Source organism: Marinobacterium sp. xm-a-152, from assembly GCF_013282965.1.
In the GTDB taxonomy this organism is placed as follows: domain Bacteria; phylum Pseudomonadota; class Gammaproteobacteria; order Pseudomonadales; family Balneatricaceae; genus Marinobacterium_E.
This window is the reverse complement of the sequence record NZ_WBYI01000001.1, coordinates 115344-325262: the sequence shown is the minus strand read 5'-3', so window position 1 is coordinate 325262 and position 209919 is coordinate 115344. Positions and strand designations below refer to the sequence as shown.

The window sequence follows — 209919 nt, the reverse complement described above, 5'->3', positions numbered from 1 at the left end:
GGGTATGTACTTCTGCGTTTGTTATAGTCTGCGTCATGGTCCGTCTCCTTTGGATAAAAGTGTGGTAACTAATATCCTGGCACATTGTGATGCCGTTTAAGAAGCGGGACGGACCATCCCATTAGACCCCGTACTGAGATAAGGCTCCAACAGGTCGCTTCGCCCTTTGGGCTAGCTCCTACAATAAGGTTGGCATGTTGGAGCGGTCTTAAAAAGGCCGCGATGCTCCAACAATTTTATTCACTCTCTTTCAGCGCATCGGTCGCTTTTTTACGCAACACCAAAGAATAAAGGTCGGTTCGACGGTCCTTACCGTTGGTTACGGACCCTTTCTCCCTTACGTCGTACAACGAATCCAAGTTTAAATCGGCTATTAGTGCCATCTCAGTATTGGGTGTACTCTCCGCGATGATGGCATCGTGCGGGAAGGCGAAATCTGACGGCGAATAGACAGCCGACTGAGCATATTGGATATCAACATTGTGTACCTGAGGTAGGTTGCCGACACTGCCTCCGATGACGACATAGATCTCATTCTCAATGGCACGCGCCTGTGCACATCGCTGTACTCGAAGAAATCCGTTCTTTGTGTCTGTCCAGAAGGGGACAAAGAGAATGTCGATGCCCTCGTCGCGCAACAGTCGACCCAACTCAGGAAATTCAACGTCGTAACAGATCAGTATGCCGATACGGCCTGCATCAGTATCAAAGGCCTGAAGAGTGTCACCCCCCTCAATGACCCAGTCACGACGTTCGTGCGGTGTGATGTGGAGCTTCGGTTGCACCTCTATGCTGCCATCACGACGGCATAAGTAGGTATTGTTGTAGAGAGTGTCACCTTCCAATACCGGGATGCTGCCCGAGATGATGTTGATGTTATAAGCGACGGCAAAGCCAGAGATCGCTTCAATGGTTCTCTCGGCATAGCCCGCTAGGAATCTGATCGCCTCATACTGGTTCTCTTGATTGCCGAGCCCCATGAGCGGGGCGTTAAAGAACTCTGGGAACATAATGAAGTCGGCCGTGTAGTCGGCCATAGAGTCGACAAAGTACTCAACTTGAGTTAACCAGTGTTCAAAGGATTCTGTGGTGCGCATCTGCCACTGTATGGCGCTGACGCGAACGGATCGTTTTCTGAAGTTTTCGGCTTGCAGAGACTCATCTTCTGGTTCGTAATCGATGTTGATCCACTCCAGCAGAGTCGCGAAGCCTTTAGACCGCTCATCCTCTGGCAGGTAGTTTCGAAGAATACGTTTCACTTCAAAGTGGTTAGCAAACTGGAAGCTTAGAATGGGGTCATAAGCCTCACGTTTTCGCACCGCTTCGATGTACTCTTTAGGCGTCATCTCTTCAGCGTGCTTGTAGTAGTTTATGATGCGACCGCCCGCTAAAATTGATCGTAAATTCAATTGGATACAGATCTCTTTTCGAGCATCATATAACCTTCGACCTAGTCGATATTCTCGATAATCTGGGTGTACAAACAGATCCAAACCGTAGAGAGCATCACCTTTCTTGTCGTGTTGGAAGGTCTCACGTCGACCGATCAAATCGTCGTAGGTGTGGGCTCTAGTGAAGCGGTTATAAGCACATTGAACAGAGAGCGCGCCAGCCACAATGGTGCCGCGATCTTCAATGACAATTTGTCCTTCAGGAAACTGTTTTAGAAGAAGAGCTAGGGACTCTTTTGGCCAGCTGCCCCCAAGATCGTCGTAGACGCGATCCATCAACTCGACCAGTTGATCTAGATCGTCCATGGTTAGGTTTCGTAGTTTCAGTTGAAGATCTTTTGGGTTTTCGTAGCTCATAAAGGTCTCTTGAACAAATTAAGCACTGTTTAGATAACTTAAGCATAGACCTGTTATGGGTTTTCTCGAAGTTTTATTTACAATGGCGTTTGTGATTATTGGAGGGATACTGTGTCATTGCCAACCCCACCGGACGCTATGTTTCCGGAACTCTTTCTTGCCGTTCAACGTTCAGGCCTTTTTCCTGACTCTAAAACCTTTGTTGATCTAGTGCCTACGGCCACAGCAGATGAAATAAACCAAGCATTCATAGAGTGTAAGAGTGAAGTTGGGTTTGAACTGGCTGACTTTATTCCACGTTTCTTTAAGCGAGAAACCCTTGAGTCATCGGCATCAGAGCGGGGGAGTATCAATCCTCATGAGCACATCGAACAGCTCTGGTCTGTGTTGAAGCGCCCGTCAGATCAGCATGTAGAGGGCAGTAGTTGTATCCCACTGCCTAATCCCTACATCGTGCCGGGTGGGCGATTTAATGAGATCTACTACTGGGATAGCTACTTCACCCAGCTGGGTTTAGTAGAGTCAGGTGACGTGGAAACTGTTCGCCATATGGTGGAGAACTTTGCACATCTTATCGAGACACTCGGTTTTATACCCAACGGCAACCGAAGCTACTTTGCCACACGAAGTCAGCCACCGTTTTTTGCTTTGATGGTCGATCTGCTAGCGAATCAAACCGATGAATCGGTATTGGCTGAATTTCTACCCCATATGATGCGTGAGCATCTTCTCTTCTGGATGGATGGCGCTGCAAAACTCTCTGTTGGTGAATCCCATCGTCGTGTTGTAATGACCGAAAAAGGGCCATTGAACCGCTACTGGGATGACGCCGCCACACCGCGTCAGGAGAGCTTTAAAGAGGATGAGTCACTTGCTAAGGCTTCTGATAGGGATGAAGAGACCCTTTATCGAGATCTAAGAGCGGGGGCTGAGTCGGGTTGGGACTTCTCATCTCGATGGTTCAACGGTGATGATCTCGGTTCCATCTCAACGTCAAACATTATCCCTGTGGACCTTAACTCGCTATTGGTCATGGTAGAGCGAGTCATTGCAAAAGCAGCGTCGATCAAAGGTTTACCAGAACTGTCGAGCCATTATGAGCAGTTGGCTAATCAGCGTGCCGATGCGATTGAATACTACTTCTTTAATGACATTTTAGGCTGTTATGTCGATTTGGACCTAGATGGGTTTAAACAGAGAGACCATCAGTCACTGGCGATGAGTTTCCCGCTATTTGCCGGTATTGCTTCACCACAGAGAGCCGCTTGCGTCGTTGCTAAGTTAAATGAAGAGTTTTTGAAACCTGGCGGTTGGGTAACGACCAATGTTGAGTCGGGAGAACAGTGGGATTCGCCGAATGGCTGGGCCCCTTTGCAGTGGATCTGTTTCCAAGGTTTGAAACAGTACCAGTTTGATGAGTTGGCAGAAGAGGGCGCTAAACGCTGGCTGGCTACTCTAGATCTTGTCTTTAGCCACACGGGCAAAATGTTGGAGAAGTACAACGTTCTCACTCCCGGTGAGATCGCCGGTGGCGGTGAATATACCGTTCAAGATGGTTTCGGTTGGACGAATGGGACTTATTTGGCACTAAAGCGCGCAATGGAGACTTAATTTTGGCACAATCATTGCTTAGTGTTTTGGATAGATCATAAAAGGAATGGATTAAATGAAAACTGTAATTATGGCCGGTGGCTCCGGTTCACGTTTATGGCCACTGTCTCGCTCCCTCTATCCGAAACAGTTTCTAGCCTTGGCAGGCCAACAAACCATGCTGCAGACAACGGCTTCACGTGTGGACGGTATCAGCGATGGAAAGCCGTTGGTGATCTGTAATGAGGAGCACCGCTTCATCGTTGCAGAGCAGATGCGTGCAATGGATACCCAGGCCGATATTCTTTTAGAGCCAGTCGGTCGCAATACGGCACCGGCCATTGCATTGGCTGCACTGCAAGCACTGACGTCTGAAGATGACCCTTTGCTACTGGTGTTAGCGGCGGATCATGTCATTGAGAATGTCGAGGTTTTCCAGCAGCAAGTGAATAGAGCTAAACCCCTTGCTGAAGCAGGTGCCCTAGTGACCTTTGGTATTGTCGCCACGGGACCTGAAACTGGCTATGGCTATATTCGTCGAGGCGCTGCTGAAGCAGAAGGCTATCAGGTAGCGGAATTCGTTGAGAAACCGGATCTTGAGCGTGCGCAAGCCTACGTAGATTCGGGTGACTACTACTGGAACAGCGGTATGTTCCTATTCAAAGCCTCACGTTACATCGAAGAGTTGGGTAAACACCGCCCAGATATCCTAGATGCTTGTACCGCTTCATTAGAAACTCTTACTCCGGATCTAGATTTCGTTCGCATTAATGAAGAGGCGTTTAAAGCCTGTCCAGATGAGTCGATCGACTATGCGGTGATGGAGAAAGCCGACAATGTTGTTGTCGTGCCAATGGATGCTGGTTGGAATGATGTGGGTGCCTGGTCATCGCTATGGGAAGTTACCCCTAAAGATGGCAACGGCAATGCCGTCAGTGGTGATGTTATGACCCACAACACTCAAGACTCCTTGATCAAATCGACCAGTAAACTGGTTGCAACCGTCGGTGTTAAAGACATTGTTGTGGTTGAAACCAAAGATGCTGTACTGGTGGCAGGCAAAGATCAGGTGCAAGACGTTAAAAAGATCGTTGAGCGCTTAAAAGCAGAAGGTCGAAGTGAGTATGAGCTGCACCGTGAAGTCTACCGTCCCTGGGGTAAATACGACTCCATCGACAACGGCGAACGTTACCAAGTTAAGCGCATTACTGTGAAGCCGGGTAATAAACTCTCGGTTCAGATGCACCATCACCGGGCTGAACACTGGATTGTTGTATCGGGTACGGCACGTGTCGGGCGCGATGATGAAGAGATCATGTTAACCGAGAATGAGTCGGTCTATCTCCCGGTTGGCTGTGTTCACTGGTTAGAGAACCCAGGCAAAATCCCACTGGAGTTGATTGAAGTACAGTCAGGCTCTTACCTAGGTGAAGATGATATTGTCCGTTTTGAAGATCTCTACGGCCGTTCTTAACGCATTTGTAATTTGAGTGTGTGACTCTAGCTAGTTGTTAGCAGAGAGACAGACTTAACGATTAGGATTTTTATATGACAAAGATAGCGGTTGCAGGCCTTGGTTATGTGGGCATGTCCAACGCCGTTCTTTTGGCTCAACATAATGAAGTGGCAGCCATAGATCTTGACGAGAATAGGGTAGCACTGGTCAATGACCGCAAAGCGCCTATCGAAGATACTGAGCTTGAACACTATTTAGCCGAAAAAGCGTTAAACCTGGTTGCGACGAGGGATCCTGAAACGGCGTATGCAGGTGCTGAATACGTTATTGTCGCGACACCGACCGATTACGATCCGGTGACTAACTTCTTCAACACTCGCTCAGTTGAAGCGGTGATTTCAGATGTTATTCGCATTAACCCGGAAGCGACGATCGTCATTAAATCGACCATTCCTGTCGGATACACTCGTAATCTGCGTGAAGAGTTCAATTCACCCAATATTATCTTTTCGCCAGAGTTCTTACGTGAAGGTAAGGCGCTGTACGACAACCTATACCCATCACGTATCGTGGTAGGTGAGCGATCTGAGCGTGCAGAGAAGTTTGCTGCAATGCTCGTTGAAGGGGCGCTTAAAGAGGATATCGACACTCTATTCACCGGTAGTACCGAAGCAGAGGCGATTAAACTCTTTGCCAATACCTACCTTGCAATGCGTGTGGCCTATTTCAATGAGTTGGACACCTACGCGCTGTCACACGGCTTGGATACTCGTCAGATCATAGAAGGGGTAGGGTTAGACCCGCGTATCGGCACGCACTACAACAACCCAAGCTTTGGTTACGGTGGTTACTGTCTGCCAAAAGATACCAAGCAGCTACTGGCTAACTACAACGACGTACCCAGTAACTTGATTGGTGCGATCGTTCAGTCCAACACCACCCGTAAAGATTTTATTGCGGACTCTATTCTTAAGCGTAATCCAAAGATTGTTGGCTTGTATCGTTTGGTGATGAAGTCTGGATCCGATAACTTCCGCGCATCGGCCATTCAGGGGGTGATGAAGCGCCTGAAGGCAAAAGGCATTGTGGTCGTTGTCTACGAACCGGTCCTTGAAGAGGATCTATTCTTCAACTCCATCGTTTACAAAGACTTGGATGCATTCAAAGCCGATGCGGATGTGATCGTCTGTAACCGGATGGATGAAGAGTTAGAAGACGTTCTTGATAAAGTCTTTACCCGCGATATATTCAATAGCGACAGTTAGTTTTTAACTAATAAAAAAGGTGGCCAGCTAAATAGCTCGCCACCTTTTTTGTTGTTACTGGACCGGTAAAAGAGTGGCCCTATTTAAATATTCTTTAAGCTTACTTTGATGGCTCTTGCAAAGAGTCGAAAAGGACCAAGCTTCTCGTTCGCCAGCTCTAACCCCCAAAGTTGTCGTTCAAACTCATCGAGTGATTGATTTTTAAACACCGATTGAGGCGTAAACAGACCCTGGGAAATTGGAAGCTCTGTTAGGGGGCGCTCATCTTCGATGGACTCATACTCGCTTCCAAATAGCTTTAGATCCCCATCGATCACCCCTAAAAGCTCAGGCCAGCGTTTTACCCAACCAATATTTGATGTGAAGTTAAGTTTGGTAAACCAGAGCGGGTGTAGACGAGATCCTCGGTTTGAGAGCTGATCTTCTCTATTTAATACCCCCGATTTTTGAGTAATCAATGCCAGTGGCAATGCGACGGGTGCTGATAAGATCATAAGCATAGATGCCACTAATCGTTCGCTGGTATTCGTTTTAACCAATGAGCTGCTGGGTATGATCGGACTAATTAATGCAGGATCTGCAATCTGTATAACACTCTGGTGTTTCAAGTCGACCAGTAAACTGCCCATCGCAATTGAGTCCGTTAAACTGACGTCCTGTCCAACATAGGTACCTGGAAATACAATGGCTCGATTCAGTTGAGCACCTTTATCGACCATAGAGCCTGCCTCAACCGCGGTTTGCGATAAGGTTGCGTTCTGATCAATCATTACATCCCTGCCGATGTAGAGAGGTCCTTCAATTGGGTCTGAGCGACTTGAACTGAAGGTGGGTGTCGCTAGCCATTTGTCATCGTCTGCACGCAACCCCCTAGGAACTAGGCCATAATAATCGCCGTTTAGCAGAGCAAAATAGGCTTTTACGTATGCATCCAGTGACGCGAGTGAGTAGGAATCACTCTGTCTATCTTCACTTCGACTCCACTCTAGGGCGTTTAGTTGTTCAACCGAGTCAGAGTCCAGCGTTAATAGATTACTAATCGCTCCCTGTTCTGTTTTGACGGGCAAAACATCGGCTCGTGCAGCAATCATCTTACCTGTCATTGAAAAGTGCATCCTACTCCAAAAAGCGAGAGGCGGCTCTTCACCGGTTGATAAATGGTAGTTAAGTTTTAGCCCCCAATGATCACCATTGGGTACCGCTTTTTTAATCAGATCAGCGAACTGATTGATCACAATATCTACCTCTTTAACACCCATATCACAGAGCTGCTCAAGCCAGAACTCTAGGGGTGTTTTACCAGCAATGGGTAGCAAACAGATAGGGTAGCGATCATTGAGAGGAGTTAGCTCTTTCCCTTTTCGATCAGCGAAAAGAATGGCACGTTCAATGGTCATTAGTAGGCTCCTTTACCGCTAACTACAGCAGGTATGGTTTTAGCGATCAGCTTTACATCATTCATTGCTGATTGCTGGTTTACATAGGCAGTGTCCAACAGAACCTGCTTATCAAAGGGGAGGTCTGATCGACCTGAGATTTGCCACAGACCTGTTAAACCAGGCATAGCTTCTAAACGAGCGCGGGCTAGCACCGGGTACTGAGCGACTTCAGCTTCTAGAGCGGGTCTCGGGCCAACCAGCGACATATCACCGATCAACACGTTATAGAGTTGTGGTAGCTCATCAATACTGAGTCGACGGATGATGCGACCTATCGGTGTAATGCGAGGGTCTTTTTTCATTTTGAAAATGACGCCGTCAGATGATTCATTCTGTTCCATTAGTGCCGCTTTACGTGCGTCGGCATCGATATACATTGAACGGAACTTCCACATTCTGAACAGCTTGCCTCGGTGTCCTACCCGGACTTGAGAGTAAAAGAGAGGTCCAGGCGAAGTGACTTTTATCCCTACAGCAACGGGAATTAACAGCGGTAATAGCAATAGCAGCCCCAAACCGGCGCCTAATAAGTCAATAGATCGTTTTAAAATGCTTTGCATTTTGCATCGCAATAGCCACAGAGATGACTTGGTTCGTATTGATAGGCGCTTAATGCGGGTTGACCATCCCCACTGTCTTAAAATCGTATTGATACGTGAGTTTCGTTTCTCGTCACTGTTAGGGATTTGATAAAGCGTTCCTACGAAGGTTTTAAAAAATCGCATTGGAGAGAAGAGGACGCTGTGTCTTAGGCGAGATAAGTTAAAGCCCTCACTCACCTCAAAAATAGCATCAAACAGTGGATGCCCCAAAGTGACCAACAGAGGTACTTCACACTTTGATTTTACTCGAGACATTAAACGCTCTTGAAGGGGAGTCTCGAGAGCGAATAGTACCGAGCTTGGGTTTTTCTCTTTGATCTTATCTAAAAACCATTGTGTGCTTTTATCGTATTGTGTATCGCAAATAGTGATCTGGAGATTTAGGTTAGGGTAAAGTTTAGTAATCTCGAGCTCTGTTTTATGCGCGGCTTTTTTATTGTCTGTGAACAAAATGACCGGTTTTTCAAACGCTTCAAGTGATAGCAGTAGCTCTCGATAGAGTGATGAGCTGTTTGCTGACGGCATTTGTCCACGATTAATCAGGTTCATCGATACATTGATACCACGCCCGCGAGGGATGAGCAGATCGACAGATGAAAATGCCTGCTTGAGATCTGCCTGCTCATTCGCCATTGAAAGCCCTGCAGCGTCAATGAAAGAGACTGTTTGACTGCCACTGCTTTGGCGAAGTGAGAGTTCAATGTACTGACGAAAATCTGATTCATTGATTGGAGTGATTGATTCTAATATCTGCATATCATGCACCAACCTTTGCGTTTGAAATTTTCGATGCCTTATCAATCAATTCGGCCTCTTCATCCGTTGTGAAGCTTAAATTTGATTGAATTAGAACGGCGATAGCCGATGGATCAACTTTGGCGGTTCCATTGGAAACTGCCTTAGCGGACTCAGAATCCCAGCAACAGTGACAAAGATCTTTGCTTGTTTCGTAGTGGTTTGATCGGTTAATACCTAGCACTCGTGTCACATACATGCCGTACAGAATGTACTCAGACACAGTCAAAGAGCGCGCAATCGCTCTTGTCCAGTGAGTACCGGTTTCTCTGCTAATGTCCCTTAACATAGCCATCAACGTCTCTCGATCCCATGTGATCAACTGTCCAACGTAATCAGAACCCGCATAAGCTGTGTCGCAGCCGAGCAATTCTCCAGCTTTCGCATGCCATTTAAGGTGAACACCGTAGTCCATATCCCCTGGAATAGAGTGCAGACGTGTGCGTCCTGACTGTTCAATTAAAGAGAGGTCAAGCGGGCGTATGAACTGTAGATCTGAGTCCACAAACATTAAGGTTTTAGCCTTAGTGGAGAAGCCTGCGCTTAGTTTTGTAATCTGTTGCATGACCCAACCGCGTGTTGGAAAACCCCAAGCCCCCAACCACCACTTGTTCGAAAATGGGAGTTGAATAAATGAGTCTGGTACGACAGATTCAACACTGACTACTCTGCGTCGCTCGTTTACGAGCGTTAAAAACTTTTTGAGATCACGTTTAGGAACAATCAAGACATGTTCGTAGATTGAATCAACGAATCTATCCACCGATTCGCACAATCGTTTACAACGATCTAAGTCCGGACCATACGAACAGGTGATTAGCGCCAGTTGATCAGATTGAGAGTTTGAACTCATTACTCACTCCAGTATGCATTTACTGGTGATTAGCATTAATCGTGCCAACTTATATTCATTTATATGAATACATTGGCACGAAATATGCTGTAGAGGTTCAATCGATCAATGTTTGGGTTTACGACTGATGATTTCTCGACTTAAGCACTTTCTAAATAAGGATGCTTTTTTAAAAAATATAATGGTGCTGGCCAGTGGCACGGCGCTGTCTAATGCTTTAACGCTTCTATTTTCATTGGTCATTACACGACTGTATGGTCCTGAACAGTATGGTTATTTAGGTGTTTTCACCTCGTCAATTTATATGTTTGCCCCTGCCATTGCTCTGACCTTACCTATGTCTATCGTACTGGCGAAAAGCGATGCCGAGGCTTGGAAATTGGCTAAGCTATCGCTGTTTATAAGCTTATCTCTATCGACCACTTTACTCATAAGTTTGCTGATCTTTGAAAAAGAGGTCCTGACATTAATAAATGCCGAGTCCCTTATTGGTTTGGGTTGGCTACTACCTGTGGCTATTTTTATTGCTGCGATATTCCAGGTTAATGAACAGTGGCAGATTAGAACTAAGAAGTTCTCCAACCTGGCAAAATCACTCAACATTAGGGCGCTGTTTATTGGAGTGAGTCAAACCTTGATGGGTTTGATTAAAGCCACCGGTGGATGGTTAGTCCTGTTTTATACCCTGGGTATGATGATTCAAAACCTCTATCTAGCGAAGCGATCTGGTCTATCCACTGAGTATGTCACTAAAGATTCCTATCGTGATTTGCTCAAACGCTATTACGATTTTCCAATCTATCGCGCACCACAGGTGCTATTAAACTCAGTCTCGTTGGCTGCGCCTACGTTGATGTTTGCCTGGGCGTTCGGATCAGCTGCTGCAGGTTATTACACCATCGCCTTCGCGCTGTTGACTGTACCTGCAACCTTGTTGGGGAAAAGTGTAGGGGACGTCTTCTACAAAGAGGTTGTTGATAGGGTAGAGCAAAAACAGACTATCACCGCACTTCTTAATAGAACGACGAGAAATTTATTCTTATTGGGCATATTTCCTTTTGGTTTCATCGCTCTACTTGGGCCTAGCATTTTCGCTCTGCTTTACGGCGAAGAGTGGAAAACGTCGGGAGAATTTGCACAATGGATTGCCCTGTGGTTATTGATGATGCTGGCCTCAAGGCCTGCCATTGCATCAGTCCCCGTTCTAGGTCTGCAGGCTCATCTGCTTGCTCATGAAATCGTTTCACTCTCTGTTCGGGTGTTAGCCATCTACCTTGGCGTGCTAGCACAAAGCCCACTTCAATCGATCATCTATTTAAGCATTGCTAACGGTTTTCTCTACGGGACTTTAATCCTGTTTGTCTACCAAAAATCCAAACGCTGTAGTGATTTAACAGGAACCCAATGATGAAAATTCTGCTATTTAATTCTGTCTTCTTTCCTACCAAGCTAGGAGGTGCTGAACAGTCCGTTTATAACCTAGCGGATGGTCTGGTCTCCATGGGTTATGAGGTGGCAGTAGCCAGTATCGTGAAAGATCCCAGCTTGGTTGGTTCTCGGCGTTTAGAAAATGGCGTAAAAGCCTTCTACTTCCCAGATAGAAACATCTACTGGCCTTTCGTAACGCTAGAGACACCCAACAAAGTTAAACGTGTTGTTCAGAAGCTTGCACAACGTCTTCTGGATCTTAGTAATTTTCGTTATCGAAAAGATATTTTATCCGTCATTGATCAGTTTCAGCCAGACATTGTGCATACCAACAATCTTAAAGGAATCAGTGTATTGGTTTGGAAGATTGCTAAGCAACGAGGCTGCAAGGTCGTTCATACCTTGCGGGATTACTATATACAGTGTCATCGAGAGTCGAGAAGAAAAAATGAGATAAATTGCGAAGCAATTTGCAAGGAGTGTAGATGCTATTCGACGCCAAAAAGGTGGGGTTCTGAGCGAGTCGATGGCATCGTAGGGATTAGCAATTTCATCTTAAATAGCCACACCGAAGACGGTTACTTTAAGAAGAGTCATCAGCGAGTTATCTATAACAGCATCTCCCCTAATGACAATTTTGAAGAACAGTCACAGACTCCTCGGTCGAGTGAGGCGAAAGTCTTTGGTTACATTGGTCGTTTGGAGTACGACAAGGGTGTAATGCAGTTGGTTGATCGCGTGAAACAACTGCCTGAAGGGAGTGATTACCGCTTCGTTTTTGCCGGAACTGGAGAGAAAAGGATTGAGTCACAACTGGAGAGTGATCCAGCCATTGATTATAGAGGATTTACAAAACCTGCTGATTTCTTTGCAGAGATCGATGTGCTGATTGTTCCCTCCTTATGGTATGAGCCTATGGGGCGCGTTGTCATTGAAGCCTATGCCCATGGCATACCGGTAATGGTTCATGGTGCTGGTGGATTGCTCGAGCTCGTCAGGCAGGGAGAGACAGGTCTTGTCATAGATATTAACAGCCAATCAGAGTTTGAATCAGCACTGCAAACCTTTGGTCAGTTGGATTACGAAACACTCTCTAGGCACTGTTTAGAACAAGCAAAAAATTACTCTAACCGAGAAATGCTCTCTAAATACAGTGAACTCTATCAGGCTATTTGATTTGCACTTTGCAAAACTGGCAAGGTTTTTGCTTATTGCTATCTGAGAATTAATGATTAGGTAGCAGTGTGCAGGATAAAACCCGAGAGAGTAGTGAAGTATTTGCTGATTTTACGATCAGTCGAATTCCTCATAAAACTCTCTCTAGTCTCAGTGTTGAACAACTCAACGACGTCAGGTCGGCACTGGTCGCTCAGTCCACCGAAACACGACACAGTCTAGATATCCGCATTCGACTCCCGCTTTTTTTTAGAGCCTACTATCTCGTTCTGTTTGCAGGTCGTGATCGAAGACGTAAAACACACAATTTAGAGTTGAACCGGATCGAGCGTTTGCCCATTGGTTTACGACGAACTGTCTACCTGCTGGTGTCTGGCAGTTTAATGATGACCGCTCTTATTGTATTGGCTGCAGCTCTCTATCTAATCAAAAGCTTTGCTGGTATCGATTTGATGCCCAATTCTCATCTTAGTGATTATCTGCCTTTTGATCTGTTTCAGGAGGCTAAGGACCTGTTAGGTGTCAAAGGAACGTCAAATGAAAAGTGATCTACTGAAGCTTTTGTTACCGATAACAACGCTGTTTTTAGCGGGTTGTTCTGGTTTTGAACGAACCATCGATGTACCAGAGAGAACACTGTTAACGTCGATTGACGAATACAACACTTCATTGAATAAACGCTCACTGCATATTTTTGATCCACTCAATATTGAGCCGCGGGTTAATCAACTTCAGCTTGAGAGAAGAGCTGACCAATTTACCCTGATTGCTGACTGGACAACCCTAAAGGGTAAAGAGTATCGAGGTGTACCCAGTACAGATTATGCCGAAGAGGTCGTGCGTCGTTTTCTGGTAACGGCACCCAATACAAACCTTGAAAGCCGTTTGCTAGCCGCCAATGACCTGGGGCAATTCTCCTCGGACTTCAGCTTTAAGCCACTCTCTAAGATCGATCCTTATCAATTAGATAGTGAACAATTTCAGTTCGTCGCTGAGGATTTGATCTCTCTACTAAACGCCTTACATCAACAGTCTACTCAGGTGAAGGGGTTTCAAACGCTGGTGATTCTGACGGATTGGAGTGTCGTGGATGAAAATTTAGTCAATGCCATTGATCGATTGCGTCAGGCATATCGCTACCCTGAAGGCCACCTTATTCAATCAAAAACGCCTAAATGGATGTCGCAAAAAGAGTTAAAAGGTAGTTGTATCTTTTTGATCGGAGTCAGTAACTCTTTATCTAGATCACTTATAGATCAGATCGGAGACTGTGGTTTTTCAAGTGCTGCGGACAAAATAATGCCGCCTGAACAAATGGCGCATTTTGTTGAGAGAGTGCTCTATAAAGGACCTAAAGATAGTGATGGCGATGGTGTTTTTGATTACAAAGATCAGTGTCCAAGCACCGCTTTAAATGCGCTGGTCAACTTTAACGGTTGCGAGAAGTTTGCTGATGAGTAAGAGGGTAATGAATATGTTTAACACGAATAGCTCTGTTCTGAGCGCTCTCTGTCTGTTAATGGCATTCACGGTCAATAACGCGTCGGCCAATTCACTACCCGAGCGTCAGCAGCGTCAAGCAGCGATTAATGCGGCTCCAACCGGTCAGGACTTACCCTTAGAGGAGGTCCCTTTGGGGGTTGTGAAAAGCTTAATCATCGATGAGTTACAAGAGCCTTCTGAGATAGAGAAAAAGATTGCAGAGACGCTGAAGCCGGTTGAGTTAACGGAGAAAAGCCGCGATTTGAAAACTCAGCCTTCGCTTGAGCAATTTGGCTATGACATGTTCACTACGCTTGCCACAACCTTTGCACCCGTTGCAGGTATTCCTGTTCCTGAAGATTACATCATTGGGCCAGGTGATACCTTTGTGCTGCAGATTTTCAGTGTGACCGATTTGGAGTATCGACTTGTCGTCACTCGTGAGGGTCAAATCCTGGTTCCAGAAATTGGCGCCATTCAAGTTGCGGGTCTCAATTTTTCAGACGCTAAACTGTTAATCAAAGAGTCCATTGATCGCGTCCGAGTCGGTGTGAAAAGTATCGTAACGCTAGCTGAGCTTCACTCCATTCAGGTTCTAATGGTCGGTGAAGTCAATCAACCAGGCACCTACACGGTGAGTGGTATGAGTTCGCTACTGAATACCTTGATTCAGGCAGGGGGGATTAAACGAACCGGTTCACTACGCTCCATTCAGGTAAAGCGTCAGGGCCGGGTTGTTGCAGATTTTGATCTCTATGATCTGCTTCTACGGGGTGATGACAGCGGAAATGCGTATCTGCGCCAAGGCGACATCATCTTTATCAAACCTATCGGAATGACGGCAGGTATTGCGGGAGAAGTGCATCGACCAGCAATCTATGAAATCGAGGAAGAGCAGAGCGTTACTGACTTGCTCAAACTGGCTGGTGGACTGTTACCGACGGCTGCCAAAAGCACCGTTATGATAGAACGTATAGGTTCAAGCGAGTCCTATGAGTTGATCTCTGCCGATATGACGAAGCAGGGTGGGGATATTCGTCTGATCAATGGCGATCTAGTTAAGGTGCTACCAGTGATAGATCGTGTTGAAAATGTTGTGTTGCTTGATGGTCATCTGCTTAAACCCGGTGCAATGCAGTGGCGAAGCGGTATTAGAGTCACTGATCTGATTAAGGATGTTGCCACTCTTAAACAGGGCGCTGACTTATCAACCGCACTGCTAGAGAGAGAAAATCCTGTTAGCAAGAGAACAGAGGTACTCTATTTTAATTTAGGTAATGCACTCTCTAACCCATTTTCAGAAGATAATTTGACTTTGCAGGCGCGAGATCGAATTGTCGTTTTCAATACGCACGATCAGCGTGCAGATCAACTCAATAATCTGGTTAAGAGAATGGAGCGCGAGGCGTCTGCATCAGAGCTTTCACCTCTGGTTCGGATCAAAGGGTTCGTTCGTCATGGCGGCACCTATCCAATCGCCAATGAGATGCGCTTAACCGATTTGATTGAGTATGCCGGTGGCTTCCAGGTAGGTAGTGATCGCTCCTATGTAATTTTGTCGCGCACCGATGCTGACAGCTTAAAGGTGGATGTGACAGCGTTGGATTTAACACACAATCGCTACAACCCTAAATTGAAAGCAGGGGATGAACTCTTCCTGTTTGGCCGAGACAGTAACCGATCTGAGATTTTAAACGGGTTACTTGAGAAGCTGCGACAGCAAGCTTCGATCAATACGCCTACACAGGTGGTTAAAGTGAGCGGATCAGTACGTTCTCCTGGCCTCTATCCCCTAGTGGCTGGAATGCGTATTGAGGATCTTGTGGTTGCTGCAGGCGGCCTAAAAGAGCAAGCATTCAACTCAGAGGCAACGCTAGCCCGTCGCTCAATTATCAAAGGCGATTATTCGCGCATAGATCAATACGATGTCTCTTTAACTCAGAGAGAAGGTATAAGCGAAGATTTAACCACTGTGTTGATACCCTCGGACCATCTGGTCATCAGACAAAAACCTGAATGGATCAGTAACCGTAAAGAGGTGACCATTGAAGGTGAAGTTCTATTCCCGGGCACATACACCGTTGATAAGCGTGAAACACTCTGTGGTTTGCTGCAGAGAGCGGGTGGCTTTACAGAGGACGCTTATCTGTTTGGTACGGTATTCACCCGTGAATCTGTTCGCATTCGTGAACAACAGGCACTGGATCGCATGATGGGCGAGCTTGATGATCTGTTAGCGGATGTACACCTTTCACCAGGTTACCAAAAACAGGATAAACAGCCCGAAAACAACGGCGCAGAGGAAACTTTGAAAATCATCAAGCAACTGGCTCCTAAGCGTGCAGTAGGACGTATGGTGGTTGATATGGAGGCCGCTGTTAAAAACTGCTCAGAGCTGTCTGATGTGGTTCTAGAGTCTGGAGATCGCATTAGGGTTCCAAAATACCAAGATGAGGTCTCTGTCGTCGGTCAGGTCTATTTTCCAACGTCACATAAATATCGAAAAGATAGAGCCTCATTGGACTACATCAATCTAAGCGGTGGTATGAAAGAGTTAGCGCAGCATGAGCATGCTTTTGTGGTACAAGCTAATGGAGAGGTGATGAGTGTTCGTTCTAAAGCATCGAGTTGGGGCTGGTTAGGTAGCGCTTCAAACGTCAAAGTGACTCCAGGGTCTACTATCTATGTGCCGTTGAGTGTCGATCGAATCAATGGTCGAGAGTTCACACAATCTTGGGTCGATCTGTTCTATAAATTGACCTTATCAGCCTCAAGCGTCAGTTATCTTTTTAAGGGTAATTAATTATGAAGAACACAAATGAACCACCTATTCATATCGATCAACAGGTGGATCTTTTAGAGTATTTAGACGCTGTACTCCGCTCGAAATATCGTCTGTTGATCGCGGCCATTTTTTCAGCAGCTGCTGTCTTTGGTTTATCAAAGTTTGTGGATGATAAGTTTACCGCATCAGGAATCGCGGCTGTGAATATCAATGAAAATCCAGGTGGCGTAGCCCCAGAAAGCTATCGAGGTAGCGATGCTTTAGGATTATTAGAGCACGACTTCATTATTGATGTTGCACCTAGTAATGAACTTGATCGCTTGTTAGCTAAGTTAAATAGCTTTGAGTTTACAAAGTATTTTATTGATAAGCGCGGACTGCTGCCGATGTTGTTTCCCAACGAATGGAATGCAGAGTCTGCCTCATTTCGTGAGGGGTTTGTTCCAGATTATCGAGTTGCCACTAAGATTTTTAGGGAAGAGCACGTTGGCCACTCTCATGATGAAAAAAGTGGTCTCTTGACCGTTTATGCGACCACTCACTCATCCGATTATTCTGCAGAGATTGTTAATCACTACCTTGCTGATTTTAATGCGTTTATTAAACAGCGCTCTGTAGAGACAATGAATTCTCGTCGTGACTATTTAGAACGCCGTCTGACTGAGGTTAATAATATCGAAGTGCAACGTTCTATTTATCGTTTATTAGAAGCACAGTTGGGTGTCGAATCGATGATCCATGCTCGTGAGAATTATCCTTTTGAGATGATACAGCCTGCTAATCCACCGCTTTACAAGTCATACCCGAGCCGAAAAAAGTGGACCGTATTAGCTTTTGTAGGAGTGTTATTTTTAGGTCTCTTCTTAGTAATTGGGCTCGTCATTCTAAGAAAAATGAACGCTGCTCTATCGGAATACAAAGCCCGAGTTGGAAAGGTACAATCAAATCCCAATTCTGAAGATGAGGTTACATCTCAGACTTTCGAAGAGTGGATTGATCAATAGTGACTCTCTATGCAGTCGCCAGTTTCTATAATGTCTATCTGTGATTCTGATACTCGAGTCTATAGATAACACTCAGGGCAATGATTATTGATGCATGGGCGAGACCATGGATATAAATATAGTGCACGGACAGTAAAGAGTTGAAAATATCGGTAATTAGTTTCGCAATGGATGCAACAAAAAATACGTTAGCTTTCCCCGTATGCTGAATAATTAACCAGTTGGTAGTCACTGCTTTCTTGAGTGTATAGATCATCAGTGCCACATAGAGCAAAGCACCCGTTATGCCAAATTTAAATGCCACACCTATTAAACCGAGATCTGAGCTGTAGAACTTATACCAAAAGATCTCTTGCTCTGTGATTGTCGCTGCACTTTGTTGACCAAATCCAAAAAATGGATGGTCCATCACAGTGTTAAGAGCAATCATGTAAGAGCGATAGCGAACACCATCATCGGCCCCTTCCATAACGGCAAAATATTGTTGAATGGCCAGAGTATAAAGCGGAATGATTAGAGCCATACCCAGGAAAAGCAATCCCATGCGTGGCTTTCTTGCAAACCATAGGTGATAGAGAAGAACACCCAGAATCATCATTGCCGTTGGTGCTCTTGCTTGAATAATGGACCATATCCAAACGGAAACACAAAATGTGATACCCCAACCCAATTTTGCTCTTAAGCTTTCGGAAGTCACCATTAGATAGGCTGAAATTATGGTCGTTAGAAATAGAGCTACCTGAGGCGCTTTTAATCGATATCCTCGATGCTCGTCATGCGTTGTCATCCCTTTTATCGTTGGGTCAGAGGAGTTGTAGGCAGCTTCAAGATCGATACGGAAATAGTGAAATACATAACTAAAAACAATGGCAGCAAACACCAACAGAACGACTCTATTAATGTCTTCAACTTTGTAACCAATTCGGTACAAGAAGTAGAGAGTAGGGGCAATAAACACAATCAGAAATTCACGTGATGCCATCATGCTGGGTAGCATTGACACACCCGCATTCACAGAGAATTGATAGGCCGGTAGCACAAAGGTGTAGGCCACAAATATCAGGGTGGTGAACACCCAGAAACTCCATCGAAGGTTTTGCTCTTTAACGTTCAGTGCTGCAACCAATGCAGAGTAGCCAAATAGAATAAAGGTTAGGAGAAAACCGACCTCCTGCAATCTATTGGCCATGAAGTAATAGGCACCCTTAAACGCTGTATAGAAGATGACAGCCAGTGCAAAGGTGATAAGGGCTCGAGTCGAGATGAACACGGGTTCGATTAAGTCGATAGCAGATTGATTTCGTTGACCATGAAACCTAGAACCCTATCCCAGGTATACTTTTCACGTACCCGCTCACGACTCTTTTGTTCCAGTGTCTCCCATAGCCTTTGATCATGCAGCAAACGATCAATTGAGTTCGCCATATCTGCAGCGGTATCGTCTATGCATAGGTGGGTTAAGTGGTCCGCATCAATGCCTTCGGCACCCACCGATGTGGTTGAAATGGGAAGTCCTCTGCACATTGAGTTGAGCACTTTGACTTTAATGCCTGAACCAAATGTGAGTGGTGCAACAAACACACGGGAGCGCTTGAACAGTGGCTCTAGGTCATCGACAAAGCCTAGCAAGTGAATGTCTTGGATCTGTGTAACTCTGTCGACAAGACGTTGTGCAGGGTTACCACCGGCGATGTCTAGAATCAGGTTAGGATTGTTGGCCTTTATCTCTGGCCACACATGTTCAATAAACCAGAGTAAGCCATCAACATTAGCCTCCCAACTGAGTGTGCCTACGAAGAGAAGTCGCTTCTCTGTCTCTTCAAATCTGAGGCTAGGGAGAGCAAGTTGTGTGTCATCCCCAAGGTGGTAGGTCTCTCTTGCTATATTGGTATCAGCTCCGATTTTGGAAAGATTGTCTATATCGTTGGGTGAAGCAAAAAATAGATCAGAGCGACGACAGATATCAGATTCAAACTTTGCAACGCGTTTGGCTTCGCAATTTGCGATGGTACGCATAACCCAATTATTACCCTCTTTGCCATAACGATCCCACATTAGGTAAGTGGCGTTATGAGCATGAAATATCACTTTGCCACTGAAATGGTTGGGTATGTATTGAGCTGCTTCGTAATGATCAATCAGTATGATTTCGTAATTGTTCGCGATCTCTGCAATACGCTCTTTCAGTTTTTTTGAGCCTGATCTTAAGACATTAAGAGGGATCGCTTTCAGATAGCTCTTAACCAAGTTTTTAGGCGAACGGGGTTCTTCAACCCTTTCGTAGAGTAACTCCTCTAGATCTATCGACTGCGAAAATTCAGTTAAATATTGATCCCCATATTTAAGTGGGCAGGCCAAGGCAACAGAGTAGTGGTTGGTTAGGTACTTCAGCATATTCCAACTCTTGACCCGACCACCGCTATTAGCGGGGTAGGGAAGCTCTATGCTGATCATTAACAGTGTCTGTTTACTCATAATATTTCTCAAGTTGGCCTGTAAATTGCTTATCACTGGGCAAGTAATGGGTTTGCACCCTGTTAGTTAAAGCAATTTGTGTGCCACAAAGAGAGGAATTAGATGAGAGCTCTGTCGAAATTTTTATTCATTCTAGGATATCTATCTGTCATCGGACCACCTCGAGCCTCTAATCTACAGACTATGGAAAAAGCGGAGGCTGGTGAGTTGAAGAATCAGCCATTGGTCGTTGTGCTGATTGTTGAATACTTAATGAGATCGGTAATGCTGTTGCTTATCTTTTTTGGTATCGAGTTCGTTGTAGGGAAGGCAATTTATGAAACCTACTATCTGGATTACCTTGGCCTGCTGATGCTCAGTGTTGGCGCGTTTCACACATTCAGTTATTACCTTTGCTTTGCCCTAATAAACCCCTCTAAGAAGATAGTTAGATTCAGACTCTATCGACTGCTAAGAAATCTAGCCTACTCTTGGTTGCCCGGAGTTGGGATTGCCGCAGTGATCTTATTGGTAGAGTTTTTACAGGAGAAAGACCCTTTTACTCATCTTGAGATGGTCGTGAATGTTTATCTTGTCTCAACTGCACTGGTGTTGCTGATCTCTATGATTGAGTGGGCGCTAGTGAAACGTCATCCACTGGGCTTGGATGTTGAATAATTGTGAATTGATCAGATACACAAGCGTATTCAAACTGTTGCAGATGAACTGAATCAAGGTTTATAAGCTTCAAGCTGTGACCGCTTATATTGATCTGCTTTTGCACCAGTTGTAGCAGGGCGATGAATGAACCATCCAGCCGGGATAGGCCTTTTAGGTCGATGACCTTGATTCTCTCCTCTTCAATTAACTCAATTAATGCACTTCTAAGATCTGATAGGTTTCTGTGAACTGCATCACCCGATATCTGTAGGGTGTTTGAGTCGTTTAGAAAACTAAACTCCAAGGGTATTTGAGGTAGTTGAGACTGCTTCTGCATTAGGTTTTTATAGGGGCGTATTTTGGTGAGGTATTGCCAAATAAAGGCGCGACCATCATGCCAATACCGTTTAAAGAGGCTACTCTCTTCCCAAATTCTCCATAACCACTCTAAACCACTGCGTTGAATCCAAACAGGAGCCCGTTTTACCGTGCCTGCAACAAAATTGATGACGGCACCTAGGTGTGAAATGACCGGTACGTCTAGTTGTTTACGGTTTAGTTCGATCCATTGCTGGCCTCGTTTTGCTCCTAACGCAACAATTAAAAGATCCGCATCTGTCTGATTGATCTGTTTGATTATCTCAGGATCACTCATCTCATCCATCGAGCCAAAGCCGGGGCTGTAAAAACCAACGACTTCCATGCTGCTGTTATCTACCGCGATCTTTTTAAACGCTTCAGCTGCGGTTCCATCAGGGCCGCCGAAAAAGACCACTCGGATAGGGCGATCTGGGTTTTTATACTCTTGCCTAACCCTTTCAAACACTGAAGAGCCAGCGACGCGTTCCGGCAAAGGAATCCCTAGAGTTTTTGCAATCCAGATAAGCGGCATACCATCCGCGACCACCCAATCTGAGTTGATCACTGAATCCCTAAATTGCGAATCATTTTGTGCAGTGATTGCAAAATTTAGGTTCGGTGTAGTGAAGAAACAGCGCTCCTCTTTTAGCATCGCATCAATCAGATGATCTGTCGTCTCTTGCTCTGTTGTGCAGTCAAACGGCAGCCCCATGACTGTCCATACATTGCGCTTTAGATCACGTGCAATCGCTTCTTCTCGTGTCATGATTTGGCTCTATTAGAATAGTGACAAGGTGACTCGTCTATTCAGTTGACGGCCCTGTTCGGTTTGATTATCTGCAACGGGTTGGGATTCGCCCATGGAGGCTGTGGCCAGTTTTTCAGCTGGGTAGCCAATATCAACCAATGTTAGTAGGACGGACTCGGATCGATTCAGCCCCAACTGATCGTTGTATTGGTCACTGCGATTCCAATCGGTATGCCCATTCAAAATGATTGACGGACGTTGCTCACCCAGTGTCTCAACAAACTCTTTGAGTTTGACCCTCTCGGTTGGCGTCACTTCATAACTGTCGTTGGCGAAGTAGATGATCGGTAGCACAATGTTGACGACTGGTTGAGGCTTTAAGGGAGTGGCGATATTCTGCAACGAGTGCGAAAAATAGATCGTCTCGTTTTCGTTTTGTATCGGTTGTTGGCTGCAACCAGACAGGAGTAAGCTGACCAATGACCCCAGTATGAGGCCGTCATATTTTTTCATGATCACTCCTATCCGTTCACAACCGATTTCAACGGAGTCAGTAAACCTAGCCTCTTAAAGACTAAAAAGGGTGCCGCTAAACATTTAAGTTTTTGGTCCCGCTTTATTAATCCTGGCATTAACAGGTTGGCTCTACCGTTAAAGGGTGCACTGAGTACAAACTGCTCAATATCGATCGCATTTCGATGTATATCTGCTAGTGTTTCGTGTGTTAAATGGGCATCACTGTAGTAGACCTTCTCTAGCTCAAGATGCAGATTAGAAATGGCATCTAGCCAGTGCTCATAACTCATCATGCAGTTGGGCGTAAGGAGCGAACGACGGACATTTTCTGGAAGTTTGTCCAGGATGTTTATCTGTCCGTTATTGAACCGTTCAATCAACTCAATGGCCGCCTTATAGAAGATGATTGAGGTGATGCGCGACTCAATAAGTGCATTGGGCAGCTCTGATCCTTTTGACTCCGCCAATGTAAGCACGGCGGAGTCTAGGTGTTCACGAAGGGCTTCGTACATTGGTTAAGCCGCTTTGCTGACTCGCTCAATGGCAGCATTCGGATCTTGATAGATCTCGAATAGCTCTTGCAGGCGTGTCAGTTCTAGCAGAGATTGCACTGCTGGTTGAGGCGACAAGATCACCGCTGAACCACCCAATTTTTGAATGTTTTTGTAGACAGCAACAAGCACGGCTAAACCACTTGAATCGGTAAAACTCATGCCAGCCAAATCGATGACAAGGTTAGTTTTTCCCTCTTCGATCATCTCGGTTAGCTGCTGTTTTACGCTGTTCGCATTAGCCATAGTAAGTTTCTCTGGCATGTGAACGACGTTAGCTGAATCGTAAGAACTGACTGTAAAACTCATCGGTAACTCCTAAGTTAATTATGTACCTATATATCCTTAGCAATAGGTGTGCCAACTTAGGGGGTTGTTCCGATTATCGAGGCAGTTTTAGTCTATTTTTAATAAAACTTTTTACATCTGAGGGGAGGGCGTCAATTGTAATATCGGCTTGATCGCGATATGGGGCAATGTGACGTTCGAATCCAGGTCGCACTTGGTCGTTGTATTGACGACGAATGTCGTCAGGTTCGCGGCCTCGTTCAATTTGGTCTCGTTCAAAACGGCGCTGGAAGCAGATCTCTTGAGGAACATCTAAGTAGATTTTGACATCAAAGGCTGAGACTAAATTCGGTTGTGACAGTAGAAAAAGCCCCTCAACCAAAATCACATCCAGTGGTTCAATGATCAAAGTCTCTTTCTGGCGTCTGTGAACGACAAAGTCATAGGTTGGAATTTCAGTTGCCAATCCCTGTTTAAGCTCATGTAATTTTTCGGCGAGTAGGTCGAGCTCTAGCGCTTGTGGCTCATCGTAATTATTGAGCGGGTGGCCAATAGGATTGTAAAAATTGTCCTGACTAAACAGCGTGGCCGTTAATCCCTGTGATTGAATGCCCTGCAACAAGGCGTTAGCTACGGTGGTTTTCCCAGATCCAGAAGCACCTGCAACGGCAATCAAAAGAGTTTTCACGTCAATTCCATCGGTTCAAAGTGTGCTCAGATTATAGAGAGATCAGTTCTGGAAATGAATAAGCCGCAATAGATGCGGCTTATTTTGAGTGACTTTATTAGCTGTTTTTAAAACGCAGTCGCCATAGGTTTGCATCATTGGCACGCTTACAGCTGATTTGATCGATCCAACTCATCATGATGTGTTGGCCACGCCCTGACTCTGATTCACCTGAATAGGGCTTAGGTGGGCATAGATGAGGAAGCTCTACGGAATACTCTTGAATATTGAACTCAATCCAGCTTTTAGAGGTCGTTGTGATGATCTCTATAGGAAGCTCCGCGTAATCTTCTGGCCAAAGAGTATGTTCAACAAAATTGTTCAGTAGTTCAGCAAGTGCGGTTCTGATCTTAGAGAGGATTAGATCCTCGGTATTAAGCAGTTTTAAGTGAAGATAGATACGATCCAGTGTCTTTTCTACGTCGCTCTCTGTAGGGCGAAGACTGGTCAGAAATGGCTGGACGTTCAACTCTGTCTCTGGGTTGTTCTCCGAGGAGCGTTTAATCAACATGACCGATACATCATCTTCTGGGGTCTCTTGGTTACCCCAATCATAGGCAAATTGCTTAATGATATCTAACTGAGTTGCGGCATCTTTACTGCGTTCACGTTTCAGTATGTTTTCGATCGCATTGCGGCCTATAGCTGAGTTTGTTTCATCAACAATATCAAACAGTCCATCACTACTTAACAGCAATGAAGAACCTGGTAAAAAGGGAAGGGATCGTGTTTCAAAGTCGGCAAACTCAAACATTCCAACTGGAAAGCTGCCGCGGCTTATCTGCATCATATCACCCTGTTCGCTTAATACGCAGGGGTGAGGGTGTCCTGCCTGGCAGTACCTTAGGGTATTGGCTTGCTCATCTATCATGCCAAGGAACATAGTGAAGTAGAGGCCTGAAAAACGCTCACTCGGAAAGCGCTCATTCAGTCTGCGAACGATTTGGTGAAGCGGTGGCAAGACACTTTGATTGATGTAGTACCCCAGCATCTGTTGAATGGCATTTTGTAAGGTAAAGGAGAGCATAGCCGATGCGACCCCGTGTCCCATTACGTCGATCTGATAGATCAGTACTTGATTGTTATTGGTAGTAACAAATCCCATTGAATCACCACCAATGCCACGTGCTGTTTTAAAGTGTGTAGCGAGTTCTAGGGTTGGTGATAACCACTGATTCTTTGGTACATACTCCTCTTGAAGATGCGTCGCAAATTGCAACTCTTCCTCATTTTGTTTCTGTGCTGCTTCCAGTGCAGTCACGGTTTCGTTGAGTTGCTCGTTCTGGTCGGTGACACTTTTACGCATGCTTACCAACCGCGCACCTGCAGCCAGTCGCACACGAAGTTCCTCTTTAACGGCGGGTTTACGCAAAAAATCATCCGCGCCTGCATCCATACAGGTGACCAGCTCATTTTGATCATTTTCTGCGGTCAGCATAACAACGTAGGGTGATCCGTAACGATCGTTGCTTCTCAGAGTGCGACAGAGTGTTTTGCCATCCATCTCGGGCATCACCTGATCTGAGAGGATCAATTGGAATTGGTCTCTCTCCAGCAGTGCGAGTGCCTCTTTACCATCACAGGCCTCAACTACTTCATAGCCTAGGTCTTTTAACATCGTGCCAACGCGAGCTCGTTCGGTAGGGCTGTCATCAACCATTAGGATTCTATTGATATCAAAATGGTCTTGTTCGCTAATTTTCGCTGATACTGCAATATTCATCTTAAAACTCGGTTTGTTTAGTTTGTATTGCAAGTGGGTAAGCACAAACCGTGCCAATAGTCTCTAATCAAATATCTAGACTTTTTGCATTTTGCGAATCACTATGAATAGGCCTTTTGAAAGCAGTAAAAATAGTTGGCATGGACCTTGCTTGTATTTGATGTACCTTCACTGTTTGGAAGGGTTATTTTAAGGAGATAGTTAAATGGGACAAATCATCGATTCAATGGATCAGGCGGTTGCTTCAAAGGTTTCTGAAGTACTGGATCTTGCAGTACTGGAGCGTCTTTTAGAGGACACGTCGATCGATTTTTTGCCAAGCCTTATTGAAGTGTTCGAATCAGAATCTTCACAGCGTTTAGAAAACATCAGTAAAGCGATGTCTGAAAATGATTTAGCGACTTTAGGTATCGAAGCACATTCACTGAAAGGTACCTCAGCAACCTTTGGTGCCGAAACGCTTCGTTCTACTGCTGAGCGTATTGAAAAAGCAGCCAAATCGGGCGATCAGGCGACGGTTGATCAGTTTGTACCTTCTGTACCCTCGCAGCTGGAATCTGTCCTTGCTGAGTTGAACCGTTTTTCATCAGCGCTATCGGCTTAATAGAGTTAATTGAGGAAATTTCTGATGTCTCAGAATCAAGTATTAATTGTTGAAGACAGTGCCAGCCTGCGACGTATCTATGCACAGTACGTCGAGAAGGAGGGGGTATTAGTCGATGCCGCCGCCACACTGGCTGAAGCTCACACCGCACTTGATTCCAAGGTCTATCAGGTCGTTCTTCTGGATCTGCGCCTGCCCGATGGTGATGGCTTTGAGCTTCTTAAACGAATTATTGAGCATCAGATTAACTCTTTGGTGATCATTATGACCGCGCATGGCTCGATCGATGTGGCTGTCGACGCCATTCGTTTAGGTGCCTATGATTTTCTAGAAAAACCTTTTGATGCGCGTCGATTAAAGGTGGCGATCAGTTCAGCATTTGCACAGGTGGCGAAGCTGAACTTTGCTCCTGTCGATTTGGCAGAGAAGAGGGAGCGTGAGACCTTCCATAGCTTTATTGGTGCCAGTCCTGCGATGCAAGATATGTATCATCTTATCGAGCGTGCGGGCCCCAGTAAGGCATCTGTTTTTGTCACAGGAGAGAGTGGTTCTGGTAAAGAGCTCACTGCAGAAGCGCTGCATAAGCAGAGCGCGCGTTCTGAAGGTCCTTTCGTTGCTATTAACTGTGCCGCTATCCCTAAAGATCTTATGGAGAGTGAGATCTTTGGCCATGTTAAGGGGGCGTTTACTGGGGCCAGTGCCAATCGTGAGGGCGCAGCCAGCAAAGCCGATGGTGGTACGCTTTTTCTAGATGAAATTGGTGAAATGAGTCTTGATTTGCAAACCAAATTGCTACGATTCATTCAGACCGGCATTATTCAAAAAGTGGGAAGTAATTCAGATGAGGTGGTCGATGTCCGATTCATCTGTGCAACGAACCGAGATCCTTTGGCTGAGGTGCAGGCGGGTCATTTTAGAGAGGATCTCTACTATCGCCTGCATGTGATTCCTGTTCACCTGCCGCCGTTACGGGATCGCGGTGATGATATTTTAATGATTGCCGAATTCTTCCTAAACCGTTACGCGCGTGAAGAGACCAAGTATTTCGAAGGCTTTGAAGATGAAGCTAAGCGTAGATTGCTGGAGTACCACTGGCCGGGCAATGTCCGCGAACTTCAGAATGTGATTCGTAATGTCGTTGTATTAAACGAGGGGGGTATGGTCGGTGTAGCCGATTTCCCGGCCCCGTTAAACTCGCTGCAGGAGATTGTGGCACCACAACCCGCGAAAAAAGAGGAGCCAGAAGAGGTTCAAACGAGTAAATCCGCTAAGAAGTCTAAACCCTATTCGAAAGTGATGGCTCAAAGCTTAGACGAGATTGAACCTCTGGATGTATTAGAGCGAAAAATCATCGAAAATGCCGTCAAACTCTGTAAAGGCAATGTCCCTAAAGCGGCCGCGTTACTTGAGGTTAGCCCCTCTACACTCTATCGCAAAATAAAGGGTTGGAGTTAAGCGCTGCGATCGCGACTCTGTTCATTAGGGTTAGGTATGCTGACCATGCCTAACTCTACCCGATCCCTTCCTTTTGCTTTGGCTCGATAGAGCGCATCATCTGCCCGTTTAAATAGCTCATCTGCTTCGACACCGGCAATATAACTACTTAGACCGATACTGGCCGTTACCTTACTCACGGGTGTGAATGGATGATCTCTTAGTGTGTTTCTAAGTTTTTCAGCAAGGATCAACGCTTCAGATTGGTTGGTGTTAGGAAGTATCAGCATAAACTCTTCACCGCCCCAGCGACCCAATATATCCACATCACGAATATTGCTCTGAAGCAGGTTAGCGACTGCGTAGAGAACATCATCGCCTACAAGATGCCCGTGGGTATCATTGATCTGTTTAAAGTGATCAATATCTAACAGTAACAGTGAAAATTGAGTGCCGTATCGGTTTGCACGTCGCAGCTCTGCATCAAATAGCTCATCCAGCCTCGAACGATTGTAGAGACCGGTTAACTGGTCCGTCATCCACAGCTCTTCCAGTTTTTTCTGAGTCGAAATGTCTTCGCGAATCTCGGTGAATCCGATCAGATTAGCGTTTCGGTCGTATTGAGGCTCGATCTGAAGCTTGACCCAATAGAGTCCACCGTAGGCATTTTTCTCTTGGGTCTCAACACTCACGCCCCCTTTCTGACTTGCCTCTTGATACCGTTGTTGCAACAGACTTGCGTTGTTTTCGTCTGGAATTAAACGAGCTAATGTGCCTGATTTAAGTTGTTCTTTTGTATATCCCGTGTGCTCGCATAAGGCGCTAGATGCCTTAGTTACCTTCCCGTTTGGATCGGTATTCACCATTAAGATATGTTTGTCGATGATGGCAAGATGTCGCTGTGTCTTGTGACGCTCACGCTTAAGCTGTCTAAACTGCTTATGTCCACGTGAACGAAGTAGCTGCAGGGTTCGAGTCATTGTGGCCAGCACAATGATGAATAGAGTAATAGAGACTAAAAAGATGCCGGGGTGGAGTCTTATCTCAGCTATTAGAGAAGTCTCATTAGCCCAAAGAGGTGGGCTAATGAGTAACAAAGATAGGCAGGAAACTAGGTAACTAAAACCCATACAAAACCCTTCCAAACATAATGAAAGCTTAAGCCTAGCAGAGGATTTTGTTTTTGCAGGATTATTTTTAGACGTTTTATTTTTGTAAAAAAGAACGCGCAATCAAAACAATGCTTTATTTAAAATCAGTTACTTATCGATAACTTCTGATAGTGGTTGTGCAAAGGTTTGCACCATATCCCAAGGGAAACGAATCCAAGTATCTTGGCTGACCTCAGTAATAAAGGTATCAACCAGTGGTTTCCCTGCCGGTTTTGCATAGAGTGTTGCAAAGTGCGCTTTAGGAAGCATTTCGCGAACGTATTTTGCGGTGCGGCCGGTATCAACCAAGTCATCGACCAAAATCATCCCTTCGCCATCACCTTCTATGCCTTTTAGTACTTCTATCTGCCCCTGAACAGAAGCTTCACCAGTGTCTGAGTTTGAGTAGCTAAGGACACAGATTGTATCGATCATGCGAATATCCATCTCTCGAGCTAGGATGGCTGATGGTACTAAGCCGCCGCGAGTGATGGCAATAATGCCTTTCCAAGGCCCTTGTTCTAGAAGGCGCCAGCTCAGCGCTCGTGCATTTCGGTGCAGTTCATCCCAGCTTACGGGAAAGTCTTTGCTGTAGGGTGTCATTATCTTCTCCTAAGAAATCGCAGGAGCCGCAAGTGTATTTGCAGCCTCTTTATGTTCATGCATGATCCGTTCAATATCTTGACCGACTAACTCACCGGCCTTAACGCGCCACTCGCCATTCACCATAACGGCTTCTGCGCGATGCGCCCCACACAACAGCAGGGCGGCTAATGGATCGTGTGCACCGCTAAAGCGCGGCTCATCAAGCTTAAATAGAGCTAGGTCGGCAGCTTTACCCACCGCGAGCTCACCAATATCGTCACGGCCTAATACCTGTGCTGAGCCTTTGGTACCCCAACGATAGGCGTCAAAATGGGTGACCGCAGAGGATCCGTAACGCAGGCGCTGGATGTACATGGCTTGGCGAACTTCTTGAATCATATTCGAGCAATCGTTCGACGCAGAACCATCGACACCCAACCCCACGGGTGAACCGGCCGCTTCAAGCTCCTTCACTTTAGCAATGCCCGATGCGAGCATCATGTTCGAGCTTGGGCAGTGACAGACTCCGACGCCAGCCTTACCCAATCGGGCAATCTCTTCGTCATTAAAATGTATGCCGTGCGCCAACCAAGTGTTACTGGATAGCCAACCAACAGACTCTAGGTAATCTACCGTTCGCATACCAAAAGAGCGTTCACAGAAGTTCTCTTCGTCGATGGTCTCTGCTAGGTGCGTATGGAGTCGTACATTGAGTTGTTTGGCCAGACTGGCTGTGTCACGCATCAACTCGGTCGTTACCGAGAATGGAGAACAGGGTGCTAAGGCGATTTGTGACATCGAATAGGGTTCTCTGTCATGATAGCGGGAGACCAGACGTTCAGAATCCTGCAAGATCTCATCTTCTGTTTGAACCACGGTATTAGGCGGTAATCCACCTTGGTCTTGGCCAAGACTCATAGAACCTCGGGTCATCGCCATACGCACACCCATCTCACGACCAATTTCGATCTGATGATCAATGGCGTCAGTGAGATTGGCTGGGAACAGATAGTGGTGGTCAGAAGCGGTTGTGCAGCCGGACAACAGTAACTCGGCCAGTGCCAGCTTTGTGGCGGCTCGGTGAACCTCAGGATCTAAATTCGCCCAGACAGGGTAGAGCGTCTGAAGCCAAGGAAAAAGCTCTTTATTGAGTGCTGCGGGCAGTGCGCGAGTCAGTGTCTGATAGAAATGGTGGTGGGTGTTGATCAGACCGGGAATCAGAACCTGATCACTGACATCAATCGTTTGATCAATATTAACGGGTGTTTCGCCCTTGGCAACCAGCTCTACGATCGCCTTGCCACTGACAACAATACCGCCAGAAGCATCCTCATCGTTTCCCGTGTAGATGGCTAATGGATTGGATAACCAGATGCGAAGGTTGTCTGTCATACTGTGGCGGATCTCAAAGCTTGTTAATAATTGAAAAATAGTCGTCTATTGAACCCAATATTTGACTCAAAAATCAAATAAAAATTAACTTCAAGGTCAGTTTATTTATTTGACCGATTGGTTAGGTTTTAGCACAATAAGTCTATTATATATGACCCTTCAGGCAGCATTCATATGATCAGTTACTGGAAAAATGGTTCCATTGAGCAGGATAGTCCGCTTTCCAATACCGAGACTCTATTGGAATTCCTGCGTGAATCTAAACGTCTCACAGGGACCAAGGAGGGGTGTGCCTCTGGTGACTGCGGTGCCTGTACGGTTGTGCTTGTCTCTCTAGATGATAATGAAAGTCTTAAGTATGAAGCGGTCAATAGCTGTTTGATGCCGGTTGCGGAATTGGCTGGTAAAGCGCTGATTACGATTGAAGATCTAGCGCAAGGCGATGATCTACACCCTCTGCAACAGGCGTTTATAGATCAGCACGCATCGCAGTGTGGATTTTGCACCCCAGGGTTCATTCTTTCTGCTCTTGCTTTGAAAAAGCATGAATCCAATCCTGATGTGGAGGCGATCGATGAAGCCCTAGGCGGTAATCTCTGTCGATGCACCGGCTACTCACCTATTGTTAAAGCGGTTCAGTTGGCCGATTGCAGCCAAGATCGATTTGCTCAGTGTGAAGTTGAGTTAATCAACTCCCTAAAGCAGCTACAAAACTCAACGGCATCCGTTGTCGGTTTCCATCAACCTCGAACATTAGAAGCCCTTTGTGAATTGAAATCGGAGCATCCAGAGGCCATTTTGTTATCCGGTGGTACTGATTGGATGCTGCGGGCGACTCAGGGGCTTGAACAGGTCGAGACGCTTATCAGTACTGATAGGGTTGCCGGCTTAAATCAGTTAACCCTTGTGGCTGGGCACTGGTCAGTCGGTGCAGCGGTCTCTTTGAGTCGAATTAAAGATCAGGCAAAAGCGTCTGGTTTTCATGCTCTTGATCAGTTGCTCAGTCGATTTGCATCACAACAGATCCGTAATCGCGCGACCTTGGGTGGTTCTATCGGAAATGCCTCTCCAATTGGCGATTTAGCTCCGTTGATGCTCGCTTTAGATGCAGAGTTGGTTTTGAGCTCTGTTCAACAAGAGCGAAGGGTTGCGCTAAAACATTTCTTCTTAGGCTATAAGCAGACCGCGTTGAGTTCGGATGAGGTGATCAGTCAGATTAACTTCAACCTTGGTGATCAGGCCCAGGTTCATTTTGAGAAGGTATCCAAACGTCTGGATGATGATATCTCTGCCGTTGCTGTAGCGACTCATTACACCATGCATGAGGGACAGTTAACCTCTTTGCGAATAGGGTTAGGAGGTATGGCGGCCACTCCGGTTTTGGCACTGGGTGTGATGGCTGCTTTTGAAGGTAAAGAACCCTCATCCATTACCCTGGATCAGGTCACTGATGCGTTAGGCGAGTTAACACCTCTATCAGACCTCAGGGCCAGCGCTGATTATCGCCTCAAAGCCTGTGCCCGTGTCATTCACTTCCATCTAATCAGTGCGAAGGAGTCTGTATGAAACCTGTAGGCGTTTCAGTCACTCACGACAGTGCGTTGTTGCATGTGACGGGTAGAGCACGATATGTGGATGATACTCCCTTACCTGAAGGCACCCTGTTTGCTGCCATCGGGCAAGCATCCATCTCCCGAGGCCGTCTGTTATCTTTGGATCTGAGTGCAGTGCAAGAGGCTCCAGGTGTTATTGCCGTGCTGACGTCCAAGGATATTCCTGGAATCAAAGATATCGGTCCTGTCTTTCCGGGTGACCCACTTTTAGTGGATGGCGACGTGCTTTTTCACGGTCAACCGATCTTTCTTGTGGTGGCTACGGATGAGAAGCAAGCTCGCTCTGCGGCATTATTGGCTGAGGTTCAATACGAAGAGTCTAAGCCAATCCTCTCTATTGAAGAGGCCAAGTCCCAGGCGTATCGAGTACGTCCTCCTCATGTGATGCAGAGAGGCGATCTGTCCACAATGGACAGATCTGAAAATCAGATCTCTGGTGAATTGCGAATTGGCGGTCAAGAACATCTCTATCTTGAAGGGCAGGCCTCTTTGGCAGTGCCAACAGAGGAGGGAGGTATTCATCTTCTCTGCTCTACTCAGCACCCAACTGAGGTGCAAACCCTAGTCTCTGAAGTGTTGGGCCTTCCATTTCATGAGGTGGTTGTTGAAGTACGACGCATGGGAGGCGCTTTTGGCGGTAAAGAGACACAGGCAGCGCCTTGGGCTTGTTTAGCCTCACTGGCGGCGCACAAGCTAGGCAGACCGGTAAAACTTCGTCTACCTAGATCAACTGATATGACGGTGACGGGGAAACGACACCCCTTTATTAACCAATATCAAGTGGGATTCCGTAGTGATGGTCAAATCGAAGCGGTACAGATTGACATTAATGGCGACTGTGGCTGCTCTCCAGATTTGAGTGATGCCATTGTAGATCGTGCGATGTTCCACAGTGACAACGCCTACTATTACCCGGCTGCAAAAATCACTGGTGAGCGTTGGCGAACCGATAAGGTTTCTAACACGGCGTTTCGTGGCTTTGGCGGGCCTCAGGGGGTCATCACGGCTGAAGCGATGTTGGATGATATTGCACGCACCTGTAAACAGGATCCTTTAGATACACGGCTTAAGAACCTCTATTCAGGTCAGCAGACACACTATGGTCAAACCGTCGACGGAACAACGCTGCGGGAGATCATGACCCGCCTTAGAGAGAGTGCTGACTATGACCGTCGTCGTCAGAAAATAGCTAAACATAACTTAGCTTCATCTCGTTATCTTAAAGGGCTGGCGTTAACCCCGGTGAAGTTTGGTATCTCCTTTACTGTTAAGCATCTCAATCAAGCGGGCGTGCTTGTTCACATCTATACAGACGGTTCCGTTCTGGTCAGTCAGGCGGGTACTGAGATGGGGCAGGGACTTTACACTAAAGTGGCTCAAGTGGTTGCCTCAGTATTGGGCATTGAGATCGATCGAGTGAAGATGAGCAGCACTCGAACTGACAAGGTTCCCAACACGTCACCGACAGCAGCTTCAAGCGGCAGCGACATGAATGGTATGGCAGCCCATGACGCAGCGACCACCCTGAAGAGTCGAATTGCAGATTTCATTGCCAATCGCGAATCGATTAGTGCCGAAGAGATTGAATTCAAACAGGGGCTATTGAGCTGGGGTGCCAGTTCAATCACTTTTGCCGAGGCTGTAAAAGCAGCCTATATGGATCGTGTTCAGCTCTCTGCCACAGGCTTCTACAAAACGCCAAATATCTGGTATGACAGAGCTTCTGCACAAGGCAACCCATTTCTTTACTACGCTAACGGTGCCGCCTGCTCGGAGGTCATTATCGATCGACTAACGGGCGCCACTCATATCGAACGAGTCGATATCTTGCACGATACGGGTAGCTCATTGAATCCAGCCTTGGACAAGGGACAGATAGAGGGTGGGTTTATTCAGGGAGTGGGGTGGTTAACCAGTGAGGAGCTTAAGTGGGATGACAAAGGGCGTCTACTGACAAACTCCCCAGCAACTTACAAGATCCCAGCGATTAGTGATCGACCCACTAGGCTAATTATCGAATTACTGGATAAACCGAACAGTGCGGCAACCATAGCAAGATCTAAAGCAGTCGGTGAGCCACCCTATATGCTTGGCATCTCTGTCTGGTGTGCAATTCGCGATGCAATTTCGAGTGTTTCCGGCTATGGTATATCGCCTACCTTAGATGCACCGGCAACCCCTGAGGCCATTTTAAACGCCATTACTACCCTTGAGGACTCTCTGTGATTCAACGTTGGAGCTACAAACTTGCTGAGCTGTTAAAGCGGGGGCAACCGGTTGTTTTAATCACACAGGTCGGTGAGAGAGGCTCCAGTCCACGTTCGTCAGGTGCCAAGATGTTGGTCACCAGTAACGCCACGGTGGATTCACTCGGTGGGGGTAATCTTGAGCATCAGGCGATTGAATTCGCACGACAGCTACTGACAGAGCAGAAAGATGGTCTGCACGAACTTGAGTACACTCTGGCCGGTAATCTTGGGCAGTGCTGCGGTGGAGAGGTTAGGGTGCTGTTTGAGGTTTTTAATACCTCTCTACAGCCTCTTTACCTATTTGGTGCCGGCCACATAGCTCAAGCGTTAGTGCCTCTGCTCGCGCAACTGCATTTTGCCGTTAACTGGGTGGATGACCGAGATGAGCTCTTTGTTCAGCCTATTCCAGATGGTGTGACCCGCATTGAACGTGATCCCATTGATGTGGCGCGAGATATTCCGAATGATGCATGGATGTTGATTATGACCCATGATCATCAACTGGATCTGGATCTTCTACTGGCAGCTATCGATGGAGGTCTGCCGACCTATACTGGCATGATAGGCTCAGAAACTAAGGCATTGAAATTCAGACAGCGTCTTGCTCAGCGGGGTATCTCTCAGGAAATCATTGACTCCATTCACTCGCCTATAGGCTTGCAGAATTTGCATACTAAATTGCCGGTAGAGATTGCGATTTCGGTTGCGGCTGATGTCATGACTCGGCTGCAGCAACAGCGGGGTGAATTATGAGTCAATCCTGGGCGTTACGTTGTCAGATCCTGAGTTGTACTTCTCAACCTAAAGATGATGAAGGGTGGTTCTATCACTCAGATGGGCTTATCTGGATAGTCGATGGATTGATTAAACGGGTAGGCAGTTACACTGATTTAAGAGAGCATATCCCCTCTGATCTTCAAATCGAGCATCGTCCTGGGCATCTACTGATTCCTGGATTTATCGATACCCATGTTCACTACCCACAACTTGAAATGATCGGTGCCTACGGGACTCAACTGTTGGATTGGTTGAATCGATACACCTTCCCTGTGGAATTAAAGTATCGCGATATTGATTACGCGACAGAGCAGGCTGGACGGTTTCTCGACCAGTTATTGGCGAACGGCACGACAACCGCCCTGGTGTTTGCGACCTCTTCGGTTAACTCAGTGGATGCCTTTTTTGCAGAATCCCTACGTCGTAATCTACGTATGGTCAGCGGCAAGGTTTTAATGGATCGGCATGCACCAGATGATCTGTGTGATACCCCTCAATCGGCCTATGACGACTCCTGTTCGTTAATTGACAAATGGCGTGGTAGTGGACGGTTGGGTTACGCGGTAACACCTCGCTTTGCACCCACATCGACCGACGCGCAATTAGAGGTCGCTGGTGCTCTAATGAAAGAGAATAGTGATGTCTACCTACACACCCATCTCTCTGAGAATGTCGATGAGATCGCATGGGTAGGGGAGTTATTTCCTGATCGCCAGGGCTATTTAGATACCTATGATCACTTTGGACTCGTGACCGATCGTTCGGTGTTTGCTCACGGCATTCACCTCAATGACGCTGAGATGCAACGTCTTCATGACTGTGGCTCCGCTATTTGTCACTGCCCATCCTCCAATCTTTTCTTAGGATCGGGGTTATTTCCTTTGAAGCGTCTGCAACAGGCTGGCGTTAATGTGACTATGGGTACTGATGTTGGGGGTGGTACGTCGCTCTCTATGCTGAGCACCCAAGGTGACGCCTATAAAATTCAGCAGATGGCGGGACATCTTCTTAAACCTTTAGAAGCCTTCTATATGGCCACTCTGGCCGGTGCTAAGGCATTGGGGCTGGATGATCGAATTGGCGCTTTAGCAGAAGGGTTTGAGGCCGATATGGTGTTGCTCGACTTGGCCTCTACACCGGTGATCGAAGAGCGGATGAAACGGGCTGATCAGATTGAAGATGTCTTATTTGCACTCTCTATTCTGGGGGATGATCGATCAATCGCACAGACCTATGTGATGGGCGAGCCTGCCCTTTAGGTTATATCTTTACTTTTACTATCAACCGCTTGCCGCGACCTTCTCCAGCGATTTTTAAATCCAGATCGCCATTTAACTGATCAACCATAGCACCGACTATGGCCAAGCCTAAGCCGCTGCCTGGTTGAGATCTCTGATTACCGCGAACAAACCTCTGCTTCAATCCGTTTAGATCTTCTGGCGCTAAATCGGGTGCCAAATTCTCAACACTAAAGGCACCGTTCGACTCTAATCGGATGATGACAGGGCTCTCATTGGGCGCATACTTCAAGCCGTTTTCGACTAGGTTACTGAGTATGACGGCTAAGGCGTCAGGATCGATATCTAACAGTGGCGGTGATTCGCTGATGATTTCGACTCGATCATTACGAGGGTCTAGCTCACGGGCAATCATCTTAACGATGAGCTCAAGATTGGTTGGCTCACCCTTGTATAGGGTTACCGATTCAGCGCGCGCTAATTGAAGCAGCTTATCAATCAGACGAGTTAGGCGTGCTAAGCTGGATTGAACAATCTTGAGTCGCTCAGCTTGATCCGTCGAACCAAGCTCATCAGAGAGTCTCTGCAGTTGAACGGACGCTACAGCCAGTGGGGTTCTTAACTCATGTGCACTGTTGGCCGCAAACTCACGCTCCGCTACCAGAGCGGTTCTAAGTCGATCAAGTAGGGCATTAGTGGCCCTTTGAACCTCTAAAAAGTCCTGTGGTAGCTCAGCTTGTGCGATTGGCTCTAAATTACTGCCGCTACGTGTCGCCATATTCTCAGCAAACTGTTGAACGGGCACTAAACGTCGTCTCACTGCGATGTAGACCAGCAAAACGCTCAATGGTAGCGCAATGGTAAAGACCAGTAAAAAGAGCAGGGCGGTATCAAATAGGACGCCGTAGCGGTGATCGACGGTCTCCGCGACCTGAAGATGGTAGCGACCATCTAGCGATGAAGCTGTATAAATGCTGAAATTTTTGCCATGGGTAAAGCCTGTCTGCAAACTATCAAGCATTGGCGTCATGGGCGCATTATTCGAACGCACCAGTATTCGCCCCTTAAAGTCACGCAGTTGATACATCAGGTATTCGGGTTGATCGCCCAAAATTCTTGGACCAACGCTTAGATTGAGCGTGCCCAGTAAGCTTAGCTCAGGTCTTAGATCAAGCAGGCCGAATTGGTTAAGTCGGTAGTCGGATATAGCGAGAGGCAAAACACGTTGTGCGGTCTCTTTTAGGCTTTGATCGTAGGTTGAATTGAGCTCCTTAACGAGTACCCATAGCGCGACCACCGTTGCCAATAACCAAACCAGCACCAAGCTCAGTGCAATTTGTACGCCGAGCTGAGCGGCTAAGGTTTTGGGTTTTAGAAACACGCTAGGCCTCTAAACGGTAGCCAAGGCCACGTGCCGTTTTAATTAGCTCTTTACCCAGTTTCTTGCGTAAACGACTGATGTAGACCTCGACGGTATTACTCTCTACCTCATGTCCAAAGGCGTAGAGACGATCTTCGATCTGCTCTTTGCTGACAATGTGTCCGGGTCGTTTAATCAGTGTTTCTAAGATACTCCACTCACGAGCCGTCAGCTCGACATCTTGCTCGTCGACCTGCAGTGAGTGTTTTTGAAGGTCGGCTGTGATTCGACCAAAGGTGACCGCATTGGTCGCTAATCCGGCTCCTCGGCGTGTTACCGCCTGAATTCTGGCATTGACCTCATCCAAATCGTAAGGCTTGATCACATAGTCATCGGCACCGGCATCAAGACCGGCAATTCGATCGCTGATTTGATCACGCGCTGTCAGGATGATGACAGGGGTTGTAAGGCCTGCTTGGCGACGCTTTTTAAGCCATGGGATGGCATCGCCGTCTACCAGCTGTAGATCGAGAAGAACAATATCGTACTCTGTTGTTAGTAGAGCGGTTTCGGCTTGGCGCAAATGATCGAAACCATCAACTGCCATGCCTGAAAGCTCCAGATGCTCTGTTAAAGCGTTAGCTAATGCCAATTCATCTTCGACGAGTAGTACGCGCATGGCCAGCTCCCTGGTAGTGAATGCTCAATTTGGTTATTGGGCCAAAAGAGAATGAAAACAACCTTAACTAAGGCGTTTAGCTGATCTGCATACCTGCAAGAACCAATGCCGTTAGCGTTTTCTCAGCCTGATCATAGACCTCTAAATTGAGTCGTCTTTGCCCCAGAGCGGCCTTCACTTGAAGTTCGTAATCGGCGTAGTGTTGGGTAGATGCCCAGATGATAAAGAGTAGATGCTCTGCAGAGAGGTCAGGATTAACCTTGCCTGTTGATTGCCACTGTTTGATGATGTCACAACGGCCGGTAAACCACTCATGGTACTGCTTACCGAAGCGTTTTTTCATATGCGGTGCGCCGTTGATCACTTCCGCTGCAAAGATACGCGAAGCTTCTGGGTTTTCGCGTGAAAAGGTGATCTTTTTAGAGATATATTCCGTGATGAAGGCTTTAGGATCATCTTCGGCGACCAGTAGATCGAGGGATCCATCCCAAAGTGAAAGAATGTGTGTTAACACCTCTTGGTAGAGAGCCTCTTTAGAGCCAAAGTAGTAGTGTACATTGGGCTTTGGAAGCTCGGCTCTATCCGCTATGGATTGAACGGTGGTGCCTGAAAATCCTTTTTGGGCAAATTCACGTACCGCAGCGTTAATAATGAGTTGGCGGTTACGTTGACGAATGGCGCCGGTGTTTGAATCTTGGTTCATAGTAGATCTCTACTGAAGGGTATAAATACCACCCGTTTGATGGGCTGTTCTGTTACTCTAACGACTTGATCTTGTGGGTCAAGTTTTTACCGATCTCAATCTGTTAGCTTAAGGTTTTTACTGTGTTTCGACTCTTTGAGCGTTTTACTCAGCCCTACCCAGAACAGGGTGAATTACAGCCCCCTTCAACGCTGTTTGCGTTCATGCGTTTTTATACCAAAGGGTTTGAGATTCCGCTGTTAATCCTGTCGTTAAGTACCGCTTCCATTGCGATTCTAGAGGCGGTTCTATTCAGTTTTATGGGTGATTTGGTTGACTGGATTTCGACCATGACACCAGCTGAGTTGCTCTCTGAAAAGAGCTCAGAACTCTGGATGATGGCAGCTGTGCTATTGATCCTGTTCCCGTTGCTAACGCTAATCCACTCTTTGGTGATGCACCAATCCCTGTTGGGTAATTATCCAATGGCGATTCGCTGGCTGTCTCACCGATACCTGCTTAAACAGAGTGTCAGCTTCTATCAGAATGACTTTGCGGGTCGTATAGCGACCAAAGTGATGCAGACAGCGCTCTCCGTTAGGGAAGCAGTGATGAAACTCTTGGATGTGATGGTCTATGTGCTGGTCTACTTTATCAGTATGTTGGTGCTGGTGGCTCAATCAGACTGGCGCCTAATGATTCCCATGCTGGTTTGGTTGATCTGCTACATCGGCATTCAACTCTTTTTTATTCCTAAGTTAAAGCGGGTTGCGACTGAGCAGGCCGATGCTCGTTCAGTGATGACAGGCCGTATTGTCGACAGCTACACCAACATAAGCACGGTAAAGCTGTTTGCCCACACTCAGCGTGAGTCAGATTATGCCAAAGAGAGCATGGATGGCTTCCTAAAAACGGTCTACAGCCAAATGCGCTTAGGGACCGGGTTTAACGTGCTGGTTAACCTCATCAATTACCTTCTGACCTTTAGTGTTGCCGGCGTTTCCATTTATCTCTGGTCAGACTCAATTGTTACAGTGGGTGCGATAGCGATCGCGGTGAGTCTCTCTCTGCGATTAAGTGGCATCTCTCACTGGATTATGTGGGAGATCAGCATGCTGTTTGAGAATATCGGAAGCTCAGTTGACGGCATGAGAACGCTCTCTAAACCGATCGATATCATTGACAAGCCTGACGCGTCTGAATTGGCGCTCGTGAATGGCGAGATTGAGTTTGATGCGATTCAGTTCAACTATGATGTCGAAAAGCCTGTGCTGAATAAATTGAGCTTACACATCAATCCGGGAGAGAAAGTCGGTATTGTGGGGCGCTCAGGTGCCGGTAAATCAACGCTGGTTAATCTCCTGTTGAGGTTTTACGACCTGCATTCTGGTCAGATTAAAATTGACGGTGTCGACATTACCGATGTGACGCAAGACTCGCTTCGAGCGCAGATTGGCATGGTCACTCAAGATACATCTCTACTGCACCGAACGATTCGCGAGAACATTCTCTATGGACGCCCTGATGCCAGTGAGGAGGAGCTGTTGAAAGCCTTAAAGCAGGCTCAAGCGGATCTGTTCATTAATGACCTAACAGACCCTGAGGGTAATCGTGGTTTGGATGCGCAAGTGGGTGAACGTGGCGTCAAACTGTCCGGCGGGCAGCGTCAGCGCATCGCCATCGCGCGTGTGCTGCTTAAAGATGCGCCTATTTTGGTCCTAGACGAAGCAACGTCCGCCTTGGACTCTGAAGTGGAGGCCGCTATTCAAGAGAGTCTTTACCAATTGATGCAAGGTAAGACCGTCATCGCCATTGCGCACCGTCTATCAACCATTGCAGCAATGGATCGACTGATTGTGATCGATGAAGGGCAAATTGTGGAGCAGGGGACACACCAAGAGCTACTCAATTCCGGTGGGATCTATGCGCAACTCTGGGCCCATCAAACCGGCGGTTTCCTGGGTATAGAGTAAATATCTACTACTCAATACAGGATTGAGCTTGTCGCTCTTGCTCAGACAGGTGTGATTCTCGTTTGCGCATCCACAGGCGTGTTAACAGTGTGCCGATAACGTAAGCTGTTAACACGATCAAAATATCACTGTTAACAAAGCTGACCGCGGTGATCATTGGGCCTGGGCAGTAGCCAGCGATTCCCCAACCCACGCCAAACAGAGCCGCGCCAAGTATCAGGCGGCGATCAATCTGTTCCTTAAGTGGTGTTCTGAATAGTGTGTTGCAGACCGGTTTATTTCGCTTTAGAATCAAGGGTGTAGCCACTATGTTTACAGCTAAGGCTCCTGCCATGACAAAGGCTAATGAGGGGTCCCATTGCCCTGTAACGTCAAGAAAGTTGACCACCTTGGCGGGATCGATCATCTGGGCTACAGAGAGACCAAGACCAAATAGGGTGCCTGATATCAAAGCGACTAGTAAGGATTTAATGTTCATTAAGCGCCCCCTACAAGATGGCGAACAATGAACACTGTTATCATCGCTGTCAGCATAAAGATCAGCGTTGCTACAAGAGATCTAAAGCTTCTACGAGCCAAACCACATATGCCATGGCCGCTGGTACAGCCAGTGCCAAGTGCTGAGCCGATGCCGACCAAAAGACCGGCAAGGATCAAACCCACTTTTCCAGTAACGGGCTGAATGCTCTCTACACCAGGTGAGATGCCAAATAATTGGTAAAGCACACCGCCTACAACTAAGCCGACTAAAAATAGAATACGCCATGGGATATCACCTTTTTCGGGAAGAATAACACCACCGGCTATCCCTGAAATACCCGCTATCCTCCCTTTAAAAAGCAGAAGAACGGCAGCCGACAGGCCAATTAAGGCACCACCAAGGAGTGCACTGTAAGGTGTGAAATTAATAATTTCCATGGGTATAAACGAGTCTTAAATTAGCGATCGGTAATGCTAATGGAGAAGTATAGTTTTGGCTAGAGTTTGTCTAGATCAAAGGGTTACAGACTTAGATAGGATTAAAAGCTCACAGCGTCTCTTGAAAACGCTTCTCGATTTTATCTAGGGTTGAATAACCTAAGGCTAGGGGTGTTATCGATTCATTGTTGACCAAAAGTAGGGCAGGAAAACCTTGAACGCCTAGGGATTTGCAAAACTCTAGTTCACTGTTCAATTTTGAGTCTATCAGTTCACTGCTTAGCAGTTCAGCAAACTGAATTTCATCAAGCCCAATCGACGCGGCGCACTCAATCAGGATGTTTGTATCAGATGGATTTTTAGCCTCTAGGTAGTAAGCCTGCTGAATGGCTTTGCTCATTAGTTGTCGACCCTGTGGATGAAGTTCACCGGCTGCTATGACGGCTCGACAACTAGGGTAGGTTGATCGTCTTGGTGTATTGCGAGTCCAAAAATCGTAGTTGAAGCGAGTACCTGTTTGAGACTCAATCCGTTGCCAGGTCGATGCGATCGCCTCACGCATCGATTGCGGCATAGGCTCATCAGAGTCTGGTGCCAGACCACCCATCACCCAAAGTACGTCGAGATCGGGATGCTGTTGCAGCCAGTTATCTAACGTCTTTGAAAAGGCCCAGCACCAGGAGCACATCGGGTCCATAACATAGATGAGTGATCTGTTTTCCATGTTTTAAATCTTCACTGCAACGCGGCCACGCACTTTACCTTCCAGTAGAGCAGCCCCTGTTTCGATGACCTGATCTAGAGTGATCTCGTTGGTCATGGTGTTAAGATCATCTTGATTGATAATCTCTGCAAGAGCCGCCCAAGCGAATTCACGTTGAGCGATAGGTTGCATCACACTGTCGACACCCAAAAGCGATACCCCGCGCAAGATGAACGGAGCAACGGTCATTTTCAGATCCATGCCCTGTGCCAGGCCACAGGCAGCCACAGCGCCACCCCACTGGGTTTGAGCACAGGCATTCGCCAAAGTATGACTACCCACGCTATCGATAACCGCTGCCCAGCGTTCAGCTTGCAGAGGTTTGCCCGGCTCAGAGAGCTCGGCACGATCAATAATTTCAGATGCGCCCAATGATTTAAGATACTCAGCCTCTTCAGGGCGTCCTGTTGATGCACAGGTGGTGTACCCAAGTTGTTTCAAAATGCGAAGCGCAAAGCTACCGACACCGCCATTGGCACCCGTCACCAGCACCGTACCTGAGTCTGGTGTAATACCTGCTGATTGAATCGCTTGTACACAGAGCATTGCAGTGTAACCTGCCGTGCCAATGGCCATTGTTTGGGCTGCGCTGAGTGCTTCAGGTTTCTTGATTAGCCAATCGGCTTTCACTCGCGCTTTCTCTGCTAGACCACCCCAGTGGGTTTCGCCAACACCCCAGCCATTCAAAATGACTTGATCGCCGGCTTGGAAACGACTGTTTGTGCTTTCGATAACGGTGCCTGCAAAATCAATTCCGGCAACCATTGGAAAGCGGCGGACTACAGGCGCTTTACCCGTAATGGCTAAACCATCTTTATAGTTAAGGGTTGAGTACTCAACTTGCACCAGAACATCACCCTCTGGAAGCTGCGCTTCATCTACCTCAGAGAGTTTGCAGGTGTAACCAGCTGTTTCGTCTTTGTTAATGAGAATGGCTTTCATCGAATGGATACTCCTCTAGAAAGGTTCGACTGGATATAAATTGATTAAAAAACAGGTAGAGCGGGGTGGCTGACTGCTGAAGTTTTGCTCGCAACACAGCACCTTCCCAACCGATCCAAAACGCTTGAGCGAGTTGAGAAGAATCGGCACTTCGAACAACTTGTCCCGCTTGTTTACCTAGCTCAAATAGATCACTTGTTAAATCAGCCCATTGATTAAAAATCGATTCAATCGCATTACGAAAATCATTATCCAACGCGCTAATCTCTTGCCCTAAATTGCCAATCAAACAGCCGCGTTGAAAGTTGTACTTCTGCATTCCATTAGCGGCGGAGGTAACAAAGGCTTTTAATCGCTCAATAGGGGATAGATCGGCATTTAGAAACTGCTTATTCAGTTGATGCTTAAAGAATTCGTTGTAACTTTCGATTACCGCTAACCCAAAGCCAGTTTTAGAACCAAAGTGGTGATAGAAAGAGCCCTTTGGTACCCCGGACTGTTTAAGTAACTTGTCGAGCGGCGTTGAGGCAAAACCCTGTGAGGTCATTAACTCGGTGCCTATTCGTAACAGCTTCTCTTTAGCGCTTAAGTCATTCATAGCAAAGTGTATAGCCAATTTTTAGCCATACTAGACCGAACGGTCTAGAGCGTCAATCAGTTCTAGTCCTCTTTAAATAATTAAAGTTGGCACGCTGATTGCTAGTTGATGGGTTGTATAGATCAACAGAGATATTGGACGAATTTAAGGGTGCATTATGAATAGACAAATCTGTGAGTCGCTAACGGATCAAGCGGTTTTTAATGTTGATAGCTTAACTAACAGCCAATGTAACCTGAACGATGTATGGATCACGGAGCAGATCGATGAAGATGGTAAAGATATCCTGACGACTATATCTTCATGGGTGAATGGCGAGGGAGCGAAATTCGCACTTCAGATCAATTTTCGTTTTGATCCAAACTGCCCCGGTAAAATATGGGCCGACTACCGCTCACAGCCATCGATTATGAATGGGCACATTCTTGATGAATATGGCTTTAAACTACCGACTTACAAGTACCGCCGCTTAAGCTGGGATCTGTTGATGCAGATAGATACCCAAACCTTAGAGGAGAGGGTATCTGAACTGCATAGAACAACCCATTAATCCAAAATGCTTAATTTTTGCTCGGCTATGCTCTTGTTAGGATTTAATTGATGAGTGAGTGAGTCGATACAGGCTGATAGAGCCTCTTCGACCACAGGATGGTATGTCGGCATTTTGGATAGCTGCATTGCTGTCTGTTTTTGCTCAATCGCCCAGGCCATTAAATGGGCCAGATGCTCACCATCAACCGAGACAATCTCGGCCCCTCTAATAGTCCCTGTCTCTCTATCTGCGATTATCTTTATACCGCCAACAGTGGCGTGTTTAACCTTTGCTCGCCCGTTAGCTGTCAGTTTAACGAGAGAAGAGAGAGTCGTTTCATCCTCGACTAAATTGCCGACACGTGCAATGTTTGGCTGTGTAAAGACAATGCCAAGCGCTGTTTTGCGTTTAAACCTTTTAGCGGTTGTTTGATTAGCGTTATAGCCTGCAATCAGACCTTCATCAGCAGCTTCATGCATAACCGCGCGTTCTGAGGTTGCATCACCTGCAATATAAAGTGATGTACCCTCGACGCCCATTGTCTGCTCATTAAAGCTCACCTGTCCATCTAAGATAGCTGCTCCCGCTGCTTCAAGGTTCATTTTCAAACTGTTTGAGCGTCGACCCAGTGCGAGCAAGACCGCATCAAACGACTCTTCAATGCCGTTGCATATAACATTGACACCGCCAGAATCATTTTGATTAAGGGTCACGGGCTCCCCAAGGTGGATTGGGAAATACGTGGATAGTGATTCTAGTGCATCCTCGAGTAGTTCATTATCTTGAATTCCGGCAACCGTTTGAGCTTGATCAAAACCTGCAACACGAACACCCAATTGACTTAAAGCTTGACCCATTTCTAGGCCTATAGCACCCATCCCTATGATGGCAATTGATGAGGGGAGTTTCTCGATCTCAAAAAAAGTGTCTGTCGTGTATAGGTTAGCAAAGTCCTGCCAAGGTTTAGGTATAACAGGGGATGACCCAGTAGCAACGATAGCATTATTAAACGTGATATCTTGGCCGTTAGCCCTAAGGCTATTTTTACCTGTGAATTCAGCATAACCACGGATTAAATGGTTATCATCCATTCTCTCAGTGGTGCGTCCGCGTACACCATTTGTGAACATGTCGCGCATCTTCCTAAGGTGCGTCATTACAGCGACAGGATCCAACTCAAGATGCGAGCTGCCTAAAATACCTTGGCTTTCAAACTGATCTCTACTACTGAATAACTCAGCGGTTTTTAACAGTACTTTCGAAGGCATGCAGCCAACGCGAGCGCAAGTGGTTCCATCTTCACCACCCTGAATCAACAGCCAGGAACGACCGCTCTTTTTGACTTCTGAAAGAGCGTATAAACCAGCCGTTCCAGCACCAATGATGACGGTATCGACTTTGCGATTCGACATAAAAATCCCTTTAATTGATTAATATTAGATAATTCTAATGTGTATCAAGGATTAGATGTATGATCAAAATCAATATCAGGTCAAAAACTATCGATACACTTCATCCATTGGCTTAGCGTGTTGATTAGAGGTGTAGATCAGAGCATTTTTTCGGCTCAGTTTAGAGGGGGAAGAGACCCCACAGCTCTTAGCGATGGTCTCAAGCTCTTTGTGCATCTCTTTAGCATAAGCAGCAACACGAACTGATTTGTTGACGGGATCTAGACCCGCTTGAAGTCGCTTATCATGCGTCGTGATTCCGGTTGGACAGGAGTTTTTATGACACTGCAAAGCTTGTATACATCCCAACGAGAACATGAAGCCTCGGGCTGTTGTGACAGCATCTGCACCGGCACAAAGGGCCCAAGCTACATCAACAGGAGTAATCAACTTGCCTGAGGCGACCAATTTTATCCGTTCTTTTAGGTTTAACTCAGTCAGAATGTTAGAGACTAAGGGGAGTGATTCTTGCAAGTTCATACCCGCGGCATCGATAAGAGACATGGGCGCTGCCCCTGTACCGCCGTTACCCCCATCTAGAGTGATAAAATCAGGGGCATAGGCGTTAATCACATCATCAAACGCGCTTTGCTTTGATTGGCTATCAGCTATATCTGCGGCAGCCGCCGAAGCTCTACTCGTTAAGGCGGTAAGCATCTCCCTGAACTCTGAAATATTACCCACACAGAGTTTGATGCCTACGGGTTTTTCGGTCACTAATCTGACGTGCCTAATGAAATTGTAAAGGTCGTCATAATTCTGAATTTCTTGATGGGTAGGCGGGGAAATGCTGGCTTTACCCTCAGGAATGCCTCGCTGTGCAGCAATCTCAGCAGTCACTTTGTCAGCCGGGAGTATGCCGCCTTTACCGGGCTTGGCGCCCTGAGAGAGCTTAATCTCAAACATTTTCACATTTGAGTTTTCTGCAACGACCTTCAGCTTCTCTTCACTTAATGAGCCATCTGAGTTACGTACGCCATACTTTGCGGTACCAATTTGGTAGACCACATCCGCTCCACCTTGAAGATGCTCTGTGGAAGCTCCTCCTTCACCCGTGTTAATCCAAATACCGGCTTCACGTGCGCCTGCAACGAGCGCTTTGACAGCGGGTTTTGAAATAGCACCAAAGCTCATACCTGAAATATGAAACACCTTGTCTGTGGCGTAGGGGTTGGGACAGTAGGGGCCAAATACCTGTTGTTGAGGCTCTTCATTGCCCGTGTAGGGAAAGACCGAGTTCGCAAAGAGAACATCCCCTTCATGTTGAAGGCGCGTAGAACCAAAGGCTTGAAGAGTAGATTCCTGCTTAGCCGCCTGATAAACCCAAGTTCTATCGGCACGGTTAAAGGGCATCTCCTCACGATCTTGAGCAAAGAAATACTGCCTGAAAAAGACGCCCATCTCCTCAAACATGTAACGTAGTCGCCCAACAACGGGGTAGTTACGACGAATGGTGTGGTCAACCTGATGACGATCACTGACATAAAGCAAGATAAGGCCAGAGACAAAAATCAGAAGGATAACGCCCGGTAGATAGCTCAGAATGAAATCAAAAAAACCAGTAATAATACCCATATACACCTCAATCTATTTGCTTTAACTTAACACGAAGAGATTAATCAAATGTTAAATTTCTTATCCATTTATCATAGAGCAGGGAACAGAAAGTGACTAACCCTTTGACGACGTTAATGAGTACGAAAGAGTTGTTTTCATTGGATTGTGAAACGGTTATTTTTGATTGCCGTTTTGATCTGATGACTCCAGAAACAGGGCAGCAAGAGTACGATGAAGGGCATATTGAAGATGCTATTTACGTTAACTTAGATGAGGTTATGTCCTCTCCAATCACATCCACAAGCGGAAGACACCCATTGCCATCAAAGGAGTCGTTCGCACAGTTTCTAAGGTCCTGCGGTGTTTCTGAGAATACACAGCTGGTTGCCTATGATAATTCGGCTGGTCTGTTTGCGGCTCGTTTCTGGTGGATGTGTCGATGGATAGGCCATGAATCAGTGGCTATTCTTGAGGGTGGCATTAACGCTTGGAAACAGCAGGGCGGAAAGGTCACAACAGAAGCGCCTAATATAAATCAAAAGGGTGATTTGACGGTTAAGGAGAGTTTGGAATCCGTTGTTGATGTTGATGATGTTATTAAGGCTTCTAAACTGAAGGATCGTATTATTGCGGATGTACGTGCAGCCGAGCGCTTCAGAGGTGAGGTAGAACCCATTGATCCGGTCGCAGGGCATGTTCCAAACGCAAAGAACATTCCACTGTCTGATAACTACGACGCTGAAGGACAATTTCTATCTGCAGACCAACTACAACAGATCTATCGCCACAAGCTGGGTGACTATAAAGCGCAGGACCCAATCCTGATGTGTGGTTCTGGTGTAACCGCTTGTTTAAGTCGTTTCTGCATTGAGTTGGCGGGATTGCCACCAGTCAGTGTCTACCCAGGATCCTGGTCTGAGTGGATTAGAGATCCCAATAGGGGTGTTGAAACTGGGAACTAAACAGTCAGGGCAGGGTGTCAGGCCAAAAGCCTGACACCTTAATACTTTAGGCCTTTTTAACGAACTCTGATTTCAGCATCAATTTGCCACAATCGATATTGTGATCCCCGTCTACTAAACGTCGAACTTGGAATTTAGTGCCAACTTTCTCTGTACCACCACCTTTGACTTTAAGATCTTTAATCAAGGTTACAGAATCACCTTCTTGCAGCTGATTACCGTTTGCATCTTTAACAATCAGCAGGTCTTCAGACTCAGCCGCTGCATTGGGATCCCACTCATATCCGCATTCAGGGCAGACAAGTTGTCCTTGATCTTCATAGGCATATGGAGAGGAGCATTCAGGGCAAGCTGGGTATGAGTCTGACATCGGAAATTCCTTAATAAAAATAAGGGATTAATCATACCTGATTTAAAGCAGTTCATAAAAGTTATCCACACTGAAAAACCGCATCAATCCTCACCTAAAAGCATCATGAATCATTTTAATAGAGCCAAATAACGGCGGTTAGCAGGCTTAGATACGCGCGAAGATAAAGGGGTATAAAAATAAGGTTGATTATTGTTTTGTTCGGTAAACAGCTGTTTTTAAATATTTAAATAAAGGAGATAAGGCAATTTTCGTTAAAGGTTAGATAAGCTCAACTGTTTTTAACCCTTACGCAAATATATGACGGAAGGCGCTACAAGCTCTGAATGTGATTGTTTGCACACAAGTGATCCTCAGATTGATTAACACAACTATCAACAGCCAATGGTTTGGTTGGGGTCAATCGGTTTTCAGTGCTTATTAAGCCTTAAGGGTGGTGATTGATTCTTTTTAGGCGCTATTAGATGTGTTGATCTGATGGTTTTTATCGGTCTTTCAGTATTAGGTTAGCGAATAATTACCTAAACATAGCTACTGCAATAACCATATATAAAGATACGTATAATATATATTATGTTAAATATAGTATTATAAATAAAAGGCAGGAGATCCCTACCTCTATCTTTTGCCACAAAGCGAATAAGAACCTTACAAAGCGCCTTTGTAGATGCCCTTGGTGTCTATGTCGATAGCAAGCTCACCAGTTTGCAATGATGAGTCATCTGCAATGGTTGCGACCAGCTCGTCACTGTAGCCGATTAGGTTGATCCCCTCCTTGTCGAGAAGCGTCATGACGCGCTCTAGCGCAGAGATAACGGACATTTGGCGTGCTGTGAAGCCTGGGCTCTTTGCGGCGCTACTCTGGATATCTCGACGCTTAGTGGAGATCTGTTTTAGCACATAACCATCATCATCAATCAGTGATAGCTTAAGATCTATCGCCCTTGCATCAATGATTAGACCTTTGAGCTGCTCAAATTGCTGCAAGCTAGAGACATTGATATTGTCTCCAGGATTGCTGTTCGTAGCAATTTTCTTGAGCTTATCGGTGTCCGCACAGGGTTTAACGTGAATGAGCATGCTATTTCCGGTCTCTATTTAAGCTTCAGCTGCGCGTTTTCTGTCGATAATCTCAACACTTCAGCATTAAGGCGCGCAATCTCTTCGGCCTGTATTTTCAACCGTACTTGTGCTTCAAGCAAGCCCTCATTGTTGTGTACGCCCGCTTCGGATTGCTTTAGCTTGGTCTCAGCATCCATTAAGGCTTTGGCTGCCCTGTATGACTGATCTCGCTCATTACCAAGATTGGTTACAGCCTGGTTCAATTCCATTTTAAGCTTGCTGATCTCGTTATTTCTTTCGCTAATAATAGTATTTAAATCAACTATTTGTTGGGTATATTTACTGTCAATTGTTGACAGCTCTTCTGTGAGTTTCTTGCGCTCTTCGTCAGCCTCTTTGTGCTTGCTTTCACTGGCTCGGTTTGCGTAGGCAATCGCATCCGTCCAGATCTTGCTGGCGAGCTTAATAACAGGCTCTGGAAGATCGTAGCCACTGGCTTGCGCGTCTAATCTCTGCCCTAACCCGCTCCACCACTCATTGAGTGCTTTGTTAATTGTGGTTAATGAGCCAGACCCGAGTCTGTCTCTGACATTTTGTTGGGTGGGTTTGATGCCCTGCCTTAGCAGTTCGTCGGCAATTTCGTAGACTTGTTCGCGTTTTATACTGGTCATTTGATACATAATACATATTTAAAATACGTACTATATAGATAAGACGAGCTGTTATCTAGCAACACACTGCTCAACAACTTCCAGAAAGGTATTCATTGATATGGGTTTTGCGATGACTTTATTCGCACCGGCATCGAGTAGTGCCTCAGACTCCTGCCCCATGACGGCGGCAGTCACTGCCACTATGGGTACAGACACACCCTCTTTTCTTAGCTTTTGGATCATTTGCCGGCCATCCAGTACCGGCATAAAGAAATCACTTAGAATGAGGTCATACTCTTTGCGAGTCGCCATTTCGTATCCTTGATGGCCATTTTCCGCGACATCCACCTGGTTTACTAATTTACCCAGTAGGTTTTTAGAGACCATTCTTATGATGGGGTCGTCCTCAACGACCAGTAGGTTAAGGCGCTTAAGCAGATCTCCAGTATCTTTAGATTCTTGTCTAAACACTGGCTCAGACTGCTTTGCATTAAGATCAACCATAGGTATCTTGACAACAAAACGAGCGCCACCCTGCTCATTTCGATCGACATCAACGTCGCCATGCAGCTCGTTGAGTGATTGCCTTACAATAAACAAACCAAGGCCACTGCCATCAACCTTTGTGCCCAGCCTTTCAAACGGCTCAAATATCTTATTGGTTGCCTCTTTCGGTATTCCTTGGCCATCGTCAGATACAGTGAGCACCAAGTAACCCTTATCTACTCTTTGTATCCACTCAACCTTCACATTAATTGTGCTGCCTTTAGAGTGATGTATTGCATTCTTTATCAGATTTAACGCTATGATTTTTATGCGTTGTTTATCTGACTCAAGCCTTATATTTTCGTTATCTATGAGCTCTAATTTCACAACCATGCCGTTGAGCTCAGCTAACCTTGTCAACTGTGAGTGAGCATCGATTAATAGCTGATTAGGATGGAATGCTGTCTTGCTTATTGGCAGCGCCCTTTCAGGATTAACCGCTTGCGTCATGTCCTGCAGTACAGACATCAGATGATCAACGGTATTTTTCATCTGTTCTGTATGTTTTGGACTAGGAGCACCCTGCTCTAGATCTTCAATAAGCATTTGCAGGGTAGCGACAGGCGTTCTCATCTCGTGAGAGATGATGGCGAACAATTGTCTCTGATTGATCAATTTCTCTTCGATTTCGGTCAGTTTTGATGGATCAAAGAGATCGATACGCTTAAAGCGAATATGTTTTAAATGAGGCGCAGTTTCTGTTCTCGTTTCATAGGCTGACAGATGATGCACCTCTTTATCAATTCCTCTGTATCGAAAGTTGGTGCCAGACCGTATTGGTGCCGTTTCAATGAGTTTATTAGCTGGGGTGAAATAAGCGTCGAACTGATTCAGAGGTAGAGGTGTTGATAAGACAAAAAACTGCTGAGCCCTGGCATCTAAATGAACCTTCTCAGTACTAGAGTCTATGACAATATCAAATTGAGATTCATCGAGTGAATCAAAGGCTTTACACAACTTTGTATATTGCGTGTCTGACTCGATTTGATGATTGTTTGATCGATTCTGCTTCAATGGTCACTGCTTTAACTAATAACTTTAGTTAAAACATAGCAGGAATTATGCCAATCGCTACTCGAGCTCTAATTTTTTTAATGAGTCAGGCGAGTTTTGCTCATCCGCTAGGGTAAAGTTCATCGGACGATTGGTGTTCGTGGTTGTTGATGAATTGTCTCTACTGTCCTTTATCTCTTCAACTTGAGAGACATAACGTTTAGATATCATCACAACCGGGTTGTTCTCTTTGGTGTCGTCTAGGTAGAGTGGGATGAAGGAGCGGTCATCATTCATAATATCTTGAAGTCGCTCCCCTGGGGCTAGATAGAATGCTCCGACTAGACGGGCCCCATCATGCATACGGACATACACTTTCAAAGCGCTTTTACTTACGACTTTACTGCCCTGCATGCTATTTCCCCTAGAGTGTTTTATTGCATTCTAGCCTAAATTATTAATTTTGAGTAACTGTAGGAAAAGCGCAGAGTGATCTAAGTCACCTTTACCCATATTCTCAGAAAGATCTTGATACCGCTCATAAATGGCTTTTGTAACAGGCAGCTCTAAGTTCAATGATTGCGCAGCTTCGAGAACATTTTTCTCATCTTTGAGTTGAGTTGTGACTTTGCCGCCCGGTTCAAATGTTCGTTCGCTCATACGCTTACCGTGTAACTGAAGGATGGTGCTATCAGCAAACCCGCCTGACAGTGCGCGTCTAAAGGCTTCAGAATCAACGCCTGCTCGTTCCAGCAGCAATACAGCCTCCGATACAATAGCGATGGTACCGCCTACTATAGCCTGATTGGCCAGTTTAGATAGCTGACCAGATCCTACATCCCCTACTCTTGTGGCTCGCCCCATTGATGAAAAAACGACATTGGCCTCTTCGAATGTTCGCTCATCACGACTTCCTGCCATAATGGCCAGTGTACCCTCTTCGGCGCCTTTCACTCCTCCTGACACAGGTGCGTCTATGAAACGTGCACCGGTTGATTCAACTTTGTCAGCGATGCTGATGACCTCTTTTTGCGATGTTGAGCTCATATCGATCACCAGATGCTGTTTCGTGAGTTGAGGCAGTAGCATAGAGATAACCTCTTCGACGACCTGGCCATCAGCTAGCATGGTAATAATGATATCGCTCTGTGCGACTTCGCTAAGGTCTTCGGCAACAGCGGCGCCATCCTCTTTTAAGGACAAGCATTTCTCTTGCGTTCTGTTCCAGACGGTTAACTCTACACCCTCACTCAACAAGCGCTTTGCCATAGGCAAGCCCATTAGGCCAATCCCAAGAAGAGAGATCTTAGACATAATTACCTCAAAATTTTTTAGCACTTTTTTATTTTTGTACTAATTTGTTAATAAACACCTTATATGTGAATTTACGACACATGCAGTTTGGGTGAACTTTAAACCGATTGATAAAAGGTGTTTTATGAGAATCGCCGCTCACCCTGAAGATGAAACTCAACGCATTGCTAGCTTAAAATCCATTGGTCTACTCGATACGCCCAGTGACCTCTATTTCGATCAGCTTACAGCTCAGGCGGCTCATATTTTTAATACCCCTATCTGCGCTGTCTCAATAATAGATAGTAAGCGACAGTGGTTTAAATCCATTTACGGATTAGATGTTTGTGAAACCGGTCGTGATGAAGCTTTTTGTTCCCATGTGGTTCACGATCACAAACTACTCGAGGTGCGTAATGCCCTTGAACATCCTGACTTTCATGATAATCCACTGGTGATCGGAGCGCCAAACATACGCTTCTATTGCGGCACCCCAATACACGACACTAATTGTTTCTGTCTAGGTTCGTTCTGTGTCATTGATACAAAGCCACGCCAGTTTACTGAGGAGCAGAAGGAGCTTCTAAACTCTTTTGCCCTGCAGGCTGAAGCTCTCATCGCCTTACATGTGCGACAAAAAGATAACGAAGAGAAAAACAGAGAGATTATTAGTTCACGTGATCTTCTTCGCCGTGAATTGGCTAGGCAATCAAGCCTTGTATCGAATGCAGCCGCTGCCGTTATTCGGATCAGTCACCGCGGCATTATCGAGGATGCTAACAAAAAAGCTGAATCTCTATTTGGCTACTCTATCGACGAGCTTGTAGGTCAAAACATATCAATGTTGATGCCTAAGGATATTGCTAAACACCATGATGGATACCTAAAACATTACGACCGTGATAAGCGCCAAAATGCCACTCACAACAGTTCGGTGATCGGTGAAGGTCGTGAAGTATCAGCCATCAGTAAAAGTGGCGAGCTGATACCCATACATTTGGCCGTCAGTGAAGTGGTTATTGATGACCAATCTCAAAATGAGTTCATTGGGATAGTGACGGATCTTCGTGAAACCAAGCGCAAAGAGCGTGAGTTAGAGCGACAAAGTATGCTGCTGGATAAACTTCACAAAGGTCTAACTGATTATGAAGCGCTGATCAGTGGCAACTCTATATGGTCTTTTCTGCAGGAGTCATTACGCGAGTTAACCAATAGCGAATATGCGCTGATTGGTGAGGTGGATCCAAGCAAGTCAGAACCTGAACTGATCGTTCACTCTTTAACTGATCTCTCCTGGGATAAAGAGTCGAAAAGTTTGATGCAAAAATTCTTGGCAGGTTCGAGTCGGGTAACCAACACGAAATCCCTGTTAGGTCGTGTGTTTGCTCAAGGCGAGGTGGTCTTAACAGAATCACCCGCCACAGCACCGGGTCGACGCGGTCTTCCTGATGGACACCCTCCTCTGCATAATTTGCTAGGAATGCCTATTAAACAAGGTGATAAAACGCTAGGCATGATCGCCATTGCCAACTCAGAATCAGAGCTGAATGATGAGCTGGTCAATTGGTTAGAACCCTTTGTTGCCACCTGCTCTTTACTGATTCAGCTCTACCGTCAGATGAATGAGCGGGAACGTTTCACAGCGGAGCTTGAAGCAGCGAAGGATCTAATCGAAGATGCAAGCCGTGCTAAGAGTGAATTCTTAAGCTCTATGAGCCATGAGTTAAGAACACCACTGAACTCAATCATTGGCTTCTCAGAACTGCTCCAAGCTAATAGAAAGACCCCTCTCAATGAGAAGCAGTCAAAACAGGTGCACCAAATCAACTCGAGTGGTAAGCATCTTCTGACACTGATCAATGACATTTTAGATCTTGCCAAAATTGAAGCGGGTAAGCTCTCAATTTCACTAGAACCTACGCTGGTCGATAGCGTTGCCAATGAAACCCTAGAGGTGCTGCAGCCACTAGCGGACAAGAGTGGTATCTCTATTCTGGTTAAAGCTAACGCACAGCATATTGAGGCGATGGCAGACTACACCAGACTCAAACAGGTACTGATCAACCTGCTCTCCAACGCCATTAAATACAACCGCCAACAAGGTTCAGTTGAATTGTCTTGGGAGGTGGTTGACCAATCAGTACTCGTGCATGTTCAGGATACCGGGATCGGTATCAGCGATGATCAGATTGATCATATATTTGAGCCATTCAATCGAAGCAATGCAGAAAACTCTGGCATAGAGGGAACCGGTGTCGGGCTAGCGCTAACAAGAAAGGTTGTCGAATATATGAATGGTACGATCGATGTGAAAAGCGATCACACCGGAAGTACCTTCACTGTAACGCTACCACTGGCTAACTGCCAGGTTAAGAGTGACTCATTCACATCCGGCAAGGTACAAAATGATCAACTCAATACTGATCTAACCAGCCAATCAGAAAAGGTTGTTCTTTACGTTGAAGATAATCCAGCCAATCAGCGACTCATGCAGGATATTTTTGAAGATTTTGAAAGCATAAATCTTGTCGTTGCTCATGAGCCCTTCCTGGGTTTAGAGATGGCTAAAACCCATCGGCCTGATCTTATTATTCTTGATATCAATATGCCGGGAATGGATGGATTTCAGTTATTAAAACTCCTCAAACAGGAGCCAAGTTTGGAGGGCACTCCCTGCATCGCGCTATCGGCCAATGCTATGCCAAACGATGTTAAACGAGGCTTAAACGAGGGATTTGATCACTACCTAACCAAGCCGATCGATATACCTAAATTTTACGACCTAATTGATGACTACTTTGAGGAGGTAAATTAAATGAGCCGCGAAAACATTCTTGACGCCAATATCCTCATAGTTGATGACAACGAAGCGAACGTACTTCTTTTAGAAGATCTATTAGAGGATCAGGGTTTTACCCACCTAAGGTCTTTAACAGACCCCTTACAGGTTCTTCAAGAGACAAAACAGAGCCTGCCAGACCTGATACTTCTAGATATTCGAATGCCTGGCATGAATGGCTTTGAAGTCATGCAACAATTGGACGAAGCAATGCCCAACAAACGGCCTCCCATCATAGTGCTAACCGCGCAAACTGATATGGAGACCCGCACAAAAGCGCTGGCATTAGGGGCGGTCGAGTTTTTAAATAAACCCTTTGATCATCAGCTGATTATTGAACGCATCAGCAATATTCTAAAAACGACATTGGGTTCGGTTAGAACAGCCTCTGACTCAACTTATATAAATGCTTACATAGCGGATGATGATATTGCCTCTCTGAAAGCCCTGGGTTACACCGATGAAACCACTGGATTGCCTAACCGAAGAGCAATTCAGAAACATATCTTTGAAGAGTTTGCGCTAGAGAAGGACTTAACGGCCTACTTTATTGAAATAGATGGAGCGGATGCTTTAGCAAAAACGTACGGCTATGAGATATACGATCGAGCCATGCAAACGCTCGCCAAGCTTATATCGGAGTCAGCTGCTAATCAGGTCGCAATGATCGGTGCTTGGAATGCCAATCAATTTATCGCGATTAAAGAGACTGAAATTGACCCTGCTTTCGAAGAGCAATTCGCAAGACGCATGCATCGATTGTTAACCGGTATTCATGAAATCGGCACACTGCACTATAAACTTTCTGTCCGAATTGGATTCGCTGTATCTAAAGGACTGATTAAACAACCCGGTGAATTAATCCGGAGAGCGGTACTGGCTGTTCCCTGTCTTAATAGCGGCCTAGATTATGATGCCTACGACCAACAGATGGATGACTCGAACAATCACGAAGCAAAGATTGAATCTGAATTGAGACGTGCCATCATCAATAAAGAGCTCTATCTAACTTACCAACCTAAGGTTTCGATCAGCAAAGGATCTGTCATCGGCGCTGAGGCGTTATTAAGATGGGAAAATAGCAACCTTGGCAAAATTTCACCAGAGCTGTTCATTCCCATTGCGGAGCGAATTGGCATGATCAATGAAATTGGTGAATGGGCGTTTGATGAGTCAGTCAAACAACTTAACAGCTGGCTTAAATCGGGACGAGTCGGCATGGACTTTACATTGGCGATAAACGCATCGCCTATTCAGCTATTCAACCCAAACTTTATATCATTTGTGCAATCAACATTGGTCAAACATGGCGTCTCACCCTCTCAAATTCAAATTGAGATTACAGAGTCTATGTTCATCTCTAATGTCGACTATGCAATCTCAGTTCTTAATGAGATTCGTCAATTAGGCATATCCATTGCGATGGATGATTTTGGGACAGGTTTCTCTTCTCTCTCTTATCTTCAAAATTTACCTTTGGATACGTTAAAAATTGATCGATGCTTTATCGATCAGATGACTTTTTCTGAAAAATCGCGACGCTTAGTTCAAGCAATCATTGCTTTAGCGCATACCTTTGATCTGGTGGTAGTCGCTGAGGGTATAGAGACTAAAGAGCAGTACAGAATGCTCGTAAATATGGGGTGTGACGAGGGGCAAGGTTATCTATTTGATGCACCCCTACTACCAAATGAGTTCCCACCGCAGCCATTAGTGACCAGCGCGAATAGACAATACTCTTTCTCTTAGCAAAGAGGTAAGCAACTTTCTAATAATCGACTATGCTTAAGGTAGTTAACCATCAAGGCTGATTATATGTCGCGCTACACAACACAAATTGTGGATTCCCTAACGACTGAGTGGTTCAGGGATCAGCCACTGTTGAACGTGATACTAGAAAACTGTTTCGATCAGGTATTTATTAAAGATCTCTCGTCAACCTTGATTTACGCAAATAGGAACCTAGCCCTACATTATGGGCTAAAAGAGGTTGACCAAATACTGGGCAAGAGTGATTTTGACTTTTACACTGCTGAACATGCAGAAGCGATGAGACAGGAAGAGTTGGACCTTATGCAGACTGGTGAGCCACTGCTTGCCAAACTCTATACTGAAACCTGGCCTAAGGGCGGTGAGACATTTAATCTTTGTTCAAAGTTACCCCTTAGGAACAGTGATGGAAAAATTGTCGGGTTGATTGGTTTTGGTCGAGACATCACCAAAGATAAGCGTCGTGAAAAGCTCATCTGGCAACACACAAACAATGATGCCCTGACTGGACTACCTAATCGTAATTACTTTGTGGGTTGTTTGAATTCATCTATTCACGAGGCTAATACTGGGCACCGCTACACACTACTTGCACTGGATATAGATCGGTTTAAATCGTTTAATGACAGTTACGGTCATGGTTGCGGCGATGCGATACTGATTCATGTTGCTGAATGCATTCATAATAATGTGTCTGACCATGACATAGTGGCGCGAGCCGGTAGTGATGAGTTCCTGTTGCTCATCGATAATCAAAAGAATAAAACCAACATAGTCGATTTAGCGATTAAAATTCGATCCAACATTCAAGCACCATTTTTCTATCAAAATCAGCAATACGATATCTCCTGCTGTATTGGTGCGGCTGAATTTCCATCAGATGCGCTTGATGCAACCGACCTGCTGAAGTTTACTGAGCAGGCGCTCTATCGAGCAAAACAGCTCGGAGACAATCAATTTGTTTTCTATTCACCTGAAATGACGACCGCTTCGATTAGGCGTCAAACACTGATCGCAGATCTAAAACAGGCGGTTGCAGACGAACAAATTGAGGTGATGTATCAGCCAATTATTAGTTGTGATACAGAGCAGCTATACAGTGTTGAAGCCTTAGCGCGGTGGCATCACCCCTACTATGGCCAGATTTCACCAGATGAGTTTATTCAAATTGCAGAAGAGATAGGTATTATTGCGCAGTTGGATGAGCGAGTTTTTCATAAGATGATTGAGGCCGCTCAGCAGTGGCAAACCGTTATCGACCCTTTGCCTGTTTTCTCTGTGAACGTCTCTGCACGAAGCCTTAATACAGGTGAAGATAGTAGTTCAGATATCATCAATCTCCTCTCTAACTTAAACCATGGAAAACTGCTCAAGTTACGGCTTGAATTGACGGAAGGCTCGCTCTTTCTTCCGTCTGAAAAGCTCAATGATTTAATGGGATACTGTTCACAAAATCAGATTGAGCTGGCGTTGGATGACTTCGGAACCGGTTACTCTGCCTTATCTTATCTACTGGACTTTAAAATTGATTATTTGAAAATCGATAAAGTATTCATCGACGGACTACCCGAAAACAGTCGAAACCTATCCGTCTGTAAAGCGATTATTCAGATGTCAAAATCGCTAGGAATCAAAGTGATCGCTGAGGGTGTGGAACAAGAGGAGCAACTGCTTGCTCTGAAAGAGCTGGGTTGCGATTACATTCAAGGCTACTATTTCAGCAAACCGTTAAGTTCGCAGGAGATGTTAGATCGCTACTCAGCTTAGAGAGTGCGATCTAACAAAGTATCTACTCAGTCTCTAAAAACTTAGCGACCATCTCTTTAATGTAACGACCGTTACATGGCTTAGTTAAAAACGCCTTTGCTTCTAACTGTTCTGCACGCTCCTGTATCTCAGGGGTGGCAAATGCACTCAGGAAAATCACAGGTATATTGCTGGTCATGGTGATTTTGTCGAGCAGATCAGCCAACTCTAATCCATTCATTCCCGGCATATTGACATCAAGTAGAATCAGATCGGGTTGGCGTTTGACCGCTAATGAAAGTCCCACTTCAGGGTCAACTGCACAGACCAATTTATAATCAGACTCCAAAGCATCACGGATCTGGGCAAGAGTAAACGAGTCATCGTCAATGCAAAGGATGGTTTTTTTAGACATATCTCAACTGCTTAATAAGAATGTTAAAAGTAAATTCAGTTTAGCAAGAAGTTGAAAGTAGACAAGAAAAAGTAGATAAAAATGGTGCCCCGGACCGGACTTGAACCGGTACAGCCTAACGGCCGGCAGATTTTAAGTCTGCTGTGTCTACCAATTCCACCACCAGGGCATTGATGATGTGTATCGTTTGATACATCCCTAAAGAGAGATCTTTAGGAAGAGAATATGGAGGCGAGCACCGGAGTCGAACCGGCCTAGTAATGATTTGCAATCATTTGCATCACCGCTCTGCCAACTCGCCATATTGGAGCGGGAAACGAGGCTCGAACTCGCGACCTCAACCTTGGCAAGGTTGCGCTCTACCAACTGAGCTATTCCCGCACTTGCTGAACAAGTGGCGCGTATTATAGACGCTTCACCCACCCTGTCAATCGCTAGATTGAAATTAGATCTGCTTAAAAAATAACCACTTACTCGACTTTAAGGCCTATCACTGATTAGGTTTAAGGTGTGGCCAAGCAGCACGCAGGTAGACAAACATAGACCATAGCGTTAGTAGCGCAGCAGCATAGAGAATACCGACCCCGATCCAGGCCAGAGTCGTTCCGGGCGCAGCACCAATCATGATAAAGATGGCTAGCATTTGAAGGGCTGTTTTAGCTTTACCAATCATAGAGACGGCAACCTGAGCGCGCTCCCCTATTTCAGCCATCCATTCACGCAATGCAGAGATCACGATTTCACGACCGACTATGATGATGGCTGGAATCGAGAGAATGGCAGGCCAATCAGAAAAGAGACGTCCATAGGTATCGACCAGTAAAATCAAAGCCGCAGCGACCATTAACTTATCGGCCACAGGGTCAAGGAATGCCCCAAAGCTGCTCTCTTGCTGCCATTTGCGAGCGAGATAACCATCCAACCAATCAGTAACGGCCGCTAAGGCAAAGATTCCTGCTGATATCCAACCGGCAAAAGGTGTCGGCCAGTAGTATGCAATGATGAAAAATGGAATTAAAACAATACGTAACAGAGTTAATACGTTGGGTAGATTCATGCAGAGAAGCACCTTTAGCTATCGGGGTGCAGAGCGAGATAGATCGTCTCTGCAAGACTATTACTAATACTAGAGACTTTTGCGATTTCTTCAACACTTGCTGACTCAACCGCTTTCGCACTTCCGAAATGTTTCAGTAGCTCTCTACGGCGTTTAGGGCCGACGCCATCAATGCCTTCGAGTAGTGACTGCTTTCTCGCTTTAGCACGACGCGCACGGTGACCCGTGATGGCAAATCGGTGGGATTCGTCACGGATGTGTTGCAACAAATGAAGCGCAAGAGAGTCAGACTGCAATATATTCTCGCTGCCTGTTTCGGCATCAATCAGAATTTCAAAGCCCGCTTTACGTGTTGGGCCTTTCGCGATACCAATTACCTTGATCCCTTGAATATTGAGCTCATTAAGCACCTCAACAGCCTGAGCTACCTGTCCTTTACCCCCGTCAATAACCAGGATATCAGGGAGTATTGCATCCGCACTGGTCGCCTTTTCAAAACGACGGTGCAAGGCTTGGTTCATGGCGGCGTAGTCATCACCCCCAGTAATACCTTCGATATTATATTTACGATAGTCACGTTTCAGCGGGCCATTGCGATCAAACACTACACAAGAGGCCACAGTAGCCTCTCCACTGGAGTGGCTGATGTCGAAACACTCAAGTCTTGAGGGGATCTCCTCCATGCCTAGCGCTGACTGAAGATCTAGGAATCGGTTATAGATATTTTGTTTATTGGCCAGCTGTGACTGTAAATTCTGTTCGGCATTTTGCTGAGCTAACTTAAGCCAACTGTTGCGATCAGAACGCACTTTACTAGTAATAGAGACTTTACGTTCGCGCATTTGACTAAGAGCTTCACTGAGAAGGTTAGACTCGGGCAGTTCAATCGCCGTAATAATAGACTCTGGTATCTCGCGCCCGCCAGCCAAGTAAAACTGAGCAATAAAAGCGCTTAAGACATGCTCTGCACTGTCTTCGATAGCAATTCGGGGATAATACACTTTGGAGCCAATAACTCGCCCCTGACGGACAAAAAGAACGTGTACGCAAACGCCGCCAGGTTGAACGGCTACGCCAAAGACATCCGCCTCACCTTTTTGACCGATAACGGTCTGCTGCTCTTGTACGTGCTGCAAGCGAGCCAATTGATCCCGAAGCTGAGCGGCTTTTTCGAACGCTAATTGACGAGAGGCAGCCTCCATTTCGGATGCGAGCTCACTCATCACTTTTGGGTTTTTACCCTGCAAAAAAAGCTTGGTATGACGCACGTCACGCTGGTAATCCGCATCGTCAACTAAACCCACACAGGGAGCGCTGCAGCGCTCTATTTGGTACTGCAGGCAGGGTCTAGAACGGTTACGGAAAAAACTGTCGTCACACTGACGTACTTTAAACAGCTTCTGTAGAAGATTCAGACTCTCTTTTACCGCGCCACCGCTAGGAAAAGGGCCAAATAGAGTGCCGTTGGGAGAACGTTTTCCGCGTTGATATCTAACGGCTGGAAATTCGTCTTTATCGGTGATCAATATGTAGGGGTAAGACTTATCATCACGCAACAATATGTTGTAAGGCGGTCGATACTGCTTAATTAAATTCTGCTCTAGCAGCAGTGCTTCTGTCTCAGAACCGGTTGACGTAATCTCAATGGATTGGATTTTGCTGACTAATGCTTGGGTCTTAATAGAGAGACCGGTCTCTCTGAAATAGCTTGAGACCCGGTTCTTTAAGTTCTTTGCTTTACCGACATACAACAGCTCACCAGAACTGTCGTACATCTGATAACAGCCAGCTTTGTTAGGGAGTGTTGCTAAGAAGGCTTTAGGATCAAACGTCGTCAATCAATTAATCCCTGGCACGGTTACGTTTCGATTCCATGTAGATGTAAGTGGCCTCTTTGTAGAGGTTGTTTAAATCATCGCGAGTATCGTCGGTGATCCCTGCACCGCGTGATAGTGACACCTCAAGGTAAGCACTGATTTGCGCATGATAGTAGAGACGATCATCATAGGCATCGGCACGTTTCATTTTGCTCAATGCAATTTGAGCACCGTTGATGAGTATGTAATTAATATCCGTATCAGAGAGACGTGGACTACGAGTGGTTTTCTCCATTCGTGCTTCCGCTTCAGCCTCTTGAGCTTGACGTTTCGTCATTAAAGCCATTCCCTGCTCCTTAACTCGCTCACTAAAATTGAGACTATAGAGTACCGTATTGGCCGCTAGAATGTTAATTTGAATTTAAAATTCAGCCAGCGTGTTTTATGAAAAAGATCGTCTACACAACAGAGCAGACAGTGAGTGAACTTGCCTGGTTAAGCCAAGCCCAAACACTGGTGGGTGAAAACCAGTTTAGACGTGACCCTCTCGCTATTAACGCTTCCTTGATTTCGAAGCTTAAACATCATCACAGGCTAGGTGTTCACTTTGAGGATCTATTCGAGCTTCATCTTAAAACATTTCCTCAAATTACTGATTTAAAAAGTCATATTCAAATAATTGAGAATAAGAAAACCTTAGGCGAAGCAGATTTTCTAGTCTGCAAAGATGGCGCTTGGCAGCATATAGAGGTCGCCATAAAATTTTATCTTCGTGTTGGGAGTAGCGGCCAGATGAGTGACTATTTAGGTCCTAGTCTGACGGACTCTCTGGATAGAAAAATCAAACATATAGAAAACAAGCAGTTAAAGCTTCTTGAGTCTGAGCCAGCAAAACGCACTCTGCAATCGTTAGGAGTCGATTCGGCGGTGGAGAGCTATGCACAAATATTTGGCTGGCTCTTCTACCATGTCAGCGATAACCAATCGAAGATACCGAATAACATTCACCCACAGCATCCTCGTGGCCGCTGGCTTTGCGTCAACGAATTGGAAGGCTTTTTAGATGAATACCCAGACTCAGTTCGTTTTTTAATACCATCGAGATCTGAGTGGTTGATCTCCCCTTCACATATCCATGACATCGAAGTGAGTAAAAGCAACCTGTTAAAGAGAGCAGAGTGTGTGATCGACCGACCACAACAACTGTTCGTGGTGTTGGGCGAAGGCCGTTCAAGACAGTTAGTGGAAAGGCTGTTTATTGTGCCAGAGGCCTGGGTAGATAAAGCAGAGTTGATGATCGATCAGACATAAAAAAACCGCCCATTGAGGCGGTTCTTTTATCAAGGTCGCTTATTCGCCAGCTTTCGCCGCATCTTTAGCAATAGCGCCTTTCAGAAGTTTAATGCCGACTACTGTCATAACAAGCATTGCACCGATGATCACTAGGCTTGGAGCTAGAGAAATCATGTTGTATTTATCGATTGAGCCCATCTGACTAAACCTCATTAATTTGTTTATTTAAGACGGTACGCATTTTATTGATCTAAATCAATTCCTGCAAGATATATACAACTATTTATCCATCGACTGCAGTCGCTTCAGCAGACTGCTGGTATCCCAACGATTGCCTCCCAGCGCCTGAACTTCCGAATAGAATTGATCCACAATCGCTGTCACAGGAAGGCGTGCGCCATTGCTGCGCGCTTCATTAAGGACAATACCTAAGTCTTTACGCATCCAATCAACAGCGAAACCGTAGTCATACTTTTCATCGATCATTGTTTGGTGACGATTAACCATCTGCCAAGAACCGGCTGCCCCGTGCTGTATAACATCAATAACGGCGGCAACATCAAGGCCACTCTTCTGGCCGAAGTGGATCGCTTCAGCTAACCCCTGCACCAAACCTGCAATACAGATCTGGTTCATCATCTTAGCCAACTGCCCTGCTCCAGCATCACCAAACAAGCTTTGTGATTTAGCATAAGCATCAATAACTGGTTCAACCTGTTTGTAGACCTCTGAATCACCACCACACATCACACTAAGCACGCCATTTTCAGCGCCCGCCTGTCCGCCAGACACAGGAGCATCAATGAATCCCAATCCCTGTTCACGGCAGACCGTATTGAGTGTTCTAGCCGCTTCAGCGGATGCCGTGGTGTGATCAACAAGAATTGCACCAGTCTTCATGCCTTTAATGGCACCCTCGTCGCCCGTTGTAACCTGGTATAGGTCATCATCATTACCGACACACACAAATACAATGTCACAGCCTTCAGCGGCTGCTTGTGGGGTTTTAGCTGCTTTACCTGCGTATTCGCTGACCCAGGCTTCTGCTTTAGCAAAGGTTCGGTTGTATACAGTGACTTCATGTCCCGCCTTAGTAAGATGCCCTGCCATTGGGTAACCCATTGTACCTAAGCCAATAAAAGCAACGTTTGCCATGATATGATCCTTATTCTCTATTTGATTCGTATTAATAACTATGAGCTTACACACTATTAAGTCCTATACGCTAGGAATGTTTTTATCGATTTGTTCGATCACTTCACAGGCCGCGCAACTTCCACCGCTGGATTTCAAAACCCTAGAGGGTGACCCTATCACGCTTGATGCGTACCAAGGTGAAGTACGCTTGATTAACTTCTGGGCAACCTGGTGCCCGCCCTGCATTCGTGAGATGCCTGCATTAGGGCGTTTAGAGGAGGCTGTTGAAGGTCACGCGCGAGTGGTAGCTATCAATGTAGGTGATATGAGTGATCAGGTGGAGGCCTTCGTATTGGAGAACTTTGATGGCGCAGAACCCGAAATCTGGCTGGATGAGCCGGGAGCGGCCTTTATGACTCTGCGTCTTGAGGGGTTACCGATGACATTGGTTCTCGATAAAGAGGGCGAAGTGATTGATAAAGTGATCGGTGAGCGCGAATGGGACAGTGAATCGGTCGTCAACTATCTGAAAGAGCTGGCTGCTGAATAGCAACCAGCCACTCTTCGAATCAGCTTAGTTTTGCAAGTCTGGCAACAATGGCTAAAACCATCTGAGCCGAATTCTCTGATGCCGTTTCAATGAATTGATCAAAACTGACATTGGACTCCTGCCCTGCAATATCCGACAGTGCTCGAATGACTAGGAACGGAACCTCAAAGCGGTAACAGGTCTGTGCAATGGCAGCCGCTTCCATCTCTGCAGCTTTCATCGTAGGAAAGTTAGCTCTAACCTTCTCAACATGCTCTGGATCGCTCATAAAGGCATCACCGGTCGCGATTAAACCACGCTGACATGCGGTGTTTTCAAACTGAGCAATAGACTCTTCAGCCACCTTAAGTAGCAGTTCATCCGCTAAGTAAGCGGCAGGCATTCTAGCCATTTGACCGATCTCGTAGCCAAATACCGTAAGGTCAACATCGTGGTGACGAACCTCATCAGAGATCACCACATCCCCTACTTTCAACGTTGGATCAAAGCCACCAGCAGAACCTGTATTAATCACACAGCTTGGTTTAAAGTGATCTAATAGCAAGGTGGTACCCACTGCAGCATTGACCTTACCGATGCCCGATTTAAGCAGTACCACATCAACACCGTCGATCTGCCCTGAGTAGAAAGTAAAGCCTGCGATTTCACTTACTTGTAACGATTGAATGCTGTTTTTTAGGCGTTCAATCTCCTGATCCATGGCACCAATCAGTGCGATGACTGGTTTATTTTTAAGTGCGCTCTCTAAACTGGACGAAGTGTTGTTGTCAGCTTGAATCTTGGAATTGATATCGTCAGGACGGCTCATCAGGAACTCTTTTAAGGTAAATCTAAATTTGATTGAATTCTAACACGATTTATTAAGACTTATTCAGCCCTAATTGCCGGTAGAGCTGTTCTATTTCAGCAGGTAGTTCTGAGTGTATAGACAGCTTTTCACCCGTTACTGGGTGGGTGAAATGAATGGTTCTAGCCAACAGCACCAAACGATGCAGATCAAAATGTTCACGGAACATTCTATTATGACGCCCCTCTCCGTATTTAGTATCCCCAATAATGGGATGAAGAAGGTGCTTCATGTGGCGGCGAATTTGGTGTTTACGGCCCGTATGTGGGAAGCAGGCTACACGGCTGTAGCGAGATGTTGAGTAGCGCCCAACCGGAATATCCAGCTCGGTTTGCCCGATGACTTTAAAGTCGGTTACCGCCTCTTTGGCCTCTTTATCCTGGCTTGCTAATGGATCTGCAAATTTATCGTATTTGGGCACCAATGCATGATCAATTCTGCCCTGTGGTTCACTACACCACCCTCTTACAAGGCACTCGTACTCTTTTTTAACGCCTCTGGCCTGAAACTGCTCTTGCATTGTTTTCGATGACTCAAGCTCTTTACCAACCAACATAACCCCACTAGTTGCCCTATCAAGTCGGTGGATAGTATGCAGCTTTTCAGCATTAAAGTGCTCTTTCAGCAGGCCCATTAAGGTGGGTTCATCAGGCTTTGTAATCCAACTCGGATGAACCAATAAACCCGAGGGTTTATCTACTGCTATAAGATAGTCATCTTCGAAGAGTATAGAGAGTTGCATGTCGGTTTCCTTGTGTTGCCGCCATGATACCTATTCGTGAAAAAAACCACAGTGGGAGTTTCTAAATATATTTTTGTTGCGGTGCACAAAAAGGTTTGACAGTTAGCAAAAACCACAATATATTGACCCTATGGTGCAGTGCACAATAAATTAAATTAGGAGTATGACTCATGATGAACGAACTAAAAGATAGCATGAAGCCAATGATGGCGATGGCTGAGATCAACAAGAAGACTGCTGAAGCCCTAATTGGTCTTCAATCATCTTATGTAACAGAGGTTGTTAACGCATCTCTTTCACAGATGAAATCTCTAACTGAAGTTAAAGATCCAAAAGCAGCTCTAGAACTTCAAGTTAAATACTTGAAAGAAGCTGAAGCTAAAATGACTGAAGTTGCTGAGAAAGAGATCGCAGCACTTGCAGCCGCTAAAGCTGAATTGACTGAACTGATGGAACAGAGTGTAGAAGATTACGCTTCAGCTCCAATGTTCGAAGAACTAAAAAAGTTCATGTCTGCTAAAGCATAATTAGCACTAGAACATCACTGCACTTTGCATCGCAGATTGCAGTCATTTTGAAAAAGAGAGCTTCGGCTCTCTTTTTTTTGTTTTGACGGCGCCTTTAAGCCCCCCTTCCACTCTTCCAGACTAAGCGTCTAGCCCTTCACTTGATATTCGATCTGAGCACTTGATGAAGGAGGTGCAGAACCTCATCGCCATCCGATGTTTTTTCCATGATCTCAGCAGCCCCCATTGTCTTTGCAATACTCAGGTAGTGTTCTGAAGCGCGGGTGCCTGAGATCTGGATGATAGGAACAGAGGGATCAAGACTGTGTATCTCTTTAAATACCTCAAAGCCGTTCATGTCTGGCATATTCACATCGCAGAGAATCACATCTGGATTAAAGGCTTTGAAGTCCTCAATGGCCTTTAGCGCTGACTCTTGTGTTCGCACATCGAAATCATTTTCAAGTAAGACTTCAAATCGAGCCAGCGTAATGGGATCATCATCGATCACCAAGACTCGACGGCGACGAGCGGTCTCATACTCGCTTTTATTGAGGGCATGTATGAGGTGGCCATGATAAGCTATCACTTTTTGCAGTGCTGCTATATCCAGTGGTTTTGCGAGCGCCGCGTTTGCCCCGCAGGCTATTAATCGGTCAGTCTCATCACCCACTACCGCTGCTGTGACACCAATAATGGGGCAATCAAAACCGCGCTCTCTGATCCCACTGGTGACGCCATAACCGTCCAGATTGGGCATAAAGATATCCGTAATGACGAGATCGAAAGACTGGTTGTCAGCAATTTCGAGTGCCTCGCGCCCATCAGTTGCCACTAGCACCGTTGCCCCCTTATTCTGGAGCTGTTTGACCGTTGTCATGCGCAGGACGGGTGAGTCCTCGGCATAGAGAACGGTGAGTCCGTCAAGCAGGTTCATCTGAGCGATCTGTTTCGCCTCTTGTTCGGCTTTTTCAAGTTCCAAACTGGTCTTGTTGAAGACAGCGGTCAGTGTAAAGATCGCTCCTTGAGGCTCGTTATCACGATAGGTCAGGTCACCGTTGAGGATATTCTGGGCATAAGTTCGGCTAATGTGCAGTCCCAGCCCGGTTCCTTCGGCTTCGGTATCACCGCGCTCGAAAGCTTCAAATATCTGTTCTTGCTGCTCTGCGGGGATACCTCTGCCGTTATCTGCAAACTCCAGCGTGAAACGAATAGACTCTCCTAGATCTTCAGCCTCAATACCAATTCGCATCTCGGTGGCATGCGCATGAAGCGCTGCATTCTTCACGATATTGAGGGCAATTTGGCGGAGTAATTGTTCGCGGACAACGCAGTGTGCGTTACTTTGCTCACTTGCTTCTACGTAGACGCTCAATCCTTGCTCAACTAGCAATCGCCCAAGTAAGGGTAAAGAGCGCTGTATCATCGCAGGCACAGACCCCTTCAATTCAGGTGACTCAAGTACACGCTCAGGTTGAGTGACTATTCGCATATCATCCAAAACACGCAGTAGATGCTCAGCAGTCTCCGCTATTACTCCTCCATGAGGTTCTAACTCTGAAATTCTTTGATCTTCAATCAGCATTTTTAGTGCAGATGCGGGCGTTCTCAGCTCATGACCGATGATTGCAAATAGCTGATCCTGCTTAGCAAGTTCAGAACGAAGTCGGTCTCCGGTTTCACGGAGCTCAAGCTCTCCTTGCTTTTCAATTGTTATATCGCGCCTAACAATTAGTCGATACCGTGTATTGCCACGGCTATAACTTTGACTAATTAAAATTTTCAGCCACCGCGTCTCTGTCCGACTAGAGTCGGTGTAGAGCTCGTATACCCACCTCTCGCCACCAACAGCATCTGATTTGATCGCTCGAATAATTTGGTCAGCAAGGGCAGTATCGACGAGCGATCGTCTAATCTTCTCTTCGAAAGTCCCTTCGATCGCCGTAGCGCTAGTACCTCGGAGGTATTGCACACTCATATCGTCGACAGCTACTTCTAGGATGTCAGTCTCATCCATCGCTAGCGCCGCATCTTGAAGAAGAGCTGACCGTACAAGCTTTGATTGTTTTTCCTCATTCTCAATATAATTGCGATGAGTAAAGCTAATAATAAAGTACGCTCCGCCCATTAAGACTAAATTAGAGAACAACAGCCGAGCGTAGAGAGTAGTGTCGAAGTCTTGGTGAATAACAGGTGGAATTGCAAAAAGTGCTAAATAGGCAAACGAAATAAACAGACCTAAGCGATTAGCCAGCAGTATTATTGGAAGCAGTGAAAAAACGATTGAAACAGCAAGTGTTGTCGTGCCATTCATCCAAACCGTAATGACACCTAGTGGGAAACAAACCAAACTTAGTGCAATCGTTAGAGCGTAACGAGCATTAGGACGAACTAAGCCAACTAGCCCTATGGCAATCCAAGCTAAAACGAATACCCAACCTCCGATCTTGGCGTTTACTGGAGCCACAGAGACTATAATCATCCCCAGAATCCCCATCAGGGTTATACCTGCAAAAACCCCTTTCCCATAGGCTGACTCAACCAATCTGATTTTGGGCTTGGCATTGTTTTCTATGGATTCAAAAATATCCGCCGACGGTTTTTGATTACTCAATTTTAGCCTTTACAGTCATTCTAGATTTCATATCGTTTCAGTATAGACAACTTTGATCGTTTTACAGGTTTAATGAACCAAAAGCGGTGCACGAACTCGTGCATATCGCTCTATAGAGTTTTGTTGGCTCTGCAAAGCCGATTGATAAGCTAATAGACGCAGTGAGCTTCGTTTTATGGCTCTGGTTGAGTAGTTACCTTTATCACTAAGAATAGCGATCTCTTGAATCATGGCTTGTTGCAGATCCTTAGCGTCCATCATCAGTGTTTCCAGTTCTAAGCTAGCTAAGTAATTTGATTCGTTTTGTGAAAGTTGCATACCAATTCCCTTCTTATTGTTGGTGCGATTGATTAGATAAAGCAAATGGCGTGCCAACTTTTGCAAAATAAAAAACCCGGCAAAAGCCGGGTTTTCAATTCAAACATCAATTAAGCATGTTTCTTCCAATGGTAGTGGTAGTAGACCACCGGAATCACGACTAAGGTCAGTATGGTTGACACCATCAAACCGAAGATCAACGATACCGCTAGGCCACCAAAGATTGGATCGTCGATGATGAAGAAACCACCCATCATTGCAGCTACTGCCGTTAGTGCAATCGGTAACGAACGAACTGCAGCCGCATTAATCGTCGCTTCTTGGAAGTTCATACCCTCCCTCACCTGCTGCTGAATAAAGTCCACCAGCAGTATCGAGTTACGGACAATGATACCAGCGAGTGCGATCATGCCGATCATAGAGGGCGCTGTGAACTGCTGCCCAAGTATCGCGTGGCCCGGCATGATACCGATAATCGTCAATGGAATTGGTGCCATGATGATTAATGGAATACCGTACGAACGGAACTGAGCGACAACCAGTAGATAGATCATGATCAGACCGACTGAGTAGGCAATGCCCATATCACGGAAGGTTTCAAACGTGATCTGCCATTCGCCATCCCACTTCAAGCTCCACTCATACGGGTCTGAGGGTTCTGAGAAGAAGAAACGATCAATTGGGTTGCCGCTTGGTACGACCTCATCCAGCTTCGATTCAATCTCAAATAGACCATAAAGCGGGCTGTCAGTAGCACCTGCTACGTCACCCGTAACATAAACAACAGGCAGTAGATCCTTGTGATACACACTCTGTTCTACTTGTGTATCGATACGCTGAGTGACATCCGCTAAAGAGACCAAGGTACCTTTATTCGAACGAACCTGAATAGACTCAATCTTAGCGATATTGGCTTTATCTTGTTCACCCAGTTGTAGTGTTAGTGGCACGGGAACACGTGAGTGGTCATCATGCAGGTATCCCAGGCTTTCACCGCGGATCGCACTGTTTAGTGCCGCAACAATGGTCGCATCTGCTACACCAAAGTGCGCGGCACGAACGCGATCAATCGTGAAGATCTCTTTAGTCTGTTGGGCTTCAATGCTGTCATCGACATCGACTACCCCTTCGGTAGACTCAAATTGCGCGCGAACTTGTTTGGCTAGGTCAATTTGACCCTGCTTATCCAGACCATAGATCTCTGCCACTAGAGGTGCCATAACCGGAGGCCCTGGCGGCATCTCAACGACCTTCACGTTGGCGTTGAATTGCTTAGCCGTGTCGGCAAGCAGAGCGCGTGCTTCAAGTGCTATTTCGTGACTCTTACGATCACGCAACGCCTTATCACTTAGGTTGACTTGAATGTCACCCATATGAGGTGCCGAACGTAAGTAGTACTGTCGAACCAAGCCATTAAAGTTAATTGGCGAAGCAGAACCCGAGTAGATTTGGAAATCTTTCAGCTCAGGAAGTGCCTGTAGATCATCTGCCAACTCAGTCAAGACACGTTGAGTCTGCTCTAGAGAGGTTCCCTCTGGCATATCAACAATGACTTGGAATTCACTCTTGTTATCGAACGGTAGCATTTTCAGAATAACCGATTGATTAACCACCAAGTAAACGGAACCACCGATCATCGCCAGTATCGAAACCAGTAGAAGGTAACGATTCAATGCTCCTTTTCCTTGACGCAGCATCGGCGTGAGTAGTTTCACGAATAGACCTTTGAAGCGCGCTTCAGAGTGGCTATTCTCCGCTGAATGAGCTGATTCAACATGACGTCTAAACAGCTTTAAAAAGAGCCAAGGGGTCAAAATGAACGCGACAGCCAATGAGATCAACATGCCAGTTGAGGCGTTGATCGGAATCGGCAACATGTATGGGCCCATCAAGCCGCTGACAAAAGCCATGGGCAGTAGCGCTGCAATGACAGTGAAGGTTGCTAATATTGTTGGACCACCCACTTCGTCTACTGCTAGAGGAATCGCTTCACGAAGTGATTTAACACCCATCGACATATGACGGTGTATGTTCTCTACAACGACAATGGCATCGTCAACCAAAATACCGATCGAGAAGATCAACGCAAATAGCGACACTCGGTTAAGGGTAAAGCCCCAAGCCCATGAGGCAAAGAGTGTAATAGCCAAGGTGACGATAACGGCAATGCCCACTACAATGGCTTCACGAACACCCAGTGCTAACAGCACGAGGACGATGACAGACAGCGTAGCGAAAATCAGCTTTTTGATCAGGGTTTGCGCCTTATCATCAGCCGTCTCACCATAGTTACGGGTAATCGTAGTCTCGATGTTATCCGGAACATAGATACCCTGAATCGCTTCAAATCGATCGATCAATGCATCAGCGACTTCAACCGCGTTCTCACCCGGTTTCTTTGCCACGGCAATGGTGATCGCAGGGGTCACTACAGTCTGGTCTGCTGCAGCCTGCCCGGTACCAAAAGAGACGTATTGATTCGGTTGTTCTGGAGCATCGTAAATATTAGCAATGTCTCGAAGGTAAACCGGTGCGCCATTTCGAACGGTGATCACTAGGTTTTTAACCTCTGAGACATCCTGAAGTAGTTGTCCTGCTTGAACTCGAATGGCGCTGTTCGCTTTGACACGATCACCAGTATCTGCAGTCACATTGGCGTATTGCAACTTAGCGCGAACATCATCCAAAGTAACCGAGAGCGCCGCCATTTTGACCGGATCGAAGTCGATCTGAATGGCACGGTTAGCACCGCCAATCACAGTGATGTCACGGGTTCCTTCAACTCGCTGAAGCTCTGACTGAATTGTATGAGCGACGTTCAATAGATCGGCACTGCTAACTGATTCATCATGACTCCATAAGGTCGCAGCTAGAACCGGTACATCATCAATGCCCTTTGGTTTGATGACCGGTTCACCAATACCCATATTTGGCGGGAAGATATCTCTGTTCGAGTAGAAGGCGTTATAGAGACGGACAATCGCATCAGTTCTTGGCTCGCCGACTTCAAAACGAACCGTCAACAGCGCCATGCCTGGGCTGGAAACAGAGTAGATATTTTTGACGCCACTGATCTCTGAAACCACCTGCTCTGCAGATGTGGTGATAAGCGACTCTACTTCAGCAACACTTGCGCCTGGAAAAGGAATCATCACGTTGGCAAAGGTGACGTTGATCTGTGGTTCCTCCTCACGCGGTGTCACCAGCGCGGCAAAAAGACCTAGCAGAAGACCCACGATCGCCAGTAGCGGGGTAATTTCAGTCGTTAAAAAACTCTTGGCAATTCGACCCGATATGCCCAGTGTTTGAGTGTCATTACTCTGCACGGTTCGCCTCCTTATAAATTGAGGCCGCTTTAATAGGATCAAGTGCTACGGTTTCGCCTTCTGCGAGACCAGAGATAATTTCTACCTGTTCACCAGCAGTTTGACCGGTTCTGATGTATCTAAATTGGAGAGCTGAGTCGCCTGAAGCCACATAAACACCTTCCACTTCACCACGAGTCGCTATAGATGACTTAGGCAGAGTCAGCACAGGCTCTTCATCAATGGTAAATTGAACACGTGCTAACTCACCTGGAAGCGGCATTTGAGCAGGGTCACCCGCTGGTAACGTTAGAAGCAGTGTAAAGGTATGACTTAGTGGATCGGCTGTCGGAATTAAGCGTTGATCGACAGGTTCTACAACCTGATCACCCAACACAACATTAACAAACTGACTCTGTTTGGCATCGACCAGGTTGGCTTGCGGGATTTGAACTCGAACACGTAATCTATCCAGTGCAATCCCCTCTATCAATGGTGTACCTGGTTGTACCGTCTCCCCTTCAGAAACTAGCTTGTTAACCACTACACCTGAATAGGGCGCGATTACCTCAGTGTAATCAAAACGAGCACGGGCATTAGAAACCTGAGCTTTTGCTGCATCAAGTCTTGCTTTGGCTGCATCACGTTGTTGGCGAGCGCTGTCTACAGGCGCGATCGCGACCAATTTGCGTTCAAACAGTGCGGTTAAACGATCCAATTGACGAGTGGCTTCATCGAAAGCGGTTTGTGCTTCATTGAGAGAAGCTCTAGCAGCATCCAACCCTGCGCGCTGTTCACTCTGTGTTAGGCGAGCTATCACACTGCCCTGCTCAACAAAATCGCCATAATCAAAAGGTAATTCTAGAATACGACCAGAAGTTTGTGCGGCAACAATAGCTCGATTAACAGCTTCCACAGTACCGTCGAATTCGACCTTGATCGGTTGCTGAATAATTTTGGTCTCAGTAAACGTTAGCTCTTGGGCTGAAGCCAGTTGCGTTAGTGAAATGGATGTCACTAGGGTGCACGCGGTCACTGCTAGGTTAACGGCCTTTCTGATCTGCATATCAAACACTCTATTCGTTTATAAGGGTTAAGTTCCGCTAATAATATATTAGGCAAAACTAATATAAAAGATTTTTTAATATTTTCTGTACTTTCTGAATGCCCTGCTACACTGAATGAAATTCAATCTATTAATAGAGATTATGAAAGTACTGATTGCCGACGACGATAAAGTCTTAAGAATGCTGATGGAGCGCCAACTTGAGGGTTGGGGCTTTGAAGTAATGACCGCGCAGGATGGTGAAGAGGCATTTGAAATTCTGACAACACAAAAAGAACCGCCACGTATGCTCGTTCTTGATTGGGAGATGCCCAATCTGGATGGCATAGAGCTTTGTCGTAAAATAAGAGCCCTTGAGAGTAATGACCCACCCTACATTGTGTTGGTCACTGCACACTCCGATCAAGAGCACTTGGCAACTGCACTGCAAGCCGGAGCTAACGACTACATCAGCAAACCCACTAAAACCGTTGAGTTACGCGCTCGACTCGGCGTTGGTTTAAGAACCTTAGAGCTGCAAAATCGACTCAATATTGCCAATGAGATGCTCGCCTACAAGGCAGAGCATGATGAGTTAACCGGTTTGCAAAATCGCGCCTCTCTGATCGAGCATCTTGATAATGAGATTGAACGAACTAAACGTACCGGTGAGCCCTTAGCCCTGGCCATTTGCGATATCGACTTTTTTAAACGGGTCAACGATACCTATGGACACCCTGTTGGCGACAGAGTGCTTAAAGAGTTTGCTGATCGAATGAAAGAGACATTTAGACCCTATGATCTAGTGTCACGATACGGCGGTGAAGAGTTTGTTGTCTGCTGTACGGCGCTTGAATCAGATCCTAAAGCGATTTTCGAGCGATTCAGAGAGGTGATTGAATCAACGCCCTTCTTAGAGAGCGATCTTTCTTTAGGAGTAACCGTCAGTGTCGGAATTGCGACCTTTGATGGCATCAGCACAATGACAACAAAAGAGATCATGCTGGGGCTGATCAGCGATAGTGACAAAGCACTTTACGCAGCCAAACACTCAGGCCGAAATCAGGTCGTGATGTATGATTCTGTAATACACTCTGACTCTGAAAAATCTGAAGAAGCCCTTACCGATGGCCAGATTTGCTAAACAGTGCATCCCCCATCTGATCAATCGTCATTTTTGCTTTGTTCATGGTGACCTCTACACAGATCTCTTTTGATGCCATGCTGTCAGCACGAATAAACGGCTGTTCCAACCATTGGCCATCAATCTCCTTGGAGATCATGCCACCCACACCATAGCCGCCATCCACTTTTCTCGGTTTGACTGAAACCTTGAACCCTTTGTATTCAAACTCCGAAGCCACCGGCTCTTCAACAGGGTCTGAACGGAGAAGTTTTTTTATAAACTCAATCACTTGGATACCTCTACAGGGGTGACGACCCCCTCAAATTGGATTAAACGTTTAGATAACTCAGAGAGAGCCTCTCTGTCTCGTCCTGTGGTCAGTATCTCTAATTTACCCGCTTGATTGGAGAGAGAGAGTAATTTCTGTTCAGTTAAACGACGTTTAACTTCGAGCGCGATCGATTCCGATGTGTCGATCACCTTAACTGGATGACTGAACAACTCGCTGATCTCTTTCTCAACAAATCCATAATGCGTACATCCAAGCGCTAAGGTATCAATATCGGCTGCTTCAAACTGATCAATATAAGTGGTTAGTAGTGTGCTGAGTTGTTGATTGGTGGTGTTTGGGTTTTCAATTAATTCGACCAATCCAGGGCAGCCAAGTGCTGTAATCGACTCGGCTTGCTGTTTAAGCTGGGAGACCAATCGTTGGAACTTCTGACTCTCTACCGTGTATTGAGTTGCCAGAACGCCAACGCGTTTTGACTGACTCATCTTAATGGCAGGCTTTAGTCCGGGTTCAACACCAATGATCGGTAAGGAGAATAGCTCTCTGCACTCGTGAACAGCAGCAGCGGTTGCTGTATTACACGCGATCACAATCGCCTTGGCGCCCTTCTCAATGAGGTAAGAGACGATCTGAACCACCCTCTCACGGATCACTGCATCGCTCTTATCACCATAGGGTGCAAAGGCACTGTCAGCGATATACAGGTAGGACTCATTGGGTAGGTTGTTAAGGCAGGCGGATAAGATACTTAACCCGCCCACTCCTGAATCAAAGACTCCAATCGGAGCGTGTTCATATGGATTCATTAATCGTCAAATACAGATCTAAAGTTTCGAATAAGTTTAACGCAGAATGATATGAGATGGTCAGAATAATTATTTTTGTGCAATGCACAAAAAAGTGTTGATTATTTTTTAGTCAATGTCTAATATGGCGTCAAATGTTGCAGTGCAACAAACTTTTTAGATAGAAACTTAAAGACCTCGGAGGTCACCATGTACAACGAAATGATGAACCAGTTCAAAGCACAGATGGCTCCTTTAACTAAAGCAGCTGAAATCAACAAACAAACTGCTGAAAAACTATTCGGCATGCAGCAAACTGTTGCTACAGAGATGCTAAACCGTGGTCTTGAGCATGTTAAAGCATTGACTGAATCAAAAGAGCCAAAAGCTGCTCTAGAACTTCAGGTTGCTTTCTTTAAAGAGATGGAAGCAAAACTAAACACTGTTGCTGAAGAAGAGATCTCTGCTCTAATGGCTGCAAAAGCTGAACTCACTGAAATCTTCGAAAAGTCTACACAAGAGATGACAGAAGAAGCGATGGCTCAGTTCTCTAAGTTCGACCTAGCGAAATTCGATCTAGCACAGTTCGACCTTTCTAAATTCGACATGAAAAACTTTGATCTTTCAAACTTCATGCCTTCAGTTGAAGCGGCTAAACCAGCTGCAAAAACAACTCGTAAAGCGGCTGCTCCAAAAGCAACTGCTTAATCGATCAGTCGATACAAAAAAGCCGCTTGAGATACCTCAAGCGGCTTTTTTAGTTTTAGAGATTAGCTTGTTAAATTAGCTAAGCTGAGCTTTTGCCCACTCAACCACCACTGCTTCACCCTCATCCAAGTGAGGCTCGAGTTCGGACAAGCTTTCAACTAGTGCGGAAACAGTCGGTCTAACGATGTTGAGATGACCTACCTTACGACCAGGACGGATCTCTTTACCATACCAGTGCACATGAGCGCCCTGTACCGCCAGCCACTCTGCTTTCCAGTCTCGTCCAAGCAAGTTATACATCATAGAGACACCACGAAACTCAGGGGTGATCAATGGTAAACCAGCAAGCGCTCTTAAGTGCAATTCAAACTGACTGACAGTAGCACCCTCTTGGCTCCAGTGTCCGGAGTTATGGACACGTGGCGCTAACTCATTAACCAATAATTCACCATCGACAACAAAACACTCCATCGCCATGACGCCGATGTAGTCAAAGTCATCCATGATCGATCCCAGCCAACCTTCAGCACTTGCTTGCATCGCAGGGTCATTATCTAACCCAGGAATACTCGCACGCAAAATGCCGTCTTGATGCCAGTTACGCGTCAATGGGTAGAAGACCTTCTCACCCTGTGCATTTCGTGCGCCAACTAACGACACCTCATGTGAGAACGGGATCATCGCTTCAGCGATGGCAATGCCATCCCATTCAGCAAGAATCTCATCACCCTGCTTCCAGCGCCATTGACCACGCCCATCGTAACCACCCATACGAGCCTTTACGACGGCACGCTCACCCAGAGAGGATAGCGACTCGGCAATGGATGCATCGGCACTGTTTAAATCAACCCAAGGGGCCGTTGGGACATTAAGGCGATCTAAGGTCGATTTCTGACGAAAACGATCAATGACCTGATATAGAGCCGCATCGTTGCGAAAGTTTGGGTGGGATTTAAGCTGATTACCGACAGGGTTCTCAGGCCAGTGCTCAATCTCTACCGAGATAACGTCGTCGTCATTCAACTCGACCAGTTGATCACCTATCGGGTGAATAGGTTGTACTTCAAGCTGCAGGGGTGCACCTGCTTGCTGAAGCATTTGACCTAGTTGACCATTACCGGCAATGACAATACGTGGCAACTGCATGCTTAACCTCGTGGATCTGGATTATCTAGAACCGTTTGGCTCTGTTCATTACGCCAATTTTGCAGACGAACGGCGAGCTCTGCATCGGTTGTTGCTAGCATCTGAGAGGCCAGTAGCGCGGCATTAAATGCACCTGCTCCACCGATAGCCAGGGTTCCAACAGGAATACCACGTGGCATCTGAACAATGGATAGAAGACTGTCTTGGCCGCTCAATGCCTTGCTCTGCACAGGCACACCCAGCACAGGCACAATGGTTTTAGCAGCAATCATACCTGGGAGGTGAGCCGCACCACCAGCACCGGCAATAATAACTTTGATGCCATTGTCGGCAGCTTGTTCAGCAAAGCGGAACATCTTATCTGGGGTGCGATGTGCCGATACCACTTCAGCGGTGTACTCGACACCCAGTACATCTAGCATCTTGGCGGCTTCTTCCATGGTTGGCCAGTCTGATTTAGACCCCATAACTATTGCAACGGTGGCGCTCATTCATTTCTCCATATCGAGTTTGATCTCGAAAAATAGGCAGTCGGTATCGACAAAAAAATAAGCGTGAAATTATAGCAAGAAAGAGTCAGCCAGACCTACCCTTTTAAACCAGTGCTGACTGAAAGTTGAAGATCAACACCAGTATTACAAGGCTAACAGGAATACTGGTAATGGTAAGAGCGGCAATACGATCGACAGGACCGCCATATCGAACCGTTAGAACATAACTCATCACAGCAACCGGCATCGACATCTGAATAAGCAGTGAGAGCGCTGCAGTGGTATCGATAGTAATTAGGGATACAACCAGCCAGGCAATCAAAAAACCCGACAAGGGTCGGTAGATGGATAAACCTGCAATGATGCCAACCTGACGGGCACCCCCTATCTTTAAACGGGCTAATGAGCGGCCTAACAACATGACCATAATCGGTATGGCTATACCGGAGATAGAATCTAAAGCACGACTGATAGGCACAGGAATCGTCAAATCCATCGATACCACGATTGCACCTGACAAGAGTGCTAACAGAGGCATATTGGTGACCAGTGAGCGCCAATTGTATTGGCCTGACATGGCGGTGGTTCCTAATGTCCAGTGACTAAGCGTCACAGTTGTTGAAATGATGACCGCAGATGCCAGAGCCTCAGGCCCCAACAGTGCAAAGACCAGTGGAATACCTAAATTGCCCGTATTGGGGTTGACCAGTGTCGAGAGATAGAAGCGCGGTGAGGTGTTAAGCAGCTTGCAAAAAATGGCTATCAGAGTAGCACCGACCGCTAAGCAGAGAGCGGTCACTCCCATCAAATACCCCATCTCTGTGACGGGAACTTTCATCTGAGTCACCGAGGTAAACACCAGAGCGGGCAAGGCGATCTGGCTGGAGAGCATAGCCAAACCAGGGTGTTCTAGGTAGTCCGTTTTTCGTGCCAGAAGGAAACCAAGTGCGGCAATCAAAAAAACCGGAGTAATAGCAGAGATAAAAGCTGTAAACATGGAGTCACTATCTTAATGTTGGATGATGATTATACAGTTGTCTGCAAATAGATAGGCAACTATCATTGAGCGATTCTTCTTTAAACTGGATCAAACATGACTCAGAGACTCTCCCCTTCAACGATTTTCCTGATCGCCAGTGGCTGCCTGTTATTGATGATCTCCTTTGGTATACGGTCGAGTTATGGTTTGTACATGCGCCCTATTGAGGCTTCAACCGACTGGGGGCGTGACATCATAGGCTTTGCCCTGGCCTTGCAAAACCTGAGCTGGGGAATTATGTCGGTTTTCACTGGCGGGCTTGCCGACCGTTTCGGAAATCGCAACGTCCTGTTTGGTGGCGCACTGGTCTATGCCCTAGGTGTTTATCTAACAGCTGGTGTGTCGGATCTTTTCACGCTTAATGCAGGATTAGGGTTTCTCGTGGGTGCTGGCGTTGCCGGCACTTCGTTTGGCATCGTTCTCCCTGCTTTAGTTCAATCCGTTCCACCAGAACGACGTGACTGGGTGCTCGGTTTGGGCACTGCTTGTGGCTCTGCTGGTCAATTTGCGCTTGTTCCATTGGTTCAGATGTTTATCTCTGATTTTGGCTGGATCAACTCGCTGCATATTCTAACGGCTATCGCCCTGTTGATGATGTTGTTAGCCATTCCTCTGAATGCTAAAAAAAGTTCTGTCATTACAGAGACTGATCAAGGGTTCGCTGAAACAGTGCGATTAGCCGCTGGTCACAAATCCTACTGGCTTCTGGTGTTTGGCTTTTTTGTTTGTGGCTTTCACGTTGCCTTTATAACGGCGCACATGCCGGCCTACTTATCAGATTTAGGCTTAGCGCATCAGGTCGGTGCTTGGTCTCTCTCATTGATTGGTCTGTTCAATATCGCTGGGGCTTTCTGGGCCGGCAATATCTGTCGCAAGCACTCAAGATCGAAGCTACTGGTGGCAATCTACGGAGGAAGAACGATTGCTATCGCCCTATTCTTGATATTCCCTATCACGCTCACATCGGTACTTATCTTCAGTGCTGTGATGGGGCTTCTCTGGCTGGCGACAGTTCCTCCAACCTCCGGCATCGTTATGAATATGTTTGGTACACGATACATGGCCACACTGTATGGCTTCGTATTCTTTAGCCACCAAGTGGGTAGCTTCTCTGGTGTCTGGTTAGGTGGCTATCTCTATGAAACCTATGGCCATTATGAGTACATCTGGTGGGCTGGTATCTTCTTTGGTTTGTTGGCTGTACTACTTCACTGGCCAATTGATGAAAAACCACACCCCTCTTTCGTAACCAAAGAGAGTTAAAGTCGGTTTTTAGGAACCACAAGGATGTATTTTTCGTAACAGAAAAAAATAGAGGGAAATACTGATGAGCCACACCATAGATTACTACCTGTCACCGATCTCACCTTTTACCTGCCTAGCCGGTGATCTGTTGGATACACAAGCACCTGCTGAGGTCGTGTATCACCCATTCGATATAGGCCGTCTATTTGCTGCAACAGGGGGTGTGCCGGTTCCTCAGCGATCGCCTCAACGTCAAGCTTACCGTTTAGCTGAACTCGCTCGGATTCAAAAACAACGTGGAATCACCATTAATCTTAAGCCAAAATACTTCCCAGTGGATGGTCGCCCTGCCTCTAAACTACTACTTGCAGTCAGGGATGCAGGCTCGGATGTACCAGGTTTAGCTCGAGCACTCTTAAGTGCCGTATGGCAGAGAGATCTGAATATTGCAGAGGACGCTGTGCTAGCTCGGCTTCTCGATGAACTGGGTATCGATTCAGCTCTATTAGAGCAATCTAAGGGCTTAGATGATCAGTTGGACAGAGAGACAGATGAAGCCATTGAGGCTGGTGTCTTTGGTAGCCCCTTCTACATCGTTGATGGTGAACCCTTCTGGGGACAGGATCGTCTAGAACAAGCGATCGAAAGAGCCAAAAGTTAAATTGTCGCGGTTTGCCCTTCGGGCAATTCGCTCCTACAAACGGAGCGTTAAATTGTAGGAGCGAATTGGAGCGCAGCGACAAACCGCGATCCACAGGGCCACACCTTCTATCAAGTAATAACGTCAGGTGCTGTGCGTCCTGTAAATTGCTCAATACCGATCAACTGATTCGCCAACTCGATTAAAGGTTTCAAAGCTGCTTGTGTGTCTGCGATGGACTCATCCTGAGTGAACTGATCTAGATAGACACGCAGCGTAGCACCGGCCGTGCCGGTTCCAGATAGCCGAACAACGATACGACCTCCGTTATCTAAAAGTATACGCACGCCTTGATTATTACTGACGGAGCCATCAACAGGGTCTGAGTAGCTGAATTGATCGGCCAGAGTCACGGTGACGCCGTCAAAGGTCTCTCCTGAAAGACTATCCAAAGAGGCTGTTAGCTGCTGCATCATATTGGCTGCACTGTCTGAATCGATTGATTCATAGTCATGGCGGGTAAATAGATCCCTTCCAAATAGATGCCAATGATCCTTAACCAGTTCAGAGACCGATTGACCGGTCGCGGCCAGAATATTGATCCAGCATAGAACAGCCCAAAGTCCATCTTTCTCGCGAACATGATCTGAGCTGGTACCAAAACTCTCCTCACCACAGAAGCTGATACGGCCATCATCCATCAGGTTGCCAAAGAATTTCCAACCGGTAGGAGTCTCATAACAGTTGATACCGAGTTTTTCGGCCACACGGTCAACTGCACGACTGGTTGGCATTGAGCGAGCGACACCCTTTAATCCATCTTCATAGGCGGGAATCTTTTGTGCGTTTGCGGCTAATACAGCCAAACTGTCACATGGGTTTACATAAAAATGGTTGCCAATGATCATATTTCTATCGCCGTCCCCGTCCGAAGCGGCACCGAAATCTAACCCTTGTTCATTGACTTGTTTGACCAGTTCGGCTGCATGAACAAGATTGGGGTCGGGGTGATGACCACCAAAATCCTCTTTTGGAATCGCGTTGATAACGCTCTCTTTTGGTGCGCCCAACCGGTTGATGAATATCTCTTGTGCATAGGGCCCAGTCACAGCATGCATGGCATCGAAACGAAATGTGAAGTTTGAACCGCTCAAGAGCTGTTTCATGATTTTAAAATCAAACAACTCCTCCATCAGATCAGCATAATCTGTGACAGGATCAATCACCTTAATCAGCGCATTTCCAATGCTAACCTCTGCAACACTATCAAGATCTACAGGTTCAGCATCAATCGTAAAGTATCGAGTAATGGTTTCCGTCGTTTGGTGAATACTGTCCGTCTGGGTCTCACTTGCAGGGCCACCGTTGGCACGATTAAATTTAATGCCAAAGTCTTCATCAGGGCCACCTGGGTTGTGACTGGCTGACAACACCAATCCACCGATTGCACCATATTTACGGATCACACAGCTGGCTGCTGGCGTTGAAAGAATTCCAGCTTGACCCACGATTAAGGTTTCAAAGCCATTGGCGATCGCCATTTTAATAATGGTTTGAATCGCCTCACGGTTAAAATAACGACCGTCACCACCGATCACGAGTGATTGGCCTTGGCAGCTCTCTAAAGAGTCAAAAACAGCCTGAACAAAATTCTCTAAGTAGTTAGGTTGTTGAAATACTTTAACCTTTTTTCGAAGGCCAGACGTACCTGGTTTCTGACCAGAATAAGGTGTTGTTGTGATGACTTTTCTATTCATTAAGACCACATATAGATTAGGTTTAAACCATTAACGATTGGAAAGAGTTAGATAAAAACTAGCAAGATATATGCCGCTTTTTAAACATCATCTTCAATTATTTCTAAGCCGTAAAATTGAAGAAACTCAGTAGCCGGCATAGGTTTACCAAATAGGAACCCCTGCACCTGATCAACACCTAATTTAAGCAGTCTATCTGCCTCCGAGGCGTTCTCAACCCCTTCTGCTACGACTGTCAGCCCCTCCGCTTTGGACAAATCAACGACCATTTTCGTTAAATGCTCAGACGAGGGGTTTAGATGAATGTCTTTGATAAAGGCTCGATCTAGTTTGATGGTATCGGCGGGTAGGTTTTGAAAATAGGCGAGTGAGCTCATTCCGGTACCGAAATCATCCAGGGCGATTGAGTAACCTAGCTCTTTCACGGCATTTAAGGAGCGCTTTAAGTTATCCAAAGAGACGTCTGTCTCCTGTTCAGACAGCTCAATCTGTAACTCTCCGGCACTAAAACCGTACTTTTCTTGAACCTGACTCAACTCGTAGGTGACACGCAAATCCTGAAGATCATTGGCGCTTAAGTTAAATGAAACCGAGATCGGTAGACCCGACTGTTTCATCGTTTCGCAAAAATGTGCAGATTGCTCAACGACACTGTTTATAAATGTAAGCCTGTATGGGGAGGACTCAAGAAGATCGACAAAATCTTTTGGTGTTAGTAAGCCCTTCTCAGGGTGAATCCAGCGGACCAGTGCCTCCGCACCTACCAGTCTATTGTTATCTTTAATATCGACCTTAGGCTGAAAGAACATCTGTATCTCATGATTAGCAAATGCCTGAGAGACTTCATAAGATTGAATATCTGTTTGGCTGTTAAGATGATCACGATCTTTCAAATTGAATCGAGCAAAATCTGTCTTCTCTTTAGTGGCACGCACAAATACTGTATCCAAGTTATGCAGCGCACTATCCAGATCAGTTGAGTCATTAGGGGTATCGGTTGAAACAACAATCGGCGAGAGATCAGTTGCCTCTTTTTTTAACTGACGAAGTCCACGCTCAAATGCGTCCCAAAACCGTCGCTCTGACATCAGAACGTAAACCCCATTATCAAGCCTGCCAATGGATGCACCTGCAGGACAAACTTCCCTTAATAACTGATTAAATTGAGCAACGCTCTCTTTAAATTCAATCGAACTTTCTGAACTTTTTCCCACACTATCCAGGATATTTTTAATGTAGACACCATAGACTCTTACAACACCGTCAGGATTCTTATTTCTGAGCCAATCAAAATGCTGATGAATTTGATAGTTATCTATAAATTCAGCCGTTAAGTCGCTGTTTTCTTTACGCTCTCTATCAAAAACAAGAGAGTAGATACGATTAAACAGTACCGCTACTGAACCATAAACTAGCAAGGAGTAAGAGAGCGTTATTAGATGGGTATAGAGCTCAGAAACCAGCTCCTCTTGTACGCGATAGGAGTGAATAAATAAGAGGAGAGAGAGCCAGATAGGTATGAAGAGTAATACCCATTTTTGAGCCAATACAAAGCGAAGCAATACTGGCAAAAGCGCACCTGACAAATAGGCTAATGCTATATCCTCCGACACTAAGGCTAGCGATATTGAACCCGCTCCCATAGTAAGGAATGCGACCGCTCCTCCCCAGCTTAAATGAATACGGTGCACAAAATATTGGATGACTAACAAAGAGAGAGTGAGCGGGTAAAAGTAGGAGCCCGTCAATAAATCTGTGAAAAGCTGCTGAAGCAGAGTTAAAAGTGAAAGTGCTAAAGATATCAACAGCAACGCATTAATCAGCAACCTAAACAGGCTTCGACGGTTCTTGAACCAGTTATTGCGGTTGTAATCTCGAACTTGCATTAGCCATCACTTTTTCGAATAGATTATTGATTTTATGGCAATCAGGGGCGAATCGCTACCACCAAGTCTCAGGGCTCGATAAGATAGAACCTCTTTGATGAAAGGTTTAGATGATGAACGTTCTCGGGATTACCGCACCGCTCTTTACGTTAATGGCTCTTGGGTTTTTAGCCGTTAAATATAACGCACTGTCTAAGGAGGCTATCCCTGGGATAGCCCGCTTTGTTTTGGTGTTTTGCATACCGGCGATCATTGTGGGCAATCTATCTAAGAATAGCCCTGCTGATATCTTTAATAGCGATTACGTATCGATTTACGCTATTTCCGCAGTCGCTACCTTCTTCATTTCGTTGGGTCTGATTCGGAGCGTCAGACAGGGTGACGCTAAACAGTCATCAGCATTAGCCATTGGGGCCGCTATGCCCAACAGTATTTTTGTTGGCTACCCTATTCTGCTGCAGGTCATGCCCGATATGGCCGCTCAAGTATTGGTAGTCTGTATACTGGTCGAAAATCTAGTGGTACTGCCTTTAGCGCTCCTGACTACTGAGTACTTCTCAGCTGATCATAAAGACAAAACGCTGTTAGGCTCACTAAGCTCTATTTTTAAACGCCTCATCAACAACCCCATACTCATCGCAATAGCGGTTGGCTTAATCTTATCGTTAAGCGGCTTTCAACTGCCGTTGTTCATCGACGAAAGCTTAGGGGTACTCGCAAAAGCGGCTGGTGGCGCAGCGCTGATCGTTATTGGAGGCTCTTTAGTAGGAAACTCTATTCGCGATGATTTAAGTACGTTGGGTATGATTGCTGGGGCAAAACTGTTGATTCAACCTGCTCTGGCCCTTCTGCTGATTACCCTTTGGTGGGACTTCGATCGTCAGTGGCAGATAGCTCTGATGGTCATCACCGCTTCACCCATGTTCACCATCTACCCTATTCTCGCTGCACCTTATGGCGCTGCGAAGACGGCTGCCAGCTCATTGCTACTGACTACGGTAGTGTCCTACGCGACGCTGAACACTGTTTTGGCGTTTGTGCTGTAGACCGGAGCGTAATTTGAGGGCGGATGACAGGCTGATAGCCAGTCACCGGTGCTTGCCTTGACATCTTCGTGCCAGTGACCGGCCTTCAGCCTGTCACCTGCTCTCTCAGCGTATTCCAGAAACAGAAGGCAACAAAAAGGCCGCAACAGCGGCCTTTTTAACGACAAGCTAACGCTTAATCCAAAAGCTGCTCTAGCTGGTGCAGTGTCTCCATTGCTGGCAATACCTGCTGAACGCTTGAGTTTGGCTCGCGACCTTCGCGAATCGCCGCAATGAATTCACGATCCTGAAGTTCGATGCCGTTGTTAGAAACAGCAACGCCGGAGAGATCAATTGGGTTCTCGTTTCCATCAACCAAATCATCGTAACGGGCGATGTAGGTACCCTTGTCACAGATGTAACGGAAGAAAGTACCAAATGGACCGTCGTTATTGAATGATAGAGAGAGTGTACACAGTGCACCGCTCTCTGATTTCATACCAATCGACATGTCCATTGCAATGTTAAGTTCTGGGTGAATTGGACCCTGCATCGCTTGTACTTTTGTACACTTCTCGCCAGTCTGGTACTGGAATAGATCCACGGTGTGACAAGCGTGGTGCCAAAGCAGGTGATCCGTCCATGAGCGAGCCTTACCGAGTGCGTTCTTGTTAGAACGACGGAAGAAGTAAGTTTGAACATCCATCTGTTGAATCTTAAGCTCACCCGCTTGGATTTTGTTATGAATCCACTGGTGGCTTGGGTTGAAGCGGCGAGTCTGACCCGACATGGCTACCAAACCCGTGCGCTTTTGTGTCTCGACCAGTTTGATTGAGTCTTCAATGTTATCCGCCATTGGGATTTCAACCATGACGTGCTTGCCTGCTTCAAGACACTGAATAGACTGTGAGGCGTGCATTTGAGTCGGAGTTGCAAGAATGACCGCATCAACATCATCACGTGCCAGGGATTCAGCAAGATCTGTTGTTGCGTGAGCGATACCACGCTCTTTAGCAAACTCAGCAATGGCATCAGGTTTAGTACCAACCACTGACGTCACAACAACATCTTCAATGTTACTCAATGCATCTAAGTGTTTTAGACCAAAAGCGCCCATAGCGCCTGCAACACAAACTCTCATTAGTGTCTCCCTAATTCGAATGGATAAATATTGTCCCTAAGATTATCAAAATGGATCTTTTATAGAACCGTTAAAAATTCTAGACGTCATTCAAAAATGTGAATGCAAGCTTAGACCAAACCGCTTCTAAGATACGGCCAGCCGCAGTAGATCGATAAATTTTTGCTGGGCATTAGTGGGGTTCCATGAGCTGCGACGGGTAATGCCGATGGGGCGTTTAGTGCCTGATATTTCAAAAGGCAGCACCGCCAAATCCCCTTTGGATAACTCAAACTCCAACTGATGCTGAGAGATTAACGTGAGTCGATCACCCCCAAGTAACAGCTCTCGAATCAGCACATGGGAACTGGTTTCGACGATGGATAGACCTTCCCTCTCCTCACCTTGCAGAATCAGTTCTTCAAATAGGTTGCGGGTTGGCGCCCCACTTCTTGGGATAACCCAACCGTAGTTAAGAAGGTCCTCTCGAGTAATCTGATCTATATTGAGAGCGGGATGCCCTTTGCGTGCCACAATTGCTAATGGAGGCGCTATGAGTTCTTCTTGAACAATATCACTGGTTGGGATCGGGAAACGCAACGCACCGACCAAGAGATCCACATCCCCCTGAAGGATATGGGCTAAAAGATCTTCATAGGGCCCATCAACCAACTCTAAAGTGATACCAGGATAAGCTTTGGTAAATTCATTAATCGCTTTGGGCAGCAGCGAGGTACGCGCTAATGGCATGCTGCCGATGCGCATCCGCCCCACTTCACGACCATCACCAAGACCTGACAACTCTTGAAGTCCTTGATGAATCTCTGAAATGGCCAGCTTAGTTGATTTGGAGAACACTTTGGCCGCTCGTGTTGCCGCAATGCCGGTACTGGTCTTTTCGAACAGGGAGAGTCCCATTAATGACTCAAGTTCACGAGCTGATCGATGCAGTGAAGATTGTGATACGCCCAGATTTCGACCTGCAACACTGTAGTTTTGTGCATCAGTAACCGCGACAAGTGCTTTTAATTGGGTCGTCGTCAGCTGCGTCATGATGCGTTCAATGGTTTCCATTCGACGATTCGACATAGACGACAGCGCATCGGCCAGACCCAGCCTTAGGACAGCAAAGGCGCTATTCACCCTAGCCTCCCATATTTCACCCGCTTCAGTCAGATACATACCACTGGACTGGCGCTCAAACAGCTTTACTCCGAGCAAGCGTTCTAACTTTGCAATAGCTTGAGTCATAGCGGGTTGAGAGAGAAAGACACGCTCTGCAGCCTGACTTATGCCTCCTGCATTGGAGACCTCAATGAATACCCGAAGATGTCGTATGTTAGGAAGATTCTTGAACATAAGGGTCATTGTAACCTGATGTGATTTAAATACCTATATCAAAAACAAATACCTAAAAAGTAAAAACTAAATAGCTTAAAAAAGGCGATATAGAGAGGATAGAAACATAGAAATCCAATTCATTATAAAAGGACGTTTGAGACATGATTATCGATTGCCATGGTCACTACACAACGACACCTCCTGGTGTTGGCGCTTGGCGTGAAGCTCAAAAAGCAGAAGTAGAAAAGAATCCAGATTTTGTCGGTGAAAAAGGGGACTTTGGTGTTACTGATGATGAGATCCGCGAGTCGATCATCAACAATCAGTTAAAACTTCAGCAAGAGCGTGGCACTGATCTGACTATCTTCTCACCGCGTGCCAGCTGGATGGCTCACCATGTGGGTAATGAACACACCTCTAAGTTCTGGACTGAAAACCAAAACGACCTCATTCGCCGTGTCTGCGACCTATTCCCAGAGAACTTTGTCCCTGTGGCACAGCTTCCTCAGTCACCGGGTGTTGATCCAGCTAAGTCTGTACCAGAGATCGTACGTACTGTTGAGGAGATGGGCTTTATTGGTATCAACCTTAACCCAGATCCATCAGGTGGCCACTGGAACGGTAGCCGTCTTTCGGCTCGTGAGTTCTACCCTATCTACGAGAAGATGTGTGAGTACGACATCCCAGCGATGATCCACGTATCAGCTGCCTGCAACCACAACTTTGATACGACAGGTTCACACTACCTAGGCGCAGATACCACTGCATTCCAGCAACTGATGATGTCGGATGTATTTAAAGACTTCCCAACACTTAAGATCATCATCCCTCACGGTGGTGGTGCAGTTCCTTACCACTGGGGTCGTTTCCGCGGTATGGCATTGGATAAAGGTTTTGAGCTTGAAGAGCGCGTTTTGAATAACGTCTTCTTTGATACCTGTGTCTACCACCAGAAAGGGATCGACTGCCTTCTTGACGTTATTCCAACTGAAAACATTCTGTTTGCGTCTGAGATGATCGGTGCGGTTCGTGGAATCGATCCTGAGACAGGTCACTACTTCGATGACACTAAACAATACATCGATGCGACAACCAAAGTGAATGCTGAGCAGAAAGAGATGATCTTCTCGGGTAACGCTCAACGTGTATTCAGTCGCTTGAAGGTTTAAGGAGAGGAACATGGCAGAGAACGTAGTTGTTCAACATATTGAACGAGCTGATTCAGAAGTAATCGCAGGTCTTGCTAAATTGGGCGTTGCAACCGTTCATGAAGCTCAGGGTCGTCGTGGTCTATTAGCCCACTACATGCGCCCAATCTACTCTGGTCGCTCTATTGCAGGCAGTGCAGTGACCATCTCTGGTGCTGCCGGTGATAACTGGATGATGCACGTAGCTATTGAGCAGTGTAAACCTGGTGACATCATGGTATTTGCACCCACCTCACCTTCTGTTGATGGCTTCTTTGGTGACCTACTGGCGACCTCAGCGAAATCGCGCGGCGTACAGGGCCTTATCATTGACGGCGGTGTTCGTGATACTGCGATCCTTAAAGAGATGGATTTCCCAGTCTGGTCTAAAGCGGTTTACGCCAAAGGCACCATCAAAGAGACTCTAGGCTCAGTGAATATCCCACTGGTCTGTGCTGAGGCATTGATCTACCCAGGCGATATCATCGTTGCTGACGATGACGGCGTATGTGTTGTTCGCCGCGACGAGGCCGAAGAGGTTCTTAAAGAGGCCCTAGCGCGTGAAGCTCGCGAAGAGGAGAAACGCGTTCGTATGGCCAATGGTGAATTAGGTCTTGATATCTACAACATGCGCCCTCGTCTAGAAGAGAAAGGCCTTAAGTATGTCTAATGGCATTCGCTGCATGTGGATGCGCGGCGGTACCTCCAAAGGTGGTTACTTCTTAAAGAGCGACCTACCTTCAGAAACTGCCGCACGAGACGCATTTCTTTTAGGAATGATGGGCTCTCCAGATCCACGCCAGATTGATGGTCTTGGTGGCGCTGATCCACTGACTTCAAAAGTTGCCGTGGTCAGTGCCTCTGATCGTGTCGATGCCGATGTCGATTACCTCTTTTTACAGGTATTTGTTGATCAAGCAATCGTTACCGATGCGCAGAACTGTGGCAATATCTTGGCAGGTATCGGTCCCTTCGCCATTGAGCGTGGCCTAGTTCAAGCAACGGGCAATGAGACTCAGGTTCGTATCTTTATGGAGAACACGGGCCAGATCGCTATCGCGACAGTAGCTACACCAAACGGCCAGGTTTCCTATAAAGGCGACTCAAAGATTGATGGCGTACCAGGCACTTCGGCTGCGGTCCCTCTAGAGTTCCTTGATACAGCGGGTTCATCTTGTGGCGCCCTTCTTCCTACCGGTAACGCAGTTGATCTGATCGACGGTGTTGAATGCACCCTGATCGATAACGGCATGCCAGTAGTCGTAATGCGGGCATCGGATATGGGTATTACAGGCAGTGAGTCTCGTGAAGAGTTAGAAGCTAATAGCGACCTTCGCGCCAAGCTTGAAGCCATTCGCTTACAAGCGGGTCCAATGATGAATCTCGGCGATGTGACTGAGAAGTCTGTACCTAAGATGAGTATGGTGAGCGAAGCAACCGATGGTGGTGCGCTATCTACACGTACATTCATCCCTCATCGCTGCCACGCCTCTATCGGTGTATTGGGTGCAGTCAGCGTTGCTACCGCAGCCATTTTGCCGAACTCTCCTGCCGCTTCAGTAGCCACCCTACCTGAAGGCAATAGAAAAACCTTAGCCGTTGAGCACCCGATCGGAGAAATGACGGTTGTTATTGATATCGATCAGGATGGCCAACCGAAAAGCGCTGCACTATTACGCACAGCGCGAAAACTATTTGATGGCGAAGTTTTCGCTGAATAATTAGGAATAAAGAACATGGATGCAGATTACCGCCCGTTTCACGACAACCCTAAAAAGCCTGACTTTGTAGCGCCTGCTGGTGCAGTGGATGCACACTGCCACGTATTTGGTCCTGCGGATAAATTCCCATACCACCCCAAGCGTAAATACACACCTTGCGATGCATCAAAAGATCAACTCTTTGCTCTGCGTGATTACCTTGGTTTCAGTCGTAACGTGATTGTTCAGGCTTCTTGTCACGGCACAGACAATGCAGCACTGGTTGACGCACTTGAGACTGCAGGCGATCTAGCACGCGGTGTAGCGGTCGTTGACCCAGCGATCACGGTAGAAGAACTTGAAGCGATGGATAGAGCGGGTGTCCGCGGTGTTCGTTTTAACTTCGTTAAACGTCTAGTCGATACAACCCCTAAAGAGGTGTTCCTATCGATCGCTGAGAAGATCAAACCATTAGGCTGGCACATCGTTGTCTACTTTGAAGCGCCAGATCTAGAAGATCTAATCCCGTTCCTTAACGAGCTAAACACAACCATCGTGGTTGACCACATGGGTCGCCCAGACGTGGCTAATGGTGTTGATCACCCTGACTTCCAGCGTTTCATGGATCTAATGCGTAACAACGATAAGGTGTGGACGAAAGTCAGCTGTCCTGAGCGCTTGACGCTACAGGCACCGGACTACTCTGACGTTGTGCCGTTCATGCGTGCACTCGTTGAAGCTTTCCCAGATCGCGTGCTTTGGGGTACAGACTGGCCGCACCCGAACATGAAATCACACACACCTGATGATGGCGCACTAGTTGACGTGATTCCACAGATCGCCGTAACTGAAGAGCTACAGCGTAAACTATTGATCGACAACCCAATGCGTTTGTACTGGGAACGATAAGGAGTTCTTATGATTGAACCGATCATTGAAGGAACATACAAATTTGATGGCGTAGCAGCAAAACTCGGCTACAACCTCAATAAGATGTGTTTCTCTTTCAACGAGGAGAGCTGTCGCGAAGAGTTTCGTCAAGACGAAGCGGCTTACTGCGATAAGTTTAAGCTGAACCCTGCACAGAAAGAGGCGATCCTGAAGCGCGACATCATCGCTCTACTTCGTAATGGCGGCAGTATCTACTACCTTGCAAAATTTGCGGGCACGCTTGGCCTTAACGTACAGGACGTTGGCGGCATCATGACCGGCCAGACGACTGAAGAGTTCCAAGCTTATTTAGACAGTCAGGGAGTGGGCAAAACGAATGGCTAAAATCTTAGGTGCTATCGGCACATCACACGTTCCTGCTATTGGTGTTGCGGTTGATCGCGGCATTGAGGATACCCCTTACTGGAAAGACCTATTCGCAGCATATGTACCAGTTCGCGAATGGATCAACGAGAACAAGCCAGACATCGCTGTACTCTTTTATAACGATCATGGTCTAGAGATGTTCTTGGATAAGAAACCAACCTTCTCTATCGGCTGTGCAGACGAGTACCACAACGCCGATGAAGGCTGGGGTATCAAACCTATCCCACCTCTAACGGGTGAAACAGATCTATCTTGGCACATCGTTAACTACCTGATCGAAAACGAATTCGACCCAACCGTCTGTCAGGACATCAAAGTGGATCACGGCGCGACAGTTCCTATGTCTGTCCTCTACCCAGGCCATACCTACAAAGGCACTAAGGTGATTCCTATCGCGATTAACTGTGAACGTCACCCTATGCCTAAACCATCTCGCTCATATGCTTTTGGTAAAGCGATTGGTGATGCTATTCGCTCTTGGGATAGTGACCAGACTGTCGTTGTACTAGGTACTGGCGGTCTATCGCACCAGCTAGATGGCGAGCGTGCAGGCTACCTAAATACTGAGTTCGACCAGATGTGTATGGATAAACTGGTCACTGATCCAGAGTCACTGACCCACTACACCAATGATGAACTCACGGAAATTGCCGGTGCACAGGGTGTCGAGTTGGCTATGTGGTTAGCAATGCGTGGTGCTTGTTCCGGCCCTGTTGACGAGCTGGTCAACGTCTTGATCGCTCCAATCTCAAACACAGCCGCTGGTGTACAGCTTCTAGTGCCTAAAGATTGATATAGGATGTTGAACTGAAAAAAGCGCCTATTGGCGCTTTTTTTGTGCTTTTCGAAATGATCTAGAATATTTTCGCGGTCTCAACTGCGCTGAGTTCGCTCCTACAGTCGGACCTTGTTCGCAGCTCTTCTGTAGAAGCGAATTGGAGCGAAGCGACAAACCGCGACTTGCTTTTACCGCTCTGGAAAGAGCGTATTCATCACCTTCTCATTGGATGAACGGATGTGCAGTCTAAGCAGTTCTGTAGCCGTTTTAATATCTCGCGCAAATGCGGCATTCATAAGCTCTTCGTGTTCATCTTTACCTGATGGTTTATTCAATGGCTGGCTGGTTAATGCCAAACGGCGAAAGCGTTCACCCTGATCATACAGCGTCGATATGAAGCGTAACTGCCACTCAGAGGGACAGGCGCTAATGAGTGCCATGTGAAAACGGCGATTCTCACGAGTACGCGCAAGTACCTGATCATCTTCTTGCCCAGCAGACTGTGACTTAACCGCTAATTCGCGGTGGCGTGCTCCTGCAATGGCCGCCTCCCAATCGAGATCACCTAGCTTGATCGACTGCTTAAAAGCATCCACTTCAAGCATTTCCCGCAGACGACTCACCTCAACAAACTCATCCGCTGAAATAGGTGCAGCCCAATAACCACGCTGACCACGACGAGTTACCAACCCCTCTGCGGCGAGCCTTGAGAGTGCCTCACGAACCGGAGCCGCACTGGATCCATAACGGTTAGCTAAGACAGCAATCGATAACTTCGATTCAGGCTCTATATTGCCCTCTAAAATATCTGTACGCAGTTGTTGGTAGGTTGACGGGGTTTCTTGGTTTTCCACCCTTAGGCTCCATTTGTATCTATTAGCCTATATTTTCTCTTATCTTGAAAATTAAAGCTATTGAGCATTTAACTGTTTAAGTAGGTCTTAATCTCTTAGATATGTAGAATTCTGCTCTTAATATTTACAAGCTAATCCCGTATCATTGCCAATATTAGAATTTACTAATTAATAGGATTATCTATGTTTTCTAAAAAACGCGCACCTCTCGTTCAATCCGTTTTAATGTCTCTGGTGATGGTAACGATCATGACCTTCGTGATTACCACGGTGAATACCGGTTTAGGAGAGGGCTTTATGGAGCGCTGGGGCTTCGCTTATCTGGTTGCATGGCCGATTGCCTTCTCTGTGATTCTAATTTTTGGTCGCCGAGTGGCTGCACTGACTCAAAAGCTTTGCACCCAGTAGGTTTTTAGTTATCGTTGGCTGAACTCAATAAGGATTCGTGAATGGCCATTTACAACCTAGGTTCAGTCAACGTTGATTACTTCTACTCACTTCCCCACCTAGTCAGACCGGGTGAAACACTCGCAGCCAATGACTTTACACAGGGATTGGGTGGCAAGGGTGCCAACCAGAGTGTTGCCATTGCTAAAGCGGGTGGTCGCGTTAAGCATATAGGCGCGATGCACCCTGTAGATAAACGATACTTCGACCAATTAGAAGCGTTAAATATCGATACGACCCACCTATTTATGTCGGAAACGCCAACAGGTCATGGCATTGTTATGGTCGATGAAGTGTCGGCTGAGAATCAAATCCTTGTCTACCCAGGTGCTAACTTTGCTATTACCGAACAGATGGTAGATGAGGGCTTAAAGGATGCTACCGCATCAGATTGGGCGCTCTGTCAAAACGAGACCTCGCAAACTGAACACTTCATGAAATGCGCAAAGGCTAAAGGGATGAAGCTCTGCTATTCAGCAGCCCCCTTCGACGCAGATAAGACCCTAGTGATGCTCCCGTTAATCAATATGTTGGTCGTCAATGAGATTGAGGCCAAGGATTTAGAGCGCGCATTGAACCGCCCGATTAAAGAGTGCGGCGTTGAACATATTCTAGTGACACTGGGTAGTCGTGGTGTTCGATATATAGGCTCAGAGGATGAATTTATAATGCCTTCACCCGCTGTCGACGCCGTTGATACGACAGGGGCCGGTGATACTTTTCTGGGGCTTTTCCTCGCGCGCTATGACCAAACGGGGGATCAGAAGGCATCACTTCACTTTGCGGTTACCGGTGCGGCGATACAGGTGACACGCCCAGGGACAGCGGATGCTATTCCCTCTTTAGAAGAGATTGAGTCAGCTCTTTAATCGGTTAAGCGATGATAAAGCCCACTGGCCCTATCGGTCTGTGTACTAATGGTCTGCTGTGTCACACTGCTGTTCATCTCTATCAGTGTAAATTGAGCGCTGGCTCGTGTAATCGCGGTGTAGAGAAGCTCTCTACTTAATACAGGGTTCGCTCGACTAGGTGACAGATACGCGACGTGTTTAAACTCTGAGCCCTGTGATTTGTGCACCGTCATGGCGTAGGCCGTCTCTACCGACTCTAAACGAAGGGGGTCGATCCATCGTACCGCATCTCCGGATTCGTTGATAAACGCCACGCTAGGCTTACCCTCTCGCTCTAAACAGACACCCACATCGCCGTTCGCTAAACCTACCGCGTAATCATTGGCAGTAACCATTACTGGACGGCCGATATACCACTCTTGACTCAGATCGATTAGCCCTTTGCTGGCTAATAGGGTCTCACAAATATGGTTAAGCGATTCAACACCCTCTGGTCCACGACGCAGAGGGGTCAATAACCTAAAGTGGTCAAACAGCCTAAGCACCTCAAGTGGGTCGCAACATGGCTGAGTGAGTTTTCCTAAGTAGCTCGTATAACCCGGTATCTGTGGATCGCTACTTAAGACTCGATCAGCGATCTGCTGACGCAGGTCAGCTCCCGTTTGATAGTGAATATCGCTGTAGGTCTGTCGCCAAACAGCTTGGTAGTCAGTTAAAGACCCCTGGTTGACGGCCTTGGCTAGCTGACCAATGCCAGACTCACTGTTGAAGCGGTGACTGATTTTAAGTTGGCTAACAAAGCCTTCTGGGTTTGTATCACTCTCAACACGGCAGAGGTCTGCCAAGACAGAGCCTGCCTCAACTGAGGCTAACTGATCCTTATCGCCTAATAGAATAAGCTGTGTGCGATCACTCAATGCATCAAGCAGCGCATCGAATAGCTCAATATCCAACATGGATGCTTCATCTACAATCAACAGATCAACCGCCAAAGTATGCCCCTTATGATAACGATTTCTTCGACCAGCCGAAGAGACACCAATGAGTCGGTGGACCGTATCAACTTGAGCGTGTAACCCCTCTCCAAAACCTTCTGGAAGGCGCTCAAGTGCACTCCCAATTGAGGATGACAAACGTGCCGCCGCTTTGCCAGTTGGCGCTGCAAGTGCAATGTCAAAGGTATCACCATGGTCATCCGCTAGACGTTTAAGTAGCGCCAGCAATTTAACCACTGTCGTCGTTTTACCGGTACCTGGACCACCGGTAATAACTGAAAAACGCTTAATTGCAGACTTTGCACAGGCCTCTCGCTGCCAATCAATGCTGGCGTCATCGTTCGGAAACAGTTGGTTCAGATACTTTTCTAACGAGTCCGTGTTGCTGGAGGGTTTCGATAGACGCTGTTTTAACCGCTCTGCAACGCGAGACTCTACCTGCCACATGCGCCTTAAGTAGAGACGCTCATGATCAAATATTAGGGGGGTATTCTCATCGGGCAGGCCCATCAACGGACTCTGATGAACTGCGTCAAGCCACTCACTCTTTGTTAATTGCTTAAACAGCTCACTGGGTAAAGGTATACCGGCTAATTTTGCAAACTCCGGTGGAAGTGCCAGGTAACGATCAGGATCCTTATAGAGGGAGTGAACATCGACACAACTGTGCCCACGCCCTAGCTGATGACTGACTAAGACTAAGGCTAAACCCGCCCATGCCGATTGATTGTCATACAGTTCCGATAGGTGAAGTGCGAGTTCCATATCAATAGAACGAATCCAACCTGCTTCCAACCAAAGCTCTAAGATCTGATTTAGATTCAAATCAGTGTTTGAGTCAGACCATAAATCAACTTGCTGCACTGTCTGCTCCCTGTTTAAACAACTGATCCAAACGCTCGATCTGTTCATAGCTTGGCTTGATTGCTAAACACCCCTCTCCCTCTGGCACGCCACGAAGATAGAGGTAGAGTGCCCCGCCCACTTTCTCATTAAATCCTTTGACTGGATTCTCTCTATATTCAACATCGCGGGCCAACAGCTGTCGATGCAGGGCGAGCAGGTAGATCATCAACTGCAGATCATAACGATGCTCCACCAGTGCCTCTTGCATCTTGGACTCAGTGTAATAGGAGGCATCAGGTCCTAGCCAGTTGGATTTATAATCACATACCCAGTACTGCCCATTCACTTCAAATGTAAGATCAATGAACCCTTTTAACAGGCCATTGATCGTCTGCTGTTCCAATCTCGGCCGCTCTAACTCAGGATAGATTGACTCAATACAGAGCTGATCCAGTTCCGCGACAGAGAGATGATGGGCACTGAAGATAAACTCCATCTCAGCTTGGTAGTGAGATAAGCCTGCAAGTGTCAGCTCAAAGCCAAGAACAATGGGTGTGGTTAGCATCGATTCAAGCCATTGCTCTATCATCAATCCACTCTGATGCCATCGACTTGGCTGTTGCTCAATGCATACGGCACTCTTTATGAGTTCGGAATGGGTCGCGGTTTGAGAAAAACTCTGCTCTGCTGCTCGCTCTAATACTTCATGCAAAAAATTACCTGGAATCGCACCACGCTCAAAGGCGTGAATGGTTCCGGTCTTGGCTTGATCAAAGCGAATTAAATGATCGAACGGCTCCATTTCAGCAATCGATTGATCCAACAAATTCTCTTCGATCTTAGAGTCGACTGCATGAGATTGAGTGCGACTTGCGATGGCAGAGTAACTGGTCATCCACCAAGATTCACGATTAACGGGTAGAGATAAATGTTGGCATTCGGGTGAGAACAGACGATCCGTTTTAACCTCTCTTTGTTCAACTAGATCAGAGACCGATTCCAGAAAAACCCCATCTCGCTGGGTCACATTGAGAATGGCCTGACTGAGTGCGTCGTAGAGATCCTCTTTGGACGGTTTTTTAGGAAGTGCCTCGTTGATTCCAAGAAGGCTTGCCATTGCGGATTTCTCAAAACCGTCAACGGCACCCAAGCCTATCCAACAGGCATATTTTGCTCGAGTGAGTGCGACGTACATTAGCCGCACCTCCTCTTCAAGCATCTCCCGTTCACTGAATGGCTTCTCGTGTTTCTGAGTATCTTTATTCAGTTCTTGAACTTTTTGCCCATTAAGACGATAGGTTAAGCCCTTATCACTCACCTTTATGGACTGGCTGCTGACACCAAAGGGGATAAATACAATCGGATACTCTAGCCCTTTGGATTTGTGCATGGTGATGACTTGAACTCGCCCGGAGTCCGATTCCATGCGAATGAGCTGCTCCTCACCTGTACCGCTCGGATTGACGATCTGCTCGCCTAGGTAACGAATAATACCCAGCTCACCATCCACAACCGATACCTGTTTCTGAAGCAATTCAGCCAGGTGCAATAGATTCGTTAAACTTCTCTCTACCCTATTGCCTCGAGTCGCTCTCAATTTACGAGGTAGATCAAACTCGGTGATCAGAGCTCGAATGACGGCCGCAATATTAGTTCGCTTCCAGATCTGATTGAGCTCAACAAAGATCTGACTAATATCGATCCACTCAGACTCAGATTGATTCAGATGCAAGAGTTGGTCACGTGTTAAGCAGAGAACCGGCGAGGCTAACGCAGCCATGATTAACGATTTTGACCGTGGATGAGCTATGGCATTTAGAATTCGCCAAAGATCTTCCGCCTCTTGTGACTCAAACACACTCTCTTTATCAGACAGATAGACTGAAGAGATACCTGATTGATCGAGTGCTGTTCTTACCACTTTAGCTTCAGTGAAATTTCTCACTAGCACGGCAATATCGTCATGCTGTATAGGCTCATCACCCATTGATAGTTCGCCAGCATCTGACCGGTTCAGTAACGAGGCGATTTTGCTTGCGGTATGAGTGGCCAGCGCTTGATGATAACGAGGCTTATTAATGCACTCGCCATCGTCCAAGCAGAACAGATGTAGACCATCGAGCCTCTGATTATTTGAGGTTAGGCTGCTCTTTAAGCCGTTGGCGTTAACCGGATAAAACGGCAGATGATTCACACCATGGACGTCTCTGAAGAGAAAAGCCCCCTTCTCTTTGAGATCAGCATCGACAAAGAGTCCATTAACCGCAGAAATGACCGATTCACTCGAACGATAGTTGGTGCCAAGGGTATAGAGTTTATCTTGGCTCTCCTCTCTCGCCTCGAGATAGGTATGAATATCAGCCCCCCTAAAACTGTAAATGGCCTGTTTTGGATCTCCAATCATGATCCACGCGCAACCATCGACATTTCGATAAAGCGTACTGAATATACTGAACTGCAATGGGTCGGTATCTTGAAACTCATCAATCAACGCAACTGGATACTGTGCACGCACTCTGGAAGCTAAGTTACTCCCTAGTGGCCCTTTAAGCCCCCTCTCTAGAAGGACTAAAAGATCATCAAAATCGAGGGCACCTGTGCTCTCCTTGAGGGTTGTAAAACGCTCTGATACCCAGTCTAAGGCGTGCAGTAAAATGGGTTCGAGTTTTGGGCGACACTGAAGACGGTCTGTATAGGCAGAAAGTAGATCCACTGCTGGGTGATCAGGCAGAGGCTTGCCTTTGTTTAGTTTGCCTTCAAAGGTCAAATATTGAATCAATGAATCCGGACTGTCAGGCACCTCTCCATCAACGGCCCACTGTCGCATCGCCAGAAGCTGATCACTGAAACCAGGCTCTTTAACTCGCCCAGCATTAAAGTGTTTAGCCTCAAACTGGCCTCTCAGTGATGCTTCAATCTGATCAATATTGTCGCGCCAAATAGTCAGCAGTTTAGTGCTACAGCTCTCTAAGTCGTTAAGCCACTCATTGATGGACTGAGCGACAGTGCGAGGATCAACACTCTTATCAATAGGCTCCCCTTTCCAGTGCAGTTTGGCATCGCTTGACAGTGATCGATAGATCCAACTGTAGAGAGCCTCTGGTGACTTCAAGAGCATCCCTATCTGTTCAGCCACTCTGGGCTCTAACACTGAACAGTGAATACGCCAGTAATCTCGACACGCCTCTTCGAGTTGGGACAAGCCATCATCACCCAGTTGGAGATCAAACAGAGTATTAGAGTCGAACGCATGTGCTGTCAGCATGCGCTGCGCCCAACCATGAATGGTGAAAATTGCCGCTTCATCCATCCAGTCAGCGGCGCGTTCCAATTTCAATGCGCAGCCTTCCCACTCCTCAGGGGGATAACTCTGCATCAATGCAGAGGTAAAGTGATCGTCACTCTGCTCTAGTTCCCTAAACACCCGTGCTGTCGTGCTTAAGTTACTGCGAATACGGTCTCGCAATTCGAGAGTCGCGGCATTGGTAAAGGTTACGACCAAAATTTCGGGTGGTAGTAGCTCTCTTGTGAAAGCCTGATCGCCGCCATGACCAAGCACCAAGCGAACATAGAGGGCCGCCAAGGTATAGGTTTTACCAGTACCCGCACTCGCTTCGATCAAGGATGCGCCTGAGAATGGGAACTCTAGTGGGTTCAGTGGCATAGGAATCATCGGCTACCCTCGCGCCAAATATCACTGTAATCAATCAGTGGCGAGTAGAGGCGCGCCGCAAAATCCGCTAATCCAGCCTCTTTGATCTGTTCAAAACTCTCCCAGAGTTGAGCCAATTCAGGCTCACGTTGCCGTTCATTAAAGGTGAACTCACCCTCAAACTGAGTGGCAGCCTGTGACTCGCCCTTATTTAACAGAGCCAGCGAGGTTCTAGCCGCGATCGGTTTGGGGCTTTCAAGCATCTCTCGACGCGCTTGATCTAAGGCTTCAAGCAACCGGATCGCTTCATGAGACTCAACTACTCTAAGGTAGGTCACAGCATCAGGACCAATGAAATAAGTGGTCGTAGGCCCTAAGCAGGCATTTAAGAGAAGGTGTTTTGGCCAACTGCCCAACATGCGATCCTGTTTGACCGCTCCTTTCTCAATGGCTGCTCCGCTAAGCTCAACCACAGTGGCCCACTGCTTTTCTAGCTGGTAAAGAGCACCAGTTTCACCGGTAATAGTCGCACCACTCAACGCAAGATGAAGCTTAAGACTGTCCTGCTGCTGCCAGTCGTATCGATCGATGAGCCAATCAAGATGTCGACAGATCGATCCAAGGTGGCTCTTTATGGCCCTAACGGGTTTTTCCGCGTAACCACCCCAGGGCAAGGTGCCCAGATCTTTTAACCGATCGACAACAGATGCTATCTTGACCTCACGATCCTCTTTGTTGGGGTATCCGAGCAGTTCTAATGCCGCCGACTTGAGCAGATGATCATCAAGCTTAGAGATCACGAAGGGTTCACTCTCCTGTGACTGCTCTTTCGGGAGTGGCAGTGAGGTTCCAATCAGTGATTGATAGTAGTATCGAGCAGGCGCTTTGTAAAAACGATTGAGCTCGTCAATGGACAGCTGCGGATCTAGCTCAACCGATGCTGCAACCGAGCTCAGCTCTGAATCAGGCTGATGCACTGCCCGCCACTCATGGGCAAAGGTGTTTGAGGCAGAGTTTTGATCAAAATAGTCCTGTGCGAATGGCTGCAGAGGGTGCTTGTCGGTTAACAGGTCTAATACCGGTAGTGCCTTGTCGGGATTGACCCAATGCGCATCAATAAAATCACGTAGCTGAGCCACCAAGACCGAGGGGGGGCGTTCACTATTGTCCACCGCACTGCGCCCTACCCAACTGATTGAAAGCGACTCCCTCGCTGATAGCAAGGCTTCAAGAAAGAGGTATCGATCATCGTCCCTGCGAGAACGATCACCCGGTCTAAAGAGTGACGAGCGAGCCATTAAATCAAAGTCGTTTCTAACCTGGGGTCGAGGGTAAGCGCCGTCCTGCATACCCAGTAGATAGATCCGTTTAAAGGGAATCGCACGCATTGGCATGAGGGTCGCAAAAGTGACGCCGCCGGACATAAACCGACGGTTAAGATCGGGGGCATCCAAAGCATCAAGCAGAAGCTGACTGAACAGATGGAGCGGGACAGGTTCTGAAACCTCAGCTGAAGCAGCTCGCTCCTGTATCGCCTTAAGTTCAGTCAACAGCGACGACTCAATCATCTGCTCATCAGGTTCGATGCAATCGAATATCTGCGTCATCAGGTGCTCGATTCGCTCCACCCACAGATCAAGTGTGTGGTGATTCTCGATAAAACTGGCCCACTCAGAGAACACCCTTAAGAGTTGCGCCAGCGATCCTACGGCATTGGCACTGACCCCTTTAACTGACGTCAGAGGCACCACGCCTTTGACCCCGTCAGATTCGCCTAAGGCATAACCGGTCAGCAATCGGCGCAAGCCAAACAACCAAGAGTTCTGCTCTATTCCAGTAGTGACACCCAATAGAGATCGATGTTGTGCATTTAATCCCCATCGAACACCCGCATCATTGATCCACTCTTGAAGTGTCGCTAAAGACTCAGTGTCAAATTGGAACTTACGCCGTATTGCGGGCACATCTAACAACTCAAATAGGACCGTAACGCCCATGCGTTGGGTGTTTAGTGTCAATAGACGCTCGAGCGCACCAATCATGGAGTGGGTTGAAGAGCGACTTTGATCGCTAATGCTAAAGGGGATGAAGCGTTCATCACTGGTTGAAAGTCGGCCAAACACGCTTTCGATCTGAGCACGATAATCATCCACATTCGGTACCATGACCAAGATATCGCGCGGACGTAAGCTTGGATCATCCCTCAACGCGCCGATCAATTGATCTTGCAGGATATCTACCTCGCGTTGTGCGCTGTAAGCTTCAACAAAACGCAAACTTTGATCACCACTGGTTAATACCCTTGGTTCGAACTGAGGTGACTCAAGCTCGAGTATGTCATGCTGTATTTGGTGCAACAAACTCTTAGGTGTGGCTTCATCTTCAAATAGATCGATTCGATTTAAACCAAACTGACTCTGGAAAGAGTGACTCTCATCATAGAGATCCAACAGACGAACAAAATCGCGCCCCTGTTTACCCCAGGCCGCTAGCAGTGGCTGGGATGGATGCTCAATGGCGAATAGATCCTCTGCAGGTTTTTCTAACTGTCTTCGATTCTTAGCCGTTAACAGGTCGCGACCATCAATGATATCGGCCCAGTAGTGCTTACAAGGATTAAGAACACAGAAAAGAATCTGGATATGCTGTGATAAGGCATCAATCGCCTCTAGGGCTTGTTTAGGCAGCGACGAGACGCCAAATATGATCAATCGTTTAGGCAGTTTTGTCCGATCAACATGACCTTCTGAGCAGATTTGCAAAAAGCGTTGGTGTACAACAGGACGAGAGAGTGATTGTTCTAAACCCAAATCGTCACAGATGAATTGCCATAAAAGCGACTGCCAGCAATCATCCGCCGCAAGGGGTAATGAACGATTTTGGGCGTCAGTAACCTGCTCACCACCCTCTGCCCAATGGTTCAGCCAATCGCCACGATAGATCTGATATTGATCGTAAAGATCCGCCAACTGCTGTGCCAACTGCCAACGCCTCTGTTGATCAGAGTCGTCCTTCAGAAACTGAATGAGAGGTTCGAAAGGTGCGGTTTGAGGTAAGCGATTGAGTAATCTGAATAGACGCCAGCTTAAGCGTGGTTTATCAAATGGAGAGACTTTAGGAACGGCTTCTTCACCCAGTACCGCTCGATAAGCGCGCCAGATAAACATAGAGGGTAGAGAGAATTGGATGTTAGCGGCAATACCCACACCGCCCTGCTCTCTATCTTCAGCTAGGGCAAACTTAATCCACTGTCCAATACCGTTGCTTTGAACCAGCATCTCCTCTTTATCGAAAAGATCCAACGGATGATTGGCAAGCCACTCAACCAAGACTGATTTCAGAGTCTCTTGACGGTTTGAGTAAAGCATAACCAAACCCGGTTCTGGTCGGTTTTGACTGGCGTATGACTGATCCATTCACTCTCCCTGATTAAGATCTCCCATTGTCTCAATCAGGATAGAAAAAACAAGCATTTAGACGATTTGTCTGACTCGTTTAGCGATGGTGTTTACAGCAAAGCCAGCACGTGAACTCAGCTCTTTAATCCGACTCTTCATCTGAGAGCTGCTAACATCAACGGGCCCGTTCGTCGCAAAAAGAACCCAGTTACCATCGCCCGTAGTACAACTAAAAAGAGTATCGAATCGTTCACGCAGCCTGTCTAAAATCTCCACTTCACGATGATCACTCCAACAGTTAAGCACCAACCAACCCTTTTGACTTAATCGTGCCACTGCCGCATCGATAAACACCGCTTCAACTTGAATCTCATTTAATCCCTCAGAGGTGTATAAATCCGCAGTGATCAGATCAAACTTACGTTTTACTGGTCTTTGCAGATATTCATAGGCATCAGACACCTCAATGTTGATTCGTTTAGACCGAGGCAGATAGAAGTACCTGTGAGCAACCTCAACCACCTCAGGACTGATCTCAACAATCTCCTGTTTCACATTTGGCAAAATGGAGTGAAGCGCCCCATTCAGAGAGCCAGCTCCCAAACCTAGCGAGAGAGCACGGTTAGGAGAAAGATATAGAAGAGGATAGATCATCGCCCTTATAAAGGCATATTGAGGCACTTCTGGAGACTGTTTAAGGATACAGCTCTGCTCATCGGTTTCACCAAAGCTCAAATAGCGACAGTTTCCATCATCCAAAACAATGACAGTGCCAAACTCATCATGGCCACGATAGATCTCTTTAGGCAGCATGACAACGATAGATCACGGTAGTACCTATGCCCAACTGACTGTCTAGCGTTAATTCAGCATTGTGTTGTCGTGCAATACCCTGCGCCAAACTCAACCCCAACCCTAATCCAGATCCAATAGATCGCGTGGTATAGAAGGGATCAAAGGCTCTCGCTCTCTGCTCATCACTAATGCCAACACCGCTGTCTTTAACCGATATCTCTATCTCACCACCCACTAAGCGACCTTGTATCCTGATCGTGCTCACCTCTTGAGACGCCAACACAGCATTCTCTATTACAGCGGCAAACATCTTCTCTAACTGTTTTGGATCGGCCACAACAAACAAGGCTTCAGGAAGCGACAATGTAGCTCCTTTAGGTAGAAGCTGAGTCAGCAAACTATTCAGATCAACAGACTGTCGCTGCAAACCCTGTTCGGAGTTGAATCTGAGCAACCCCTCGACTATCGATTGTATTCTGGTTACCCCCTGCAGTGACTCACGGGAAACCTCTTCGAGTTCATCAATCAATTCAGAGAAGTGGTGCCTGTTAAACCAATCTCTTAACTGAGGCAAGCTGGTCTCAGAGGAGTTAAGCAGCTCATTCAGTGTTGATAGTAGTGATGTTTGACTCGAAACATAATCCAAATTAGATCGCACAAACGCTAAGGGGTTATTGATCTCATGTGCCGCCCCGCTGGCTAGCTGTGCTACAGAGGAAAGCTTTTCAGCGGCAATGCGTTGCTCATTAATGGTTAGCAACTGCTGTCTAAGCAGAATATTTCGCTGCCCAACGGACAAGCGAGCCGCTAGCTCATCACGATTAATCGGTTTGGTTACGTAATCATCGGCCCCTGAAGAGAGACCATCAACAAGACTGGTTGTCTCGTCTCGACTGGTTACAAGAATGATGTGAATTGCTAGATGGGGATAAGCTAAGCGTATCTTTTCACAGAGGTCTGGGCCTGACAGACCTGGCATCTCCCAATCGAGTAGTAGTAGAGAGGGAGTGAGCCCATGTGATTGAATGTGCTCCCACAACTGGTCACCGGTTTCAAAAACACTAGGGTTATGGCCAATTTGTCTGGCTACAAATTCAAGCTGCGCCCTAAACGTTGGGCTGTCATCAGCAATCAGAAGCTGCATGTGAAATCTCAATAGAGGGGCCGAAGCCCCTTAGCGTTAAGGGCGTAAGTAAGCATAACCCTCTTTCTGAAGCTCCATCAAACGCACGACGCCAGAGGGTACTTTTTTGGCTTCACTCAGCAACACCAAATCCTTGCCAGCTTTCTTGCTCATTTTTGTATAAGTGTTATTACACGCCGAAAACTTGAAACTCTCATCCATACCTAGAGTTTCCAGACGCTCTTTTACCGGCGAATTTTCAAGATACATGTTTAAACCAGGGCCATAGGCAACCAGTTCAACAATCACATCATCACCTTTCGCTGAATAGTAAGCTTTAACATTTTGCGCATTGTTTAGTGCTAAGTTCATTACTTTAGGATCGTTTTCATCAACATGAATTGCGAGACGTTGAGTCTCAGCGAACGCTGAAGTTGAAACTAATGCTGCAGCGAGTAGAAGTGTTTTTTTCATGGTAAAACCCTGTTTTTTTTAGTTATAAAAAAGCCCCGGCACTGCCGAGGCTTTCATTTTTAGAATCATAGGGTTAATTAGTCAAGCACTAGTCAATAACCCTAATGATTGAAGTGATGATATCGTGCTCATGGGCATCAACCTCTTCACGTTTAGCAACGTCATGAACTTTGACGATTGAGCCATCTCGACGTTTGATCTTGTAGGTCATGTCCCAGCCTTGCGTCTCACTGTCCTTGTAGTGATTAGCGACACGCTCCCTATCACCATGATCAACGATATCTAGGAAGGTTTCAGAATCTCTTAAGAGAACATCAGAGTTACGCATTGTGATCTGCTCTAAGCGCTGAGATACATGCAGGATCTTTGCAAAGCCTGGTGCTAGGATCATAACGCCTTCTGAAATAACTTTACCGACCTCATTTAACATGGCATCTACGAGAGAGGCATGATCAATCGATTCACTCAATTTGGTGGTTTCGGTAAAGGTCAGTACAGCACCCGAAATAATTCCTTGATCACGGCGATATGGGCTGATGTTCATAAGGTATTTTTCACCCTTACTTTCCAACTCCCGGCGCACAGGAGAGCCTGACTGGATGACATTATCCAGAAGCTTTTCAAAATCTGGAACATCAATGTGACGAGGCAGCTTAGTCAACTTATGGCCTACATCGTCCGGCAAAATACCGAAGAGTCGAACGGCTTGCGGTGTGAATCGAGCGACGCGATGATCAGTATCCACCACGATCAAACCCATATCCAATGAGCGCTGAATATTCACTAAGGTTTCATTACTGTCAGTCAACAGAATCGATTTAGCCTGTAATTCGTCGTTAACGGTAGTTAACTCTTCGTTGGTGGCTTGCAACTCCTCGTTAGTCGTTTCCAACTCCTCATTAGAAGCCTGCAGCTCCTCGGTCGAAGCTTGCAACTCTTCGTTTAGAGCCTGAAGCTCTTCATTTGAGGTCTCAAGCTCTTCAACAACAGCCTGAAGGTGATCGCGAGTACGTTGTAACTCCTCTTCTAGCTCTTCAACCACTCCTGCATCCGCAGAAGCCTTAGGTGGATTATCGGTGCTGACGGCAGGAGTCTCTAAAATACGGTTGAAACTCATGATGTAGGCCTGAGTTTCACTGATGTTATCAACCACGCGTTGAACCGAAATATTAACGGTAGAGGTGACATCATCAGGAAACTTAAATCGCACGATGTGATCAATTTTATCCTGCTCGCCACGGGAGACCCTATTGATCAAAGCGCGAACTTCGGTCTGTATCTGAGGATGTGACAGACTGACAATGTCAAAGTTAGCTTTACCTGGATTGATTTTCAGGTAGGGAGAGATATCCCCAAAGTACTTAATCGGTTGAAATTGATCACTTAACTGGATACTAGGAGGGGCAAAACTGTCGATCAGTGCTGAAAAGACCTTCTCCTCTATCCGGTGCGCTGGCGATGGATTATTGGTGTTTTTTAATGACTGAACCGTATTGTTAATACCTTTCGTCAATGCACCAGAGAAACGACCATAAGAGACGACACCCGATTTTCGCTTGTAGAGCTTATTCGTTTTATCTACAAAATCGAACAGTTTGTCACCGGTTGAACCTATTGATTCAGACTTGCCTAAGAATAGGTAACCACCTGGGTTAAGAGCGTAGTGGAAATTATTAACCAACTGATCCTGAAGCGGGTTGTTCAAATAAATCATCAAGTTACGGCAACTTACAAGATTCATTCTAAGGAAGGAAGGGTCTTTTACCAGATCGTGCTTAGCAAACATACACATGTCTCTAACCCACTTTTTAATCCGATATTTATTAGCCTCTAGATCAAAATAGGTACTTAGCATCGCAGGAGAGAGATTTTCTACCGCAGCATCGACATAGACACCCTGCCTAGCGATATCTAGATTGAGTTCATTGATATCCGTAGCAAAGATCTTAACGTCGAATCCTCTTAGAGTTGCCCCTAGACGCTCCGCCAACATAATGGCGATGGTGTAGACCTCTTCACCGGTAGCACAGGCGGGAATCCAAATACGAATAGAGCGACTCTGCTCTGCTTGTTTAATGATGTTATCAAGCACTTTACCCAGTGCATCAAACGCCTCTTCATCACGAAAGAAGCTGGTGACTGAGATCAGGAAGCTACGCTGAACCAACTCCAACTCATCCGGATCCTTGTCTACATGCGCAAAATAGTCGTCGATAGAGTTGAGCCTTAACGCTGACATACGGCGCTGAAGTTGACGCTCTAGCGTTGCGCGTTTGTATTGACGGAAATCCAAGCCAGTCTCTGTCAAAATGCGTTCAATAAGAGAGTCGACTGAGACAACTGTCTCTTCATCTTTTCCAACAGACTTCAACACCTCAGGACGGTGGTGACTGTCGGACAGGTAGTTAGCAATCTCTTCTGGGGATAGGATTAGATCAGCCAAACGCGCACGGATCGCTGAATTTGGCATGCCATCGTACTTAGCCGTATCCGGTTGTTGAGCGATGGTAATACCACCTGCATCACGCACTTCACGAAAACCCTGCGTACCATCAGAACCGGTACCCGAAAGAACCACTGCAATGGATCGGCTACCATAGTTGATGGCTAATGATTTAAACAGTTTGTCGATAGAGGGTTTAGCACCTACATCGTCAGAAGGTAAAGAAATATGGAATCGGCCATCAACCACTGAGATATCGGTATTGGGAGTGTTAACGTAGACGGTATTGGGTTTAATCTCGACGCCATCTTCAGCCCCAACTACTTCGTAATCACAGTTTTTAGAGAGCAACTCAACCAACAGACTGCGATGCTGAGGTGCCATATGCTGGGCAATAACAAAAGCTAAATGGCCATTAGGTTGGGAGCTTCTTAGTAGAGCTGTAATCGCCTCAAGGCCACCAGCAGATGCCCCCAAAGCCACAACAATTAAACCTTCAGACATCTCGGCAGGTAGCCGAGAATCATTCACATTATCCAAAACAGACCTCTAACATCAGTGTTTATAGATTCAGAATAGTTGAATCACGTAAAAAAGGAATAGTTAGAAAAAAATAATCTGCATCCAGCTGTTTTTCTACTTGCAGAATAAATTTCACACCATAAAATACCCAGCCAAATACGACCGTAGCTCAGTTGGTTAGAGCACTACCTTGACATGGTAGGGGTCGGCAGTTCGAATCTGCCCGGTCGTACCAGATATTAAGCCTCGCTTTTGCGGGGCTTTTTTGTGCTCTTCTGTTGGAGTCTTATCGAAGATGAGACGATACCCTATCGCGGCCTTTTCAAGACCGCTCCAACTTTATTTTTGCACAGCTTGCTGCCGAAGGGTGAGCACCACGGAAGGTGTGAATGAATCCCTCGGTCGTACCAGATATTAAGCCTCGCATCAGCGGGGCTTTTTTGTGCTCTTCTGTTGGAGTCTTATCGAAGATGAGACGATACCCTATCGCGGCCTTTTCAAGACCGCTCCAACTTATACCCCATACAAAAGTTGAATATTGTTATAGACTTAAACAATCATAATTGTAACAGCAGTTATTTCTAATACTTGGCCTAATCTATTGGCCTTAGCTTTATCACAATAATTAATACTATTTCGTACAGAGGAATTTAGAGTGTCAGTCATTCTTAAAGAGAAATTCGAAGGCCCATCAGCTTGGAAAGGCAAAGATATAAAAGATGATGGATCTTGGATCTACCACTGGTCCGATGAGTCAATCGCCATTCTTGAAAAAGGACTTGCCGCAGTCAAAGCGAAAGGCCTAACTACACCTAACTTCACTAAAGAAGATTTCCCGATCACCGAGCTTGCGGAAGAGATCAACTACTTCAATACCGAGCTTGAGGATGGCAAAGGCTTCATACTTATCCGCGGCCTACCTATTGAGCGTTACACTGACGAAGAGACCGCAATTATCTACTACGGCCTTGGCCTTCATATGGGTATCCCTGTATCACAGAACATCAAAGGCGATATGATCGGCCACGTGAAAGATATCGGTGCAAAAGATCCTAAATCGGTCCGTGTTTATGAAACCAATGAGTATCTACCCTACCACGCAGACCTCTCTGACGTTGTCGGACTATTAAGTCTTCGCAAAGCCAAATCCGGCGGCATGAGCAGCTTGTCTAGCGCCATTACTCTTTTCAATGAGATTCAAGAAAACCATACCGAGTACCTTGGCCTGTTGCACCGCCATTTCCTAATGGAGCACATCAATAATGGTGATGCCGGCCCGGTACCAATTTTCAGTTACTACAAAGGCAAACTGAGTGCGATGCATCTGCGCCAGTACATTGAAATTGCACAAGAGAAAGCTGGACTGCCACTGTCACCAGTAGAGGTAGAAGCCTTTGATCTGGTTGATTCGATCTTGAATGACCCCGATATCCGCTTGGATATGATGATGGAACCGGGTGATATTCAGTTTGCTAATAACTATACAATTTTCCACTCTCGTACTGGCTTTGAAGATTACGAAGAGGAAGATAAGAAGCGTCATCTCCTACGACTTTGGCTGAAGATGCCGAACGCACGAGAGTGTGCACCTGACTTCCCTGGTAAAGAGGGTATCGCTAAGCGATAGTCGGTCTCTGTGTTATAAAAACCTCGCTTTTGCGGGGTTTTTTATTGGTTGTTGGAGTCTTGTCGAAGATGAGATGATTAACCCATCGCGGCCTTTGCAAGACCGCTCCAACAGATAATGCCGATCCAACAGACCGATCCAATATTTTAGAGGCTAGTCTTGTCCGGTATCGATTGCCGAGTGCTTCAACTGCTCTAGCTGATCGCGCAACTGAGCCGCCTTCTCAAACTCCAAGTTCTTAGCGGCTTCATACATTTTATCTTCCAATGTCGACAACGCTTTAGAGAGCTCTTTAGGCGACATCGCTTTGGCAGAGAGTTGGTACTCTGGCGTTGGTTCAGCCGCTTTACGAGCTGACTGTTTACCCACCTTCTTACCAGGAATGGTTGCCCCTTCCATGATGTCAGCAACGGACTTCTGAATACCTTTTGGCGTAATGCCGTGCTCTTCGTTGAATGCGATCTGCTTTTCACGACGGCGCGCGGTTTCATCCATCGCGCGCTGCATAGACCCGGTAATTCGGTCGGCATAGAGAATCGCCCGACCATTTACATTACGCGCGGCCCGCCCGATGGTCTGAATCATAGAGGTATCCGATCGTAAGAAGCCCTCTTTGTCGGCATCAAGAATCGTTACTAGAGAGACCTCCGGCATGTCGATACCCTCACGCAGCAGGTTGATACCAACAAGGACATCAAACTCCCCTATTCGCAGATCTCGTATGATCTCAACACGCTCCACGGTATCGATATCAGAGTGTAAATAGCGCACTTTGACATCATGCTCCGCTAGATACTCTGTTAAATCTTCAGCCATCCGTTTGGTCAGAACCGTCACAATAACTCGCTCACCTTTAGCGACAGTTTTACGTACCTCCCCAAGCAGGTCATCGACCTGAGTTTGAGCGGGTCTGACTTCAACCACTGGATCGACCAACCCCGTTGGCCTAACCACCTGCTCAACAATTGCTTGAGCATTGGCCGCTTCATATTTACTGGGCGTGGCAGAGACAAAAATCATTTGGGGCGCTAGATGCTCCCACTCTTCAAACTTAAGCGGTCGGTTATCCAGCGCTGAGGGTAAGCGGAAACCGTACTCAACCAGCGTCTCTTTTCGTGAACGGTCACCACGATACATGGCACCCAACTGCGGAACGGTGACATGAGACTCATCGATCACCAACAACGCATTATCTGGTAGGTATTCAAACAGGGTCGGTGGCGGTGCACCGGCAGGCTTCCCTGACAGGTAACGTGAGTAGTTCTCAATACCAGAGCAGTAACCTAGCTCGAGGATCATCTCAATATCATAGAGCGTGCGCTGCTCTAATCGCTGCGCCTCAACCAACTTGTTATTATCGCGCAGCTGTTTGAGCCTCTCTCGCAACTCCTCTTTTATGTGTTCGACCGCCTCAAGCAGTGTCTCGCGCGGAGTAACGTAGTGAGTTTTAGGATAGACCGTTGCACGCGGCACGCGACGCAATACTTCACCGGTTAAAGGATCAAACCAGGCGAGCTCCTCAATCTCATCGTCAAACAGCTCAATGCGAAGCGCATCACGATCCGATTCTGCTGGGTAGATATCGATCACATCACCCCGGACACGATAGGTACCACGGTGCAAATCAATATCGTTTCGTGTGTATTGGAGCTCCGCCAGTCGACGCAGTAACCCGCGCTGATCAATCCGATCGCCTCGGTCCAAATGGAGCATCATCGCCAAATAGGATTTAGGGTCACCCAAACCATAAATGGCTGAGACGGTGGCCACGATGATGGCATCGTCTCGCTCTAACAGAGCCTTAGTTGCAGAGAGTCGCATCTGCTCAATGTGATCGTTAACCGACGCGTCTTTCTCGATGAAGGTGTCCGACGATGGAACATAGGCTTCGGGCTGGTAGTAGTCGTAGTAGGAGACAAAATACTCTACTGAGTTGTTTGGAAAAAACTCCTTAAACTCACCGTACAGCTGGGCCGCTAGGGTTTTATTGTGTGCCAATATGATCGTAGGTCGTTGAACTTCAGCAATGACGTTGGCAACGGTAAAGGTCTTACCCGAACCGGTCACACCCAATAGAGTTTGCGACGCAAGACCGGACTCCAAACCATCCACTAAGCCAGCAATCGCCGTTGGCTGATCCCCTGCAGGTTCAAATTTGGATGAGACTTTAAACGGAGTTTTCATTCATCAGACCTAAAATATTAAAAAAACGCGGAGTTATAAGGGTTTCAGGGGATTATAACGGAACTCAAACTCCTATATAATGTGCAACGCTTTATAAAAGCCACACGAACATTTCGTTTTTTGAGGATATTTCGATTGGACGTTCGACTCTCTAACCGCGTCAACAACATTAAGCCGTCACCTACCCTGGCTGTCACTAACCGTGCTGCTGAGCTTCGTGCTGCTGGTCAAAACATTATTGGCCTAGGTGCAGGTGAACCTGACTTTGATACTCCTGAACACATCAAAGCCGCTGCTATTGAAGCCATTAACAAGGGTATGACCAAATACACCGCTGTCGATGGTACACCAGCGCTTAAAAAAGCGATTATTGAGAAGTTCTCAAAAGACAACGGTCTCTCTTACGAGCCAAACCAGATTCTAGTCTCATCAGGCGGTAAACAGAGCTTTTTCAACCTATCACTGGCACTGATCAATGAAGGTGATGAAGTGGTTATCCCAGCACCTTACTGGGTCTCTTACCCTGATATGGTTCTGGTCTCTGACGGTGTGCCGGTCATTGTTCCAACGACTCAGGAGCAGCGCTTTAAAATGACTGCTGAGCAGTTAAAAGCGGCTCTAACGGACAAGACTCGTCTTGTTGTTATTAACAGCCCTTCAAACCCAACAGGCGTTGCTTACACGCTTGATGAGCTGAAAGCACTTGCTGATGTTTTGAAAGAGCACCCAGAGGTTCTGATTGCGACGGATGATATGTATGAGCACATTCGTTTCAATGACCAACCCTTTGTGAACATTCTTAATGCAGCACCAGAGCTTTACGATCGTACCATCGTATTAAACGGTGTCTCTAAGGCCTACTCTATGACGGGCTGGCGTATCGGATATGCTGCAGGTCCCGCTAAACTCATCGGCGCGATGAAAAAGGTACAGTCTCAATCGACTTCAAACCCATGTTCAATTGCACAGGAAGCGGCTCGCGCTGCACTGGAAGGCGATCAGGGTTGTGTTGCTGAGATGGTTGTCGCTTTCAAAGAGCGCCATGAATTTGTCGTTTCAGAACTGAACAAAATCGAGGGTGTTGAGTGCATCCCTGCCGATGGCACTTTCTACGCATTCCCAAGCTTCCAAGGTGTCATCGATGCACGTTCAGACATCAACGATGATATTGAACTGGCTGAATACCTACTTCAGGAAGCCGGTGTCGCACTGGTACCTGGTTCTGCATTCGGCGCGCCGGGCAATATGCGCCTCTCCTTTGCAACTAGCAAAGAGATACTGGCCGATGCGATTGAGCGAATCGCGAAAGCACTCGCCTAATCAGGTCTAACTGAACTACACTAAACCGGATCTCGTATCCGGTTTTTTATGTACAGACCTTTGTTATTAATTTAGAAGTTGCTAATATAGCCTTCAATGACCATTTAACGAATTTAACAGGATCTTTTATGAACGCTCGCTTTGCAAAGCAGTCACTTGCGATTTCGATTGTCACCCTGATTTCAGCGTCAACACAGGCTGGTGTTTTGACCGATCTTTACAACAGCGCCCTTAAAAATGACGCCTCTTACCAAGAGAGTCGCGCTTCTGCACTAGCAACAGAGACTGGGTATGACATCGCACTGTCTAATCTCTACCCAACGGTTGGTATGACCGCTACTCGATCTACATCGAACCCTTCAGGCAACTCTTCTACGACTAAAGGCATGACTCTGACGATCGATCAGACTCTTTTCAGTATGCCCGCTTGGTACGGTTATAAAGCAGCCAATCAGCTGCCAGAGATCACTCAGCTCTCTATAGAGGCTGCTGATCAGGGCTTGATGTTCCGCCTTGTCTCGACCTATCTTGGTGCTCTTAAAGCCAAAAACGGTCTAGAGGTCGCTGAAGCGCAGGAGCGCGCACTAAAACGCCGTCTAGATCAGGTGAACGCACAGTTCGAAGTGGGCTTAATTGCGATTACCGATGTGCTAGAAGCTCGCGCCTCTTATGATGATGCGCGCGCATCCCTGTTTACAGCACAGAGCGGTGTCGAAAGTGCTCTCGATTCGTTGGAGAAGATGACGGGCGTTAGCAGTGTCGATCTTAAGAAGATTAAAGCGAGTTACCCTATCGAGGGCATTACTGAAGGGTCAGAATCAGAGTGGGTAGAGAAAGCGTTGGCGGGTAATATCGCCCTTCGTCTGAAGAAATTGTCAGAGATTTCAGCCGGCTATGAAGCAGAAGCCTATGCATCTGCTCACCTGCCAACTCTATCATTCCGTTACAACGCACTGAGCGGTGATACTGCTTATGAAACACGTGGTGATTACAACACATCACTAACGCTAAGCATTCCGATCTTTAGCGGTTTTGAAACGACTGCGAACCAAGACAAGTACGCCTACAAACACACCGAAGCACTTTTCGCTTACGAAGGTGAAGTTAAAACGGTTAAAGCCGACACCCGCAAATTACTGCGTGACATCGAAGCGATTGTTAAAACCGTTGAAGCTCGCAAAGTCGCACTGGAATCTCGTGAAAAAGCTCTAGAAGCAACTTCACAAGGGTTTGAAGTCGGCACACGTAACATCGTTGATGTACTTAACGCTGAAACCGCACTCTACGCTGCTAAAACAGACTACGCTGAAGCGCGTATCGATCACATCGCGCTTGTCACAGAAATGAAATCTACTCTAGGTACACTAAGCCCTGCAGACATTGAGTCTCTTGATAGCTGGCTAGAAGGTTAAGTGTATGAATGGTGCTGTCCGTCAGTACCTGCTAATTACGGGTAATTACTGGGCGTTCACCCTCACGGATGGCGCCCTTCGTATGTTGGTCGTGCTCTATTTCCACCAACTCGGATACTCTCCACTTCAGATCGCCTTTCTATTCCTCTTTTACGAACTCTTTGGGGTCGTAACCAATCTAGTTGGTGGTTGGCTCGGAGCTCGTATTGGCCTGAATAGGACCATGAACATTGGGCTCGCCTTACAGATTGGCGCACTAGCCATGCTGGCAGTTCCTTCAGTCTATCTCACCATTCCCTGGGTGATGGCCGCCCAAGCGCTTTCCGGCATTGCTAAAGATCTGAATAAAATGAGTGCGAAAAGTGCCATCAAGCAACTGGTTCCTGAAAACGCCGAAAGTTCTCTATTTAAATGGGTCGCACTGCTTACAGGATCGAAAAACACGCTAAAAGGTGTGGGCTTCTTTATGGGTGGCGCCCTGCTGGTCTGGCTAGGGTTTCAAGGGGCGGTTACCGCGATGGCAGCGGTCTTACTGATTGTCTGGATCAGCTCTCTACTGCTGCTAAAAAAGGAGTTAGGTAAAGCGAGCTACAAACCTAAATTCAGAGAGATATTCTCTAAAAGTGACTCCGTTAATAGACTTTCTGCTGCCCGGTTCTTTCTATTCGGTGCACGGGATATCTGGTTTGTTATCGCGCTGCCCGTCTTTCTTGCTGATACGCTTAACTGGGGTGAAGAGGCAACCGGTGCGTTTATGGCGATGTGGATTATTGGCTACGGCATTATTCAAGCGTCATCGCCAAAACTGCTGAATAACAGAGAGCACCCACCCAGTCGTGACCGAGCCGTCACGCTAGCAGCCCTGTTAACCCTAGTTCCAACCGCGATTGCTGCTCTACTCTTCGCAGAGGTCGAGCCCACCTGGGTCATAATGGTGGGTTTAGCGCTGTTTGCGCTGATCTTTGCCCTCAACTCAGCCGTTCACAGCTATTTAATTGTTAGCTATGCCAAAGCAGACGGTGTCTCGTTAGATGTGGGGTTCTATTACATGGCTAATGCCATGGGGCGCTTGATCGGCACCCTGCTATCGGGTGCACTGTTTCAGTGGACTGGATTAGGCGTTGCGGGGCTAGTGGCTTGCCTTGCTGGATCTGCGATTATGGTTTTAGCAGCGGCGCTGCTCAGCCGAAAACTGCCAATCTAACCCAACCTTATTAATGCAGTGTCGGTGGCTCTTCATCATCGACAAATAGAGGCTGACCTTCTGAATCCATTCCGATGGCGCCCTTTTCAATGGCATGATCCACCATTTGAGCTACCATCATCTCAGTCAGATGTGCACTAAGAATCATGCCAGCGGGTGGATCTTGATTGAACATCTCGGGATCCACCAATCCATCGTTTCGTAACCCCAACATTAAAGGGTTTTCGGCCAACAGCGGTGCCAAATCATCTGGAGCAAAAACAGCATAGTCCGACGCAATTTTAAGACTGAGCTGATAGGCATCCATCGTCTCACTGCTCAGCGCACTTTCGAAGGCTGTTTCAGCCGCAGCGAACAGATCAGAGAGCTGACTCCGTCCACTTTGCGGAACGAACTCTTTAGGGGTTTTCGTGTAATCGACACCTAAAACGGGTTTGCAGAGGTCCAGTTCATGCGCATCAACCAACAGATCGCCATGCTCATCACGCTCTAACCAGTCGCGCTTGGTCGCAACCATCATTAGACCATCCATACCCGCCGCCACAAGATTGGCACTGATGATCGCTCCGATGGTCGGGTTTGCACCCTCCTCTTCACTCTCGATCAGATCACCGGCACGTGAAGCCAACAGGCGTGGCGCTGATAGAATGAGCTCTACTAACTCGTCAGCTGGCAAGGCTAAACGCCTATGAGCAAGCTGGTGAGCCGTTTTAAAGGGGTAGCTGTGGCCGTTAGCCTCCATCTCTTTGAGATAGGCTTCGCGAAGGTCATCAAGCAGTTCGGTCAACTTGTCACTCATATTAGTGCAGATTGATACCAATGGGTTTAATGTCAGATTTAATCTGATCAAATTCAGATCTGAGCTGGGATAGCGGCGATAGCCCAAAATCACGTGGACAGGCTGGAAGTTCATACCAATCCAAGGCCCAAATTCGCACCATAATCTCGTACTCACCAATCAGCGCATCCAGTAGAATCATGACTGCCTCAACTCGCGGATCCATATCGAGCACGGTCGGTGCATCTTCCATGTAGATGGCGAGCTCTAACTTGCCATTGATGGTGCGCAGTGAATACCAGTAGTCGTTGATCTCACAGAGCTCTCCGCCCAGATCGACGGTGCGTGGCACAGGATCATGACGCTCATTGAAGGCGCGTACTTGGAAGCCATTCAGTTTAGGCGCAGCACCGACCAGTGTTAACACACTGTGAATCGACTCTGGGTAGCCATCACAACCAAAGACCAACTGAACAGGACCATCCTCTTGATTACGCTCAAAATGGAACGTCAGGTTAGAGTCGATCTCTTTCAGTGTCGGTCTGTAATCCATAAGCACACGCTCACCTTGCTCAGCGAGCTGCTCGAGCGTGGCGTGTTGAAGGGCATCTAGGGTAATCGCAAGATCATCCCAAAAGGCTTTAATACTATCGACTTGTTCTTGCATATTAAGTGCGTGGTAAGGTCACACCCGTTTGACCCTGGTATTTACCACCACGATCACCGTAGGAGACTTCACACACTTCATCACCGCCAATAAAGAGCATCTGAGCTACACCCTCGTTAGCATAGATCTTAGCAGGCAGCGGCGTGGTATTAGAGAACTCAAGTGTCACGTGACCTTCCCACTCTGGTTCGAGCGGTGTGACGTTCACAATGATGCCACAACGTGCGTAGGTACTTTTACCCAAGCAGATTGTTAGCACATCACGGGGGATCTTGAAGTATTCAACAGTGCGAGCCAGTGCAAAGGAGTTTGGCGGGATGATACAGACATCCGACTTCACATTAACAAAGCTCTCGCTGTTGAAGTCTTTAGGGTCGACAACCGATGAGTTGATGTTGGTGAAGATTTTAAACTCGTCAGCACAACGAACATCATAGCCGTAGCTAGACGTACCGTATGAGACGATCTTTTCACCATTCACTTCACGAACCTGACCCGGCTCAAACGGATCAATCATCTGTTGCTGTTCCGCCATGCGACGGATCCACTTATCGGCTTTGATACCCATTACTTATCACCTAAAAAGAAAACCGCGAAATAATAGCAAAAAAGGCTCCAGAAATAGAGCCTTTTCTTTACACATCAATCATCCATGATGTTGATGAAAGGCGCCTCAGCCTGTGTGTGATTGGCAAGCACTTCACTGACGGAAGCCGCAACCCTTTGATAGAGGCTGGCATACTCAGATTCAGGTTCGGCAATGACGATGGGTGTGCCCGAGTCGGCCTGCACGCGAATTGGCATTGCCAAAGGTAACTGACCCAAGAGCTTGGTTTGATACTGCTCTGCCATCTTATCACCGCCACCTTCCCCAAAAATGGGGTCAACATGACCGCAGTTTGAACAGACGTGCACGCTCATGTTTTCAATGATGCCTAGCACTGGAATATCGACCTTACGGAACATCTCAATGCCCTTCTTGGCATCAAGCAGCGCAATATCCTGAGGCGTGGTTACGACGATGGCACCATCGACCGGTACCTTTTGCGACAGCGTCAATTGAATGTCACCTGTACCAGGCGGCATATCGATCAGCAGAAGATCCAAATCATCCCATTGTGTCTGCATCAACAGCTGCTGAAGCGCACTACTTACCATGGGACCACGCCACACCATAGGTGTATCTTCATCGATCAAATAACTGATCGACATAGTCTGAATGTCGTGCGCGACGACGGGAATAAAGTACTTCTCTTCAGCTGTTTTCGGGCGAGTACCTGCAGGTACACCAAACATCATTGCTTGGCTGGGACCGTAAATATCAGCATCCAACACGCCGACACGAAGACCCTGTACAGATAGAGCAGCTGCCAGGTTAGCTGTGACCGTCGACTTACCCACTCCGCCTTTACCAGAGGAGATCGCGACAATTTTTTTAACACCCGCAAGATTTTCAAGTTTCTGAGACACGGTACCACCCAAACATAATAACCAAGTAATTTAGTAGGATTATTTCAAAAAGAGGATCGATTAACTAGACCTTCTTAGTAAGGTATACGCCACATTCGACATGATGGGTGTATGGGAACTGATCAAACAGAGCAAAACGCTGCACGTCGTGAGTCTGAGACAGTATCTCTAAATTCTCTTTTAAGGTTTCAGGGTTACAGGAGATATAGACAATCGCCGGGTAGGTCTGCACTTGCTTAACGGTCTCTGCATCTAAACCTGCACGAGGCGGATCAACCAGTACGGTTTGAAAATCAAAGCTGGTCAGATCCAACCCTTCGGTTCTACGAGAAGTACGAGTGCCTTGAAGTACCTCAGTAAACTCTTCTGAAGAGAGGCGCAAAATAGAGACGTTCTCAACACCATTTACCTCAATGTTGTACTGCGCACTGCGTACCGACTCTTTAGAGATCTCAGTACCGACAACTCGATCGAAGTTCTGCGCTAGCGGCAGACTGAAGTTACCGTTACCACAGTAGAACTCCACCAGGTCGCCCCTAGCATCTTGAGTTGCATCCAACGCCCACTCGATCATCTGTTCACACACCTTAGCGTTGGGTTGGGTGAAACTGTTTTCGGTCTGTTTGTAGGTGAAGGGCTGACCATTGATCTGAATCGTTTCAATAACAAAATCACGATCCAACACAATCTTGTTTTTACGTGAACGGCCTACAATATCAATGCCAAACTCTTCACGAAGGGGTTTTGCCGCCTCAATCCACTCTTCTCCGATCGCGCGGTGGTAGAGCATGCTGACCAACAGCTCCCCTTTTAAGGTCGCTAGGAAATCTATTTGAAATAGACGTTTACGCAGCTCAACGTCACCTTTTAAACGCTCGAGAAAATCGAACATCATCGATTCAATGCGCGTATCGACCATTTTGCATTCTGTCACCTTGACCGGTTTGCGCTTATCTCCCGGTTCAAACATCACGTAGTCGATCTCATCACCATCATGCCAAACTCGAAACTCTGCTCGCATACGGTAGTTCTCTGGTGGGGAGCGAAACAGCTCGAGCTCGGGAAGATCAAACTCTGAGAATAACTGCTGCATTGTTTCTGCTTTTTCAGCAAGTTGCTGTTCGTAGAGGGCAGGATCAATAACCGGTAAAGATGACATGCAATGGGTGCCTTTAAACGTCTAAAAAGAGTAATTGGGGCGCAGTGTAACAGTGCATTGAGTAGTGACCAAACCTGAGACCTTTAATCAATCGAAGTAAACGCGTAAAATCGACGCTCAATTTTTTCGTAGTAGATAGTGATTAACCTAGATGACTGATTCTAATCGCAAGATTCTTGTTACCAGTGCCCTGCCTTACGCTAATGGACCTATTCACCTGGGCCACCTAGTTGAATACATCCAAACCGATATTTGGGTTCGCTTCCAAAAGCAGCGCGGCCATCAATGTACATACGTCTGTGCAGATGATGCTCACGGTACACCGATCATGCTGAAAGCGGATCAGATGGGTATCTCACCTCAAGCATTGATCGACAAAGTCAGTGAAGAGCACCAGCGTGACTTCTCAGGTTTTTTGGTCAACTTCGACAACTACTACTCGACGCACTCGGAAGAGAACAAGCAGTTTGCTGAACTGATCTACACGCGTTTACGAGATAAAGGTCACATTGCTCGTCGCACCATCACTCAAGCGTACGATCCTGAAAAGGAGATGTTCCTTCCGGATCGTTTCATCAAAGGTGACTGTCCAAAATGTGGTGCGGAAGATCAGTACGGCGACTCGTGTGAAAAGTGTGGTGCAACCTATGCCCCGACTGAACTGAAAAATGCCTACTCTGCTGTATCAGGTGCAAAACCGATCGAGAAAGAGTCTGAGCACTACTTCTTTAAGCTTGAAGATTTCGAATCCTTCCTTAAAGGCTGGGTAGACACACACGTTCAGGATCAGATGAAACACAAGCTGAATGAGTGGTTCGAATCCGGTCTTCAACAGTGGGATATCTCACGTGATGCGCCCTACTGGGGATTTGAGATTCCTGACGCCCCTGGCAAATACTTCTACGTTTGGTTGGACGCTCCCATCGGCTACATGGCTAGCTTTAAAAATTGGGCGGATAAAAATGGCGTCGATTTCAATGAGTACTGGTCAGAAGATAGCAGCGCTGAACTCTATCACTTCATCGGTAAAGACATCGCCTACTTCCACACCCTATTCTGGCCTGCTGAACTGCATGGTGCAGGATTTAGAACACCAACAGGGGTTTTCTGTCACGGTTTCCTAACAGTCGATGGACAGAAGATGTCTAAGTCTCGTGGCACCTTTATTATGGCCGAGACCTACCTGAAACACCTACGTCCAGAGTATCTACGCTACTACTTTGCAGCGAAACTGGGCTCAGGTATTGATGACATCGACTTAAGCTTAGAGGACTTCCGTCTTCGTGTTAACGCCGATCTAGTTAACAAAGTCATCAACATTGCGAGCCGTTGTGCAGGATTTATCACTAAGAAGTTTGATGGCCAACTGGATAGCACACTGGCTCAACCAGAGCTCTATAACGAAGCAGTTGCCGCTGGTGATTCGATTGCAAATGCTTATGAAAAGCGCGAGTACGCCAAAGCGATGCGCGAAATCATGGCATTAGCCGATAAAGCCAACCAGTATATTGATGCAGCTGAGCCTTGGGTATTGGCTAAGCAGGAAGGTAAAGAGGCTGAGGTTCAAGCCTGCTGTACCATGGGCATTAACCTATTCCGAGTGATCATTAGTTACTTAACTCCAGTTCTTCCAGAGGTATCTGAACAAGCTAAAGGCTTCCTTAATATTGAAAGCTTTGCTTGGGATGAGATTCAAACACCTCTACTGGACCAAAAGATCAACAAGTTCAAGCCGCTTATGCAGCGTGTAGAGCCTGAAAAGATCGAGGCGGTCATCGAAGATTCAAAACAGAATCTACAAGCCGCTGCGCCTGTTAAAAAGGCTGAGCCTAGTAAAGAGCCCATTGCTGAGACCATCGAGTTTCCAGACTTTGCCAAAGTCGATCTTCGTGTCGCTCGCATCGCTAAAGCTGAGCATGTTGAAGGTGCTGACAAACTCCTTCGATTGACGCTTGATCTAGGCGATGAGACACGCAATGTCTTTGCAGGTATCAAATCGGCCTATGCTCCAGAAGACTTGGAAGGCAAACTGACCGTTATGGTCGCTAACCTTGCACCGCGTAAGATGAAGTTTGGAATGTCTGAGGGGATGGTACTAGCGGCTGGACCTGGCGGTAAGGATCTTTGGATATTAGAACCCCATGCCGGCGCTCAGCCAGGAATGCGCATCATGTAAGCCCTGTTTTCGAACAGTGCGTCTTTTTAAAAAGGAGCTTCGGCTCCTTTTTTATTACCTCTTGTTGATTAAATTACATCCCAATAAGAAGAGAATTAAGCTAAATCTTAAGCATCCTGAAAAATTTTAATAATCCGTATAAGTTAATTCAGTTTGGTTATTAATAACTTTCGTAGTAGATTATAAAGATTAGTTTTAGGTTAATTCTATTTAGTTATGGAATGGCCATATTATATAGGCTTAGCTTCTATGCTGAGCCAGGGTTATCAACAGCCATCCTCGGGTGGATACTATAAGAGAGGTGAAATCGATGAGAATCGGTGTACCCCGCGAGAACGAAGAAGGCGAAAAACGCGTCGCCCTCACTCCAGACGTTGCAGTTAAAATGCAAAAGCTGGGTTTCGACATCTCGATGGAAAGCGGCGCTGGCGCAGATGCTAGCTATGCGGACGAAGAGTATGAGAAAGCTGGTGTAGAGATCATTAAAGATCCTAAAGAGCTATGGGGTAATTCAGACATTATCCTGAAGGTTCGCCCACCTAAAGCCCACCCTGAACTTGGTTTCAATGGCGTTGAGTTGATGAAGAAGGATCAAACCATCATCAGCTTCCTATACCCAGCGATGAACCCTGAGATGCTCAAAGAGATGGCTGATCATGGTATCAATGCACTGGCTATGGACTCTGTTCCACGTATTTCACGTGCACAGAAGATGGACGCCCTATCTTCAATGGCTAACATCGCGGGTTACCGTGCCGTTGTTGAAGCAGCGCAGCATTTTGGTCGCTTCTTCACTGGTCAGATCACCGCAGCAGGTCGAATCAATCCAGCTAAAGTACTGGTTATCGGTGCCGGTGTTGCTGGTCTTGCCGCTATCGGTGCTGCGAAAGGCATGGGTGCCATTGTTCGTGCATTTGATACTCGCCCTGAGGTTAAAGAGCAAGTTGAGTCGATGGATGCTGAATTCCTGATGCTCGATTTCGAAGATGACGAAGATGGCAGCGGTTCTGGCGGTTACGCTAAGACCATGAGCCCTGAGTTCATCAAAGCAGAGATGGATCTATTCGCGGCTCAGGCTGCAGAAGTGGATATCATTATCACTACCGCACTGATCCCTGGCAAAGAGGCACCTGAGCTGATCACTGAGCGTATGGTCGCTAACATGAAGCCTGGCTCTGTCATTGTTGACCTTGCAGCGGAAGCGGGTGGTAACTGTAAACTTACCGTCGCTAACGAAGTGGTTAAGAAGCACGATGTCACTATCATCGGCTACACCAACCTACCGAGCCGTCTTGCAGCGCAATCCTCTCAGCTCTATGCAACTAACATGTTGAACCTGTTGACTGAACTATGCCCAGAGAAAAACGGCGAAATCGACATCAACATGGAAGACGAAGTGATTCGTGGTGCGACGGTTGTCAAAGAGGGCAACATCACTTGGCCACCACCAGCGCCTCGTATCTCGCTTGCACCTAAAGAGGACGTCGGCCTTAAAGCGAAGCAAGAGCTTGAGCCAGAGGTAGAAAAACCGGCTCACCCACTTGCGTTCCTGATCCCTCTACTGATCGCCGGTGGCGCTCTATTTGGATTGGGTTCTGTTGCTCCACCTGAGTTCATTGGCCACCTAACCGTATTCGTATTGTCATGTTTTATCGGATACATGGTTATCTGGGGCGTATCGCACTCACTGCACACACCATTGATGTCTGTCACCAACGCAATCAGTTCCATTATTGTGATTGGCGCTTTAATTCAGATCTCAAGTGACAATCCTGTGGTGATGGCGCTTGCCGGATTGGCTGTGTTCATTACCAGCATCAACATTGTGGGCGGTTTCGCCGTAACACAACGCATGCTTCGCATGTTTAGGAAGTAAGGAGATAATCGATGACTTCAGGAATTATTACAGCTTCCTACATTGCAGCCAGCGCCCTGTTTATCATGGCACTGGGCGGTCTTGCGCATCAGGAGTCTGCACGTCGTGGTAACTTCTATGGCATGCTGGGTATGGCTATTGCTGTCGGTGTTACCATCGTTGGCCTAGTCTCTAACAACTACGGACTTCTGGTCGGTGGTATTGTTGTCGGTGGTATCATTGGCTACATTCTGGCGCAACGTGTAGAGATGACCTCTATGCCTGAGCTAGTGGCGATTCTTCACAGCCTTGTAGGCCTAGCAGCCGTATTTGTGGGTTGGGCGAATGCTCTAGAGCATGCACCACTCACCGGTGTTGCTCAGTCGATTCACGCCGTTGAAACCTACCTTGGCATTCTGATCGGTGCGATGACCTTCTCTGGTTCCGTGATGGCTTACTTGAAGCTAAGCGGCAAGATTAGCGGACGCCCTCTTCAACTACCAGGTCGTCACCTATTCAATATCGCACTCGGCGTAATCGCGTTCTACTTCATGATTCAATACATGGATACAGCGGCAACTGGCGGTGTCTTTGAATTGACGGTTATGACCATCATCGCACTGGTATTTGGTGTGCACATGGTGGCAGCGATCGGTGGTGCTGATATGCCTGTTGTAGTCTCAATGCTTAACAGCTACTCAGGTTGGGCTGCTGCAGCGATGGGCTTCATGCTAGGTAACGATCTACTCATCGTCGTCGGTGCTCTGGTCGGTTCAAGTGGTGCTATCCTCTCTTACATCATGTGTAAGGCGATGAACCGTAAGTTCCTAAACGTAATCTTTGGTGGCATTGGCCAAAAAGCTTCAAGCGGTGGTCCAGCAGGCCCTGCGGGTAATGCTGAAGACATTCGCTCGGTTGAGTCGGATGAAGCGGCAGACATGCTTCTTAACGCTAAAGAGGTCATGATCCTACCAGGTTACGGTATGGCGGTTGCTCAGGCTCAACACACCGTATTCGAGATCACTAAGAAACTTCGCGACAAAGGCATCAACGTTCGCTTTGGTATTCACCCTGTAGCGGGTCGTATGCCAGGTCACATGAACGTACTGCTTGCTGAAGCGAAAGTACCTTACGACATCGTTTACGAGATGGAAGAGATCAACGAAGACTTCCCTAACGTTGACGTATCTATCGTTATCGGTGCCAACGACATCGTCAACCCTGCAGCACAGGAAGTACCAGACAGCCCTATCGCAGGCATGCCCGTACTTGAGCCTTGGAACGGTAAACAGACCATTGTCATGAAACGTTCTATGGGTACTGGTTATGCGGGTGTCGATAACCCACTCTTCTACAAAGAGAACACACGTATGCTATTCGGTGATGCTAAAGAGCGTTTGGATCAAATCCTTAAAGCAATTAGCTAATCCAGAGTTGATACTAAAACGGCACCCTCGGGTGCCGTTTTTTTTATGAGTAATCATTATCAGGAAGGCTGATATCAACCAGCAGAGGTTCAACCTTGTCGCCCTGCAGCCCAATCATTTCGTCATAATAGGATTGATGCTCTAGCACCGCCCTTTCAACCCTAAATCCTTTGAACGGAATCTTTGCCGCTAGCTGAGATCGAAACACCTGAGGGCGCCCAGTATCGTCAACCAGGGTTGATTGCCCAGTCTCAGTCGTTAATTGAACCAGATAGTGTTCACATTCAAAGGACTTCAATCGCAATTCAGATATAACCGGACGCTCCCGATTGAGCTGCTCGATAGTTACTTTCATATGGCTTCCTTAAATCTACTTTTCAGGTTACGGTGGCTATACTCTTTCGGACCAAGCATTTATGCCGAATCTTGAAACCCAATATAAGTACAGAGACAAGACCTTGTGAATCCAATCTCTTTTATTGCTGTCGTTATACTGATTCTGCTGATATTAGGCTGGGTGAGATCTAAACCCAAAGAGCATAGACGCAGAGCCTGGCTTCAAGCCGGACTCATCACCCTAGCACTGGCGATGCTTTTTTTAGCCATTACCGGCAGGATGCACTGGCTAGGCGCTCTGATTGCCGGCCTGCTTCCCTTTGTTAAAAGTGCGTTTCCCTGGTTGCTGCGCCTACTGCCTTTTCTAAGGGCTCGACGCCAGCAACAAAAGAACAGCCCTAAACCCTCCGGAAACCCAAGCAAACAGGAGGCCTATGAAATACTGGGTCTTAAAGAGGGAGCATCCAAAGAGGAGATCCTTGCTGCGCATAAGCGATTGATGCAAAAAGCCCACCCTGATCGCGGTGGCAGTGATTGGCTTGCCTCTCGCATTAACTCGGCCAAAGAGACGCTTCTAAAGGACTAACCAGAGATGAAACTCGTCGACATCATCCGCTACCCGATCAAGTCGGGTCAGGCCGTTCATTTAAAGCAAACGAACATAGAAACTAAAGGGATCGTTGGCGACCGTCGTTTCATGCTAGCGGAAGAGGATGGGCGGTTTATAACGGCTAGAAAAGATCCGATTCTGCTGGATCTGAACATCGAGTCAGACGGTCAGACTCTCTCTATCCTCTACAAAAACAAGACGATTGCGAAGGGTGATTTCAGCTCATCGGAGAGACTCAGCGTCACTGTTTGGAGTCGGGTTACCTCAGTACAACTAATCAGGCTCAATAATAGGGCGCTGGATTCCCTGTTCGAACGCAAAGTCTGCCTAGTGTTTAACGACAGTCAGGCAACAGAACTTGCAGAAAAGCGCTATGAGTGGGGCCCAATTCTCAGTGATGGTTACCCTATTCTACTGACCAATACTGCCTCACTGGATGCTCTCAACCATGCATCAGGCGGGCTGTTTGAAATGGCTCGTTTTAGACCTAACCTTGTCATCGACAGTTCAATACCCTGGATTGAAGATAGCTGGAGTCGGTTTCAAATCGGAGAGGCCATATTTGAACGTCGCAAGCCATGCGAACGCTGTGTTTTAGTCACACGCGATCCCATCACTGGATTGAAAGATAGCCATCAGGAACCGCTCCGCACACTGCAGGCAATTCACTCTGGACCCAATGGGGAGATCAACTTTGGCCAAAATATTAGCTTGGTAAAGCCTGGAAAGGTCTCTCTTGGGGATAAAGTGACCCTAGTCGATGAACTGGGACACCCTATTTCGTAAAGCCTTGAGTTGATGCTTGTTCGGTTTAAGTTCAAGGTGACCAACCTCGTTATGCGCACACCCCTTATCTAACAACTCAATCCAAGGTCTTACTAGTGTGAGTGGCGCACTGCCCTGAGCAAAGCGCTTTAGAGACTCAATCTGATGAGACGATAAAGTTCTCTGCTCAAGCGGTTTAGGTAAAGACTCAAAACCGACTGGCATTGCCGACCTCAACCCTCTCTCAATCTCAAATTGATAACGTGAAACCGCCTGCTCGCATAGAAACTGAATATCGTCTTTGGCGTTGGCGTTTAACGCTTTCATAACCAGCAATGCGGGCTCACCCGCCACCGGATCGATACGATCACCCATACGAATCGCTCTGTAGCCAGAGGCGCTCCAAAACTGCCACACCTCTTGGTATCCAGCGAAGCTAGCCCCCATAAAGTCGATCTGGGACGCAATCGCTTTCGCTTCAATAGAACGGAGCATAGCCGCGGCAATGCCTGATCTTCTGAAATCTGGCGCGACCGCAATACGTGCGATTCGCCAGAAGCGCTTGGTACCTAGTGTGACCATACCCTCAGAGAATATGAGTGTTTGCGGAAGTAGATTGCCATTAGGCCGTCGAACACCCTGAGCGATCGCCTCAGAGAGCTCAGCGAACAGTTCACCCTCCGCTGAAATCCAAGCAACAGCGACCAGTTCACCAGCTTGAACAGTTACAAAGAGGCATTGCCCTGGGGAGTCGAGCAGAACTCGAAGGTCGTTGGGTGAGGTTCGGTAGTGAGCTAGGTGTAGAAGCTGATAGATCGCCTGTAATCGATCAGGGTGGCTCACAAGGCCATCAAGTTCTAATCCATACACACCGTCATCAAAGCCTAAAAACGCCTTAGACGGCTCGCCTTCGGTCAGAAACAGCAGTTCATTGATCGTCTCTTCAAGCTGATCCCCTTGAGACCATCGAACCGGTTCAGCCAGCTGGGAATAGTTAACACCCTCTCGCTGTAGACCCAAACGTTGTAGAAAACGAAGAGAGAATCCACGCCCAAACCCTTCATAGCCATTAACCGTTGTCGAGACTGCTAGATGATTGGCACTTTCAACCAGTTGATCAAGCAGAGGCGTTGCAATCGCGGCGGCTTCATCAATCACCAACAGTCGAATATCGGGGTTAGTACGCAGCTCCTGTAAGGCTTCAGCAGGATGGAGGAAGCGCGGCTGAAACTCATCGCTCTGCTGATAGAGAGAGTAAACGGCGCGCTTATCCGGTGCCGTCACAATGACCTGATTGGACTCCCAATCAGACTGTTTTAACGCATAGCCCAAAGCAGAGGATTTGCCGCGACCTCTGTCTGCTGTAATCACTCTGGTAGAGGTCGATAGAGACCAGTCATCAAGCAGGTTATCCACCACAGCCTGTTGATCAGCAGTTAAGGCTATCGATTCAGATAATTGAGTGCTAGTTGTACTATTGAGCTCGACGGCGTCAATATCACAAATAATATTACTACTATGATTTAAACTATTGATTAATAACTGTATGTAGTTTGAATAATAGCTTTCAGACTGCCCCAAGGCTTGTAAAAACGGATCAGCATAATTGGGCCAAACAGACGCCTTAGGGGTGATCAAAACCAGTACACCAGGAGCCCGAACAAGGCCCGCCCCCTGGGCCAGAGCATTAGGTGTGAAGCCGTCAAAAGCATTGAAGATTAGGTAGTCAATGGATTGACCAAGCTCTGTCGCTAATCGATCGGCTCTAATCGAGCTAAAACCCTCTTGCGACTGACCGACTAACAACCCTTTCATAGAGTTGAGAGGGAGTTGATCCTTAAGCTGATTGATCGCCTGACCTGCCTCTACTTCTGACTCACACTGAAGCCAAACCAGTTTTCGATCGTTGATGGCCACTATCGATGACGCTCTAGATTGGCGAGGCGCTGCTCTTCATTCTTACGTAACAACAGATAGATCGCTGCAAGCCCCCCATGCTGGGGCTGACAGCTATGAAAGGCTAACACCTCATCAATGTTTGGCAGCCAGAGTGTCAGTGCACTTTTCATCTTGTTCTGAGGTGCCTGCAGATGCTTGCCACGTCCATGGGTAATCATGACTGTGCGTAGACCCAATCGGTAACACTCCTTTACAAAATTAGGCACCTCTTCACAGGCCTCAGAGAGCGTTCTGTTAATCAAATCAAGGCGCGCATCGACAGTGTATTTACCCAAACGGAGATTGCGATAGACCCCCTCTTGAACGCCATCGCGTTTCCACTCGACAGGGTCCAAGGGGTTCAACAGTTGATTGTCAGTAAATCGAAAGCGCTCATCAACCCCTTCGGCCTCACGTCGACGCTGTTCAAGAGCCTGCATATCACCACGTCTTAAGTGCTCGCGCGCAGAGACCTTAGCCTCTGCCTTAATCGGTTTAACTCCTTCACCTAGCATTAACGATGTGAAATCGTTTGTAATCTCTTGATCAGACACACTCATTACCTCAAAACCGGCAGAAAGACTTTAAACCGGTCAATAAAGTGATTATTGTTGCTGTAATAACGAATAACAACCCTGATTCGAATCAGTCGCCTGTTAAGGACACACCACTATGCAACGCGTCATTATCGCTCTTATTCTGATTATCATTGCAGTATCGACTTACCTTTTCCTGAACAAACCGGAAATATCCACTGACTCCCAAACCGGCGAAAGTGTGCAACCACAAAGCACCCCCTCACAACAGCCCCTTGCAGAGACAGAAAAAGCGGCCAAAAAGGTCATTAAAACACTGACCGAAGAGACCAAAGATGAAGCGCTCGATATTAAACAAGCGAATAACTTTGTTACCGGTGATCAACTGCTAGAACTACCCAACATGAAGAGTGAGGCCGCTCAAGTAGAGACCATTCAGACAGCTATGGAGGCCGCTGATGAGGCTCAAACCCAGGGTGTACAAACCTCAACCCTTGTTGTGAAGCAGCCACTCGTCAGCAATGAATCGGTGAAGCCTGATCAGATGATGAAACTCATCTCTGAAGACAATGTTATCAATACCAAAACACTGTCACCCGGAGACAAAATTCGTCTTAAAGAGCTTCTATCTAATCCCGACATCGCTGCCGGCAGTGTCTTCTACATTCATGCGGTAACCCCCAACGACATGCAAGGGCTCTGGGGCATATTGCAGCGTGGCCTTACCAACACCTTCCGTGAAGGGATCAAGCTCAGTGGTGAGAACGGACAAACGCTCATCGCAGAGATTCCAGAACTTGCTGACGAAGTGCTTGAGAATCAACGCTCCTCTTTCTTAGGCGAGTTCCTCTACTCTAAGGTGAACGACATCTACATTTACAACTACCAACAGGGAATGCTGGGTCAGGATCCAGACCTGATTAAACCCGGTCAACAGTTGGTGATTGTTAGTTATAGTGAAGAGGAGCTGATTAAAATTTACCAACACTTCACACGAGGCTAATCAGATGATCGATTTCTACACCTGGGGCACACCAAACGGCCATAAGATCCGAATCATGCTTGAAGCCTGTGGTTTCGAATATCAACTCCATAGAGTCGATATTCTTAACGATGAACAGTTCAAACCTGAATTTCTAGCCATCAGTCCCAACAATAAGATACCCGCCATCGTTGATCATGATGGTCCTAATGGCGAGGCTATCTCCCTATTTGAAACCGGTGCTATCCTGCTCTATCTCGCCGAGAAAAGTGGCCAGTTTATGCCCACAGAACCTAAAGCCTACTGGCAAGTGATGCAGTGGCTAATGTGGCAGATGGGTGGATTTGGACCTATGCTTGGACAGGCACATCACTTCAATAAATTTGCACCGGAACCTATCCCCTACGCGGTTGATCGCTACTGCAAAGAGGCGCATCGTCTTTGGGGTGTTCTGGATAAACAATTGGAAGGACGCGACTTTGTTTGTGATAAACTGTCGATTGCTGACTTCGCAATCTTTCCATGGGCAAATCGCTTTGAATTTCAAAAAATAGAACCTGATCAATACCCCAATGTGGCCGCTTATATTGAGCGAATGAAGTCCTTTGACTTTGTCTCTAAAGGGCTAGAGATGCCTAGCACATAATGTTCAGGCCCGCTTTCATGGCGGGCCTTTTTGTTGTTTAAAAAATAAACAGCTGGCTTATTAGCCTAAAGTCTGTATAATTTGCGCCTCTTTCAACGATCCTCCACCTGCTTTTGACTTATGGGCCGCGGGTAACGGGATCCCCTAAAAGCAGGAAATCTGATGTCTGATACTGATCAGCCGATCACATTTAGTGATCTTGGCTTAAGCACGCCTATTCTCGACGCACTCTCTGACGTAGGCTATGAAACACCTTCTCCTATCCAAGCCGGCGCTATTCCAGCCCTTCTTGATGGCCGTGATATTCTAGGGCAAGCGCAAACGGGTACTGGTAAAACAGCCGCCTTCGCTCTGCCGCTTCTACAGAACGTCGATACTAGCAAGATCCACCCACAGGTATTGGTACTTGCTCCAACTCGCGAACTCGCCATTCAGGTAGCTGAAGCCTGCGAAAAGTACTCTAAGTACATCCCTGGTCTACGTACACTATCAATCTATGGTGGACAGGGTTACGACACACAACTTCGCTCTCTACGTAAGGGTGTGCATGTCATTATTGGTACACCAGGCCGTGTCATGGACCATGTTCGTCGCGGCACTCTTAGCCTAGACAAACTAAAGTGTTTGGTACTGGATGAGGCGGATGAGATGTTACGCATGGGCTTTATTGACGATGTAGAGTGGGTGCTTGAGCACACGCCACCTACTCGTCAGATCGCACTGTTCTCGGCGACGATGCCACGTGAAATCAAAACGATCACTGAGCGTTACCTACAAAACCCTGTGCACGTAAAGATTCAAAGCAAGACTGAGACAGCCAGCACCATTCGCCAGCGCGTTTGGGAAGTTCGTGGCCTCTCTAAGTTCCAAGCGTTAACTCGCCTACTCGAGATGCACGAGCACGATGCAGCGCTGATCTTTGTTAGAACTAAGACAGCGACTGAAGAGCTATCAGAACAGCTTATTCAGGCAGGCTTCTATGCAGCTGCACTGCACGGTGACATTCAGCAAGCACAACGTGAACGCGTTGTGGGCCGTCTAAAGTCTGGCAAACTTGATGTTGTCGTGGCGACCGATGTTGTTGCACGCGGTCTGGATGTTGAGCGTATTAGCCACGTTATTAACTTCGATATTCCTTACGATGTTGAGTCATACGTACACCGTATTGGTCGTACAGGACGTGCAGGTCGTCAAGGTGATGCGGTTCTTTTTGTGACTCATCGTGAGCGCCGTTTGCTTAAGTCGATTGAACGCCACACACGTTCAACACTTGAAACACTGGAACTTCCCGATGCTAAAGCTCTGAACCAATTGCGTTCACAGCGCCTAAAAGAGCGTCTTGTTAATGCGATTGATAAACCACAGACGGCTGACTTCCATAACCTGATCACTGAACTAGTGACAGAGAGCGGTATCACAGCCTCTGCCCTAGCCGCTGCTGCACTTCAGCTTATCTACAAAGATAAGCCCTTCTATCTTGATGAGAAGGAGCCCAGCTTCAAAGAGCGCCCACGTCGTGAACGCTCTGATCGTGGCGAGCGCGGTGAAAGAGGTGATCGTAAACCTCGTCGTGACTCTGGTGCAGACGAAGGTAAGACCCGTTACTGGATCGGCGTTGGCCACCAACAAGGCGTTAAGCCGGGTAACATCGTCGGTGCGATCGCAAACGAAGCGAATATCAGCAGCGATCTGATTGGACGAATCAGCATCAGTGAGAACTTCTCAACGATTGATCTTCCAAATGATCTTAAGCATGCACAATTGAAGAAAATTGCTGATGCTCGTGTCTGCGGCAAACAGTTGTCGATTCGCCCATGGCAAGATGAGATGTCAGGTAAACCAACGCGTCGTAAAGGACCACCGCGCGACCGCAACAGCAAACCTAAAGGCAATCGCAAACCACGCGCAGAAAAAGCCTAACGGTATCCGATACTCAGCCTAAGGGGCTGAGTATCCTCCTCTACCCAACTATAAGCTTATGCAAAACCAGTCTTAAAAACCCACCTAATACGTTGATTTATTAATAATCAAATCCAACTAAAGTAGTAAACTGACGATCCTTTAGAGGCACAGCTTTGCCAATATCTGATAAGGATTATCTATGCTCCACTACACTCTCATCGCTTTTGCTCTGATTGCACTGTTAGCCATTGTGTTTGAAGAGGTAATTCATCTGAACAAAGCGAAATCGACTCTGTTTCTAGGCACGCTCTCTTGGATATTGATCTTCCTGTTTCCTGAACAAGGTGTTACGCCTGAGCAACTCAGGGGTATGCTCAATGAAAACCTTTTAGATATCGCAGGGCTTTGGCTATTTTTAATGTCCGCGATGACCTTTGTCGCCTTTTTAAACCATCAAGGACTGATTGAGACGCTTATATATAGACTACTGCCCAGTCAAATCAGTGAACGCAAACTCATCTTTCTGGTTGGCATCTTCTCCTTTGTCTTTTCAAGTCTTTGTGACAACATCACAGCCACCCTGGTCTCCATTGCCTTGGTACTATCGCTAGGGTTAGAGAGACGCAAAACCCTTAGACTCTCTGTACTGGTTGTATTTGCAGTCAACTCTGGTGGTGTATCGCTGATTACCGGCGATGTGACCACATTAATGGTATTTCTAGCCGGCAAGGTAGAGATTACTGACCTACTGCTACTTTCAGTACCAGCCTTCGTAAGCACCATGCTGTTAGCGGCCATGCTCTCTAGACCCTTGGTAGGTCAGGTGATTATTACCCCTACCCCTCGCAAGGACGACAAGGTCGGTAAAGCCATTGCGGTTATATTTCTAGCAACCATTATTTCGACCATTATTCTCAATATTGTTGCGGGCATCCCACCGGTTTTGACCTTCCTTTTTGGACTATCCATCATGTTTCTGCTGGGCCGTTTTCTCTACGAAGAGGACACTCGTGAAAACCTGTTGGACTACGTTAGACGCATCGAGTTCGATACATTGATGTTTTTTTTGGGTATTTTGCTATTGGTGGGGATGCTCAAAGAGATTGGAACCCTAGACAGTTTAGTAGGCATCTATCAGGTCCTACCCATCACCGTTGCAAACTTTGCGATGGGTGTCTTCTCAGCCTTTGTCGATAACGTACCTTTGACAGCGGCACTGCTCAAATCTGGAGTAGAGATGTCTAAAGCCGAGTGGTTATCCTTAACTTATTCTGTGGGTGTTGGGGGGTCGCTGTTGGCAATTGGGTCAGCAGCCGGCATCGTTGCAATGTCTAAAGTGGATATCCTAAATTTCGGAAGCTATGCACGCTACGTCGTCTATCTCTCGATTGCGTTTTTAGTCGGTTACCTTAGCAGTTATCTTTTAGGTAGCTATTTCGTCTAACGCACAATGAAAACGGGCGACACTCTTACTGTTAACCATAACTTCTAAACAGTGAGTTGCCGCCCGCTTGGCCGAAAGCAATATTTCGACTCGTAATACCCTTCAAACCCGGGCCAGGTAAGCCAACCACTGGATATCAGCTTCAGACTTTTCACTATTCAGTTTAGACCCATGGGTCTGGAGTTCAACTGAAAAAAATTCCATTCAGTAAGCTAAGATCATCCTAACTGACACGACCCTATTAATTGAGTTTTTTGCTGTAAAGTCATCCGCTTAATTGCGCACTCGCGCTGCGTGGCACTTGAACGATCTGCATGTTGCTCATGCCAGATAAGCTCCACAGGTCGTCTAGCTCGTGTGTATTTAGCGCCCCCAACCAGTTCACCATTATGTTGACGGAGTCGTCTAGTGGGATCCGTGGTAACGCCTGTATAGAGGGTTTTATCGGAACAACGAACGACGTAAACAAACCAGTGAGACAAGCCAAACGCTCTTAATAAAGATTAAAGCCTAGATATAATCACACCCTTAGCTGCAACTGCAACAGAGCGTTTTGCAAAGATTCAGAGGTGATCGGTTTACCCATAACGACATCAGCGCCAGCCTTTAACAACAGCTCTCGTTCGTTACCGACCGTTGCGGCGGTTACTCCTAACACCTTCACATCACTCCCTGTCGCACGAATCGCTTCGACCAACTCATAACCGTTCATCTCCGGCATAAAGATATCCGTTATGATCAAATCCCATTTCTGTTCATTAAACAGATTTAGAGCCAGCTGGCCATTTTCCACAAGAACAGGGTTAGCCCCCAATTTTTGCAGTAAGTTTTCACTAAGTTTTCTGAGCATCAAATTGTCTTCTGCCATCAACACACTCAATCCCTCTAGTGAAACCATCGATTCAGTCTCATCCGGGGTTGCTGACTGCTTAGGCTCAACCGGCATATTGATTGTGAAGCAAGCACCTCCTAGCGCCTCACTCTCTTTAACATTGAGCGTCCCGCCATTAGCTTGAATGATCTCACGACAGATTGAGAGCCCTAATCCGGTTCCATCGGCTTCTGTGTCACCTCTCTCGAAGGGTTCAAAGATCGAATCATACTGAGTAGCAGGAATTCCACGACCATTATCTTCAACCGAGATACGAAGCTGATGCTTAGTCTTCTCATTGGGTGATGTAGGAGCCATCACATCGACCTGAACTTGAATCATACTTCCTTGCCCGTGAACAACAGCATTCTTAACCAAGTTGGTTAGAACCTGACGAATACCCCGCTGATCGAGATTGAATTGATGACCTGCCACATCATTCGATTTAACCGAGCATCGAATCTGTTGGTTATCGAGCATCGCTTTAAGCGGTGTCAGTGATCGCTCTATTATCTTTATCGGACGAGCATTAGAGAGCGCTCTCTCTTGAATCAGTTCTGGTTCAACCACCGATCGCAAATCATCCAATACCGCTAACAGATGCTGACTGGTTGAGCGAATATCACCAAACGACTCTGTAATCGCCGCATCGTCCGCTTCCAACATCATATTCAGTGCCGCAGCCGGTGTTCGAAGTTCATGACCAATCACAGCAAACATCTGTTTCTGTTTTTGCAGCGTCTCTTCTAACCGTTTGACAGCCAGACTGCGCTCAGTAAGCGTAACCTCCAGTTGATGCCTGAGCAGAACATCATCTGTACGATTGATGACTGCGCCGCTAAACCCCTGCAATACACCCTCTTTCACTTCAGGACGAGCATTCAACTCAAGGTAACGCCTCTCACCAGAGGGGAGTAACAACTCTCTCTGAATCTTTTGAAAATTATTTGATTGCCAATTGTGGAGTTGATTTTTAAGCTGATCCTCTCCACTGTCCGCAGCGATACGTGTGCTGATATCCTCTTGAGTAATCGTCGGATACTGATCTTTAGGGAGATCATAGAGGGATCTAAAGACATCATTCGCCGTGACGACACCGTTGATCAAATCACTGTGAAAGAGTCCTATATCACCAAATTCAGAAACATCGTTAAGCTGCTGCAGTACTTTTTCAGTCCGTTTTACCGACTCTGCAAGCGCCAACTCTTTCTCTTTAATGTCCGTTACATCCTGTGACAGCTGAATCCGAATCAGCTCACCCTGACTATTGGTATATTCAGAAATTGAAGAAGTTCTAACCCATTTCTCCATATTCAATTCTTCTATAAAGAGTGGGTACTCAACGACCACACCCGTTTGAGCAAGCGCATCACTGATTTGATCGCGATATCTAGGTTCTGTGGCATTTAATCTAGCCTCACCTACAAGTGGCAATCCAGGCTCATTTGGACCTTTTTCTATCCATTCAGCCGTCTGATGAGTAACATTCTCCTCAAATAGCACCAACTTCGATGTTGATAATGCTAAATGGAGCTGTCTATCTAGAGACTCTATCTTCGATAGCTGGCGATTTCGAAGGGTTAACTGATGCCAATTCCACCAGGCAAACAGAGCTGACAACAGTGCAGCCATCAATAAAAGTAGGCCGATGTATGTCTGAACTTGTCTCTCGGTAAATATAGAGAGAGGCTCATTGATGATCGAGATTGGCCCCTTAAGATTAGACGTATCAGCCTTCCAACGCTCTAGCTCGTTATAATCCAAAATATAGCGCTTTTGAGGTGGTTCAAACCCTTCAGATTGACCGTAAACCAGCTGTGCTATCTTTTGGCCCAACTCTCTAGAAGGAGTCATATAACCGCCCAAACCACCAGCCTTAAGAGTTGAGCTCTGCATCGATATCAAGGGGGCCACATCAAGTTCAACAATCTGTTTAGTTAGCTGTATCGGCAAACCATCTTCAGAGACCGACCCAGTACCACGCCCTAACCATAGAATGACTCGATCTGCAGGAAGCTGTTTTAACCTAGATAGGGTCTCGTCAAAACTTAACGACTCATCAAGAAGGGTTAAATCAAATTGATCGGCAAAGTTAAGATCCCATAGATCTTCAACCTCTACTCGACGTGAGCCTGGGGCAAGCACAACCAACTCTTTGATGTTTGGGAACAACTCAGGTATCAAATCAAGTGTTGCCTCTTTATCAAACAGCTCCCCTTTCGAAAATCCGGGAAGAGCGGCCATGCTGGTGTTGACAGCAAAAATATTTATCTCGTTGGGTTGTTTGCTAGAAAGTCCTTGAGCAACTCGCAGGGCAAAATTGCCTTCGGCGATGATCGTTGCGGGTAGTTTAGGGTAATTTTTATAAATAGACTCGATTTTTTGCGGAAGGTATTCGGGCTCACTTCTGAAAGCATCCAATCGGTGGATGTAAACCTCTTTTGTGAATAACTCAGATTGATCAAAGAGTAGCTGATACTGCTCATCAATAAACCCCTGAAAAACCTCTTGCTGAAAAGGGATCTGTTCGTGGCCAGTAAACAGAATCAATATCCGATTAGGATCCACAGGCTTGTCAGACGCCGAAGTCGCCGTTAATGGAATTGAGATCAGTAGAGAGAACAACAACTGGGATTTGGTTTTTGCAAAAAATTTGCAAAACGCGACGCATAAATAAAAACAAGAGTTCAGCATGATCAATCCAACACCTAACCTAAACAGTTTCGAGCATCATTAACATAGATGCCTATCTACTGTGGATTAAGCAAATGCCATGCCAACATACAAACTTTTAAGCGGAAAGTTGCTGTACCTGCTCTAAAGCATGATTAGCCTCTTGATGAACCTCACCAAACCAGGTCAGTTCTGAGTGAAGCTTAACCACCTCGCCAACGATAATGATGGATGGCGCGGGAAGTTGGGCACTCTCTTGTAGATCGGATATCGTCGACAAGGTTCCGGTCAACACTCTTTGATCCTTACAGGTACCGCGAGAGACGATGGCGACCGGTGTAGAGGCTGAACGACCCGCACCCATCAATCCCGCAGAGATATCTGGCAAAGTGTGCAATCCCATATAGAAGACCAGCGTCTCATTCGTTGCTAATAGATCTGAGAAATCTAATTCTGCTTGTCGGCTCTTCAACTGCCCGGTTACAAATCTAACGGATTGAGCATAATCACGGTGAGTCAATGGAATGCCAGAGTAACTACTGCAGGCACTGGCCGCTGTAATGCCAGGCACTACCTGAAAAGGCACTCCCTGCTCTGACAAGGCTTGAAGCTCTTCACCGCCTCGACCGAAGATGAACGGATCCCCCCCTTTTAGGCGGACAACTCGCTTCCCCTGTTTCGCATGTTTGACTAGCAGCTCGTTAATCCCCTCTTGTGACAAGGTATGTTGATCACGGCGTTTACCCACATAGATTAAATCGGCATCTCGACGACAAAGATCCACTACCTCCGGTGAGACCAAGGCGTCATACAACACCACATCGGCCTGCTGCATCAAACGCAGTGCTTTAAAGGTCAGTAGTTCAGGATCCCCTGGCCCTGCGCCGACTAGATAGACTTCACCCATTGGTGATTTATCTTCGGCCGCTTCAATCGCCGACCTAAGTAACTGCTCAGCCTCATCCTGCTGTTCTGCAAACACCTTTTCGGCGACAGGGCCTGACAGTATCTTCTCCCAAAATAGGCGGCGACCATCAACGGTGGAAAATTTCTGTTTCACCTGCTGTCTAAACCGTCCCACCAATGCACCTAAGTCGGCATAGCCTTGAGGGATGAGAGTCTCTAATCGTGCTCGAAGATTTCTCGCTAAGACCGGTGCTTTACCCGCCGAAGAGATACCGACAACGATTGGGGATCGATCGACAATAGCCGGAAAGATAAACGTACAGAGTGCAGGACTGTCTACAACGTTGACCGGAACATTAGCAGAACGCGCGTCAAAAGAGATCGACTCATTGAGCGACTGATTATCGGTCGCGGCGACGACCAAGACTCTGCCTTGCAGTAGAGATTTACGATACTTACCCAGCTCAATCTGACCACCCTTCTGCTCAACCAGCATTTTCACCTCTTCACACACCTCTGGTGCAATAAGATGAATGAGCGCGCCAGCACGTGTTAATAGCCGTGCTTTACGCAAAGCCACGTCGCCGCCACCTACCAGTAGAACAGGTCGGTTTTTAAGATCAAAAAAGAGCGGTAAATATTCCATTAGAGTGGCTCTACAGTTGCGTATGAAGTCCGCATTCACGGGTCTCTAGCGCTTTGGTTGGGTCGAAATAGTCATGCTCATTCGGCAAATTATGTTCTAGCAGATAGGACTCAAGTTGAGCCTCAGTCAGCTCAAAGAGTGGGGCCACCTTCAGCACACCATCTTTTGATTGGCTTAAGACGTCCAGTGACTGTCTAAACTCGGTCTGATCTTTGCGAATGGCGTTAAACCATACGTCCGGCTTTAGATCGGCTAGAGCCCGCTGAAATGGCTCGATTTTGACCTGCTGTGTAAAGGTTTCATGCAGTGGGCTATCCACGTCAGGGATGCCACCCATGACCACATTTCGATGCGCTGCTGTTTGTGCTGGCACATAGGTAATCACATTAAGATTTAGGTCTTGTATCAGTTTTTCGGCAAAGCGGTAGGTCGCCGAGGTGTTGTATCCTGAGTCGACCCAAAGCACTTTAATATCCGGTTTAACTGAGGTCACTAGATGCAGAATGACCGACTCATAGGGACGAAAATTGGTCGTAATAATTGGGTTATCGCCCTGCTCTAGTGCCCACTCGACAATCGCTTGAGGGGTTGCGCCGGCGAGTTGTTGATTAGCCTTATTAATATCTAAGCTCATAATGTCTGCCTATAGATAGGTTGGTCGTTTCGCGCATCAGCCTGATAGTGCACGGAAATTTCTTGATAGGCCGTTTGGGCCTGCTCAGCATCGATCGGAGCCTGCAACAGCACCGAGTCAAAGCCACACCGATAGAGATAATCCAGTCGATCACGGCTCACCTCACCGCTGGCACGTATCTCACCCTGGAAACCCTCTCGACGTATCAGGCGAGCAAAACTGAAGCCTCTACCGTCGCGTAGCGCTTCAAAATAGATTTCAACCAGCGATACCTGATTTAAATGTGGAATCAGATCATCCAGTGACTCCTCACTGCTGAGTCTGACGCCTAATCGTTCCTGAGGTTGTGCAATCGTCACTTGCTGAAGAAGCTGAGTGAATGGCACAACGATGGATGATTCTGTAATGTCTGAAAACTCTTCCTGAAAAACCCAAGGATCATCACTGACTAAGGTTTTATGCTTAAGCAACGGCATAGACTCTCTCCTTAAACGGCTCAACACCTAGTCGGCGCACGCAATCGATAAACAGCTCATCACCCTTTCGTAGTTCCACATAGGTTTCCAGAAGACGCTTTAACGTATCGGCCACCTCATCAGCAGCGACAGCGCGTCCCAGCACTTTACCCAGTGATGCATCGGCTTCGCTCGATCCTCCCAGTGTGATTTGATACCAATCCTCACCCTTCTTATCGACACCTAGGATACCGATATGACCCACATGGTGATGGGCACAGGCATTAATACATCCCGACATATTGAGGCGTATATCACCAAGATCATGCAGATAATCAACATCATCAAAGGCATCATTAATCTGCTGTGCAATGTTCAGGGTTTTTGCATTGGCCAAAGAACAGAAATCAAACCCAGGACAGACAATCATATCGGTTAGCGTGCCGATATTGGCACGAGCTAAATTTGCATCACTGAGCGCTACCCAAACGGAGTACAAGTTTCTCTGATCAACATCGGCCAATAGAAGATTTTGATGATGCGTTGAGCGAATCTGTCCAAAGGAGAAACGATCCGCCAACTCTGCCACCAGATCCATCTGCAAGGCTGTGATATCCCCCGGCGCCCCTAACTGCGGCTTAAGGGAGACGGTCACTGCACGATAGCCAGGCACTTTGTGCTGATGCGTATTTCTCTGATACCAGTGTTTAAACTCTGAATGGGTCTCTAGATAGTGATCCAATGTCGTGTCAGCAGCCGCTTGAGCGTTGTAGTCATGTGGCGTGAAGAAGTCACTGACCCGTTCAATCTCCTCTTGAGTAATTTGCAAATCACTCCCTTTGAGATGCTGCCACTCCTCTTCGACAAGATCACGAAACGCATCAGCACCCAGCGCATCAACTAATATCTTAATTCGAGCTTTGTACTTGTTATCACGACGCCCCTTTAAGTTATAAACCCTTAGGATTGCCTCCAAGTACGAGATCACCTCATTAGCGGGTAAGAACTGACGAATCACCTTACCTATTTTCGGTGTGCGCCCTAAACCACCGCCAACTAATACCTCGAAGCCTAGCTCGCCTTGAGCGTTCTTAATGAGGTGCAACCCAACATCATGAACTTGAGTGGCTGCACGGTCTTCTGGCCCTGAGGTAATGGCGATCTTGAATTTTCGTGGAAGATAGGCAAATTCAGGATGCAGAGTCGACCACTGTCGAATCAGCTCACACCAGGGTCTAGGATCAGAAATTTCAGTTGCGGAAACGCCAGCAAAGTGATCAGTGGTCGTATTTCGAATACAGTTGCCTGAAGTCTGGATCGCATGCAGCTGAACCTTTGCGAGATCCGCCAAAATATCAGGCACCTCTTCAAGTTTTGGCCAGTTAAATTGAATATTGGTACGCGTCGTAAAGTGACCATAGCCTCTATCATATTTTCTAGAGATCGCAGACAAAGCTCTTAACTGAGTCGATGTCATCGTTCCATAGGGAATAGCCACCCTAAGCATAGGTGCCTGTCTCTGGATATAGAGACCATTCATCAGACGGAGTGCCAGAAACTCGTCATCACTCAAGTTCCCTTCTAGGTACCGCTTGGTTTGATCGCGATACTGTTCAACACGCTCATCAACGATCTTTTGATCAACGTCGTTATAGATATACATCGTCTACCCTAACCCTTTACTGAAATATTCTTTTAAACCGCTAAAACGAAACGGATACCTATCGCCATTAACAGACTGCCGATAATCGGCTGCATCAATTTAGGAGATAGATTCGCCCCTAATCGACTGCCTAACCAAACCCCGGGCAGTGAGCCCACTAATAGGTAGGCCAAAAGCTCCAAATCCACTGTACCCATCTGCATGTGACCAAACCCTGAGAAAGCCGTGAGCACGACGGCATGGACTAAGTCCGTTCCAACGATCGTACCCATTGAAAAACGCGGATAGAGCAAGATCAGCATGGCGGTTCCTAGCGCACCTGCCCCTACTGATGAAAGTGTGACCAACCCACCCAAAAAGAGACCACATAGCACCGTTAGATAGGGACGCAACTTTACAAGTGTTTGCGCAAAAGTCGTATCGGACTGCTTGTCTGAAAAACGACGAATTGCCTCACGAAAGAAGACTGCAATAGAGGTGAGTAACAGAGAGATCCCAAGCGTTAAGTTGATGGTTGATTCGAGAGTTGCCACCGAATCAACCTGACTGAGAAGAATCAGCGTCAAAAATGAGCTTGGCAAACTCCCCAACAACAGCAGTGCCGCTACACGCCACTCGACCAACTGTCTCTTTGCGTAATTAATGATGCCACCCGCTTTAGTAAATGCGGCGTATAGAAGATCCGTACTCACAGCCACTATTAAAGGCACACCAAAACCGACAATTAATATAGGCGTCATCAACGCGCCACCACCTATACCGGTTAAACCAATAACGAAACCAACCAAAAGGCCAGCAAAAGAGTATCCAAATTCCATGTGGTTGCTCCGTTATAAAGATAAGAATATAAATTACGAAATGGAATATATATACCTTTCTATATAACTCAAAATAATATTTAGTCGTAATATTATCCGAATCAGTTATATAGCTAATATTTATAGATGATAAATTTTATATAACCAAAACTGCTATCTTAATTTTTATATATTCTTTTGGGTTATATAAATTGGTATGCATAATGCGTTTTCGAAATTAAGGAGGCGCTATGAATCTTATTAGCTCGGATCGTTTGACCCATCTCAAACAGCTTGAAGCAGAGAGCATTCACATCATTCGTGAAGTGGCTGCTGAGTTTAATAACCCTGTTATGCTCTACTCTATCGGTAAAGATTCATCAGTCATGCTGCACTTAGCCCGTAAGGCTTTTTACCCTGGCAATCCTCCTTTTCCACTGCTTCATGTCGATACCACTTGGAAATTCCGAGAGATGATCGAGTTTAGAGATCAGATGGCAAAAGATGCGGGTATGGAGCTGTTGGTTCATATCAATCAGGAGGGCGTCGATATGAACATCAACCCCTTTGTCCATGGGTCCGCAAAACATACTGACATCATGAAGACTCAAGGCCTTAAGCAGGCTCTAAATAAGTATCAGTTTGATGCCGCATTTGGGGGTGCTCGTCGTGATGAAGAGGCGTCTCGCGCCAAGGAACGCGTCTTCTCATTTAGGGACCAAAACCACCGTTGGGATCCAAAAAACCAGAGGCCAGAGCTGTGGAATATCTACAACACTGAGATCAATAAAGGCGAGAGCATTCGTGTCTTTCCTTTATCGAACTGGACAGAGCTAGATATCTGGCAATACATATACTTAGAGAATATTTCTTTAGTACCACTTTACTTTTCTAAGCCGCGTCCAGTGGTTCAGAGAGATGGCATGACCATCATGGTCGATGATGAGCGTTTACCACTTAATGACGGTGAAGTACCTGAACAAAAATCGGTCCGTTTTAGAACCCTAGGCTGCTATCCATTAACGGGCGCCGTTGAATCTACAGCCACAACACTGCCTGAGATCATTCAAGAGATGCTATTGGCTACCACCTCTGAAAGGCAGGGCCGCGCTATAGACCATGACGGTGCAGGGTCCATGGAACAGAAGAAAATCGAAGGATATTTCTAGGATAGATATTATGAGTCATCAATCATCCCTTATTGCCAGTGATATTAACGCATACCTTGAGCAGCACGAGAATAAAGAGCTGCTCCGTTTTATCACCTGTGGCAGCGTCGATGACGGCAAGTCCACTTTGATTGGCCGCCTGCTTCACGACTCTAAAATGATCTATGAGGACCAACTTGCTGCCATCAATAAAGAGAGTAAGCGTGTTGGCACAACCGGCGATCAACCTGATCTAGCGCTGTTGGTCGATGGCCTTCAGGCCGAGCGTGAACAAGGCATCACCATTGATGTCGCTTATCGTTATTTCTCTACTGCAAAACGTAAGTTCATCATTGCCGACACACCCGGTCATGAGCAGTACACACGAAACATGGCGACCGGCGCATCAACAGCGGATTTGGCGATTATTCTGGTCGATGCCCGATACGGCGTTCAGACACAGACACGTCGCCACAGCTACATCGTTTCCCTACTGGGTATTAAACACATTGTCGTCGCGATCAACAAAATGGATCTCGTAGAGTTCGATCAGAATCGTTTTAACGAGATTCAGGCAGAGTATCTCGCTTTGGCCGATAAACTGGGCTTATCTGATATTCACTTCTGCCCTATATCTGCACTGCAGGGTGATAATGTTGTCGATCCATCCATCAACACTCCCTGGTACTCAGGTCCAACCCTTATGGAGTTGCTAGAGGATGTAGATACTGGACGTGCAACGTCTGAGGCTTTTCGCTACCCCGTACAGTATGTCAGTCGCCCTAACTTAAACTTCCGTGGCTATGCAGGAACCATCGCATCAGGCTCCATAGAGGTAGGTCAAGAGGTCAAAGTCCTTCCCAGTAATAAGCAATCCAAGGTTAAATCGATCGTTACGATGGATGGGAATCTTGAACGTGCTTTCGCTCCGATGGCCGTCACGCTGACGCTTGAAGATGAAATCGATATCTCACGAGGTGACACTCTGGTGCTGGCGAATGATGAGGTCGAGCCCATTAACGCCTTTAGAGCCAAACTGATCTGGATGGACCAATCTCCCCTTAAGGTAGGCAACAACCTTCTCATTAAAACAACAGCAGCGAAATCCTCTGGTCGAGTCACTGATATTCATTTCAAAGTGGATGTGAATAGCCAAGAGGCCTTGCCTGCAGATTCATTGACGCTTAATGAGATTGCAGAAGTCAGTCTGCAACTCGATCGCGCGATTCAGATGGATCCCTACCTAGAAAATGGTTCGACCGGATCCTTTGTTGTTATTGACCGCTTAACCAATAGAACCATTGCCGCGGGCATGATGGTTGACGCTGAGCAGCCGATTGAGAACAACGAAATACACTCTGAAACGGTGGTTGATGCTAGCCTTCGAGCTCGTCGCCTAGGCCATAACGCTCTGATTGTTGGACTACCGAATGTCACAAATTCGGTGCTGTTCACTCTGGAGAAACGTCTCTTCGATAGAGGCCTTCTACCGGCGGTGAGCAGCCGACTAGACGATGCAGTACTGTTAAAAGAGGCAGGACTCGTTGTTCTCAGTACTATCGAGGATGGAAGTGATATTGTCATTGGACCGCATGCAAACGCTGAGGTTTATCTCGATATCACCCTACCGACCGAAAAACAGGTAGATTTGATTCTGCAGTCACTGACTGAACTAAAGTTACTTTAGCGACGTCTAATTGACCTGAAACAACCGTTGATACTGGGTTATAGAGGCGGTTTAGGGTACACTCTAAACCGTTTTTATTAAGCTTCTTTTTGCTTTCAACGCCATAGCGATAGACGATGACTGAGTTTCTATTAATTTTAATCAGTACCGTACTGGTGAATAACTTTGTACTGGTTCAATTTCTAGGCTTGTGCCCCTTCATGGGGGTATCCAACAAGCTAGAGACCGCCATGGGGATGTCGCTCGCGACCACCTTCGTACTGACGCTCTCTTCTGTCTGCAGCTACTTGGTCTACACCTATCTGCTACTGCCATTTGATCTGATCTATCTACAGACGGTCAGTTTCATTCTCGTGATCGCTGTGGTTGTGCAGTTCACGGAGATGGTCGTACATAAAACCAGTCCACTGCTCTACAAGCTACTGGGTATCTTCCTGCCACTGATTACCACCAACTGTGCGGTATTGGGTGTAGCACTGTTGAACATTCGCAAACAGAACGACTTTATCGAATCCATTGGTTATGGTTTTGGTGCTGCAGTTGGCTTTTCGTTGGCACTGATTCTTTTCTCGGCGCTGCGTGAGCGCATTGCTGTTGCTGAGGTGCCAGTTGCCTTTAAAGGTCCAGCCATCGGTATGATTACGGCTGGCCTTATGTCACTCGCCTTCATGGGCTTTGCTGGCCTGGTTCAGTTCTAAGGTGGCTGCATGAGTAGCGTTGCACTAGCCATTCTTGTTCTCGCCATTCTGGCACTGATTTTTGGTGTCATTCTTGGCTTCGCAGCCGTCCGCTTCAAAGTGGAGGGTGACCCGATTGTTGATCAAATTGACGCCCTGTTACCACAAACTCAATGTGGCCAATGTGGTCACCCTGGCTGCCGCCCTTACGCTGAAGGTATCGCAGCAGGTGAAGCGATCAATAAGTGTCCACCTGGTGGGCAGACCACCATTGACCAATTGGCCGAGTTGCTTAACGTTGATTCTATTCCTCTGGACTCAGAGCACGGGGTCGAGGATGTTCGCAAGATCGCTTACATTCGTGAAGATGAGTGCATTGGCTGTACTAAGTGTATTCAAGCCTGCCCAGTCGATGCCATTTTAGGTGCAGCAAAACAGATGCACACCGTCATTGTCGATGAGTGTACCGGTTGTGATCTCTGTGTTGAGCCCTGTCCTGTCGACTGTATTGATATGTTGCCAGTGGCGACGACAACACTGAACTGGAAGTGGCCAGAACCACCTCAAACCAATAATCTGATTGCGACGGATAGACAGCCTCGCTTTGAGGAGAATCCATCGTGAAGGTATTCAGTTTTCACGGCGGCATTCACCCGCCAGAAAATAAGAAGCAGTCTACTCGCGCTTCAGTGCGGACCATGCCCATTCCTAAAAGCTTGGTCATTCCAACCCAGCAACACCTTGGCCTAGCCGCTGACCCTGTTGTCTCTGTTGGAGATAAAGTACTTAAAGGACAAATCATCGCTGAACCCGTAGGTCGTATTAGTGCGTCGTTGCATGCACCAACCTCCGGCACCGTTACCGCGATCGAAGCACAACCCGTGCCGCACGCGTCGGGTCTAACCGCTGAATGTATTGTGATTGAATCAGATGGCCTAGATCAGTGGATTGAACATCAGGCAATTGATTATAAGGGCATAGAGCGTTCTGCACTGGTTAACCAGATTCGCCAAATGGGTATTGCAGGTATGGGTGGTGCAGGCTTCCCAACCGATGTGAAATTGAACTTGGGTTCAGATCACATTGTCACCACCTTGATTATCAATGCGGCTGAGTGTGAGCCCTACATTACTGCTGACGATATGCTGATGCGTGAGCACGCCTCTGAAATATTAGAAGGTATTAAAATCATTCAGCATCTGTTGGAGCCAACTCATACCCTAATTGGTATAGAGGATAACAAGCCCAACGCGATTCGCGCCCTCAATGAGGCGCTCGCTGAAACTGATATCGATGTGGATCTCGTCGTGGTTCCGACCAAATACCCTTCCGGTGGTGAACGCCAATTGATTCAGCTTTTAACCGGTGTAGAAGTACCGAGTGGCAAAATACCGGCTGACATTGGCATTGTGGTGCAAAACGTTGGGACGGCTCAGGCGCTGCATCGCGCTATCAATCACGGGGAGCCATTAATACAACGTATTGTGACGGTAACCGGTGAGGCAGTTGAGCACCCTGGGAACTTCTGGACACTGATCGGAACACCTTTTTCAGAACTGCTTTCGGCGGCTGATCTAAAACCGGGCGCCATGCATCGTCTGGTGATGGGCGGTCCAATGATGGGGGTTGCCGCAGAAACCGATTCAATTCCGGTCATCAAAACAACCAACTGTCTGATCGCGGCGACCGATAGCGAGATGCCCGAAGCGCCTGCGGCACAGCCCTGTATCCGATGTGGAATGTGTGAACAGGCCTGCCCTGCACAACTGCTTCCGCAGCAGCTCTACTGGTTTGCAAAAGGCAAAGAGTTTGAGAAGGCGAAAAACCATAACCTGTTTGACTGTATAGAGTGCGGAGCTTGCGCCTACGTCTGCCCTAGCAGCATTCCTCTGGTGCAATTCTACCGTTTTGCCAAATCTGAGATCCGTGCAGAGGAACTTGAACAACGCAAAGCTGACCATGCTCGTGAGCGATTCGAAGCGAGACAAGCTCGCCTAGAACGCGAGGCAATCGAGAAAGCGGAACGACGTAAAGCACGCGCGGCTGAAGCGGCTAAAGCTCAAGCAGAACGTAAGAAACAGTCCAGCAGTGAAACTGCGCAAGATGACACAGCGGCACTGAAAACAGCTGCGGCCGTTGCCAGAACCAAATTGAAGAAAGCCGAAATCGCCCTCAAAAATGCCCAAGATAAAGGTCTGGATGGCGTTGAAACTCTGCAAGCGACTGTCGATAAACTTAAACAGGCAGCGACTGAGGCTGAACAGGCCCTTCAGAACAGCTCTACAACGGAAGCAGTCCAATCAACGCCAACTAAGAGCGAACCGAAAGAGACTAAACCGGATCTAAAAGCGCTGAAGCAGCAAGTTTCGATCATGCGCACCAAGTTGAAGAAGGCAGAAGCCGCCGAAGAGAAAGACGAAAGCGAAATCGAAGCGTTGAAGTCTCGCCTAGAAGAGGCAAGCAAAGCCCATACTGATGCTGACAATGCTCTGATTGAACTGGCCCAGAGCGCAGGAATTGATCTTAAACAGCTGCGCATTGATGTTGCCATGGCGAAGGTTGCCATAACCAAGATTGAACGTGCGATCAGCAAGAGTGATGACGAGACAGAGCAAGAAGCTCTGAAAACCGATCTTGAGTCAGCCAAAAGTCATTTCGCTCAACTTGAATCACAACTTAAACCGTACGAGTAGGATTAACAGATGTCACTGATACGGATGAGTTCACCCCACGTTACCCGCAGCAATACCAGCTCTGGTGTCATGCAGCTAGTCATTCTGGCGATGATTCCAGGCATACTCGCGCTGACCCTCTTCTTCGGTTGGGGTACTTTGATTCAGGTTGCGATCTGCCTAGCCTCAGGGCTCGCGTTTGAAGCGCTTGCTCTGAAGATGCGCGGACTGCCCATTTCACGCTACCTAGGTGATTATTCCGCCACGGTAACGGCACTTCTATTAGCAGTCTCTATACCGCCCTCAGCACCGCTCTGGATCGGTATTGTTGGGATGTTTGTTGCGATTCTATTTGCTAAACAGGTTTATGGCGGCATTGGTAATAATCCCTTTAATCCAGCCATGGTCGCCTACGCCCTACTGCTGGTCTCATTCCCGGTTCAGATGACCAGTTGGAACCTTCCCTACGTATTAAGTGGCAGTGAGGGTTGGTCCATTCCAGCTATATCGGAGTCACTGTCACTGATCTTTGCCGGATCATCACAGATGATGGATGCCTACACCGGGGCGACCCCTTTGGATATTCTGCGCAACCGTGATGGTTTTACGACAGAAGAGATGTGGCGCAGCAATCAAACCTTGATTGAGGGTGCCGCAGCCTATCACGCCCTTTCGGCCGCATGGTTTATGGGTGGCATCTACCTGATCTACAAAAAGGTATTCACTTGGCATACCCCTGTCAGCATTCTTGTCACCCTAGGCTTGGTGAGTGCCATCGCTTATGGTGTCGATCCCAGTAATTTTGTTGACCCGTTTAATCACCTAACACTGGGTGCCACTATGTTAGCGGCGTTTTTTATCGCTACGGATCCGGTTTCATCCGCCACCAGTAACCGCGGTCGAATCGTTTTTGGTATGGGTATCGGATTGTTAATTTTCATTATTCGAACCTGGGGTAACTATCCTGATGCGGTTGCTTTCTCGGTTCTTCTAATGAATCTAGCGGCGCCAATGATCGACCACTACACCCAACCGCGTAGTTACGGCCATAAACGTGCACGTCTTGGACCCAAAGGAGAGTGAGTATGGAGATCAATGAGAACCCTACCACCACTCAATCCATCTCTAAGAGCGCGGTTGGTATTGGTCTATTTGCCGTTTTGTCGGCTGCTGTGATCGCCATTACCCAAGTGACGACGGTCGATCGTATTGATGCCAACGTTCGTGAAGCTGAATCGAAGGCACTCTATGAGATCTTCCCTGCGAGCATTGATGAACAGCTGTATGACCATCGCATTGAACTGGATGCAGGACAGCTGAACGTCGAGACTGGGACCACTGGTTACCAAGCGATACAAAACGATCAGGTAGTTGGGGTTATTTTACCGGTCACCTCCTCTCAGGGTTACTCTGGCGACATTGATCTGATTGTCGGAATCAATGCGGACAGCTCCATTGCTGGTGTGCGAGTCATCTCCCACAAAGAGACCCCAGGGCTTGGCGATAAAATCGATAGAGCTAAATCAGATTGGATAGAAAGCTTCAGAGGGACTCGTCGACAGGGTCAAGATGATTCAAACTGGGCCGTGAAAAAAGATGGCGGTCAATTTGATCAATTTACCGGTGCAACGATCACACCTAGGGCTGTCGTCAAAGCAACCAGCGTTGCGTTAGACTACTTTGAGACCCACAAGAATCTGTTATTGTCACCCGCGAATCGTGAGAAGAGCTATGCAGAGTGAAACACAGACACTGATTAAGAATGGGTTATGGACTAACAACCCAGCCCTGGTTCAACTACTTGGACTCTGTCCACTACTCGCCGTCACCAACTCGGTGGTTAACGCGCTAGGACTTGGATTGGCGACACTGGTCGTTCTGACCGGCAGCAACTTGACGGTATCACTGTTCCGCAAGCTAACACCTGAAACGGTTCGTCTACCCATTTTCGTGATGATTATTGCCGCCTTTGTCACCGCCATCGAATTACTGATGCAGGCCTTCACTTATGAACTCTATACCATTTTGGGTATTTTCATTCCGCTCATCGTCACCAACTGCGTGATTATGGGTCGCGCCGATGCCTTTGCCTCTCGAAATGCGATCAAAGAGTCGTTTATTGACGGCTTCTTTATGTCGATTGGCTTTATGCTGGTCTTGGTCATTCTCGGCGCGATGCGTGAGCTACTGGGCACCGGTGCTCTGTTTGCCAACATGGATCTTCTATTCGGAGAGATGGCAACGAACTGGCATATTACACTGGCAGATGACTACCCTAACTTCCTATTTGCCATTCTACCGCCGGGCGCATTCCTCGGTTTAGGCCTTTTGATCGCACTGAAAAACCTGATTGATCAGCGAATCAAAGAGCGACAACCAATCCCTGAGCCAACCGAAGCTCCCGTAAGTACGGGTTCGAAACGGGTCCGCGTAACAGGCTAAGCGATGAACAAACTAAAACGCATCGAGATCTTCGAGCGACTAAAAGCGGACAATCCACATCCAACAACCGAACTAGAGTACAGTTCGCCGTTTGAGCTGCTGGCAGCCGTGCTTCTATCGGCTCAGGCTACTGACGTTGGAGTGAACAAAGCGACTCGCAAGCTATTCCCTATCGCCAACACACCGCAGGCGATCATTGATTTGGGCATTGAAGGGCTTAAAGAGAAAATTAAGACCATCGGCCTATTCAATACCAAGGCTGAGAATCTGATGAAGACCTGCCATATGCTGGTCGATCTTCATAACTCAGTGGTTCCAGACAACCGAGAAGATCTTGAAGCGCTCCCAGGCGTTGGACGCAAGACCGCCAATGTCATTCTAAATACCGCCTTTGGCCAACCCACCATGGCAGTTGATACCCATATATTCCGTGTCTCCAACCGGACCGGGATCGCCCCAGGTAAAAATGTATTAGAGGTCGAGAAGCGACTGCTGCGCCTTGTGCCAAAGGAGTATTTAATCGATGCCCACCATTGGTTGATACTGCATGGCCGCTATGTCTGCGTCGCTAGAAAGCCTCGATGTGGCGCCTGTAACATTGAAGATTTGTGTGAATTCAAAAAGAAAACAGACTACTAGGATCCATTATGAGCAACGATGACAACAAGCCCTACCAAGGTGAAACCAACCAGACCAAAAATGGCTTTTTAACACTGATGTCTCGTTTAGTAATTGATGAAAAGTTGCCGGTTCGTTTTATGTATAAAACCGTCCCTGAGCATCTAAATGATACCGGATGGCGACTATTCACTGGGTATGAAGATGATGAGTTTCTAGCCAACGAACAGGTGAATATGATTCCCATGCCCACAGAGAAAGTCGTGAAAATAGACCCCTCCTTAGAGCCCCTGCTTGAGTACAACGCTGGCACTGTCTGGGAGCGTGCACCTGAATCCGAAGGCTGGGAGCGTGTCTACGACTATAAGATTCCAAGTGCTAACGTCGATGTCGAGATCACCAATGATGTGGATCAGTTCGGTAACGAAACAACCCACTGATTAATCTCTATTAATCGCGACCCTTTTTACCCTACTCCCTTGGGTCGCGATTCAGTTAAATTCCGCTCTTGAATTTTCTAGTTACTATCCCCAAATAATCTATGTAGGCAGTGACCATGAGGTACTGCACTTCCTAACCACGCCGCTTGGGTGGTTTAACTTTGAACTACATATTGCTTAATTTGAGGATATGACCATGCGTAATTTTGACCTAACACCCCTATACCGTTCAGCAATAGGCTTCGATCGCCTAGCCAACATGATTGATACCGCTAACCGAAGCGAACAATCAGCTTACCCTCCGTACAATATCGAAGCGACCGGAGAGAACTCTTACCGCATTACTATGGCTGTAGCCGGCTTTACTCGCGAAGAGATTGAGATTACCAGCGAGAGCGGCAACCTAGTGATTCGTGGTAACAAAGCGGAAGATCAAGTAGAGCGTACCTACCTCTACCAAGGCATCGCAGCCCGTAACTTTGAGCGCAGATTCCAACTAGCCGATCACGTCCGCGTTGAAAATGCGTCGATGGAAAATGGACTGCTTCACGTTGAATTGATCCGTGAAATTCCAGAAGCGATGAAAGCTCGTCGGATTGAGATTAGCTAAGAATAGACTTAAAAAAACGCGGCATTTGCCGCGTTTTTTAACCGTGACTGGCCTTCAGCCTGTCATCGACCCTTGCCGCTTCTTCCAGAAGATAGAGCAAAATCTACCAGCGGATGACAGGCTGAAAGCCAGTCACCGTCACGAGATGTAGGAGCGAATTAGCGCGAAGCGATAAACCGCGATCTGTTATGAAAGCCAAAACTGATTACTGGAGTCGGCTTTTAAGAACATCCCCAATCTTCACAGCATCCCGCTCGGTTCTTAGCTCTTGGAATAGCTCTTTGGCTTGCGGATAGTGCCAGCCCAGCATATTGCACCACTGTTTAATACGACCATGCACATGACGCTCTTCAATTAACGAGAAGACATCATCATAAAACTCAAGGATATTCGGCTTTAGCAGCTGCCAACACTCATCCAAATCGGTCGGGTAGCTTCTATCTTTAATCTGAAGCGGTAGCAGTGGGTTAGCGACCCAGCCTCGCCCAATCATGACATCCTCACACCCACTGACCTCTCGGCATCGGTCATAGTCTTCGACGTTCCAGACTTCGCCATTGGCAATCACCGGGATCGAGACCGCATTTCGAATCTTGGCGATCCACTCCCAGTGTGCCGGCGGTTTGTACCCTTCTACCTTTGTGCGGGCATGCACAGTAAGATAGCTCGCACCAGCCGCTTCGATCGCCTGCGCATTATCGATTGCCAATGATTTGTCTTCATACCCTAGGCGCATTTTAGCGCTGACTTCGATATGGCTAGGAACCGCATCACGCACCGCTTTAACGGCATCATGAACGACCTCGGGCTCCTTAAGGAGAATCGATCCACCCCTACTCTTATTAACGGTTTTGGCGGGGCAGCCGAAGTTCATATCAATAGCAGGCGCGCCCAACTCAAGTGCAGTTAAAGCATTTTTAGCCAGGGATTCAGGATCAGAACCCAATAACTGAACAACCAGAGGGGTATCGCCGTAACCGCAATAATCCTGTTTCAGCTCTGGGATCAGTTTATGAAAGACTTTAGGGGGAAGCAGCGTGTCGTTAACGCGCACAAACTCGGAGACCATCTGATCGGCGCCGCCCACTCGAGCGATGAGGCGACGCATGCTGTAATCAACAACGCCCTCCATCGGCGCAACAATCAGACGCATAAAAGTCGATTTTAAATGGCGTCTAAGCCACGCTGTAGATCGCGCTTGAGATCGTCAACGTTCTCTAGGCCTACAGAGAGACGAATCAAGCTATCTTGAATACCCGCTTCTGCACGAGCTTCAGCTGACATACGTCCGTGAGTCGTCGTTGCAGGGTGAGTGATTGTGCTCTTAACATCGCCTAGATTACCGGTAATCGAGATGACTTCGGTTGCGTCGATAAACGACCAAGCCGCCTCTTGCTGGCTCAGGGTATCGCTCGCAACTTCAAATCCAAGTACCGCACCAAATCCTGATTGCTGACGAGCAGCCAGTTCATGTTGTGGATGCGAAGCGAGACCTGAATAGTAGACTCTCGCTACTTTAGGCTGGGCCTCTAGCCACTGTGCAATCTCTAGTGCAGCCTCGCTGTGCGCTCTCATTCGCAGTGGAAGTGTCTCTAAGCCTTTTTGGAAAACCCATGCGTTGAATGGACTCAGACAAGAGCCCGCTGTTCGGATAAACCCGAACACCTCTTCCATATCAGCGTCTGAACCAACCACAACGCCACCGACAACACGCCCCTGTCCATCAAGGTGTTTAGTAGCCGAGTGCATGACAATATCCGCGCCGAGCGACAGTGGCTTTTGCAAAGCGGGTGTTAGAAAACAGTTATCCACCACCAACTTAGCGCCCGCTGCATGTGCCACGTCAGCAACGGCCTGTATGTCCGTCACCTCGGCTAAAGGATTACTAGGCGTCTCTAAGAAGAACATACGGGTTGTAGGGCGCACGGCCGCTTGCCATGCGGTTAAATCTTTAGGGTCAACAAAGGTCGTTTCGATCCCCGCTCGACTCACGTACTTTTCAAATAGTGATACGGTTGAACCAAACACAGAGCGAGAACAGACCACATGATCGCCATGTTTCATTAATGACAAACAGAGACTCATAATGCCCGCCATCCCTGAACTGGTCGCGATGGCGCGCTCCCCACCCTCTAGCGCCGCAATACGACGCTCAAAGGCTTGAACCGTTGGATTGGTAAAACGTGAGTAGACATTGCCTTCGATGTTGCCGGCAAAGGTATCAGCAGCCTCTTTTGCTGAGCTGTAGACAAAACTAGAGGTTGGGAAGATTGCGTCGGAGTGTTCACCCTCTTCACTACGCCACTGACCCGCTCTAACTGCGAGCGTCTCTACCGCGTAGTGATCATCACTGAACTGAATCCTTTCAGGTCGTTCGAACTGCTTACTTCCCATGCTTCATCCTTAAAAAGCTTTATGTAGGTTGGTAGACTCGTTTCCTTCGGTCTGTTCATCATCAGCACTCGCCTTAGCACCGTCGTTGCGCTTAGCATCGATGTTATCAAGGTAACTGCTGGTCACTGTTCCAGTGACATACTCGCCATTGAAGACACAGGTATCGAACTGAGTAATCGCAGGGTTAAGATCTGTGACACAGGCTTTTAGATCATCAAGATCTTGGTAGAGCATCCAATCACAACCGATCTCTTTACCCACCTCTTCCGCAGTACGACCATGTGCAATCAACTCACTGGCACTGGGCATGTCGATACCGAATACGTTGGGGTAACGAACTTCAGGGGCTGCTGAGGCAAAGTAGACTTTACGCGCACCTGCATCACGTGCCATTTCAACAATCTGAGCGGACGTAGTACCACGTACAATAGAGTCATCAACCAGCATAACCACTTTGTCTTTAAACTCAGATTGAATCGGGTTCAGTTTTTGACGAACCGACTTCTTACGCTGAGTCTGCCCAGGCATGATGAAGGTACGGCCGATGTAACGGTTTTTGATAAAGCCTTCGCGGTAGGTCACTTTCAGGCTTTTCGCCATCTCAAGTGCCGCTGTACGGCTGGTATCAGGGATTGGAATGATGACGTCGATATCGTGCTCTGGGAACTCACGGCGCACCTTATCCGCCAATTTCACACCCATCGCCATGCGCGCGTTGTGAACCGGTGTCTCATCAATGATCGAGTCTGGACGAGCGAGGTAGACGTACTCAAACAGACAAGGAGCAAGCACGGGTGTTTCAACACACTGCTTGGTAAAGATCTCACCCTCTTGAGTAATGAAGATCGCTTCACCAGGCGCCACATCACGCACCATCTCGAAGCCGGCAGTATCCAACGCAACACTCTCTGAGGCCACCATGTATTCAACGCCTGCTTCGGTTTCACGCTTACCGTAAACCAGTGGGCGTATGCCAAAAGGATCACGAAAAGCGGCCAGACCCAGACCGGTGATGATCGCAACAACGGCATAACCACCCTGACAACGCTTATGGACCGTTTCCACGACGTTGAAGATATCTTCAGAGGTTGGGTGTAACTTGCCCAACAACTGCAGCTCATGGGCAAAAACGTTCAGTAACACTTCTGAATCAGAGGTGGTATTGATGTGGCGAAGATCAGAACGGAACACCTCATCAGCCAACTGCTCAGAGTTGGTTAGGTTACCGTTGTGTGCCAACGCAATACCGTAAGGTGAGTTGACATAGAATGGCTGAGCTTCTGCTGAGCTTGAGCTACCGGCTGTTGGGTAGCGCACGTGGCCAATACCCATCTCGCCATTCAGTTTTTTCATGTGTCGTGTACGGAAGACTTCGTTGACTAAGCCATTATCCTTACGCAGATAAAAGCGGTTACCTTCACAAGTAACCATACCCGCAGCATCTTGGCCACGGTGTTGTAGGACTGTTAACGCATCAAAAATTGTCTGGTTAACATAGGTTTTGGCTACGATGCCAACTATTCCACACATCCGATCTACCTATATCGAACTAATTCACGGCACTGGCGCTGGCTGGATCACTGCTGAGTGTCCAGATTACACCACCTATCTCTTTTGCAGTCTCTTTGGTCCACTCCTCCATCAAAACGAAGTGAGGAATGAGCTGAGAATCTTTCCACCATTGATCCTCAACGGCTGGGGTTAGCCCTAACAGAGCAACAATGACAACAACAACCAGACCGCCACGAACGGCACCAAAGCCCATTCCAAGGATACGATCGGTTGCAGACAAACCAGTCGCACTGATCAAAGCGGTAATCAATTTACCGACAAGAGCACCCACGATCAGTGTTAATACAAATAGAGCGGCAAAGGCTGCCAACATACGGAGGGATGGGGTCTCGATGTAATCAACCAGATAGGCACTAAGACTGGTTGAAAACAGGCGCGCCACTATAAAAGCACTGACCCAAGTGACAAGTGATAGAGCTTCTCGCACGAATCCACGCTTGAGGCTTAATAGACTGGACACGGCAACGATGCCGATAATTAGCCAATCAGTCCAGATCATCTTCTCTATCCAAAGTTAAAAACAGCTGCATTTTATCAGAGTGGATCGGTTTACCCAATGAACTCTTGATCTATTTATCATCGCTTACTGAGTTGTAAAGCGCACAATCATACCATCCAATGAGTACTGCTCTTTGATCGACTCTTTTAGCGACTCTAAACGGGTACGTTGCATTTCTGGCCCGATGTAGACACGAACTAGGTCGTTGGCACGACGGATATAGACCTTGTATCCCGCTTTTGTCAGATCAGCGCGAAGAGACTTAGCATTTCGCTCATCTTTGAAACTTGCTAACTGCAAAGACCAGGCCGCCGGAATTCCGTTCTCATCCAAAGCTGGCATATCTTCTGCCGGCGAGACCTCTTCAGGAGCACGTTGCTTCATCTTTTCGACCACCTCTACTGGCGGTGCTTTGATCACAACGGGCTGAGCCACTGGCGCTGGCTCGTTGATCACCTCGGGTTCGTTGATTGTCTCATCCAAAACAACCGCTGGAGCCGCTTCCATAACGGGCGGCAAGGTCGGTGCAGGAGGAATACGATCCACAATTTTACGCTCTTTATAGCCTGCGGCATCGAAGATCAGCGGAGCGATAGAGAGTGAGATTACCAAGAGCGCTCCCAACCCTAACAATCGACGGCGAATACTTGCCTGAATTAATGCGTCTTGAGCCAACTAAGGGCCTCCGTAACGGTTAGAAAAGAGCCGCAGATCAGAACCTGCTCACTCTCTGAAGTAGAGTTTGATAATTGATCAAGCGCCTCGGATACAGACGCGAAACATTGATGAGGGTTGTTTGCCCCAACCAGATTCACAAGCTCTTCAGCTTGACTGGCGCGCGGTCCTTGTAGTGAAACCAAGTACCACTCATCGGTGATCGGCCTCAGTGCCTCAATCACACCCTGTCGATCTTTATCATTAAGCATACCCAGCACTAGGGTTCGTTTCGACGGCTTAGGCTGTTGCTGCAATCGATCCGCTAAGTACTCAGCCGCTTGCGGATTGTGTGCCACATCAAGAAGACACTCGGTTACACCGATTGTTTCACTCTGCATGCGACCGGTGAGTTGTACACTCTCTAATCCACTAGCGATCGACTCAATGGAAACGTCAGGAGCAATCAACGTCAATACTTGCAGAACAGTTGCAGCATTAATCAGTGGCAAAGGAGGCACTGGCAGATCAAAGTAAGCGATATGCTCACCATTCAGATCGACACCCGACCAGTTCCAGACCTTCTGAGCGTCATCTAATCGATAATCTTGGTTAAATTGGTAGAGCGGAGCATTCAGTTCAGCCGAGTGTTGAACAATCGATCGAGCTGCCGGTGACATCGCACAGACCGCTGGTTTATTAGGTCGAAAAATACCCGCTTTTTCGCGCGCGATGGACTCGATGTCGTCGCCCAACCAATCAATGTGGTCCAACGCAATGGAGGTAATCACAGCGATATCAGCATCGACAATGTTAACGGCATCCAATCGCCCGCCGAGCCCAACTTCTAAAATCACATAATCAAGAGCCAGGTCTGAAAAGATGATCAGCGCAGCCAGTGTGCCGTACTCAAAGTAGGTTAAAGAGATCTCTTCTCGAGCTTGATCTATCCGACAAAATGCATCAACAATGACTTCATCAGATGAATCTAAGCCGTTAATCTTTATCCGTTCATTATAGTTTAAAAAATGAGGGGAGCTGTAGACACCGGTGGTGAAATCTGAGGCGCGAAGAATAGAATCCAACATCGCGCAGGTTGAACCCTTACCGTTGGTACCCGCTACAGTGATGACTTTACTGCGAGAAAAATCCAGATTCAGGCGACCGGCCACTTCAGCAACACGATCTAAACCCAAATCAATCTCAGATGGATGAGCGGCCTCAATGACTGCGAGCCACTCTTCCAAACTGTTAGTTGAGCTCAATTTGCTCATAACCCAATCGTCTTCTGAGCGCTTAGTCGGCGAGTTGTTGAGCAGGCTGACCCTGCATTTGACGAAGCATTTTAGCAAGACGGCTACGCATCTCACCGCGCTCAATAATCATATCAACTTGCCCGTGCTCTAAAAGGAACTCACTGCGCTGGAACCCTTCAGGAAGTTTTTCACGAACGGTCTGTTCGATAACTCGAGGACCTGCAAAGCCAACCAGTGCACGAGGCTCAGCAACGTTCAAATCACCCAGCATAGCAAGGCTGGCAGAGACACCACCGTATACAGGGTCAGTTAACACAGAGATGAAAGGGATACCTTTGGTACGCATCTCTTCAAGTACGGCCGATGTACGAGCCATTTGGAAAAGCGAGAATAGCGCTTCTTGCATACGAGCACCGCCTGAAGCAGAGAAGCAGACCAGTGGAATACCCTCAGCCAATGAGACTTCAGCAGCACGTACAAAGCGCTCACCTACAACGGTACCCATTGAACCACCCATGAAACGGAACTCGAAAGCGACCGCAGCAACTGGGTTGCCCTCTAAGGTACCCTTCATAGCAACCAATGCGTCTTTCTCACCGGTATCGCGCTGAGCAGCCGTTAGACGATCTTTGTATTTCTTAGAGTCTTTGAACTTAAGACGATCGATTGGCTCAATATCAGCTGCAATCTCTTTCGTTGACCCTTCATCAAGGAAGTAGTTCAAACGCTGACGGGCGCCAATACGTAGGTGATGATCACATTTAGGGCAGACATGTAAGGTCTTATCTAACTCTGGCTTGTACAGCACACTTTCACACTTTGGACACTTCTCCCAAAGCCCTTCTGGAATGCTGTTGCGTTTTTTCTCATCATTACGTGCCAGTGACGGTACGATCTTTTCCAACCAGTTACTCATGGTACTCCCTAAATGATCGACTTAAGCGTCGATCGCTTGACGCATTTCTTTAACTATACCTGCAACTGCAGCAGGAATCTTCTCTGGCGTGTTTGCCAGTTCTGCAATTTGATTAACCAGCACGGAACCGACAATGGCACCATCGGATACTTTAGAGACGGCTGCAGCAGACTGACCATCACGGATACCGAAGCCTACACAGATCGGCAGATCTGTATCCTGGCGCATATCGCTGATGTAGGCCCCTACTTCATCTACATTCAATGCTTTTGATCCAGTCACACCTTTAACGGATACATAGTAGAGATAACCACTGCCCTGCTCACAGATCGCCTTACGACGTTTTGGAGAGGTTGTCGGTGCAATGAGGAAGATGATATCAAGTGACTCAGCCTTCATTGCCGCCATTAGGCCAGCAGACTCAACCGGTGGCATATCGACCACTAGCACACCATCGACACCTGCCGCTTTAGCGTTTTTAGAAAAGGTTTCGTAGCCCATCACTTCGATAGGGTTAAGGTAGCCCATTAGAACCACCGGTGTTGTCTGATCCTGTTCACGGAACTGAGCAACCATTGCCAATACATCGGTCAAACTGGTGCCGTGCTCAAGGGCACGCTCACAGGCTAACTGAATCACGGGGCCATCGGCCATTGGATCCGAGAAAGGCACACCCAACTCAATGACATCCGCTCCCGCTTCAACTAGTGCATGCATTAGAGGCACGGTAACGCTTGGGTTTGAATCACCACCGGTTACATAAGGGACAATCGCTTTACGTCCCTCTGCCTTCATGGCAGCAAAGCAGGCTTCAATACGACTCATTTAACTCTCCAATTACATCTCAATGCCGTCGATGCCTGCGACGGTATGTATATCTTTATCACCACGACCCGATAGGTTTACAACAATCACTTGATCTGGACTCATCTCTTTTGCCATCTTCATGGCGTAAGCAACCGCGTGAGAGGATTCAAGTGCTGGCATGATACCTTCAACCTGCGTCAACGTACGGAATGCATCGAGTGCCTCGTCATCATTGATCGCAACGTACTCTGCACGGTTAATATCTTTCAAGTAGCTGTGCTCAGGACCTACACCTGGGTAATCAAGACCGGCCGAGACAGAGTGTGTACCGATAATCTGGCCGTTATCATCTTCCATCAGGTAGGTACGCATTCCATGCAGTACGCCTGGACGACCATCACTTAGCGGTGCTGCGTGTTCACCCGTTTCAAGACCGTGACCACCCGCTTCAACACCGATCATACGAACCGACTCATCTTCAATGAATGGGTGGAACATACCGATGGCGTTCGAGCCACCACCCACACAAGCCACAACAGCATCCGGTAGACGACCAATCTGATTCATACACTGCTGTTTTGTTTCACGCCCGATGACGCACTGAAAATCACGCACAAGCATTGGATAGGGGTGCGGACCTGCAGCAGTTCCAATGATGTAGAAGGTATTATCGACATTGGTTACCCAATCACGCATCGCTTCGTTCATCGCATCTTTAAGCGTTTTAGTGCCCGAAGTAACTGGAATCACTTCAGCACCCAGCAGCTTCATACGGTAGACGTTTAGCGCTTGTCGGCGAACATCCTCTTCACCCATGTAGACCTTACACTCAAGACCCAGACGAGCAGCAACCGTTGCCGAGGCAACACCGTGCTGACCAGCACCTGTCTCAGCGATAACACGCGGCTTACCCATAAACTTAGCCAGAAGTGCCTGACCAATGGTGTTGTTCACCTTGTGTGCACCCGTATGGTTAAGATCTTCACGTTTCAAATAGATCTTTGCACCGCCCACTTTGTCTGTGAGGCGCTCAGCAAAATAGAGTGGCGAGGGACGACCCACGTAGTGAGCGAGGTCTTTATCAAACTCCTCTTGGAAGTTTGGGTCGTTAGAGAGTTTTTTGTAAACTTCTTCAAGCTCTTCCAGAGCACCCATTAACGTTTCAGAGACAAATCGACCACCGAATTGGCCAAAGTGTCCATTCTCATCGGGTAGCTGCACCTGTGTATTATCTGTTGTTGGCACGGTAAACCTCGTTCATAAAATCTGTCATTTTATTTGAATCTTTAATCCCTTTAGATGCCTCAACACCCCCACTCACATCAACAGCGTAGGGAGACACCTGAGCGATGGCTTCAGCAACATTCTCTGCCGACAAGCCACCCGCCAAAATAATCTTGGTTGCCAGTTCAGTTGGTATTCTGGACCAGTCGAACATTTCACCAGTACCCCCAGGTATCCCAGGGGTATAAGCATCCAAAAGAATCCCTTGTGAGGATGCGTACGTCTCAAACTGAGCCGTTAGATCTAACTCCGGCTTCATGCGAAGCGCTTTGATGTAAGGTCGAGAGAATCTGGAACAAAACTCAGCACTCTCATCACCGTGAAACTGCAATAGATCAACACCTGCTGTGGCGATAACCTGATTAACGACCTCAGCAGATTCATTCACAAACAGAGCCACACTGGTAACGAACGCAGGCAGCTTGGAAATAATTTCAGCAGCCTGTTCTGGAGTAACAGCTCGCGGACTTTTAGCGTAAAAAACAAAGCCAAGCGCATCACACCCAGCATCAACGGCCGATAGCGCGTCATCTATATTGGTGATACCACAAATTTTTACACGAGTTCGCACAATAGAGGCTCTAAATTAGGTCGTTAAAGACAACTGAGTTGATCACTCAATTTATCGGTTGGAAAGTCTACCAAAACAGAGAGAGTTAGTCAGTCTAATGGCCCAAGAAATATGGCCCTGTACCACCCTTCGGCAGTGCAAACTCTTCAGGGTATTCAACATCACAAAAATAGAGTCCCCAAGGCGGAGCGGTCACCCCACCTTTGCGACGATCTTTGGCCTCTAGCACCTCAGCCGCCCACTCTACCTCAGCCTCTCCAGAACCAATTTTCATTAACACACCGGCAATATTTCGAACCATATGGTGTAAAAAAGCATTGGCTTGAATATCGATCACAATGATCTCACCGCTTTTATAAACCTGCAGATCATGCACCGTACGAACGGGACTGTTCGCCTGACAGGCAACCGCTCGATAAGAGCTGAAATCATGCTCACCGATCAGACAACGACTTGCCGATTGCATTCGCCCAACATCAAGACTCTTGTGAGTCCAAGTAACCCCTCTAGAGAGAATCGCCGGTTTAACAGGTGCCGAGTAGATCAGATAGCGGTAGCGTCTTGCTTGAGCAGAAAAACGGGCGTGAAATTGATCCGACACCGGTTTTGCCCAAAGCACCGCAATGTCATCAGGGAGGTGTCGATTCGTACCCATCACCCAGGCACGATCGATTCGCTGATTGGGTGTATCAAAGTGAACAACTTGATAACAGCCATTCACCCCGGTATCGGTGCGGCCAGCACAGACCAGATGCACATCGTGATTCGCAATCTTTGCTAACGCCTGCTGCAGACGTTCCTGAACCGTGACAACCCCTTCATCTGCCTGAATCTGCCAGCCATGATAGTTTGCACCAGCGTACTCAATCCCAAGGGCGTAACGAAAAAGGGCGACTTCCGTCGCCCCTTTGATGTTTTCAATATCGCTCATTAACTAAGCTTTATCCAATTGATCCAAGAGGTTTGCGACCTCCTGCTGCTGAGCAGAAGAGCCTTTGTCTTTCATACTGACAAGGATATCACGAGCAGCCTCATAATCATCCATTTCAATGTAAGCTCTTGCTAGATCTAATCGGGTTTCGTTTTCATCTGCACCACTGTAGAAGTGGGTATCAAAATCTTCTGACTCTGCGGTGTCATTAATCTCTTCTACCACCTCTAGATCGCCATCAACTTCATCGAAAATCTTTTCGATCTCCCCGTCCAGCGCCCCAGAATCACTCTCTTCTACGACAAATTCCCAATGATCGTCAGACTGTCCGTCAGCTTCAACATCTTGATCCACCTCGATATCAAATGCCTCATCGGGAACGCTGGCATCGCCCATCATTGCCTCTAGAGCGACCAGGTCCTCATCAATGGAGTCAGTGTGCGCTGGTTCATCCGTTGAGTCTGCTTGCGGCATATCAACGCCCGGAATTTGGCTCTCTTGTGGTTCTTCGTCAGATTCTGAATCAAACGGCTCGATAACAAAATCGAGGTCTTGCAGCTCTGCACTCTCCTCTTCTACAGGCTCCACAATCGATTCAACCGAATCGGCATCTGCCAGTGAGGCTTCTAGCTCAGAGTCAAGAAACTCCTCTAAATCATCATCTTCCGGCTGCGACTCATCGGCTTCGTTAACCATCGCCTCTTGCTCTTCAGGTGATGACATAGCTGCATTAGCTCTGGAGAGGAAATCATCAGCGTCAGAACTTGTTTCTGTTTCTGTTTCCAGTTCATTATCATCAATGACCTCAGGCTGAGGTTCAACTGAAGCGAGATCACCTGTATTTGATGATTCATCAACGGATTCATTTGGCGGTGACTCTTCAGCAACCTCATCGCTGATCGCTTCCATCTCAGCTTGGGCCGCCTGCTCACTGGCACGAGCTCGAAGCACCTCATCGATCATCGACTGAATCTCAGCTTCAGCCTTAGCGATACTCTCTGAATCAGAATCAGGCTTTGGATCGATGACTGGCTCAATCGACGTTTCCAAAGCGGGTTCAACAGCTGATGGCTCAACGACAGCCATAGTTGGGGTCGACGATGCTGAAGGTACTAGAGGCGCTTCAGAGATAACCTCATCCTCTTTTGCCGCACTGCTCGCGGGTTCACGATAAGGCGCAGGCTTTCTTGAAGATCGTATTAACAACAGCAGCAACAATAGAAAGGCTACAGCACTGCCACCAACGATTTCAGGATTCATTCGAACATAGTCGATCACAGCAGCGACTGGGTCCTCATTACGCTGTTGAGCTAGCTGCATCTGCTGTTCCAACTGCTGTTGCAGTTGCGCAACCTGTTGATCTTTTAGCTCAATTAGACGCTGCATGGTCTGTAGCTGCTCAGCTATAGAGTCCAATTTTGCAGAGAGATCAGCATTGTCACGTTCAACTTTCTCGACACTCTCCTGAGTTACAAGCAGCTGATTTTCCAAGTCTCGATTGAGTGCTTGAAGCTCCTGTTCGCGAGGCGTTGATTCAACGGGCGTAGCAACAGAATCTTGATCTAAAGAGAGAGAAGCTCCCTCCTCTTCAGTTTCAACCACAGAGTTAGAGGGTTCGCTATCAGCTCGGACCTCTACTGAATCTGATACCGTCTGACTAGCCTCAGCTTCTGAACTGCTGGTTGATAGAGGTTGATCTTGTGTCTCGTCAACAGAGACCAACTTCAATTTAGCCTCTGATGGATTAACCACTTCAGAGGTTTGAGCCGAGGGAGCTTCACTCTCTGGTTTAGCAACTGGAGTAACGTCCGCTTTCTCAATAGCTGCAGAAGCGGAGGAACGTCTGCCATTTTTCCAATCTTCATACTGCTTGCGAACTTCGATAGCCGCTTGCCTAACTGATAGCTCATTCGCTTGCGCACTATTGGGCAGCGTGACGACCGTACCGGCTTTAAGAACATTGATATTGTTGGTCGGAAAGCTACTAGGGTTTAGACGCTGAATCGCCAGCATCATCTGGTTGACCGAGACGGATTCATCAGGAAGATTACTTTGAGCCAATGCAAACAGGGTATCATTTACATCGACATAAACCTGATTCGCTGATGAGGTCTCAGTTCTCAGTGTGGTTTGGACAGTTTGCGCCGGGTTCGCTTTTAAAACCTTTTCCGGTTCAGCCTTAAGACCCTCTTTCTGAAGTGAGTCAGTTACTGGAGTGGACGGCACGGATATGGGTGTCGGTTGAGCTGCAGCCTCTACAAACAGAGGAGGATCCAACAACAGGGTGTACTCTCGAACAAGACGACCATTGGGCCAATTCACTTCCATCAAGAAGCTGATAAAGGGCTCACGAACAGGGGTGTCCGAACTAATGACGACTTTAGCACCACCCTGGGCATTGAGCTCAACGTCAAAATCAACCGAACTCAACACGCCAGATCGGCTTAAGCCAGCCAGACTGAAGGCGTCATCATCAGCCAATTTAGGACGAATATCGGATGCTTTTAAATCACGAACTTGTAGCAGTTGAATTTCAGCCTGAAGCGGCTCGTTCAATGCAGATTTTACATTGAGTTCACCTAGGCCTAGGGCATTAGCCTGACTGGCTAACAATGCGGATGAAACGGCAATACTGAGTGCTAAACGACGCACAATAACTTCACTCCACTCTATTAATCCGAAAGGATTAATCTCTCTCTATTGAATGAAGTATTGTTGCTACCCGGTAATGGGTCAAGTTTACCGGGCAGATTTTTTAAATTAGTGCTTAGTTACCAATGTAGCAAGCAGCTCTAAAAGTGCTGAGGCACGGCCGAAACGGTTCTCATCAAACATCAGGGTAGCTTGAATCGTCTGGTCCACACGTGCATCGACACGCAGGCGCGATACCAAACACTCAGTCTGCCCAATCATCGATTGAGTAGAGGCGTTGGGGCTGTGACTGAAACGCAACGCATTATCTCGATCAATGAGCGCTACTAGATCAGAGACCGATTGGTCCGCTTGTGTCTCAACCATCAGCATTGCAGAGGTACCGTGGAACATCGGCACTTGAACGGTTGATACCGTTACTTCGGCATCGTCAAACAGTGCATCAGCACCCTCAGCAATACGACGCTCTAACCCTGATTCACCTTGTTCGTCCAATACAAACGGCTGAGCCAATGCATTAAAGGCTAGGGTTGCATCTAAAAACTGCTCTGTCGCTTCACGACCATTAAGCAGTGCGGCTGTTTCACGTGCTAAAGCCTCAGCGCCTTTGCGATCATGAACACTGGCAGGCAAAGTCGCGGCAATGTGCATACGAAGAGGCTCAACTTTAGAGCTAATCGCCTGGCAGAACTTGTAGACTGCTACTAGCACAGGCTCAGCGAGCTGATACCACTCGCCAGACTCCAGACGGTCACGACCCGCGACGGCCAACTGAGACGATTCAGCAGACAGGTTAGAGTAGAGATCGATCAATGTAGCACCCAAGGAAGCGCGCTCCAAAAGATCTGCACTCGCCTCAGGTTGAGCCAGAATAACCACAGACGCTTCAGCAAACGGAGCTTGATCAACGGGACGCACCAGTGTGGAGTGCCCGTTAATCATCAATGAACGACCCGCTTCGCTCTCGTCATCCCATAAAGAGAGCTCAATTTCGCTCGCTAGAGGGTGATCTTCGAAGAGTTCAAAAAACTGGTCGGCTACTAGAGATGAGACACCAACAAAAAATAGTTTCATAGCTTTTCCAAAAAGATCGGCCCGCAAATGAGCGGGCCGTTAATTGATTCGTTACGCTTATTGAGCCAGAAGTATACGAAGCATTCGGCGAAGAGGCTCTGCAGCACCCCAAAGCAACTGATCACCCACACTGAATGCGTTTAGGTACTGTTTGCCCATCTTCATTTTACGAAGACGACCCACAGGGATACTCAATGTACCGGTCACTTTGGTTGGTGATAGCTCTTCCATAGTGATCTGACGATCATTAGGCACCACTTTCACCCAGTCGTTCGCCTCAGCAACCATCTGCTCGATCTCATCCATTGGAAGATCTTTATTCAGTTTGATTGTAAATGCCTGGCTGTGACAGCGCATTGCACCGATACGAACACAGGTACCATCGATAGCAATCGGGTTAGAGTTACGGCCAAGAATCTTGTTTGTTTCAACATAGCCCTTCCACTCTTCCTTAGACTGACCATCGGCAACAGGTACATCGATCCAAGGGATCAACGAGCCCGCAAGCGGCACACCAAAGTTATCAACGGCTAGATCGTTACGCATGGTGCTAACAACCTGACGATCAATATCAAGAATTGCCGATGCAGGGTCATTCAGAAGCGCTTCTGAACCATCGCGAATCTGCCCCATTTGAGTGATCAACTCACGCATATTGCGTGCGCCAGCACCTGATGCAGCCTGATAAGTCATTGAAGAGACCCACTCAACGTGACCCGCTTTAAATAGACCACCTAGACCCATCAACATGAGAGAGACAGTACAGTTACCGCCAACGTAAGTTTTGATCCCTTTCGCTAGACCCTTCTCAATTACATCGCTATTGACTGGATCCAGAACAATGATCGCTTCATCATCCATTCGCAGAGCAGAAGCAGCGTCAATCCAGTAGCCATTCCAGCCAGCAGCACGAAGCTTAGGGTAAACCTCTTTCGTGTAGTCGCCACCTTGGCAGGTAATAATCGCGTCCATCTCTTTTAGCGCATCAATATCAGATGCATCTTTAAGTGGAGCAATCTCTTTACCAATGTCTGGACCAGCAGCACCTACCTGAGAAGTGGTGAAAAATACCGGTTCAACGATCTGATCGAAGTCACGCTCTTCCTGCATACGCTGCATAAGAACGGAACCCACCATACCGCGCCAGCCAACAAAACCTACACGATTCATATTTACCCTCAAAAAACTTTTTCGCTATTCAATAGCTCTATCAAAAAAGGCCGGATCTAACCGGCCTTCTCGGTTAACGTTTGATTATGCGCTTAGCGCAGCAATCACCGCGTCACCCATTTCAGTTGTCGAAACCTTCGTCATGCCTTCAGAGAAGATATCGGCAGTACGCAGGTTTTGATCCAAAACCTTACTTACCGCGGCTTCGATTCGATCCGCAGTTTCGCCCTTATCAAGCGAGTAGCGCAACATCATAGCGGCAGACAGGATGGTTGCCAATGGATTTGCAATGTTTTGACCCGCAATATCCGGAGCAGAACCGTGACAAGGTTCAAACATACCCTGACCCTTCACGTTCATAGACGATGAAGGCAGCATACCGATGGAACCCGTCAGCATTGCAGCAGCATCTGAAAGGATGTCGCCAAACATGTTACCTGTTACCACCACATCGAACTGCTTAGGTGCACGTACTAGCTGCATTGCAGCGTTATCTACGTACATGTGGCTTAGTTCAACTTCAGGGTACTCAGCGCTCAACTCTTCCATCACTTCACGCCAAAGCACCGTCACTTCTAGTACGTTTGCTTTGTCGACAGAGCAGAGTTTCTTACCACGTGCCATTGCCGCTTCAAAAGCGACACGACCGATACGCTTGATCTCATCTTCGTTGTATACGTAAGTGTTGTAACCTTCACGTAGGCCATCTTCAGTGGTGCGAATGCCGCGTGGCTGACCGAAGTAGATACCACCCGTTAGTTCACGAACGATAAGAATATCTAGATCTGAAACCACTTCTGGCTTCAAAGTAGACGCGTGAGCTAACTGTGGGTAAAGAATCGCTGGGCGCAGGTTACCGAACAATCCAAGCTGAGTACGAAGACCTAGAAGCCCCTTCTCTGGGCGAATCTGAAAATCAGGGTTTGTATCCCACTTAGGACCACCCACAGCACCCAAAAGGATGCCTTTGGAGTCATGCGCCTTAGCTAGGGTCTCTTCTGGAAGAGGTACACCTGTCGCATCGATCGCAGCACCACCAACGTGTGCTTCATCAAATTCAAGACCAAGGTTATCTTGATCGTTAACCAGTTCAAGCACACGACGCGCCTGAGCAACAATCTCAGGACCAATGCCATCACCTGGCAAAATCAAAACTTTGTTTTCGTTCATTTTTCTATTCCTTATTTACCGTGTCTGGCTTTCAGCCTGACACGACTCTCTCAGCGTCTTCCAGACTACCGAGCGTAAATTAATAGCGGATGACAGGCTAAAGCCAGTCACCATCAATAGCCGCGAACAAATCAATTATTTAATCGCGTCGAACAACCAAGGCGCTTCGGCACGGCGTTTCGCTTCGTACGCACGGATATCATCAGCATGCTCAAGCGTTAAGCCGATATCATCCAAACCGTTTAGCAGACAGTGCTTGCGGAAGTCATCAACTTCGAAGCTATACTCTTTGCCGTCTGGGCTAACCACTTTCTGATTTTCAAGATCAACCGTTAGGCTCATACCGGGTGCTGCAGCAACGGCTTGGAAAAGCTCTTCCACTTCATCCTCTGTAAGAATGATCGGTAATAGACCATTCTTGAAACAGTTATTGAAGAAGATATCGGCATAGCTTGGTGCAATCACTGCACGGAAACCGTAGTCATCTAATGCCCAAGGAGCGTGCTCGCGGCTAGAACCACAACCAAAGTTGTTGCGTGCTAACAGAATGCTAGAACCAGCGTACTCTGGTTTGTTTAGAACAAAGTCTGGGTTGATAGGACGTCCAGAACAGTCTTGATCTGGCTGACCTTCATCAAGGTAACGAAGTTCATCAAATAGATTAGGACCAAAGCCAGAGCGCTTAATCGATTTAAGGAACTGCTTTGGAATGATCATATCGGTATCAACGTTGACGCGATCAAGCGGAGCAACAACACCGGTGTGAGTCGTAAACTTTTTCATATCTCTATCTCCGCCCTAACTTAAGAGTTCAACTCAAAATCGCGCACATCAACGAAGTGGCCTGTAATCGCAGCAGCCGCCGCCATTGCTGGGCTCACTAGATGGGTACGACCACCGAAGCCCTGACGGCCTTCGAAGTTACGGTTAGAGGTTGATGCACAGTGCTCACCATTACCCAACTTATCTGGGTTCATCGCAAGACACATTGAACAGCCCGGTTCACGCCACTCAAGACCCGCTTCAACAAAGATCTTATCCAAACCTTCCGCTTCTGCCTGCGCTTTTACAAGACCAGAACCAGGAACAACAAGCGCCTGCTTCACTGTGCTTGCAACCTTACGGCCTTTAACAACTGCAGCGGCAGCGCGCATATCTTCGATACGGCTGTTAGTACAAGAACCGATAAAGACACGATCAAGTTTGATATCGGTAATCGCCTGGTCCGCGTTCAAGCCCATGTACTCAAGCGCACGAGTAATAGAGTTCGCTTCATCTGCATCTTTAGCGTTCGCTGGATTTGGCACAGTGCCATCGACAGCAACCACCATCTCTGGCGAGGTACCCCAAGTCACCTGAGGTTTGATATCAGCGGCGTTGATCTCAACGACCTTATCGAACTGAGCATCATCATCAGAGACTAGATTTTTCCAGTTTGCTACAGCCGCTTCCCACTGATCCGCAGTTGGTGAGAATGGACGACCTTTAAAGTACTCAATCGTCTTATCATCGACCGCTACAAGACCTACACGAGCACCCGCTTCGATCGCCATGTTACAGATAGTCATACGACCCTCAACAGAGAGCGAGCGTATTGCAGAACCCCCGAACTCCATCGCAAAACCTGTACCACCGGCCGTACCGATAACACCAATCACGTGAAGTACAACGTCTTTAGCGGTGACACCAACACCAAGATCACCGTCTACTTTAATCAGAAGGTTCTTCATCTTCTTAGCGATCAGACACTGAGTCGCAAGAACGTGCTCAACCTCAGAAGTACCAATACCATGCGCTAGCGCACCAAAAGCACCGTGGGTAGAGGTATGCGAGTCACCACAGACAACGGTAGAACCTGGCAGAGTCATACCCTGCTCTGGGCCCACAACGTGAACGATACCCTGACGCTCATCAAGCATCTTGAACTCGACAATGCCGTACTCGTCACAGTTCTCATCCAGTGTTTTTACCTGAATACGAGAAACAGGATCGACAATCTGATCGACGCCACCAGCACGTTCAGTGGTGGGTACGTTGTGATCAGGTGTTGCTAGGTTAGCGTCGATACGCCAAGGTTTACGACCCGCCATACGCAGGCCTTCAAAAGCCTGAGGTGAAGTGACCTCATGAAGAATTTGACGATCGATGTAGATTAATGAACTGCCATCTTCGTTCTGACGCACCAAATGGGCATCCCATAATTTGTCATAGAGTGTTTTACCAGCCATCTCTCTCTCCTGGTTGGTGACCTATCCGTAAGGATTTAAAAGTGGCTAAATTTTATCCACACCTCTTTCAATAGACAAACTCTTATTATTTATAATTTCCATTCCAAATGAGAATAGTTAAATTTTTTGAAAAAAATTAATCTTTTTTTTGTAAAGTTCAAAATATGGTCTACATTTCATTGGTAACACAAAAAACAGATTAACTTTTCCTAAGAAGGGACTCTTATCCATGCTTGTACTTACACGTAACGTCGGCGAAAAATTGATTATTGATGGCAACATTGAAGTAATGGTGGTTGAAGCAGGTGGCGGCAGTGTTCGTCTCGGCATTGAAGCACCAAAAGATGTGCACATTGTTCGCGAAGAGCTACTAGAAGAAGACGAATCCTGAGATAAGTCTTTGATCAAAAAGCACCCTCTGTGGTGCTTTTTTTATGCCTATTTCAACCGCTCTCTTGTAAGCTTAGGCTTATGGATACCTCTACCCTACAAGCCTTTGTTGAAACCGCTCAGCTAGGCAGTTTCTCCCAAGCATCACAGCGACTGTTTATAACTCAGTCAGCAGTCAGCAAACGCGTGGCTCAGCTAGAAGAGCAGGTTGGAGCTCGGCTGTTTGATCGAATTGGTCGAACCATAGCATTGACCGATGCCGGTAAAGCACTGCTCCCCCAGGCACGTCGCATTCTGGCGGAGTTAGAAGACGCCAAGCGCGTCGTTGAAAATATAAAGGGTGATATCTCAGGTCGCCTGTCGGTCGCAGCAAGCCACCATATTAGCCTTCACCGACTTCCCAACACACTGCGCACCTTCACCACCCAATTCCCTGACGTAGAGCTAGATCTGCGCTTTTATGAGTCAGAAGTGGCTTATGAGGCGGTATTGCATGGTGACATTGAACTGGCACTGATCACACTCTCGCCAGAGTCAGACCCACGTCTCCACTCAGAAGTATTGTGGTTAGATCGACTCTTTTACTGTGTCTCCAACGACCACCCTATCGCTCAGCATGGCACAACCGATTTTGAAACGTTGAACCAGTACCCGGGTATTTTGCCTGCCCCGAACACCTTCACCTCTCTGATTGTGCACGAACAGTTAGCCCAGCGAGGTCTAACACCCAATTTAGGTATCAGCACCAACTACCTTGATACCATTCGTATGATGGTCAGTGTTGGTTTAGGCTGGAGCCTACTTCCAGAGTCGATGATTGATAACAGCCTGCATAAGGTGGTGATCGACAGTGACGCCATTGAACGCCCACTTGGGTTTATCTACCACCGTGACAGAACACTCTCTAATGCGGCGGGCAAACTGCTCAATCTACTAAAAGAGGATGCGCAGAAGGGTTCATAACTGAATCAGGGTGAATTACTATGATTCAAAGAGTAAATAAGGGCTTAGCGTGAACCATCCGCTTCTAGATCAGTTCAATCAATGGCTGCAGCAGTTCGAGCAGACGGGATCTGTTATCGATACCACTCGTTTAAATGAGTGGAACCATCTAATGGATCAGTTCCAAACGCACCCTGAACAACTCTCTAGTAATCATGCCCAGTGGATCAAAACGCTTGCTCAAAACTCCAAAGCGATGATGAGTGTGGTTGAAGCACTGCAGGATCAAGCGACCGACTCCAGCGAGCAACTGAAAAAGCTAAGAGAAGAGTTGCACCAATTCAATGTCCAGTTGCTTCTGCAACAGGCGAGTTTGCCACAGCAGATGGCACCGCTCTTGTTCACTCACACCCACTTATCGACCCTGTTTAATGAGGAGCAACTCGCTAAATTTGAGCAGTTAAAATCCTCATTGAACACTCCTCAGTTTGAAAAACTTAACCAACTGATTGAATCCTTTATGCAGTGGCAGCAAGCAGGCCAAACACTGACCGAAGAGATGAATCAGATTACTGAGTTGGCAACGCAGACCTGGCAAGAGCAATTCGATGACTCACTCTCTGCCAAGGATCAGATTGAGCTCTGGGGGAAGATCTACGACAACACCTACCAGGTTCAATTCCAAGAGCCCTCGATGCAGCTAGCTCAAAGCGGGTGGCTGAATGGATGGGCCGATCTAAAACTGGCATGGAAACAACTTCTGACTCAACTGACAGAGCAAGCGGGACTCCCCTCACCTGAGCAACTCGATAGACTGATTGAACAGCTCGATCAACAACGCAGACGCATTCGACAGTTAGAGAAGCGGCTCTCTGCCCTCGAATCAGGTGATCACAATGGCTAATCGGTATAACCAAGCCCTGCTCGATTCACAAAAAGAGCTGGCTAAGGCTATGGCGGTACTCAGTGAACTCCCCCCTTTGGAGGATAGCTCACTGAAAGCCGAGGTGGTGTTAACCCTCGATAAGATGAGACTGCTGCACTTTAAACAGTCTGGACGACGCAGACAGCCGCCGCTGATTATCTGTTACGCGCTGGTTAATCGACCCACTATTCTCGATTTAGCCCCCGACCGTTCACTGGTTCAAGATTTACGAGCCAAAGGGCGTGATATCTATCTGATCGATTGGGGTTATCCCGATCTGTGTGATCGACATATTGGACTTGATGACTACATTGGCGACTATCTAGATAGCGTCGTGCAGTGCGTTATAGAGCGTTCCGGTTTTGAACAGATTGACCTAATGGGCATATGCCAGGGTGGCGTATTCTCTCTCGCTTATGCGAGTTTAAAACCAGAGCGTGTTCGTAAACTGGTCACTTTGGTCACACCCGTGGATACTGATGTCGAGGGGTTTACGCTTAGCGAAATGGTCCGAGAGACGAACATTGAACAGCTGGTCAAATCCTATGGAAACCTTCCGGGTCAGTTTCTCAATCAGATCTACGCTGCGCTTAAACCACTGCAACTGGGTGTCGTAAAAGAGATGGGCCTGAGCCGCTCGATTCAAGACCCGACAAGCGCCGAGCTATTCTTGCGAATGGAGCAGTGGATCAATGACAGTCCTGATCTAGCAGGCCGGGCCACTATAGAGTTTGCAGAGACATTTTTTAAAGGGAATGGACTGATTCAAGGATCATTCTATGTCGACTCCAAAGCCGTTAAGCTAACGTCCATTCGCTCCCCCATATTGAATATCTTTGGGACTAAAGACCACTTGGTACCACCTGCCTCAAGCCAAGCACTAAAAGCCGCAATTAACCCAAAAACCTCCTATCAAGAGCTACCACTTCCTGCCGGCCACATTGGCGCGTTCATCAGTGACCGTTGTCGTGGCACAGTCATAGAAGTGATAGAGTCGCATCTAACACCTTAGCCAGAAAAGTTGGCCTACTTTTTGCAATTAAATTTAGTAATTTCCTGATTATCTACTAGATTTATAAGATGCGTAACAGACAACTCATACAAAGCTTGATTGAGCTATCAAAAAGATCCAATCATGACGATATTCTCGACAAGATCACTCAAGCATTTAGCGAAGCCTATTCACCCTCTCTGGTTTTTGTGGGTGTGTTAGTTGATAGCCACGCTGAGCTGATTGAAGGCCATGCCGCTTTTCGTGGGGAGGAGCCTTCTGAACCCTGGGTGTACTGCATGACCGATCAACCCTGTGCACTGGTTTATAAAGGGAAAAAGGTCTCTATACCCTGTGATGTCCAGAAAGACTTCATCAAAAAAGAGGGTTCAGGATTAGAGAGTTTTCTTGGCTTACCGATCAACCACCCCACTGCGGGTACCCTAGCTCACTTTGCCGTCTATGACAGTCAACCCAATCACTTTGATGACATCAAAGAGGAGACCCTCTGCCTCCTTCAAACGCTCATTGAGCGGGAATACTGGCGTATTCATGCATTGCGTGCAGAACGACTCGTTGACCTATTCAGTGACCTAGAAATCGGCATTCACCGCACCGAAACTGCAACCGGAAAAATAGTTGAGATAAACCCTTATCTATCAGAAAAAACAGGGGTTAAGATAAATGCTCAACAGGCTGTGCCAATCTGGTCAATGGATCTACTCAGCTCAGAGAACCAGATCAAGAATAGGGTATATGACCAAAGCATGTCTCATGAGTCCCTCTATAAACTGAATGATGATCATGAGTTCCCTGTTGAAGTGAGAACGATTTGTAACCCAGCGGACAGTCTAATGAGTGAACATTGGGTAAGCGTGGTACTGGATCAAACAGAGCGATTAGCCAGAGAGAAAGAGCTCAGACTTACGTTAGAACAACTCAAAGCTAAACAGGAACAACAAAAACAGTTTTTCGCAGTGGTTGGACATGAATTGCGCACCCCTATTGCATCGATCAACATGCTACTTAAAGATGAATCGATACCCCGCGAAGAGATCGATACCTATTTAAAATCGACTGCCAGCAACCTACTGGATGTTTTAGAAGATCTTCGCTTTATTGGCGCACCAGAAAAACGAGTAGTTCAATTTAAAACAGCAACTCCGGAATCCATTATTCAAGGTGTTTGCGTATCGCTTCATGGACTTCTGCTTCAACGCCAACAGCAATTGACTCTCAGCTTACAAGAGTGCGGTCAATTTGCACTGCCTGTACAAGCCATTCGACAAATCTGCACAAACCTAATCAAGAATGCGTCGATTCACAGCGGGGGTCACCAGATTGCTGTCTCTCTGACACATGAAAGCGATCAAAACCTGTTGCAAATCGTTGTTGAAGATGACGGCGTAGGCATCCCTAAAGAATCATTAGAGGATCTATTAAAGCCATTTAATCGAGGCAAAACTGACGCGGACGGTACAGGACTTGGGTTGTACATAGTAAAAGAGATTGCCAATGCTATTGAGGCTAAACTGGACTACAGTACTTCAGAACTAGGGGGTGCGAAATTCATACTGGAATTTTCCGCTAATGAACCTGAGAATAAAAACTCATCGCAGATAAGAGATTCAATCAACTTTTCAGACATGCGAATTCTGATAGCAGAGGATAATAAGACGCTTCAACTACTGACCCAAAAGATGTTAAGTAAAGCTGGTGCACATGTAGAGGTTGCTGATAATGGTCGTGATGCGTTGCAGCTTGTAGAAAGAGATAGTTTTGATTTGGTGATTACGGATCTGAACATGCCAGAAATGAATGGTTTGGAACTGATCGAGCAACTCACGAAACAAGATTTCAAAGGGACGATTTTGGGATGCACGGCGGCAATCACGGGTAAAGAGACAGACCAGATGATTAATAAAGGCGCCAAAGAGGTTATCACCAAGCCGATCTCATTGGATCAGATAGAACAGGCACTTAAATAGCAAAAAGAGAGCAAAAGCTCTCTTTTTTGTCGAATGAGAACCCAAGAAGAGAGCTATTTATCCTCTTTCTCACCCTCTTGCTTAGCCGCTGGATTGAACATATTCCAAAACGCCATGTTCTGATCCGTCAATTTGTTCATCATCGTTAATGGATTGGCGGCGCCCATCATTGTCTCCATCTGATCACGGATACGATCCTGGTGCTCTAGAAAGGCGCTGATGCTCTGTTCTAGGTACTGGCTCATCATGCCCTGCATGCTATCACCGTAAAAGCGGATGAGTTGCTGAAGCACCTGATTGGTTAGCAAGGTACCGCCCCCATCAGCCTCTTGCTCAGAGATAATTTGCAGGAGAATGTTGCGCGTTAAATCTTGGCCTGTTTTAGAATCCTGAACCTGAAAGGTCTCACCGTTCATTACCAGCTGCTTTACATCTTCTAGGGTCACGTAGCAGCTGCGAGAGGTGTCGTAGAGACGGCGGTTTGTATATTTACGAAGAATGCGCACAAAAGTACCTCAACAATTATTTATCGTTTTTATCACTGGTATTGCTGGTCATCATTCCGAAGAAAGCCTTTTGCATGGCCTCCATCGAATTTAGGCCTGAATTTAGATAGGGCTGCATCAAAGAGAGAGCGTCATAACCATCTGCGCCATTAAGCATCTGCTGTCTAAACTGTTCAACTAACTCTTTTTGAATTTCGGACACATCGGGTAGACCTAGGGTGCGGCGAAACTCTTCTGGGGTTAAATCAACATCTACACTGATTTTCATAACGATCTCCATCCAGCACTTTTAAGAAGCCTGTAGTCATGAGCATAACGCGTTTAATTTCGCACTGCAAAAAAACCTTTTTAGCTATTTTGCTGCACTTTTGCCGGCAACTTACCGAAGGATATCAACAACAGAGCTATGAGACTGGCCGCCGCCGCAAAGATGAAACTAACGCCAGAACCGAAGTGGTGCCAAAGGTAGCCGGCAATAATTGAACCAAACAGACCACCTAAACCAAAGCCGAGGCTAGAGTGCAGTGCCTGCGCCCTGCCCTCGCTTCCTGCGGGAAAGAGCTGCTGCACAATTCGAATGCCACTGGCATGCAGCACCGCAAAACTGGCTGCATGTAGCAGTTGGGAGAATATAATAATTAGCAGTGAGTCAGACAGGGTTGCCATCATTAACCAGCGCAGCACAGCCAGCATTAAACTCGCCATAAAGACACTTACGAGCGAAAAGCGTTGCCACAATTTGTGCAACACAGCGAACATCGCTATCTCAGCCAGAACGCCTAAAGACCACAATAAACCTATGGATAAGCCGCTGTACCCCTCTTGTTGCAGCAAGAGCGTGTAAAAACCGTTGTAGGGACCGTGAGCCAATTGTGCAAAAAAGATCAGCGCAAAGAACTGTATCACTTCTGGACGTCTCATCACCTTTGCAACAGAGACAGATTTGGCGGAATTTATCGGTGCGGCAGCCGGCTTGGGAACCGTCCAGGTTGCAAAGTAGATGGCGATTAATACCACCAACAACCCAATTGGCACCCACTCGATCTGATCGTCTATGAACAACTCACCACCGATCAAGGTAGCCGCAATGAACCCAACGGACCCCCACAAACGAATTTTCCCGTAGCGATCTCGCTTCTCACCTAGATGACTTAAGGTAACTACTTCAAATTGCGGCAAAATCGCATTCCAGAAAAATGAGAAGCAGAGCATCGCAAGCAGCAGCGGCCAAAACCCCTCAATGAACAGCACCGGAACAAAGGCTAATACGGCCAGCAGTGCACCCAGTTTAACAACCCGCATGCGCTCCATATGACGATCGGCCACATAGCCCCAAATACTTGGAGCATAAAGCCTAGAGAGGTGAAACGCGCCTAATAGAAGTCCAATCTCCTCAGCATTGAAACCTTCATGGCTAAGATAGGGAGCCCAAAATGGCATCACCACGCCTAACAGTGAAAAGAAGGTGTAGTAGAAGAGTGAAAGTCTTAGCTCAAGGCGCATCGTTAACTACGCTCACCAAGCAACAGGCGTAGTCCGAACAGCAGATAAACGCTTCCACTTAAGCCATCTAAAGCTCTGATCACACCTCTATTGAACAGAAGATGACGTACTCGATCGACACCCAATACCAAACCACCCTGCCAGACCATGGCGATACAAAAATGGATTAACGCCATCATCAGAGACTGCAGGAGTGGTGAATAGCCCGATACCAGAAATTGCGGTAACAGAGCCATATAGAAGAGTAAGGTTTTCGGGTTTAACAGATTGTTGAGAAAACCTTGATAGAAGGCCGAGCGTAAAGCTCTTTGCTCAGCAACAGATTCCAAAATAAATGCGCGTCCTATGAATAGATCTTTAAGCGCTTTCAGTGCAAGAAAGATCAAATAGCCTGCTCCTAACATCTGCATGTAAAAGAACAGTGTTTCTGAACTGGCCAGAATGGCAGCCACGCCTAATGCACTCAATGTTCCGTGCACAAACAGTCCCAGGCAGATACCAAGACTGGCCAAAAAGCCCTGGCTTCGACTGCCTACAGAGCGTCGCAATACCATCATCGTATCGACACCGGGGGTTAGTGTTAATAGGGTAATGGCCACAAGAAACGCGGCCCAAGGGAAGAGTTCAAGCATTAAAAAAGCCCAGTGGGATAACAAGTTTTCGTTATAACATCTGGGCTTGATGGGAGCTAGTCGATATTATGAGAAATCGAGCGGACGCTCTCCATTTTCATCACGGATCCATGTGGGTAGACCCATGTGGTTAAGATGATTCAGGAATGGACGTGGATCCAACTCCTCTACGTTAACCATCGTTTTACAATCCCATTCACCTGTCGCAATCAATAACGCGGCTGCAACCGGTGGAACACCAGCGGTGTAGGAGATACCCTGGCTACCGACCTCATTGTAGGCATCTTTATGGTCAGCAACGTTGTAGATGAACACTTCACGCTCTTGACCATCTTTGGTCCCTTTCACCTGATCACCAATACAGGTCTTACCGGAGTAGTTGGGTGCAAGTGACGCAGGATCTGGAAGACAAGCTTTAACCACTTTAAGAGGGACAACACTCTGCCCTTCAGCCGTTTCGATTGGCTGTTCAGAGAGAAGACCCAGATTCTTTAGAACCGTGAATACGGTGATGTAACGTTCCCCAAAGCCCATCCAGAAACGTACATTAGGACAACCTAGGTTGGCTGATAGAGAGTGGATCTCATCGTGACCCGTCATGTAGCTTGTGCGCTCACCGACTACAGGCAGATCGTCAGTACGACTGATCTCAAACATCTGGTTGGTTTGCCACTGATTGTTCTGCCAAGAGTAGACACGTCCGGTAAACTCACGGAAGTTGATCTCAGGGTCGAAGTTGGTGGCGAACCAGTGACCGTGATCGCCCGCATTGATGTCGATAATGTCAACTGACTCGAGCGTATCGAAGTACTCATTTTTAGCCAATGCAGCGTAAGCGTTTACGACACCTGGATCAAAGCCACAGCCCAAAATAGCCGTGGTGCCTGTCTCTTTACAGCGCTCGCGACGTTTCCACTCGTAGTTACCGTACCAAGGTGGGTTTTCACAAATCTTAAGTGGGTCTTCGTGAATAGCAGTGTCTAGATAAGCGACACCCGTTTCGATACAGGCTTCAAGTACCGACATATTGACGAAAGCTGAACCGACATTAAGCACGATCTCAGAGCCCGTCGCTTTGATCAATGCAACCGTCGCGGCTGTATCCATTGCATCCAGTGCATGAGCCGTTAACTTGCCATCCACCTTCATTGCACCCTTCTCATGGATGCTGTCGATGATCGCGTCACACTTCGATTTGGTTCTTGAAGCGATCGCTATATCACCGAGGATATCGTTGTGTTGGGCGCATTTATGCGCCACCACCTGGGCAACACCACCGCCGCCAATAATTAGTACATTCTTTTTCATAAGATCGCGCACTCCGATGCGTTACTTAACACTATTAAGAGAGGTTATCGACAAAGTCTTGATAACCAAATTCACGAACAAGTTTGATCGAACCATCAAACTCTTTAATGGCTATAGAGGGCATTTTCACACCATTGAACCAGTTTTTCTTAACCATGGTGTAGCCACCCGCATCCTCTATTGAGAGTCGATCACCGGCTTTAAGCTCATGATTAAAATTAAACTCACCAAAAATATCGCCTGCCAAGCAAGACTTACCGCACAGCTGATAGCTGTACTCACCATCACAAGGTGGCATACGAGCGTCCTCTCGATAGATCAAAAGATCGAGCATATGCGCTTCAATCGAGCTATCAACAATCGCTAGGTGCTTACCGTTGTAGAGTGTATCCAATACCGATACTTCGAGCGTTGTACTCTTGGTAATGGCCGCTTCACCAGGCTCTAAATAGACCTGAACACCATAGGTTTCAGAGAATGACTTCAAACGCTGACAGAATTGATCAAGCGGATAGTCATCCCCGGTAAAGTGGATACCACCACCTAAACTGATCCATTTCATTTTGGCAATCAGGTGGCCAAAGCGCGCTTCGATATCACTGAGCATGGCACTGAAACGCTCAAAATCGCCATTTTCACAGTTGTTGTGGAACATGAAACCGGAAATTTTATCGACTACCGTTTCGATACGCTCAGGGTCCCATTCACCCAGGCGGCTATACGGACGTGCTGGATCGGCAATGATGAACTCAGAGGTTGAAATACCCGGATTCACTCGCAAGCCACGCGTTTTCTCACGGCTCTGCTCTTCAAAGCGTTCAAACTGATTGATGGTGTTGAAGATGATCTTGTCACAGTTAGCGAGCACCTCCTCTATCTCATGATCGTCATAGGCGACCGAGTAAGCGTGTGTTTCACCAGGAAACTTGTCATGACCTAACTTAACTTCATAGAGTGAGGATGAGGTTGTACCGTCCATATATTGCGACATTTGATCAAACACTGACCAGGTCGCGAAGCATTTCAGTGCAAGCAGTGATTTAGCACCCGAATGCTCACGTACGTACGCGATCTTCTCCATGTTCTTTTGGAGTTTCGATCGATCGATAAGGTAGTAAGGGGTCTTTAACATCTTAAAGCTGACCCAGCACCGGCGTATCAACCGATACACCCGCATTTTGGCCGCGATGACGCAGCAGATGATCAACCAGAGTCAGTGCCATCATCGCTTCTGCAATGGGTGTGGCACGAATACCGACACAGGGATCATGACGGCCTTTGGTTACCACCTCCACTTCATTACCAAACTTATCAATACTGCGACCAGGCAGGCGCATGCTTGAGGTTGGCTTAAGCGCGATGTGCGCAATGATATCTTGGCCACTGGAGATACCGCCTAAGATTCCACCCGCGTGATTCGAGAGAAAACCCTCTTTCGTCATCTCATCGCGATGCTCAGTCCCTTTTTGCGCAACCGATGCAAACCCATCACCAATCTCAACCCCTTTCACGGCATTGATGCTCATCAGTGAGTGGGCCAGATCGGCATCCAACCGATCGAAAATAGGCTCACCCAGCCCGACAGGAACACCCGAAGCAACGACAGAGATCTTAGCACCCACTGAGTTACCCTCTTTGCGTAGCTCGTCCATGTAGACTTCCATTTTTGCTGCAGCATCAGCATCAGGTGAGAAGAAGGGGTTATTACCCACTTCATTCCAATCAAACTGAGTGTGATCAATAGCAATAGGACCGAGTTGTGACAGGTAGCCACGAATTTCAATGCCCTGCTTCGCTAGTACTCTCTTCGCAATAGCACCGGCTGCTACACGCATCGCAGTCTCACGAGCCGAAGATCGACCACCACCACGGTAGTCACGGATACCGTACTTGTGATGATAGGTGTAGTCGGCGTGAGCAGGACGGAATTGATCTTTGATGTTGCCGTAATCTTTTGAACGTTGATCGGTATTCTCGATCAGCAAACCAATGGATGTACCGGTTGTCTTACCTTCAAAAACCCCAGACAGAATCTTCACTTGGTCTGGTTCGCGACGCTGCGTCGTGTGACGTGAGGTTCCTGGTTTACGACGATCAAGATCCAGCTGAAGATCCTCTTCACACAACTCAATCCCAGGAGGACAGCCATCGACAATGGCACCCAATGCTGGGCCATGGCTCTCGCCAAAGGTGGTGATTGTGAAAAGCTTTCCGTATGTATTACCGGACATGGTCCTAATCCTTCTGTTTGAGCCTCGGCTCAGTCATTAAATAAATTCTTGGTGTGCACGAAGACTGGGCGCATCAATTACAAAGACACCATTACCGCCCTGATCGAGCTCAACCCATATCAGTGGAAGCTCAGGGTAAGCCTGCATTAGATGCACCTCTGAGTTACCCACTTCCACCACTAGCAGCCCCTGTTCACTCAGATGACGACCCGCCTCTCTCAAAATGCGGCGAGTGATATCGAGACCATCATCACCTGAGCCTAACGCCATTTCAGGCTCATGCTGATATTCGGCAGGCATTGACGCTACATCGGGAGCATCAACGTACGGCGGATTGGTAACGATTAGATCGTAAACCTCACCTTCTAAATTGTTAAACAGATCACTGTGGACAACGCGGACTCGCTCTTCCATCTCATGACGTGCCACATTAATATTAGCCACCGCAAGTGCATCGTCTGATAAATCCGCAAGATCCACTTCAGCTTGATCAAATGCATAAGCACAAGCGATTCCGATACAACCACTGCCGGTGCAAAGATCCAAAACGCGCTCTACATCCACATCGCCCAGCCAAGGCTGGAACTGCTGCTCGATCAGCTGTGCGATCGGCGAGCGCGGAACCAAGACACGCTCATCAACCGTGAAAGGCAGTCCCATAAACCAAGCCTCACCGGTAATGTAGGGTAGTGGTTTACGTTGCTGGCAGCGCTGCTGCACAAAATCGATGACACGCTCTCTTTCTGAGGGCAGAAGTTTTGCGTCTAACAGTTCAGCTGAACTGTCCCACGGAAGGTCAACCGCATTAAACACTAACTGCAGCGCCTCATCCCAAGCGTCTACATGGCCATGACCAAAATAGACTTGGTGACGGTTCATCTCACTGAGTGTCCAGCGAACGTAATCGCGAAGAGTGAGAAGTTGTTCGATCACTGCTTGATCTGAGCTCATGGCTAACCTGATAATATCCGAATCAAAAGATGCCATAGTTTACCTGTAATCAACATGTCTGATAAGAGTGATACGATCAGTGATTTCGCTTCTCTAAAGGAGCTTTTTAAGGATGTGACGCCGATTGAGCAGAATCGCGCTGATATTCAACGCCCCGTCAACAAACCCGATGAGGGATCGATTGAATATCGTCGACTGGCGGCCGCCGAAAAAGAGGAGCTTATCGTCGATGGGCTAAACTCTACTCATCACGAATTACTCAGTGCCGAAGAGAGCATTCTTTTTGCAGTACCCGGCGTTCAACTGAAGTTGATCAAACGGATGCAATCGGGTCATTTAGGTTGGGATGCTGGTCTTGATCTGCACGGCTTTACTGTTGATGAAGCGCGTAATGAGTTGCATCTGTTTATTAGGGATTGTCGTAAGCAGGGCCTCAAATCGATACTGATCGTACATGGCAAATCCTATACTGACCCTAACAAACCTGCCCTTTTGAAGACTTACGTCAGCGAGTGGCTGCAACAGACAGAGGGAGTGCTAGCGTTCTGCTCTGCTCAGCCAAAAGATGGCGGAACCGGAGCACTCTACCTGCTTCTTAAATCGGATGAGCGTCATAAATCCGACCGCTAAACCTTTACCCAAGGGAGACATTGGCGTATGTTTGCCCGCTTAGTTGTTAACGGGCATAAATAGGCCCGAGAAAGGAATAGAGTCATGGAAAAAGCCTACGAAAACATCATTGAAGCGATTGGCGAAGATCTTAACCGCGAAGGTTTGTTAGATACGCCTAAACGCGCTGCAAAAGCGATGAAGTTTCTGACCAAAGGCTACGACCAGTCGCTTGAAGAGGTGGTAAACGGTGCGCTTTTCCCATCAGACAACTCTGAGATGGTGCTCGTGAAAAATATTGAGATCTACTCAATGTGTGAACACCACCTACTCCCTTTCATTGGCAAAGCCCACGTTGCATACATTCCACAGGGTAAAGTGATTGGTCTGTCGAAAATAGCGCGTATCGTAGACATGTACGCACGCCGTCTTCAGATCCAAGAGAACATGACCAAAGAGATTGCCGAAGCACTTCAAGAGGTGACCGGTGCTCTGGGTGTAGGCGTGGTGATTGAAGCGCAACACATGTGCATGATGATGCGCGGTGTCGAAAAGCAAAACGCGATGATGAAGACATCGATGATGCTGGGTAGCTTCCGCTCTAACCCCGCAACCCGTGCAGAATTCCTGTCACTGGTAAACTAATCACCTCAGCTGTTTGGTGTCTGACTTCCAGTCTGACACCCAATCGGATCTTCTATTTAGCGATCACGACCACAGCAGATTGGTCGGCACCCAGCACACTGGGTGCTAATGCCCCTAATCCGTGTACTTCGAGTTGGCCAGTGGCTACGCCTGCCCTATCCAGATAAGCCCTCACCTGTTCAACTAAGCGCATTGATTCCTGTTCAGCAATTCCTTGATCACTGCCCTGCTGATGACCGACTAATCGAATTGGCGAAAGTTTTTGCTGCAGATGATCAGCTAACAGCTTAAGGGTTGGCTCTTCGATGTTAGGTAGTTTAACCCAGCCACGATCTTCTAGTAGCACCAACCAAGGCACCGCCTGTTCCGCTTCAGTGATCTGATCGAGGTGAAGATAGACACGTCGGTTACCCCGTCTTACCGCGTAAGCCGCAAGGTATTGATCATCCAGCTTAGCAGCAAAATAGCGTTGGTAGTCATCGCGGCCATAGAGATCGGCATTATTAAATAGGTCATTCGCCCAGATATTACTGGTTCCGCAATCTCGGCCGTCACACTCAAACAGGATCTCACCTTTTTGGGTGATTACTTGATCACGAAGCACCTGCAGCAGTTCATGGGGATCAAATGATTTTGGCATCTCCCAGGTTGAACGCGTGAGTTGGCCCGACAGTTGCTGCTCTTTATCGATGCGAATATCTCGATTGATCTTAACGACAGCGCCTAAGGGAAAGCGATAATCTCGAACGGTTTGAGTGGTCTGTTTATCGAGCTCAGCGGATGGGTCAATACTGATGCCATTGGGCAGAGGAGCAGCCCCATTCGCATACGTCATGGAGGAGAATAGAAACAGAGGTAACAGTCGATGTAACACTAGCCTAATCATTCAACACACTCACTCAACCAAAAAACTCATTAAATGCCGCAGCCATCTGTGGCACGACCTCATCCTCTAAGTGTAGATGATGCCCACCCGGCATCCATCTAAATTCGATATTTTTTACGAAGGGTAAGCGTGCTTGGGTCAGCTCCTGGCTCAAACCTGACTGACCCGCAATCACCAAAACAGGTGACTCTATCTGAGCAAGAGTGCTGCGAACCTGCTCTTCTGTTAAACGTACTGAAGAGCGCAATTTGAGTCTGGGATCCACTCGTATTCTGAGCTCTCCATTGGGCAGTTGTTCACTACTGCGCACCACTAAGCGCTCAGCCGCATCCACTGGCACAGGGAAGCGACCCGTTGCTCTTAACTTGGTCAGCAATGCTTTGGATTTAGCAGAAGCCTGTTTTTGAATCGACAAGTTATCCGTTATCGACTGGCTTAAATTCTCAGCAAATTGATCGGGGGCGTTTGTAAACGGAGCTAGGTTCTCTATCAAGCCAAGTGTTAACACCTGATCCGGAAATGTCCCGGCGTAGAGAGACGCCACACCAGCACCTAACGAGTGAGCCAGTATTCGAATTGCCCCATCGGGTTGAAGTTGGCGCTTAACCGCATGAAGATCTTCTACATAACCCCAAACAGGATAGCCCGAATCCGCACTGCGCCAATCTGACTGACCATGCCCTGCCATATCGATAGCGACAACACGAAAACCCGCCAAGTGAGGCGCTAATTTGTAGTAACTCTCGGCATTATCTAGCCAACCGTGTAGTGCCAAAATCAACGGTTGGTCATCCTCACCCCACTGCAGTGCAGTAATGGTTCGACTGTGAACGGTAAACCTAATCTCTCTTGGATGAATCATGCTGTTTTCTATCAAATGTAAGCGGTAGGTTCAGGGGTAATGAGTAAACTGAGCAATGGAGCGACCCAGCCCCGCTGCAGGCAGATCACAATCGACCACCTCGATTTGAGCGGGCATAAACCCAACGCCAAAGCGACTTTCACCCTCAACGAGCGAGCTGAATAGACGACCCACCAAGGGCATGTGTGTCACTAATAGAACCCTGCTCTCATCGGGCAGAGATTGCAGATAGTTAAACACGGCTTCAGGCTCACCCTCAGGGGTAATCAGATCAAGAAGCAGAGCCTCCCGATTGGGCAGAAGGTTAGCTAATGTCTGCTGAGTACGCTGATAGGGGCTGACAAAGATGTGGGTCAATTTATCTAAGAAAGGCTGAAGACCTTCAGGGCGATTTTGCAGTGACGCCTCCCCATAAGGGGTTAAGCGACGTGATTCGTCTGGGAAGCCAGGGGCAGCCTCCGCATGACGCATCAATAGGATTCGCATGTTCAGGAACCCGACAGTGTAAACTCAACATCGGCACTGTGGGCACCTTCCATCATCTTACCGATGACCACTTTGACGGGCGCCTGATTAAAGACTACCTCGTAGAGGCCACGCACAAGAGGCATGTAGACATCTTGCTGCTCTGCGTGCTCGCTCACCAACTTCAGTGTATTGACACCCTCAGCGACCTCTCCCAGCTCAGCCACTGCTTGATCCAACGACTTACCCTGCCCCAACGCATAACCAACTCGGTAGTTACGTGACAGAGGTGATAGACAGGTCACGACCAGATCTCCCACACCCGCTAATCCAAGGAAGGTCAATGGATTAGCGCCCATGCTCACCGCAAGACGACTCATCTCTGCTAGAGAGCGCGTGATCAGCATGCTTTTAGTGTTTTCACCCATACCCAACGCAGCACTCATGCCGGACGCAATGGCGTAGATGTTCTTCAAGGTGCCACCGAGCTCCACACCGAAGGTATCAGCGCTGGCATAGACACGGAAATAGCTAGACTGAAGAAGCTCTTGAACCGTCTCTCGAAGATTCTCATCGTTACTGGCAATGACCGTAGCGGTCAGTTCACGCTTGGCGATCTCTTTGGCCAGGTTAGGGCCACTGATCACCCCAGATCGATGTGTTGGGCACTCCTGCTCCATGATCTGACTCATCAGACTGAAGCTAACAGCTTCGATGCCTTTGGTCGTGCTAACGATCAATTGTTCATCGTTGAGGTAGGGTTTAGCTTGATTCAGAACCGCTCGAAAGCCACTGCTTGGAATCGCAATAAAGACAACCTGAGCGTCTTTTAATGCGGACTCGATATCATCAGTCGCAACCAAGGAGTCGGCTAATGGGTAGTTGGGCACATAGCGATCGTTACAACGCTGCTGGTTAATATCATTAGCCAGTTCAGCTCGACGTACCCACAAGGAGGTCGGGATACCTTTTTCAGCCGTCATATTGGCGATGACGGTACCGAAACTCCCACCGCCTAACACGGCAACCTTAGTCACTGTCTGCATTACCTTTACCTAACTCAACCTAAGGAGTCTAAAATTCGTTCAACCAACTTGAACAGCATTCCAATCACATACCAAGAGATGATTGCTGCAACGAGAAAGAGGATCAGCTGAACCGGATCTCCACTATTGCTAAAGCCTAGCAAGCCAATCACTGCGAAGAACGCACTGACAATCATGGCCACTATTTTTTGAATACCCGCTAGGCCGTGACGATCACCACTCATTAACTGCGAGACTCCTTATCGTCGCTCTCTTCATTGATCTCTAAATCTAACTGCTCTTCGCTTGTCTCAGCAGCTGTTTCAAGGGGTAGCACATCAATCTCGCCAGCCGTCTCTTCTGATGAGACTTCCGTTAGGTCGACTGACTCATTTGCTAGAGGCTCTTCCGCCACTGGCGCGTCAACAACGGTTTCAGTTTCAGTCTCTGTCGCTTCCAATTCGGTCGACTCTGTTTCAACAGCCTCTTCCACTACAACACTGTTTGGATCAACCAGCAATTCAGCATCAGGGTGGATACAGTTCAATTTAACACCGGTCATCGACTCAATGTCTGGGATAAGGAACGAATCGTCTTCACAGGCAAAACAGATTGATTCACCGGTAGCGCCTGCACGGCCGGTTCGACCAATACGGTGAACATAGTCATCCGCATCTTCAGGAAGCTGATAGTTCACAACATGGCTCACACCATCAATGTGTATACCGCGACCAGCAACGTCGGTAGCCACTAGGACTTCGATCTTGCCACTGCGGAAACCCTCTAGGGTTTTGATGCGTTTGTTCTGTGGGATCTCACCCGACATCATGGCCGCTTTGACACCGTCTTTCTCTAGACGCTCTGCCAACTTACGCGTCTCATGACGACGGTTACAGAATACGATCGCTTTCTCGACGCCATTGATACGTAAGTAGTTACGCAGCAAGTTGTACTTCTCATCACTTGAGACAAGAAATACCGTTTGAGAAACGTTATCCGTAGTTTGATGCTCTGATTCGATCTCAATCGTGACCGGATCACGCGTCCACTGCGCCGCTAAACGCATAATCTCATCGGTGAAGGTTGCACTGTAGAGCAGTGTTTGACGCTCAGCGCCCTTACGCGGTGTTGAACGAATGATGGTACGCACATCGGGAATGAAGCCCATGCTCAACATACGATCAGCCTCATCCAGCACCAACACCTCTACGTTGTAGAGATCGATATCCTGATTTCTGACGAAGTCGATCAAGCGACCCGGTGTCGCGACCAAAATATCGACAGGCGCTTTGGCGAGTGCTGCACGCTGCACGTCATAATCCATGCCACCTACCAGCGAGACGATACTTAAACCAGTGTATTTACATAGGCCTTCTGCATCGGCTGCAATCTGCAGAGCCAACTCTCGTGTCGGTGCAATGATCAATGCACGGGGTTCACCCTTGCGCGGTTCAACATCCAACTTGAAGTCGAGAAGATCGGTAATGATCCCGATTAGAAAAGCTGCAGTTTTACCGGTACCGGTCTGAGCCTTACCAATGATGTCACGGCCTTGAAGTGCCGGCTTAATCGTTGCCGCTTGAATCGGTGTTGCGTACTCAAAGCCAAGCTCATGAATACCACGCATCAATGAGTCTGGCAGATAGAAATCGTGGAAACGATCCTTACCCTCTTGAGGCTCTACAACAAACTGATCAAGGCTCCACTCTTGCGAGCGACGAGGTTTGTCGTCACGGCTTTTGCGGGGACGACGACGCTGGGTGCGACGCCGCTTTTCATTTGAATCTTGATTACCTTGTTGCTGTTCAGGGTTGGTATCTGTAGTCAAAATCGGGATCTCTCAATCAATAGATCATTCAAAATGGCGCGCAAAAGGAGGAAGCGCATCGATCAACTGCTGTCCATAACGACGTGTCACGACACGCCTATCAAGTAAAACAACACGACCGGAATCATTCTCCGTACGCAGTAATCTGCCTGCCGCTTGAGTTAGTTTGATAGAGGCTGCGGGTACACTTATCTCCATGAAAGGGTTACCACCGCGGGCTTCTATCCACTCAGCCAAGGTCGCATCCACAGGATCATCTGGAACACTAAAAGGCAACTTGGTAATGATAACATCTTTTAGGTAGTGACCGGGTAGATCTACACCCTCTGCAAACGACGCCAAACCAAAAATAACACTGGGTTCGTCACGGTCGATTCTCGCTTTGTGCTCTATCAGCATCGCTTGCTTACTGAGTTCACCTTGAACCGTTAAACGCGACAGCAGTTTGGTATCCATTAACTCTTCGACTCGACGCATTTGGCGCCAAGAGGTAAACAGAACCAATACAGAGGTTAAATTGGGTAACTCTCGGTTAAGCCAATCAGCAACCTCTTCGGTATGAAGATCCGCTTTTGAAGGATCGAACTTCATTTTCGGGACATGCAAAACGGCCTTATTGGCGTAGTCAAAAGGACTAGGCATTCGCAGTGCTGGCGTATCCAAAGGGAGACCCAATTGAGTAAAGAGGGAATCAAACCGCCCAAGGGCCGTTAGCGTTGCTGAGGTTAAAACCGCACCGTAACACTGATCCCAGAGCAGATCTTGAAGATGGTTTTGAGCGGAGACAGGGGCGCTGTGAAGTTCAATATCGCGACCCGCTTCAGACTCATGACGAACCAACCACCTTGCAACTTTATCCTCTTCATTTTCAATATCTTGCGAAAAACTTCTACACAGCCACATCATCTTCTGGACACGGCTAAACTGGGTACTTAGCGGTGGCAACCAGCGCTCCCCTACACCCTTATCGAGTGCAGACTCTTCATCTTCCATCGCCCCTTTAAGGGCATTAATAATCTTCTCTAACTGAGGATCAACCTGTGATAAAAACTGAGCCAATTCACGTGTCAGGCTAGCCAAACTGTCGGGTACCCTGCCTTGCGGGTAGCGCAACCTGCGCTCATCCACCGGGAGTGGCAAAAACTGTTCAGAGACTAGATCGTCCAGACGCTGCAAATGCCCCTGAACCACATTGAGACTGGATTGAATACGACTGATTGGATCTTGCAAAACCAATGCAGAATCCGCTTCATCCAACAGCCCTTTTAACTGACGCTCCAGGGTTTTGAAGGCCTTTTCACTCGCTTTAACTCGCATAGAGAGCGCGAAGTGGTTAGTCGCCTTATCACCCAGATGATGCGCCTCATCAAATATGTAGATTGAATCGGCCGGTTCAGGAAGAATCGCACCACCGCCTAACGCCAAGTCAGCCAGTACAAGATCGTGGTTGACCACCAAGAGATCGGTTGTCTCAATATCGGCCCTAGCACGATAAAACGGACAGGCGTTGAAATGCGCACAGCGACGATTAGTACACTGCATATGGTCTGAGGTAAGCGGCATCCAGGTCTCATCATCCAGGTTGCGCTCTAGCTCATCACGATCACCCTTCCAACGACCACTGGCAAACTCATCCAACAGGCCGCTGTACTCTTTGATCTGTTCAGGCCCCAAAACTTGGGCCAACTCATCTTCAAACAGGGCTGACTGTGAAAGATCCTGCTGATTACTAAGAAGAGACTCTAATCGGCTAACACAGAGGTAGCGCCGACGCCCTTTAGCAATTTCGTACTTAAATTCAATACCGGCGTGCTCAGCCAACTCAGGAAGATCTTTTAATAAAAGCTGCTCCTGAAGCGCAACGGTAGCGGTCGAAATGATCAGCGTTTTACCTTTAGCCTGCGCTATTGGAAGTGCGGCCAGCAGGTAAGCAATGGTTTTACCGGTGCCCGTTCCAGCCTCTACGGCGACCAGATGATTTTCACCCAGACGCTGACCCGCATCGTCCGACAAGATACCACCCAACTGCCGTGCGACCGCTGCAATCATATGCTTTTGTGCATAACGAGCCTTTAAATCGCGAGCATTTAGAAATGCGCGATAAGCTGTCTGTATGGTGGTTTGGGTCTCTTTGTTAAGCACATCGCCTCCGAATTAGTTGGCCATCATACAAAAATACTGGATATACAAACAGAAAAAACTTGACGACATTTAAAATACTGTATAAAAATACAAATACTGAATAAACAGACAGTCATTTAAATTCCAATCAGTACTGTCATAGGGGGCGTTTATGAAGCTTACAAATCGTCAAGAAGAGGTGCTTGATTGCATCCGTCGCCATATTGATGAAACAGGATTTCCACCTACACGCGTCGATATTGCTCGCGATCTAGGGTTTAAATCTGCCAATGCAGCAGAGGAGCACCTAAAGGCCTTAGCACGTAAAGGGGCCATTGAGATGATCCCTGGCACCTCTCGCGGTATCCGTATCGTCGGTGAAGAGGAGGAGCAGGAGGGCCTAGCGATCATCGGTCAAGTTGCCGCAGGTGAACCCATCCTCGCAGAACAACACATCGATGATTACTGCACCATCAGTTCAGACTTCTTTCGCCCAAGAGCAGACTACCTACTCCGTGTCCGCGGCATGAGTATGAAAGACATCGGCATTATGGATGGTGATCTTTTAGCAGTTCACCAAACACGTGAAGCACGTGAGGGTCAGATAGTCGTTGCTCGTGTCGGTGAAGATGTCACGGTAAAACGATTCCACCGCGATGGTCACATGGTCTACTTGATAGCAGAGAACGAAGAGTTCGACCCGATTAAAGTTGATCTTCGTGAAGAGCAGTTAACCATCGAAGGCTTGGGTGTTGGCGTAATTCGTCAACAGAATGACTTTTAAAGGTAATCACCATGATTGCTTACAATCAATTTGCACAGAATGATGCGGGTCTTAAACCACTGGTTTTGACTGAGCTGGTTCAGCACACCTCAGAGGTAAATCTGAACACCATGCTTCTGCCGATGCTTGCCGCATTAAGTCAAAAAGAGAGCTGGCTGGTTATGTTAGAGCCGCCAAAATCTTTGACTAAGCAGGTGCTGGCGGATGCAGGTGTCGACCTCAAAAAAGTGTGGATACTTCGTCGTGATAAGCGCCATGGTTTAGACAAACTGGCTCAGCGCGCACTGCAAGCGGGAACCTGTCACACACTGATCTGCTGGCACAATGACCCTGCCGATGACGCGTTAGTCAGCCAACTGAAACGCACTCAGATCTCTAGCGAAACAGAGTGTCTATTGGTACGTAAAAAAATTTAGCCTCCCCCTTTGCTGCGTTGTAGCAAAGACCCCCATAGCCGCTCTTTGAGCGGCTTTTTTATTTAGCTTGAATCAGACCCTGAACCATCATAGGCTCAATAGAGGAGTACCACTTACAAGGAGAATAGTGTGGGATCGCACAAGCCAAATCAGCAGCCGTATCAGTTAACCGACTTCCCTATCCAAACATTTGATAAGATCCGTTATGCCGATACCGATCGTCAGGGCCACGTGAACAATGCCGCATTCAGTACCTACCTAGAGACAGGCCGTGTCGAATTTCTCTACGATCCAAAAGACCCACTGGCCAATGACAATTGCGAATTTGTCATTGCCAGTCTGCATTTGAACTTTCTAGGTGAAATCACCTGGCCAGGACGTCTGGATATTGGCACCGGTGTAACTCGGGTGGGTACCAGCTCATTTGGGCTCTACCAGGTGCTGTTCCAAGATGACGTCTGTGTCGCGACGGCAGAGACGACCATTGTTCAGATGGATGTGAGCAGTCGCAAATCAGCCCCACTTGCGGATGCGACAAGACACTATCTGAATGATCATCTCTTTGTGAAGGGTGTTGAAACAAAAGGAATGAACTGAGTTTACCACTCTTGCGCGTTAGAGCGATGCCTCAGGATCATCGCTCGTAACTGCTCATACCAACCCTGCAACTGAGTCTCAAGTTGCTCCTCAAGGCTCGCTTCTTTCGCTAAATCTATAATTGCTATGTCAGATTGGCTAGCGCTCTCTTGCGAGGGAGGTAGGGGTTTATGAATAGCTTTGATGGCACTGATCAACTTAGACAACCAACTACCGGAATCCTGACAGAGCAGCTCCATCTCATCCAACTCACTGGAATGGATTCCCTGTTGCTTAAAAGCCTTGCTCAATTCAGAGGGTGTCGACTGGGTCAGCAGGACACGCTCACGTTCAGCCAACTCATTAAGATAGGCTTTATAGGCGCTGTCTAAATGAAACAGCGCAGCCTCTTGCAGGCCACGAAGCTTCATACGATTGGTCGATTCACCGGTCAACTCAGTGTTGATACCCACCAGCGCATATTGTGCAAACGCGAGTGTTTGATTCACACGCTGGGAGTATAGGTCAGCCATTAACGCTTCTTAGCTTTGGCTGCTTCAATTTGCCACATACCATTGGTGAAGTAAGCTCTCCAACCAGTCGCCTTACCGTCAACTTCCGTCATAAGGTACTGCTCTTTGGTTTTGCGGCTGTAACGTATTTGAGCGGGGTTACCCTGCTCATCTTGCTGAGGCCCTTCCATTAAGAAGTGATATTTAGGGTCAATCGCATTTTTATGTGGAATCAACTCTTTGACCAGAGGTGCACGGGTCTCACGATTACGTGGGAATTGGCTTGCTGCCAGGAATAGACCACTGGCTCCATCACGCAGGATGTAGGTATCGTCAACCTTCTGACACTTAAGCTCCGGCATCGGAACTGGATCCATCTTAGGCGGAGCCACTTCACCATTCTTGAGCAGCTTACGTGTGTTTTTACACTCTGAGTTGGTACAACCAAAGAACTTACCGAAACGGCCCGTTTTAAGGTGCATCTCAGCGCTACACTTATCACACTCGACTACAGGGCCTTCATAGCCCTTGATACGGTAGTTACCCTCTTCGACCTCAAAGCCGTCACAATCTGGGTTGTTACCACAGATGTGTAACTTGCGCTTCTCATCGATCAAGTAGGAGTCCATAGAGGAGCCACATTTACCACAACGGTGCTTCTCTAGAAGCAGACGTGACTCTGCCTCATCGTCTGCATCCACTGCGACAACCTCATCACCAGGAATCAGGTTGATGGTCGTTTTACAACGCTCTTTAGGTGGCAAAGCATAACCAGAGCAACCCAAGAAGACGCCCGTCGTTGCCGTACGAATCATCATTGGGCGCTGACATGCTGGACAGCTGATATCGGTCTCGGTTGGATCATTGGCACGCATGCCACCATCCGCTGATTGAGCCGCTTCCAGTTCGCCTTCGAACTGTGTGTAGAAGTTGTTAAGAAGATCCTTCCAGTTGATGTCACCATCTGCCACATCATCCAGCTTCTCTTCCATACGCGCGGTAAAGCTGAAGTCCATAAGGTCTGGGAAACTTTCAGCCAGACGATCCGTAACGATATCGCCCATTTTTTGTGCATAGAAGCGACGGTTTTGAACTTCGACGTAACCACGATCTTGAATTGTCGAGATAATCGCTGCGTAGGTGGACGGACGACCAATACCGCGCTTCTCAAGCTCTTTAACCAAACTCGCTTCTGTGTAGCGCGGTGCCGGTTTCGTAAAGTGCTGGCTAGGGTCCAAGGCTTTAAGTTTTAGTGATTCACCCACCTGCATGTCAGGTAGGATCTGATCTTCATCCGATTTACCGCGGAAGTTCATCACACGGGTGTAACCGTCGAACTGCAAGACACGACCCTTAGTGGTCAGCTCATAGGCACCCGCTTTCACTGTGACACGGGTACTTAGGTAACGAGCGGGTGTCATTTGACAGGCTAGGAATTGGTTACGAATCAGGTCGTAGAGTCGAACTGCGTCGGCATCGACACCGTTCAATGAGTCAGAGGTAACATTGACATCAGATGGACGGATCGCCTCGTGCGCCTCTTGTGCGCCCTCTTTAGAGCTATAACGAATCGGCTGAGGTGGCAAGTATTCACCACCAAACTGAGAACCAATAAACTCTCGTGCCGCTTCAACCGCCTCGTTACTTAAGTTAGTCGAGTCGGTACGCATGTAGGTAATGTAACCCGCTTCATAGAGACGCTGAGCGAGCATCATGGTCTTCTTAACACCGAAACCTAAACGGGTGCTGGCGGCCTGCTGCAAGGTAGAGGTAATAAAGGGTGCAGAGGGCTTGCTGCTAGTTGGACGATCTTCACGATTAACGACCTCATAAGAGGCACTTTGCAGCGCTTTGACTGCCGCCATCGCCTGATCTTCATTGGTCGGTTTAAATGCCGCACCGGCCTGTTTAACGACCTCTAGACGAACCGCCTTATCACCTTGAGTCTGCGCATCCGCATGCAACTCCCAATACTCATCGGGAATAAAGGCACGAATTTCACGTTCACGCTCAACGACCAGGCGTACCGCAACGGATTGAACACGACCCGCCGACAGACCACGAGCCACCTTCTCCCAAAGAAGTGGAGAGACCATATAACCAACAACGCGGTCAAGAAAACGGCGCGCTTGCTGCGCATTAACACGATTTAGGTCTAGATCGCTCGGTTTTTCGAACGCTTCATTGATCGCTTTCTTGGTAATCTCGTTAAAGACAACACGACGGTAGCGTGAATCATCACCGCCAATCGCTTCGCGAAGGTGCCATGCAATGGCCTCCCCTTCACGGTCCAAATCGGTTGCGAGATAGATCTGATCAGCGCTCTTAGCCAGTTTGCGCAGTTCATCAACGACCTTCTCTTTACCGGGAAGGATCTCATAATGAGCTGCCCAATCCTTGTTGGGATCAATCCCCATACGGGCAATAAGCTGCTCTTTCTGTTTGCGCTTTTTATGCTCAACCTTCTGCTCTGGCGAGAGTTTGCGTGTCAAAGCAGCCTGTTTAGCGCGCTCTTTAGGATCAGACTTCTGGGCACTACCACTGGTCGGCAGATCACGGATGTGACCAACGCTGGACTTAACCACGTACTGGTTACCAAGATACTTATTGATCGTCTTGGCCTTGGCTGGTGACTCCACAATTACCAGGGTTTTACCCATCTTTATCTACCTATTCAAAACTCTGTCTATTTTTACAAATACGTGGAAACTGACTTCAGCGTCAAGTGAGCATTGCAAAAAATTTATCGGCGCAACAATACAGCGCTAAAAAATAAATGCAAATAAACGCCTTAATAATAAGTGCTAAGAGAGCTGTTTAGATCAGTGAAAATCGATCAACCTCTTCCCCAGACTCTAAACGCACTTTTTCAACAAACATCTCATAGGGACGCACCCAGAGATCGAAGTTGCCATAGAGTGTTCGATAGACCACCATCAACTCTTCTGTCTCTGAGTGTCTGGCGGTTCCAATCACTTCGTAGTCATTGCCTTTATAGTGTCTGTAAATCCCTGGGGTTAACTCGCCGCTCATTAAATCATCTCCGTTAACAGTTGATTGGCCTTTTCACCTAGCTCATCCAGTGCGCCAGCCCGCTCGGGTTCGCGCCAATAGAGCGTCAGGTGAATGGCGGTTGATTCAACCGCAACGACCTCTTCAGGCAACTGATCAAGCCAATCACTGAGCGCTTTCAGCTTAGTAGGACTCAAAGATCTTTCACCCTTTGCCCAGGACCAGCCCTCAGGAAGGCCATCAGCGGCCATGGCGTCGACTCGAGCCACCATCCACTCAACCCACTGCTCTTTTGCTGATCGATCCAATTTGCCACGCAGCATACGGTAAGCCGCCATATTGATAATTTCTGACTCCATCTCGCCCTTGGCTCTGGGTATCTCTAGACGCGATAGCTGCACCTGAAAACCGAGCTTGCGTGCCTCTAGTCTGAGCTTAGATTGGAAGCGCTGACGAGGACTTGGCATGACCCACATCATAGAACCGATCAAAGAGAGCATGATCAGAACAATAATTGCCCACTTCATATGTTAAAAACCTTCTTGTCTGCTATTAATAGTAGTAGGGACTAAACAGGGAGAATCACCATGAGTCACTACAATCGTATTCTTGTTGCCATCGACCTTTCTGAAGAGTCTGGTGTTGTGCTTGAAAGAGCCAAACTGCTAGCCGAACAGAATCAAGCTGAGCTCAATCTGATTCATGTGGTCGAGATTGTCAGCTACGCCTATGGCGGTGAGATCCCTGTCGACATTGCCGACATCCAAACTCAAATTGAGAACCACGCCGAGTCTAAACTGAGCGCCCTTGCCACCAGCCTTGGCTACCCTATTAATAAAGCGATTGTCGCAACGGGCAACACTGGTTCAGAGATTCATGCCGTCGCGAAAGATCTTAAAACTGATCTCATCGTGATTGGCTCTCACGGTCGCCATGGTCTATCGCTGTTACTTGGGTCCACCTCCAATGGCGTTCTGCACGGCGCAGAGTGCGATATTCTGGCCGTACGATTGGGGCATTAACCCTCAGCCATCGCCTCTAACTCCATCCAGCGCTCCATCTGCGTCTCCAACTGGGCTTCTAGAGTGCTTAACTTTTCAAGTTCAGCGGTGACCTCTTCATGAGGTCGCTGATAAAAGTCCGCTGAACCACAAACGGCCTGCTGCGCTTCAACGGCCGCTTCAGTCTGCTCCATCTGTTCTGGAAGCATGTCCAACTCTCGCTGCAGTTTATAGGAGAGTTTAACGGGCTTTTTAGCCTCTGCAGCCTCTTTTTTAGCCGGTTTAGCTGGCTCAGATTTTGGTACAACACTCTGAGTCACTACATTTTTAGGTCGCTGACGTAACCAGTCGTGGTAACCGCCCACATATTCACGAATGACACCCTCACCCTCAAACGCAAGCGTGCTGGTGACGATGTTATCGAGGAATTGACGATCATGGCTCACCAACAAAAGAGTCCCTTGATAGTCGAGCAGAATCTCTTCGAGCAGCTCCAGTGTCTCGACATCCAAGTCATTGGTCGGCTCATCGAGCACCAACAGGTTCGAGGGCTGACTGAACAACTTAGCCAACATCACGCGGTTAGTCTCGCCGCCGGACAGGGCTTTAACCGGTGTGCGCGCACGCTCTGGTGTGAACAGGAAATCTTGAAGATAACTGATGATATGACGTGATCGACCGTTAATATCGATACTTTCACGACCGCCTGAGACGTTATCGATGATGCTCTTCTCGGGGTCCACTTGGCCACGCAGCTGATCGAAATAACCCACCACCAGTTGGCTACCAAGGCGCACATCCCCCTGATCCGGAGCCTGCTCCCCTAAAATCAACTTAAGCAGCGAACTCTTACCAATACCGTTCGGACCAATCAGACCGATGCGATCGCCTCGCTGAATACGCACTGACAGATCCTTAACGACTGGCTGTCCCGCATAACTCAGCGAGACATTCTGCAGCTCGGCCACCAACTTACCCGAGCGAACCGCCTCTTCCACATCGAACTTGGCTTTACCCTGACGTTCACGGCGTTCGGATCGCTCAACACGCAGCTGCTTCAGAGCACGAACACGTCCCTCGTTACGGGTACGACGAGCTTTGATACCTTGACGTATCCACGCCTCTTCCTGCGCCAATTTTTTATCAAACAGAGCAGCCTGCTTGGCCTCCTCCTCGAGCAATTTCTCTTTTTGCGTAAGGTAGGTTGCATAACTGCCTGGAAAGTCGACCAACTGACCTCGGTCTAACTCAATAATACGGGTTGCTAAACGCTCGACTAGAGCACGGTCGTGCGAGATAAATAGAAGCCCGCCTTTGTAAGCGGCTAATACCTCTTCTAACCACTCGATGGTCTCAATATCCAAGTGGTTGGTTGGCTCATCCAGCAGCAACAGATCAGGGCTTTGAACCAGTGCAGCCCCTAAGGCAGCTCGACGGCGCCAGCCACCTGAGAGTTCAGACATCAGCTTTTCGCCAGGTAGCTGAAGTTGACTAAGAATGCGATCCACACGCGTCTCAAGTGACCAAGCATCACGGGCTTCCAGATCATGCTGAAGACGCTCCAACTCATCGAGCGAAGCATTACTGTTAGCCAGTAATGTCTCGTAGCGATCTCGCAACTCAACCAGATCAGCCAAACCTGCTTCTACAACACTGCGAACCGATCGTTCATCGGCCGCGGGTAGGCTCTGTGGTAACTGAGCAATTCGAGCGGTTGGGCTGCGCCAAATGACTCCGTTATCAACATCCATTTCACCCGAAACGATCTTTAGTAGGGTTGATTTACCCGTACCGTTAATACCGACCAGCGCTACTCGCTCACCCGCCTCAATTTGCAGGTTTGCGTTGTCTAAAATTGCTCGGGTACCAAAGGCCAGAGAGACCTGATCAAATCGAATAAATGCCATGTGAGTCGCTTAATTGTAAAACTGGTCGCGTAGTTTAACTCAGTTGCTAAAAATTAACCTGACAAGGGGTGAAATTTTTGCAGATTTAAACCATAGTTAGTGCAGAGACTTATTTGAGTGCGAGCTTTGTTAACAACGAATAAATTGAACAAATACTTAGCCCCCATTCTCTTTAGCACTTTTGCCATCAGCATAGAATCCATGGCCAAAGGTAAAGAGAGTGCAGAGCAACTCGCATTTCTAAAAGCCGAGAGACTCGCCAAACTGGGTCGCTTAGATCTTGATGACCCCGCCGCTAAACAGCTCGAGTCTTACCCTCTCTACCCCTACCTAGTCTTCAATCAGTACAGTGCCGAACTGAATCGACTCACGCCAGAGGATATTCAACAGTTTGCCAACCGGTACCCTGATTCACACTTAGAGGGGCTATTGCGTTTCAACTACACAGAGCATCTAGGGGAAAAGAGAGATTGGGGGGCATTCCTCAGCCACTACACTGAGATCGATTCCCCTAATACTGAGATGCAGTGTCGCTATGCCGAAGCTCTCTATCGACAAAAGCGCACAACTGAAGCCTCTAAACTTGCGGCATCACTCTGGAGTGTGGGCCGCTCTCAGCCAGACAGTTGTGATGATCTATTCAGACTGTTTAGAGCCAATGGTGATCTGACCAGCGATGTCGCACTCAAACGGGTTCTCAATGCGTTGGATGCCAACAAATGGGGACTGTCGGGTTATGCGCTGCGCTTTGTTAAGTCAGAGTCTGATCGTCGCATTGCTGATGCGGCTCGATCGGTCTATCGATCACCCTTTAAAGTCCTTCGAATGGGCAGCGGTTACTCAGCTAAGCAGCTCGCCAAAATTCAACGCATTGCGATTGAACGTGCGTATCGTCACGACCCATATGAAGCGTTAAATCTGTTGCTAAAACTGGGCAAAGGATTTGATCTGAGTCTGGCGGATAATTTACAAGAGCTCACGCGTGTTGGTGTAAGGGTCGCTAAGGAGCTTGATGCACATGATCGAATCAAACTCGCCAAGCTTGATCCAACCTTTGCCAGTGCTGAACTCACTGAATGGCGCATACGCTTAGCCCTGCTTGAACAGGACTGGCAGGAGGTCGCCACCCTGATTGCCAAGCTCCCTAAAGAGCTGCAAGACTCCCCTCGTTGGCAATATTGGCTAGCCGCACTCCCCAATAATCCAATGCGAACAGAGATATTAGATACACTTCGTACCAAACGCAGTTTTTACGGATTTCTAGCAGCTGATCATCTTGGGCAACCCGCTGATTTGAATCATGAACCGATCACGCTTGATCCAACCCTGCTAGCTAAATTAAGAGACTCCAAACACTATCTGCGCATTAAAGAGCTGACAGCGCTTGATCGCTATACAGTTTCACGATCTGAGTTTAATCGTTGGATAGAGACGATGTCTTCGAATGAGATCCAACACGCCGCGCACTTGATGAATGAGCTAGGTTGGTACCAACAGGGAATTCTAGCCGCCGCTTACCATGAGTTTTGGAATGATATGGACCTTCGCTTCCCAGAGGGGTTTGAGAGTCTCTTTATCAAACATGCCAATAAGCGAAATATAGACCCTATCTGGGCACAGGCTCTTGCTAGACAGGAGAGCGCCCTATTCCCCTGGGCTCGATCCAGTGTTGGTGCTAGAGGGCTCATGCAGTTGATGCCCAGAACGGCTAAGCGCACTGCCAAATCTATCAAGGTGAAGTATAAAAGTAGTAACCGCCTCTACGATCCTGATTTCAATGTACAGCCAGGTACAGCTTACCTAGCGCAGATGTATCGTCAATTTGATAAAAATCGAATCTATGCAACGGCGGCCTATAATGCGGGGCCTCACCGTGTCAGCCGTTGGCTGAAGGGCCGTGAGAATTTGCCGTTGGAGATATTCATAGAGCTCATCCCCTTTGATGAGACCCGTACCTATGTGCAGAATGTTCTCAGCTTTTCTGTCATCTACGCACAGCGTAAGGGCCAAACACGACAGATGCTAACACCGACCGAACAGGCCCTACTGGCCCTCAACTGATCTGATAAACTGTGCCAACTGCTCAGCATCAAACGGCCAATCCAGTGACTGCTTAGATTGAGGATCGACCAAGACCGGTATCCGGGTGGCATATTGATTCATCAACTCGTCATCAAAGGCTATATCGACCAGATCCACTTCATACTTTGACGGATCAATACCAGAGACCAACAGAGGGAGTGCTTGATCACACAGATGGCAACCCTCTGTCGTCATTAATTCCAACAATTTCACGATTTAAAAATCCCTTAACATTAAAGCCATAGAGTAAGACTAACCTCTAACTTGTTCCCTACGAATCTTGGGGTTATTCTACGATAATATTTTGCGGTGCAACATTGACTGCATTAAACGTCATTCACACTGGAGTTTTACCATGGCGACTAAAGGTAACGGACCTACTGATCCTCAAGAGTTCATCAACTACGTAAGTCAAGAGACAAGCAAGATGCTTGAAAACTTCTCTGGCAACGGTGCTGAGGATATGTTCTCTCAATTCACCAAGTCATGGACTGAACTTGCGACGCGTTCACTGCAAGATCCAACACTGTGGATGCGAGCAATCGCCGACTACCAGACTGCGCAGTTTAACCTATGGCGCAACTTGTTAACCGGTAATACTACTGAAGCACCGGTTGCTGAGCCAGAGCGTGGCGATCGTCGTTTCCAGGCTGAAGAGTGGTCAACTAATCCTATTTACGACTACATCAAGCAGTCTTACCTACTGAGCTCTAAGATGCTGACTCAGATGGCTGAGAGCGCGAACCTATCGGATCAAGATCAGAACAAATTGGAGTTCTACACTCGCCAGTTCATCGATGCGATGTCGCCAACTAACTTTGCAGCAACCAACCCTGAAGTCCTGCAACAGGCACTTGATACTAAGGGTCAGTCACTGCTCGATGGTATGAAAAACCTGCTAGCCGACTTTGAGAAAGGTCGCATCTCAATGACTGACGAGAGCGCGTTTACGCTGGGCGAGAACCTTGCGACAACCGAAGGCTCTGTTATCTTCCAGAACGATGTCATTCAGCTGATTCACTACAAGCCAGAGGGTGAACAGGTTTACACTCGCCCGACTCTGATCATTCCACCGAGCATCAACAAGTTCTACATCCTTGATCTTCAGCCACACAACTCATTTGTTAAGTACTGTGTTGAACAGGGCCAAAACACCTTCCTAGTCTCTTGGCGCAACCCAACCTCTGAACAGTCAAACCTTAGCTGGGATGATCTTGTGTCAGAGGGTATCTTCGAAGCCGTTCGTGTGACCAAAGAGGTCTCAGGCAGCGATAAGATCAACACGGTGAGCTGGTGTGTCGGTGGCACATTAACAGCGACTGCACTGGCGGTTATGGCGAAGCGTAAAGATACCAGCATCGCAAGCGCAACCTTCCTAACAACGCTGACAGACTTCTCTGATCCAGGTGATCTCTGCGTCTTCATTGATGACTACCAAGTCAAACAGTTGGAGCAGAAAGTGAGCCAAGCAGGCTTCCTAAACGGACGCGAACTGGCGACGTCGTTCAACATGTTGCGCTCGAACGATCTCATCTGGTCTTACGTTGTTAACAACTACCTAAAAGGTCAGACACCACCGCCGTTTGATATCCTCTACTGGAACTCGGACAGCACTAACCTTCCAGCGGCCATGTACACCTACTACATCAATAAGATGTACCTAGAGAACAAACTGGTTGAGCCGAATGCACTGGAGATCTGTGGTGAGAAGATCGATCTAGGCGAGATCAAAATCCCTTGTTACTTCCTTTCGACCATTGAAGACCACATTGCACCTTGGAAAGCGACCTTCAAAGCGACAGAGACCTTTGGTTCAGAGATCGAGTTCGTCCTTGGCGCAAGCGGTCACGTTGCCGGCGTAATCAACCCAGCTTCTAAAAACCGTCGCAACTACTGGGTTAAAGGTGAGCAGGGCCATGGCGCTGACCACTGGTTTGAAACCTCTGAAAAAGTTGAAGGTTCTTGGTGGCCAAACTGGGCTGAGTGGGTTCGTCGTCGTGCTGGTAAAAAAGTGGATGCACCGAAAACTCTGGGCAGCAAAGAGAACAAACCACTTGAAGCTGCGCCTGGTAGCTATGTAAAAGTTCGTATCGATTAATCTTCCAAATCGATGAAAAAAACCGGACACTGTGTGCCCGGTTTTTTTATGTGTGACTGAAACGATCAGGAGATCAACATGGATAACTTTTTTGATA

At 47.3% G+C, this 209919-nt stretch carries 188 protein-coding genes, 4 tRNA genes and 3 pseudogenes (1 of these 195 cut by a window edge); 77 read left to right on the top strand and 118 right to left on the bottom strand.

The annotated features are described in order from the left end of the window. Positions 1–236: 236 nt before the first annotated feature. On the bottom strand, positions 237–1808 hold the full coding sequence (locus XMA152_RS01555; protein ID WP_173482528.1) for a bifunctional GNAT family N-acetyltransferase/carbon-nitrogen hydrolase family protein: 1572 nt from the start codon (positions 1806–1808) through the stop codon (positions 237–239). 111 nt (positions 1809–1919) lie between these two features. Here XMA152_RS01555 and XMA152_RS01550 point away from each other — a divergent pair, with 111 nt between their 5' ends. From XMA152_RS01550 to XMA152_RS01540, 3 genes are all read left to right on the top strand, one after another. Further along, a complete protein-coding gene (locus tag XMA152_RS01550; protein ID WP_173482527.1) occupies positions 1920–3419 on the top strand; it encodes a trehalase family glycosidase in 1500 nt (499 codons plus the stop codon). Positions 3420–3474: 55 nt separating this feature from the next. Further along, positions 3475–4872: a mannose-1-phosphate guanylyltransferase/mannose-6-phosphate isomerase gene (locus tag XMA152_RS01545; protein WP_173482526.1), complete on the top strand. Its 1398-nt coding sequence runs from the start codon at positions 3475–3477 to the stop codon at positions 4870–4872. Between the two features lie 74 nt (positions 4873–4946). After that, a complete protein-coding gene (locus XMA152_RS01540; protein WP_173482525.1) occupies positions 4947–6119 on the top strand; it encodes a nucleotide sugar dehydrogenase in 1173 nt (390 codons plus the stop codon). Positions 6120–6202: 83 nt separating this feature from the next. On the opposite strand, the gene XMA152_RS01535 is transcribed toward XMA152_RS01540, so the two are convergent. From XMA152_RS01535 to XMA152_RS01525, 3 genes are read right to left on the bottom strand one after another with little or no spacing between them, the layout of a single operon-like run. After that, positions 6203–7516, bottom strand: a complete 1314-nt coding sequence (locus tag XMA152_RS01535; protein ID WP_173482524.1) for a hypothetical protein — start codon at positions 7514–7516, stop codon at positions 6203–6205. After that, positions 7516–8916 (bottom strand): sugar transferase, encoded by a 1401-nt coding sequence (locus tag XMA152_RS01530; protein WP_173480976.1) that lies wholly within the window; start codon positions 8914–8916, stop codon positions 7516–7518. Before XMA152_RS01530 ends, XMA152_RS01535 begins: the two co-directional genes overlap by 1 nt. A gap of 1 nt (position 8917) precedes the next feature. Beyond that, positions 8918–9808 (bottom strand): DUF6492 family protein, encoded by an 891-nt coding sequence (locus tag XMA152_RS01525; RefSeq protein ID WP_173482523.1) that lies wholly within the window; start codon positions 9806–9808, stop codon positions 8918–8920. 127 nt (positions 9809–9935) lie between these two features. Between XMA152_RS01525 and XMA152_RS01520 the strand changes: the two genes are divergently transcribed. The 5 genes and pseudogenes from XMA152_RS01520 to XMA152_RS01500 form a co-directional block, all read left to right on the top strand. Beyond that, positions 9936–11216: a lipopolysaccharide biosynthesis protein gene (locus tag XMA152_RS01520; RefSeq protein ID WP_173480974.1), complete on the top strand. Its 1281-nt coding sequence runs from the start codon at positions 9936–9938 to the stop codon at positions 11214–11216. Beyond that, a complete protein-coding gene (locus XMA152_RS01515) occupies positions 11213–12412 on the top strand; it encodes a glycosyltransferase family 4 protein (RefSeq protein ID WP_173482522.1) in 1200 nt (399 codons plus the stop codon). The genes XMA152_RS01520 and XMA152_RS01515 overlap by 4 nt, the downstream gene beginning before the upstream one ends. A gap of 68 nt (positions 12413–12480) precedes the next feature. After that, a complete protein-coding gene (locus XMA152_RS01510) occupies positions 12481–12960 on the top strand; it encodes a hypothetical protein (protein ID WP_173482521.1) in 480 nt (159 codons plus the stop codon). Continuing rightward, positions 12950–13873 carry a hypothetical protein gene (locus XMA152_RS01505; RefSeq protein WP_173482520.1) on the top strand — a complete coding sequence of 308 codons (924 nt, stop codon included), beginning with the start codon at positions 12950–12952 and terminating at the stop codon, positions 13871–13873. Before XMA152_RS01510 ends, XMA152_RS01505 begins: the two co-directional genes overlap by 11 nt. Beyond that, positions 13827–16028, top strand: a pseudogene (locus XMA152_RS01500) (SLBB domain-containing protein); the annotation flags it as partial. The gene XMA152_RS01505 and the pseudogene XMA152_RS01500, both read left to right, overlap by 47 nt. Positions 16029–16417: 389 nt before the next feature. Here XMA152_RS01500 and XMA152_RS12790 read toward each other — a convergent pair. Next, on the bottom strand, positions 16418–16555 hold the full coding sequence (locus XMA152_RS12790; RefSeq protein ID WP_371731440.1) for a hypothetical protein: 138 nt from the start codon (positions 16553–16555) through the stop codon (positions 16418–16420). Positions 16556–16699: 144 nt separating this feature from the next. Here XMA152_RS12790 and XMA152_RS01495 point away from each other — a divergent pair, with 144 nt between their 5' ends. Further along, positions 16700–17683: a hypothetical protein gene (locus XMA152_RS01495; protein ID WP_173482518.1), complete on the top strand. Its 984-nt coding sequence runs from the start codon at positions 16700–16702 to the stop codon at positions 17681–17683. A gap of 34 nt (positions 17684–17717) precedes the next feature. Here the strand turns inward: XMA152_RS01495 and XMA152_RS01490 are convergent, their stop codons facing one another. Continuing rightward, positions 17718–18953, bottom strand: coding sequence for a hypothetical protein (locus tag XMA152_RS01490; protein WP_173482517.1), 1236 nt, complete (start codon positions 18951–18953; stop codon positions 17718–17720). An 8-nt stretch (positions 18954–18961) separates the two neighbouring features. After that, a complete protein-coding gene (locus XMA152_RS01485) occupies positions 18962–20158 on the bottom strand; it encodes a glycosyltransferase (RefSeq protein ID WP_173482516.1) in 1197 nt (398 codons plus the stop codon). Positions 20159–20260: 102 nt separating this feature from the next. On the opposite strand from XMA152_RS01485, the gene XMA152_RS01480 reads away from it, so the two are divergent. Next, positions 20261–20815, top strand: a complete 555-nt coding sequence (locus XMA152_RS01480; protein WP_173482515.1) for a hypothetical protein — start codon at positions 20261–20263, stop codon at positions 20813–20815. Here the strand turns inward: XMA152_RS01480 and XMA152_RS01475 are convergent. The 6 genes from XMA152_RS01475 to XMA152_RS01450 form a co-directional block, all read right to left on the bottom strand. Then, positions 20760–21923: a WecB/TagA/CpsF family glycosyltransferase gene (locus tag XMA152_RS01475; protein ID WP_173482514.1), complete on the bottom strand. Its 1164-nt coding sequence runs from the start codon at positions 21921–21923 to the stop codon at positions 20760–20762. The two genes, XMA152_RS01480 and XMA152_RS01475, sit on opposite strands and share 56 nt — an antisense overlap. Before the next feature lie 12 nt (positions 21924–21935). Then, positions 21936–22418 (bottom strand): OmpA family protein, encoded by a 483-nt coding sequence (locus tag XMA152_RS01470; protein ID WP_173482513.1) that lies wholly within the window; start codon positions 22416–22418, stop codon positions 21936–21938. 8 nt (positions 22419–22426) lie between these two features. After that, positions 22427–22933, bottom strand: coding sequence for a hypothetical protein (locus XMA152_RS01465; RefSeq protein WP_173482512.1), 507 nt, complete (start codon positions 22931–22933; stop codon positions 22427–22429). A 3-nt stretch (positions 22934–22936) separates the two neighbouring features. Continuing rightward, the gene (locus XMA152_RS01460; protein ID WP_173482511.1) at positions 22937–23281 is read right to left on the bottom strand and encodes an STAS domain-containing protein; all 345 of its coding nucleotides are present in this window, start codon (positions 23279–23281) and stop codon (positions 22937–22939) included. 73 nt (positions 23282–23354) lie between these two features. Then, entirely contained in the window at positions 23355–23948 is a 594-nt protein-coding gene (locus XMA152_RS01455; RefSeq protein WP_173482510.1) for a uridine-cytidine kinase, read from the bottom strand. A 97-nt stretch (positions 23949–24045) separates the two neighbouring features. Further along, the gene (locus tag XMA152_RS01450) at positions 24046–25710 is read right to left on the bottom strand and encodes a SpoIIE family protein phosphatase (RefSeq protein WP_173482509.1); all 1665 of its coding nucleotides are present in this window, start codon (positions 25708–25710) and stop codon (positions 24046–24048) included. Between the two features lie 205 nt (positions 25711–25915). Between XMA152_RS01450 and XMA152_RS01445 the strand changes: the two genes are divergently transcribed. Both XMA152_RS01445 and XMA152_RS01440 read left to right on the top strand, forming a co-directional pair. Continuing rightward, positions 25916–26314, top strand: coding sequence for an Hpt domain-containing protein (locus XMA152_RS01445; RefSeq protein WP_173482508.1), 399 nt, complete (start codon positions 25916–25918; stop codon positions 26312–26314). A gap of 24 nt (positions 26315–26338) precedes the next feature. After that, a complete protein-coding gene (locus XMA152_RS01440) occupies positions 26339–27769 on the top strand; it encodes a sigma-54 dependent transcriptional regulator (protein WP_173482507.1) in 1431 nt (476 codons plus the stop codon). Here XMA152_RS01440 and XMA152_RS01435 read toward each other — a convergent pair. The 3 genes from XMA152_RS01435 to XMA152_RS01425 form a co-directional block, all read right to left on the bottom strand. Continuing rightward, the gene (locus tag XMA152_RS01435; protein WP_173482506.1) at positions 27766–28728 is read right to left on the bottom strand and encodes a sensor domain-containing diguanylate cyclase; all 963 of its coding nucleotides are present in this window, start codon (positions 28726–28728) and stop codon (positions 27766–27768) included. The genes XMA152_RS01440 and XMA152_RS01435 overlap by 4 nt on opposite strands. A 279-nt stretch (positions 28729–29007) precedes the next feature. Beyond that, entirely contained in the window at positions 29008–29502 is a 495-nt protein-coding gene (gene gpt / locus XMA152_RS01430; protein WP_173482505.1) for a xanthine phosphoribosyltransferase, read from the bottom strand. Positions 29503–29511: 9 nt separating this feature from the next. Then, a complete protein-coding gene (locus XMA152_RS01425; protein WP_173482504.1) occupies positions 29512–30876 on the bottom strand; it encodes an 8-oxoguanine deaminase in 1365 nt (454 codons plus the stop codon). Positions 30877–31050: 174 nt separating this feature from the next. Between XMA152_RS01425 and XMA152_RS01420 the strand changes: the two genes are divergently transcribed. From XMA152_RS01420 to guaD, 4 genes are read left to right on the top strand one after another with little or no spacing between them, the layout of a single operon-like run. After that, positions 31051–32442 (top strand): xanthine dehydrogenase small subunit, encoded by a 1392-nt coding sequence (locus XMA152_RS01420; protein WP_173482503.1) that lies wholly within the window; start codon positions 31051–31053, stop codon positions 32440–32442. Continuing rightward, positions 32439–34715, top strand: a complete 2277-nt coding sequence (gene xdhB, locus XMA152_RS01415; protein WP_173482502.1) for a xanthine dehydrogenase molybdopterin binding subunit — start codon at positions 32439–32441, stop codon at positions 34713–34715. The genes XMA152_RS01420 and xdhB overlap by 4 nt, the downstream gene beginning before the upstream one ends. Continuing rightward, positions 34712–35491: a xanthine dehydrogenase accessory protein XdhC gene (gene xdhC, locus XMA152_RS01410; protein ID WP_173480951.1), complete on the top strand. Its 780-nt coding sequence runs from the start codon at positions 34712–34714 to the stop codon at positions 35489–35491. The genes xdhB and xdhC overlap by 4 nt, the downstream gene beginning before the upstream one ends. Beyond that, positions 35488–36774 carry a guanine deaminase gene (gene guaD / locus XMA152_RS01405; protein ID WP_173482501.1) on the top strand — a complete coding sequence of 429 codons (1287 nt, stop codon included), beginning with the start codon at positions 35488–35490 and terminating at the stop codon, positions 36772–36774. Before xdhC ends, guaD begins: the two co-directional genes overlap by 4 nt. A gap of 1 nt (position 36775) precedes the next feature. Here guaD and XMA152_RS12785 read toward each other — a convergent pair whose 3' ends face one another. From XMA152_RS12785 to XMA152_RS01390, 3 genes are all read right to left on the bottom strand, one after another. Further along, positions 36776–38134: an ATP-binding protein gene (locus tag XMA152_RS12785; protein ID WP_173482500.1), complete on the bottom strand. Its 1359-nt coding sequence runs from the start codon at positions 38132–38134 to the stop codon at positions 36776–36778. 1 nt (position 38135) lies between these two features. Beyond that, complete coding sequence (locus XMA152_RS01395; protein WP_173480948.1) at positions 38136–38792, bottom strand: response regulator transcription factor; 657 nt, start codon at positions 38790–38792, stop codon at positions 38136–38138. Between the two features lie 76 nt (positions 38793–38868). After that, positions 38869–39495: a TetR family transcriptional regulator C-terminal domain-containing protein gene (locus tag XMA152_RS01390; protein ID WP_173482499.1), complete on the bottom strand. Its 627-nt coding sequence runs from the start codon at positions 39493–39495 to the stop codon at positions 38869–38871. Positions 39496–39617: 122 nt separating this feature from the next. Between XMA152_RS01390 and XMA152_RS01385 the strand changes: the two genes are divergently transcribed. Then, positions 39618–41447 carry an ABC transporter ATP-binding protein gene (locus XMA152_RS01385; RefSeq protein ID WP_173480946.1) on the top strand — a complete coding sequence of 610 codons (1830 nt, stop codon included), beginning with the start codon at positions 39618–39620 and terminating at the stop codon, positions 41445–41447. A gap of 7 nt (positions 41448–41454) precedes the next feature. Here XMA152_RS01385 and XMA152_RS01380 read toward each other — a convergent pair whose 3' ends face one another. The 5 genes from XMA152_RS01380 to XMA152_RS01360 form a co-directional block, all read right to left on the bottom strand. Continuing rightward, positions 41455–41925: a YeeE/YedE family protein gene (locus XMA152_RS01380; RefSeq protein WP_173482498.1), complete on the bottom strand. Its 471-nt coding sequence runs from the start codon at positions 41923–41925 to the stop codon at positions 41455–41457. Next, positions 41925–42365, bottom strand: coding sequence for a YeeE/YedE family protein (locus tag XMA152_RS01375; RefSeq protein WP_173480944.1), 441 nt, complete (start codon positions 42363–42365; stop codon positions 41925–41927). Before XMA152_RS01375 ends, XMA152_RS01380 begins: the two co-directional genes overlap by 1 nt. 109 nt (positions 42366–42474) lie before the next feature. Beyond that, positions 42475–43089: a DsbA family protein gene (locus tag XMA152_RS01370; protein WP_173482497.1), complete on the bottom strand. Its 615-nt coding sequence runs from the start codon at positions 43087–43089 to the stop codon at positions 42475–42477. A gap of 3 nt (positions 43090–43092) precedes the next feature. Beyond that, positions 43093–44070, bottom strand: a complete 978-nt coding sequence (locus XMA152_RS01365; protein ID WP_173482496.1) for an MDR family oxidoreductase — start codon at positions 44068–44070, stop codon at positions 43093–43095. Then, positions 44051–44668: a TetR/AcrR family transcriptional regulator gene (locus tag XMA152_RS01360; RefSeq protein WP_173480941.1), complete on the bottom strand. Its 618-nt coding sequence runs from the start codon at positions 44666–44668 to the stop codon at positions 44051–44053. Before XMA152_RS01360 ends, XMA152_RS01365 begins: the two co-directional genes overlap by 20 nt. A 157-nt stretch (positions 44669–44825) precedes the next feature. On the opposite strand from XMA152_RS01360, the gene XMA152_RS01355 reads away from it, so the two are divergent. Then, positions 44826–45218 carry a hypothetical protein gene (locus XMA152_RS01355; RefSeq protein ID WP_173480940.1) on the top strand — a complete coding sequence of 131 codons (393 nt, stop codon included), beginning with the start codon at positions 44826–44828 and terminating at the stop codon, positions 45216–45218. On the opposite strand, the gene XMA152_RS01350 is transcribed toward XMA152_RS01355, so the two are convergent. Both XMA152_RS01350 and XMA152_RS01345 read right to left on the bottom strand, forming a co-directional pair. Continuing rightward, the gene (locus XMA152_RS01350) at positions 45215–46612 is read right to left on the bottom strand and encodes a dihydrolipoyl dehydrogenase (protein WP_173480939.1); all 1398 of its coding nucleotides are present in this window, start codon (positions 46610–46612) and stop codon (positions 45215–45217) included. The two genes, XMA152_RS01355 and XMA152_RS01350, sit on opposite strands and share 4 nt — an antisense overlap. Before the next feature lie 87 nt (positions 46613–46699). Next, positions 46700–48226, bottom strand: a complete 1527-nt coding sequence (locus tag XMA152_RS01345) for an FMN-binding glutamate synthase family protein (RefSeq protein WP_173482495.1) — start codon at positions 48224–48226, stop codon at positions 46700–46702. A 92-nt stretch (positions 48227–48318) separates the two neighbouring features. On the opposite strand from XMA152_RS01345, the gene XMA152_RS01340 reads away from it, so the two are divergent. Next, positions 48319–49170, top strand: coding sequence for a sulfurtransferase (locus tag XMA152_RS01340; protein ID WP_173482494.1), 852 nt, complete (start codon positions 48319–48321; stop codon positions 49168–49170). Positions 49171–49216: 46 nt separating this feature from the next. Here XMA152_RS01340 and XMA152_RS01335 read toward each other — a convergent pair whose 3' ends face one another. The 6 genes from XMA152_RS01335 to XMA152_RS12780 all read right to left on the bottom strand — a co-directional run bounded on the left by XMA152_RS01335 (position 49217) and on the right by XMA152_RS12780 (position 54132). Continuing rightward, the gene (locus XMA152_RS01335) at positions 49217–49540 is read right to left on the bottom strand and encodes a zinc ribbon domain-containing protein YjdM (protein WP_173480936.1); all 324 of its coding nucleotides are present in this window, start codon (positions 49538–49540) and stop codon (positions 49217–49219) included. A gap of 648 nt (positions 49541–50188) precedes the next feature. Further along, a complete protein-coding gene (locus XMA152_RS01330) occupies positions 50189–50620 on the bottom strand; it encodes a response regulator (protein WP_173482493.1) in 432 nt (143 codons plus the stop codon). Positions 50621–50634: 14 nt separating this feature from the next. Next, on the bottom strand, positions 50635–51273 hold the full coding sequence (locus XMA152_RS01325; RefSeq protein WP_173480934.1) for a DNA-binding protein: 639 nt from the start codon (positions 51271–51273) through the stop codon (positions 50635–50637). Positions 51274–51324: 51 nt separating this feature from the next. Beyond that, positions 51325–52815 (bottom strand): hybrid sensor histidine kinase/response regulator, encoded by a 1491-nt coding sequence (locus tag XMA152_RS01320; RefSeq protein ID WP_173482492.1) that lies wholly within the window; start codon positions 52813–52815, stop codon positions 51325–51327. A gap of 57 nt (positions 52816–52872) precedes the next feature. Then, the gene (locus XMA152_RS01315) at positions 52873–53208 is read right to left on the bottom strand and encodes a hypothetical protein (RefSeq protein WP_173480932.1); all 336 of its coding nucleotides are present in this window, start codon (positions 53206–53208) and stop codon (positions 52873–52875) included. A 30-nt stretch (positions 53209–53238) separates the two neighbouring features. After that, the gene (locus XMA152_RS12780; protein WP_371731517.1) at positions 53239–54132 is read right to left on the bottom strand and encodes an NAD(P)-dependent oxidoreductase; all 894 of its coding nucleotides are present in this window, start codon (positions 54130–54132) and stop codon (positions 53239–53241) included. A gap of 100 nt (positions 54133–54232) precedes the next feature. Between XMA152_RS12780 and XMA152_RS01305 the strand changes: the two genes are divergently transcribed. The 3 genes from XMA152_RS01305 (at position 54233) to XMA152_RS01295 (ending at position 60463) form a co-directional block, all read left to right on the top strand. Next, positions 54233–56902, top strand: a complete 2670-nt coding sequence (locus XMA152_RS01305; protein WP_173482490.1) for an ATP-binding protein — start codon at positions 54233–54235, stop codon at positions 56900–56902. Next, the gene (locus XMA152_RS01300) at positions 56903–58675 is read left to right on the top strand and encodes an EAL domain-containing protein (RefSeq protein ID WP_173482489.1); all 1773 of its coding nucleotides are present in this window, start codon (positions 56903–56905) and stop codon (positions 58673–58675) included. It abuts the gene before it with no gap. Between the two features lie 66 nt (positions 58676–58741). After that, a complete protein-coding gene (locus XMA152_RS01295; protein ID WP_173482488.1) occupies positions 58742–60463 on the top strand; it encodes a GGDEF domain-containing phosphodiesterase in 1722 nt (573 codons plus the stop codon). A gap of 22 nt (positions 60464–60485) precedes the next feature. Here the strand turns inward: XMA152_RS01295 and XMA152_RS01290 are convergent, their stop codons facing one another. The 7 genes from XMA152_RS01290 to XMA152_RS01260 form a co-directional block, all read right to left on the bottom strand. Then, a complete protein-coding gene (locus XMA152_RS01290) occupies positions 60486–60857 on the bottom strand; it encodes a response regulator (protein ID WP_173480927.1) in 372 nt (123 codons plus the stop codon). A gap of 82 nt (positions 60858–60939) precedes the next feature. Continuing rightward, positions 60940–61026 (bottom strand) — tRNA-Leu (locus XMA152_RS01285). A gap of 57 nt (positions 61027–61083) precedes the next feature. Next, positions 61084–61158, bottom strand: a tRNA-Cys gene (locus XMA152_RS01280). Between the two features lie 4 nt (positions 61159–61162). Continuing rightward, positions 61163–61238, bottom strand: a tRNA-Gly gene (locus XMA152_RS01275). A 109-nt stretch (positions 61239–61347) separates the two neighbouring features. Further along, positions 61348–61914, bottom strand: a complete 567-nt coding sequence (gene pgsA, locus XMA152_RS01270; RefSeq protein ID WP_173480926.1) for a CDP-diacylglycerol--glycerol-3-phosphate 3-phosphatidyltransferase — start codon at positions 61912–61914, stop codon at positions 61348–61350. A 14-nt stretch (positions 61915–61928) separates the two neighbouring features. After that, the gene (uvrC, locus tag XMA152_RS01265; RefSeq protein ID WP_173482487.1) at positions 61929–63752 is read right to left on the bottom strand and encodes an excinuclease ABC subunit UvrC; all 1824 of its coding nucleotides are present in this window, start codon (positions 63750–63752) and stop codon (positions 61929–61931) included. 4 nt (positions 63753–63756) lie between these two features. Next, positions 63757–64077, bottom strand: a complete 321-nt coding sequence (locus XMA152_RS01260; protein ID WP_254443754.1) for a high mobility group family protein — start codon at positions 64075–64077, stop codon at positions 63757–63759. Positions 64078–64175: 98 nt separating this feature from the next. Between XMA152_RS01260 and XMA152_RS01255 the strand changes: the two genes are divergently transcribed. Then, the gene (locus tag XMA152_RS01255) at positions 64176–65042 is read left to right on the top strand and encodes a DUF1853 family protein (RefSeq protein WP_173482486.1); all 867 of its coding nucleotides are present in this window, start codon (positions 64176–64178) and stop codon (positions 65040–65042) included. Between the two features lie 39 nt (positions 65043–65081). On the opposite strand, the gene XMA152_RS01250 is transcribed toward XMA152_RS01255, so the two are convergent. Beyond that, a complete protein-coding gene (locus XMA152_RS01250) occupies positions 65082–65222 on the bottom strand; it encodes a hypothetical protein (protein ID WP_173480923.1) in 141 nt (46 codons plus the stop codon). Positions 65223–65303: 81 nt separating this feature from the next. Beyond that, positions 65304–66179, bottom strand: coding sequence for an NAD(P)-dependent oxidoreductase (locus XMA152_RS01245; protein WP_173482485.1), 876 nt, complete (start codon positions 66177–66179; stop codon positions 65304–65306). Between the two features lie 76 nt (positions 66180–66255). Between XMA152_RS01245 and XMA152_RS01240 the strand changes: the two genes are divergently transcribed. After that, on the top strand, positions 66256–66711 hold the full coding sequence (locus tag XMA152_RS01240) for a TlpA disulfide reductase family protein (RefSeq protein ID WP_173482484.1): 456 nt from the start codon (positions 66256–66258) through the stop codon (positions 66709–66711). 19 nt (positions 66712–66730) lie between these two features. Here the strand turns inward: XMA152_RS01240 and mtnN are convergent, their stop codons facing one another. Further along, positions 66731–67519: a 5'-methylthioadenosine/S-adenosylhomocysteine nucleosidase gene (gene mtnN, locus XMA152_RS01235; RefSeq protein WP_173482483.1), complete on the bottom strand. Its 789-nt coding sequence runs from the start codon at positions 67517–67519 to the stop codon at positions 66731–66733. Between the two features lie 52 nt (positions 67520–67571). Beyond that, a pseudogene (locus XMA152_RS01230) lies at positions 67572–68303 on the bottom strand (RluA family pseudouridine synthase); the annotation flags it as partial. A 167-nt stretch (positions 68304–68470) separates the two neighbouring features. Here XMA152_RS01230 and XMA152_RS01225 point away from each other — a divergent pair. Further along, a complete protein-coding gene (locus XMA152_RS01225; RefSeq protein WP_173482481.1) occupies positions 68471–68827 on the top strand; it encodes a phasin family protein in 357 nt (118 codons plus the stop codon). 136 nt (positions 68828–68963) lie between these two features. Here XMA152_RS01225 and XMA152_RS01220 read toward each other — a convergent pair whose 3' ends face one another. The 4 genes from XMA152_RS01220 to XMA152_RS01205 all read right to left on the bottom strand — a co-directional run bounded on the left by XMA152_RS01220 (position 68964) and on the right by XMA152_RS01205 (position 76109). After that, positions 68964–71288 (bottom strand): response regulator, encoded by a 2325-nt coding sequence (locus tag XMA152_RS01220; RefSeq protein ID WP_173482480.1) that lies wholly within the window; start codon positions 71286–71288, stop codon positions 68964–68966. A gap of 201 nt (positions 71289–71489) precedes the next feature. Next, a complete protein-coding gene (locus XMA152_RS01215; protein ID WP_173482479.1) occupies positions 71490–71738 on the bottom strand; it encodes a hypothetical protein in 249 nt (82 codons plus the stop codon). A 110-nt stretch (positions 71739–71848) separates the two neighbouring features. Continuing rightward, the gene (locus XMA152_RS01210) at positions 71849–75064 is read right to left on the bottom strand and encodes an efflux RND transporter permease subunit (protein ID WP_173482478.1); all 3216 of its coding nucleotides are present in this window, start codon (positions 75062–75064) and stop codon (positions 71849–71851) included. Next, positions 75054–76109: an efflux RND transporter periplasmic adaptor subunit gene (locus XMA152_RS01205; protein ID WP_173482477.1), complete on the bottom strand. Its 1056-nt coding sequence runs from the start codon at positions 76107–76109 to the stop codon at positions 75054–75056. Before XMA152_RS01205 ends, XMA152_RS01210 begins: the two co-directional genes overlap by 11 nt. A gap of 142 nt (positions 76110–76251) precedes the next feature. On the opposite strand from XMA152_RS01205, the gene XMA152_RS01200 reads away from it, so the two are divergent. Next, positions 76252–77232, top strand: a complete 981-nt coding sequence (locus tag XMA152_RS01200) for a diguanylate cyclase (RefSeq protein ID WP_173482476.1) — start codon at positions 76252–76254, stop codon at positions 77230–77232. On the opposite strand, the gene XMA152_RS01195 is transcribed toward XMA152_RS01200, so the two are convergent. After that, positions 77210–77503 carry an HlyU family transcriptional regulator gene (locus XMA152_RS01195; RefSeq protein WP_173480911.1) on the bottom strand — a complete coding sequence of 98 codons (294 nt, stop codon included), beginning with the start codon at positions 77501–77503 and terminating at the stop codon, positions 77210–77212. The two genes, XMA152_RS01200 and XMA152_RS01195, sit on opposite strands and share 23 nt — an antisense overlap. Next, positions 77500–78312 carry a glutamate racemase gene (gene murI / locus XMA152_RS01190; protein WP_173482475.1) on the bottom strand — a complete coding sequence of 271 codons (813 nt, stop codon included), beginning with the start codon at positions 78310–78312 and terminating at the stop codon, positions 77500–77502. The genes XMA152_RS01195 and murI overlap by 4 nt, the downstream gene beginning before the upstream one ends. A gap of 189 nt (positions 78313–78501) precedes the next feature. On the opposite strand from murI, the gene XMA152_RS01185 reads away from it, so the two are divergent. Continuing rightward, entirely contained in the window at positions 78502–78999 is a 498-nt protein-coding gene (locus tag XMA152_RS01185) for a phasin family protein (protein ID WP_173482474.1), read from the top strand. Positions 79000–79074: 75 nt separating this feature from the next. Here the strand turns inward: XMA152_RS01185 and purK are convergent, their stop codons facing one another. The 3 genes from purK to XMA152_RS01170 all read right to left on the bottom strand — a co-directional run bounded on the left by purK (position 79075) and on the right by XMA152_RS01170 (position 81633). Then, positions 79075–80145: a 5-(carboxyamino)imidazole ribonucleotide synthase gene (purK, locus tag XMA152_RS01180; RefSeq protein WP_217363975.1), complete on the bottom strand. Its 1071-nt coding sequence runs from the start codon at positions 80143–80145 to the stop codon at positions 79075–79077. A 2-nt stretch (positions 80146–80147) separates the two neighbouring features. Then, the gene (purE, locus tag XMA152_RS01175) at positions 80148–80636 is read right to left on the bottom strand and encodes a 5-(carboxyamino)imidazole ribonucleotide mutase (protein WP_173482473.1); all 489 of its coding nucleotides are present in this window, start codon (positions 80634–80636) and stop codon (positions 80148–80150) included. Between the two features lie 103 nt (positions 80637–80739). Continuing rightward, a complete protein-coding gene (locus XMA152_RS01170) occupies positions 80740–81633 on the bottom strand; it encodes an AEC family transporter (RefSeq protein ID WP_173482472.1) in 894 nt (297 codons plus the stop codon). 96 nt (positions 81634–81729) lie between these two features. On the opposite strand from XMA152_RS01170, the gene XMA152_RS01165 reads away from it, so the two are divergent. Together XMA152_RS01165 and XMA152_RS01160 are read left to right on the top strand one after the other, a co-directional pair. Further along, complete coding sequence (locus XMA152_RS01165) at positions 81730–82938, top strand: MFS transporter (RefSeq protein ID WP_173482471.1); 1209 nt, start codon at positions 81730–81732, stop codon at positions 82936–82938. A 64-nt stretch (positions 82939–83002) separates the two neighbouring features. Then, positions 83003–83581 carry a 2-hydroxychromene-2-carboxylate isomerase gene (locus XMA152_RS01160; RefSeq protein ID WP_173482470.1) on the top strand — a complete coding sequence of 193 codons (579 nt, stop codon included), beginning with the start codon at positions 83003–83005 and terminating at the stop codon, positions 83579–83581. A gap of 110 nt (positions 83582–83691) precedes the next feature. On the opposite strand, the gene XMA152_RS01155 is transcribed toward XMA152_RS01160, so the two are convergent. After that, the gene (locus XMA152_RS01155; protein ID WP_173482469.1) at positions 83692–85317 is read right to left on the bottom strand and encodes an alpha-D-glucose phosphate-specific phosphoglucomutase; all 1626 of its coding nucleotides are present in this window, start codon (positions 85315–85317) and stop codon (positions 83692–83694) included. A gap of 80 nt (positions 85318–85397) precedes the next feature. Beyond that, positions 85398–87203, bottom strand: a complete 1806-nt coding sequence (locus XMA152_RS01150) for an EAL domain-containing protein (protein WP_173482468.1) — start codon at positions 87201–87203, stop codon at positions 85398–85400. Positions 87204–87313: 110 nt separating this feature from the next. Here XMA152_RS01150 and XMA152_RS01145 point away from each other — a divergent pair, with 110 nt between their 5' ends. Continuing rightward, positions 87314–88249, top strand: a complete 936-nt coding sequence (locus XMA152_RS01145) for an AEC family transporter (protein ID WP_173482467.1) — start codon at positions 87314–87316, stop codon at positions 88247–88249. Positions 88250–88424: 175 nt separating this feature from the next. On the opposite strand, the gene XMA152_RS01140 is transcribed toward XMA152_RS01145, so the two are convergent. Both XMA152_RS01140 and XMA152_RS01135 read right to left on the bottom strand, forming a co-directional pair. Next, positions 88425–89369 carry a Gfo/Idh/MocA family oxidoreductase gene (locus XMA152_RS01140; RefSeq protein WP_173482466.1) on the bottom strand — a complete coding sequence of 315 codons (945 nt, stop codon included), beginning with the start codon at positions 89367–89369 and terminating at the stop codon, positions 88425–88427. Positions 89370–89495: 126 nt separating this feature from the next. After that, positions 89496–90707: a LysR family transcriptional regulator gene (locus XMA152_RS01135; RefSeq protein ID WP_173482465.1), complete on the bottom strand. Its 1212-nt coding sequence runs from the start codon at positions 90705–90707 to the stop codon at positions 89496–89498. Positions 90708–90850: 143 nt separating this feature from the next. Between XMA152_RS01135 and XMA152_RS01130 the strand changes: the two genes are divergently transcribed. From XMA152_RS01130 to XMA152_RS01105, 6 genes are read left to right on the top strand one after another with little or no spacing between them, the layout of a single operon-like run. Next, positions 90851–91858: an amidohydrolase family protein gene (locus XMA152_RS01130; protein ID WP_173480899.1), complete on the top strand. Its 1008-nt coding sequence runs from the start codon at positions 90851–90853 to the stop codon at positions 91856–91858. Positions 91859–91868: 10 nt separating this feature from the next. After that, positions 91869–92546, top strand: coding sequence for a 4-carboxy-4-hydroxy-2-oxoadipate aldolase/oxaloacetate decarboxylase (locus tag XMA152_RS01125; RefSeq protein WP_173480898.1), 678 nt, complete (start codon positions 91869–91871; stop codon positions 92544–92546). Further along, entirely contained in the window at positions 92539–93597 is a 1059-nt protein-coding gene (locus tag XMA152_RS01120; RefSeq protein WP_173482464.1) for a 4-oxalomesaconate tautomerase, read from the top strand. Before XMA152_RS01125 ends, XMA152_RS01120 begins: the two co-directional genes overlap by 8 nt. Before the next feature lie 15 nt (positions 93598–93612). After that, the gene (locus XMA152_RS01115; protein ID WP_173482463.1) at positions 93613–94485 is read left to right on the top strand and encodes an amidohydrolase family protein; all 873 of its coding nucleotides are present in this window, start codon (positions 93613–93615) and stop codon (positions 94483–94485) included. 9 nt (positions 94486–94494) lie between these two features. Beyond that, entirely contained in the window at positions 94495–94851 is a 357-nt protein-coding gene (locus XMA152_RS01110; protein WP_173480895.1) for a protocatechuate 3,4-dioxygenase, read from the top strand. Continuing rightward, a complete protein-coding gene (locus XMA152_RS01105; RefSeq protein ID WP_173482462.1) occupies positions 94844–95686 on the top strand; it encodes a class III extradiol dioxygenase family protein in 843 nt (280 codons plus the stop codon). Before XMA152_RS01110 ends, XMA152_RS01105 begins: the two co-directional genes overlap by 8 nt. Before the next feature lie 173 nt (positions 95687–95859). Here the strand turns inward: XMA152_RS01105 and XMA152_RS01100 are convergent, their stop codons facing one another. Further along, positions 95860–96525 carry a GntR family transcriptional regulator gene (locus XMA152_RS01100; RefSeq protein ID WP_173480893.1) on the bottom strand — a complete coding sequence of 222 codons (666 nt, stop codon included), beginning with the start codon at positions 96523–96525 and terminating at the stop codon, positions 95860–95862. A 183-nt stretch (positions 96526–96708) separates the two neighbouring features. Between XMA152_RS01100 and XMA152_RS01095 the strand changes: the two genes are divergently transcribed. After that, on the top strand, positions 96709–96933 hold the full coding sequence (locus tag XMA152_RS01095) for a DUF2798 domain-containing protein (RefSeq protein ID WP_173482461.1): 225 nt from the start codon (positions 96709–96711) through the stop codon (positions 96931–96933). 41 nt (positions 96934–96974) lie between these two features. Further along, positions 96975–97841 carry a ribokinase gene (locus tag XMA152_RS01090; protein WP_173482460.1) on the top strand — a complete coding sequence of 289 codons (867 nt, stop codon included), beginning with the start codon at positions 96975–96977 and terminating at the stop codon, positions 97839–97841. On the opposite strand, the gene recD is transcribed toward XMA152_RS01090, so the two are convergent. From recD to XMA152_RS01055, 7 genes are all read right to left on the bottom strand, one after another. After that, a complete protein-coding gene (gene recD / locus XMA152_RS01085; RefSeq protein ID WP_173482459.1) occupies positions 97838–99682 on the bottom strand; it encodes an exodeoxyribonuclease V subunit alpha in 1845 nt (614 codons plus the stop codon). The genes XMA152_RS01090 and recD overlap by 4 nt on opposite strands. Next, positions 99669–103337 (bottom strand): exodeoxyribonuclease V subunit beta, encoded by a 3669-nt coding sequence (recB, locus tag XMA152_RS01080; protein ID WP_173482458.1) that lies wholly within the window; start codon positions 103335–103337, stop codon positions 99669–99671. The genes recD and recB overlap by 14 nt, the downstream gene beginning before the upstream one ends. Beyond that, on the bottom strand, positions 103334–106732 hold the full coding sequence (gene recC / locus XMA152_RS01075; RefSeq protein ID WP_173482457.1) for an exodeoxyribonuclease V subunit gamma: 3399 nt from the start codon (positions 106730–106732) through the stop codon (positions 103334–103336). Before recC ends, recB begins: the two co-directional genes overlap by 4 nt. 57 nt (positions 106733–106789) lie before the next feature. After that, positions 106790–107527 carry a spermidine synthase gene (locus tag XMA152_RS01070; RefSeq protein WP_173480887.1) on the bottom strand — a complete coding sequence of 246 codons (738 nt, stop codon included), beginning with the start codon at positions 107525–107527 and terminating at the stop codon, positions 106790–106792. Beyond that, a complete protein-coding gene (locus XMA152_RS01065; RefSeq protein WP_173480886.1) occupies positions 107517–108653 on the bottom strand; it encodes a sensor histidine kinase in 1137 nt (378 codons plus the stop codon). Before XMA152_RS01065 ends, XMA152_RS01070 begins: the two co-directional genes overlap by 11 nt. A 36-nt stretch (positions 108654–108689) precedes the next feature. Continuing rightward, a complete protein-coding gene (locus tag XMA152_RS01060; RefSeq protein ID WP_173480885.1) occupies positions 108690–109106 on the bottom strand; it encodes a DsrE family protein in 417 nt (138 codons plus the stop codon). An 88-nt stretch (positions 109107–109194) separates the two neighbouring features. After that, positions 109195–112080, bottom strand: a complete 2886-nt coding sequence (locus XMA152_RS01055) for a chemotaxis protein CheB (protein WP_173482456.1) — start codon at positions 112078–112080, stop codon at positions 109195–109197. Between the two features lie 149 nt (positions 112081–112229). On the opposite strand from XMA152_RS01055, the gene XMA152_RS01050 reads away from it, so the two are divergent. Then, positions 112230–112306, top strand: a tRNA-Val gene (locus tag XMA152_RS01050). A gap of 420 nt (positions 112307–112726) precedes the next feature. After that, the gene (locus XMA152_RS01045; RefSeq protein ID WP_173480883.1) at positions 112727–113698 is read left to right on the top strand and encodes a TauD/TfdA family dioxygenase; all 972 of its coding nucleotides are present in this window, start codon (positions 112727–112729) and stop codon (positions 113696–113698) included. A gap of 153 nt (positions 113699–113851) precedes the next feature. Here the strand turns inward: XMA152_RS01045 and uvrB are convergent, their stop codons facing one another. Then, the gene (gene uvrB, locus XMA152_RS01040; protein WP_173482455.1) at positions 113852–115882 is read right to left on the bottom strand and encodes an excinuclease ABC subunit UvrB; all 2031 of its coding nucleotides are present in this window, start codon (positions 115880–115882) and stop codon (positions 113852–113854) included. Between the two features lie 135 nt (positions 115883–116017). Between uvrB and XMA152_RS01035 the strand changes: the two genes are divergently transcribed. The 3 genes from XMA152_RS01035 (at position 116018) to arsJ (ending at position 119818) form a co-directional block, all read left to right on the top strand. Further along, on the top strand, positions 116018–117202 hold the full coding sequence (locus tag XMA152_RS01035; protein WP_173480881.1) for a pyridoxal phosphate-dependent aminotransferase: 1185 nt from the start codon (positions 116018–116020) through the stop codon (positions 117200–117202). A gap of 128 nt (positions 117203–117330) precedes the next feature. Further along, on the top strand, positions 117331–118614 hold the full coding sequence (locus tag XMA152_RS01030) for a TolC family outer membrane protein (protein ID WP_173482454.1): 1284 nt from the start codon (positions 117331–117333) through the stop codon (positions 118612–118614). Between the two features lie 4 nt (positions 118615–118618). Further along, the gene (gene arsJ, locus XMA152_RS01025) at positions 118619–119818 is read left to right on the top strand and encodes an organoarsenical effux MFS transporter ArsJ (protein ID WP_173482453.1); all 1200 of its coding nucleotides are present in this window, start codon (positions 118619–118621) and stop codon (positions 119816–119818) included. Positions 119819–119828: 10 nt separating this feature from the next. Here arsJ and XMA152_RS01020 read toward each other — a convergent pair whose 3' ends face one another. From XMA152_RS01020 to trmA, 5 genes are all read right to left on the bottom strand, one after another. Next, positions 119829–120617 carry a hypothetical protein gene (locus tag XMA152_RS01020; protein WP_173482452.1) on the bottom strand — a complete coding sequence of 263 codons (789 nt, stop codon included), beginning with the start codon at positions 120615–120617 and terminating at the stop codon, positions 119829–119831. 1 nt (position 120618) lies between these two features. Further along, positions 120619–121263, bottom strand: coding sequence for a hypothetical protein (locus tag XMA152_RS01015; protein WP_173480877.1), 645 nt, complete (start codon positions 121261–121263; stop codon positions 120619–120621). A 1-nt stretch (position 121264) separates the two neighbouring features. Beyond that, positions 121265–121831, bottom strand: a complete 567-nt coding sequence (gene dcd, locus XMA152_RS01010; RefSeq protein ID WP_173480876.1) for a dCTP deaminase — start codon at positions 121829–121831, stop codon at positions 121265–121267. A gap of 74 nt (positions 121832–121905) precedes the next feature. Further along, on the bottom strand, positions 121906–122733 hold the full coding sequence (gene apbC / locus XMA152_RS01005) for an iron-sulfur cluster carrier protein ApbC (RefSeq protein WP_371731518.1): 828 nt from the start codon (positions 122731–122733) through the stop codon (positions 121906–121908). 64 nt (positions 122734–122797) lie between these two features. Further along, complete coding sequence (trmA, locus tag XMA152_RS01000; protein WP_173480875.1) at positions 122798–123892, bottom strand: tRNA (uridine(54)-C5)-methyltransferase TrmA; 1095 nt, start codon at positions 123890–123892, stop codon at positions 122798–122800. A gap of 151 nt (positions 123893–124043) precedes the next feature. Between trmA and metG the strand changes: the two genes are divergently transcribed. The 3 genes from metG to XMA152_RS00985 all read left to right on the top strand — a co-directional run bounded on the left by metG (position 124044) and on the right by XMA152_RS00985 (position 129350). Next, positions 124044–126068 carry a methionine--tRNA ligase gene (gene metG, locus XMA152_RS00995; RefSeq protein WP_173482451.1) on the top strand — a complete coding sequence of 675 codons (2025 nt, stop codon included), beginning with the start codon at positions 124044–124046 and terminating at the stop codon, positions 126066–126068. A gap of 310 nt (positions 126069–126378) precedes the next feature. Beyond that, positions 126379–127944 carry a Re/Si-specific NAD(P)(+) transhydrogenase subunit alpha gene (locus tag XMA152_RS00990; RefSeq protein WP_173480873.1) on the top strand — a complete coding sequence of 522 codons (1566 nt, stop codon included), beginning with the start codon at positions 126379–126381 and terminating at the stop codon, positions 127942–127944. A gap of 11 nt (positions 127945–127955) precedes the next feature. After that, positions 127956–129350, top strand: a complete 1395-nt coding sequence (locus XMA152_RS00985) for an NAD(P)(+) transhydrogenase (Re/Si-specific) subunit beta (RefSeq protein WP_173482450.1) — start codon at positions 127956–127958, stop codon at positions 129348–129350. A gap of 43 nt (positions 129351–129393) precedes the next feature. On the opposite strand, the gene XMA152_RS00980 is transcribed toward XMA152_RS00985, so the two are convergent. Further along, positions 129394–129705: a DUF6482 family protein gene (locus XMA152_RS00980; RefSeq protein WP_173482449.1), complete on the bottom strand. Its 312-nt coding sequence runs from the start codon at positions 129703–129705 to the stop codon at positions 129394–129396. Between the two features lie 105 nt (positions 129706–129810). Between XMA152_RS00980 and XMA152_RS00975 the strand changes: the two genes are divergently transcribed. Further along, a complete protein-coding gene (locus tag XMA152_RS00975; protein ID WP_173482448.1) occupies positions 129811–130272 on the top strand; it encodes a DnaJ domain-containing protein in 462 nt (153 codons plus the stop codon). Between the two features lie 6 nt (positions 130273–130278). Then, on the top strand, positions 130279–131082 hold the full coding sequence (locus tag XMA152_RS00970) for an MOSC domain-containing protein (protein ID WP_173482447.1): 804 nt from the start codon (positions 130279–130281) through the stop codon (positions 131080–131082). Here XMA152_RS00970 and XMA152_RS00965 read toward each other — a convergent pair. Beyond that, entirely contained in the window at positions 131050–132978 is a 1929-nt protein-coding gene (locus XMA152_RS00965) for a GNAT family N-acetyltransferase (protein WP_173482446.1), read from the bottom strand. The genes XMA152_RS00970 and XMA152_RS00965 overlap by 33 nt on opposite strands. Further along, positions 132978–133553: a DNA endonuclease SmrA gene (smrA, locus tag XMA152_RS00960; RefSeq protein ID WP_217363561.1), complete on the bottom strand. Its 576-nt coding sequence runs from the start codon at positions 133551–133553 to the stop codon at positions 132978–132980. Before smrA ends, XMA152_RS00965 begins: the two co-directional genes overlap by 1 nt. Before the next feature lie 118 nt (positions 133554–133671). Here smrA and XMA152_RS00955 point away from each other — a divergent pair, with 118 nt between their 5' ends. From XMA152_RS00955 to nhaD, 4 genes are all read left to right on the top strand, one after another. After that, positions 133672–134538 carry a hypothetical protein gene (locus XMA152_RS00955; protein ID WP_173480866.1) on the top strand — a complete coding sequence of 289 codons (867 nt, stop codon included), beginning with the start codon at positions 133672–133674 and terminating at the stop codon, positions 134536–134538. Positions 134539–134542: 4 nt separating this feature from the next. Beyond that, entirely contained in the window at positions 134543–135163 is a 621-nt protein-coding gene (locus tag XMA152_RS00950; RefSeq protein ID WP_173482445.1) for a glutathione S-transferase family protein, read from the top strand. Between the two features lie 162 nt (positions 135164–135325). Beyond that, positions 135326–137083, top strand: coding sequence for a DEAD/DEAH box helicase (locus XMA152_RS00945; RefSeq protein ID WP_173480864.1), 1758 nt, complete (start codon positions 135326–135328; stop codon positions 137081–137083). A gap of 181 nt (positions 137084–137264) precedes the next feature. After that, a complete protein-coding gene (gene nhaD, locus XMA152_RS00940; protein ID WP_173482444.1) occupies positions 137265–138509 on the top strand; it encodes a sodium:proton antiporter NhaD in 1245 nt (414 codons plus the stop codon). Between the two features lie 218 nt (positions 138510–138727). Here nhaD and XMA152_RS00935 read toward each other — a convergent pair whose 3' ends face one another. From XMA152_RS00935 to XMA152_RS00905, 7 genes are all read right to left on the bottom strand, one after another. Further along, complete coding sequence (locus XMA152_RS00935; protein ID WP_173482443.1) at positions 138728–138991, bottom strand: GIY-YIG nuclease family protein; 264 nt, start codon at positions 138989–138991, stop codon at positions 138728–138730. Positions 138992–139029: 38 nt separating this feature from the next. Then, a complete protein-coding gene (locus XMA152_RS00930) occupies positions 139030–142074 on the bottom strand; it encodes a hybrid sensor histidine kinase/response regulator (protein WP_173482442.1) in 3045 nt (1014 codons plus the stop codon). A gap of 97 nt (positions 142075–142171) precedes the next feature. Continuing rightward, positions 142172–143605, bottom strand: a complete 1434-nt coding sequence (gene cysG, locus XMA152_RS00925; protein WP_173482441.1) for a siroheme synthase CysG — start codon at positions 143603–143605, stop codon at positions 142172–142174. 10 nt (positions 143606–143615) lie between these two features. Beyond that, on the bottom strand, positions 143616–144239 hold the full coding sequence (locus tag XMA152_RS00920; protein WP_173482440.1) for a phosphoadenosine phosphosulfate reductase family protein: 624 nt from the start codon (positions 144237–144239) through the stop codon (positions 143616–143618). After that, positions 144236–144715: a DUF934 domain-containing protein gene (locus tag XMA152_RS00915; protein WP_173482439.1), complete on the bottom strand. Its 480-nt coding sequence runs from the start codon at positions 144713–144715 to the stop codon at positions 144236–144238. Before XMA152_RS00915 ends, XMA152_RS00920 begins: the two co-directional genes overlap by 4 nt. Then, positions 144702–146357 (bottom strand): nitrite/sulfite reductase, encoded by a 1656-nt coding sequence (locus tag XMA152_RS00910; protein ID WP_173482438.1) that lies wholly within the window; start codon positions 146355–146357, stop codon positions 144702–144704. The genes XMA152_RS00915 and XMA152_RS00910 overlap by 14 nt, the downstream gene beginning before the upstream one ends. A gap of 32 nt (positions 146358–146389) precedes the next feature. Beyond that, on the bottom strand, positions 146390–147175 hold the full coding sequence (locus tag XMA152_RS00905; RefSeq protein ID WP_173480856.1) for a sulfite exporter TauE/SafE family protein: 786 nt from the start codon (positions 147173–147175) through the stop codon (positions 146390–146392). Between the two features lie 230 nt (positions 147176–147405). Between XMA152_RS00905 and cysD the strand changes: the two genes are divergently transcribed. The 11 genes from cysD (at position 147406) to XMA152_RS00850 (ending at position 157448) form a co-directional block, all read left to right on the top strand. Beyond that, complete coding sequence (gene cysD, locus XMA152_RS00900; RefSeq protein ID WP_173480855.1) at positions 147406–148323, top strand: sulfate adenylyltransferase subunit CysD; 918 nt, start codon at positions 147406–147408, stop codon at positions 148321–148323. 10 nt (positions 148324–148333) lie between these two features. After that, positions 148334–149989 (top strand): sulfate adenylyltransferase subunit CysN, encoded by a 1656-nt coding sequence (cysN, locus tag XMA152_RS00895; protein ID WP_173480854.1) that lies wholly within the window; start codon positions 148334–148336, stop codon positions 149987–149989. 116 nt (positions 149990–150105) lie between these two features. Beyond that, positions 150106–150687 (top strand): electron transport complex subunit RsxA, encoded by a 582-nt coding sequence (gene rsxA / locus XMA152_RS00890; protein ID WP_173480853.1) that lies wholly within the window; start codon positions 150106–150108, stop codon positions 150685–150687. A 9-nt stretch (positions 150688–150696) separates the two neighbouring features. Further along, on the top strand, positions 150697–151290 hold the full coding sequence (rsxB, locus tag XMA152_RS00885; RefSeq protein ID WP_173482437.1) for an electron transport complex subunit RsxB: 594 nt from the start codon (positions 150697–150699) through the stop codon (positions 151288–151290). Beyond that, the gene (gene rsxC / locus XMA152_RS00880; RefSeq protein ID WP_371813275.1) at positions 151287–153359 is read left to right on the top strand and encodes an electron transport complex subunit RsxC; all 2073 of its coding nucleotides are present in this window, start codon (positions 151287–151289) and stop codon (positions 153357–153359) included. The genes rsxB and rsxC overlap by 4 nt, the downstream gene beginning before the upstream one ends. 9 nt (positions 153360–153368) lie before the next feature. Beyond that, the gene (locus tag XMA152_RS00875) at positions 153369–154421 is read left to right on the top strand and encodes an RnfABCDGE type electron transport complex subunit D (protein WP_173482436.1); all 1053 of its coding nucleotides are present in this window, start codon (positions 153369–153371) and stop codon (positions 154419–154421) included. A gap of 2 nt (positions 154422–154423) precedes the next feature. Further along, positions 154424–155080, top strand: coding sequence for an electron transport complex subunit RsxG (gene rsxG, locus XMA152_RS00870; protein WP_173480850.1), 657 nt, complete (start codon positions 154424–154426; stop codon positions 155078–155080). Next, a complete protein-coding gene (locus XMA152_RS00865; protein WP_173480849.1) occupies positions 155070–155780 on the top strand; it encodes an electron transport complex subunit E in 711 nt (236 codons plus the stop codon). Before rsxG ends, XMA152_RS00865 begins: the two co-directional genes overlap by 11 nt. A gap of 3 nt (positions 155781–155783) precedes the next feature. Next, positions 155784–156419: an endonuclease III gene (nth, locus tag XMA152_RS00860; RefSeq protein WP_173480848.1), complete on the top strand. Its 636-nt coding sequence runs from the start codon at positions 155784–155786 to the stop codon at positions 156417–156419. An 8-nt stretch (positions 156420–156427) separates the two neighbouring features. Then, positions 156428–156838: a DUF2185 domain-containing protein gene (locus XMA152_RS00855; protein WP_173480847.1), complete on the top strand. Its 411-nt coding sequence runs from the start codon at positions 156428–156430 to the stop codon at positions 156836–156838. 196 nt (positions 156839–157034) lie between these two features. Beyond that, positions 157035–157448: an Hsp20 family protein gene (locus XMA152_RS00850; protein WP_173480846.1), complete on the top strand. Its 414-nt coding sequence runs from the start codon at positions 157035–157037 to the stop codon at positions 157446–157448. A gap of 205 nt (positions 157449–157653) precedes the next feature. Here the strand turns inward: XMA152_RS00850 and XMA152_RS00845 are convergent, their stop codons facing one another. The 17 genes from XMA152_RS00845 to leuC form a co-directional block, all read right to left on the bottom strand. Further along, the gene (locus XMA152_RS00845; protein WP_173482435.1) at positions 157654–158601 is read right to left on the bottom strand and encodes a tRNA-dihydrouridine synthase; all 948 of its coding nucleotides are present in this window, start codon (positions 158599–158601) and stop codon (positions 157654–157656) included. Positions 158602–158612: 11 nt separating this feature from the next. After that, positions 158613–159842 carry an O-succinylhomoserine sulfhydrylase gene (locus tag XMA152_RS00840; RefSeq protein WP_173480844.1) on the bottom strand — a complete coding sequence of 410 codons (1230 nt, stop codon included), beginning with the start codon at positions 159840–159842 and terminating at the stop codon, positions 158613–158615. Positions 159843–159851: 9 nt separating this feature from the next. Then, positions 159852–161372 carry an amidophosphoribosyltransferase gene (purF, locus tag XMA152_RS00835; protein WP_173480843.1) on the bottom strand — a complete coding sequence of 507 codons (1521 nt, stop codon included), beginning with the start codon at positions 161370–161372 and terminating at the stop codon, positions 159852–159854. Positions 161373–161391: 19 nt separating this feature from the next. Beyond that, complete coding sequence (locus tag XMA152_RS00830) at positions 161392–161913, bottom strand: CvpA family protein (protein ID WP_173482434.1); 522 nt, start codon at positions 161911–161913, stop codon at positions 161392–161394. An 84-nt stretch (positions 161914–161997) separates the two neighbouring features. Continuing rightward, positions 161998–162588: an SPOR domain-containing protein gene (locus XMA152_RS00825; RefSeq protein WP_217363888.1), complete on the bottom strand. Its 591-nt coding sequence runs from the start codon at positions 162586–162588 to the stop codon at positions 161998–162000. Beyond that, complete coding sequence (folC, locus tag XMA152_RS00820) at positions 162570–163841, bottom strand: bifunctional tetrahydrofolate synthase/dihydrofolate synthase (RefSeq protein WP_173482433.1); 1272 nt, start codon at positions 163839–163841, stop codon at positions 162570–162572. The genes XMA152_RS00825 and folC overlap by 19 nt, the downstream gene beginning before the upstream one ends. A gap of 22 nt (positions 163842–163863) precedes the next feature. Then, a complete protein-coding gene (gene accD / locus XMA152_RS00815) occupies positions 163864–164739 on the bottom strand; it encodes an acetyl-CoA carboxylase, carboxyltransferase subunit beta (RefSeq protein ID WP_173480840.1) in 876 nt (291 codons plus the stop codon). A gap of 21 nt (positions 164740–164760) precedes the next feature. Next, on the bottom strand, positions 164761–165564 hold the full coding sequence (gene trpA / locus XMA152_RS00810) for a tryptophan synthase subunit alpha (RefSeq protein ID WP_173482432.1): 804 nt from the start codon (positions 165562–165564) through the stop codon (positions 164761–164763). 12 nt (positions 165565–165576) lie between these two features. Further along, positions 165577–166791, bottom strand: coding sequence for a tryptophan synthase subunit beta (gene trpB / locus XMA152_RS00805; RefSeq protein ID WP_173482431.1), 1215 nt, complete (start codon positions 166789–166791; stop codon positions 165577–165579). Further along, a complete protein-coding gene (locus XMA152_RS00800; protein ID WP_371731704.1) occupies positions 166775–167401 on the bottom strand; it encodes a phosphoribosylanthranilate isomerase in 627 nt (208 codons plus the stop codon). Before XMA152_RS00800 ends, trpB begins: the two co-directional genes overlap by 17 nt. A gap of 94 nt (positions 167402–167495) precedes the next feature. Then, a complete protein-coding gene (gene truA / locus XMA152_RS00795; RefSeq protein ID WP_173480837.1) occupies positions 167496–168332 on the bottom strand; it encodes a tRNA pseudouridine(38-40) synthase TruA in 837 nt (278 codons plus the stop codon). A 3-nt stretch (positions 168333–168335) separates the two neighbouring features. Continuing rightward, positions 168336–170984: a FimV/HubP family polar landmark protein gene (locus XMA152_RS00790; RefSeq protein ID WP_173482430.1), complete on the bottom strand. Its 2649-nt coding sequence runs from the start codon at positions 170982–170984 to the stop codon at positions 168336–168338. A gap of 108 nt (positions 170985–171092) precedes the next feature. Next, entirely contained in the window at positions 171093–172058 is a 966-nt protein-coding gene (locus tag XMA152_RS00785) for an Asd/ArgC dimerization domain-containing protein (RefSeq protein ID WP_173480835.1), read from the bottom strand. A 57-nt stretch (positions 172059–172115) separates the two neighbouring features. Then, the gene (gene asd / locus XMA152_RS00780; RefSeq protein ID WP_173482429.1) at positions 172116–173228 is read right to left on the bottom strand and encodes an aspartate-semialdehyde dehydrogenase; all 1113 of its coding nucleotides are present in this window, start codon (positions 173226–173228) and stop codon (positions 172116–172118) included. A gap of 84 nt (positions 173229–173312) precedes the next feature. Continuing rightward, positions 173313–174398, bottom strand: a complete 1086-nt coding sequence (gene leuB / locus XMA152_RS00775) for a 3-isopropylmalate dehydrogenase (RefSeq protein ID WP_173480833.1) — start codon at positions 174396–174398, stop codon at positions 173313–173315. A gap of 135 nt (positions 174399–174533) precedes the next feature. Then, positions 174534–175181: a 3-isopropylmalate dehydratase small subunit gene (gene leuD, locus XMA152_RS00770; RefSeq protein WP_173482428.1), complete on the bottom strand. Its 648-nt coding sequence runs from the start codon at positions 175179–175181 to the stop codon at positions 174534–174536. Between the two features lie 20 nt (positions 175182–175201). Continuing rightward, positions 175202–176626, bottom strand: coding sequence for a 3-isopropylmalate dehydratase large subunit (gene leuC, locus XMA152_RS00765; protein ID WP_173482427.1), 1425 nt, complete (start codon positions 176624–176626; stop codon positions 175202–175204). A gap of 229 nt (positions 176627–176855) precedes the next feature. On the opposite strand from leuC, the gene XMA152_RS00760 reads away from it, so the two are divergent. The 5 genes from XMA152_RS00760 (at position 176856) to XMA152_RS00740 (ending at position 181862) form a co-directional block, all read left to right on the top strand. Further along, positions 176856–177017, top strand: a complete 162-nt coding sequence (locus tag XMA152_RS00760; RefSeq protein WP_173480830.1) for a carbon storage regulator — start codon at positions 176856–176858, stop codon at positions 177015–177017. An 80-nt stretch (positions 177018–177097) separates the two neighbouring features. Next, positions 177098–177979, top strand: coding sequence for a LysR family transcriptional regulator (locus tag XMA152_RS00755; RefSeq protein WP_173482426.1), 882 nt, complete (start codon positions 177098–177100; stop codon positions 177977–177979). A gap of 49 nt (positions 177980–178028) precedes the next feature. Beyond that, positions 178029–178862 (top strand): hypothetical protein, encoded by an 834-nt coding sequence (locus tag XMA152_RS00750; protein ID WP_173482425.1) that lies wholly within the window; start codon positions 178029–178031, stop codon positions 178860–178862. Then, positions 178855–179895 carry an alpha/beta fold hydrolase gene (locus XMA152_RS00745; RefSeq protein WP_173482424.1) on the top strand — a complete coding sequence of 347 codons (1041 nt, stop codon included), beginning with the start codon at positions 178855–178857 and terminating at the stop codon, positions 179893–179895. The genes XMA152_RS00750 and XMA152_RS00745 overlap by 8 nt, the downstream gene beginning before the upstream one ends. 68 nt (positions 179896–179963) lie before the next feature. After that, positions 179964–181862 (top strand): hybrid sensor histidine kinase/response regulator, encoded by a 1899-nt coding sequence (locus XMA152_RS00740; RefSeq protein WP_173482423.1) that lies wholly within the window; start codon positions 179964–179966, stop codon positions 181860–181862. Between the two features lie 53 nt (positions 181863–181915). Here the strand turns inward: XMA152_RS00740 and phaR are convergent, their stop codons facing one another. The 8 genes from phaR to prmB form a co-directional block, all read right to left on the bottom strand. Then, on the bottom strand, positions 181916–182368 hold the full coding sequence (gene phaR / locus XMA152_RS00735; RefSeq protein WP_173482422.1) for a polyhydroxyalkanoate synthesis repressor PhaR: 453 nt from the start codon (positions 182366–182368) through the stop codon (positions 181916–181918). A gap of 16 nt (positions 182369–182384) precedes the next feature. Next, complete coding sequence (locus tag XMA152_RS00730; RefSeq protein ID WP_173480824.1) at positions 182385–182636, bottom strand: DUF6489 family protein; 252 nt, start codon at positions 182634–182636, stop codon at positions 182385–182387. An 80-nt stretch (positions 182637–182716) separates the two neighbouring features. Continuing rightward, positions 182717–183871, bottom strand: coding sequence for an MFS transporter (locus tag XMA152_RS00725; RefSeq protein ID WP_173482421.1), 1155 nt, complete (start codon positions 183869–183871; stop codon positions 182717–182719). A gap of 2 nt (positions 183872–183873) precedes the next feature. Next, positions 183874–184503, bottom strand: coding sequence for a LysE family translocator (locus XMA152_RS00720; protein ID WP_173482420.1), 630 nt, complete (start codon positions 184501–184503; stop codon positions 183874–183876). Positions 184504–184569: 66 nt separating this feature from the next. Beyond that, positions 184570–185811: a saccharopine dehydrogenase family protein gene (locus tag XMA152_RS00715; protein WP_173482419.1), complete on the bottom strand. Its 1242-nt coding sequence runs from the start codon at positions 185809–185811 to the stop codon at positions 184570–184572. A gap of 34 nt (positions 185812–185845) precedes the next feature. Beyond that, positions 185846–186943 (bottom strand): carboxynorspermidine decarboxylase, encoded by a 1098-nt coding sequence (locus XMA152_RS00710; RefSeq protein WP_173482418.1) that lies wholly within the window; start codon positions 186941–186943, stop codon positions 185846–185848. A 1-nt stretch (position 186944) separates the two neighbouring features. Next, positions 186945–188042, bottom strand: coding sequence for a chorismate synthase (gene aroC, locus XMA152_RS00705; RefSeq protein WP_173482417.1), 1098 nt, complete (start codon positions 188040–188042; stop codon positions 186945–186947). Positions 188043–188078: 36 nt separating this feature from the next. Next, a complete protein-coding gene (gene prmB / locus XMA152_RS00700; RefSeq protein WP_173482416.1) occupies positions 188079–188993 on the bottom strand; it encodes a 50S ribosomal protein L3 N(5)-glutamine methyltransferase in 915 nt (304 codons plus the stop codon). A gap of 54 nt (positions 188994–189047) precedes the next feature. Between prmB and XMA152_RS00695 the strand changes: the two genes are divergently transcribed. Both XMA152_RS00695 and folE read left to right on the top strand, forming a co-directional pair. After that, positions 189048–189623, top strand: a complete 576-nt coding sequence (locus XMA152_RS00695; RefSeq protein ID WP_173482415.1) for a Smr/MutS family protein — start codon at positions 189048–189050, stop codon at positions 189621–189623. Between the two features lie 84 nt (positions 189624–189707). Next, positions 189708–190247 (top strand): GTP cyclohydrolase I FolE, encoded by a 540-nt coding sequence (gene folE / locus XMA152_RS00690; RefSeq protein ID WP_173480816.1) that lies wholly within the window; start codon positions 189708–189710, stop codon positions 190245–190247. 52 nt (positions 190248–190299) lie between these two features. Here the strand turns inward: folE and XMA152_RS00685 are convergent, their stop codons facing one another. The 7 genes and pseudogenes from XMA152_RS00685 to dinG form a co-directional block, all read right to left on the bottom strand. After that, the gene (locus XMA152_RS00685; protein WP_173482414.1) at positions 190300–191133 is read right to left on the bottom strand and encodes a DUF4892 domain-containing protein; all 834 of its coding nucleotides are present in this window, start codon (positions 191131–191133) and stop codon (positions 190300–190302) included. Positions 191134–191146: 13 nt separating this feature from the next. Beyond that, positions 191147–191995, bottom strand: a complete 849-nt coding sequence (locus XMA152_RS00680) for an alpha/beta fold hydrolase (RefSeq protein ID WP_173480814.1) — start codon at positions 191993–191995, stop codon at positions 191147–191149. Positions 191996–192025: 30 nt separating this feature from the next. Next, positions 192026–192481 carry a histidine phosphatase family protein gene (locus tag XMA152_RS00675; RefSeq protein WP_173482413.1) on the bottom strand — a complete coding sequence of 152 codons (456 nt, stop codon included), beginning with the start codon at positions 192479–192481 and terminating at the stop codon, positions 192026–192028. Positions 192482–192483: 2 nt separating this feature from the next. Then, positions 192484–193506, bottom strand: coding sequence for an NAD(P)H-dependent glycerol-3-phosphate dehydrogenase (locus XMA152_RS00670; RefSeq protein ID WP_173482412.1), 1023 nt, complete (start codon positions 193504–193506; stop codon positions 192484–192486). A gap of 14 nt (positions 193507–193520) precedes the next feature. Then, positions 193521–193730 carry a hypothetical protein gene (locus XMA152_RS00665; RefSeq protein ID WP_173482411.1) on the bottom strand — a complete coding sequence of 70 codons (210 nt, stop codon included), beginning with the start codon at positions 193728–193730 and terminating at the stop codon, positions 193521–193523. Between the two features lie 269 nt (positions 193731–193999). Then, positions 194000–195313: pseudogene (locus XMA152_RS00660) on the bottom strand (DEAD/DEAH box helicase); the annotation flags it as partial. 24 nt (positions 195314–195337) lie between these two features. Next, positions 195338–197455, bottom strand: a complete 2118-nt coding sequence (gene dinG, locus XMA152_RS00655) for an ATP-dependent DNA helicase DinG (protein WP_173482410.1) — start codon at positions 197453–197455, stop codon at positions 195338–195340. Positions 197456–197606: 151 nt separating this feature from the next. Here dinG and lexA point away from each other — a divergent pair, with 151 nt between their 5' ends. The 3 genes from lexA to XMA152_RS00640 all read left to right on the top strand — a co-directional run bounded on the left by lexA (position 197607) and on the right by XMA152_RS00640 (position 199231). Beyond that, entirely contained in the window at positions 197607–198218 is a 612-nt protein-coding gene (gene lexA / locus XMA152_RS00650) for a transcriptional repressor LexA (RefSeq protein WP_173480808.1), read from the top strand. Positions 198219–198229: 11 nt separating this feature from the next. Further along, on the top strand, positions 198230–198634 hold the full coding sequence (locus tag XMA152_RS00645; RefSeq protein ID WP_173482409.1) for a SulA-like leucine-rich domain-containing protein: 405 nt from the start codon (positions 198230–198232) through the stop codon (positions 198632–198634). Between the two features lie 129 nt (positions 198635–198763). Continuing rightward, a complete protein-coding gene (locus XMA152_RS00640; protein ID WP_173482408.1) occupies positions 198764–199231 on the top strand; it encodes a thioesterase family protein in 468 nt (155 codons plus the stop codon). A 2-nt stretch (positions 199232–199233) separates the two neighbouring features. Here XMA152_RS00640 and XMA152_RS00635 read toward each other — a convergent pair whose 3' ends face one another. The 4 genes from XMA152_RS00635 to XMA152_RS00620 form a co-directional block, all read right to left on the bottom strand. Continuing rightward, complete coding sequence (locus XMA152_RS00635; RefSeq protein WP_173482407.1) at positions 199234–199743, bottom strand: DUF6586 family protein; 510 nt, start codon at positions 199741–199743, stop codon at positions 199234–199236. Beyond that, positions 199743–202382, bottom strand: coding sequence for a type I DNA topoisomerase (topA, locus tag XMA152_RS00630; RefSeq protein WP_173482406.1), 2640 nt, complete (start codon positions 202380–202382; stop codon positions 199743–199745). Before topA ends, XMA152_RS00635 begins: the two co-directional genes overlap by 1 nt. 157 nt (positions 202383–202539) lie before the next feature. Further along, positions 202540–202755 carry a DUF1653 domain-containing protein gene (locus XMA152_RS00625; protein WP_173480803.1) on the bottom strand — a complete coding sequence of 72 codons (216 nt, stop codon included), beginning with the start codon at positions 202753–202755 and terminating at the stop codon, positions 202540–202542. Continuing rightward, positions 202755–203261 (bottom strand): hypothetical protein, encoded by a 507-nt coding sequence (locus tag XMA152_RS00620; RefSeq protein ID WP_173480802.1) that lies wholly within the window; start codon positions 203259–203261, stop codon positions 202755–202757. The genes XMA152_RS00625 and XMA152_RS00620 overlap by 1 nt, the downstream gene beginning before the upstream one ends. 60 nt (positions 203262–203321) lie before the next feature. On the opposite strand from XMA152_RS00620, the gene XMA152_RS00615 reads away from it, so the two are divergent. After that, positions 203322–203756: a universal stress protein gene (locus XMA152_RS00615; RefSeq protein WP_173482405.1), complete on the top strand. Its 435-nt coding sequence runs from the start codon at positions 203322–203324 to the stop codon at positions 203754–203756. Here the strand turns inward: XMA152_RS00615 and XMA152_RS00610 are convergent. Then, entirely contained in the window at positions 203753–205642 is a 1890-nt protein-coding gene (locus XMA152_RS00610) for an ATP-binding cassette domain-containing protein (protein ID WP_173482404.1), read from the bottom strand. The genes XMA152_RS00615 and XMA152_RS00610 overlap by 4 nt on opposite strands. 201 nt (positions 205643–205843) lie before the next feature. Between XMA152_RS00610 and XMA152_RS00605 the strand changes: the two genes are divergently transcribed. Beyond that, the gene (locus tag XMA152_RS00605; protein WP_173482403.1) at positions 205844–207703 is read left to right on the top strand and encodes a transglycosylase SLT domain-containing protein; all 1860 of its coding nucleotides are present in this window, start codon (positions 205844–205846) and stop codon (positions 207701–207703) included. Here XMA152_RS00605 and XMA152_RS00600 read toward each other — a convergent pair. Further along, the gene (locus XMA152_RS00600) at positions 207686–207937 is read right to left on the bottom strand and encodes a glutaredoxin family protein (RefSeq protein WP_371731430.1); all 252 of its coding nucleotides are present in this window, start codon (positions 207935–207937) and stop codon (positions 207686–207688) included. The genes XMA152_RS00605 and XMA152_RS00600 overlap by 18 nt on opposite strands. Positions 207938–208079: 142 nt before the next feature. Between XMA152_RS00600 and XMA152_RS00595 the strand changes: the two genes are divergently transcribed. Together XMA152_RS00595 and XMA152_RS00590 are read left to right on the top strand one after the other, a co-directional pair. Further along, on the top strand, positions 208080–209822 hold the full coding sequence (locus XMA152_RS00595; protein ID WP_173482402.1) for an alpha/beta hydrolase: 1743 nt from the start codon (positions 208080–208082) through the stop codon (positions 209820–209822). 78 nt (positions 209823–209900) lie between these two features. Further along, positions 209901–209919 carry the 5' portion of a carboxymuconolactone decarboxylase family protein gene (locus XMA152_RS00590; RefSeq protein WP_173480796.1) on the top strand. The gene runs 359 nt beyond the window's last position, so 19 of the gene's 378 nt are visible here — the first part of the coding sequence; it begins with the start codon at positions 209901–209903; the stop codon falls past the right edge of the window.

Bases quoted from the DNA above. Each gene is read 5' to 3' on its own strand.
- XMA152_RS01555 (WP_173482528.1), bottom strand. From the start codon at position 1,808: ATGAGCTACGAAAACCCAAAAGATCTTCAACTGAAACTACGAAACCTA.
- XMA152_RS01545 (WP_173482526.1), top strand. From the start codon at position 3,475: ATGAAAACTGTAATTATGGCCGGTGGCTCCGGTTCACGTTTATGGCCA.
- XMA152_RS01540 (WP_173482525.1), top strand. From the start codon at position 4,947: ATGACAAAGATAGCGGTTGCAGGCCTTGGTTATGTGGGCATGTCCAAC.
- XMA152_RS01535 (WP_173482524.1), bottom strand. From the start codon at position 7,516: ATGACCATTGAACGTGCCATTCTTTTCGCTGATCGAAAAGGGAAAGAG.
- XMA152_RS01530 (WP_173480976.1), bottom strand. From the start codon at position 8,916: ATGCAGATATTAGAATCAATCACTCCAATCAATGAATCAGATTTTCGT.
- XMA152_RS01525 (WP_173482523.1), bottom strand. From the start codon at position 9,808: ATGAGTTCAAACTCTCAATCTGATCAACTGGCGCTAATCACCTGTTCG.
- XMA152_RS01520 (WP_173480974.1), top strand. From the start codon at position 9,936: ATGATTTCTCGACTTAAGCACTTTCTAAATAAGGATGCTTTTTTAAAA.
- XMA152_RS01515 (WP_173482522.1), top strand. From the start codon at position 11,213: ATGATGAAAATTCTGCTATTTAATTCTGTCTTCTTTCCTACCAAGCTA.
- XMA152_RS01505 (WP_173482520.1), top strand. From the start codon at position 12,950: ATGAAAAGTGATCTACTGAAGCTTTTGTTACCGATAACAACGCTGTTT.
- XMA152_RS01495 (WP_173482518.1), top strand. From the start codon at position 16,700: ATGAAGAACACAAATGAACCACCTATTCATATCGATCAACAGGTGGAT.
- XMA152_RS01485 (WP_173482516.1), bottom strand. From the start codon at position 20,158: ATGAGTAAACAGACACTGTTAATGATCAGCATAGAGCTTCCCTACCCC.
- XMA152_RS01480 (WP_173482515.1), top strand. From the start codon at position 20,261: ATGAGAGCTCTGTCGAAATTTTTATTCATTCTAGGATATCTATCTGTC.
- XMA152_RS01475 (WP_173482514.1), bottom strand. From the start codon at position 21,923: ATGACACGAGAAGAAGCGATTGCACGTGATCTAAAGCGCAATGTATGG.
- XMA152_RS01470 (WP_173482513.1), bottom strand. From the start codon at position 22,418: ATGAAAAAATATGACGGCCTCATACTGGGGTCATTGGTCAGCTTACTC.
- XMA152_RS01465 (WP_173482512.1), bottom strand. From the start codon at position 22,933: ATGTACGAAGCCCTTCGTGAACACCTAGACTCCGCCGTGCTTACATTG.
- XMA152_RS01460 (WP_173482511.1), bottom strand. From the start codon at position 23,281: ATGAGTTTTACAGTCAGTTCTTACGATTCAGCTAACGTCGTTCACATG.
- XMA152_RS01450 (WP_173482509.1), bottom strand. From the start codon at position 25,710: ATGAATATTGCAGTATCAGCGAAAATTAGCGAACAAGACCATTTTGAT.
- XMA152_RS01445 (WP_173482508.1), top strand. From the start codon at position 25,916: ATGGGACAAATCATCGATTCAATGGATCAGGCGGTTGCTTCAAAGGTT.
- XMA152_RS01440 (WP_173482507.1), top strand. From the start codon at position 26,339: ATGTCTCAGAATCAAGTATTAATTGTTGAAGACAGTGCCAGCCTGCGA.
- XMA152_RS01435 (WP_173482506.1), bottom strand. From the start codon at position 28,728: ATGACTCGAACCCTGCAGCTACTTCGTTCACGTGGACATAAGCAGTTT.
- gpt (WP_173482505.1), bottom strand. From the start codon at position 29,502: ATGACACCCTACAGCAAAGACTTTCCCGTAAGCTGGGATGAACTGCAC.
- XMA152_RS01425 (WP_173482504.1), bottom strand. From the start codon at position 30,876: ATGACAGACAACCTTCGCATCTGGTTATCCAATCCATTAGCCATCTAC.
- XMA152_RS01420 (WP_173482503.1), top strand. From the start codon at position 31,051: ATGATCAGTTACTGGAAAAATGGTTCCATTGAGCAGGATAGTCCGCTT.
- xdhB (WP_173482502.1), top strand. From the start codon at position 32,439: ATGAAACCTGTAGGCGTTTCAGTCACTCACGACAGTGCGTTGTTGCAT.
- guaD (WP_173482501.1), top strand. From the start codon at position 35,488: ATGAGTCAATCCTGGGCGTTACGTTGTCAGATCCTGAGTTGTACTTCT.
- XMA152_RS01395 (WP_173480948.1), bottom strand. From the start codon at position 38,792: ATGCGCGTACTACTCGTCGAAGATGAATTGGCATTAGCTAACGCTTTA.
- XMA152_RS01390 (WP_173482499.1), bottom strand. From the start codon at position 39,495: ATGAACCAAGATTCAAACACCGGCGCCATTCGTCAACGTAACCGCCAA.
- XMA152_RS01380 (WP_173482498.1), bottom strand. From the start codon at position 41,925: ATGAACATTAAATCCTTACTAGTCGCTTTGATATCAGGCACCCTATTT.
- XMA152_RS01375 (WP_173480944.1), bottom strand. From the start codon at position 42,365: ATGGAAATTATTAATTTCACACCTTACAGTGCACTCCTTGGTGGTGCC.
- XMA152_RS01370 (WP_173482497.1), bottom strand. From the start codon at position 43,089: ATGGAAAACAGATCACTCATCTATGTTATGGACCCGATGTGCTCCTGG.
- XMA152_RS01365 (WP_173482496.1), bottom strand. From the start codon at position 44,070: ATGAAAGCCATTCTCATTAACAAAGACGAAACAGCTGGTTACACCTGC.
- XMA152_RS01360 (WP_173480941.1), bottom strand. From the start codon at position 44,668: ATGAATGACTTAAGCGCTAAAGAGAAGCTGTTACGAATAGGCACCGAG.
- XMA152_RS01355 (WP_173480940.1), top strand. From the start codon at position 44,826: ATGAATAGACAAATCTGTGAGTCGCTAACGGATCAAGCGGTTTTTAAT.
- XMA152_RS01350 (WP_173480939.1), bottom strand. From the start codon at position 46,612: ATGTCGAATCGCAAAGTCGATACCGTCATCATTGGTGCTGGAACGGCT.
- XMA152_RS01345 (WP_173482495.1), bottom strand. From the start codon at position 48,226: ATGGGTATTATTACTGGTTTTTTTGATTTCATTCTGAGCTATCTACCG.
- XMA152_RS01335 (WP_173480936.1), bottom strand. From the start codon at position 49,540: ATGTCAGACTCATACCCAGCTTGCCCTGAATGCTCCTCTCCATATGCC.
- XMA152_RS01330 (WP_173482493.1), bottom strand. From the start codon at position 50,620: ATGCTCATTCACGTTAAACCCTGTGCGGACACCGATAAGCTCAAGAAA.
- XMA152_RS01325 (WP_173480934.1), bottom strand. From the start codon at position 51,273: ATGACCAGTATAAAACGCGAACAAGTCTACGAAATTGCCGACGAACTG.
- XMA152_RS01315 (WP_173480932.1), bottom strand. From the start codon at position 53,208: ATGCAGGGCAGTAAAGTCGTAAGTAAAAGCGCTTTGAAAGTGTATGTC.
- XMA152_RS01305 (WP_173482490.1), top strand. From the start codon at position 54,233: ATGAGAATCGCCGCTCACCCTGAAGATGAAACTCAACGCATTGCTAGC.
- XMA152_RS01300 (WP_173482489.1), top strand. From the start codon at position 56,903: ATGAGCCGCGAAAACATTCTTGACGCCAATATCCTCATAGTTGATGAC.
- XMA152_RS01295 (WP_173482488.1), top strand. From the start codon at position 58,742: ATGTCGCGCTACACAACACAAATTGTGGATTCCCTAACGACTGAGTGG.
- XMA152_RS01290 (WP_173480927.1), bottom strand. From the start codon at position 60,857: ATGTCTAAAAAAACCATCCTTTGCATTGACGATGACTCGTTTACTCTT.
- pgsA (WP_173480926.1), bottom strand. From the start codon at position 61,914: ATGAATCTACCCAACGTATTAACTCTGTTACGTATTGTTTTAATTCCA.
- XMA152_RS01260 (WP_254443754.1), bottom strand. From the start codon at position 64,077: ATGGCTTTAATGACGAAACGTCAAGCTCAAGAGGCTGAAGCGGAAGCA.
- XMA152_RS01255 (WP_173482486.1), top strand. From the start codon at position 64,176: ATGAAAAAGATCGTCTACACAACAGAGCAGACAGTGAGTGAACTTGCC.
- XMA152_RS01250 (WP_173480923.1), bottom strand. From the start codon at position 65,222: ATGGGCTCAATCGATAAATACAACATGATTTCTCTAGCTCCAAGCCTA.
- XMA152_RS01245 (WP_173482485.1), bottom strand. From the start codon at position 66,179: ATGGCAAACGTTGCTTTTATTGGCTTAGGTACAATGGGTTACCCAATG.
- XMA152_RS01240 (WP_173482484.1), top strand. From the start codon at position 66,256: ATGTTTTTATCGATTTGTTCGATCACTTCACAGGCCGCGCAACTTCCA.
- mtnN (WP_173482483.1), bottom strand. From the start codon at position 67,519: ATGAGCCGTCCTGACGATATCAATTCCAAGATTCAAGCTGACAACAAC.
- XMA152_RS01225 (WP_173482481.1), top strand. From the start codon at position 68,471: ATGATGAACGAACTAAAAGATAGCATGAAGCCAATGATGGCGATGGCT.
- XMA152_RS01220 (WP_173482480.1), bottom strand. From the start codon at position 71,288: ATGATTATAGTCTCTGTGGCTCCAGTAAACGCCAAGATCGGAGGTTGG.
- XMA152_RS01215 (WP_173482479.1), bottom strand. From the start codon at position 71,738: ATGCAACTTTCACAAAACGAATCAAATTACTTAGCTAGCTTAGAACTG.
- XMA152_RS01205 (WP_173482477.1), bottom strand. From the start codon at position 76,109: ATGCAGATCAGAAAGGCCGTTAACCTAGCAGTGACCGCGTGCACCCTA.
- XMA152_RS01200 (WP_173482476.1), top strand. From the start codon at position 76,252: ATGAAAGTACTGATTGCCGACGACGATAAAGTCTTAAGAATGCTGATG.
- murI (WP_173482475.1), bottom strand. From the start codon at position 78,312: ATGAATCCATATGAACACGCTCCGATTGGAGTCTTTGATTCAGGAGTG.
- XMA152_RS01185 (WP_173482474.1), top strand. From the start codon at position 78,502: ATGTACAACGAAATGATGAACCAGTTCAAAGCACAGATGGCTCCTTTA.
- purK (WP_217363975.1), bottom strand. From the start codon at position 80,145: ATGCAGTTGCCACGTATTGTCATTGCCGGTAATGGTCAACTAGGTCAA.
- purE (WP_173482473.1), bottom strand. From the start codon at position 80,636: ATGAGCGCCACCGTTGCAATAGTTATGGGGTCTAAATCAGACTGGCCA.
- XMA152_RS01170 (WP_173482472.1), bottom strand. From the start codon at position 81,633: ATGTTTACAGCTTTTATCTCTGCTATTACTCCGGTTTTTTTGATTGCC.
- XMA152_RS01165 (WP_173482471.1), top strand. From the start codon at position 81,730: ATGACTCAGAGACTCTCCCCTTCAACGATTTTCCTGATCGCCAGTGGC.
- XMA152_RS01160 (WP_173482470.1), top strand. From the start codon at position 83,003: ATGAGCCACACCATAGATTACTACCTGTCACCGATCTCACCTTTTACC.
- XMA152_RS01155 (WP_173482469.1), bottom strand. From the start codon at position 85,317: ATGAATAGAAAAGTCATCACAACAACACCTTATTCTGGTCAGAAACCA.
- XMA152_RS01150 (WP_173482468.1), bottom strand. From the start codon at position 87,203: ATGCAAGTTCGAGATTACAACCGCAATAACTGGTTCAAGAACCGTCGA.
- XMA152_RS01145 (WP_173482467.1), top strand. From the start codon at position 87,314: ATGATGAACGTTCTCGGGATTACCGCACCGCTCTTTACGTTAATGGCT.
- XMA152_RS01140 (WP_173482466.1), bottom strand. From the start codon at position 89,369: ATGAGAGTTTGTGTTGCAGGCGCTATGGGCGCTTTTGGTCTAAAACAC.
- XMA152_RS01135 (WP_173482465.1), bottom strand. From the start codon at position 90,707: ATGTTCAAGAATCTTCCTAACATACGACATCTTCGGGTATTCATTGAG.
- XMA152_RS01130 (WP_173480899.1), top strand. From the start codon at position 90,851: ATGATTATCGATTGCCATGGTCACTACACAACGACACCTCCTGGTGTT.
- XMA152_RS01125 (WP_173480898.1), top strand. From the start codon at position 91,869: ATGGCAGAGAACGTAGTTGTTCAACATATTGAACGAGCTGATTCAGAA.
- XMA152_RS01120 (WP_173482464.1), top strand. From the start codon at position 92,539: ATGTCTAATGGCATTCGCTGCATGTGGATGCGCGGCGGTACCTCCAAA.
- XMA152_RS01115 (WP_173482463.1), top strand. From the start codon at position 93,613: ATGGATGCAGATTACCGCCCGTTTCACGACAACCCTAAAAAGCCTGAC.
- XMA152_RS01110 (WP_173480895.1), top strand. From the start codon at position 94,495: ATGATTGAACCGATCATTGAAGGAACATACAAATTTGATGGCGTAGCA.
- XMA152_RS01105 (WP_173482462.1), top strand. From the start codon at position 94,844: ATGGCTAAAATCTTAGGTGCTATCGGCACATCACACGTTCCTGCTATT.
- XMA152_RS01095 (WP_173482461.1), top strand. From the start codon at position 96,709: ATGTTTTCTAAAAAACGCGCACCTCTCGTTCAATCCGTTTTAATGTCT.
- XMA152_RS01090 (WP_173482460.1), top strand. From the start codon at position 96,975: ATGGCCATTTACAACCTAGGTTCAGTCAACGTTGATTACTTCTACTCA.
- recB (WP_173482458.1), bottom strand. From the start codon at position 103,337: ATGATTCCTATGCCACTGAACCCACTAGAGTTCCCATTCTCAGGCGCA.
- recC (WP_173482457.1), bottom strand. From the start codon at position 106,732: ATGGATCAGTCATACGCCAGTCAAAACCGACCAGAACCGGGTTTGGTT.
- XMA152_RS01070 (WP_173480887.1), bottom strand. From the start codon at position 107,527: ATGCTGCCTAAAGAGATCTATCGTGGCCATGATGAGTTTGGCACTGTC.
- XMA152_RS01065 (WP_173480886.1), bottom strand. From the start codon at position 108,653: ATGCAGCTTCTGATTGCTGATGACAGCCCAACGTTTAGGGCGCAGCTT.
- XMA152_RS01060 (WP_173480885.1), bottom strand. From the start codon at position 109,106: ATGAAAAAAACACTTCTACTCGCTGCAGCATTAGTTTCAACTTCAGCG.
- uvrB (WP_173482455.1), bottom strand. From the start codon at position 115,882: ATGAAAACTCCGTTTAAAGTCTCATCCAAATTTGAACCTGCAGGGGAT.
- XMA152_RS01030 (WP_173482454.1), top strand. From the start codon at position 117,331: ATGAACGCTCGCTTTGCAAAGCAGTCACTTGCGATTTCGATTGTCACC.
- arsJ (WP_173482453.1), top strand. From the start codon at position 118,619: ATGAATGGTGCTGTCCGTCAGTACCTGCTAATTACGGGTAATTACTGG.
- XMA152_RS01020 (WP_173482452.1), bottom strand. From the start codon at position 120,617: ATGAGTGACAAGTTGACCGAACTGCTTGATGACCTTCGCGAAGCCTAT.
- XMA152_RS01015 (WP_173480877.1), bottom strand. From the start codon at position 121,263: ATGCAAGAACAAGTCGATAGTATTAAAGCCTTTTGGGATGATCTTGCG.
- dcd (WP_173480876.1), bottom strand. From the start codon at position 121,831: ATGGGTATCAAAGCCGATAAGTGGATCCGTCGCATGGCGGAACAGCAA.
- trmA (WP_173480875.1), bottom strand. From the start codon at position 123,892: ATGTCATCTTTACCGGTTATTGATCCTGCCCTCTACGAACAGCAACTT.
- metG (WP_173482451.1), top strand. From the start codon at position 124,044: ATGACTGATTCTAATCGCAAGATTCTTGTTACCAGTGCCCTGCCTTAC.
- XMA152_RS00990 (WP_173480873.1), top strand. From the start codon at position 126,379: ATGAGAATCGGTGTACCCCGCGAGAACGAAGAAGGCGAAAAACGCGTC.
- XMA152_RS00985 (WP_173482450.1), top strand. From the start codon at position 127,956: ATGACTTCAGGAATTATTACAGCTTCCTACATTGCAGCCAGCGCCCTG.
- XMA152_RS00980 (WP_173482449.1), bottom strand. From the start codon at position 129,705: ATGAAAGTAACTATCGAGCAGCTCAATCGGGAGCGTCCGGTTATATCT.
- XMA152_RS00970 (WP_173482447.1), top strand. From the start codon at position 130,279: ATGAAACTCGTCGACATCATCCGCTACCCGATCAAGTCGGGTCAGGCC.
- XMA152_RS00955 (WP_173480866.1), top strand. From the start codon at position 133,672: ATGCAACGCGTCATTATCGCTCTTATTCTGATTATCATTGCAGTATCG.
- XMA152_RS00950 (WP_173482445.1), top strand. From the start codon at position 134,543: ATGATCGATTTCTACACCTGGGGCACACCAAACGGCCATAAGATCCGA.
- XMA152_RS00945 (WP_173480864.1), top strand. From the start codon at position 135,326: ATGTCTGATACTGATCAGCCGATCACATTTAGTGATCTTGGCTTAAGC.
- nhaD (WP_173482444.1), top strand. From the start codon at position 137,265: ATGCTCCACTACACTCTCATCGCTTTTGCTCTGATTGCACTGTTAGCC.
- XMA152_RS00930 (WP_173482442.1), bottom strand. From the start codon at position 142,074: ATGCTGAACTCTTGTTTTTATTTATGCGTCGCGTTTTGCAAATTTTTT.
- cysG (WP_173482441.1), bottom strand. From the start codon at position 143,605: ATGGAATATTTACCGCTCTTTTTTGATCTTAAAAACCGACCTGTTCTA.
- XMA152_RS00920 (WP_173482440.1), bottom strand. From the start codon at position 144,239: ATGAGCTTAGATATTAATAAGGCTAATCAACAACTCGCCGGCGCAACC.
- XMA152_RS00915 (WP_173482439.1), bottom strand. From the start codon at position 144,715: ATGCCGTTGCTTAAGCATAAAACCTTAGTCAGTGATGATCCTTGGGTT.
- XMA152_RS00910 (WP_173482438.1), bottom strand. From the start codon at position 146,357: ATGTATATCTATAACGACGTTGATCAAAAGATCGTTGATGAGCGTGTT.
- XMA152_RS00905 (WP_173480856.1), bottom strand. From the start codon at position 147,175: ATGGAATTTGGATACTCTTTTGCTGGCCTTTTGGTTGGTTTCGTTATT.
- cysD (WP_173480855.1), top strand. From the start codon at position 147,406: ATGAATCTTATTAGCTCGGATCGTTTGACCCATCTCAAACAGCTTGAA.
- cysN (WP_173480854.1), top strand. From the start codon at position 148,334: ATGAGTCATCAATCATCCCTTATTGCCAGTGATATTAACGCATACCTT.
- rsxA (WP_173480853.1), top strand. From the start codon at position 150,106: ATGACTGAGTTTCTATTAATTTTAATCAGTACCGTACTGGTGAATAAC.
- rsxB (WP_173482437.1), top strand. From the start codon at position 150,697: ATGAGTAGCGTTGCACTAGCCATTCTTGTTCTCGCCATTCTGGCACTG.
- XMA152_RS00875 (WP_173482436.1), top strand. From the start codon at position 153,369: ATGTCACTGATACGGATGAGTTCACCCCACGTTACCCGCAGCAATACC.
- rsxG (WP_173480850.1), top strand. From the start codon at position 154,424: ATGGAGATCAATGAGAACCCTACCACCACTCAATCCATCTCTAAGAGC.
- XMA152_RS00865 (WP_173480849.1), top strand. From the start codon at position 155,070: ATGCAGAGTGAAACACAGACACTGATTAAGAATGGGTTATGGACTAAC.
- nth (WP_173480848.1), top strand. From the start codon at position 155,784: ATGAACAAACTAAAACGCATCGAGATCTTCGAGCGACTAAAAGCGGAC.
- XMA152_RS00855 (WP_173480847.1), top strand. From the start codon at position 156,428: ATGAGCAACGATGACAACAAGCCCTACCAAGGTGAAACCAACCAGACC.
- XMA152_RS00850 (WP_173480846.1), top strand. From the start codon at position 157,035: ATGCGTAATTTTGACCTAACACCCCTATACCGTTCAGCAATAGGCTTC.
- XMA152_RS00845 (WP_173482435.1), bottom strand. From the start codon at position 158,601: ATGCGTCTGATTGTTGCGCCGATGGAGGGCGTTGTTGATTACAGCATG.
- XMA152_RS00840 (WP_173480844.1), bottom strand. From the start codon at position 159,842: ATGGGAAGTAAGCAGTTCGAACGACCTGAAAGGATTCAGTTCAGTGAT.
- purF (WP_173480843.1), bottom strand. From the start codon at position 161,372: ATGTGTGGAATAGTTGGCATCGTAGCCAAAACCTATGTTAACCAGACA.
- XMA152_RS00830 (WP_173482434.1), bottom strand. From the start codon at position 161,913: ATGATCTGGACTGATTGGCTAATTATCGGCATCGTTGCCGTGTCCAGT.
- folC (WP_173482433.1), bottom strand. From the start codon at position 163,841: ATGAGCAAATTGAGCTCAACTAACAGTTTGGAAGAGTGGCTCGCAGTC.
- accD (WP_173480840.1), bottom strand. From the start codon at position 164,739: ATGAGTAACTGGTTGGAAAAGATCGTACCGTCACTGGCACGTAATGAT.
- trpA (WP_173482432.1), bottom strand. From the start codon at position 165,564: ATGAGTCGTATTGAAGCCTGCTTTGCTGCCATGAAGGCAGAGGGACGT.
- truA (WP_173480837.1), bottom strand. From the start codon at position 168,332: ATGAGCGATATTGAAAACATCAAAGGGGCGACGGAAGTCGCCCTTTTT.
- XMA152_RS00785 (WP_173480835.1), bottom strand. From the start codon at position 172,058: ATGAAACTATTTTTTGTTGGTGTCTCATCTCTAGTAGCCGACCAGTTT.
- asd (WP_173482429.1), bottom strand. From the start codon at position 173,228: ATGAATCGTGTAGGTTTTGTTGGCTGGCGCGGTATGGTGGGTTCCGTT.
- leuB (WP_173480833.1), bottom strand. From the start codon at position 174,398: ATGAACGAAAACAAAGTTTTGATTTTGCCAGGTGATGGCATTGGTCCT.
- leuD (WP_173482428.1), bottom strand. From the start codon at position 175,181: ATGAAAAAGTTTACGACTCACACCGGTGTTGTTGCTCCGCTTGATCGC.
- leuC (WP_173482427.1), bottom strand. From the start codon at position 176,626: ATGGCTGGTAAAACACTCTATGACAAATTATGGGATGCCCATTTGGTG.
- XMA152_RS00760 (WP_173480830.1), top strand. From the start codon at position 176,856: ATGCTTGTACTTACACGTAACGTCGGCGAAAAATTGATTATTGATGGC.
- XMA152_RS00755 (WP_173482426.1), top strand. From the start codon at position 177,098: ATGGATACCTCTACCCTACAAGCCTTTGTTGAAACCGCTCAGCTAGGC.
- XMA152_RS00745 (WP_173482424.1), top strand. From the start codon at position 178,855: ATGGCTAATCGGTATAACCAAGCCCTGCTCGATTCACAAAAAGAGCTG.
- XMA152_RS00740 (WP_173482423.1), top strand. From the start codon at position 179,964: ATGCGTAACAGACAACTCATACAAAGCTTGATTGAGCTATCAAAAAGA.
- XMA152_RS00730 (WP_173480824.1), bottom strand. From the start codon at position 182,636: ATGAAAATCAGTGTAGATGTTGATTTAACCCCAGAAGAGTTTCGCCGC.
- XMA152_RS00725 (WP_173482421.1), bottom strand. From the start codon at position 183,871: ATGCGCCTTGAGCTAAGACTTTCACTCTTCTACTACACCTTCTTTTCA.
- XMA152_RS00720 (WP_173482420.1), bottom strand. From the start codon at position 184,503: ATGCTTGAACTCTTCCCTTGGGCCGCGTTTCTTGTGGCCATTACCCTA.
- XMA152_RS00715 (WP_173482419.1), bottom strand. From the start codon at position 185,811: ATGAAAAAGAATGTACTAATTATTGGCGGCGGTGGTGTTGCCCAGGTG.
- XMA152_RS00710 (WP_173482418.1), bottom strand. From the start codon at position 186,943: ATGTTAAAGACCCCTTACTACCTTATCGATCGATCGAAACTCCAAAAG.
- aroC (WP_173482417.1), bottom strand. From the start codon at position 188,042: ATGTCCGGTAATACATACGGAAAGCTTTTCACAATCACCACCTTTGGC.
- prmB (WP_173482416.1), bottom strand. From the start codon at position 188,993: ATGAGCTCAGATCAAGCAGTGATCGAACAACTTCTCACTCTTCGCGAT.
- XMA152_RS00695 (WP_173482415.1), top strand. From the start codon at position 189,048: ATGTCTGATAAGAGTGATACGATCAGTGATTTCGCTTCTCTAAAGGAG.
- folE (WP_173480816.1), top strand. From the start codon at position 189,708: ATGGAAAAAGCCTACGAAAACATCATTGAAGCGATTGGCGAAGATCTT.
- XMA152_RS00685 (WP_173482414.1), bottom strand. From the start codon at position 191,133: ATGATTAGGCTAGTGTTACATCGACTGTTACCTCTGTTTCTATTCTCC.
- XMA152_RS00680 (WP_173480814.1), bottom strand. From the start codon at position 191,995: ATGATTCATCCAAGAGAGATTAGGTTTACCGTTCACAGTCGAACCATT.
- XMA152_RS00675 (WP_173482413.1), bottom strand. From the start codon at position 192,481: ATGCGAATCCTATTGATGCGTCATGCGGAGGCTGCCCCTGGCTTCCCA.
- XMA152_RS00670 (WP_173482412.1), bottom strand. From the start codon at position 193,506: ATGCAGACAGTGACTAAGGTTGCCGTGTTAGGCGGTGGGAGTTTCGGT.
- XMA152_RS00665 (WP_173482411.1), bottom strand. From the start codon at position 193,730: ATGAGTGGTGATCGTCACGGCCTAGCGGGTATTCAAAAAATAGTGGCC.
- lexA (WP_173480808.1), top strand. From the start codon at position 197,607: ATGAAGCTTACAAATCGTCAAGAAGAGGTGCTTGATTGCATCCGTCGC.
- XMA152_RS00645 (WP_173482409.1), top strand. From the start codon at position 198,230: ATGATTGCTTACAATCAATTTGCACAGAATGATGCGGGTCTTAAACCA.
- XMA152_RS00635 (WP_173482407.1), bottom strand. From the start codon at position 199,743: ATGGCTGACCTATACTCCCAGCGTGTGAATCAAACACTCGCGTTTGCA.
- topA (WP_173482406.1), bottom strand. From the start codon at position 202,382: ATGGGTAAAACCCTGGTAATTGTGGAGTCACCAGCCAAGGCCAAGACG.
- XMA152_RS00625 (WP_173480803.1), bottom strand. From the start codon at position 202,755: ATGAGCGGCGAGTTAACCCCAGGGATTTACAGACACTATAAAGGCAAT.
- XMA152_RS00620 (WP_173480802.1), bottom strand. From the start codon at position 203,261: ATGAAGTGGGCAATTATTGTTCTGATCATGCTCTCTTTGATCGGTTCT.
- XMA152_RS00615 (WP_173482405.1), top strand. From the start codon at position 203,322: ATGAGTCACTACAATCGTATTCTTGTTGCCATCGACCTTTCTGAAGAG.
- XMA152_RS00610 (WP_173482404.1), bottom strand. From the start codon at position 205,642: ATGGCATTTATTCGATTTGATCAGGTCTCTCTGGCCTTTGGTACCCGA.
- XMA152_RS00605 (WP_173482403.1), top strand. From the start codon at position 205,844: ATGGCCAAAGGTAAAGAGAGTGCAGAGCAACTCGCATTTCTAAAAGCC.
- XMA152_RS00595 (WP_173482402.1), top strand. From the start codon at position 208,080: ATGGCGACTAAAGGTAACGGACCTACTGATCCTCAAGAGTTCATCAAC.